This window comes from Nakamurella aerolata, assembly GCF_013002705.1.
Taxonomy (GTDB): domain Bacteria; phylum Actinomycetota; class Actinomycetes; order Mycobacteriales; family Nakamurellaceae; genus Nakamurella; species Nakamurella aerolata.
This window is the reverse complement of sequence record NZ_JABEND010000004.1, coordinates 1-230686: the sequence shown is the minus strand read 5'-3', so window position 1 is coordinate 230686 and position 230686 is coordinate 1. Positions and strand designations below refer to the sequence as shown.

Below are 230686 nucleotides of genomic sequence, written 5' to 3'. Positions count from 1 at the left end.
TGAAGGGAACGGCGTGCCGCAAGGCGGCCTGGGTGTTCTACAAGGCAGTCGCCTTGTCGCCACAGGCGCATCGAGCGTTCTTCGGGTGACGGTGGTCAGCCCACTCGCCAGAGCACCAGCACGAACAGCAGCCCGGCCAGGGCCAGCATGAAGGTGACGTCAAAAGCCTTGCTGCGCACCACCAACAACGCCGCCTTCTGGTCGGGCAGCACAAAGCGCAGCAGCGCCGCCCAGGCGGCGGCGACGCCGAGCAGCCCCGACCCGATCCGCCAGTGCGAGAGCGAGATGAAGACCAGTCCGACCGCAACGATGGCCAGCACCGACAGCATCGGGGTGGCCCTGCGCAGTTGCGAATCGGAGGTCATCTGAATGCTCACTCCGCGGTGATCCCGGCCCGCCGCTCGGCGGCGGCCACCACATTGCTGAGCAGCATCGCCCTGGTCATCGGCCCGGCGCCGCCGGGGTTGGGGGCGAAGTAGCCCGCAGCCTCGGCGACGTCCTTGGCGACGTCTCCGACGATGCGAGCCCGGCCGGACTTGGTGACCCCCGCGGTGCTGACCCCCACGTCCAGCACGGCAGCGCCGGGCTTGATCATGTCCTTGGTGATCAGACCAGGAGAACCGGCGGCGGCGACCACGATGTCGGCCCGCCGCACCTTGTCAGCCAGATCGCGAGTCCCGGTGTGGCACAACGTCACCGTGGCGTTCTCGCTACGCCGGGACAGCAGCAGGCCGAGCGGCCGTCCCACCGTGGTACCGCGGCCCACGATCACCGCATCGGCCCCGGCGATCGGCACGTCGTAGCGGCGGAGCAGTTCGATGACGCCGGCCGGGGTGCACGGCTCGGGAGCCGGCTCGCCAAGCACCAGCGCGCCGAGGTTGAACGGATGCAGACCGTCGACGTCTTTGGCCGGGTCAACCCTGGACAGGATGGCGAACTCGTCGAGCCCGGTGGGTTGCTGCACCAGGAAGGCGGTACAGGCCGGGTCGACGTTGAGATCGTCGACGACGGTCAGCACCTGGTCGAGGCTGCTGTCCGCCGGCAGCTCCCGCTCGATCGAGGTGATGCCGATCTCGGCGCAGTCGGCGTGCTTCAGCGCCACATAGACCCGGCTGCCCGGGTCGTCGCCGACCAGCACGGTGCCGAGGCCGGGCACCACACCCCGCTCCCGCAGCCGCGCCACCCGCTGTGCGAGCTCCGCCTTCACGGTCGCGAGGGTGGCCTTGCCGTCCAGGATGGTCGCCGTCATGCCACCGATTGTTTCACCCGGGCGCCCGGTGGCCGGACCACCCGGGCGCGGCCCCGGTGCGCCGCGGCGCCGGCGGGATCAGCCGGCGTTCACCTGGTCCCGCCAGGCCAGCAGCGAGCGCACCTTGGCCAGCCCCTCCGGCCAGGCCCCGTCGTTGGCCTCGATGCCGGTGGTGAGCAGCCGCACCCCGACGTCGTACAGCTGCTGGGCGTTGCTGCTGAAGTCGTCGGCCTGCTCCGGTTGCCGCCCAGGGGTGAAGGCCACACCGGCGGACAGCTCGATCTCGTCGGGATTTCGGCCCACCTGCTCGCACCATTGCCGCAGCACGCCGTGCTTGCGAGTGATCACCTCGGGATCGCCGAAACTGTGCCAGATGTCCGCGTACTGGGCGACGATGCGCAGCGTCTTCTTCTCACCGCCGCCGCCGATCAGCACCGGGATCTTCCTGGTGGGCGGCGGATTCAGCTGCTCCCAACGGTTCTCGATGATGGGCAGGTCGCGGGCCAGCGCATCGAGCCGACCGCCGGCGGTACCGAAGTCGTAACCGTAAGCGTCGTAGTCCTTTTCGAACCAGCCGGAACCGATACCGAAGATCAGCCGGCCATCCGAGATGTGGTCGACGGTGCGGGCCATGTCGGCCAACAGATTAGGGTTGCGGTAGCTGTTGCAGGTGACCAGCGCGCCGAGTTCGGCCCGCGAGGTGGATTCGGCCCAGGCGGCCAGCATGGTCCAGCACTCGAAATGCTGCCCGTCCGGGTCGCCCGAGAGCGGATAGAAGTGGTCCCAGTTGAACAGCACATCGACGCCGAGCTGGTCCAATTCGCCCGCGGCGCGGCGAATCTGGTCGTAGCTGGCGTGTTGTGGCTGAATCTGCACACCGACCCGGGCCGGGCGCTGTGCCGGCGGTGCGGCGCTGTCTGCTGACGGGTTCTCTGTCACGCTGGCGATCTTGCCACCGATGCCCGGCGGGCTCTACCGCTATCGCCGAAAGTTGCGCTCGGACGGGCCGGCCGGAACGGGCAACCCGGCGATCGCGCACACTTCGGTCAGCGACCGCTTCCACACCTCGTCCACGGACCGCAGCGCACGCGAGCGCCACAGCGCCGGGACCCACCAGAGTGCTTGCACCGCAGCAACAGTCAGACACGCCAGCAGATAGCCGCGGTCGCCGGGATGCAGCACAAGGAACGGGACGGTGACGGCCAGCAGCGCGGCGAGGCCCCAGCAGAGCTTGTAGCCGAACTGACCGGATCGCACTCCGGTGACGGCGGCGCCACCGCCGCCCCCTCCGCCACCGGGAGCGAACAGCGACAGCAGTTCAAGCAACCCGCCGAACACCGCACCGACCTTCCGCAGCACGTGCCGCCGCCGGTCCTGTCGGTACACCTCCGCATCGCTGGTCACCATGGCAGCGACGGCCGGGCGCAGCGCCGGATCGCGCAGCAGATCGGGGCGGGCCAGCAGCTGCTGGTAATGCTGCCGCAGCCGGCGTCGCAGCCGCCCGAACCGCCATGCGTTGATCGCCGCGGCCACCGCCAGGTACACCGCCGGCGCGCCGGCCAGCAGGACGATGCCGGAGAGCGTGTCGGCCTCGTCGGTCGTCAGCTCGGGGCCGGGTGGGTCACCCGCAGCGTTGAACAGCTTCGCCAGCAACGGAATCGCCACCGCGTTCAGCATGGTCAGCAGCGGCAGCGCGACGGCGAACATGGTGCCGGCGCACCACGGGCTCATCCGGTAGGGGTGCACCAGCCGATCGGCTAGCGCTGTCCGGGCCAGCGGCGGCACCGGCAGCGGGGACGCTCCGGGGTTGGGCCCGGCCGGAGTCGGCGCCATCTGCATGGTTCAGCAAAGTAACACCGGAGACGTCAGGCGGTGGCGGGTTCGGCGAGCTGCAGACCGTGGGCGGCGGCGAACAGCAGCGCCTGGTCGACGTCGATGCGGGCGCCTTCCAGCCGGGCGCCGACCCACAGCGAGGCGTCGCAGCGGGCGCCGCGCAGATCGGCCCCGCGCAGATCGGTGCCGCCGGTCCTGGCTCCGGACAGGTCGGCGCCGGCCAGGTTGCAGCCGGCCAGGTTGGCGCCGGTGAGGTTGGCCTCCTGCAGCCGGATCCCCGCCAGGTCAGTGTCTTTCAGCGTCGCGCCGCCAAGGCTCACCAGCGACAGGTCGGTGTCGGTGATGGTCAGCGGGATCAGCGGGCAGTCGGTGAAGGTGCTTCCGGTCAGCCGGCAATCGGTGAGCGTGCTGCCCCGCCACGAGCTCCGGTCGAAGGTGCATCCGACGAAACTGCTGCCGGTATGCCGGCAGTCGTACAGCTCGGCCGAGACGAACGTGCACTCGGTGAACGATGCCCTGCGGGTGAGGGCACCGGCCAGCGTGGCACCGGAGAAGTCGCAGCGGACGAAGGTGACGCCGTCGATGCTGGCGTCTCGCAGGTCGACCTCGACGAAATCTTCGTCGGTGTAGGAACTTTCGGTGAGCCGCATCTACCGCACCTGGCCCGACATGTTGGGCTTCGACATGTTGCGCCTGGACATGCTCGGCCTCGACATGCTGGTCATCGTCTCGGTGGAACTCAGTGGAAGAAGTGCCTGGTGGAGGTGAAGTACATGCTGACCCCGGCCGCCTGCGCGGCTTCCACCGTCAGGTTGTCGCGCACCGATCCGCCGGGTTGCACCACCGCGCGCACCCCGGCGTCGAACAGCACCTGGGGCCCGTCGGCGAACGGGAAGTAGGCGTCCGACGCCGCCACACTGCCCGCTGCCCGGTCGCCGGCCCGCTCCACCGCGAGCCGGCAGGAGTCGACCCGATTCACCTGTCCCATACCGATTCCGACGCTGCCGGCGTCCTTGGCGAGCAGGATCGCGTTGGACTTCACGCTGCGGCAGGCCCGCCAGGCGAAGGCCAGATCGTCCAGGGTGGCGGCGTCCACCGGTTCGCCGCTGACCAGGCTCCAACCGGCCGGGTCGTCGCCGGGGGCGTCGACGTTGTCCCTGGTCTGCGCGAGGATGCCGCCGGAGATCGCCCGGAACTCCCACGGATCGGGTGTGGCGTCCGCCGGCATCCGCAGCAGTCGCAGGTTCTGCCGCCAGCCCTTGGCGGCGCCGGTCAGCACGGCCAGTGCATCCTCGTCGAAATCGGGGGCGGCCAGCACCTCGGTGAACACATCGGCGATCTGCTCGGCCAGCGCGCCGGTCACCGTGCGGTTCACGGCGATCACGCCGCCGAACGCCGAAACCGGGTCGGAGGCAAGGGCTTTGTGGTGGGCCTCGACGATGCTGGCCGGATCTCCACCCGGGACGATAGCGATGCCGCACGGGTTGGCATGCTTCATGATCGCGACGGCCGGGTCGTCGAAGTCGGTCGCCAACCGCCAGGCGGCATCGATGTCGACGTAGTTGTTGTAGCTCATCTCTTTGCCGTGCAACAGCTCGGCGGTGGCCAGCCCTGGGCGCCAATGCCGGTACAGCGCAGCCTGTTGGTGCGGATTCTCGCCGTACCGCAACGACTGCGCCCGCTCCCAGGTGGCCCCGGTCCACCGGGGGAAGGTGAAGGCGGGGCGCTGCCGGCCGGCATCGTCCGGCGTGTCACTTTCGGCGCTGTCGGCCGCCGCCTGCGTCGCCGACGCCGCCGCCGGTTCGGGCGCCAGCACCGTGTTCATCCATGAGGCGACCGCGACGTCGTAGCTGGCGGTGTGCGAGAAGGCCTTGGCGGCAAGGGTTTTGCGCTCGTCCAGGGTGAAGCCGCCAGCCTCCAGCGTCGCGATCAATTGCGGATAATCCGCTGGGGAGGTCACCACCGCGACGGTCGGGTGGTTCTTGGCCGCCGCCCGCACCATCGCCGGTCCGCCGATGTCGATCTGTTCGACCACCTCGTCAGGGCCGGCGCCGGAGGCTACCGTCTCCCGGAACGGGTAGAGGTTGGAGACCAGCAGGTCGAAGCCTGCGATGCCGGCGGCGTCCAGCGCCGCGGCATGCTCGGGCAGCCGCAGGTCGGCCAGCAATCCGGCATGCACCTTGGGGTGCAACGTTTTCACCCTGCCGTCCAGCATCTCCGGGAATCCGGTGACCTGCCCGACGGGCGTCACCGGAGCGCCGGTGTCGGCGATCTGCTGCGCGGTGGAGCCGGTGGAAACTATCTCGACACCGGCAGCCTGCAGGGCCGCCGCCAGTTCGGCCAGGCCGGTCTTGTCGTACACCGACACCAGCGCGCGGCGGATCGGCCGGCGGCCGTCGGGCTGACGGTCACGCTCGGAGCTCACGGAAGTCGATGTCGTCACGGGACGATTACCTTTCTGCCAGTGATGGTCCAGCCGCCGCGGGCCATCCGGCCCACGTACTCCACCAGTTGCGCGCGTTCGGCCACTTTGATGCGTTCGGTGAGGGTGTCGACGTCGTCATCGTCGTGCACGTCCACCCCGACCTGCGCGATGATCGGGCCGGAGTCGACGCCGCTGTCAACGAAGAACAGCGTCGCCCCAGCCACTTTGACGCCGTAAGCCAGCGCATCCGCCGGCCCGTGAATGCCGGGGAACGCCGGCAGCAACGAGTTGTGCGTGTTCAGGTAGCGATCACCGAACTGGTGCAGAAACCGCTCCCCCACCAACTTGAGGAAACCCGCGGACACCACCAGATCCGGCCGGTACCCGGCGATGGTGTCGGTAAGCGCAGCGTCCCAGTCGGTGCGCTCGGGATAGTCGCGAACCCGGTGCACAAAGGTCGGGATGCCGGCGTCGGCTGCCAGCCGCAGGCCGCCGGCCGACGGCCGATCGGCACCGACCGCCACCACGGCGGCCCCATAATCCGGATCGGCGCAAGCCTGCAGCAGCGCAGCAAGATTGGACCCGCCACCGGAGATCAACACCACCAGGCGTTTGCGCCCTGCGCCGCCGCCGAGGGGTTCACCACCGGCCGCTGCGGCGCTGTCGCTGACGGGCACGGTGGGTTGACCTTCTCCTGTGTCGGGCGAACCATCTCGGCTGAGCGCCGGCGCCGGCGGGCAGCCGGGGCGGGGCGGGTTCAGCCTAGTGAGCGGGGTGCCGGCCGCCGTCGGTCGGGTCCGGTGTGCGTCGCTCGTCGAGTTGATCGGCGCTGTCGGGGCCGACCGTGACGTCGTCGCTGGCGGGCTCTTCGGCGTCTTCGGCGTCTTCGGCGTCTTCGGCGTCTTCAGCGTCTTCGGCGTCTTCGGCGTCTTCAGCGTCTTCAGCGTCTTCAGCGTCTTCAGCGGTTGCGGCGTCCTCGGAGGCTTCAGTGTCTTCAGCGGTTGCGGCGTCTCCCCCGTCTGTGGCGTCCCCCCCCGCCTGCGGCGTCCCCATCTTCGGCGACAGCGGGGTCTCCCCCGTCTTTCGCGTCTGCACCGGCGACGGTGTCGTCCGGGACGCCCGGACCTTCGGCGCCCTCAGCGAATTCAGCGGGCTCAGGGCGCTCGGCGGCTGCTGCGGACTCGACGTCCGCGGGCTCGATGTCAGCAGCGAGCTCAGCGGGCTCGTCCGCATCAACCCGCTCTGCGGATTCAGCGGATTCAGCGGGCTCAACGGATTCAGCGGGCTCGGCGGCTGGCGCGTCGCCGCCCCCAGCGGGTTCGTCCGCCACCACGGCGATCGGCTCGGTCAGATGGCTTGCCGCTGCCGAGCTGCCGGAACCGCCGGCCGCACCGACCCGGCCGGTGAGCACCCCAACGCCGCCGACGGCGGCAGCGAGCACCCCGACCACGCCGCCGAGCAGCAGGCCGCTCCACCACGGCACGGTGAGCCGCGCCCACGAGCTACCTTCGATGCCGCCGCCGGCGACCCCGGCCAGCAGCGCGCACACGGCGGCGACCACCACCGCCGCCACCGCGGCACCGAGCAGCCGACCGGTCATCGATCGCGTCGTCCTGGTCAGCAGCCAGCCGGCCAACAACCCGGCGGCCAACGGGAACAACGTCGACAACAACCCCAGCCATGACACGCCGGCATTGGTCGGCACCGCAGCCAGCAGCGGCAGCCCCGGCAACTCGGCGCCCGCGCTGCCGAGCGGCGAATAGCTGCCGCCGCCCACCAGGAAGCCGACCCCTGAGCTGTACCCGATGCCGGCCACCAGCGCGTTGGGCAGGTAGGCGAGGCCAAGCAGCAGCATGCCGACACCGTCGCCGAATCCAGGGGCGGTGCTGGCCAGATCTGTTGCGGTGCCGAAGGATCGCACCAAACCCGCCGTCAACGTGATGGCCCCGCCAGCGGCGATCAAGGCGCTGGCGGCCGCGCCGGCCCGCAACCCCCCACGCAGCCACGGCGGCGCCCACGACCGGAACGCGCGGGGGAACTCCTTGCCGCGCAACGTCAAACCCGCGACCGCTGCGACCACGCCGAAAGCGATGGGACGCTCCACCCGCTCCGCCGCCGCTCCCGGCGGGGCCAGCGCCGCCACCGCCGCCGACGTGAACGCCCCATAGGCCACGCCGGTGAGCACCGCCACCAGCAGCTGGGCCGGCATTCCCGGCAGCGGCGCGCGCCGCCCGAACCGCAGGTTCCCGGCGGACGCCACCGCACCGAAGCAGACCGCCGACAGCAACAGCGGCGTCGCGGTGACCCGGATCCCATCGATGGACGGCGGCAAGAAGTTGGCGGCCCCGAACGCCGCAATGGCCCCGCGCACCAACGCACCGGCGTCCGGACTGCCCGGCGTCACCGCCCAGATCAGCACCCCGACGCCGCAGGCCAGGATCAACCCGGCTGCGGTCGCTGCCAGCGCCCTGAGCAGCCCGAACCCGATCGCCAACGGCAAGGTGGTGGCTGCCGGTTGATCACCGACGGTGAGTGCGATCGCCGGCGAACGGTCGCGCCCGGTACCGCGGAGCTGACGGCTGGTGATCGACACCCGCCTAGCTCACACGAGCGGCGCCGCACCGTGACGGTGACGCGCCGCACCGAGCCCAGTCCATATCGCCTGCACATGTTCCCACACGGACCTGCCACACCGGTCAACGCATGGCCCTGATGCCAACGGGCGGTGCGCCGCCGCTGCGACGCACCGCCCGATGGCCGTGCTCAGGAAGATGCTCGGGAGGAACTGCTCAGCTCAGAACCGCACCTGCTGGGTGACGTCCGGGTTGTCGTCCGGGTCGTCGTCGGGCTTGTGCCCCGACGAGTCATGGCCGGAACCGGTGCTGCCCGACTCCGACTCGCTCGGCGGTGCGTAGGGCGAGCTCTGGTACTGACCTGGACCACCGGACACCACGTCCTGCTGCGAGACGATGGTGGTGTCTTCGTCGACGCTGGACGCACTCGGCGTTGAGCCGTACTCGGAGCCCGAGCCGCTGTGCGAGCCGTAACCGGCGTAGTCCTGGCTGCCCTGGGACTGGCCGCCCTGGCTGCCGTAACCGGACCCGCTGCCCTGGCCGGACTCGCCGCCGTACGACGAGCCGCCCTGGGACGAGCTGCCCTGGCTACCGTAACCGGACCCGCTGCCCTGGCCGGACTCGCCGCCGTACGGCGAACCGCCCTGGGACGAACCGTAAGACTGGCTGCTGCCCGAAGCGTCGTAGCCGCCGCCGTAGCTGCCGCTGGACTGGCCGGCGTCTGCGCCGTCCGACTTGGACAGGTCCGTCCCGGTCGAAGACTGGGCCGACCCTGCCGACTGGGCCGACGGGGCCGACGGGGACGAGTGCGAGCCGTAGCCGGCACCAGTGGCGGCGCCGGCACCGGCCGCACCGCCGAATCCGCCGCTGGACGGGGACGAACCGCCGACCTGGCCAGGTCCCTGCTGACTTTGCGGACCGTAGCCACCCTGGCCCATCTGCGCCGAGAACGCCTGGGTGCTCACCTGCACCCCGCCGTCGGAGTCGGTCTTCACCACTCCGGCGTCGAACAGCCACAGCCCGATCGCCGCGACGGCCTGCAGCAGCGCGAACACCAGCAGCAGGATCAACCCGACGCCCTTGTCGCCGAACAAGCCGCTACCTGTCACCAATGCCAGGAAGGCACCGAGCAGGCCGACGACGCTGAGCACGGCAACCGCGTAAGGGGCCTTGATCCCGTTCGGCGCCAGCGGCCCGAGAGCGAGCAGACCGGCGGTGAGCAGCAGCAGCGGCAACCAGCCGCTGAAGGCGCCGTAGGCCGACACCGACTCGCCGGCCAACCGGTTGCCGCTGAAGTACGGCAGAAAGCCGAGGATGAAATTGACCACGCCGAGACCGGCCACCACCTGGGGCAGCACCTGGCCGAGGTTCATCGGCTTGCGCGGCGCCCGCTGCTGTTGCTGCTGGCCGCCGAACTGGCCCGCGCCCTGCGGGCCGCCGTACTGGCCGGAACCCTGTGGACCGCCGAACTGACCGGGCCCCTGCGGACCCGGGCCGTGCTGACCCGACTGCGGGCCGCCCTGGGGACCTGGCCCGCCTGGACCGAACTGCGGTCCGGGCTGGCCGTATGGGCCGGACGGTCCCTGCGGACCACCCGAACCAGAACCGTACGGAGCACTCATGGGGCTACCTACCTTTGCGCTGTCATCAGGCCCTGCATGCTGTCGGCATCGCGGGCGCTTTTCACTGCTGCTCGGTGCTGCTGATGGGCCACGCCGGCCGGCTGCTGGACCGCGTCACCGCCCAGTGTCACGGCCGTGACGGGCCGAGTTCTCGGACATGGTGTGCCGCCAGTAACTTACCGCGTCGGGTGTGCCGACGTGGGAAGTCGCCGCGGCGCGGTCGGACCGAAAACGAGCGAAGACGAACGAACCGGCCCCGCCACGGCAAGTGGCTGGGCCGGTTCGGACGGACGGTGGCAGCTCAGCTGGGCAGTACCGCGCGGAGCAGCTGCGCGGTCTCCGACGGGGTCTTGCCGACCTTGACGCCGGCCGCTTCGAGGGCTTCCTTCTTGGCCTGCGCGGTGCCGGCGCTGCCGGACACGATGGCGCCGGCGTGGCCCATGGTCTTGCCCTCCGGCGCGGTGAAACCGGCGACGTAACCGACAACCGGCTTGGTCACGTTCTCGGAGATGAACGCGGCGGCACGCTCTTCGGCGTCGCCACCGATCTCGCCGATCATCACGATCGCCTTGGTCTCCGGGTCGTCCTGGAAGGCCTTGAGCGCGTCGATGTGGGTGGTGCCGATCACCGGGTCACCGCCGATGCCGATGGCCGTGGAGAACCCGAGATCCCGCAGCTCGTACATCATCTGGTAGGTCAGGGTGCCGGACTTGGAGACCAGCCCGACCGGGCCCTTGCCGGTGATGGTGTGCGGGGTGATCCCGGCCAGCGACTCGCCGGGGGTGATGATGCCGGGGCAGTTCGGGCCGATGATTCTGGTCTTGCTGCCCTTGTCCTGACAGTACTGCCAGAACCACGCGGAGTCCTGCACCGGGATGCCCTCGGTGATCACCACCAGCAGCTCGATGCCGGCATCGATGGCCTCGACCACCGCGTCCTTGGCGAAGGCCGGCGGCACGAACACCACCGAGGTGTCTGCGCCGGTCTTCTCGATCGCCTCGGCGACGGTGCCGAACACCGGCAGCTCGACGTCCTGCCCTTCGGCGTTCTTGTGGGTGACGGTGGTGCCGGCCTTGCGGGCGTTGACCCCGCCGACAATGTTGGAGCCCGATTCCATCATCAGTGCGGTGTGCTTGGCGCCCATGCCGCCGGTGATGCCCTGGACGATGATCTTGGAGTCTTTGTTCAGATAGATCGACATTGGTTCAGATCCTCACTTGCTCGGCTGCGCCGAGGCGTTCTGCGCCGCCGCCGCGGCCATGTCGGCGCCGGCGTCCATGGTTTCGGCCTGGGTGACGAGCGGGTGGTTGCGGTCGTTGAGGATCTTGCGGCCCTCCTCCACCCGGTTGCCGTCGAGCCGGACGACGAGCGGCTTGGTGGCGGCGTCGCCGAGCAGATCGAGCGCACCGACAATGCCGTTGGCGACCTCGTCGCAGGCGGTGATGCCGCCGAACACGTTGACGAACACCGACTTCACCTGCTCGTCGCCGAGGATGATGTCGAGCCCGTTGGCCATCACCTTGGCGTTGGCGCCGCCGCCGATGTCGAGGAAGTTCGCGGGTTTGACGTCGCCGTGCTTCGCACCGGCGTAGGCCACAACGTCGAGGGTGCTCATCACCAGACCGGCGCCGTTGCCGATGATGCCGACCTCGCCGTCCAGCTTGACGTAGTTGAGGTCGAGCTCCTTGGCCCTGGCCTCCAGCGGGTCGCCCGCGGTGTCGTCGGCCAGCGCCTCGTGGTCGGGATGACGGAACTCGGCGTTGTCGTCAAGGCTGACTTTCCCGTCCAGCGCAACGACTTTGCCGTCGCCGTCCTTGACCAGCGGGTTGACCTCGACGAGGGTGGCGTCCTCTTCGGTGAACACCTTCCACAGGCCCTGCAGTACCTCGATCACCTGGTCGCGGACCTCGGCGGGGAACTTGCCGGCGTCGGCGATCTCGGCGGCCTTGTCGGCGTCGACGCCCTTGATGGCGTCGATCTGGATCTTGGCCAGCGCGTCGGGGCGCTCCTCGGCCAGCTGCTCGATCTCCATGCCACCCTCATGGGTGGCCATCGCCAGATAGGTGCGGTTGGACCGATCGAGCAGGAACGAAACGTAGTACTCCTCGGCGATCTCGCTCGCCGGGGTGATCAGGATTTGCCGGGTCACATGGCCCTTGATGTCAAGGCCGAGGATGTTGCCGGCGTGGGTGCGGACGTCGTCGGCGGTGGCGGCGAACTTCACGCCACCGGCCTTCCCACGGCCGCCGATCTTGACTTGCGACTTGACCATGACAGGCAGGCCGAGTTCTTCGGCTGCGGCCACGGCGTCGTCCACCGAGGTGACGACCTTGCCGGCCGGAGCGGGCACACCGTGCTTGGTGAACAGCTCCTTGGCCTGGTACTCGTACAGATCCACGTGATCTCCCAGGGGTATGCGGTTAGGCAGCCAACGCGGTCGTGGCCACCGGCGTCTGCACCTGGGTCTTCACCCTGGAATCGGATCGCGGCTCTCGTACTCGCCGAGTACTCCACGGCCCTGCGATGGACCGTCATTCACCCTAACGAGAGCGCACCTGGCAGGGCCAATCCAGCGCTGGTGAGGTTGCCCACCCGGGCCGCCCCGGACCCGGCGCCGGTACCCCCGACCGCGCGTCCTGGCACTGGTTCAGGACGCTGGTTTAACGGAGCTGGTTCGGGGAGCTACTTCGGGACGACCTTCGCGACGGCGGTGCGCATCTCGACCACCGCGTTCTTGCTCGCGTTGATGGCCTGGTAGCAACCGTCGAGCAGCTTCAGCACCTGATCTGCGCTGGTGCTCCAGTTCTTGTAGATGGCCTGGTAGATGTCGTACTCACCTTCCCAGCTGGCGCCCAGCGACTGCACGAAACCGTCAAGGTCCTTGATCAGCCCGGCCAGCGCACTCTTCTGCCCCCCAAGGCTGCCGTGCACGGTGTCGGCCGTGCCGTTGTGGAACGCCAGGCAGCCGGCGGCCGATCCGCCCCCGCCGCCCCCACCACTTGCCGCTGCCTGCATTTCGGCGTCACCTCACTCGCTAAGCCAACCCGTTGCTGGTCGGTCCGTACTTGTTGTACTGGTTGTTGCGCCACCGGTACCGGTCTCCCGGCTTTCTCGGTACGGCACCGACGCTAGCCGTTCTGCCGCTGCCGCAGGCGGTTTCGGGATGGATAGGACTCCCCACGCCCGGCCACCACCAGCAGTACGGCACCGGCCAGCAGCACACCGGCAAGCAGCCAACCGCACCAGCTGCCGGCACCGGCCACCGCGTCCGGAACCGTGGCGGGAACCAGCTGACGCACCGCGGTGGCCGCCGCGGCGCCCAACAGGCTGCCGGCGGCGAGCATCCGGCGCCCGGGCGGCGCCTCGGCGCGGAGCGCGCCCGCCGTCACCGCGATGGCAACGCAGCAGGCCGCGGCCAGCAGCCACTGCGCCCAGACCGCGCCGTCACCGGTGTCGAACAGGCCACCCTGGCTGTTGCCGACCGAGCCGGCCGGCCCGTCGATCCGGTACAGCGGCGGTGCCAGCAACGCCAGCGTCGCGATCACTCCGACGGCGACCAGCGCGGGCAGCTGCCAGGCCGGCCCGGCCTTGGAGAGGTCAGTGAGCTCGGCGCCGTCGGACCGGTCGGTCGCGGCGCCGCTCGACTCGCCCTCGGGTGCCGATTGTTCCGACGCCGACTGTTCCGACGCCGACTGTTCCGACGCCGATTGTTCCGACGCCGACTGGGCCAGCAACGCCAGCAGCGCCGCGACCACCGCGAACAGCGCGGCCAGACCGAGCAGGTAGAGGCCGGGCCCGGCCGTCCACCGCACCACACCGCCGAGCTCGGGCGCCAGGTCAGGACTGCCGGCGATGGCCCGGTCGGCCTCTGCCGTCGCCGTCTGCAACGAGCTCAGCACGGTCAGCGGTGCGGCCACCGCCAGCGCCGGCACCGCCCACAGCACCAGCAGCGCGCCGCGACCGCACCGTCCCGGTGCTGCGGCCGCCGGCAGCAGACCGGACAACGTGGCGACGGCGGCAAGCAGCAGCACCGCACCCGCCGCGGCGCTGACGCCGCCGAACACGTCACCGACGCCGGAGGCATCGGCGGCCGCGGCCGCCGGCCGAGCGCCGTCGGCCAACAGCCGCGGCACAGCGGCGCCCACCAGCGCGGCGACTCCCGCAACGGCGGCTGCGGCGGCAGCGGCCAGCAGCGGCCAACGCGTGGCGTCAGGGGTCGGCGCCAGGTAATCGCTGGACGGCCCGCCGGCGTCACCGGCCGCATCGTCGGCACCGGCGGCACCGGCAGCGCGATGGCCGGCGGCGTCCGGGCCGGTGGCGTCAACGGGTCGCCGCCAGCGGGTGGCTGAGGTCAGGCCGGTGAGGGTCAAGGCGATGCCGCCGATCAACAGCACCACCGGACCAGACGTCAGCTCCACCGGGGCACCGGACGCCGCCACCCACAGCGCCACCACGGCCGGAACCACCGCCGTCGCAGCCATTCCGCCGAGCAGCGACACCGCCAACGCGCGCGGCAACGTGCCGGACAGGATCACCGCGGCCAGCGCGATGAGCACCACGACGAACGGCAGCGCCAGCGACCCGATGTCGGTGCCGGGCAACGAGTTTCGCGCAACGATGTACCCGCCGGCGTACGGATTCTGCGCGGCCCCGACGCCCAGCAACGCCAGCGCGAGGAAACCGGCGCCGAGCAGGGCGCCGTTGCTGGGACGTTCCGGCTGGTCGAGGTCGTCGGCCCGGTCGGCAAGCCAGCGGGTCAACGCCCGCGCCGCCAGCACCCCGCCGAGCACCATCAGCAGATCGGCGACCGGCAGCAGGGCCGCAATACCGTTGACGCGCAACGGAAATGCCCGCCCGGACAGCGGATAGAACAGCTCGGGGCGGGCCACCGACGCCGGCTGCCAGAGCACCGCGAGATCGGCGCAGAGCCGCCCAAGGCTGATGATGCCGGCACCGGCGGTGACGGCGGCGCCCCACTGCGGGCGCGACAGCGTCAGTGCCACCGCTATCAGCGCCGGCAGCAACCCGGCAAGGGCCGCGGCGGCGGCGGCGGCCACCGAGTCGGGCACGTCGCCGGACACCACGCCCAGCGCTGCGGTGATCGCGGCCAGCACCGCACCGGCGGCCAGCAGCCCGGTCCCGGCCATGGCCAGCCGGCCGGGTCGCTGGTTGCCGCTGGTGGCTGGTGCTGCAAACGGCTCGGTCGGCAGCTGTTCGGGGGAAGGCCGGGACACACCGCGACGGTAGCAACGCCGCGGAGCCGAGCCGCTCAGTCGGCGGGGTCGACCAGCGCCAACAACTCGTCGAGAAAATCGGTCGCCTCCGCGGCGGCGCGGTCGGGGTCGGCGTCGGCGATCGCGTCGACCAGGCGGCGATGCCGCACCTGCTCGGCCTGCCGGCGTGGCAGGGTGCCGTCAGCCGGCGCCGCGAGGCCGGGGAGCTCGCTGGTGGTGGCCACGCTGGCGGTGATCGCTTCCAGCAGACCCCGATGCATCTGGAACAACAGGTCGTTGTGACCGCTGCGCACCACCGCGGAGTGGAACGCGGTGTCGGCGCGCGCGAACTCGTCGCCGCTGTCGCGGGCGTTGCCGCCGGAGCGGCCCGGCTTGCCGGCATCCCGCGCGGCGTCCTGCGCGGCGTCCTGAGAAAGCTTGTCCCAGGCGGAGTCTCGGCGCTTCAGCAGCCGGCGCAGCTCGACCAGATCGGCGTCGGTGCGCGCGGTGCCGGCCAACCTGGCACCGTCCACCTCGAGGGCGCGGCGCACCTGCAGCACCTCTCGCAGCTCCGGTGCGCACAGCCGGCGGATGGCCCCGGCCATCTCACTGGTCGCCCGGACGTAGGTGCCGTCGCCCTGCCTCACCTCGAGCAGCCCGACGTGCGCGAGCGCCCTGACCGCCTCCCTGACGGTGTTGCGGCCGACGCCGAGCTGGGCGACGAGGGCCGGTTCGGTGGGGATGCGCTCGCCCACCGGCCATTCGCCACCGGTGATCCCGGCGCGGAGCTGCTCGATCACCTGGTCGACCAGGCCGGCGCGCTGCGCGGTGGTCAATCCCACAACGGGCCCCAGCTCACGGCATTCATCCAATCATCCTATCTATGCCAGCATGGTTCGGTGACCACCACGCCCGCCCAGCCACCTGTCGACGCACGTTCGGACGCGTGTTTCGGCACGGAGTCCGGCGCGGAGCTGGAGCTCGACCCAAGCCTGGAGACGACCGTCACGGACCCACCGGTCGACACCGGCATGGCCGGCGCCCGCGTCGCCGGCGGCGCCCTGCTGGCCGCGGCAGTGGTGCTGGTCGCGGTGAACCTGCGACCAGCGATCACCAGCGTCGGGCCGCTGCTGGACGACATGCGCGGTGAGCTGAGCACGTCGGTGTTGTGGGCCAGCGTGCTCACCACGCTGCCCGGGTTGTGTTTCGCCGCGGCCGGTGGCGCGGCGCCGGCGCTGGCGCGGCGGATCGGCATCCGCGGCGCGATCGCCATGGCGTTGACCGTGCTGGCCGTCGGCCTGGTGGTCAGGGTGCTGGACGGGTCGTGGCTGGTGCTCGCCGGGACCCTGGTTGCGACGGGCGGCATCGCGCTGGCGAACGTGCTGCTGCCGGTGGTGGTGAAGAGCTCGTTCCCGGCCAGGATCGGGCTGATGACGGGCGTCTACACCGCAGCGCTGCAGTTCGGTGGCGCCGCCGGCTCGGCAGCCAGCCCGCCGCTGGAATCGGCACTGGGTGGCTGGCGGCAGGCGCTCGGCGCCTGGACGGTGCTGGCCGCCGTCGCGCTGGCGCTCTGGCTGGTGGCCGCCGGTCGTTCCGGCCCGCGGGTCGGCGTTGTCGGCCCGAAGGCGCACGGCAGCTCGATGCTGCGCCGCCGGCTGGCCTGGATCGTCACGCTGTTCTTCGGTCTCCAATCATTTATTGCCTATGTGGTGATGGGCTGGCTGCCCAAGGTGTTCATCGACGCGGGGGTGAGCAAGGGCAACGCCGGGTTGCTGCTCGGCCTGATCTCGCTGATCGCGGTGCCGATCAGCCTGGTGGTGCCGGCTGCCGCGGCGCGCCGCGGCAGCCAGAGCGGATGGATCGTCGGTCTCGGAGTGTCCGGCATCGCGGGCGTCATCGGGATGATCGTCGCGCCCGCCGCGGCGCCGCTGCTGTGGAGCGTGCTGATCGGCATCGGGATGAGCGTTTTCTCGTTGGCGCTCACCGTGATTGCGCTGCGCGCCCGCACCGGCAGCGAAACCGCGCAACTGTCCGGGATGGCACAAGGTTTCGGCTACCTGCTCGCCGCCGTCGGCCCGTTCGCGTTCGGCGTGCTGCACGACCTGACCTCCGGATGGACGGCGTCGCTGCTGATGCTGCTGGCGATCTGGCTGCTGCAGATGGTCTTCGGCGCGCTGGCCGGCCGACCGCGATACGTGTAGCAGCTCCGTCCTACCGCGGCTGCGACTGTGGCTGCGACTGCGACTGTGGCTCGTCGAGCTGGCCGGCGAACGCCCGCAACTCGGCAACGAGGTCGTCCGGAACCTCAAGGGCGGCAAAGTGTCCACCGCGCGGCATCGCCGTGTAACGCACCACGTTCACCAGCCGCTCGCACCACTCGCGGGGTGACGGCGCCTCCCTCGGGAAGATCGCCACGGCGGCGGGTGCGGCCGGTGCCGCCGGCGCCGGTTCGCCCCAACCCGGCCCGGAAACCGCTGCCTGGTAATACATGTCGGCTGCCGAACCGGCGGTGTTGCTGAACCAGTAGAGGCAGAAGTTGGTGATCAGCTCGTCCCGGCCACCGAAGGCACTCTCGACGTCGTGCTCGTCGGCGCCGGTGTCGATCAACCCGAGCTGGAAAGCCGCCAGCCCGGCCGGCGAGTCGGCAAGGGCCGGCCCGACGATCTGCGGCTTGGTCGACTGCACCAGCGCGTAGCCACCCTGGGTCATGAACCACTGCTGGATGAAGCCGGCGTACTGCTGCTCGGCCTCGCTGAGATCGGATTCCTGCCCGGTCGGGTACTCGACGTTGGTGAGGAACAAGCCGGTGACGGCGTCAGGGTGCTGCCTGGCGATGCGCGGGGCGATGTCGGCGCCCCAGTCGCCACCGCCGACCATGAACTGCTGATAGCCAAGCTCTCGCATCAGCTCGGCGAACAGGTCGGCCACCTGCTGCGGCGAGCGCGCCGGGCCGCCGGAGAGCGGGAAGCCGGGAATGGCGGGGGCGACAACATGGAATGCCGGGCTCTGCGGATCGTCCGGCTCGGCCAGCGCATCCAGCATCCGCCGGTAGCGGAACGGCGTGTCCGGCCAGCCGTGGATCAGCAGCAGCGGCCGGGCATCGGCGCGCGAGCTGACCCTGTGCAGAAAGTGCAGCCGCACCGTGCCGGACGTCCCACCGGTTGACGGTGCGGTGCCGGACTCGCTGCCGGGTGCCTCGGCCGGCTCTGGCAGCGGAAGCTCGGCGATGAACTGCGGAATCTCGTTGAGCCGCGCCTGCTCTCGGCGCCAGTCGTAGCTGCTGAGCCAGTAGCCCACCAGCTCACGCAGGTACTCCCCCGAGGTGCCCCGCGCGAAGTCGGGGTTCGGCGCTCCGTCCGGAAAGCGGGTGTCGGCCAGCCGCCGGCGCAGGTCGGCGAGTTGCTCGTCGGTGACGGTGAGCTGGTACGGGGTGATGCTCATCTGCTGCCTCGTTTCGATCGGTGCCTCGGCGGCGGGGTCGGCTTACCTCGACGACGCTATCGACCAAACTGGACAGCAAATGTCCACAATCGGAGCGAGAATGTGTTTCGTGGACAGATTGCCGGCGTTGCTGGATCTGCTGCGCGGCGTGCCCGGCGCCACCATCGCCGAACTGGCCGAACAACTGGGCGTCACCGAGCGGACGGTGCGCCGCGATCTGGACAGGGCACGGGAGGCCGGCGTCGAGCTGGCGGTGCGCCGGGGTCGCGGCGGCGGGGTGCGGTTGGTGCGTGACGCGAACCTGCTGGCGCTGCGCTTCACCGAGGACGAGGCCCTGGCGCTGGCGCTGGCTCTCGGTGCCGTCGGCGCCGACCCGGAGCTGGCCGCCGTCGCAACATCGGCCCGCCTGCGCCTCGCCAGGGTGTTGAGCGAACGCTTCGGCGAGCGCGTCGCGGCACTGGCCGAGGTGCCGCCCGAGGAGCCGGTGTCGTTGCTTGGTAGCGACCGGGTCCGCGCCGAGACCCTGCTGGAATTGTGCGTCGCGGTCGCGCGGCGACGCCGGGTGGAGCTGGCGTACCGGTCCGGTTCCGGCGCGGTGACCCGGCGCCCGGTCGATCCGTACCAGGTGCTGCGGATGGCTGGGCACTGGTATCTGGTCGGCTTCTGCCGGCTGCGGGGCGGGATGCGGGTGTTTCGCGTCGACCGGGTGAACACGGTGCGGCACACGGACATTGCCGTTGTGCTCCCCGAGGGGTTCACCGCGGCCACCGCGGCCGACCTGGTGGCGGCAGGGGTGCGCAGCTGGGCAGCGGACCCGCTGCGTTGCGAGTTCGTCCTCGGGCTGGAGCCGGACCAGGCCAGGGCGCTGGCGCCCGCGTACCGGCTGGAGCTGACCCCGCATCCCGACGGCGCCGCCGGGCTGATCCTCGCGCAGCCGGAGCATCTGCCGCAGATCGCACGCTGGCTGCTCGGCCTGGACGCCGCTGTTCGGGTGCTGGGCCCGGACGCGCTGCGGGACGAGCTGTCCCGACTCGCCGCCCGAGCAGCCACCCTGGCCGCCCGGCCCGCACCCCAGGCGTCCGGCCCGGCGGCGGACCCTACGTCTGGCGGTGCCGGGCAGCCGGCCGCGGCCGGAGCGGCGGGTCGATCCCGGTAGGTTGCAAGCACCGTGTTTGATCCCGTTCTTTTCACCCTGATGGCGGCCGGCCTGCTGCTGGCCGCCTGGTCCGGGTTGTGGGCATACCTGCGGCGGCCGGTCAACACCGTGCAGTGGTGGTGGGGCGCTGTCCTCACCGGTTTGCTGACCGTGCAGTCGGTGGTCGCCTGGGTGCGGCTGATCGGACCAGCATCGGTACCCGAGACGGTCACCTTCATCGCCTACTCCGCCGGTGTGTTGATCCCGCTGCCGGTCGGATTGTGGATGGCCAGGTTGGAGCGAACCCGTTGGGGCAGTGTGGCTCTGGCGTCCACCGCGGTGGTCGTCGCGGTGATGCTGCTGCGGCTGTGGCAGCTGTGGCGGGCCGGCAGTGCCTGAACCCGCCGAGCGGGAGCTGCCAGGATCCCGGCCAGCTTCGCGGACACCCGAGCCGCCGGCACCCGCCGCACCCGACGACACCGATCTGGAGAGCGGGCCGCGTCGGGCGTTGGCCACCCTTTACGGCATCTTCGCGCTGGCCGCGACCGCGCGCGCCGTCGTCCAACTCGCCACCCAGTTCGACCAGGCACCGCTGGCCTACTCGCTGTCGCTGCTGTCCGGGTTGGTGTATCTGGCCGCGACGGTCGGCCTTGCCACCCAGCGCCGCTGGTCGCGGCCGCTCACCCTGGTCGCGGTCTGCGTCGAACTCGTTGGGGTGCTTGGCATCGGCCTGTGGTCGCTGCTGGACCCTGCGCTGTTCCCGCACGACACGGTGTGGTCGAAGTTCGGCTACGGCTATGTCTTCATCCCGGTGGCGCTGCCCATCCTCGGCCTCACCTGGTGGTGGCGCACCCGCCCGGGAACCAGTGGCGACGGCGACTCCGCCCGCTAGCGGCGATCGCTCACCAGGCACTGCACTGCGCTTGCACTGGGCTTGCACTGCACAGCGCTTGCACTGCACAGCGCTTGCACCGCACAGCGCTTGCACCGCGCAGCGCCGCATTGCGTAGCGCTGCGTTGCCGCCTCGGGTCAGAGCTTGACCATCGGGACGCCGCCGATCAGCATCAACCGGACCGTGCCGGACGAGCCGAAATCGATGGTCGCGGTGGCCCGAACCCCCACTCCCTCAACGGATTTCACGGTGCCGAGGCCGTACTTGTCGTGCGAGACCTTGTCCCCGGCCGCCAGTTCGAGCGGCGGCTTGTTGCCGACGCCGGCCCCCCGCGCCGGGTGCCGCTGCCCGAACCGCGAGGCCGTCACCGGAGACGACCGCCCACCCGAGTCGTTGCCGCGGCCGGAGCCGAAGGCCCGTCCTGAGAAGAAGTCGTCGCGCTCGACGAACGGCCGGTGTTCCACCATCCGGCGCCAGTCGAGTACCTCATCGGGAACATCGTCCAAGAACCGGGAGGGCGGGTTGGAACCCGGCTGTCCCCAAGCGGATCGGCTGACCGCCCGGCTCAGATACAGCCGGTGCCGGGCCCTGGTGATGCCGACGTAGGCAAGGCGCCGCTCCTCGGCGAGTTCCTTGTCGTCGCCCAGCGCCCGCTGGTGCGGGAAGATGCCGTCTTCCATGCCGGTGAGGAACACCACGGGGAACTCGAGCCCCTTCGCCGTGTGCAGCGTCATCAGCGTCACCACACCGTCGTCGGAGTCCGGGACGGCGTCGGCATCGGCCACCAGCGACAGCTGCTCGAGCACCCCGGCGAGCATCCCTGGGCCGTCGAGCGGCCTGGCCAGCTCCTCACTTTCGGCGGCGGCGCCGCCGAGTTCCTCGTCCGTCGGGGCCACCGGGTTCGGCGGCGGTTCCACCTCGTCGGCGATCGAGCCGGCCGCCGCTGCGCCGTCGGTGCTGCCGGCTGCCGTACCGGTGGCGGTGGACTCCTCAGGGAGCGAACCGTCTTCGGCCAGGCCCTCGGCGGCGGCCTGGCGGGCGGCCAGCAGCAACTCGGTCTGCTCCCGCAACACGGTCACCAGCTGCTCGAGGTTCTCCAGCCGCGAACCGTCCTGCGGGTCGTCGCTGGCGGCCAGCTCGGCCCGGTAACCGCTCTGCTCCAGCACTTCGGTGGCAAGGTCCGCAGGGTCGCCGTCGACCGACTCCGGATGGTCGGGGTCACTGATCACCTTGGTGAGCGAGGCCATCAGCTCGTTGAAGCCGCTGATCGCCTTCACCGAACGCGTTGCCATGCCCGGGATCTCGTCGACCCGGCGCAACGCGTCGGCGAACGGGATGCGTTCCTGCTCGGCGAACAGCGCCACCTGCGCCTCGGCGCGATCGCCGATGCCGCGCTTCGGGGTGTTCAGCACCCGGCGCAGCGACACCTCGTCCGCCGGGTTCGCGACCGCCCGCAGATAGGCCAGCACGTCTTTCACTTCCTTGCGCTCGTAGAAGCGCACCCCGCCGACGATCCGGTACGGCATGCCGGTGCGGACGAAGATGTCTTCAATGGCGCGGGAGGCGGCGTTGGTGCGGTAGAAAACAGCGACGTCGGAGTAGCGGGCGGCGCCGTCGTCGACCAGCGCGTCGATCTCCCTTGCAACGAAACGGGCCTCGTCGTGTTCGGTGTCGGCGACGTAGCCGACGATCTTGACGCCGTCGCCCTCAGCCGTCCACAGGTTCTTGGCGCGGCGGTCGCGGTTCCGCGAGATCAGCGCGTTGGCCGCGGTCAGGATGTTCTGGGTGGAGCGATAGTTCTGCTCCAACAGGATGGTACGGGCGTCCGGATAGTCCCGCTCGAACTCGGTGATGTTGCGGATGGTGGCGCCGCGGAAGGCATAGATCGACTGGTCGGCGTCGCCCACCACCACCAACTCGGCCGGCGGTACCGCGGGGGCCGGTGCGTCCGTGCCGTCGTCGACCTCCGGTGCCGTTCCGCCCACCAACTCGCGGACCAGCATGTACTGGGCGTGGTTGGTGTCTTGGTATTCGTCGACCAGCACGTGCCGGAACCGGCGGCGGTAGTGCTCGGCCACCGCCGGATAGGTCTGCAGCAGCGCGACGGTCTCCATGATGAGATCGTCGAAGTCGAAGGCGTTGGCCTGCCGCAGCCTGGCCTGGTAGCCGGCGTACACCTCGGCGGTGATCTTCTCGAAGTCGTTCTCGGCGCGCTCGGCAGCGGTGGCCGGGTCGATCAGCTCGTTCTTCAGATTCGAGATGGCCGCCGCCAGCGTGCGGGCGGTGGTGCGCTTGGTGTCGAGCTCCATGTCGCCGGCGACCATGGCGACCAGCCGCTGGGTGTCGGCGGCGTCGTAAATGGTGAACGAGCTCTTCATGTCGAGGTGGGCGGCCTCGGCGCGCAGGATGCGCACACACATGGAGTGGAAGGTCGACACCCACATCGCCCTGGCCCGGCCACCCACCAGGTCGGCCACCCGCTCCTTCATCTCGGCGGCGGCCTTGTTGGTGAAGGTGATCGCCAGGATCTCCCCCGGGTGCGCCCCGCCGGCGGCCAGCAAATAGGCCACCCGCCTGGTGAGCACTCTGGTCTTGCCCGAACCGGCACCGGCCACCACCAGCAGCGGCGAGCCGCGGTGGGTGACCGCGGCGCGTTGCTGCGGATTGAGTCCGGCCAGCAGCGCCTCGCCCTCTGACGTGCGGTCGCCGACGCGACCCGGCCCGGCGGTGCGGGCGGGCTTGCGGCCGACGGGCGCCCCCGAAGCCGAGGATCCCGAGCGTTCAGAGGATTCGGGGGATTCAGAGGATCCCGGGGATTCCGGGGATTCGGGGGAAAGATCGAACAGAGAACTCATGACCGCCCCACGCTAGCGCGCCGCACCGACCCCGCCGATCCAGGCGATGGCGCCAAACGACCGAAAATGGCTTCTCGTTGCCGATGGCACGCGGCGCAACGCTGCCGTTCCCGCGACGAGAAGCCAAAAATGACCATTAAAGGACCGTCACTGCAGGATCAGCATGCCGACGAAGAACGCGCCGTACAGCGCCACACCGATCAGCATGGTGCCGGCGGTCAGCTTGCGGAGGCGACCGAGCAGCAGCATCAGCGCGATCGACACCAACGTCATCACACCCGCCAGCGTCACGGTCGGGGTGAAATGCCATGGGGTGAAGGCGATACCGATCGCCGACGGCACGGTGGCCTGGATCATCATCGAGCCGGCGACGTTGGCCAGGGCGAGTTCCGACTTACCTCTGCGGACCCAGATGACGGCGTTGAGCACCTCCGGCAGCTCCGTCGCGATCGGCGACAGCAACAGCGCCGTCACCGCCGGGGCCAGGCCCAGCTGCGGCCCGATGCTCTCGATCTGGATCACGAACAGCTGGCTCGCGGCGAAGATCACCGCAAGCGTGCCGACGGTCTGCACGGCGATCGCCCAGGTGGCCGGCCTGCCCCGTTTCGGTTGCAGCCGCAGCGGTTCCAGATCCTCGTCGGAATGCGCGCCGTCGACCTTCGCCGAGCGCAGCTCACGATGTACGTAGAGGGCATAGGCGAGCAGGAAGGCGATGGCCAGCCAGGGTTTCCAGCTGAACACCACGATGCCGAGCACCAGCTTCGCGATGAAGATGACGAAGAACCAGCCCTGGTCTTCCAGCAGCTCGTCGGAGCCGGCCGGCCGGACCTTCGCCGACCGGTGCACCAGCATCAGCACCGCGCCGATCACCGCATAGGCGATGGTGGACAACACCAAAGGTCCGCCCATCGCCGCGCCGATGCCGATCTCATCGCGGGCCTCGGGATCGCTGCCCGGCAGCAGCACGGCGACCAGTGTGACCACCGACTCCGGCAGCGCCGTGCCCACCGCCGCCAGCACCGAGCCGACCGCGACGGTGCCGACCTGCATCCGCGCGCCGAGCCACTCGACCGCGTTGATGAACCATTCACACGCGAGATAGATGAGCGCCGCGCTGAGCAGCAGCAGAAAGACCGCGAGCAACATCCGTGCCGTCCTCCGGCACCGGGTGAAATCCTTGCCGCACCTGAAATTTCGAGCGGATGACTTCGACCCCGGCGCTCCGCCGGCCGCTGCCGACGGGTCGTCGTTGGTCGAAGGTCTCGCTCAGCCCGGCGGTACCGGGCCCTCCGCGCCGGAGGCCTGTCCGAGGCCTCAGTATGTCGACGGCGGTGTCCGCCCGGATGTGGACCGGGCGGCGAACTACTCCCCTTCGTTTTGTGGACTCCGTCCACAAAACGAACGGGGCCCACCCTTCGTGCTCGATCTCCGCTCGCACACTCGCGTTGATCAAGCCGGCGAACTCCGTTCGCCTTCGAACGGGGCCCACCCTTCTGTTGTGGACTCCCGCTCATCAACGAACGGGGCCCACCCTTCGTGCTCGATCTCCGCTCGCACGCTCGCGCTGATCAAGCGGGGCAACTTTACCCCGACAGCGGCGGTGCTGATGCGTTCGGCGGCGGGGCGACAACAGGTGTCCACAGGTCGATTCCACATCGCGGGAGGGGCTTCCCACGTTCTGCGGGCGTGTGGTCTACTTGAGGCGTGTCCCGCCTCGTGCAGCGATTTTTCTATGGGTACCGGATCCCGGTGCCTGACGTTCGCGTGTCCTGACACACCACCCGTCACGAGCCCCGAGATCCTCAGCGATCCGGGGCTCTTGTCTTGCCTGGCTCGCCGCGGATCTCGGCCCACCACCGAAGTTTCCGTCACGAACCAGGAGAACAGCCATGAGAACGAGGACGCTGATGGACGCCGAACCAGCACCGCTGCCGCAGATCGAGGTTCCGTCCGATCAGGCCGGGATCGACGAGCTGCGGGTGGAGATCGACGCCATCGACAGCGAACTGGTCCGGCTGATCCAGCGCCGCACCGCCATCTCGCACGCGATCGGCGCGGCCCGCAAAGCCATGGGCGGCCCGCGGGTGGTCTACTCCCGCGAGATGGCGGTGCTCGACAAGTTCCGCGACCTCGGCCCGGCCGGCACCGACCTCGGCATGATGCTGCTGTCGATGGGCCGCGGCCAGCTCGGCCGTCCGCGCGGCTGACCGGCCGACGGCGCCGGCCGGGCCAGGCTAGACCAGGCGGCGGTCGGTGGCCCAGCGGGAGAGCTCGTAGCGGTTGGACATCTGCGTCTTGCGCAGCACCGAAGACACATGCGTCTCAACGGTTTTGATCGAGATGAACAACTGCGAGGCGATCTCTTTGTAGGCATAGCCGCGGGCCAGCAGCTTGAGCACCTCACGCTCGCGGGGCGAGAGCAGATCCAGCTCGGGATCCCGGACCTCGGTGCCCGGCCGCTGGGCGAAGGCGTCAAGCACAAACCCGGCCAGCCGCGGCGAGAACACCGCGTCGCCGGCGGCCACTCGCACCACCGCGTCGGCCAGTTCCCGTCCTGAGATGGTCTTGGTGACGTAACCGCGGGCGCCGCCGCGGATCACGTTGATCACGTCCTCCGCCGCGTCCGACACCGACAGCGCCAGGAACACCACGTCGGGGTGCGTCCCGTGCACCTGGTCGAGGACGGCCCGGCCGCCACCGTCTGGCATGTGCACGTCCAGCAGCACCACGTCCGGCGGTTCCGCGGTGATCCGCACCACCGCCTCGCCGACACTGCCGGCCTCACCGACGATGTCGAGCCGGTCGTCGTGCAGACCGGCCAGTTCGGCCTTCACACCGGTGCGGAACATCGCGTGGTCGTCAACCAGAAACACCCGCACCGGCCCCCGCGCGGCCGCGCCGGCACCGTCCGCGGCCTCGGGCACCGCGCCGGCCCCGGCACCGGCAGCGTTGTCGGTGGGTTGATCGTTGCCAGCGAAAGTCATCAGCTCTCCTTCTTGCGCAGGTCGACCTTGTCGGCGCCGGCGTCGAGCGGCATCGACAGCTCCACCTCGGTGCCCTGGCCCGGCGCGGAACGGATGGTGGCCGTACCACCGTGCCGATCCATCCTCCCCCTGATCGATTCGGTGACGCCACGCCGGTCCGGGTCGATTCCGTCCTGCTCGAAGCCCTTACCGCGGTCGCGCACGAACACCTGGGCGGTGCCGTCCTCCACCTCGGCGTACACGCTGATCTCGGCCTCGCCCGAATGCTTGGCCGCGTTCACCATCGCCTCCCGCGCCGCTGCCACCAACGCCCCGAGGCCGGGGTTCATCTCGGCGTCGCCGACCACCACCGGCGCCACCTTCACCGCGTAGGTGTCCTCCACCTCCCCGGCCGCGGTGGCCAGCGCCGAGGCCAGCTGAGTATCCACCTGCGGTGCGGTGCTGCCCGTCGCGCCGGTGCTGAAGGTGGCACCGGTGGCGTAGCCGGCCGGGCCGTACAGCCAGGTGCGCAACTCCCGTTCCTGGCCGCGGGCCAGCCGCAACACCTCCCGAGAGTTCTCCGACTGCCGCTGGATCAGCGCCAGCGTCTGCAGCACGGAATCGTGCAGGTGGGCGGCGATCTCGGCGCGCTCGCGTTCGGCGATGCGCTCCTGACGCTCGGTGCCGAGCGCCCTGACCAGCCGCAGCCACCACGGGATGGTGATCAGCGCGACGCCGACCAGCGTCAGGATCACCGCGACCAGCACCGAGCGCAGGGCCGCGAAGTCGAACTGGCTTAGCGCGAACACCACCAGTCCGCCGACCACCAGCGCCACCCCGGCGCCGAGCCGCCACCAGGCGCTGGCCCCCGGCGTGACGAACCCGGCGGCGGACCGACGCCAGCGCGCCCTGCGGGTGTCGTCCGCCTCCCGCCAGATGAACACGGCGCCGACCGCCGCAACACCGAGCGGCCCGAGAATCCAGCCCAGCGAGCCGGTCAGCCCGAGCACGCTGGCGATCAGCAACAGCGCCAGCCCGAGTGCACCGAGCCCGACCGCCTGGCGTCGTTCCCGCGAGCTGGGCGGACGCACCGACCCATCGGCGGTGCCGGCGGCCGCTTGCGGGACGAACACCCACAGCAGCGCGTACGCCACCACGCCGGCGCCGCTGGCGATGGCGAGCACCGCGAAGGCCACCCGGATCCACAGCACCGGCAGCCGCAGATGCCCCGCCAGCCCGCTGGCGACGCCACCGAGCACCGCCCCGGAACGGGACCGCTGCAGCCGCGGCAGCCCGTCCGGGGTCAGCTTCTGCACACTCACCCCTCCACCCTCACATGCGCCGGGGCGCGCGGGATCGGGGTGCACCCTGGTTATCGGAACCAGGGTGATCCCGGATAGTGCCGCGACCGCCGCCTGGGCAGGCTGGGTCCATGAGCAGCGACGGGCAGTTCCCCACCGGCTGGGGCGACACCGCACCAGAACGGCGCCGGTTCCGCCGCTCGGCCCGCGACCGCAAGCTGGCCGGCGTCGCCGGCGGCATCGGCCGGGGGCTGGGCATCGATCCGATCCTGATCCGCGTCGCGTTCGTGGTGCTCACCATCTTCGGCGGCACCGGTCTCGCGCTGTACGCCGCCGGTTGGTTGCTGCTGCCCGACGACCAGGACGAGGTGTCACCCGCCGAGGCCATGCTGGGGCGGGGTCACTCGTCGATGTCCGGACCGTTGACGCTGGTGCTGGCCGCTTTTGTCCTGGTGTCTGCGGCCTCCGCGGTGACCCTGGGGTTCAAGCTGCTGCCGGCCGCCGCGGTCGCTGTCGTCATCTTTGTGGTGCTTGGCCGCAAACACTCCTGCCATCAACGCAGGTCGAGCCGGCCGCGAGAAACCGTAGGCGGCGCCGGGCACCGACTCGCCGACAGCACAGCCGAGTGGAGCGAGAAGGCAAGTGCCTGGGGTGACGATGTCAGCCGCCGCGCCGAGCAGTGGGGCAAGCACCTCGGCCGCCGCGCCGAACGGTGGGGCCAACGGGTCGGCCGCCGCGCCGAAGAGTTCAGCCGCCGGCTCGGCGACAAGGTCGGCGGGCATCCGCAGCGGCCCGGCTCGGAACCCGTCCGCCTGGGCAACGCCGACGACGCGTTGGTGCGGCACGAGTATCTCCACAACCCCGACCGCACCGGCGGCCGCTCGCCCTTCCCGCAGCCGGCGTTCTGGGACAGGTCCGACTCCGATCGGGTCGACCTGCACAAGCGCACCACTGCCGAGCGTCCCGCCGGCGCCGACCCGGCGACGGCCGCGGCGGCACGTCCCGAGGGCGGCTCAGCACCCGAGGGCGGCTCCGCACCGGAGCCCGAGCCCGGCACCGCACCCGAGTCCGGCACGGCGGCGTCGTCCGGCCTCGAAACGCACCGGCCGCCGCAGTGGGATCCGTTGGGGGCAGCGCCCTTTGCCTGGGATCTGCCGGAGCCGCCACCACCGCCGCCGTCGGCGCAGCAACTGGCGCGGCAGCGGCGCGGCACCGCCATCACCAGGGTGACGCTGGGCGCCGCGCTGCTCACCGGGGCGCTGCTGGTCGGCGGCATGTTCGCCGGGCTCTGGCCGGGGCTGCACTGGTCGGCGATCAGCGGCGCGGTGCTGGCGGTGCTGGCCATCGGCATCCTGCTGGCGGCGCTCACCGGGCATCGCCCGAAGCTGATCGGGCTGGGCGTTCCGGTCGCCGTGATCACCGTGCTGCTGTCGATGGCCGGTATCGGCGGGGTCGGCAACGTCGGACGCACCGCGTGGACGCCGACGACGGCGGAGCAGGCGGCCGGTGAGTTCCACCTGCAGGCCGGCGACGCGGTGCTGGACCTGCGGCAGGCCAACCTGGCCGGCGGCGCGGTGATCAACACCAGCGCCGAGGTGAACACCGGCCAGCTGACCGTGATCGTCCCGGCCGGCGCTACGGTCAACGCAATATGTTCGGTCAACATGGGCTCGGTGAAGTGCCTTGGCCAGACGGCCGATGGTTTCGCCGACGAGCGCACCGCGCAGCAGATCGGCCGCGGCACGGGCAACCGGCCGGTACCGGTGATCAACCTGAAAACCCATGTGGGACTTGGCCAACTGGAGGTGCGCCGTGGCTGATCAGCAACCCGCTCAGCGACCGACCTCGGAACCTACCCAGCCGGGCCCGAGCATCGCCGGACTGGTGTGGGGCTTGATCTTTCTGGCCGTCGCGGTGGTCGGCCTCAGCGGCTCGGTCGGTTGGCTGACCTCCGGAGTGCTGCGCTGGCTGGTCGCCGGCGGGGTCGCCGCCGTCGGGCTGATCCTGCTGCTGACCGCGCTCCCCCGGCGGCCAGGCGCGGACGCCTGATCGCCGGCCCAGTGTGGGCGAGCGTTGGCTGAGTTGTTGAGAACCGACCGACACTCCGCCCGCTGACCCCTCCGACCGACGTTGACACCGGCCCGGTCAGGTCTGGGGCGTCGGCTCGCGGCTGACGTCGTTCGGCGGTGCGCTTCGCCGGGCCATCGCGAGCGCCACGCCGGCCACCGCGACGCAGCCCACCGCAACCACACCGAGTGCGAGGCCCCGGCCGCGGTCGCCGAAACCGACCAGCTGGCTGGTGAGCCCGGCCGTCCCGAACTGCAGCAGCCCGATGACGGCGGAGGCCGCGCCGGCGACCGGCCGGTGCCGGTCCATCGCCAGCGCGGACGCGTTCGGCAGCGTGAGACCGACCGCGGACACCAGCACCCACAGCCCGATCAGCACCGGTCCCAGCGGCCACCGCAACCACACCGCCAGCATCAGCAGCAGCGCCCCGGCCGCGGCCTGGACGACGCCGAACGTCAGCAGCACCAGCGGCCGGGCACCACGGCGCAGGGCCACCGCAGAGGTCTGCCCGGCCACAACGATGCCGACCGCGTTCGCCGCGAAACACAGCGAGAACTGTTGCGGCGTCAGGCTGAAGCCGTCCTGCAACAAGAACGGTGACGCCGAGATGTAGCCGAACATCGCGGCGGCGACCGCGGTGCCGGCCAGCACGTACCCCATCGTCACCCGATCACCGAGCACCGTCCCGACCGCGCGGGCCAAAGCACCGAAACCGCCGGTGGCCCGGCGCCGGGGCGGCAGCGTCTCGTCGATCACCAGCGCGGTCGCCACCAGCAGGGCAACTCCGATACCGGCCAGCACCCAGAACACCAGCCGCCAATCGCCCCACCGCAGAATCTGACCGCCGATCAACGGCGCCAGAATCGGTGCGAGACCGTTGATCACCGTCATGGTGGAGAAGAAGCCGGCGGCCCTGCGACCGGCAAACAGATCGGCCACCACCGCGCGCCCGACCACGATCCCGGACGCTCCCGCCACCCCCTGCAGCAGCCGCAGCCCGATCAGCACCGGCATGGAGGTGGCCACCGCGCAACCGATGCTGGTCGCGGTGAACACCGCAACGCCGACCAGCAGCGGCCAGCGCCGGCCCAGCCGGTCGGACAGCGGCCCGACCACCAGTTGCCCGACGCCCAGCCCGACGATGCACGCGGTCAGCGACAGCTGCGCCATCGCCTCGGTGGAACGCAGCGCCGCCGGCAACTGCGGCAGCGCCGGCAGGTACATGTCCAGACACAGCGGCCCGAACGCCGACAGCGCGCCGAGTGTGATCACCAGTGCCGCAAGGCTTTTGCGCTGCCCCGGTGCGCGGTCCGACGCCCGGCCCCGGCCCGATACCCGCTTCCGGTCCGGCGCCGGCTCCTGGCCCGGCTCCGGGTCGGGTTCCGGTGCGCTCACTCCCATTCGATGGTGCCCGGCGGTTTGCTGGTGATGTCCAGCACCACCCGGTTCACCTCGTCCACCTCACCGGTGATCCGGTGCGAGATCCGGGCGAGCAGCTCGTCGGGCAGCCGGGTCCAGTCGGCCGTCATCGCGTCCTCACTCGACACCGGCCGTAACACGATCGGGTGCCCGTAGCTGCGGCCGTCGCCTTGCACCCCAACGCTTCTCACGTCCGCCAGCAGCACAACAGGGCACTGCCAGATCATTCCGTCGACGCCGGCGGCCGTCATCTCCTCGCGGACGATGGCGTCCGCCGCCCGCAGCGTCTCCAGCCGTTCGGCCGTCACATCGCCGATGATCCTGATCCCGAGTCCCGGCCCGGGGAACGGGTGCCGCGCCACCATCGCCTCCGGCAGGCCGAGGGTGCGGCCGAGCGCGCGCACCTCGTCCTTGAAGAGCGTGCGCAGCGGTTCGACCAACTCGAAGGTCATGTCTTCGGGGAGCCCACCGACGTTGTGATGCGACTTGATGGTGGCGGTGCCGCTGCCGCCGCCGGATTCGACCACGTCGGGATACAGCGTGCCCTGCACCAGGTATCGGATGCCGCCCTCGGCCTCGGAGATGTCGGCGGCGGCTTGCTCGAACACCCTGATGAACTCCCGGCCGATGATCTTGCGCTTGGTCTCAGGATCGCTCACCCCGGCCAGCGCTCCGAGGAACCGCTCGGAGGCGTCGACGGTGACCAGCTTGATGCCGGTCGCCGCAACATAGTCCCGCTCCACCTGTTCCCGCTCGCCCTGGCGCAGCAGCCCGTGGTCGACGAACACGCAGGTGAGCTGGTCGCCGACGGCCCGGTGCACCAGCGCGGCCGCCACCGCCGAGTCGACCCCGCCGGACAACCCGCACAGCACCTTGGCGTCGCCGATCTGGGCGCGGATGGCGGCCACCTGCTCGGCCAGAATCTCACCAGGAGTCCAGTCCGGCTGCAGGCCGGCAATGTCGAACAGGAAGCGCCGCAACACATCCTGGCCGTGCTGGCTGTGGATCACCTCGGGGTGGTACTGCACCCCGGCGAGCCGCCTTTGCAGATTCTCGTAGGCGGCGATCGGGGTGTCGGCGGTCGCTGCGGTGACGGTGAACCCGTCCGGGGCCTGGGCGACCGAGTCGCCGTGGCTCATCCAGACCTGCGCCGTCGGCGGAACGTCTTGCAGCAGCACGCTTTCCGCGCCGGCGTCGCCGGACGTTCTGGTGAGCGTGGTCGAGCCGTACTCCCGGCGACCGGTGCGGTCCACCCGGCCACCCAGCGCCGTCGTCATCGCCTGGAAGCCGTAGCAGATGCCGAACACCGGTGGCCCGGCGTCGAACAGCCGCTGGTCGATCTGCGGGGCGCCGTCGGCGTACACGCTGGACGGCCCACCGGACAGGATGATGGCTGCCGGGTCGCGGGCCAGCAGCTGCGGCAGCGGCGTGCCGGACGGCACGATCTCGGAGTAGACGCCGGCTTCCCTCACCCGCCGGGCGATGAGCTGCGCGTATTGGGCGCCGAAGTCGACCACCAGCACCGGCCGGTGCGAGGGTGCCGGCGGCTGGCTGTTCACTGACTCTGTTTGCTGCTGGGGCTGACCCATCGACGGCTCCTTCTGCGCTGGATACCGTGCGCCTCGGCCGCCGGCCCCGGACGAATCACCATCCGTTCGGCACCGGGCAACCGTCGACGCGACGGCACTCTCGGCGCCGACCGGTCCCTCCCCGGGCTTTTGTCCCTGAGGTGTTCGCGGCTCGCGGGTGCGAGCACGCGGTTGTGGCGCTCGGACCTGCCCGGCTGCCGCCCGCTTGTCGACCAGACCGTCATCGAGACTGTCAACAAAGGGGCGCGCGCAGCCGGCGGAACCCTAGCCACCGTCGTCGGTCAGCGTGCTCAGTCTAACCAGGCAGGCCGGCGCGACGCTGCGAGGAGGTCAGCACCGTCACCGCCAGCGCCAGCAGCACCGGCAACGTCAGGATCGCGGCCATCGCGTTCAGCCCGCCGAAGCCCCAGAGTGCCTGCGCCGGACCGGATCCGGCCGCGGCGACGGCGGCCGCGATGTTCATCGCCATGTCGGAGGCGCCCTGCACGGCGGTGCGGTGCTCCACCGGTACCGACGCGGTCAGCAGCGTGGAGCCGCCGACCAGGCTGCACGACCAGCCGAGCCCGAGCAGCCCGAGCCCTATCGTCACCCACGTCATCGACGTCTGGCCCAGCCCGGCGGCCAGCGCCGACCCGAGAAACAGCAGCTGCCCGACCACGATCACGGCAGTCGATCCGAAGCGGTCACAGGCCATGCCGACCAACGGCGAAAAGGCGTACATGCCAAGCACATGCACGCTGATGGTGAGCCCGACCACCTGCAGCGAGGCGCCATGGTGATTCATGTGCACCGGCGTCATGGTCATCACCGCAGCCATCGCGCAGTGCCCGAGCACCACCGCCAGCAGCGCCCACCGGGCCGTCGGCAGTTTCGCCACCACCCGCAGCGCTGCCCGGACGCCACCCGCCCCGCCGGTGGGCGCGGCCGGGTCGACGGGGGTATGCGCCCGTACCAGCGTCAGCGGGTCGGGGCGCAGCAGCACCCACATGAACACCGCGCCGGCCCCGAGCACCACCGCGGAGATGACGAAGGCCCCACCCAGCACCGGCAACCCGAGCCGATCGGCCACCCACTCGCCGGGGCCGCCCAGGTTGGGGCCGAGGACGGCACCGATGGTGGTCGACCACACCACCAGCGAGAGCGTCCGTGCGCGCTTGTCCGGCGGCGCCAGATCGGTTGCGGCATAACGGGATTGCAGGTTGGTGGCGGTGCCGGAGCCGAACATCAGCATGCCGAGCACCAGCACCGCGGTGGAGTGGGTGGCCGCCGCCACCACCAGCAGCACCCCGCCGACGGCGGCGGTGGCCCAGCCGAAGCCGAGCGCCGGCCCCCTGCCCTTGCGGGTGGCCAGCAGCGCCAGCGGAACGGCGGCCAGCGCCGCGCCGAGGGTGCTGGCGGTGCGGGCCAGCCCCGCCCAGGTCTCCGAGTTGGTGACGTCCTCGGCGAGCAGGGCGCCGAGTGAGGCACCGGCGCCGATCCCGATGCCGCCGACGATCTGCGCGGCCACCAACAACCGGACGGTGCGGCGCTGCACCGCGGCAACGGCGGGTAGCGATTGCCAGCTGTTGCTCACGCGGTGCGCGGCAGGTCGTCGAGGGCGGTGGCCAGCCGGTCGGCCAGCTCGGCCAGCAGCGGCCGCGGCATGGCGAAGTTCAACCGCAGGAATCCGGGTGCGCCGCAATCGGTTCCGTCCACCGCCACGATGCCGGCGCGTTCCCGCAGGTACGCACCGATCGGTGTGCCCCGCACCGTCCCGTCCGGTGCCGAGAACGCCCGCAGATCGAGCCAGGCCAGGTACGTGGCGTCCGGCCGGCGAAAGCCGACGCCGGCGAGTCCGGCCAGCCGCTGCGCGAGCAGGTTCCGGTTGCCGTCCAGATAGCGCAGGGTGTGCCGCAGCCACGGTCCGCCCTGGTTGAACGCTGCGGTGTTCGCGACCAGCCCTGGCAGCGCGGCGCCGTGGGCGGCGAAGTCGCCGAGTTCACCAACGGCGGCGCGGCCGGCAGTGCCGGTGACGATGGCGGCTGCGGTCTTGAGTCCAGGCAGGTTCCATGCCTTGGACGCCGACACCGCGGTGATGGTGTGCTCGGCCGCGGCGGCCGAGGTGCTGGCGTACGGGACGTGGCTGTTGCCGGGATAAACCAGCGGCGCCCAGATCTCGTCGGCGAACACCTGGCCACCATGCCGATCGACCACCTCGGTGAGCGCCGCCAACTCGCCCCGCCCGAACACCTTGCCGACCGGGTTGTAGGGGTTGCACAACACCAGCAGCGCGCCGCCGGCGGCGAACGCCGCGTCGATCCCGTCGAGATCGAGTCGATAGCCGCCGGATGCTTCCGGATCGGGAAGCAAACCGACGGTGAGCACCTCGATGCCCCACAACGGCGGCAGCGACAGGAACGGCATGTAGGCCGGGGTCGGCAGAATCAGCTTGCCGCCGGGCGGAAGCAGCCGGCGGACCGCGAGCTCCAGGGCAGCGAGCACGTCCGCTTGCGGCACCACGGCGTCCGGATCGACGTTCCAGCCGAACTTTTCCGCCTCGAACCTGGCCACCGCGCCGGCGAACGCCTCCGCCGCCGCCGGCGGCAAGTAGCCCACCGCTCCGTCGTCGATCGATCGATGCAACGCCGCGCTGATTGGTGGCGCCATCGGCACATCCATCTCGGCGATCCAGGCGGCGAGCTCGCCGGGTTGGGTGATCGCCCACTTTAGGCCGCCGCGGCCACGCAGGGTCTCGGCCGACAGTGCGTCCAGCTGCTCGTCGAAATCCTCCGCTGCGGTCGGCGCGGCGTCGGCGGTCGCGGCGTCGGCGGTCGGTGCGTCGGCGGCGGGAAGGTCTCCTTGTGCGTTGGCGGCCGAGTGCATGGATTCACACTCTCATGACGGCCCACCACCTCATGCGGGGTGGCGGCGTGATAGGCACAAGCGGTGCAGCAGCAGCCCCCGCACCCCGGCGATCCCGATGCCGCGCCGATCGGCGGCCGGGTGGTGATACGGCACCGCATCCCTGGCGGGCAGACCGATGCGCTCGGTCAGCTGGTGGGCGCCGATCGGGAGACGCTCACCGTGCGCACCCGCCGCGGCGATGTGCGGGTACCGCGCGGCAACGTGACGGCAGCCAAGCCGGTGCCGCCGGCAGCGTTCCGGCGGCGCCCCGTCGACGAGCTGCTGGGGACGAGTCCTGACGCGCTGCAGACGCTGATGACGTCCGGCCTGCCGCCGCTACAGGTGCAGCGGCTCGGCGAGTGGACGCTGCGGGCCGGCGCGGGCTTCACCATGCGGGCGAACTCGGCGCTGCCGATCGGCGATCCGGGACTGCCGATTCCCGCGGCGCTCGACCAGGTGGAGAAGTTTTACGCGGCAAGGGATCTGCCGGCGCGGGTGCAGGTGGCCGACGGGCCGGTGGCCGAGCATGCCCGGCAGCGGGGCTGGGAACCGTCCGCGCCGACCTGGGTAATGACGGCCGATCCCGCGGCGGCGGTGGCCACGCTGAGCACCCCACCCGACGGCGTCACTGTCGCCATGGCGCCGGCAACTGACGTCCACTGGTGGAACGGGGCAACCGACCGGGAACGACTGCACCGCAAGGTGTTTGCCGCCATGCTGGCTCTGGCGGCGGCGCCCGAGTACTTCACCCTGAGCAGAGACGGCCAGGTGCTGGGGGTGGCACGCACCGCCACCGACGCCGGCTGGACGGGTTTGTTCTCGGTGCACGTCGACCCGGCCGCCCGTCGGCAGCGGGTCGCCGCAACGCTGTTGCAGGAGGCGGCACGGCACGCGGCCGAGCAGCGGACGGCACTGTACTTGCAAGTGCGCGGCGACAACGCGCCGGCGATCGCCCTCTACCGCAAGGCCGGCATGACGCTGCATCACCAGTACCGGTACTGGACGGCTCCCGATCCGGCGCACGCCAGGCGGACCCGATGACGGTGCTGATCGACCCGCCGCGCTGGCCGGCGCACGGGCGGCTGTGGTCACATCTGGTGAGCGACACCAGCCTGGACGAGTTGCACGCCTTCGCCAGGGCGGCCGGCCTTCCCGAGCGCGGCTTCGACGCCGACCATTACGACGTCCCCGCCGACCGGCACGACGCCCTGGTGAAAGCCGGTGCGGTGGCCGTGGAATCCCGCGAGCTGCTGGCCAGGCTGAAAGCCGCCGGATTACGCGTCTACCGCCACCGCTGACAGTGCCGCCCTGCCGCACCATCGACGTCCACATGCGGCCGCGCGCCCGGTCCGAGCCGCAACTTTCAGCACCACCGACAGAACCGACACCCCGGCCGTCCGATCCGCCACAAAAACGACCGGTTCTGCGGCTGGAGCTGAAAACCGGCAGCACCCACACCTCGCCGATTCATCAAACGCTGCACCAGCGGCCGATCTCCGACCGAACCCGCCGAAAAACGAACACTGCTGCAACAGATGATGAACAGGGCGCATCGACGCCGCCTGGCCACCCGACTCTGAGCCGCGACTTTCAGCACCACCAGCAGAACCGACACCCCGGCCGGCCGATCCACCACGAAAACGCCCAGTTCTGCGGCTGGAGCTGAAAACCCGGCAGCACCCACACCGCGCCGATTCATCAAACGCTGCACCAGCGGCCGATCTCCCACCGAACCCGCCGGAAAACGAGCACTGCTGCAGCAGGTGATGAACCGGGGCGCATTGGCGCCGCCTGGCCGCGCAGGTCTGAGCCGCAACTTTCAGCACCACCAGCAGAACCGACACCCCGGCGAGCCGATCCGTCACGAAACCGACTGGTTCTGCGGCTGGAGCTGAAACCCGGGATGCTCCAGCCAGGCGGCGCCAGCCACGCGGCGCCAGCCGGTCGGTCGGCCGGCCGGTCGGCCGGCCGGTCGGCCGGTCGGCCGGGACAGCGCTATCCAGCGGTCCGCTGGAAGTGCTCGGCGATGTCGTCGCTGGTGGTGATCCAGATGTCTGGCTGCGCGACCAGGTATTCCAGCGCCAGGTCCAGGTACTTGGCGCGGAACGGCTGCCCGATCACAAAGGGGTGCAGCGCCAACGCCATCACCCGGCCGCCGTTCGCGGCGTCGTCGCGCAGTACCTGGTACTGGTCTTGCACCATCTGCAGAAAATCCGGTCCGGTCAGCCCGCGCTGGAACAGGATCAGGTCGTTCAGCTCGACGGAGTACGGAACGCTCAGCATGCCAGGCACCGTCAGCCGGTAGGGCTGGTCGTCGTTGGTCCAATCCAGCAGGTAGCTCAGCCCGAGCTCGGCGAGCAACCGCGGGGTGTTGGCGGTCTCGGTGAGTCCGGGGCCCATCCAGCCGCGGGGCCGGGTGCCGGTGGCGGACTCGATGGTGTCGACAATCTCGGTCAACCGCGTGCGCTCGGCTTCCAGCTCCAGCCCGGTGTGCAGCGTCGAGTTCGTCGCGCCGTGGGCCAGCCACGCCCAGTTCCGCTCAACCCCGGCGGCGACGATCTGCGGATTGGCATCGGTCACCATCGAGTTCAGCAGCGCGCTGGCCCTGACGCCGTGGCGGTCGAGGATGTCGATGGTGCGCCAGATGCCCACTCTGGCGCCGTAGTCGCGCCACCCGTAGTTGAGGGCATCCGGTACCAGTTGGCTCGGCCAGATGCTGGTGGACGGCCGGTCATCGAGAAAGTGCTCGATGTTGAGACCGACATAGAAGGCAACGCGTTTGCCTTCCGGCCAGTGCAGGGCGGGGCGGTCGCTGATCGGGTGGTAAGCGAAGAGTTCCGTTGTCATGGCTCGACGGTAAAATGTGACATCCATGTAAGGTTCAAGCCTGGATCCACCAGTGCGAGTCCACCACTGCTCGGGGCCCGGAGGTCACCATGCGCATCGGAGAGTTGGCGCATCGCACTGCAGTCAGCGAGCGGTCGTTGCGGTACTACGAACAGCAGGGGCTGCTGGTGTCCGAGCGCACCCCTGGTGGGCACCGGGAGTTCCACGAGCGGGCGGTGGACCGGGTGATCCTGCTGCAGCAGTTGTTCGCGGCCGGGCTGCACAGCAAGAAGATCGCCGCACTGCTGCCGTGCATGCGCGATGCCGACGGCGGGCCGAACGAGTTGGCCACCCAGCAGTTGCTCGACGATCTGCGCTCCGAGCGCCGGCGCATCGACCGGACCATCAGGGACCTGCGCACCTCGCGCGCGGTCCTCGACGACGTGATCGCCACCGCGGAACACGAGCTCCCACCCGCCGGCGCCGCTGCTTCCTGACGGTAACCATCTTCCTGACGGCAACCGCTTCCCCTGACGCTCACCGCTTCCTGACGGTAGCCGCCGGCGCAGGTTTCACGCGGACGAGTGATGCCCCAGCACTCGCCACCCCCGGCGGATGGACATAGGCTCGCGATGTAGGAAAGCTACCCGTACGGCAGTGCCGCCGTAACAAATGTGCGCGGCGGGTTCTGTCGATCACCGAGAGGCAGGTCGCCACCGATGACCGCACCCAATCGCCGCAGGTTCTTCACCGTCGCGGGAGCTGTTGCCGCATCGGGAGCCGTCACCTTGGCCGGCTCCCGCTCGGCGCAGGCCCAGGCGCCGGCCCAGGCTCCGGCTCCCACCGCGGGCGCCCTCACAACAGCTGAGCCACAACGTATTCCAGCAACCGCGTTGCGGCGCAACACACCTGAGCTGGCACGGCAGGTCCGGCAGCAGCTGGACGCCGCGTCCACCCAGGCGAATGTGGTGCTGAACATCGACTTCCAGTACCAGGAGACCGGTTACTGGTGCGGCCCGGCTGCCACCAGGATCGCGCTGTCGGCGCGGGGTGTCTACCGCACCCAGCAGCAGCTGGCGAACGAACTGCCGACCACCACCAACGGCACCGACTGGATCGGGCAGGTCACCAGGGTGCTGTCCGGCTACGTCGGCTGGTACGAGACCAAGGAGCTGCCCAACGATCCGCCCACCCAGGCGCAGCGGGATCTGCTGTGGCGGGACGTCACCCTCGACATCAACTCCGGGTACGCGATCGTGGCAAACATCGTGGCACCGGCCAACAATCACCCGCCGGGCTACCCGAACTACACGATCTGGCACTACTTCACCGCCATCGGGTACAACCCCGACACCCGCGACGTGTTGATCGCCGACTCGGCAGGATTCGCCCCGACGGCGACCTATTGGCTCTCGTTCAACCAGTTCGCCACCCTGATCCCGCCGAAGGGTTACAGCGCCTGATCCAGCGGCAATCACGAGCTTGCGGACGAGTTCGGGCGGCCGATCAGGTGAGGGTGATGTCCGCCTGGTCATGACGGATGCCGCGAGCCGCCGCGGCTGCATGGGTCGGCGATCCGAGGGCCGCGAGTTCTTCGCGGATCAGCCCCGCAAGGCCAGGGCTGGCGGCAACGGCCGGGTCGGCGGTGCGCCGCAGCAACCGCTGCTGCAGCGCGCCGGCCTCGTCGGTGCGGCCCAACTCCCGCAGCGCCCGGCCGACCGCCCATTCCGCTTCGGCGGTGCGATCCCGGCCGCCGGCATCGCGATCGGCCGCGCGCACCGCCACCGCCTCGGTGAACACCTCGAGCGACTCGTCCAGCCTGCCGGTGTCGAACAGGGTCCAGCCCAGGTTGTTCAGCAGCGATCCGGCCCAGGCCCTGGCGGCCGGGTCGGCGCTGTTGCGGGCCGCCGCGAGGGCTCGTCGGTTCAGCCGCTCGGCACGTTGGTGATCGCCCAGCGCCCCGGCCACGATCGCCTGCATGTGCACGGCGTCCAGCGCCGGCCCCGGCACCCCGGCCGCGGACCCCTGCTGTTCGGCCTGCTCGAACAGTGGCGCCGCGGCGGCGGGTTCGCCGGTCGAGTTGCGCAGCCGCCCCCGCTCGATCAACACCCGTGCCCTGGCATGACGACGGTTGGCACCCTCAGCTTCCGCTGTGCCGATGTGGCTCTCGCACTCGTCCAGCAGCGCGTCGGCCTCGGCGACGCGGCCGGCCAGCCCGAGCGCCCTGGCCTGCTGGGAGCGCAGCACAACGGCGGCACAGCTACCGGCGTCGGCCCGATCGGCCAGCAGCGCGAACTGCGCCGCGGAGTCCTCAGGGGCGTCGAACCGCCAGGTTCGGGCGATCAGGCCCTCGACCTCGTCGGAGCTCATCCGGCCCCACCGCCGGACCGCGACGTGGCGCGTTGGGCAGGGGCCGGGCCGGACCCGATCCGGCGCTCGTCCGCCCACCGGCCGGCGGCCAGTACCGCGCAGACGGTGAAGTCGGCGTCGGCGATCACCAGGTCGGCGACCCTGCCGGTCGCCACGCTGCCGTAGTCGTCCGTCACCCCGAGCAGCCGGGCCGGCACCAGCGAGGCGGCGTTCACCGCGTCCAGCACCGGCATGCCAACCCGTTGCACCGCAAGGGCAACGGCGCGGTCCATGGTCAGCGTCGAACCGGCGATGGAACCAACGGTTCCGACCGGGGCATCCGGCGGCGGCACCAATCTGGCCGTGCCGTCCACCACCCGAACCGGCAACCCGGCCAGCCGGTACTCACCGTCGCTGGCGCCGGCAGCGCCCATCGCGTCGGTGATCAGCGCCAGCCGATCCGGCGCGATCGAGCGCAGCAGTCGCACGGTCGCCGGGTGCAGGTGCACGCCGTCGTTGATCGCCTCGATCACCACGTCGGTCGGCGAATCCATCGCCGCAGCAACGATTCCGGGGTCGCGGTGATGCAGCGGTCGCATGCCGTTGAAGGCATGCGTCACCAGATCGGCGCCGGCGGCGAACGCCGCGGCCGCGACGTCGTACCCGGCATCGGAATGCCCGACGGCGGCATGCACTCCGGCGTCGACCAGTTGCCGCACCGCGTCCAGCCCGCCGGGGCGTTCCGGCGCCAGCGTCAGCACCCTGACCTGCCCGGCGCCGGCGTCCAGCAACTGTTGCAGCGCAGCGGGTTCCGGGTCCAGCAACAGCTCGGCAGGATGCACCCCGCGGCGCAGTTCGGAAAGGAAAGGACCCTCGAGGTGCAGGCCGAGCGCGTGCGGATCGCCGGCCACGTACTCGGCTGCCGCCGCCGTGGTGCGGGTCAGCGACGGCAGCGGCGCCGTCACCAGCGACACCAGCGAGCGGGTGGTGCCGTGCCGGCGGTGCAGCGCCAGACCGCGCTCGATGGCGGTCGGGTCGTCGGCGATGGAGTCGAAAGCGGCGCCACCGCCGCCGTGCACGTGCAGATCGATGAAGCCGGGCAGCAGCCAGCGCCCGGCCAGCGGCACCTGCTCGGCGTCGGCCGGGATGCGCGGGTCGGCAGGCACCAGACCGCCGGGCGGCAGGGTGCCGAGCGCGGCAATCCGGCCGCCGGAGACCAGCAGCCAACCGTCCGGGATCACCGCCGTCGGGGTCACGATGTTGCCGCCGGTGAACAGCATCGCGCGCTCAGGACGAGCCGGGTGCTCCGGACCTGCCGGCTGCTCAGGACCTGCCGGGTGCTCCGGACGTTCAGTGCGCTCAGGACGCGCTTGATTCTCAGTCATCGGCCGTGCCCCCCTCACCCGCCGCTACCGCCGACATGCTCTCGCCCAGGGTGGACGGCTGATGCCGCAGGTGATCCCAGGCCAGGATGGCGGCGCCGGCCAGACCGGCGCGGTCGCCGAGCTGGGTCACCGCGATCGGCGGTGGGCTGCGGAACGTCATCCTGCTGGCCAACGCCTCGGCCAGTGGGTCGGTGAGCAGCTCGCCGGCCAGCGAAAGCCCACCGCCGAGCACGATGCGGCCGGGGTCGGTGAGCACGGTGACGGCGGCCAGCGCGTCGGCCAGCGCGGCGATGGCGTCGTCCCAGACCTGGATGGCGATCGGGTCGCCGGCCTGCATCAGCTCGGCGACTTCGCGGGCGGAGGTGCTGGAGGCGTCGGTGCCGCGCAGCAGCGAGTAGCTCTGGCCGATCCGGCTGGCCGACGACACCGTCTCAAGGCAGCCGTGGTTGCCGCAGTTGCACAGTCGCCCGCCGGGCCGCACCACCAGATGCCCAACCTCGCCGGCCTGCCCGGTGGCGCCGTTGTCGACGGCTCCCCCGGTCACCTGCCCGCCGGCGATACCGGTACCGATAGCGATGAAATACATCGAGGCGGCGCCGACGCCGGCGCCGACCCTGGCCTCGGCGAGTGCGCCGAGCCGGACGTCGTGGCCGAGCACCACCGGCAGCCCGACCCGCTCGGTCAGCAGCTGGACGATCGGCACGTCCCGCCAGCCGAGGTTGGCCGCGTACCTGGCGATGCCCGCGGCGGAATCGACAATGCCGGGAACCCCGATGCCGATCGCCTTGACCTGTTCTCCGGCAACAAGATCGGCGGCGAAGCCGAGGATCCGGTCGATCACCGCAGGCACTCCGCCCTCGGCCCCGGTCGGGCGCCTTGCCTCCCGCACCACGGTGCCGTCGGCGGCTACCAGACCGGCCTTGATCGACGTTCCGCCGACGTCCATGGCAGCTACCAGGTCGCTGCGAACTCGTTGCCCGCCAGGAGCAATCGGCAGCGGCGAGCCGCCGGGATCGGATACTGGAAACGGTGCGGCGATCATCAGCTGATGGCCAGTCCGACTTTCTGGAACTCCTTGAGGTCGGAGTAGCCGGCCTTGGCCATCGACCGGCGCAGCGCGCCGAACAGGTTCGAACGGCCGGAGGCGTCCACCGCTGGGCCCTGCAACAGCTGCTCCAGCGGGGTGTCCGCGGCGCCGATCAGCCCGGCGACACCACGCGGCAGCCGCGGGTGCGATGCGGAAGCCGGCCAGTACCAACCCTTTCCGGGCGCGGTATCGGATTCGGCGAGCAGATCCGCAAGCATCACCGCATCGGCGCCGCAGGCGATGGCCTTGGCAATGTCGCCGCTGGAATACAGATCGCCGGCCGCGATCACATGCACGTACCGCCCGCCGGTCTCGTCCAGGTAGCTGCGGCGGGCTGCGGCGGCGTCGGCGATCGCGGTGGCCATCGGCACCTCGATGCCGAGCACCTCGCTGGTGCTGGTGGTGAGCCCGGCGCCGGTGCCGACGATCACCCCGGCGGCGCCGGTCCGCATCAGGTGGGTGGCGGTCTGATAGTTGGTGCAGCCGCCGACGATCACCGGGACGTCGAGGTCGGCGATGAAGCTCTTCAGGTTCAGCGGTTCCCCGCCGCCGCCCTGGACATGCTCGGCCGACACGATGGTGCCCTGGATGATCAGCAGCTCAACGCCGGCCGAAATCACTTGCTGGGCAAGGGTTCCGGCGTTCTGCGGCGACAGCCGGACGGCGACGGTACCGCCGCCGTCCTTGACGGTGCCGATGGCCTCGGTGAGCAGATCGAGCTGCACCTCGGGCTGGTAGGCCTGCTGCACGGCGGCCACCACCTCGGCCTCGTCGGCCTCGCCGGAGTTCAACAGCCGCAACAGCTTCTCCAGCTCCCGCTCCGGTTGCGCGTGCCGCGCCCACAGCCCCTCCCCGTCGATCACGCCGAGGCCGCCGAGGGCGTTGACCGCAACGGCGCCGGCCGGGTCGACCAGCGCATCGGACGGTTGCGTGATGAAGGGGATCTCGAACCGGTAGGCGTCGATCTGCCAGCTGGTCGACACCTCGGACGACGAGCGGGTGCGCCGGGACGGCACCACCGACACCTCGTCCAGGCGATAGCCGCGACGGGCGGTGCGGCCCATGCCGATCTCAACGGTCTCGTTCATGACTCCGGATCGTCCTCGCAGTGGTCAACGCCGAGCAGCCTCGGCGCTGGTGGGTGGCGGCCGCCGACGCCCGTCAAGGACGGCAGCGGGAAACGGCGACTCAGCGGTCGAAGTAGTTCGGCGCCTCGGCGGTGATGGTGATGTCGTGCGGATGCGATTCCCGCAGCCCGGCACCGGTGATCTTGATCAGTTTCGCCTGCTGCAGCTCGGCAATGGTACGTGACCCGGTGTAGCCCATCGCGGCCTGCAAGCCGCCGATCAGCTGGTGGGCGACGCCGGCCAGCCGGCCGCGATAGGCCACCCGTCCCTCGATGCCCTGCGGCACCAGCTTGTCGTCGGAGAGCACGTCGTCCTGCCCGTACCGGCCGCGGGAGTAGCCGCCGCCGGTCTGACTGCCGGGCTGGCGGGCGGCCATCGCACCGAGCGATCCCATGCCGCGGTAGGTCTTGTACTGCTTACCGGCGACGAACACCGTCTCGCCGGGAGACTCCTCGACACCGGCGAGCAGCGAACCGAGCATCACCGTGCTGGCACCGACCGCGATGGCCTTGGCGATGTCGCCGGAGTACTGCAGACCACCGTCGCCGATCACCGGAACTCCCGCCGGCGCACAGGCTTTCACCGCCTCGTGGATGGCGGTGACCTGCGGAACGCCGATGCCGGCGACCACCCTGGTGGTACAGATCGACCCGGGCCCGACACCGACCTTGACCGCGTCGGCGCCGGCGTCGATCAGCGCCTGCGCGCCGGCCCGTGTCGCCACGTTGCCGCCGACGATGTCCACCTTCGATCCCACCTCGCGTTGCAGCCGCGCCACCATGTCGGCGACAGCGCTGGAGTGCCCGTGGGCGGTGTCGACCACCAACACGTCCACCCCGGCGTCGGCAAGGCCCATGGCTCGCTGGAACGCAGCCTCGTTGACGCTGACCGCGGCGGCCACCAGCAGCCGGCCGTCAGAGTCCTTGGTGGCCAACGGATATTGCTCGGTCTTGACGAAATCCTTGACGGTGATCAGCCCGCGGAGCTTGCCGTCGGCGTCGACCAGCGGCAGCTTCTCCACCTTGTGTTTGCGCAGCAGACCGAGCGCCGCGTCGCCGGACACCCCCACCGGGGCTGTCACCAGCGGCATCGGGGTCATCACCTCGCGGACCGGCCGGCTGAAGTCGGTCTCGAAGCGCATGTCGCGGTTGGTGATGATGCCGAGCAACCGGCCGCCAGGGCCGTCGGTGACCGGGACTCCGGAGATCCGGAACCGCGCGCACAGCTCGTCGGCCTCGGCCAGGGTGGCGTCCGGCCGGCAGGTGACGGGGTTGGTGACCATGCCGGCCTCCGACCGCTTGACGATCTCGACCTGGGCGGCCTGCGCGTCCGGCTCCATGTTGTAGTGCAGCACCCCGATGCCGCCCTGGCGTGCCATCGCGATGGCCATCCGCGACTCGGTCACGGTGTCCATCGCGCTGGACACCAGCGGAATGTTCAGTGTGACGTTGCGGGTGAGCCTGGTCCGGGTGACCGCGTCGCTGGGGATGATGTCCGACGCGTTCGGTAGCAGCAGAACATCGTCGTAGGTGAGGCCGGTTTCGGCGAACTTGGCATCGTCGCCCGGCGCGATCCCGGCGCGGGCGGTGTCCGGCTCGGCCGGGGGCAGGCCGGCCGGATCAGCCGGCAGCGGCGCCGACTGACTGCTGGTGGTTGACGAGTCCGACGGGCCGGTGGTGACGGCGCCCTGCAGGGTCGATGTCATCACCTCATCCTAGGACGCGACGGTGAACGCCCCCGCCCGGAAGGGCGCTCAGCGAGGCTGCGGTGCTGTGCTCCTGGCCACGGGCGGCGTCGCGCTGCTTCCGTCGCGACCGGTGGTGGGCCGGTCGGTACTCGGCTGGTCCGCGGTGAGTGGGTGGACGGTCGGCTGGTCCGGGGCCAGTGAGTGGACGGCCGGCTGGTCGGCGGTCGCGTCTGCCGGTGCGCCGGGCGCCGGGCCGCCGGTGGCCGAGCTGGTCGGCACCTCGGGCAGCGGCGGCGGCCCGGCAGGTTGCGCCGCAGCGGACTCCGGCGCGTTGTCGCTGTGCGGCTGCGGCAGCGTGACGGGCGGCCCGACGTCAGCGGATCCGGCATCGGTGGATCCGCTTCCGGTGGCGCCGGGTTCGGTCGACATCTGCTCGCTCAGCGCTGCCGATTCAGCGCCCGACGTGCCCGCCTCGGGCAGCGCAGTCTCTGACGTGCTCGACGGCAGGCTCGACGACGAGGCTGCTACGTCGCGGCTGGGCACCGGTTGCCATCCGGTGCCGGGCTTCCACGGCTGGTTGCCGCCCTTGATCGGGTTCGGCTGCTGGCCGTGGCCGGACGCCGACCCCGGACGACCGTGACCGCCGGAACCCTTGGAACCGCCGGAACCCTTGTGACCGCCGGAACCCTTGGAACCGCCGGAACCATCGCGCCCTGGCGCGGTACTGGTCCCGCTGGCGTTGCTGCTCGCGGAGGTAGTACCGGCCACCGACGAGCCGCCCGGCTGTGCGGGGCGCGGCGGGCGCGGCTTGCCCGGCTGCGAGGTGCCCGGTTGCGAGGTGCCCGGTCGTGACGTGCCCGGTTGCGACGACGCAGTGGTGGGTGGCGCGACCGTGCCGGCCGCGTTCGGGGACGACGGCACGCTGACGATCGGCCGTGGCGCCGGCCCGCCCGGAGCCGGTACCAGCGGTCGCACCGGTGGCAGCCCCGCGGACGGCTTGGTGGCCGCCGGCGCCGTCGTGTGCGCAGCCGCGGTGGTGGGTGCGGGCGCGGTGCTGCCCGGCCGACCGGCGCTGGTGTTGTTCTGTCCCCCGTTGTTGTTCCGTCCGTTGGTGTTCTGCCGGTTGGTGTCCTGCTGGTTGCTGTTCCGGCGGTTGGCGCTCTGCCGTCCGGGAGCCGGCTGATGCGGGACGGCTGCGGGTGGGTTGTCCGCCCTGCGGGCCGGCGCTCCGACAGATCGACCGGCGGGTTGCCCGGCGCCCACGCCGGCGGGACCGGACGCGCTGTCCGGTGAACCGGCGACCGACACTCCCGGCCCGGCCGGCTGCACCGGAAGGTCCGTCATGCCGGAGGTACCTGACCCGAACGCACCACCGCCAGGGCCCACCGGCAGGTTGCTACCGAGCGGCAGCTGCGGTGCGCCGCCGTTCAACTCGCCGGTCTCCGCCGAACGCACCTGGGCCCTGCGGATGACCGGATGGCTGCCGTCGGCGCCGGCGCCGGCCGCGTTCTGGGTGGGACCGACCGGCTCGTCCGGGCCGTCGCTCTTGGGCGGCTCGCCGACGGAACCGGCCAACCTGTCCAGCTCGGACTGCACCTCGCGGCGGCGGTTCTGCTCCCGGATCTGCGGCAGGGCACGCCGCGCGGAGGACAGCGCCTGCCTGGCACCGGAAAGGTCGTTGTCGTTCAGCGCGGCCCGCGCGGCCGACAACGCCTGCTGGGCCTCGACGGCAGCCGACACCGACGCCGCATAGTCGGCGTACAGCCATTCCGCCACCGGCCACAGCACATCGCCGGGCTCTGCGCTGCGCGCGCCGACCGCGGTGGTGGTACCCACCAGCAGCGTCAGCGACGCGGCGATGCTGGCCACCGCGCGCCACGAGGTACGGATCGCCTTGGAGGCGGCGCCGCTGCGCAGGGCGCGGGTGAGCACCCCGCGGCGCGGCGCTGCCGGAACGGGTGCGGCCAGGCACTCGGCGCGCCACTGGGCGAGCAACTCGGCGGCGGGATCGTCGAAGTCCCGCGCTGTGAGACCGGCGGCACCGGCGGCATCACCGGCGTCGCGGGCGATCCGGTCGAGCAAGGCGTCGTCCAGCACCACCGCATGCACGTCGGTGGCCGGCAGGTGCCCGCCGCGGCGCGCGCTCATCCCGTCACCTCTCGCCAGCCGCCGACGTCGACCGGTTGTTCGCCGGCGCCGGTGAGCAGCGCCCGCAACCGGTTGAGCGCGCGGTGCTGTGCCACTCGCACCGCACCGGCGGACATCGACAGGGTGTCGGCGGTCTGTTCGGCCGACATGCCGACCACCACTCGCAGCCGCAGCACCTCCTGTTGGGCCCGCGGCAGGGTGCGCATCAGGGCCTCGATCCGCTTAGCGGTTTCGGTGCGCATCACCAGATCTTCCGGGCCCTGGTCGTCGCCAGGGGCGTCGGGGACCTCTGGCACCGGAACGCTCGGCAGCCGGCTGGACTTGCGGTGCACGTCGGCGATCTTGTGACTGGCGATGCCGTGCACAAACGCCATGAACGGCGCTCGGCCCGGCTGGTAGCCGGGTAGCGCGGAAACCACTGCGAGACATACCTCTTGGGCAATGTCGTCGGCGCCGACCGGCGCCCGCTGCCCCGGTGCCACCCTGGTGCGGCAGTACCGCACGATCTGCGGATGGATGAGTTCGATCAGACGCTCAAGCGCCGGACCGCCCTGGCGGGCGCGTTCGACAAGGTCGTCCGGCACGGTCACGGGTGCGGCAGCGACCGCGGAATGCGTTGCTGACGGCGCTGTCCCGGCCACGGCTCGCGCCACCGGCGTCACTCCCCACAGTTCGGACCGACCTGCCAACGGATCTGCGAGGCCACGCCCTGCGGCAGCTGCGGCGACCTCGTACCGGGGCCGGACGGGAGTCAGGCGACCAACCCGCGACGGAACCCCACCGCGACCGCTTGGGCGCGGTCACGGGCTCCGAGCTTACGGAACAAACGGCGCGCGTGCGTCTTCACGGTGTCTTCGGAAAGGAAAAGTTCTTTGCCGATCTCGGCGTTCGACTGGCCCTGGCTCATGCCACGCAGCACCTGCAGTTCCCGCTCGGTGAGCGGCGACTCGGCCTCGATGGCTTCACCACGCTGCGCCGAGAAACGCGCGTCGGACAGCGCATCCGACATGGCGGCGAGGATTTCCGGCCGGCTGGCGTCCCAGCGCAGAAAGCCCCTGGCGCCGCAGGCGATGGCGGCCGCAATGGAGGCGGTGTCGTCCGGCGAGCCGAAGACGATGACCACCGCGTTCGGGTGCAGGGCCAGCAGCCTGCGGGTGGCTTCGATGCCACTGGTCAGGGCCCGCTGGGTACCGATCAGCACCAGGTCGGCCGGCTCCCGCCCGAAGCGGCCGAGCAGCTCGTCGCCGGACGACACGCAATCGACCTCGTCGACGGTGCTGACGGCCGACATCACCTTGGTCAGCCCGTCGCGGGCAGTCCGGCGTTCGTCGCAAATCAGCACACTCGTCATTTGATGAAGCCCCATTTCATCCCACCGGGCGACAGAAACTCCCGTAACGCCCATCGCGCCACGCCCAACAGGATGAAGTACACCACATTTGGCGGTAGGCGGCTACCCCCAACGAGGCAGTACGGCGTCGTTTTGTCCCCGAACGGGGTACTGCGACAACAGAGCGCACACGCTGCACGACTGTGCGGGAAAACAAGATCAGCTGCCGTCGCCCCCTGTTCACCTCAGGGGTGTTGTCGTGCGGCGCCAAGCGGCTTAAGTTCCAAGATCGACAAGCAAGCACCGCACCTGGTTGGTCGGGTCAGGTTTCGGCGCCACGTCCACGACATCGGCGTCGAGCTACCGCGGCAGTCACGCGCCCGACCAAGCAGTTCGGTCAACGCATCCGGACGAGAGGCGTTCCGATGGCAGACATGCGCAGGCTCCCTGGCCCGAGTGCTGACCTGTGGGATTGGCAGCTGCACGGCTCGTGCCGGGGGATGGCAAGCTCGTTCTTCTTCCACCCCGAGGGCGAGCGCGGGCCGGCCCGCGCGAAACGTGAGGCCAAGGCGAAGGCGATCTGCCTCGACTGCCCGGTGCTGTCGCAGTGCCGCGCCCACGCCCTTGCCGTCCAGGAGCCCTACGGCATCTGGGGCGGCATGTCCGAGGGCGAGCGTGCCGCGATCATCAACCGCACGCACCACTCGTCCTGAGCCGCCCGGTCCGCCCGCCGGCGGCAGCCGAGCGCGGGTGACCGATGCCTTCTTGATGCACTTTTATGCATTCCTGATGAACACGTGAGGCCCCCTCGAGCCGAACCAGCGTGACTCGGCGGCAAATCCAAGACCCGGTGACGCGGCCGCACTCGGATTGCCGAACCACCCCGGTACCGGCCGATACGGCAAACTGCCTGCAGCTAAAGGACATTCAGCCGATGGGCACCGCAGCTGCTCCCCACTGCCCCGGACCCGCACCACCCGGCACACCACTGTCCCCGCGCAACACTGCGGCCCCGTCGACCGTAAGGTCGGCGGGGCCGCAGTGGACCAGCTATGACGTTGGCGAGCCCAGCGGTCAGTGGTGGTGCCCACCGGCCGCGGCCGGCTCCGGCTCCTCGGGGATGTCGGTGACGGTGGTCTCGGTGGTGAGCACCATCGCGGCGATCGACGCCGCGTTGGACACCGCTGATCTGGTCACCTTGACCGGGTCGATGACACCGGCAGCGAGCAGGTCGCCGAACTCACCGGTGGCCGCGTTGTAGCCCTGCCCGGACGGCAGGTCGGCGATCCGGCTGACCACAACACCGCCCTCGGCCCCGGCGTTCGCGGCGATCCAGAACGAGGGCGCCGACAATGCCTTCTGCACAAGGGTGACACCCAGCGCGGCGTCGTGCCCCTGCTCGCCGGACACCTTCTCGGCCAGCTTGGTCAGCTCAGCAGCGGTGTGGATGAGCGCGGACCCGCCACCGGCGACGATGCCCTCGGCAACCGCGGCCTTGGTCGCGGCGACGGCGTCCTCGACGCGGTGCTTGCGCTCCTTGACCTCGGTCTCGGTGGCCGCGCCGACCTTGATGACGGCGATGCCGCCGCCCAGCTTGGCCAGCCGTTCCTGCAGCTTCTCGCGGTCCCAGTCGGAGTCGGTGCTCTCGATCTCCGCCTTGATCTGGTCGGCCCGCTCGGTGACGGCCTTCTGGTCTCCGCCGCCGTCGACAATGGTGGTGGTGTCTTTGGTTGACACCACCCGGCGGGCGCTGCCCAGCACCTCGGTGCCGACCTCGGACAGTTTGAGGCCGACCTCTGGCGACACCACTTCCGCGCCGGTGACGATGGCAAGGTCCTGCATGAAGGCCTTCCGACGGTCGCCGAAGTACGGCGACTTGACCGCATCCACCTTGATGGTCTTGCGGATGGCGTTCACCGCGAGGGTGGAAAGTGCTTCGCCGTCAACGTCTTCGGCGATGATCAGCAGCGGCGAGCCGTCTTCCAGCACCTTCTCCAGGATCGGCAGAAGGTCGGCGAGCGCCGAGATCTTGCCGCTCACCAGCAGCACCTTGGCGTTCTCCAGCACCGCCTCGCCGGCCTCGGGGTCGGTGATGAAGTGCGGCGAGATGAAGCCCTTGTCGAACTGCATGCCATCGGTGAACTCCAGCTCGATGTTGGTGCCGCTGGACTCCTCGACGGTGACGACACCGTCGCCGCCGACGTGCTCGATGGCCTGGCTGAGCAGCTCACCGATGTGCTCGTCGCGGGACGAGATGGTGGCGATCTGGGCGATCCGGGAGTGGTCGCCGGCCACCGGAGTGGCCTTGGCCGCGAGCAGCTCGCCGACCTTGTCGGCGGCGGCCAGAATCCCGGCGCGCATGGCCATCGGGTCGGCGCCGGCCGCGACGTTGCGCAGGCCCTGCGAGATCATCGCCTGGGCCAGCACGGTGGCCGTGGTGGTGCCGTCGCCGGCAACATCGTTGGTCTTGGTGGCGGCGGTCTTCACCAGCTGCGCGCCGAGGTTCTCCTGCGGGTCCTCAAGGTCGACGTCGCGGGCGATGGTGACGCCGTCATTGGTGACGGTCGGTCCGCCAAACTTCTTGTCCAGCACCACATTGCGGCCACGCGGGCCGAGGGTGACCTTGACGGCGTCGGTGAGCTTGTCGACGCCGGCCAGCAGCGCGCCGCGGGCGGCGGCGTCGAAGCTGATCTGCTTCGCCATAAGGGAAGTCCTTTCACTGAAGATTCGCTGACGGTTCGGTTCGCTGATGGTTCGGTTGCTGATGATTCAGAACAGGCAGGCAGGTTGCGACCAGCCAGCGCGAGCGGGTAACGGACAGCAGGCAACGAACACGCGCCCCGCTGCACCGCCGGGTGGCGGGCCGCGGGGCGCGCATCGGGCTCACCTCGGCGCCGCGGCCGCCGACGGTCAGGTCAGCGCCGCGGGCCGAGTGCGGCTCACTTGGTGATCTTGGCCAGCACGTCGCGTGCCGACAGGATCAGATACTCCTCGCCGTTGTAGCGCACCTCGGTGCCGCCGTACTTGGAGTAGATGACGACGTCGCCCTCGGCGACATCGAGCGGCACGCGGTTACCGCTGTCGTCGACCCGGCCGGGGCCGACCGACAGCACGGTGCCCTCCTGGGGCTTTTCCTTGGCCGTATCGGGGATCACCAGACCGGATGCGGTGGTGGTCTCGGCCTCGTTGGCCTGAACGAGGATCTTGTCCTCGAGCGGCTGGATGTTCACCTTCGCCACTGTGCTTGACCTGTTCTCTCGTGCGGGAAACTGCTGAAAGAAGCTGACACCACGGAGCATCAGCCGAGCCGAGGGGATCAGCAACCGACCGTCGTCGCGGGTGCCGGCCGGCCGTCATCGCCCCGTCGATTGGCACTCTACCCAGGAGAGTGCCAGCGTTCAACAGCGGGCCCGCAGGTCTCGCGTCGGCAACAACCAGATCAGTCGGCGGCGACTAACCCGGCCAGCGCGTCGACCGCGGCCAGGGCCGCTTGGCGCTGCTCGTCGGCCAGCCCGTCCAGCCACTCGTTGCCCTGCGGCAGCGAGACCCGGGCCAGCACCGCCTGCCCCGCCACCCGGCGCGCCGGGGTCAGCTCGGTGTCCATGTCCTGCAGCTTGGCGCGCAGCTGGTCGGTGTCGGGTGCGCCGTCGAGCACCTGCGGGTAGACGTCGGCGGCGATCACCGCGACCGCGCCGATCCCGTTGCCGGCCTCGCCGGCGTCGACGGTGTCGCCGGGTTCGGTGGCGCCGCGCAGCCCCGAGTTGATCAGCTCGGCCGCCTGGCTGCGGTCCGCGGCCAGCAGCCGCCGGGCGAAGGCCCCGACCGCGTCGATGTCCCAGACGCTGTTCTGTTGCTCCATCAGCTCTCCTCGACTCAACTTCGACCCCGACTCAGCTTCAATCCGACTCAGGTTCACCTCAAACGTGCACCGTCGCCACCGGCAGCCCGGGGTTGCCGGTCAGCGCCGGATCGGCGGGCTGGGCGCCGGCCGCGATCGCCAACGCCCCGATGGCGGCAATCATCGCACCGTTGTCGGTGCACAGCCCTGGTCGGGGCACGCGGAGGGTGATACCCGCGTCACCGCAACGGATCTCGGCCAGCTCGCGCAACCGCCCGTTGGCGGCGACACCACCGGCGATCACCACCGTGTCGGCCCCGATGTCGCGGGCGGCGCGAACGGTCTTCGCCGTCAGCACGTCGGCCACCGCCTCCTGGAACGAAGCACAGACGTCGGCCACCGGAACCGGCTCGCCGGCCCGGCGCTTGCCCTCGACGTACCGGGCGACAGCGGTTTTGAGCCCGGAGAAGGAGAAGTCGTACGGGTTGTCGCGCGGGCCGGTGAGCCCCCGCGGGAAGGCGATGGCGGCAGGGTCTCCGGCGGCAGCCTGCTGGTCGATCACCGGACCGCCCGGGTAGCCGAGGCCGAGCAGCCGCGCCACCTTGTCGTACGCCTCCCCGGCCGCGTCATCGACGGTACTGCCGAGCTGCTCGAGGTTGGTGCCGAGATCACCGGCCCGCAGCAGCTGGGTGTGACCACCGGACACCAGCAGTGCCAAGGTGTTTGCCGGCAGCGGCCCGTGCTCAAGGGTGTCAGCGGCGATGTGCCCGGCGAGGTGGTTCACCCCGTAGAGCGGCAGGTCCCAGCCGGCGGCGTAGGCCTTGGCGGCGGCCACCCCGACCAGCAGCGCGCCGGCCAGGCCGGGGCCGCAGGTGACGGCAACCGCGTCCACCTGATCGCGATCGATGCCGGCCTTGGCGAACGCCGCAGCCATCGTCGGTTGCATAGCTTCCAGATGCGCCCTGGAGGCGATCTCCGGCACGACGCCGCCGTAGCGGGCATGCTGATCCGACGACGACGCCAACTGGTGCCCGAGCAGTTCCAGCCGCGGCTGGCCGGTGGCCGGGTCCCGCTCCCCCATCCGCACCAGGCCGACACCGGTTTCGTCACACGACGATTCGATGCCGAGCACAACAGCACCAGGCCGCAGCGGCTCCGGTTGCCGGCGGCGGGTTGTTGGGATTGCTGCCGCTGTCATCGTGCAGATTCCTTGCTGTACTTGGTTTCTCGATGCTTGGTTTCTCGATGCTTGGTTTCCTGGTGCTTGGTTTCCGGGTGCTTGGTTTCCGGGTGCTTGGTTTCCGCTTGAGATGACGGTGCGTCCGGGGTTCCGGGACCACCAGCAGAACCACCAGCTGGCCGGAGCATGGTGTAGGCGTCGGCACCCGACGGTTGGTAGTAGCGGCGCCGGCGGTGCAGCAACTCGAATCCCTCCGAGCGGTACAGCGAGATGGCGGCATCGTTGTCGGTGCGGACCTCGAGCAGCACCGCGCGCGACCCGGCTGCGGCGAGCAGGTTCCGCAGCAGCCGACGACCCAGCCCGCGCCCGCGCAACGCGTCGGCAACGCCGATGGTGCGGACCTCGGCGCTATCGTCGTGTGGCGCGCTGCCGAGCACGGCAAGGCCGGCGTAACCGACAACGGTGCGGTGATCCGCACTGCCGTGATCTGCACTGCCGCCACCTGCACCACGATGGCCGGCACTGCTGGCCGGGTTGGTGCTGGCGGGGGTGCCGGTTCCGGCGGCGGTTCCGGCGTGGGTGGACGCGGCAACGGTCGCCACCACGTAGTGGTGCTCAGCTGCCAATTCCGACCAGAACATCTCGGCGCTCCATGGCGAGTCGGTGGCGAACAGCTCCGCCTCCATCGCCACCACCTGCTCAAGGTGCCACCAGCGCATCGGTTCGACGGTGATCACACCGGTGCCCGTCGCACTGGCGCCCGTTGCACCGGCGTCCGTCACGCCAGCGCCCGTCACGCCGGCATTCGTCGCGCCGGCGTTCGTCATGCCAGCACCGACTTGCTGGCGCTGGGTTCGGTGACGTCCGGGCGCCGCAGGTACAGCGGCACCGGCGGTGCCGGGACCGCGCCGGTGAGCAGGTCGCGGGCGGCCGCGCGGACCAGCCCGAGACCGGCGGACCCGGCCGGCAGCTCGGGCAGGTCGAGCCCGGCCAGCACCGCCCCGGCCCCGGCGACGGCCGTCGGCTGCTGCGGCAGGGTGGCGCAGAACGCGGCCAGATCGGCGGGACGCAGCACCTCCGGCCCGGCCTGCGTCCGCAAGGCCCCGCAGGAGCCGGGCGCGAACGCCGACACGTACACCTCGCGGCGCCTGGCGTCGGTGACGACAAGAAAAGGTTCGGCCACCTCGGCGCCGAGGGCGGTGCCGAGGTGGCTGGGCACCGGGTACACGGAGATGCCGAGCGCATCGCCGAGCGCCGCGGCGGTGGCGATTCCCACCCGCAGACCGGTGAACGGCCCGGGGCCCACCCCGACCACGATGGCGTCCAGCTGCCCCAGCTCGACACCCGCCTGCGCCAGCGCCGATTCCGCCAGCGGCAACAGCCGTTCGGCGTGCGCGAACGCGTCATCGACGTTGGCTTCGGCGAGCACGCTGATCGGCGCTGTCGGTCGCGGCGCTGTCGGTTGCGGCGCTGAGGTCGCGGCGGTGCCTGCCGGGTCGATCAGCTCGTGGGGGCGGAGCAGCCGCACCACCGCCGCGGTGACGACGGGAGTTGCGGTGTCCAGCGCGAGTACCAGCATGATCGGTCAAGTCTAGGGAAATCGCGGGGCGGTCAGCGTCCACCCGGTTGTGCCGAGCGGCACGGCGGTCCGGCCGGCAAGCCGGCGCGACCGACCGGCACAGCACGCGCCCGTTGATCGCCTACGGTTGAGCTGCCCGTGGCCAGCGAGGAGGTGTGCGGTGACCGGACCGAGCGCCCGCCCACCGTTCGGTGGCGGACCGACCCTCGCCGATGTGGCCAGGGCGGCCGGGGTGTCGCCGGCGACGGCATCGCGGGCTCTGCACGGCGCGCCGGGACGCACGGTGCGGGCCGAGTTGGCGGCGCGGGTGCTCGAGGCAGCGCGGGCGCTGCACTACGTCCCCAATTCCGCGGCCCAGGCGATGTCGCGCGGACGGTCAAGCACGGTCGGGCTGCTGGTCCCTGACATCGCCGATCCGTTCGCCGCGGCGGTCGCCGCCGGCGTGATGGCCCGCAGCGCCGCCGCCGACCTGATCGTCAGCGTTGCGGCCACCGGCGGCGATCCGGCCATGGAAATCCGGCACCTGAACCAGCTGCGGCACCAGCGGGCCAGCGTTGCGGTGCTCGCCGGGTCGCGGTTCACCGATCTCGAGGCCGAGCGGGCGCTGGCCGCAGAGGTGGACGAGTTCATCGCCGGCGGTGGCCGCGTCGCCGCTGTCGGCCGGGCCATGCCGGGCGTGCACTCGGTGGTGATCGACAACATCGACGGTGCCGCCCGGATGGCAGGACTGTTGGTATCACTGGGATATCGGCGCTTCGCGGTGCTGGCCGGGCCGGAAAACCTGGCAACGAGCGAAGACCGGTTGACCGGATTCCGGCGCGGCCTGGCGGCAGCCGGGGTGCCGCTGCCGGACGAGCATGTGCTGAGCGCGCCGTACTCGCGCGACGGCGGTTATGTCGGCATGGCCGAACTGCTCGACCAGGGCCTCGATCCCGACGTGCTCGACGCGGTGTTCGCGGTGAACGACGTGATGGCGATCGGCGCCATGGCGGCGCTCGCCGAGCGCGGCTACCGGGTCCCGGACGACGTTGCGGTGGCCGGTTTCGAGGACGTGCCGATGCTCCGCGACATTCGGCCGGCGCTGACAACGGTGAGCCTGCCGCTGGACGAGATCGGTGTGCTGGCCATGGATCTCGCGTTGGAGACCGGGCACGACTCCAGCGACGCCACCCCCCGGCATGTTCCGGTGCGCTGCGAGGTCACCGTGCGCGATTCCACCCCGGCTCGTTGAGCGGCCGGTGCCCCCGCCGGACGACCCTCACGATTCGCACGCGGTGTCGCCGGGCAGCAGCACGGTGACGCCGATCTCGGCCGGGTCGCTCCAGCCCTGCACACCGATCCGGAAGGACGACGGGTACCCGTTGTCGCTCAGCTGCTCCTGCGGCACCGCGGTCAGCACCGCCGCGGCGTCCGGCCCGGCGACCGCCGCACAGCGCAGGTCGCCGATGCGACCCGTCCAGGCCGGCGGTTCGGCCAGCGGCCACCGCAACCGGGTGCCCGATTCGGAGGTGGCGGAGCTGCCGCCCGGCCCGTTCGGGTCGGCAACCACCCGCAGCAGCAACGGTGGCGCCTGCTGGTCGGCAGCCCGCTCCAGCTGCGCGATGAAGCCGACCAGCCGCTCCCGATTCTGCAGCTGGACCGCCGTCAGACCTGCGTCCGGGCCGCTGTCCGGCGCCAGCGCATACACATTCAGCGACAACGTCGGCCAGCCGACCGCACCGGTCGAGCTGACGGTGGTACCGGCGGCGTCCATGATGTCCCTGCGCACACCGAAGTCCAAGCCGCGCAAGGCATTCGCCTGCTGTTGCAGCTGTTCGGTCTGGCAGGCATCGAGCTGGCCCACCCACTGCTGTGGGTCAGCACGCTCGGCATTCCACCGGGCGATCGAGTTGTCGTCGTAGACGATCAGCGAGTCCGCCCGCTGCCACGTGGTGGTCCAGGGTGAGGCGAGGGCAATGCGGAGCACGGGCTTCCGAGCTCTGGGCGCTGGGCCTTGCGGCGACGCCGTGCCCTGCCGCGACGCGGTGTCCTGCTGCAACGCCGTGTCCTGCTGCAACGCTGTGCCCTGCGGCGACGCTGTGCCCTGCGGCGACGTTGCGTCTTGCGGCGACGTTGCGTCTTGCGGCGACGTTGCGTCTTGCGGCGATGCTGTGGGCGCAGCGCAGTCGTCCCGCTCCGAGCCACCGGGTTGACCACTACCGACCTGGGCGCTGCTGATCGCCGAGACACTGCCGCTGTCCACGGCTTGCTGGCAGCCGGCGAGCAGCATCGCGAACGTCACCACCCCGGCTACCAGCGTTGAGCGTCGCCGCCCGCTGCGAGCCGCGGAGGGTTGGCCAGGGCGCATTGTTGCTGTCATGACGCTACGACGGATACCAGCGGCATTCCGGTTGCATGCGAGTCGTCAACTGCCGCAAGGGGATTCGCCCGGCAACACCGGCACCACGAAGACCTGCTGCGGGCTGCCCCAGCGACGCACTCGCACCCCGCCCGTCAAACCAGCGTCCGCTCGATCACAACCGTTCCAGGACCGCACAACCGTTCCAGCCTGCTGCAGCGGTTGTGACGTACTGAAACGGCTGTGATCAACGGCGAGCGCCGCGAGATGATTGATCCGCGGCCGGGTCACCGTAGGGGCGACGGATCAGCTGGACGGCTGGGTGGCCAGCACCGCCCACCGGGGGTCGGTCCAGCGAATCTCGACCCGGCGGGAGTTCTCGTCGGCGTCGTCGCGAAACAGCTTGAGGTGCAACGGGTCTGTGGCAAGGTCGGCGGCGATGTCCTCGCCCCACTCGACCACGACGGCGGCTCTGGCCAGGTCGGTGTCGAGGTCGAGGTCGTCCAGTTCCATCGCACCGGAGAGCCGGTAGGCATCGACGTGCACCAGCGGCAGCCGCGGGCCGTTGTGCACTCGCGCCAGCACGAACGTCGGTGAGGTGATGGTGTCGGTGATGCCCATGCCATCGGCGATGCCTTTGGTGATGGTGGTTTTCCCGGCGCCGAGCTCTCCGGAGAGCAGAACAACGTCGCCGGCGCGCAGCAGCGCGCCGATCTCGCGTCCCAGCCGCAGCGTCTGCTCCGGCGACGCCACCCGCACGGTGACGGTGCGCTCGAGGCCGTCGAGGTGTTCGCTCACCGGCCGGCCCGCTTGTTGACCGATCGCTTCCGGGTCGATTTTCCGGCGGGATTCTTGGCCGGCTCCGGTGCGCGCGCCACCCGTCGGATCAGCTCGCGCAGCGCGTCGGTGGTGACATCGGGGCTTTCCAGCATCACGTTGTGCCCGGCGTCGGGTACCACCACCAGATCGGTGTGCGGCAGGGCGTCGACCAGCGCCTGGGACTGGGTCAGCGGGATCATCCTGTCGTCCTGGCCGACTATCACCACGCCGGGCAGCGGAGCGAGCACCGGAAGTCCTTCGCGCACATCATGTCCCAGCACCGCCGGCAGAAAGTCCGCGATCACGTCCACCGGCACCGACGAGATCATCTGATCGACGTAGTCGACCACTGCGGCCGGCACATTGGGGTCGGCGAAGCCGAACGATCTGGTCAGCAGCCAGACCGCGTCCCTGGTCAGCGGCCGGCCGCGCTCGAACAGCCGCGGGTACCTTCCCGCGGTTGCAGTGACCGCTCGTACCAACGGATTTCCGCCGAGCAGCGCCGGTCGTGACGACGTCGAGGCGAACTGCGCCGAGCTGTCGACCAGGGCGAATCCGGCCACCGGCGACCCGAAGAGCTCGGGCCGGTCGGCGGCCAGCTGCAGGATCGCCATGCCACCCATGGAGTGCCCGACCAGCACCACCCGCCCGGTCGGCGCGGCGGTGGCCAGCACCGCGTCGAGATCTTCGGCCAGCGCGGCGATGGTCGAGCGACCCGACCCGGCCCGGCCCGACTTGCCGTGGGAGCGCTGGTCGAAGAACACCAGCCGCAGCGTCGGCAGCTCCCGATCGGGCAGCTCGCCGTGTTGCGAGTCCGGTAATCCCGGCAGCTCCTCCGGGTCTGCCCCGGCGGCGGCGCCGGCGCCGGCTGGTTCGGCGGTGGTCGCTGCCACCCGCCGGGCGGCGTACTCGGCGGCAGAACGGTTGCCGGACAAGGCGATCCGCTGGAAGTGCCAGGCCCCCAGCCGCAACGTCCAGCCGTGGGCGAACACCACCGTCAGCGGGGCGTCCACCGGCCCGACCTCTTCCACGTGCAGTGCGACGCCGTCCGGCGCGGCCACCGTGTAGCTGCGGTCGGCGTCCAGCGAGTCGAAGCCGGTGTCCTGGTCGCCGGCCAACTGCCGGTACCTCCGCACCGCCCGCCGCTGTGCCGTCACGCCGCCCAGCGCAACGGCGCCGACGGCCCCGGTCAGCACCGACGCGGTACCGATGATCTTGCCGAGGGTGCTCACCGCGACGTCACCGCTTCCGCGCCGCCGTCGCCCGGATACCGGCGCGGCACCCGCGGGCCGATTCTGGTGACGATCTCGTAGTCGATGGTCTCGCAGTGCTTGGCCCATTCGCCGGCGGTGGGCTCGCCGTTGTCACCTGGTCCGAAGACCGTCACCGGGTCGCCGGCCGCCACCTCGGTGTCCCCACAGTCGATCACGAACTGATCCATCGCGACGCGTCCGGCGATCCGGAACCGCTTGTCCCGCAACAACACCTGCGCGCGACTGGAAGCAATGCGCGGAATCCCGTCGGCGTATCCCAGTGGCACCAGCGCCAGTGTCGACGGGCCGTCGGTGCGGTAGGTGAGGCCGTAACTGACGCCGTGGCCGCCCGGCACCCGCTTGGTCAGCGCCACCGCGGCCCGCAACGTCATCGCCGGCCGCAGCCGCAGCTCGGTGCCGACGGGGTTCAGTCCGTACAGGCCGATACCGAGCCGGACGGTGGTGAACTGCAGATCCGGGTGGTCGATGGCCGCGGCCGTGTTGGCCAGGTGCACGTGCGCCGGTCGCAGGCCGGCCAGATGCGCCGCCTGTCTGATATCGATGAACGCCTTCGCCTGCTCGGCCACCGACGGATCACCGGGAATGTCGGCGCTGGCCAGGTGACTCATCAGGCCTTCGACGCGGAGCCGGCCGGCGCGCTCGGCCGCCGCGGCTGCCTGCAACAGCGCGTCGATGTCTGCCGGGCCGGCGCCGCCCCGCCCCAGCCCGGTGTCCACCTTGAGGTGTACCCGGGGCGCGCCGTCAGGTCCGGCGCCAGTGCCGGTGCCGGTGTCGGCTGCCAGCACCGCGTTCAGCTGCGCCAGCGAGCTGACGGCCAGGTCGACGCCGGCGCGTAGTGCCGGTCCGGGATCTTCGGTCGGCGGCCAAAGCCAGGCCAGTACCGGCTGGCGGATGCCGGCCGCGCGTAACGCGATCCCCTCGTCCAGGGTCGCCACTCCGAACAGGTCGGCCCCGGCGGCGGCCAGGGTGCGCGCCACCGGCACCATGCCGTGCCCGTAGGCATCGGCCTTGACCACGGCGAGGGTGTTGGTGCTGGGGTGCAGCCGGGCCGCCAGCTCGCGGAAGTTGTCGGCGATTGCGCCGAGGTCGATGTCCGCGACGCAACGCGCGAACGAGACCGAATCCGGTCGGGGAGCAGCCACGCCCCTACTGTGACACGGGAATGATCTTTGACCGGTCACCCCTCCCCCGCGAGCACGAACCAATTCGCACAGCACACACCGTCCAGCACCCTGAAACGGTTGTGGCGTACCGGAACCGTTGTGCTCGCTCGTGCGGGTCGGCTGCCGGCCTCACCCGGCGGCGGAAAGGTACTCCCACAACGCCGGTGCGCCCACCTTGCCGGCCGCGGCGGCGCGCTGCCCCGCCCTGCCGTGAATATGGGCGCCGACGACGGCCGCGGTGAACGCGTCGAGGGTGCCGCCCGGGGTGTTGCCGGCAGCGAGCAGCGACCCGATGACGCCGGCCAGCACGTCACCGGTACCGGCGCTGGCCAGCCACGGCGTGCCGGTGAGGTTGACGGCGGCGCGCCCGTCGGGGGCGGCGATCACGGTGCGGTCGCCCTTGAGCAGCACCACCGCGTCGGACTGCCGGGCCGCGGCCCGGCACGCGGTCAGCCGGTCGCCGAGGTCGAGCTCCGGCCAGAGCCGGGCGAACTCGCCGGCGTGCGGGGTGAGCACCACCGGCGCGTGTGAGCGCCGCTCCCGGCGCACCAGCAGCGCGGGGTTGTGCGCCAGCATGGTCAGCCCGTCGGCGTCGATCAGCACCGGCACGTCAGCACCCAACACCACGTTGAGCCGGCGGAGTGCGGGGCCGTCGGTGCCCATGCCGGGCCCGGCGACCCAGGCTTGCACCCGGCCGGCGTCCACCGGGTCGTCGCTGGCGACGACCTCGGGCCAGCGTTGCACCACCGCGGCCGCCTGCGGACCGGCGTAGCGGACCAGCCCCGGCCGCAGCGAAACCGCGGCGCCGACGCACAGCAGCGCGGCACCCGGGTACTTGGCCGAGCCGGCGACGATGCCCACAACGCCGCTGGAGTATTTGTCGCTGTCGCGACCGAGGCGGGGCCGGTGGAACGCGACGTCGATGTCGTCGAGCGCGATCGCGTCGGGCAGCACCCGCTGGTCGGGCGCCAGGCCGAGGTCGGCGATCTCCAACCGGCCGGTCTGCGGCGCCAGCAGCAGCCCCGTGCTCGGCGCGCCGAAGGTGATGGTGCTGGCCGCGTCGACGGCAACCGGTTCGGATTCTGGTCCGGATTGTGGTTCGGCGCCGGGGGTGGCCCCGTTGCCCTCGGATGCCGGTTCGGCGGCCCGATGCCCGTCCGGGTCGATGCCGCTGGGCAGGTCGATGGCCAGCACCGGCGCCGGGGCGGCGTTGGCGGCCAGCACCAGCCGCGCCATCGTCGGCCGCAGTGGCGGCCGGGCGCCAAGACCCAGCAGCCCGTCGATGATCAGATCGGCACGGGTCAATGCGCTCACCGCGGCCGTCATCGCATCGGTGGCGTCGATCAGCTTGCCGCCGCGCCGTTGGAACGCCGCGAGACCACCGGCATGTGCCCGCTCGGGATCGGCCAGCACGGCCAGCACATCGGCTCCGCGGCGACGCAGCACAGCACCGGCGTAAAGCGCATCCCCACCGTTGTTTCCGGGCCCGACGAGCAACACCACCCGGCGGCCCGGCACCGGGCGGGGCAGCATCCGCAGCGCCACCGCCGCCACTGCATAGGCGGCTCGCCGCATCACAGCGTCATCCCGGTCGTCCACCAGCGCCGCACGTTCGGCTGACCGGAGTTGGTCGACGGTATAGGCGCTGATCACCGAATCAGCTTAGGGCCAGCACCACAGCGGCAGCGATACCCGCGTCGTGCGACAGCGACAGCCGCCACTGCCGGATGCCTTGCGCCGCAGCGGCTTGCGCGACGCTGTCGACCATCTCCAGATAGGGTCGGCCAGATCCCTCGGCCCGGACGATGCAGTGGTGCCAGTCCATTCCGGGAGGGACACCGAGAGCTTTGGCCACGGCCTCTTTGGCGGCAAACCTGGCGGCAAGGGAGCTGTGCCCGCGCCGGTTGCCGCTCGGGGTGCGCAACTCGTCGTCGACGAACAAGCGGTTCAGCAACCCTGTGGTGCGCGACATGGCGGCGGCCAACCGGGCGACTGCAACCACGTCGATGCCAACCCCGAGCACCACAGAGCCGTCGGAACCAGCGGGCACCTCGGGAAACTGCATGCCGCCATGGTGTCAGGCCGGATCCGGCCCTGGGCAGCGGGCGGATCAGTCGATCGGCAGCAGCTTCGGCGCGGCGAGCCCGAACTCGACAAGCACCGCCGCGGAGAAGGCGTCGGGATCTGCGGCACCGCTGCCCATCCTGGTGATCTCCAGCCCGGACGACTCGGCCAGTTCGATCAGCCGCGCCGCCTCGCCGGACGGCAGGCAGCACAGCGCGCGGCTACGCATGGACGCGGCGGCCGCCACCGCGGCGAACAGTCGGCACAGCCGGGTGCGGTCAATGTCTTCGACGCCGTCCGGCAGCAGGTAGTAGTCGGCCGCGGCGGGAAGGTCGTGGAACGATCCGCCGGCCTGCACCCGTACCTGGCTGCCGTGGTGCGCCAACCGCAGCCGCGCGTGCGCATCGGTGCCGGCGACGTCGATGACGGTGGCGCGCAGCGCGCGGTTGTCGTCGAGGACGTCGTCGATGAGCTCACCGGCGTCGTCGGTGATGTCGACGACGGACGAGATGCGGTGCCAGGGAACGTGGGTGTCGAACCACTCCCGCCGCAGATCGGTGATGGTGGCGACGAGAGCGCTTGGCGCCAGCTCGGTCATAACCATGTCGGAGAACCTCCGGTGCGATGTGCGGACCTGTGGTGAACGTCTGGTGGTGAACTCGGTGCGTCGGGATACCGGCGGACGCAAGACCCGCATCGATACCTCGCGGCGATGCCTTCGGTCGATGCCAGTACTTCGGCTGGCAATCGATTACCAATAGCCAGCGCGGTACTGCTTCGGTACTGCGGAAAGCGGCCACAGTGTGTTGCGGTACGTCCGCGCTGAGGTACTTCCGGGCTGTGGTGCTTCAAAGATGGCGGCCCCGACCCCGCACCGACGGGCGGGTAGCCCTCGCCTTGTTGAGCCGGGGCCGCATCTTCGAGTCTTCGATTCCCCCAGCCGGCGCAAGCCAAGCGCGACCAGGGGCTTCGACTCTTCGCCGAGACCCGTTCAATCCCACCCGACGAGGGATTGCCGGGGCTGCGGCGTAGAGGGGACCATGGATCTCCCACCACGACAGTGACGCACCGTCCGTCGATTTGCATCGCGGTGGCAACTTCCTGCCAGATCCGGGATTCATCAAGGAGCGATGGGACACAGTTGACAAAGGGTTCATCCGGGGGAGGTTCTTCCCGGCCCGGACCCGTCCAGCCCTCTCACCCCCTCGCCCCAGGAGTCACATCATGCGCAAGCTCTTCGCCGCGCTCACCGGAACTGCCCTCGCCGCCGCTCTGATCGTTGCGCCGGCCACCTCGGCCAACGCCGCACCCCCGGCCAAGGCCGCCTGCTTCGCCTGCACCGTCGGGTTCTGAGATTTCGGAGGGGCCGGGTCGATGTCTCCGGCTCTTCATTTCGCTTCCAGTTGAATGCTGATGTGGCCCACTCTGCGGAGGGAGGTGGACCGTGACCGCGCTCCACTCTGCCTCGCGCTGGGTGTCCCAGTTGAACTGGGCACCCGATCTCGCCACCTACGACGCGCTGGCCGAGCAGCCTGACGACCTGTTGGTCGCCAGGGCGGCCAGCGGCTACCTCGAGTACGAAGTGTTGCTGCGGCCCAGTTGGGTCGATGCCAATCGCCGGTTCCGGTGGATGTTCGCGCCCGGCTCGGAGCGGACGTCGCCACTCAACACGGTGCCGGCCGCACTCGCCCCGTTGCTGACCGATCAGCGCCGGCTCAGCGACGCGCGCTGGTCGTTGGCCGCCGGGAACCCGGCGGCACCGTGGCAGCTGCACTTCGCGCCCGGCCGGGCCACCGTCGAGATGCACATCCGGCGGTTGCACCACACCAACCCGGGCGAATCGGCCGCGGTGTTCGGCGCCGCCGCCGCGCTCGGGCAGGCATTGCGCAGCCTCGGCGCGATCACCGCCGAGGCGCCGGAGGCCGCCGCCCAGCTCGATGCGCCCCGGCCCCTACGCCGGTTGGACCATTGGCTGCGCACCGGCGACGGACCGTGGGGCGCCACCATGCTGCACGACCGCATGGTGCAGGTGCTGGGACCGGCTCGGCTGCGCGAGGTCGGCGAGTGGATCAACGACGTCCCGGCCGAGCGAATCGTGCACGGCCGGGCCGGCCTGCACACGGTGGTGGTGCCGGAGACAACCGCGCGTCCCGCCGTTCTGCTCGGCGACGAGATCGCCTACGGCCCCAAGGCTTACGACCTCGGCTGGGTGCTCGGTCAGATCCTCGTCCAACAACTGTTGCTGAGCAGCGAACCGGCCACCGCCACCGGAGAACAACAGAACGAGCTGTACGTCCGCGCGCGCGACCATTTCCTCACCGCTTACGGCGCCAGCGAGAACCCCGAGTTGGCCGGGCGCTGGACCATCGCCCGCATCTTGCTGGAGATTCACGACGCAGCCGCGTTCCGCGACGAGCAACTGCACCAGCTGCTCGACGTGGTCGCCGAGCTGTACGACGTCGCCCGTTGACACTGCCCGTCGATGTTGCTCGTTGGCACCGCCCGTCGAGGTTGCCCGGTTGCCGCGGCGGCGCCGGCTCGTCCCGGTCACCGGCATCGGCAGCGGGGCGCCAAATCGGCGAGCGCGTCAGATCCAGCCCTGCTCGCGGGCCGCGACGCCGGCCTCGAACCGGGTGGAGACGCCGAGCAGATCCAGTACGGCCGCGATACGGCGTCGGTAGGTACGCACCGACCAGCCGTACTTCCGCGCAACTGCCTCGTCGGTAGATCCTTCGGCGAGTGCTGCAACGGTATTCTTGATCATCTCGACATCAAGCCCGCCGGCCGAGAAACCCACCGGCATCGATGAGCGCCAGAGCTCGTTGAACTCTGCATGCAACGCCCGAACGAGCACAGGTCCCTTCACCAGCAGCACTGTGCGCCCGTCGGTCGCTGTGGAGTCAGGGATCACTGCCTGACGTCGATCAGAAATGAGCATCCGGTTAGCTACCGAACTCCGTACCCTCACCCGGACTCCGCGCGCCGACAATTGGCCCAAGTACTCCATGATGTCGGGACGCCGAGCACAGGTGGCCGGAAAGATTGCCCGCACGTCCAACCCGCGATTGAGCATCTCCATGTCGGCGTCCCAGCTGGACCGAAGCATCTTCGCTGAATAGTCGCCGTCCGGCATGGCATTCAACATCTCGAACCGGGTCTGGGCGACGAGGGTCTCAACCGTGCGAGCAAGTTCCGCATGGCTCAGCAAAGGGCGCACTGATGGCGCTGCGAGCATGGGAGCTGACACGGGAAACCTTTCGCGGGGACGTGCGTTGATGGTACCGAGTGCACACAAAAGGCTGAACCCCTGCGACACATTCGGATGAGAGTTGGCTCAGCGCCGATGCCTCGATTACCGAAAGTGAGAATCGGTCAGATCAACTCGGTCACTCCACGGCACCGCTACTCCACCGCATCCCTACTCCACGGCACCGCTACTCCACGGCACTGCTACTCCACGGCACTGCTACTCCACCGTGACGGACTTGGCGAGGTTCCGCGGCTTGTCAATATCGTAGCCACGACTCCGGGCGATCTCGGCCGCCAAGATCTGCAGCGGCACGGTGGTGATCAGCGGCTGCAGCAGCGCGGGCACCACCGGCAGCTCGATCAGCGTGTCGGCGAACGGCGCCACCGCGTCGTCGCCGGCTTCAGCGATGACGATGGTGCGGGCGCCGCGGGCCTGAATCTCACGGATGTTGGACAGCAGCTTGGAATGCAGCAGCGGCTGCGCGCGCGGCGACGGCATCACCACCACCACCGGCAGCCCGTCCTCGATCAGCGCGATCGGACCGTGCTTGAGCTCGCCGGCGGCAAAACCCTCCGCGTGCATGTACGCCAGCTCTTTCAGCTTCAGCGCGCCCTCGAGCGCCACCGGAAAACCGACGTGCCTGCCGAGGAACAACACCGCGCGGGCATCGGCCAGCTCGCGGCCGAGTTGCCGCACCGGCTCCATCAACGCCAGCGTGTCGGCCACCGCCTGTGGCATCTTCTCCAGCTCGGCGAACTCCCGGCCGATCTCGTCCGGGTACTTGGTGCCGAGCGCACCGGCCAGCGAGAGCCCGACCATCAGGTTCGCGGCAATCTGCGCAAGGAACGCCTTGGTGGAGGCCACCCCGATCTCCGGGCCGGCGTGGGTGTACAGCACCGCATCGGATTCTCGCGGGATCTGGGAGCCGTTGGTGTTGCAGACGGCCAGCACTCGTGCGCGCTGCCGCCGGGCGTGCCGCACCGCCTCGAGGGTGTCGGCGGTCTCGCCGGACTGGCTGATCGCCACCACCAGGGTGTCGCGGTCGAGGACCGGGTCGCGGTACCGGAACTCGCTGGCCAGCTCCATCTCCACCGGCAGCCTGGTCCAGTGCTCGATGGCGTACTTGGCGACCAGCCCGGAATGGAACGCCGACCCGCAGGCCACCACGAACACCTTGTCGACGGTGCGCAGGTCGTCCTCGCCGAGGCGCTGCTCGTCCAGCACGATCCGGGTGCCGTCGAAGTGCCCGCGCAGCGTGTCGGCGAGCGCCTGCGGCTGCTCGGCGATCTCCTTGTCCATAAAGGTCGGGTGGCCGCCCTTCTCCGCCGCGGCCAGATCCCAGGTCACCGTGAACGGCCGGAAGTCCGGCTCTCCTGACGTGAAACTCCTGACGTCGTAAGCGTTTTCGGTGATCACCACCAGCTGGTCCTGGCCCAGCTCCACCGCGTCCTTGGTGAACTCGATGAACGCGGCGACGTCGCTGGCGACGAACATCTCGCCGTCGCCGACGCCAACCACCAGCGGCGAGTTGCGGCGCGCGGCCACCAGCATGCCCGGCTCGTCGGCGTGCCCGGCGACCAAGGTGAACGCGCCCTCCAACCGGCGGCACACCGCTGCCATCGAGGCCGCGAGGTCACCGGCGGTCTCGCCGGCGGCAAACGCCCGGCCGAGCAGGTGCGCGACCACCTCGGTGTCGGTCTCGCTGACCAGTTCGATGCCCTCGGCCTCCAACTCGGCGCGCAGCGGCGCGAAGTTCTCGATGATGCCGTTGTGGATCACCGCGACCCGGCCGGAGGCATCAAGGTGCGGATGCGCGTTGCGGTCGGTGGGTCCGCCGTGGGTGGCCCAGCGAGTGTGGCCGATGCCCACCCGGCCGCTGAGCTGGACGCCGGAGTCACCGATCTCCTTCTCCAGGTTGCCGAGCACGCCGGCCTTCTTGGCGACGCTCACCCCGCCCTGCCCGTCGAAGACGGCGATACCGGCGGAGTCGTAGCCGCGGTACTCCATTCGCCGGAGCCCGTCGACCAGCAGCGGGGCAGCGTCCCGGGGCCCTACGTACCCAATGATTCCGCACATGACATCCGAGGGTAGGGCACCGCATTCGCGCTGCCCGACAACCGAGAAACCCCAGTTCGGGGCGCTGCGCAGAGTTGGCGGAAGGCGCCGTCGGCAGCACATGCGCGTGCAGCTCTGCGGCGTCTGCGCGCACGAACGCGCACCACGGTGCCGCAGCGCCTCAGCACCGTGACGCGATCGACAACCGCGCTGGTGACGACGCCACGGCCGCGCCGGGTGCGTCGATCAGCGCGGCGCCAGCGCGGCCAGCGCCTTCACCATGTCGTCGGCGTCCTTCTTGGTGACGCCGGCGTTGGGGATCAACTCGGTCTCCAGCCAGCCGGAGCCGTCGGCGATGAGGCAGCCGTGGGCAAGGCCGGCAGCGGTGACCTGGCAGCTGACCTTGCCCTGGGTGCTCGTCCGGCCACCGTCCTTCTTGGCCTCGTTCGCGAAGTCCTGCTTCTTGATCTCGAGCACCTTGGCCTTGTCGGCGCCGCCGACCTTCACCGAGGTGACCATCATGAGCTGGGTGACCGACCCGTCGCGGTAGCCGGCCGGATCCTCCACCGCCAAACCGCGCTCGATGGAGAGGTCAACGTTGGTCGACGAGAGCGCTGCCTTTTGCGTCTTCACGAACCAGTCGCCCAGTTGCTTGGCGATCGGGGTCTTGCTGCTGAACGACGCACCGATCTGGGTGAGCACCTGGTCCATGCCGTTGCCGGCCTCTTGCCCGGCCCGGTAATCCTGTTCACTGAGCAGCTGCCAGCGGCCCACCGCTTCCGGCAGCTTGCCCGCAGTGAACGGTTTCGGCTTCGCGGTCGGCTTGGCGCCGGCCTTGGCGCCGCCGGCCGTTGAGTTGGCGGGCTTGGAACTGGCGGGCTTGGAGTTGGCGGGCTTGGACGATGTGGCGGCCGGTGCGGTCGACTCCTGGGCCGCCGCACTGCTGGCGGTGCCGGCCGGGCTGTCCGACGCCGCTGCGGATGCCTGCGACGGTTCCGCGCCGGGGGTGGCGTCGGCGGCGCTCGATTCCGCCGCGGCGCCGGGCATCGACTCCGCGGCGTCGGACGCCGTTGCACCCGCTGCTTGCGTTGACTGCTCCGGTGACGATTCCATCGAAGGCGATGGCATCGAAGGAGACGGCATCGTGCTCGATGTGGTGGGCGTGCCGGTGGTGGCGTCGGCAGACGACGTCGCACCGCCCGAGGTGTCGCTGCTGCAGGCCGCGGTGAGCAGGCCGATGGCACCGAGCACGGCGACGGACGTCTTCCGCAGGGACTTCCGGTTGGACTTCCGGGGGGCCGGGGTAGGTCGGGTCATGCGGCCACCGTAGGCAATCGACCGGTCCGATGTGCAATTTCGGCGCATCCGCCCGCAGCTGCAATCCAGGTATCCGTCTTGGGTGACGGCCTCGGTGCTGCCGCTGCCGGAGGTACTACCACTGCCCGCCGGTGCTCGGCGGTGGACGCCCGGGTCAGCGGACGGCTCCGGCCGGCGGACACGGCTGCGGTCAGCGGTTGCGGCGGTCAGGCCTGCACCGGCCGCCCGCCGCGCTGGTGCGCCTGCGGATCGTCCGGCGCGGGCGCCCCCTCAGGGGCGGGCAGCGTGTAGCCCTCGCGATCCTGCGCACCGGACGCCGCGACGGCCCGCACATCGGCCCAATCCCGCAGTGCCGCAATGGATTCCGCCTGCGTCACCGACAGCGGAACGGTGTTGTCGATCTCCCGCAGCAGATCGTCCGGCTGCAACGTGCGCCGTTCGTTGAACGCGTCGAAGCAGGCCGAGATCACCGCTTGCTCGATCTCGGCGCCGGAGAATCCTTCGGTGGCCGCGGCGAGCGAGGCGAGCAGCTCGTCGGACAGTTCCAGGTCACCCAGCGCCGGGCCGGCCTTCAGCCGCGCCGCAAGGTGCACCCGGAAGATGTCGATGCGCTCGGACGCGGTGGGCAGGTCGATGAAGAAGATCTCGTCGAACCGGCCCTTGCGCAGAAACTCGGGCGGCAACAGCTCGATGGAGTTGGCGGTCGCCATCACGAACACCGGAGCGGTCTTTTCCTGCAGCCACGACAGGAAGGTGCCGAACACCCGCGCCGAGGTGCCGGAGTCGCCGGAACCGGAAGCGCCGGAGGCGAAGCCCTTCTCGATCTCGTCGATCCACAGCACGCACGGCGCGATCGCCTCGGCCGTGCGGATGGCGGTGCGCATGTTCTGCTCGCTGGCGCCGACCAGGCCGCCGAAGACCCGCCCGATGTCCAGGCGCACCAGCGGCAGGTTCCAGGCCGACGACATCGCCTTGGCGGTCAACGACTTTCCGCAGCCGGGGACGCCCGTCATCAGCACCCCCTTCGGTGCCGGCAGACCGTAGGCGCGGGCCTCGTCCAGCCAGGAGCCGTTGCGCTTGGTCAGCCAGGTCTTGAGGTTGGCAAGACCGCCGATGTCGTCCAGCTTGACGCCGGAGTTCACCATCTCGAGAACGCCGGACTTGCGGATGATCTGGGCTTTCTCGTCCGAGACCACCTTGACGTCGTCGGTGGTCAACTTGCCGTCGTCGACCATGGCCCTGGCGAAGGCATTCTCGGCCTCGAACGCGGTCAGCCCGAGGGCGGCCTTGGCGAGCACCTCAACCGCATCGTCGGAAAGGTCGGCGTCGAGGGCGCCGCTGGAGGTGTTCTTGGAAACCATGCGGCGCAACATCTCTCGCAGGTACTGCTCGTCCGGCAACGGGTAGTCGACCACCGTCAGCAGCGACTCGAGATCGGCCGGCAGCGCCGCCACCGGCGACACCAGAATCAGCGTGCGCGGCACCGCACCGTCGGCGAAGAACCGCACGGTGTCCTTCAGCGCCCTGATCAGTTGGGTATCGGGCGGCACGTTCGCCGAGCCGAGCCACGGGTGCAGATCGAACATCACCACAACGCTCGGCATGGTGAGACCGGCCGCCGCGGTGAGCGCGGCGTGCGGGGTGCGGGTGTCCGGATTGCCGGGCTGGCCGAGCTTGCCGAACCCGCTGGAAGTGGTCCAGACCCACACCTGACGCGGCGGGCTGACCTGACGCGGATCGCCGACCACCTCGGCGATGTCGGCCAGCACCCTGGTCTCTTCCGCCGTAGTGATGCCCAGCAGCGGGAATCTGGCGCGGATCAGCCGGCGCAACTCCGCGGCAAAAACCGGATCGTCGCCCGTCTTTGCCGCCCCGGCCTTAGCCGCGCCGGTGTTGGCTGCGCCGGCCTTGGCTGCGGCTGTCTTCGTTTCTTCTGCGTTGGAAGGGTCGGCCTTGGCTGCGTCAGTCTTGGCTGCGCCAGTCTTGGCTGCAGCGCGCGAGTCAGGGGCGGCCGCGTTCGAGCCGGGGCTGGCAGGTGTGCGATCGGCCGGCGAATCCGTCATGGGCGATACTCTAGGCAGCCCGATGCCGCCCGGCCGGAGCTACCGCTCCCCCGGCCGCGGCCGCGCTCGCTAAGGAGGATCATGGCCGCCGCTCCGACCACTCCGTCGGCGTTGCACCACCCGACGTTCGAGTACGTCTCGCACCGCGGACCGCACCGGATCGCCTCGGGCGTCCTCGACCCAGCGGGGGTGCCCGGCCAGGTGTACGCGCCGGTGTCGGGCCGCGACCTGCCCGTCATCGGCTTCGCGCATGGCTGGCTGCAACCGATCCGCCGCTACACCGAGACCATGCGGTACCTGGCGTCATGGGGGTTCGTGGTGGTGGCGCCGGCCACCGAACGCGGCCCGATCCCGTCGGCCGCCGGGCTGGGTGCCGACCTGTCCCGATCGCTGCGCGCGGTGGCGAACAGCTCACTCGCCGGTGGCGTGCTCACCGTCAGTGACAAGAAGTTCGGGGTGCTCGGGCACTCGGTCGGCGGCGGCGCCGCGGTGTTAGCGGCGGCCAACGACGCCGGTATCAAGGCCGTCGTCGCGGTGACCCCGTCGGCGTCGAAGGTGGCGCTGCGCGCGGCCGGCAACGTGCTCGCGCCCGGCCTGATTCTGGTCGGCAAGTACGACGCCATGAGCGACCAGGCCGGCGAGCGCCTCGCCCGCTCGTGGGCCGGCCCGGTACAACTCCGAGAAGTCAAGGGCGCCAAGCACTTCGGCCTGTCAGAAGGGTCGCACTGGACCACCGCCCTGGTCGGCGACGGCAAGGACAAACGACTGCAGACCGCCACCCGCACGCTGGCCACCGCCTTCCTGCTGCGGTACGTCGCCGGGCATGATCAGCTCGCCGACGAGCTGGAGTCCAAGGTGCCGGGCACCAGCATCGTCGACCTCTCCGAAGCCGACAAGGCCGCCAAAGCCGCGGACGACGCTGAAGCCGCTGCAGACCGAGCTGTTGAAGACGGCGCTGCCGAACCGGCCGACGCGTCCGCCCCCTGAGTCCGGCCCGAGTCCGGCTGAGACCGGGCCCGCGGTACGCCGCGGAGCCGAGACTGCGCCGGCGTGGGCCGGCGCGAGCCGAGCGTCCCATCCTGGCGAGTTCCGCCTCACTCGGGTTGCCGCGTCACCCGGACGACGGGTAGCGCGCTGACTGATCTTGCGCAAAGATGTTCTGCAACGTGCACATCGGCGCAAGGAGGCGTCGGTGCCGTTGCCCGGCCCGTCGGTGGTCGAGCTCCGGTAGTGCACGCGAGGTCCGAGGAGATCGCTCGATGCGCAGCTACCCGTCCCGAGATCTTGCCCACCGCGTCGACGCGGGTGTGGTTCGACCGTCGATCCGCACCAGGCGCCGGCGTCCCGCGACACTGCTGACAGCGTGGCTCGCCGCCCTGCTGGCAGCGGCGTTGATCCCCGCCCTGTTCGTTCCGCTGCGCACTGCCGCAGCCCCCACCGAGAGTCCGATGACTTCCGCAACCAACGCCACCGGCGCACTCGCTCCCCTCGACCCGACCGCAGCGGTGATCCCGAAACCCTTGCAGCTGAACAGCAATGCCGGCGCGGCACCGTTCGCGGTGACGCCCCGCACCTGGGTGATCGCCAGCGGTGACGCGCTGCCGGCCGCGACCTACCTCGCCGGGCTGCTGCGGCCGTCCACCGGGTTCGCGGTGCCGGTCAAGCGTTCCGGCCCGGAGTCCGGGGCCATCAAGGTCAGCGTCGATCCCACCGCCGACTACCCGACCAACGGACAGGGTGGCGACGCCGAGGCCTACCGGCTGGCCGTGAGCAGCACCGGTGTGCAGATCACCGCCAAGACCGCCAAGGGCGCCTTCTACGGCGTGCAGACGCTGCGGCAGCTGATGCCGGCCTGGGTGGAGTCGAGCACCCCGGTGTCCGCTCCGCTGCAGGTCGCCGCCGTCGAGATCGCCGATGCCCCACGGTTTGCCTACCGCGGGGTGATGCTGGACGTGGCCCGCTCGTTCCAGACCGTCAGCGAGGTCAAGCAGTACATCGACGGGCTGGTACTGCTGAAGATGAACACCCTGCACATGCACCTGGCCGACGACCAGGGCTGGCGCATCCAGATCACCAACGAGGGTAAGGAAGCCGGCGACCCGATCGACTACTCGCTGCTCACCTCGACGTCCGGCAAGACCGCGATGTCCACGCAGGAGTATCGCGGCGTGATCGGCCGCACCGGCTACTACACCCAGGACGAGTACCGCGACATCGTCGCCTACGCCGCCTCCCGCTATGTGCAGGTGGTGCCTGAGGTCGACGTGCCCAGCCACACCAACGCCGCGCTGCACGCCATCAGGGAGCTGAACACCGACCGCTCGCTGCCGGCGCGGGATCCCGAGACCGGCGTGGTGCCATGGAACGGCAGCGGCACCGTCGGGTACTCGGCGCTGGACGAGCAGCTGCCGCTCACCTACACCTTCATCAAACACGTGTTCTCGCAGCTGGCCGAGATGTCGAACAGCCCGTACGTGCACATCGGTGGCGACGAGTCGCACGATATGGGGCGTACCAGGTATGTCGACTTCATCCGGCAGGTGGTGCCCGCCGTGCAGCAGGCCACCGGCAAGGGCACCATGGGCTGGAGCGAGTACGCCGACGCCGGCACCGGCAAGCCCGACAACTATTGGGACGGCTCGGTTCTGCAGTACTGGGTGGGCGAGGGCGATCTGGTGCGCGACTTCGTCGCCAAGGGCGGCAAAGTGGTGGTCTCCAACGCCAAGGGCTCGTACCTCGACATGAAGTACAACCCGCAGACCCCGATCGGCCTCACCTGGGCGTGCTCTGGCGACTGCGACGTGAACACCTATTACAACTGGGACCCCACCACAACGGTGCAGGGCGGCCTTGACGAATCCGGCATGCTCGGGGTTGAGGGCGCACTGTGGTCGGAGACCGTGCGGGGTATGGACCAGGCTGAGTTCCTGACGCTGCCAAGGGCTGCCGCCGTGCTGGAAACCGGTTGGACCGCAAAGGATGCCAAGGACGCCGCCGACTTCCGCAAGCGGCTGGCCAACCTTGGCGCGCACTGGACGGTGGCCGGGCACAACATGTTCGACACCCCGCTGGTGAAGTGGCAGGCCACCGCGACGGGGGCGGTGGCCGCGGTGAAGACCGGCGCCAAAGCCGGCTGGCCGGTCGGCTATCTGGCCGCCCCCGGCACCGAGCTTTCCGCCGACGGCAGCACCGTCACGCCGGCCGCAGGTTCTTCCAGCTCGCTGACCGGGCCGGTGACGGGAACGCTGCGCTGCGGCCGCAGCAGCTACCCGGTGCGCTTCACCACCGCGGTGCCGCGCGACCCTGTACACGCCTCGGGGCTGTACACCGCCGTGGTGGACGTGGCGTTCACCGGGACAAAGGAGTGCACGCTGCAGTTGACCGGGCTCGCGGCGGGCGCCGCCGAGCTCGCCGTCCCGGTGCGGGCCGATGCGGCAAACCCGTTGCCGCCCGCGCCTTTCACCCCGACCGGCCCAGCAACGGCGGCCCTCGGTGCTGGCGGCCCGGTGCCGGCCGGCGAATGGACCAAGCTGGAGCTGTCCGGCTTCAACGCGAACGCCTACCTGCGGCTGAGCATGAACGGCGCCGAGTTGTACAGCGTGCGCTCGGACCCGAAGGGCACCTTCTCCGGTTACGTTCCGCTGCCAAAGGCAGCCCAGAACGGTGCCGCCACCTTCTCGGCGACCGACGGTGAGCACACCGCCAGCACCGAGGTGACCGTCACCGGCGGGGTGGATCCGCTGCCGAACCAGATCGATCAGCGCACCCTCGCGGTGGCCGATGTGGACAGCCAGGAGACCGCCGCCGAAGACGGCGCCGCCGGCAACGCCATTGACGGCAACCCGAACACCCTGTGGCACACCAAGTATCAGAACGGCACCGACCAGTATCCGCACCACATCACGCTGGATCTCGGCAAGCAGTACACCGTGACGGGGTTGAGCTACCTACGCCGGCAGATCGGAAGCAACAACGGGGTGTTCCGCGACTACCAGGTGTTCGTCAGCGCCGACGGCCAGAACTGGGGCGACCCGGTGGCGTCCGGCAGTTTCACCGCTGACTTCGCGCCGCAGCAGGTGCTCTTCGACGGCAAACCCGGGCGCTACGTCAAGCTGGTGGGATTGAACGCGTTGGCCGGCAACGCGTTCGGCGGCGCCGCCGAGATCAACGTCGCAGGTACGGCGCGGTAGTCACGATCAGCTGTTGACCGCGCCGATACCGCCGACCACGGCGGCGACCCGGTCGGCGATGCCCTGCGCGGCATCGAGGGTCGGTGCCTCCACCATCACCCTGATCATCGGCTCGGTGCCGGAGGGGCGCAGCAGCACCCGGCCCTGGTCGCCGAGTTCGGCGGTGGCCTGCTCGACGGCGGCCAGCACCTCAGGCGCGTCGGCTGCCTGTTGTTTGTCGGCGACCCGGACGTTGATCAGCACCTGCGGGAACTTGGTGACGATCCGCGCCAGGTTGCCCAACGGCAGGCCGGTGGAGGCCACCCGCGCCATCAGGTGCAGCGCGGTGAGCAGGCCGTCACCGGTGGTGGCGAAGTCGGCCATCACGATATGGCCGGACTGCTCACCGCCGAGCGAGAACCCGCGAGAATTCATGGCGGCCAACACATACCGGTCGCCGACGGCGGTGGTGACCACGTCGATACCGGCCTTGCGCATGGCCTGGTGAAAGCCGAGGTTCGCCATCACGGTGGTGACGACGGTGCCGAAGTTCAGCTCACCGCGCTCGTGCAGCGACATGGCAAGCAGCGCCAGGATCACGTCACCGTCGATCACAGTGCCGTCCGCCGCAACGGCGAGGCAGCGGTCGGCGTCGCCGTCGTGGGCAATGCCAAGATCGGCGCCGGTGTCCACCACGGCCTGCTGCAGACCCTCGAGATGGGTGGAGCCGACGCCGGCATTGATGTTGAGCCCGTTGGGTTCTCCGGCGATCACCACCACATCGGCACCGGCCCTGCGGTACACCTCGGGGGCCACCGTCGACGAAGCCCCATGGGCGCAGTCGACCACGATCTTCAGGCCGCTCAACCCGTTCGGGGTGGAGACCAACAGGTGGTCGGAGTACCGCCGCACCGCGTCGGACTCGGTGAAGATCCGGCCGACACCCTCACCGGTCGGCAACGGTTCGGTGGACTGCATCCCGGCCTGGATGGCGTCCTCCACCTCGTCGGACAGCTTGCGGCCGCCGGCGCCGAAAATCTTGATCCCGTTGTCTGGCATGGCATTGTGCGATGCCGAGATCACCACGCCGAGGTCGGCGCGCATGTCGTTGGTGAGGAAGGCGACCGCCGGGGTGGGCAGCACACCGAGCAGTGCCACGTCGACGCCGGCCGATGCCAGCCCGGCGGCAACCGCGGCCTCCAGCATTTCGCCGGACGCGCGTGGGTCGCGGCCGATCACCGCAAGCGGGCGGGTCCGGGCCGGGGCGCCTGAGCTGGTGCTCGGGCCGGCACCGGCGGCGGCCCCGCCGGTGGTTTCGGCGCCGGAAGACACCGCGGCCGCCCTGCCGTTCTCGCCGGGGTGGGCGAGAACGCGGGCGGCCGAGGTAGCCAACTGCAATGCGAGCGCTGGGGTGAGGTCGGCGTTGGCCAGACCACGCACCCCATCGGTCCCGAAGAGCCGGGCCATCTGGTTCTGCGGCGCTCTCGCGATTAGCGCTTGGAGTACTGCGGAGCCTTGCGGGCCTTCTTCAGGCCGTACTTCTTGCGTTCCTTGACGCGGGGGTCGCGGGACAGGAAGCCGGCCTTCTTCAGCGGCGGGCGGTCGGCGGCATCGATGTCGATCAGCGCCCTGGCGATGCCGAGGCGCAGCGCACCGGCCTGGCCGGTGACGCCACCGCCGGTGAGGGTGGCGAAGACGTCGTAGGTCTCTTCCTTCTCCAGGGTGACCAGCGGCTCCTTGATCAGCTGCTGATGCACCTTGTTCGGGAAGTAGGAGTCGAGGGTGCGGCCGTTCAGGGTGAAATTGCCAGATCCGGGCACCAGACGCACCCGGACGACGGCCTCCTTGCGGCGGCCGACGGTCTGCACCGGGCGATCGCCGATGGCGCCGGCAACCGCGCTCGGGATGATGGACGGCGCCTCGTCGGCCCCGTCGACGGCCACCTCGACCACGACGCCCTCGGCCGCCTCTTCTTCGCGGGCCGAAGCGTCAGCCTCGGCGTCGATAACGGCGGCCTGCTCGTCGGCCTCGACCGAGGGGGCCTCGGTGATCTCGTGCGGCGTCTCGCTCACGGTGACTTCTGCCTCGCTGGTGGTGGGGGTCTCAGGGGAGTTCGGGGTGCTCACTGGGCAACCTGGGTGATCTCGAACGGCTGCGGCTTCTGGGCGCTGTGCGGGTGCTCGGCACCGGCGTACACCTTCAGCTTGCGGGCCATCTGCCGGCCGAGGGAGTTGTGCGGCAGCATCCCGACGATGGCCTTCTCCACCAGCTTCTCCGGCTTGGTGTCGAGCAGCTGGCCGACGGTCTGCGCGCGCAGGCCGCCCGGGTAACCGGAGTGCCGGTACAGCACCTTGCCGTCGCGCTTGTTGCCGGAGATGGCGACCTTGTCGGCATTGACGATCACCACGAAGTCGCCGGTGTCGACGTGCGGTGCGTAGATCGCCTTGTGCTTGCCACGCAGCAGCTGGGCGGCCTGGCTGGCCAGCCGGCCAAGAACGACGTCGGTGGCGTCGATCACATGCCAGGCGCGGGTGACGTCGCCGGGTTTGGGGCTGTACGTGCGCACGGGGTCTGCCTTCTTCGTTACGGGGCCGTGCCAAGGCACGGTGCTCTGCGGTCTATCAGTACGGTGCGGTCTATCGGTGGCTGGAAGCCGGGCCGGATCCGTGCGTGGGCACCGGCACTGCCGGTGCGGCGTTCACGAAGCGACCCATGGGTCGGCACGCCGAAGCCCCCCGGCTGGCGCACGAGGATCAACGATACCGTTCCGGGCCTGCGCGGGTCAAAATGGCCGGTCGCCGCCATGTGAGAATCGCGCACATGACTTGCTGCGCCGCGCCCAGACGGGTCCAGCGCTGGCGGCTCGCGCTCGCCGGCATGACGCTGGCCACGCTCGCCGGCTGCGCCTCGACCGTCGCCGGAACCGCGGTACCCGGCGCACCCGGGATCGACGTCACCGCCTACCCCACCACGGATTATCCCACCGAAGACCGAGGCGAGACCGGCGGCGGGAACTCGGGCAAGGACTACTCGACCGGTTCCGAGCCGACCGGCACCGGCAGCACCGACAGCACCGACAGCACCGGTGCCAGCTTCCCGCCGGTCGACCCGTCGTCGCCCGGTATCGCACCGCCGCCGTTGTCGGACGCCGAATCCGCCCCCTCGCCCACCGCCGGGACGCCGTCGGCGGCGGAGACGTCATCGACCCGAACAAGCTCGGCGCAGGGCGCGGCCACCCATCGCGGGAAGGCCACCGTGAGCAACGGGACCATCTCGATCGCCGTTGGCAAGCCGGATCGGCGCATCACGATCTATCAAGAACCGATGTGCCCGCCCTGCGGCGAGTTCCAGCAGCGTTGGGGCGCCGACATCGACGCGGCGATCGATGCCGGCACGTTGCGGGTCGACCTGGTGACGATGACGTTTCTCGACTCCCAGTCGTCCAGCGGCGACTACTCGACCAGAGCAGCCACCGCGCTACTTGCGGTCGCCACCGCGGCGGGCGACAGACCCGGCGTCGTGCAGAACTTCGAGGCTGCACTGTTCAGCCCTGACGTGATGCCGAGCGAGGGTGGCGGCACCGACCTCAGCAGCGACGAGCTGGCCGCCCTCGCCGTCGAAGCCGGACTGCCGGCCTCCGACGCGAAGGCGGTGGCGAAGCCGTCCGCGAAGCTGACCGCCGCGGCGACGGCGGCCGCCGGCAAGGCAACCGAGCGCGCCACCGGCACTCCGACGGTGTTGGACGCCACCGGCACCAAGCTGAACATCGACGACGATGAGTGGCTCGCCAGCGTCCTGAAGTAGCGCGCCCGACGTAGCGCGCCCGACGTGGCGGCCCGACATAGGCGTCCGCGGGTAACAGCGCTACCCGATCTGGGCTGCCGCCTTGGCATTGAGGTAGCGCTGCTCGACAACGCTGCGGGTGGCCGCGGCCGCCGCCAGGAAAGCCTTCTTGGCCTCGACCGGCCGTCCGGCGCGTTCGAGCAGATGCCCGCGGACGGCGGCTATCCGGTGCGAATGTCGCAGTGCCCCATCGGATTCCAGCGCATCGACCAATCGCAGCGCCGGCTCTGGACCCGACGTCATGGCCACCGCGACTGCGAGGTTCAGCGCGACGACGCCGTGCGGCGCCAGCCGGTACAGCATGCGGTACAGCGTGAGGATCTGCGCCCAGTCGGTGGCGTCAGCGGTCGGCGCTTGGTCGTGGCAGGCGGCGATCGCCGCCTGCAGCTGGAACCGGCCGACCGGGCCGCTGCGCAGACCGGCCTGCAGCAGCCGGTTTCCCTCGGTGATCTGTTCGGTGTTCCAGCGGCTGCGGTCTTGGTGCTCAAGATCGATCAGGTCGCCACCGGGGTCGAGGCGGGCCGCACGCCGCGCCTCGGTCAGCAGTAACAGGGCAAGCAGTCCGGCGGATTCTGCGGCTTCGGTCGGCATCCGCCTGGTGAGCAGGTGCAGTTGCCGAGCCAAATCGATGGCCTGGCCGGCCAGGTCGACGTGCTGGGCCTGCGGCGGCTGCCGATGCCGGGCACCGTCGGTCAGATAGCCGGCCTGGTAGATCACGTGCAGCACGTCGCGGACGGAGTCCAGCCGCCCGGCCAGCTGGGTCGGCTCCGGCAGCGCGAACGGCGCCGCCCCGTCCCGGGTGTGGCGCAGCTGCGTCTTCGCGCGGCTGATCCGTTGCGCCATAGTGGATTCCGGCACCGCGAACGCCGCCGCGATCTGCTCAGTGGACAGCCCGGCCACCACCCGCAGGGTCAGGGCCACCTGCGAGGTGCGGGACAGCTCGTCCGCGCAGCAGCGCAGCAGCAACTCGAGGGTGTCGTCGGTGTCGGCCGAGAGCCCGGCGAGACCGTGCCGCTGGTCTGCCGGGCCGGCAGCGCCCGGCTCGGCGTTCGGTGTTCCCGCCGCCACCCCAGCGGCGGCGGCATGCGTCGCCTGCCGCCGATCGCGGGCCCGCTCACTGCGCAGCAGATCGATCATCCGGCGCTCCGCCACCCGGATCAGCCAGGCCCGCGGATCGTCCGGGTGTCCCCCGGACGGCCACTGCGCCGACGCTGCCGCGAACGCCTCCGACACCGCGTCCTCGCAACTCGGCGAGTAACCGAACCGGCGGATCAACGCGCCGACGACGGTGCCGGCATGCTCTCGCCAGGCCTGCGCCACCGCGCGCTGATCCGCCGACATCCGCGCTGGGCGTTCAGGATTCGCCACCGGGCCACATGGCCGGGCGCAACTCGATGGTCTCGCCGGGGCCGGCAAAGCCGCGAACGATGTCGCCGGCACGTTCCGGTGACTCGACATCGATCAGGAAGAAGCCGGCAAGATGCTCGCGGGTTTCGGCGTAGGGACCCTCGGTGGCGAGCACCTCACCGTCCTTCCACCGCACAACGGTCGCGGAGGCGGGGTCACCCAGCGCCTCACCGCCGACCAGCTCACCGTTGGCCTGCAGCTCGCCGAGCAGCTTGTCGAACGCTGCGTTCATGCTGGCGCGCTGCTCTTGCGGCAGCGCCTGGTTCTCGGCGACGAAGTCGCCGGTCGGGTGTCCCCATGGCTGCGGGTTCGAGTGGATCAGGATGACGTACTTCATGGCGACTCCTTCGGTGGTGGCGCCGTGGCGTTGGGCCGGTGGCGCCTCATTGTGGGCCATTCGTGCTGACGAAACAGACGTCGGAGCGGCCGTCACCGATTTCGACACTGTCCGGCAAAGTCGTTTTCCACATCGACCGGCTAAGTCGTTTTCGACACCCACCGGCACTGGCGGCCGGCGGGACTCAACCCGGTGCACCGCGAGGTGGGGGCGACCGGGAGCCGGCCTCAGCCCACGTGATCGACCGGCCGGTCGGCCGGTGCGCTCCCCCAGCCGGTGTTGGGTGTCGGGCCGAGGGTGAGGCTGACGGTGCCGCCCCGCTGCACCATCGACTCATCCAGCCACGACCTTGTGGTGCCGGCGCCGTTCACGGTGGCGGACTGGATGTACTGGTTGTCCGCCGAGGTGTTCGGCGCGTCGATCTGGATGCGCTGCCCTGACGGCCGCGCGATCACGGCTTTCGGGAACAGCGGCGCTGCCAGCAACAGGTCGGCCCTTGCCGGGTTCTGCGGGTAGATGCCGAGGGCCGCGAAGACATACCAGGCGGACATGGTGCCGAGGTCGTCGTTGCCGGGCAGGCCGCCGGTGCCGGGGCCGTAGACCCCGCTGGCATAGGCGCGCACCGTCTGCTGGGTCTTCCACGGCATACCGATGGCGTTGTACATCCACGGGGTATGGATTCCCGGCTCGTTGGTGGGGTCGTACCTGGTGCCGCCGCGGGTGGCCCAGCTGCCGTCCGGGTTGCGGAAGAAATCGTCGAGGCGGGCGGCAGTGGCGGCGTCACCGCCGAGCAGCGTGGACAGCCCTGAGACGTCCTGCGGCACCATCAGGGTGTAGGTGGCGGCGCTGCCCTGGGCGAAGCCGGTCTGGGTGTTCGGATCGAACGGTGCCACCCAGCTGCCGTCGGCATTGCGGGCCTGCTGGTAGCCGGCGGCTGGAGTGGCTTTCGGGTTGAAGGTGTTCTTCCACCAGCTGGCCCGCGGCAGCAGGCGCGCGGCAACGTCGTTGCGGCCCAAGCGTTGTGCCCAGTCGGCGAGGGCATAGTCGGCGACCGAGTTCTCCAGCGTCTCGGCGGCGCCGCCCCAGCAGGCGCAGGCGTCGTTGGGGGCGTACAGCAGCCGCAGGTAGTCCTCCAGCGCGCCGCGCTGGGCGACGCACTGCCCCGGGCAGCCCGCGGTGTCGCGGTTCTGCGCGTTGGGCACCGTCGCCTGCCGTACCAGCGAGTCGAAGGCAGCTGTGACGTCGAACCCGCGCGCGCCGAAGGCGTACATGCCGGCAAGGGTCGGCGCGGACGGATCGCCGGTCATCACATGGGTGGCCGCGTTGGCCAGCACCCAGCGGTCCCAGATTCCGCCGGACTGGGCGGCGAGATTGCTCAGCGATTGGGCGAAATCGCTTGCCACCGAAGGATTCAGCAGCGCCAGCAGCTGCGTCTGCGCCCGGTACTGGTCCCACCCGGAGAAGTTAGAGTACTGCTCGCGCTGATACCTGCCGACCTGATGCACCTTCTTGTCGGCGCCGAGGTAGCTGCCGCTGGCGTCACTCATCAGGTTCGGTTGCTGGAACACGTGGTACAGCGCGGTGTAGAAGGTGGTCCGTTGCGCCTGGCTGCCGCCGCTGATCCGCACCGTCGACAACTGCCGCCGCCAGCTCGTGGCGGCGGTGGCGGCCACCGATGCCAGCGACCGCGACCGGGGAATCTCGGCGGTGAGGTTCTGCTCGGCGGCCGCCGCCGAGGTGTACGACAGCCCGATCCGCATGGTGACGGTGCGGTCGGCGGCCGCGGCCGAACCGGTGTCGAACCCGACCCAGCCGCCGGACCCGCGACCGGCCCGGTCGGCGCCGGTGGCGTAACCCTCGCCTCCGCTGGCCCTTGTTCCGCCGGGAGTCAGCGTGCCGTCCTTCCAGGTCCCGGTTTCGGTGATCGGCTTGTCCAGCCTTGCGGTGAAGTACAACCGGTAGTAGCTGACCCGGTTGTTGGTGCCGCCGTTGGCCCGGCGCCCGCAGAACGCACCGGTGAGCACCGACCCGCTGACGGTGCCGGTGGCCGCGTCGATGCTGATGTCGGCGTCTTCGCTGCCGTTGAACGAGTTCGACGTCCGGAACAGCAGGTTGGCCGGTTTGCCTTGCGGGAACTGGAAAGTCACCACCGCCGACCGCCGGGCCGCGGCCGCGTCGGTGCGCACTCCGTTGTCCAGGTCGACGCGGTACCGACCTGGCGTCGCGCTCTCGTCGGCATGGTCGAAGCCGGCGGCGTAGACCGCGTCCTTGACGTCCGCCGACGGCGAGCTGGTGACGTCCCTGCTGATCGGCATGATCGGCAGATCACCCTGCGCACCGACCGAGCAGCCGGCGCCGTTGACGTGGGTGAGCGAGAAGCCGCGCAGCCGGGGAGTGTTGTAGTCGTACCCGTTGGCGGCCGGGGTCGACGTCTGATCGCCGTTGCTGCCGGTGGGGCTCCACGAGATCATGCCGAACGGCGTGGTCGCACCCGGATAGGTGTTGCCGAGGTTGGTGGTCCCGATCATCGGATCGACGTAGGGCAGCGGATCCGCCACCGGGCGCGCCACCGCGGCGGCCTGCGCCGGCACCGGCAGCATCGGCGCCAGCAGCGCGACCGCGGCGAGCACAGCGACGCGACGCGCCGGACGAGACCTGGTGTGGGACTTGGCAGTCCGTGACGCAGACAGCACGTTAAGGGCTCCTTGCTGGTATCCGCTGGGGGCGGTGCGGGTGAGCGTGCCTGACAACGTTGGCACGGTGAGTGTGGGCGCTACCCGCCGGTACCGCAACGCCCGGCCCCAACTGTTCGGCCCGCGGTCAGCCTGCGTTCTTGTGACTCACCGGCCAACGGGCCGGCTGCAGAGCCGCCGCCGTCCACGCCGCATCTGCGAAACCCCCTGCGCGCCGGGTTATTTCGGGCATTTGGGATGAGTGACGCTGGGCGGCACCGCGGTTCGTGAAGTGTCATCGATGCTCTAATCTCTGCGCTCATGACGGCCCTGGTTTACCTGCTGATCGGCGTCGCGCTGCTGGCGGCGGTGGTGCTTCCGCAGGCGATTGCCCGGCTGCCGCTGTCGACGCCGATGGTGTTGCTGGGGCTGGGCGTCGGCATCGGCCTCGTGACGCCGGACCAGCTGCAGTGGATCGACCCGCGCACCGAAACCGCACTGATCGAGCACGTCGCCGAGGTCACGGTGTTGGTGTCGCTGATGGGGGTGGGCCTGGCCCTGGATCGCCCATTTTCCTGGCGGGATCGCGGCAGCTGGCGGCGCTGGACGGCGACCTGGAAGCTGCTGCTGATCGCCATGCCGCTGTGCATCGCGGCGGTGTTCGGGCTCGGGTGGGGTCTGCTCGGGCTGACACCGGCGGCCGCGCTGCTGCTGGGCGCCGCGTTGTCGCCCACCGACCCGGTGCTGGCCTCCGACGTGCAGGTGGAGGGACCGAGCACCACCGGCGACGGTACCGAAACGCCCACCGCACAGGGTGATCCGGCCGGCCAGGACGACGGCGACGATATCGACGAGAAGGACGAGGTGCGCTTCGCCCTCACCTCAGAGGCCGGGTTGAACGACAGCCTGGCCTTCCCGTTCGTGCATGCCGCGGTGATGCTCGCGGTGGCGGGCTCGGCCGGCGGGTGGATCTTCCGCTGGCTGGGCTGGGAGCTGATCGGCAAGGTCGCGCTCGGTCTGCTGGTGGGCGTCGCGGTCGGAGCGTTGCTCGGCCGGGTGGCCTTCCGGGCCAGACCGCGCCCGCTGCGGGTGGCCGAGTACGGCGATCCGCTGCTGGCCATCGCCGCGCTGGCGCTGAGCTACGGTGCGGCCGAGATCATCGGCGGCTACGGCTTTCTCGCCGTGTTCTGCGCTGCGGTCACCATGCGCTCGCTGGAGCGCGGCGACCAGTACCAGGCCCAGATGCACGGCGTCATCGAGCGGCTGGAGCGTTTGCTGACGCTGGCCATGCTGCTGATCATCGGGTTCGCGACCGCGCGTGGGCTGTTGGCGGCACTGGACTGGCGGGGCGTTGTGGTGGCGCTCGCCTTGGTGCTGGTGATCCGGCCGGCGGCCGGCCTGCTGGCACTTGCCGTCGGTCGGCCACCCAGGGCGGACCGGGACCGACTACCGGATCAGTTGCGCCGCAAGGTGATCCGGCAGGAGCGGGCCGCCGTCGCGTTTTTCGGGGTGCGCGGGATCGGCTCCATCTTCTACCTGGCCTGGGCCCTGGAGGAACACGAGTTCACCGACCCGAACTGGCTCTGGTCGACGGTCACCTTCACCATCATCGTGTCGGTGGTGCTGCACGGGGTGTTGGCGACGCCGGTGATGGACCGGTTGGAGCGGCTGCGCGACCGCGGCGGCCACGCCTGCCGGGGCGGTCGGCTGGCCTGACGCCTCGCCGCCCGGCGCCGAACCGGCCGGGCGCAACCGCACCCGCGCGTCAGGCGGTGGCCCGCAGCTTGGGCAGCACCGCGGCCCCGTAGAGCTCGATGGCGCGTTGTTGATCGGTGCCGGGAAAATGGAACACCAGGTGGTTGAAGCCGAGATCGCGATAGGTCTGGATCCGGCGGACGTGCTCGTCCGGGTCGGCGGAAACGATCCAGCGGGACGCGGTGCGTTCGGCCGGTAGCGCGTCAGCCAGCCGCTGCATCTCGATCGGATCGTCGACGTGGGTCTTCTCGTCGGGCGACAGCGCCAGCGCCGCCCAATGTTTGGTGTCCTGCAACGCCTTTTCCGGGTCGTGGTCGAAGGAAACCTTCATCTCGATCATCAGGTCGAGGTCGCTGAGCGATCGGCCGGCCTTCTCCGCACCCTCGGCGAGCGCCGGGATCAGCGTGTCCGCATACAGTTCCGGCGCCTTGCCCGAGGTGGTGATGAACCCGTCGGCGACCCGACCCGCCAGCCGGGTCGCCGCCGGACCGGACGCGCCGACGTACAGCGGCACAGGCTGCTCGGGCTTGTCGTAGATGGTCGCCTTGTCGGTGGAGTAGTAGGTGCCTTCGTAGCTGACCCGGTCTTCGCTCCACAGCTTTCGGATGACGGTGATGGCCTCCTTCAGCCGGGCGAATCGCTCCTTGCCGTCCGGCCAGTGCAACCCGAGCGGCACCTCGTTCATCGATTCGCCGGAGCCGACGCCAAGAATCATGCGGCCGGGATACATCACCCCGAGGGTGGCGAAGGCCTGGGCCACCACCGCGGGCTGGTACCGGAAGGTCGGCGTCAGCACACTGGTGCCGAGCAGCACCTTGCTGGTGCGTGCGCCGACCGCGCCGAGCCACGGCAGTGCCGACGGGGCGTGCCCGCCGTCGTGCCGCCAGGGCTGGAAGTGATCGCTGACGAACACCGAGTCGAAGCCGTTGCCCTCGGCAGCGATGGCAAAGTCCGTCAGCTCGTTGGGGCCGAACTGTTCGGCGGATGCCTTGTATCCCAGCCGGAGTGGATGCCTGCGGTTTTGCTCGGGCACGGTCGCCTCATTTCTCGCGGTTCATCGTCGCGGTACTGCCTACCGCAGTAGCGACGCGTTCGCCGTCAACCGTATTCCCTGCCGGCCGCGACCCGGCGCAGCGGATCAGGGCCGCTGCCGCGCACCCGTGGTACCTGCCACGCATGACGCCTGCAGGTCGCTCCGCGAGTCACACCTCGTCGAGCCGCCACTGGGTGCTGGTCCCGGACAGCTGCTCCTGGGTCACCGGCGAGCCGTCCGCGGTACCGAGGGCGGCGACGTACAGTCCGCTCTCCCTGTTCCGGATGGTGTAGGTGAAGTCGCCGCCGCGGGTGAGCTCCCATTGTTGGTTGGCGCCACCGGTGTCGTCCCACTGCCCGAGGCGATTGCCCGGCTGCATCGAGTGGTTGAAGTTGTCGAGGGCCAGCCCGGAATGCCGATTGATCAACGAGACGTAGCCGGTGCCGTTGGGGACGGCGTCCCACTGTTGAGCGGCTGCCCCGGATTCAGTCGCCAGTTCCGCGTAGGCCCCGGCGGTGGCGCTGTCACCGGCGATACCCAGCACCTTCCCGCTGGCCACGTGCTTGACGGCGTAGGTGGTGCCGCCCTGACTCGGGGGCTGCACGTCGCCCAAGGCCGCGACGAACCCGATGGCGGCGGCCTCCGTCTGGTGCAGGTCGACCACGTCGATCACGTTGCGGCCCTTGACCAAGAAGCCAACGGGGCAGAACAACGCCAGCTGCGGGCCGATCTTCCAGTACCGACCGAGGTTGTGGCCATTGACGAACACCAAACCCTTTGTCCAACCGGACATGTCAAGGTAGGTGTCGCCCAGCTCGTCCAGCGTCAGCTCGGCCCGGAACACCTGCCCAGGACGCGCGGCGTCACTCACCTTGGGCTGCAGGGCTTTCCACCAGCGTTCGTCCAGTGGCAGCGGATAGGTGCTCCACTCGGAGAGTTCGGCGGCCGCCTCCCCGTCGGGAGCGAACCGCACCGACGAGGTGATGCCCTTGCGGTCGATGGCGTGCCCGTAGTTGACCCGGCCCATGCCTTCAACCAGCACGTCGAGCCGAGCACCGGCCGCGTGCGTCGTCAACGGCAGCGGCCCGTTGCCGTTGACCAGCCGCAGCGGCTGCGCGACGGCGGCTCCGAGCGGGACCCGGGTGTAACCGCCCTGGTAGCTGGCGTCGACAAAGACGGTGGCGTAATCGTGCACCGCGTCGACGGTCAGCTCCCCCGCCGCTGAACCGGGCAGCGTGCTGCGGTACAGCACCAGACCGAAGTCCTGGCCGTGCATCTCCATCGGCTGCGGCCGGGCCGCGCCGGTGCGCACCGGTCGCGGCAGGTTGTCCCACAGTGACGCGTACCTGTTGGGGGTCACGGGCTCCGGGGTGATCACCGGCGGGGCGGCCGGCACGGCCGGCAGCGTGGTGCCCAGCGCTGACGCGATGATCTGGCGGTACGTCGGATAGAGCTCGGTGGCAACACCCTGCTCGCTGACCGGCGATCCGTAGTCGTAGCTGGTGATGTCCGGCTGATAGCCGGATCCGTCGTTGGCGGCGTTGGCGCCGGACCAGTAGCCGAAGCTGGTGCCGCCGTGGAACATGTAGAGGTTGAACGACAGACCCCGCGCCATCAGTCCGGTGAGCTGGCTGGTGACCGTGCCCGAGGCGAAAGTGCGGTGGCCCCAATGGGTCAGCCAGCCGGAGTACAGCTCGCCCGACATGGCGGGCACGTCCGGGAACTGGCGGCGGCAGTTCGCGATGGTGTTGGCGTCCCCGCCGGACAGCGCGATCGCCCCGCCCGGAATGTTGGTGCGGTTGGCCTGCAGCTGACCAAGTCCGTCTTCGGTGTAGAACGGGACGTTGATGCCGTTGCCGGCCCATACCCGCTGAATCTCCTGCAGATAGCGCTGATCCCCGGCGAACGAGCCGTACTCGTTCTCCACCTGGCACATCAGGATCGGGCCGCCGTTGGTGATCAACAGCGGTCGCACCTGCTCGGCCAGCGCGGTGGCGTAGCGCCGGAATGCCGTCATGTGACGCGGGTACTCGGCGGTGCGCACCCTGATCTTGGCGTTCACGTCAGCCAGCACCCGCGCCGGGATGCCGCCGAGGTCCCACTCGGCGCAGACATAGGGACCGGGGCGCAGCAGCACCCACATGCCCTCGTCCTGGGCGATCCTGATGAACTCCGCGATGTTGCGGCGTTCGGTGCTGAAGTCGAACGTGCCGGGCGCTACCTCGTGGTAGTTCCAGAAGTCGTACAGCCCGATGGTGTTCAGCCCCAGCGCCTTCGCCATCTGGATACGGTGCCGCCAGTGCTCCACCGGGACGCGAGCGGAGTGGATCTCGCCGCTGCGAATCTGGAACGGTTTGCCGTCCAACAGGAAGGCACTGCCGTCCGCGGCGAACCCGAAGGTGTGTGTCGCGCCGGCCGCAAGGGCCGGCGCGCCGACCGCGGTGTTCAGGGCGAGCGCGGCCGCCGGGCTGAGCGTTGCGACCTTCAGAAAACTGCGGCGATCCATCTGGCACACCCACTCTCTGCGCCGACCTCGTCGTCGGCGCCTGCGAACAACGTCGATACCCACTCGATGCGCCCAGTTGATGATCCCGGCCGGTGCAGTTGGTCGTTCCGGTGCGGCCGGTGGTCATGGTGCTGGGTCAGTGCATGCAACCACTACTGCGCAATCCTGCGCGCATCCACACATGTTCGCGCAGCATGCCGCAGCGGTCAACCGGTTCCGTTCCACCACTCCGGGGTCAACCCCGCTCGGCCGCGCGCCGCAGCACGTCGAGCTGCCGGTCCCAGCCACGGACCTTGGCGTCCAGCCAGGCCGCTGCATCCCGGACCGGTCCGGGGTTGACGTGATAGCGCACCTGTCGACCGTCTCGTTCGGTCCGCAGCACCCCGGCCTGCTCCAGCAACGTCAAGTGTTTGCTGATCCCCTGCCTGGTGAGGCGCATGCTGGCGGCGAGTTCGGTTGCGGTGGCGGGATTCTCGGCGAGCTGGTCGACGATGGCGCGCCGATTGGCGTCGGCAAGACAGCCGAACACCGCCCCCGGCTGCGCTGCGCCGCTCACCGGGTCGGGGCCGCTTCCAGGTGACGCCGCGCCGCGGAGAGCTCTTCGTCCCAGCCCTTCTCGTTGGCCCGGTAGTCACTGCGCACCCGGTCGCTCGCCGGCGCCGCGGCCCAACCGCTTTCGACCACCCGGACGGTGACTTCCCCGTCGGCACCGTCGCTGGACATGAAGAACTCCACCAGGGTCTGCGCGGGCGGATCGGATTCGTCCTGGGCGCCGTCGGGTCCGGAGATCCACCGATAGCTCACATATTCGTTCTCGCGGCGGTCGACCTGTTCGATGCGGAAGGTTCCGTACTCAGTGTCGGTGACGCTGGCGACCCCGCGCTCGACGACGATCTGGTGGTCGCGAATGGCGCCATCGTTGATCCACCAGCCGGGCCGGATCAACAATGCCCACACCCGTTCCGCCGGTGCAGCAATGCTGATCGACCGTTCGATGCTGTCCGGCAGCGAATGCTGTGCCGATGCGGGTCCGCCGGTGACCCCGGCAGGTCCCGCACTTCCTGCGCTTCCCGCACTCCCGGCACTGTCGGTGCTCCCCGCACTGTCGGGGCTTCCGGTGCTGTCAGTAGCCATGCTGGTGTCCTTCCGTGACCCACTCGAATGGTGCGCAACCGATTGGTTGCGTCATGGACGGTAACCTGCCGCGCGGCTCAACGCAACCTTTTGGTTGTGCCTACGGGTCAGTTGCCCAAAATCTGCCGAGCGAGCCGGTCCCCTAGCAGTGGGCCCATCGTCAGGCCGGCTGCCCCGAAACCGGTGCAGACAAACACGTTCGGTGGCAGTCCCGGCAGGCTGCCGAGCACCGGAAGGTCGGTGGTGGGGAGCGGCCGGAGGCCGACCCGAATCTCGCCGACGGTCGCCTCGGCCAGCCCCGGCGCGACGGCGATGGCCTTGTCCAGGACCGACCGGATACCGCCCGCGGTGATCCTGGCGTCAAGGCCCGTCCCGCTCTCACGGGTGGCGCCGACGGCGACCCTGCCGTGGTCGAAGGCCACCAGATAGTGATCGCCCGGCGGCACAACGCTCGGCCAGCCGCTGGTGTCGGCGTCGACGTGCACATGCACAATCTGGCCGCGCTGCGGCTGCACCGGCACCGATACCTGTTGCCGGGCAAGCAGTTGCGGGGTCCAGGCTCCGGCCGCGACGACAACGGCATCCGCCGGCAGCACGTGCTGGTCGACGCTCACCTGGGCACCGTCGAGCTCGCCCCGCCCGGTGACCACCGACCCGCCGAGTTGGCGGACCGCGGCGAGCAGGGCGTCCCTGAGCAGCCGCCCGTCGACGCGCGCCCCACCCGAGATCCAGACGGCAGCCAACCCATCGGCCAGTGGCGGGAAATGCTGCCTGGCCTCGGCCGGAGTCAGCATCCGCAGCTGCCCGGCGACGACGGAACCGGCCGATCGGCGCGCGACCCGCTCGGCAACAGCCGCCAACACCTCGGCGTCGGCATCGACGATCAGCGAACCGTTGCGGCGGTAGCCGATGTCGCCGGCACCGAGTCCGGTAAGTCTGGACAGTAGTTCCGGGTAGAACTCGGCGCCCTCGGCGTACCAGCGGGCGAACTCGCCTTCCCGTTCTGTGCTCCACGGCTGCACGATGCCGGCGCCGGCCGCGGTGGCCTGGCCTGGCAGCCCGGCGTCGACAACGGTGACCATCGCCCCGCGCCGGATCAGGCCGAAAGCCGTTGCGGCACCGGCAATACCGCCGCCGAGCACGACGATGCGCGGCTCAGTCGGCACGACGTGCCACCCCGGCCACCTGCGCTGGCACATCCGCCGACCGGATCGAGGTGACGATGCGCTCCACGTGCCCGCGTGGATCGCCGACGTTGTCGATCAGCAGTCGCGGCCCGGTGATCCGCTCCCAGCGCCGCTCGCTGACCACCAGCGGCGGTGCCGGCATCAGCGCCCACCTGGCCGGAGCGCGCCGGTGATCCGGTCGATGCGGCGGCGCCGATCGGCCCGGGCGGCCAGCGCGGCATCCATGTCGACCGGCTCGAATCGGGTGACGGTTCCCGGTGCGCTGCGGGCCAGCAGGTCCATGTCGGCACTGATCACGGTGGCCACCATGGCATATCCGCCCCCGGAGACGGCATCACGGTGCAACACAATGGGTTCGGTGCCGCCGGGAATCTGGATGGAGCCGACCGCGTAGCCGGCGTCAACGATGTTGGAGGGATCCGATCCCGCGCCGAACGGTTGCTCCCGCGGCTCCCATTCCACCCCTGGACCGCTGTACCGCAGACCGGTGCGATCGGCGACCGGGGTCAGCGTCCACTCCGATTCCAACAGCCGGCGCTTGCCCTCGGCCGTCAATCGATGGTCGTACAGGCCGACTACCACTCGCAGCGTCACCGGGCCCCCGAATCCGGGCCGATCGGCCGGGTCGACGCCGGCGCCGGCCGGCGGGACCGGCTCGGGGCTGTTGCCGACGGCAAGGACGTCGCCGCGTTCCAACCGGCGCCCCAGGTGGCCGCCGAGGCTGCCCAGCGCATAGGTCGACCGACTGCCGAGCACCACCGGCACGTCGATGCCGCCGGCCACCGCAAGGTAGTAGCGCACACCGCCTTTCGCCGCGCCGAAGGTGAGCTCGTCGCCGGCGGCGACGTCGATCGCTGTCCACGTGGGCAGCTCACCGCCCGGCCCGCGGATGGTGGTGGGGGCTCCGGCGACAGCGATCCGCGTCGGTTCGGTGAACCGCACCTTGGGCCCGGTGAGGGTGCACTCCAGGACGGCGGCGTCACTGTCGTTGCCCACCAAAGCGTTTGCCAGTTCCGCCGACTCGGCATCCATCGCCCCGCTGGTCGGGATGCCCAAGTGGTAGTAGCCCGGCCGGCCCCGGTCCTGCACCGTTGTTGCCGCCCCCGGCCGCACAATCTCAAGCGCCATCGAGCAGCTCCCTCAACTCGGCGTTGTAGCCCACCGGATCGGCCAGCGCCCTGCTCAGATCCAACGAGACCGCCCGCTGCCGGTACCGGTAGCTGCCGTCGGCCACCTCGGCCTGAATCCGCTGGTACTCATCAGTGTCCACCGGACGGAACCGCACCAGGTCGCCGGGCCGGAACAGGACCATGCCGTCGGCGAAGTCTGCGAGCCGTTGCTCAGGGTCGTAGATCGGGGCCGCGGCGATGCCGAACATCTGGTAGCCGCCGGCGCCACGCACCGAGTAGATGCACGCGAAACACCCGCCGTGGCCGACGGTCAGCGCCGGGGTGTCGGTGCGCGGGCTCAGGTACTTGGGCACCTCCAGCTGGTGCTGCTGGTCGGTGAGCTGGAACATGAACGGCAGTCCCGCGACAAAACCGACCATCGACACCAACCAGGCCGATCCGTGGTGCCGCTCGATGAAGGCTGCCTTGTCCGGCAGGTTGTTGACGGCTGCTGCGTAGTCGAGATCGGTGCCCTCCGGCGCCTGATGGTTGGCGCGAAAGCGCCCGGCCACTTCCGCGGTGATCGGATCGTCGTAGGCGACCGGCACCTCGATGATCCTCGTCTGCAGCGGCTCGTCGCCGGCGCCCTTCACCGATTCCTCCACCTGCTGGACGCGGTCGGTAAGTGCTTGCGGAGCAATCACATCGGGATCGAACCGCAGCAGCAGGGAGGCGTTGGCGGGGCAAATGTCGGTGATGCCGTCCGGCCGGTCGGCCTGCAGTGCTCGCGCCATCGACATCACCCTGACGTTGGCCGCCAGGCTCATCGCCTCCGCCACCTCGACGAGGAGGAACTCGTCGCCGCCGAAGCTGTACCTGGCGGACTCCGGCAGCGGGGGTACCGCTGTTGTCGTCATGATGTGCCTTCCTCCGGCCCCAGCACCGCCGGCCCCGGCACCGCCGATTCGCTGTCCATCACCGCCCGCACCGCCTCGGCCACCGGTACCGCGTTCGGGCCGTCGGAGTGCACGCACACGCTGCTGAACTGCACCTCGATCGAAGAGCCGTCGGCGGCATCGATCCGGCCGGTCCGAAGGGCCTGCCGCACCCGCTCTGCTGCCGCAGCCGGGTCGACCGGGTGAGCCTTGCGCTCGATGATCAGCGAGCCGTCCGCCCGGTAGTTCAGATCGACGTACAGCTCCCCGACAAACGGCACATCCGCTGCGGCACAGACGGTTTCGTGCGCGGTGCCGACCATCCCGTAGAACGGAACACCGTACCGGCCGGCGACCCGAGCGGCGGCCAGCATCAGCTCGGGGTCACGGGCGAGCATGCCGTACAGCGATCCGTGCGGTTTGAGGTGATTGAGCCGAACACCGTGGGCGGTAAGAAATCCGACAAGCGCACCCACCTGATAGGTGAGCAGTTGGTCCACTTCGTCCTTGGTCAGTTTCAGCTCTCTGCGCCCGAAACCCGCCAGGTCGGGCAGCCCGGGGTGGGCGCCGATCCTGACGCCGTGCTCGGCCGCGGCGGCCACGGTCTCGGCCATCACCGCAGGGTCGCCGGCATGAAAACCGCAGGCGACGTTGGCAACATCAACCAACTCGAGCAGGGCGGCATCGTTGCCGAACCGATGCAGACCAACGCCCTCACCAAGATCCGAGTTGATGGTGATGCCCTGGTCGCGTGCCGCCGCCATGGGCGCACCCTACCGGCCATTGACGCAACGCGGCAGCGCTGCTAATACTTAACCTCGTGGTTAAGCAACGAGACCGGGCCAGGTTGGACGCGGTGGCCAGCGCCGTCGCGTCCGCGCCGCGCCGCGATCTGTTGGACGCCTTGGCGTCGGGGCCACGCAGCATGTCGGACCTGGCCGAGCAGTTCGGCATGACGCTGCCGGCGCTGGACAAGCACGTCCGGGTGCTGAGCAACGCCGGATTGCTGCGCAAGAGCAAGACCGGGCGGGTCACCAGGCTGGAATTGGTGCCCGGCAGCTTGCAGCCGCTGAGCGACTGGGCGATGACCAACCGGCTGTTCTGGAGCAATCACCTCGATCGACTGGCCGGGCTGTTCGAGCCGGCCGCCACACCCTCTGAACCAGAACCCGAACCAGAACCGGAACCCGAACCCGAACCCGAGAACCCCGAGGAGAACCGATGAGCACCATCACCATCAGCCGCACCGTAGCTGCCCCACCCGAGCAGGTCTTCGATGCCTGGGTGCAACCGCAGCAGCTGGCTCGGTGGTGGTGGCCGCAGTGGCCGGACACCAGCTACCAACTCGACGTCACGGTCGGCGGCAACTACCGCATTCACAACGCCGCCAACGGGATCGGCGTTTTCGGCGAGTTCACCGTTGTCGATCGCCCCAACACCCTTGCGATGACGTGGATCTGGGCCGACGAGGAGCCACCGCGCAACGCTGCCGGCGAGAACGTCGTCGACGAGGTGACCGTCACCTTCACACCGGTCAGCGCCGGCACCGAGGTCACCGTTCGGCACACCTCGACCGAACACATCGCCGGCGGCGGCGCCGAGCAGGGCTGGAACGACGTGCTGGACCGGCTGCCGGCCTGGTTCGCCGGGCGCGGCTGACCGCAACCGCCCCCCGGCGCGGGACCGGGCGCGGGACACGTTGCGGTACCCAAGGTTCGGTGCGTCGCCGACGGCGCGGCCGGGGCATGTTCCAAGATCATCAGGGTGAGCGATGCGCAGGGTGGAATTGCCGGGAACGGGCCGCGGCGGGCGGTCGGACCGATCGGAGACCCGACCACGGCGGGCTGGTGGGACCGGTTGTGGGGGCCGTTCTGGGTGCTGCCGTCGCTGATCTGCGCCGGCGCGTTCGGACTGGCACTGCTGCTGCCGCTGGTCGACCGCAGCTGGCTGGGTGATGCCGATGTGTTGTTCAGCGGCAACGCCGAGTCGGCGCGGAGCCTGCTGGGAACCATTGCCACCGCGATGATCTCGGTGACCGGCCTGGTCTTCTCCATCACCATGGTGGTGATCCAGTTGGCCAGCAGCCAGTTCACCCCGCGACTGCTCGGCAGCTTCCTTGGCAACCGCATCGTGCAGGTCACGCTCGGCGTCTTCACCTCGTCGTTCGTCTTTGCGCTGGTGGTGATGCGCGAGGTGCGCGCCGGTGAGGACCCGTTCGTGCCGCAGCTGTCGGTCACCATGGCTTTCGTGCTGGTGATCGCCAGCGTCGCCATGTTCTTCGCGTTCATCCACCACATCACGCGGGCGATCCAGGTTGATCACGCCATCGACGCCATCGAGGCGAGCACCGCGTCGGAACTCCAACGCGGCTGGGACGACGCCGACCGGGCGCGGCCGCCGATCGACTGGGACCGGCCGGACAGCCCCGGTGAAAAGGTCACCATCGACGATCAGCACGGTGTGGTGCAGCGCATCGGATATCGACAACTGATCGACGCCGCCGAACGCGGCCGGGCCGTTGTCGAGCTCACCGTGCGTCCCGGCGAGGTGCACCACCGAGGGAACCCGGTCGCCGTGCTGCACCGCGCCGGGCGGGCCCCGGCGGGCAGCGCCGACGCCGATCAAGGAGCCGACGACCTCGCCGCCGCGGTGCGAGCGGCCATCGGCCTCGGCCAAACACGTTCGATACCACAGGATCCGGCGTTCGGCGTGCGGCAGCTGGTCGACATCGCCGACCGGGCGCTCTCGCCCGGCATCAACGATCCGACCACAGCGGTGCAGGTACTGGACGAGCTGAACCGGCTGCTGCGGATCTCCGCGGGCCGCCCCGATCCGTCCCGCTACCTGTTGGACGGTGCCGGCACGGTTCGGGTGGTCGACGATCCGGTGACCTTCGCCGAGCTGCTCGATCTCGCGCTGGACGAGATTGCTCACTACGGGGCGGACAGCGTGCAGATCCCCCCGCGGATCGACGCACTGCTGGCCGACCTCGACACCGTGGCAACGCCGGAGCAGCGCACCGTGGTGAGCGCCAAACGCGCTCAGCTCACGGCCAGTAGCTGACCCCGGCTGCCGCCGGTCAGGAGCGTTTCGGCGGCAGTGCCGTGACGACGGCCAGCGACCGATCGAGCCAGTCACTCAGGTTCTGCGCGCCGGCCTTGTCGTCGGACAGCTGGTCGACCGACACTTCGAGCCACCCACGCATCTCCCGGCTGCCCATGATCGCCGGCTCGGCGCCGCGGCCGAGCAGTTCCTCGCGCTCGTCGGGGGCGGCCCGCACCAGCATTCCGCCGCGTCCGAGTGCCACCGTCATGTGGCCGCGCACCATGAACGCCAACCCGCCGAACATCCGCTTGGTGTCGAAGGTTTCGCCGCGCTGCGCCAGTTGCTGGCGCACTCGCTCGGCCAGGTCCTCGTCGTAGGCCATGGAAACCCCCGTTTGCCGGTGGAGAGCTAGCTGGGTTGGTGGCGCATCGCGTGCCGCATGTCGTTGTTGAGCTGCGAGATCACGTCGAGCGGGATCTCCTTGGGGCAGGCGCCGGCGCACTCACCGATGTTGGTGCAGCCGCCGAAGCCCTCGTGGTCGTGCTGGTTGACCATCTTGACCACCCGGGACGCGCGTTCCGGCTGGCCCTGCGGCAGTTCGCCGAGGTGGGTCACCTTTGCGGCCATGAACAGCATGCCGGAGGCGTTTGGGCAGGCGGCAACGCAGGCGCCGCAGCCGATGCAGGTGGCGGCGTCGAAAGCCCTGTCCGCGTTGGGTTTCGGCACCGGCACCGAGTGCGCTTCCGGCGCCGCGCCGGTGTTGACGGTGATGTAGCCGCCGGCCTGGATGATGCGGTCGAACGCGCTCCGGTCCACCACCAGGTCTTTGAGCACCGGGAAAGCGTTGGCCCGCCAGGGTTCGATGACGATGGTGTCGCCGTCGGTGAACGAGCGCATGTGCAGCTGGCAGGTGGTGGTGACCTCGGGTCCGTGTGCCTGACCGGAGATCATCATCCCGCAGGCACCGCAGATGCCCTCGCGACAATCGGAGTCGAAGGCGACCGGGTCCTCGCCGCGGGCGATCAGGCCCTCGTTGAGCACGTCCAGCATCTCCAGGAACGACATGTCACCGGTGATGTCGTCGACCTGGTACATGGCGAACGATCCCTTGGTCTCGGCCGAGGGCTGCCGCCAGATCTTCAGGCTGAATCTCACTTGTAACTCCGTTGCTTGAGCTGAATGTTGTGGTAGTCCAGGTCTTCCTTGTGCAGGATCGGCGGTTCGTTGACGCCACCGCCCCACTGCCACGCGGCGACGTACAGGAACTGGTCGTCGTGCCGCAGCGCCTCACCCTCAGGGGTCTGCGACTCGGCACGGAAGTGCCCACCGCACGACTCCCGCCGGTGCAGCGCGTCGATGCACATCAACTCACCGAGCTCGAGGAAGTCGGCGACCCGGCCGGCCTTCTCCAGCGACTGGTTCAGTTCGTCGTTCTCGCCGAGCACCCGCACATTGCGCCAGAACTCGTCGCGCAGCGACCTAATCAACGAAATCGCCTTGGTCAGGCCCTCTTCGGTGCGTTCCATGCCGCAGTACTCCCACATGATGTGGCCGAGCTCGCGGTGGAAGGAGTCGACGCTGCGGTCGCCGTTGATGCTCAGCAGCTTCTCGATCCGGGCCCGCACCGCCTCGGCGGCCTCGGCCACCTCCGGGCGATCGGCGACGTCCTCGAACGGGCCGCTGGTGAGGTAGTTGCGAATGGTGTTGGGCAGCACGAAGTATCCGTCGGACAGCCCCTGCATCAGCGCCGAGGCACCGAGGCGGTTCGCGCCGTGGTCGGAGAAGTTGGCCTCGCCGATCACGTACATGCCAGGGATGGTGGACTGCAGGTCGTAATCGACCCAGAGGCCGCCCATGGTGTAGTGCACCGCAGGGTAGATCCGCATCGGAACCTGATACGGATCTTCGCCGGTGATCCGGGCGTACATGTCGAAGAGGTTGCCGTACTTGGCCTTCACCGCGTCAAGGCCGAGCCGGGCGATGGCGTCGGAGAAGTCGAGGTAGACACCGCGGCGGAAGTCGCCGACCTTCGGGCCGACGCCGCGGCCCTCGTCGCACATGTTCTTGGCCTGCCGGGACGCGATGTCGCGCGGCACCAGGTTGCCGAACGCCGGGTAGATCCGCTCGAGGTAGTAGTCGCGGTCGGCCTCGGGGATGTCCCGCGGATCTTTCTCCACGTCCTCGCGGCGCTTGGGCACCCAGATGCGGCCGTCGTTGCGCAGCGACTCGCTCATCAGGGTCAGCTTGGACTGGTGCTCGCCCGACACCGGGATGCAGGTGGGGTGGATCTGGGTGTAGCAGGGGTTGGCGAAGTAGGCGCCCTTGCGGTACGCCCGCCAGGAGGCGGTGACGTTGCAGCCCATGGCGTTGGTGGACAGGAAGAACACGTTGCCGTAGCCGCCGGAGGCCAGCACTACCGCGTCGGCAAGGTGGGTCTCGATCTCGCCGGTCACCATGTCGCGGGCGATGATGCCGCGAGCCTTGCCGTCCACCACGATCAGTTCAAGCATCTCGTGCCGGGTGAAAGTTTCCACCGTGCCGGCGGCGACCTGCCGCTCCAGTGCCTGGTAGGCGCCGATCAGCAGCTGCTGCCCGGTCTGCCCGCGGGCGTAGAAGGTTCGGGAGACCTGCACCCCACCGAACGATCGGTTGTCGAGCAGGCCGCCGTAGTCGCGGGCGAACGGAACACCTTGTGCCACACACTGATCGATGATGTTCGCGCTGACCTCGGCCAACCGGTACACGTTGCTCTCGCGGCTGCGGTAGTCGCCGCCCTTGACGGTGTCGTAGAACAGCCGGTAGACCGAGTCGCCGTCCTCTTTGTAGTTCTTGGCAGCGTTGATGCCGCCCTGCGCGGCGATCGAGTGGGCGCGGCGTGGAGAGTCCTGGTAGCAGAACGACTTCACCTGGTAGCCGGCCTCGCCAAGGGTGGCACCGGCGGACGCACCGGCCAGGCCGGTGCCGACGATGATCACCTTCAGTTTGCGGCGGTTGGCCGGGTTGACCAGGTCGGATTCGAACTGGGCGCGGTCCCACGCGGTGGCGATCGGGTCGCCGGGATAGGCGGTGTCGGCGATCGGTTCGCCCACCCGGTACAGCCCGTCGACAAGGCCGTCGGGGCCGGGTCGGTGCACCGGCGGACCGTCAGGACCGAAAGCGGCGTCGGCGGCCGGGGTGGCCGAGGCCGTCGCGGCACCGTCCTGCGCGCGCCCCGGTTCGGCAGCTGGTTGCTGGGGAGTGTCCGACATGTGCTGGTCCTGCCTGTTCGGTCGTGGTGCGACTCTGGTGGTGCGGGGCGGCGGATCACATCGCTTGCCGCTTGGTCGGTGTGCTGTTGTCTGTAGTTGTCTGCGTTGTCTGCGTTCTGGGGCTTGTTCTGTGGCTTGTTTGGCTGGCGCCGGTTAGTTGAGGACGCCGATCAAGATGAAGAACGGCGGCAGCACGAAGCCGAGCGGAATGATCACGGCGATGGCGATGGCAATCGCGTTGACGATCCGGGCGGACAGCACCGACGACGTCCAGCCGAGGGTCTGGCAGGCGCTCCAGATGCCGTGCCGCAGGTGCATGGCCAGCGCGAACAGCGCGACAACGTAGATCAAGAACACCCACCACACGCTGAACCCGTTGACCAGCCGCAGATATGGGCTGTCGCTGTCGCCGCCGGGGGTGACGGTGCGGGTGGTGAACTGCAGGATGTGCCAGATCACGAACACCAGCAGCGCGACCCCGCCCCAGCGCATCCACTTCGACGAGAACGTCGCCTTGGTCGCCTTCTTGACGGCGTACTTGGTGCTGCGCGCGCTGTCGGCCCGGCTCCACAGCTTGAACGCCGCGTAGACGTGCCCGACCAGGCTGAGCACCAGCACCAGCCGGACCACCCAGAGCAGTCCCGAGTACGGCAGCATCGGCTGGCCGAAGGTGCGCAGGTGGTGCGCGTAGGTGTCGAAGGTCTGCTGACCGCCGAACGCCATCAGGTTGCCGTACATGTGCAGCGCCACGTAGCCGACGAAGATGGCGCCGGTGACGGCCATCAGCAGCTTCAGCGCGATGGTGGTGTAGCGGCCTCGCGGCGGGCGCGACGGACCATGAGAACGGATGCTTGCCTGGGCGCGGGCGGGCCGAGCCGACGCGGCAGTCCGCGTCGCCGACGACGCTACGGCCGTCGACTTCGACGGCCCAGCCGAGGCCCCAGAAGATGGTGTAGCCACGCTTAGCACCGTAACCCCGCAGGCCGCCCCGCACGAACTAAGGCTTGCCTATGTCGCAGGGCACGACCTGGGCAGATGCCGCGGTGAGGTAATGATCGTCACGCGTGGGCGAACGACCAGCGGCGTAGGCGAGGGAAGCGGTGTCGGTGCCCGGCGGTATACCGGTACCAGAGACCGTAGGTAGAAGGGTATAAAGAATGGTGTAACGGAGGGTATCAGGAGGGCACCGTCGGCGCATCGCGTCCCAGAGCTGCGCAGAACGTCGAGGAGGAACTGCTGTGGGGATGAACATCAAGAACGAGCGGGTTCATGCGCTCGCCAGGCGGGCTGCCGAGGTCACCGGGCAGAGCCAGACCTCGGCCATCGAACAGGCGCTGGTGCTGTTGCTGCGCGAGCACGACGCCGACCCGGTGACGGTGGACCGCGACCGGCGGCTACGGCGGCTCGTCGACATCGGCAGCGAGCTCCGCGACAGCAGCACCGACCCAGGGGCCGGCTCCGGACCGCGGCGGGTCGAAGACCTCTACGACGAACGCACCGGACTTCCCCGGTGATCGTCGACTCGTCTGCCGTGATGGCGGTACTCCACAGCGAGCCAGGGTCTGCTGGTGTCGCGGAGCGGTTGGTGGACAACGCGTGTCGAATGTCGGTGGCCAATTGGCTGGAGGCCAGCATCGTGGTCGACCATCGCTCGGCTCGGCATCAGCGGGCGTTCGCCGAGCTGCTCGATGTGGCCAAGGTGGAGGTGGTGCCGGTGACGGCTGAGCACGCGGCTGTGGCCCGGCAGGCATATCGGAGGTACGGCAGGGGTTCAGGGTCTGCTGCTCGGCTCAACTTCGGCGATTGCTTCGCCTACGCCCTGGCGATCACCAGCGGCGAGCCGTTGCTCTTTGTGGGAGACGACTTCTCCCACACCGACGTCGATCGTCCCGTCTGAGCGGTACCAGCGGCGCGGCGGTTCAGCCGTCCAGCGCCGTCCTGATCAGCGCGCCGACCTGATCGGTCTCCAACAGGAAACCGTCGTGGCCGTAGTCGGACTCGATGATGGCCAGCGGCGCCGCGGTCGGGGCCGTCGCCAGCAGCTCGCCCTGCCAGAGGGGAAACAGCCGGTCGGAATCGACGGAGGCGACGGTCAGCGGTGCGGTGATCCGGTCCAGTGCCGCCGGGACACCGCCGCGTCCGCGCCCGATGTCGTGCAGGTTCATCGATTCGGTGAGCACCAGGTACGAGTTGGGATCGAAACGCCGGCCCAGCTTGGCGCCGTGGTGGTCGAGGTAGCTCTGTACCGCGAACCGGCCGCCGTCGGCGACCTGCTCCCCCAGCTGTTCGTCACGCCCGAATCTGATGTTGAACTCGGCGGCGCTGCGGTAGGTGGCGTGCGCGATCTGCCGTGCGATCGCCATCCCGACCAGCGGGGGGCCGTCCTTGCGGTGGTAGTAGTCGCCGCCGTGAAAGTTCGGGTCGAGTCTGATCGCGGCGGTTTGCGGTGTGGCCCAGGCGATCTGATCCCCGGAGAACATCGCGCAGGTGGCCAGCGCGACCACATGCCGCACCCGGTCGGAGTGCATCACCCCCCACTCCAGCGCGCGCATGCCGCCCATCGAGCCGCCGATCACCGCCGCCACCGACCGCACCCCGAGCACGTCGAGCAGGGCGGCCTCGGCCCGCACCTGATCGCGCGGGGTGAGCCGGGGAAACCTTGAGCCCCAGGGTTTTCCGTCCGGCGCGGCACTGGACGGCCCGGTGCTGCCCCGGCAGCCGCCCAGCACGTTGGCCGCCACCACGAAGTGCCGCCGCGGGTCCAGCGGCGCGTCCGGGCCGATCAGGCCCTGCCACCAGCCGGCGGTGGGTTGGCCGGGACCGGCAGGGCCGACCACATGCGCATCGCCGGTGAGAGCGTGCAGCACCAGCACGGCATTGTCCGCACGCTCGTTGAGTTCTCCCCAGGTCTGGTAGGCCATCGTGACGGACGGCAGCTGCGCGCCGAACTCGGTGGTCAGCGCACCGATCTCGGCGTATTGGCGACCGGTCGGAGCAGCAACGCTCCGGCCGGCCGCCGGTGGGTAGGACGGGTGCGCTGCCTGCACGGTGGGTGCAGAGGTCGCAGAACCGTTGCCGGACAACAACTCAGCCGGCCGAGGCGGCCGGGGTGGACTCGGCGGTGGTGGACCCGGCGGTGGTGGCCTCGGCCGCGTTCTTGGCCCCGGCGTCGGCGCCGTCGGCGGCCTTGGCCGCGATGAAGCCCTGCTCCAGATCGGCCAGGATGTCGTCGATGTGCTCGATCCCGACGCTCAACCGCACCAACCCCGGCGTGACGCCGGTACTGGCCTGCTCGGATTCGGTGAGCTGCGAGTGGGTGGTGGACGCCGGGTGGATGGCCAGCGACCGAACGTCGCCGATGTTGGCGACCAGCGAGTGCAGCTGCAGCGAATCGACGAACCGGCGACCGGCCTCGGCGCCGCCGGCCACCTCGAACGCCAGCACCGCACCGGGTCCGCGGGGCGCGTACTTCTGCGCCAGCGCGTGCCACGGGCTGTCGGGCAGCCCGGCGTACCGCACGCTCAACACGTCCTCACGGTTGTCGAGCCACTCGGCGACCTGCTTGGCGTTGTCGACGTGCCGCTCGATGCGCAGCGACAACGTCTCGAGGCCCTGGGCGATGAGGAAGGCGTTGAACGGCGAGATGGCCGGGCCGAGATCGCGCAGCAGTTGCACCCTGGCCTTGAGGATGTAGGCGAGGTTCGCGCCGAGCGGCGATCCGACGCCGAGATCCTTGGCGTAGGTGAGGCCGTGGTAGCTGGGGTCGGGCTGGTTGTAGTTGGGGAACTTCTCCGGATCGGCGGCGAAGTCGAAGCTGCCGCCGTCGACGATCACCCCGCCGATGGCGGTGCCGTGGCCGCCGAGGTACTTGGTCGCGGAGTGCACGACGATGTCGGCGCCATGTTCCAGCGGGCGGATCAGGTAGGGCGTTGCGATGGTGTTGTCGACCACCAGCGGTACCCCGGCCTCGTGGGCGATGGAAGCGACCGTCTCGATGTCGAGGATGTCCTGCTTGGGGTTGGCGATGGTCTCGGCGAAGAACGCCTTGGTGTTCGGTTTGATCGCCGCCCGCCATGACTCAGGGTCGTCCGGGTTCTCCACGAAGTCGACGGTGACGCCGAGCTTCGGGAAGGTGTAGTGGAACAGGTTGTAGGTGCCGCCGTACAGGCTGGGTGAGGCAACGATGTGGTCGCCGGCCTCGGCAATGTTGAGCAGCGCCAAGGTTTCCGCGCTCTGGCCGGACGCCACCAGCAGCGCTCCGACGCCGCCCTCGAGATCGGCGATGCGGTTCTCCACCACCTCGGTGGTGGGATTGTTCAGCCGGGTGTAGATCGGCCCGAACTCGGCCAGCCCGAAGCGGTTGGCCGCCTGCTCGGTGTTCTCGAACACGAACGAGGTGGTCTGGTAGATCGGCAGCGCTCTGGCTCCGGTGGCGGAGTCGGGGGTTTGGCCGGCGTGGATCTGACGGGTCTCGAACGACCAACTCATGTTGCGTGACACTCCTTGTGCGGCACCGGATCCGGCCCGGCGCAGATAGACGGCGGGGTCGGGTCGCACAAGGTTCGGCTGAGATGCCGCGAAGGGTGCTCGGCTACCAGCCGGGACCGTTGGGACCCGCGCTTGTCGGCGTCGGTTGACGTCGACCAGGTCGCTCACCCGGGGCACCCCACCGCGGTTGGAGGGTTGCCGTCCAGCAAGCCGGGGCTATGCGCTGGAACTCATGACCTACCACCGACTATAACGACCGGCGGCCGAATTGACCACAAGGGCGTCGGCGTGAGACACCTCGCACCGCGCCGGGGCGGGCGCTGGGTCACACCGGGGCGCGCCGTGATGCGCCGGACGGACACAGCCTTTACAGCGCCGGGGCGGGCTCAGCCGCCGAGCGCCGCTAGCAACCCCTTGATCCGCTCGGCCGACTCCGCCGGATCGCCCTTGGTCAGCGCGGATCCGATACCGACGGCGGCGGCCCCGGCAGCGATCCACTCCGGCGCGTTCTCCGGGGTCACTCCCCCGGTCGGCACGATCGGCAGCTGGGGCAGCGCGGCCCGCACGTCGGAGATCCACTTGGGCGCGAAGCTGGACGCCGGGAACAGCTTGACCGCGTCGGCACCGGCCTCCAGCGCGGTGAGCATTTCGGTGGGGCTGCCGGTGCCGATCACCGTCGGCACGCCGTAGCGGCGGGCGGTTGCGATGGTGTCGGCGGACAGCGTCGGCGACACCAGGTAGCTGGCGCCGGCCCGGATCGCTGCCACCGCCGAGGCGCCGTCGAGCACGGTGCCGGCGCCGATCACCGCGTCGGGAAACTGCCGGCGAGCCTTGCTGATCGCCTCCAGCGCACCGGGATTGGTGAGCGCGACCTCCACCGACCGCAGCCCGGCCTGCACCAGGGTGGTGGTTGCGGCCAGCGCGCTGTCGGCGTCCGGCGTCCGGACGATGCCGATCACTCGCTGCGCCATCGCCCCGGCCATGACTTCCCAGCTGTACATGCTGTGCTCGATTCCTTCGCTCGGTTCCGTCGGTCGGTCGTCGGTGAGGTAGTCGGTTGGGTATTGGATGGGTTCCGGTCGCGGTGGCCTACCGGGAGACCTGCTCGCCGCCGTCGGCGGCCAGCAGACCGGTCAATTCCCTTGCGTCGGGCAGGTTCTCGGTGTCCGACCAGCCTTCGACGGCGAACGCGGCAGCGCCGACGCCGCGACGCAGACAGTCTGCCGGAGGCTGGTTCTCGAGCAGGCCGGACAGGTATCCGGCCACCAGGGCGTCGCCGGCGCCGACCGGGTCGACCACCTGCCGGGCCAGTGGCTGCTCGGTGTGTGCGGCGTCGCGGGTGTAGACGGTGGCGGTGTGGTCGGCGTTCTTGCACACCACCGCGGTGGCCCCGCCGGCGATGAGGGTGTGAGCCAGCTGCTCGGGATTCACCGGGCGCCCGGCGTCGTCCACCCCGCCGGGCAGCAGCGGAAGTTCGTCGGTGCCGGCGAAGATCACCTGAGCGCGCGGCGCCACGTCGGCCAGGGCGGTGCGCCACTGCTCGGGCGCGGCCAGCCGCAGCCGCAGGTTGACGTCGAAGCTCACCGAAACCCCGGCCGCGGCGGCCAACTCGATGAGCTCTCTGGTGGCCGCCGCTGACTGCTCGCTGAGCATCAGGCTGATCCCGGTGACGTGCACCAACCGCGGTCCGCAGGCGGCCCGGGCGGCCTCCCATGCGGCCCGCACCTGCGCGGCATCGACGCCGGCGGCCGCCGAGCCGGCGCGGTGGTAGGCCACCGAGATCGCGCCGTGCGCCGACGAGTTGCGCAGCAACAGCCCGGTGAAGCCCGGCACCTGCCGCACCGCGGAGACGTCGACGTCCTCGGCCCGCATCCGGCGCAGCAGATAGCTGCCGGCGTCGTCGTCGCCGACCCGGCCGATCCATCCGGCACGGTGACCCAGCCGCGAAACCCCAACGGCCACATTGCCTTCCGCCCCACCGATGGTGGACCGGAAGCGCTCGGCGCGAGCCAGCGCCTCTCCCGGTTCGGCGACCAGCACCCGCATCACCTCGCCGAGCACCAGCAGATCCAGCGGCGCGGAGCCTGCTGCGTTCGACACAGGATTGGCGGTCGGGTCTGGCACACCGTCGAGACTAGTCACCCGCCGCGGCGACCGGCCCCCCACCGCCCGGTGCCGGGCCGCTACGCTTGCCGACACTCAACCCCTAGTAGAACGGCGTTTCATGATCTCCGGCGATCGCCCACGGTTCGACCCGTCCAGCATCAGGTTCGGTGGGGACTACAACCCCGAACACTGGCCGCCGGGCAAGGTGGCCGAAGACGTCGAGCTGATGCAGCGGGCCGGGGTGAACCTGGTGTCGCTGGGGATCTTCGGGTGGGCGGTGGCCGAGCCCACCCCGGGCGGCTACGACTTCGGCTACTACCGCGGCATCATGGATCAGCTGCACGCCGGCGGGATCGGTGTCAGCCTCGCCACCATGACGGCCTCGCCGCCGCCGTGGCTGGCCCGCCGATTCCCCGATTCGCTGCCGGAGCTGGCCGACGGCACCCGCTGGTGGCCGGGAGCGCGGCAGGCGTACTGCCCGTCCAACACCGACTTTCGCGACGCGGTGCGCAGCTTCGTCGGCAAACTCGCCGAGGCGCTGGGCGAGCATCCCGCGCTGCAACTGTGGCACGTCAACAACGAGTACGGCTGCCACCTGCGGGCCTGCTACTGCGATCGCTGCGCCGCGGAGTTCCGGACCTGGCTGCAGGACCGGTACGGCGACATCGGCGGGCTGAACGAAGCCTGGACCACCACCTTCTGGTCGCAGCGCTACTCCGAGTTCGCCGAAGTGTTGCCGCCGCGCTCGGCGCCGACGTTCGCCAACCCGGCCCAGCAGTTGGACTTTCAGCGGTTCAGCTCGGACAACCTGCTGCGACTGCTCGAGCTGGAGATCGGCGAGCTGCGGGCCGCCACCCCGCAGCTGCCGCTGACCACCAACTTCGTCGCCGTCAACCAGGCCCTTGACCTGTGGAAGTGGACCGAGCGCCTCGATGTGGTCTCCTTCGACTCCTACTCCGACCCGGCCGACCCTGACTCGTTCGTCAGCGCGGCTTTCGACTACGACGTGGTGCGCAGCCTGCACGCCGGCCGACCGTGGCTGCTGATGGAGCAGGCGCCCAGCGCGGTGAACTGGCGTCAGCGCAACGCCCCGAAACCGGCCGGGAAGATGCGGGCCGGCAGTTGGCAGGCGGTGGCGCGCGGCGCCGACGCGGTGATGTTCTTCCAGTGGCGGGCATCGCCGGGCGGTGCGGAGAAGTTCCACTCGGGAATGGTCGGACACAGCGGCCCCGGCGGGCGGGTGTTCGGCGAGGTCAGTGCCCTCGGCAACGAACTGGCCGCCCACCCGGAGCCGACCGGGCTGGCCAGCCGTGCCGACACCGCGCTGCTGTTGGACTGGGACTCGTGGTGGGCGCTCGAGCTGGACTCGCATCCGAGCGCTGACCTGCGGCTGCGGCTGCTGATGACCGATTGGTACGCCGCGCTGTTGCGCGCCGGGGTGGCGGTGGACGCTGCGCGCCCCGGCGGTCCGCACGCCGATCGCCGGCTGCTGCTCGCACCCAACCTCTACCTGCTCAGGGACGACGACGCCGCCGAGCTGGCCCGCTGGGTCGGCAACGGTGGGGTGCTGGTGGTCGGCTGCTTCTCCGGGGTGGTCGACGGCAACGACCGCATCCATCCCGGTGGTGCTCCCGGCCCGCTGCGGGAACTGGTCGGGGCGACCGTCGACGAGTGGTGGCCGCTGCAGCCGGGCGAGACGGTGCCGGTCACCTTCACCGACGCCGCTGCGAGCACTCCGGGCACTGCGGGCACAGTGGGCGCTGCGGACAGCGGCGAGGCGGGTGGTGAAACATCCAGTACGGCAAGTACTTTCACCGAGTCGCTGGTGCTCACCGAGCAGCCCGGCAGCGGCGGCACAACCACGCAGGTGCTGGCCAGGTTCGGCGCCGGCGAACTCGACGGACAGCCCGCGGTGGTGCGGCGCCAGGTCGGCAAGGGCTGGGCCTACTACGTGGCGGCGCGGCTGGACGCGGCCGGGGTGGACGCGGTGCTGGCGCACGCCAGGGCGGCCGCCGGCGTCGACGGATTGCTGCCGACGTCCGCGCTGCCCGCAGGGGTCGAGGTGGTTCAGCGCGGCGAGGGCGACCGAGCACTGTTGTTCGCCGTCAACCACACCGCCGAGCCGGTTGACCTGCCGCTCCCGCAGCCGGCGACCGATCTGTTGACGGGCCGGTCGCACGCCGCCATCGTTTCTCTGGGACGCTACGGGGTAGCCATGCTCCGCCGGGCATAGCCACCGAACGCCGTCGCCGGCCTGGGAGAAACGGGCCTGCAAAGGAGTCCAGATGAGCCAGCCGCCGACTCCGAAACCAGCACCGCCGGCTCCGCCGCGGCTGCCGCAGCCGCGCACCCCCGACCCGACGGAGGCCCCACCGCTGGGCTGGGGCATCCTCGGCACCGGCGGCATCGCCGGGTCGATGGCGCGCGCGCTGCGCGCCCACACCAGGCAGCGGTTGGTGGCGGTGGCCTCGCGAAGCGCGAAGCGGGGCAACGCTTTCGCGGCCGAGCACGACATCCCGACCGCACACGTCGGCACCGAACAGTTGCTGGCCGACGACGAGGTCGACGTGGTGTACATCGCCTCGCCGCACTCCGAGCACTATCGACAGGCCATGGATGCCATCGCGGCGGGTAAGCATCTGCTGGTGGAGAAGGCGTTCACCCAGACCGCCGAGCAGGCAGTGGAGATCGCGCAGTTCGCCGCCGCGTCTGACGTCACCGTGCTGGAGGCGATGTGGCCGCGCTTCCTGCCGCGCTTCGACGTGCTGCGCCAGCTGCTGGAGACCGGCGCGCTCGGCGAGCTGCAGGTGGTGATCGCCGACCACGGCCAGTACTTCGACCCGGATCCGGCACACCGGCTGTTCGCGCCGGAGCTGGCCGGCGGAGCACTGCTGGATCTCGGGGTGTACCCGGTGTCGTTGGCGTCGATGGTGCTCGGCACGCCCGCCGCGGTGCACGCGTTCGGCAGCAGGGCGTTCACCGGGGTGGACGGGCAGGTATCGCTGGTGCTCGACGCCGGCGCCCAGCATCCCGGCGCGCAGGCCGTGCTGAACACCACGCTGCTGGCGAAAACGCCTACCACCGCATCGATCTCCGGCACCGTGGCCAGGGTGGAACTGCCGGGGCCGTTCTACGCGCCCGGCGTGCTGACCTACATCCACAGGGACGGCACCACGCTGCAGACCGACCCACCCACCATCACCGACGGCGGCCTGGCCTACGAGGCCGCGCACCTGGCCCAACTGGTCGCCGACGGTGTCCGGCAGTCGCCACTGCTGCCGCTGCAGGAAACGGTCGCGATCATGCGAACGCTCGATACCGCCGCCGCTCAACTGGGCTGAGGCCGCACCGAGCTCGCGGCGGAAAGGACACACCATGGGCGCCGATGCCGAGCTCGTCATCGAGATGCGTGACGTGGACAAGAGTTTCGGCTCGGTGCACGCACTGAACAAGCTGAACCTGCAGGTCCGGCGCGGCGAGGTGCATGGCTTTCTCGGCCCGAACGGCGCCGGCAAGTCGACGGCGATCCGGGTGCTGCTCGGGCTGTTGCATGCCGATGCCGGCCGCAGCCGGCTGCTCGGCGGCGATCCGTGGACGGACGCGGTGTCCCTGCACCGCAGGTTGGCCTACGTTCCCGGCGATGTGACGCTGTGGCCGAGCCTGACCGGCGGCGAGGTGATCGATCTGCTCACCTCGTTGCGCAGCGGCCGCGGCGCTCCCACCAACGCCGGCCGGCGCGACGAGCTGATCGAACGCTTCCAGCTCGACCCGAAACGCAAGTGCCGCACCTATTCCAAGGGCAACAGGCAGAAGGTGGCCATCATCGCCGCGCTGGCCTCCGAGGTGGAGCTGCTGGTGCTGGACGAGCCGACGTCGGGATTGGATCCCTTGATGGAAGCGGTGTTCCAGCAATGCATTCGGCAGGCGGTGGGCTCGGGCAGCACGGTGCTGCTGTCCAGCCACATCCTCTCCGAGGTGGAGTCGCTGGGCGATCGGGTGTCGATCATTGCCGGTGGCACCGTGGTGGAATCGGGCACGCTGGCGCAGCTGCGGCACCTCACCCGGACCAGCGTGCAGGCGCAGCTCGACCGGGTGCCGGCCGGCCTGTCCGAGCTGCCCGGCGTGCACGACCTACGGGTGGAGCACACCAGGGTGAGCCTGTCGGTGGACAGCAATGAGCTGGGAAAAGTGTTGGCGGCGTTGACGTCTGCCGGGGTGCAGACCCTCACCAGCCGGCCGCCGACACTGGAGGAGCTGTTCCTGCGGCACTACGACCAGCCCGGCGACCCGGCGCCGTCGCCCTCGGCCGACCAGCAATGAGTACCGCCGCCGCGCCGAGCAGCGACGTCGATCGGAGCAGCGCCGGGCTGGGGATTCTGCCGCTCGCCGGGTTCGCCGCGCTGTACCGGTTCGGGCTGCGCAGGGAGCGGCTGCCACTGCTGGCCTGGACGTACGGCATTGTCGCCTCGGTGGCCGCCACTGTTGTCGCGTTCCGCAACCTCTATCCGAACCCAGCCGAGCGTGCGCAGTTCGCCGAGAGTCTGCGCGGCAACCCGGTTTTCACGGTGATCACCGGCCCGATCTGGTCGTCGAGCATCGGCGGCTTGACGGCCTGGCGGATGGGCCTGCTCGGCAGCGCGCTCGCCGCCCTCGCCGGCATCTTCACCGTGGTGCGGCGGACCCGCAGCGAGGAGGAGTCGGGGCGGGCCGAGCTGCTGGCCAGCACCCCGATCGGCCGGGGCGCCGCGCTCGCCGCGGCGCTGGCGTGCGCCGGAACGGCGCTGGTCGGCATCGGCGTTCTGGTCGCCGTGGTCTGCGTAGTCGGTGGCGAGCCGCTCGGCGGCTCGGCGCTGCTGGGCGCGGTGATCGCCGCTTCGGGCTTGGTGTTTGCCGGCCTCGCAGCGGTGACGGCGCAGGTGTTCGACTCGGCCAGGTCGGCGATGGGAGCCGCCGGGGCGCTGCTCGGGCTCAGCTTCGCCATTCGCGGGGTGGCCGACTCCGGAAGCTCCGGCCCGCAGTGGTTGCGCTGGCTGAGCCCACTGGGCTGGGCCGAAGAGGTCAGAGCCTTCGCCGACAACCGGGTGTGGGTGGTCGCGCTCACCGTGGCATTGGCGGTGGCGCTGGTGGCCGTTGCGGTCGCGTTGTTGGCGCACCGAGACGTCGGGTTGTCGCTGCTGCCGGCCCGGCCGGGGCCGGCCACCGGCCGGCTGCGTTCGGTGCCTGGCCTGGTGGTGCGATCGCTGCGCGGCACCGCCATCGCCTGGTGCCTTGCGTTGCTGGCGTACGGCGCGGTGAACGGCGCCATTGTGGACAGCGCCGACGGTCTGCTGTCCGGCAGCGCCGGCATGCGGGAGGCGTTGACGCAGCTGGGCGGTGCCGACGTGCTCACCCAGGCGGTGCTGTCGGCGGTCGGCACCGTCACCGGGTTGCTGGCGGCCATCGCCGCGATCAGCGTTGTCGGCCGGCTCGCCGCCGAGGAGAGCAATGGGCGCGCGGAGTTGCTGCTCTCGACAGCGGTGACCCGGTTCCGGCTGCAGAGCGGCTATCTGGTGCCGATGCTGCTGATTCCCGCGGCGGCGCTGACGCTGTCCGGGCTGGCCTGCGGGTTGGTGCACGGCATCCGCACCGACGGTGCCTTCGGTCCTGCGTTCCGCGCCGGGCTGCAGGCCATGATGGTGCAGATCCCGGTGACTTGGACGTTCGGCGCGCTGGCGGCGCTGGTGCACGCGCTGCGGCCGAGCTGGTGGCCGGCGATCTGGGCGGTGTTCGCCGGCTGCGTGCTGCTGACGATGATCGGGCCGTCGTTGCAGCTGCCGCAGTGGCTGCTCGACGTATCTCCGCTGACGCACGTCACCGGGCCGGCCGTCACGCAGATCCCGTGGACGGCCGTCGGGGTGCTGCTGGTGATGACGGCGGCGCTGCTGGCCGTCGCGGTGGTGGGGTTTCGCCGACGGGACGTGCTCAGTCGCTGACGCCGGTCGACCCTTGCCGCTGGCCCGCCGGCGGGACGTCGATGGTGCCCGCGCGCATGCGTTCCGCGTGTTCCCTTGCCACCTGGCGCAGCGCGGTCTCCGGGTCGATGCCGACGGCACCGGCCGCGTAGGCGATCCGGAATATCTGCTCGGCCGCGCTGTCGCCGTCGGGCAGCGGGGTGTGATCGTCGAACTTGGCGGCGCGGGAGCCGAGCTTGCCGGCGAGCGCCACCGCCGGCTGGGCCAGCGCCACCCCGTCGAGCACGTGCGCCTTACCGTTCTTGCTGGTGCGCTCGGCCTTTTTCAGCTCGTCCCAACGGGTTTGCTGGTCCTGCGCGGTGCTCGGCCCGGCATCCGGCGCCGAGTCGGCGGGTTGCCCAGCGGCGGCTGCCGCACCGGCGGCTCCCGCACCGGCGGCGAAGACGTGCGGATGCCGGCGCACCAGTTTGTCCACCAGGTCACCGGCAACGTCGTCGATGGTGAAACCGCCTGCGGCTGCGGGCGTTTCGGCGGCGATCCGTGCGTGGAAGAGCACCTGCAGCAGCACATCGCCGAGTTCTTCGCGCATCGCGGCCTGATCGTCGTCCTCGATGGCCTGCACCAGCTCGTAGCACTCCTCGAGAAGATAACGCAGCAGCGAGCGGTGGGTCTGTTCGGCATCCCACGGGCAACCGCCTGGGCTGCGCAGGGTGTCCATCACCGCGACCGCGTCCAGCAACTTGCCGCCGGTCGGACCGCTCGGACCGGTGGGTGCCGGCGGCGTCCCGGGTCGGTCCGTCACGACAGCGGAACCACTTGCATCACAACGGGATCCCAGCGCCCGAAGCGCGGGTTGACGGTCACCGTCTGGCCGCGGACGTCCTTTGATGCCGCCAGCCAGGCGAGGTCGAACAGCGACGCCTGGCCCTGCTGCGAGTTCGCCGCGGTGCCGAGCGCGGAGCCGAGCTGGCCCGGCGTCTCGGAGCGGTGGTTGATCCGTACCAAGGTCCACCGCTCACCGGAGGGCACCACCACGATGCTGCCTGCCGGCTCGCTGAACACGCCGAACTGGGCCAGCGCCGGTTGCTGCAGCAGGGTCAGCTGTTGGCCAGTGGCCGCCGACTGCGCACCGCCGGAGCCCTGAGCGGCCTCGGCGATGGCGGCATCAAGTGCCGCCGGGTCGTCCAGAAAACGCACCCGCGCCGCGGCCGCGGCCGAACGAGAATCGAAGGTGCTGAGAATGTCCATGCTCACCCGCACGTCGGTGACCGGTTGCTCGGCGTTCTGCTGCGCGAGGGTGAGCACCCGCAACGCGTCTGAGATGCCCTGGTCCACCCGATCAGGGGCGACCCCGAGTTGGCCGGCAAGCTGCGCCGGATCGACCTGCGCGGCGCGGGCGTTCACCTCGGACTTGGGCGGGGCCGGGAGCCGGCTGAACGCCGGGCTCTGCAGCAGCTGGTGCCGGATGCTGGCGGTCAACACCTTGCGGTTGAGCGCTTCCCGCTGCACGTCGGCGGCCTGCCAGTCGACGGTCGCCGCGGTGCCGGACGGATCGGCCGGCTCCGCAGGGGTCCGGTCGGCAGCGAGCTGATCGACCGTCTGCAGGGTGGAGCTGTCGCTGATGCTGGTGCCGTCAACCACAGCGGCGCTGCCGGGGTGATCGGTGCACGCGGTCAGCGTGCCGGCCAGTACCGCAGCCAACGCGAACGGGGTGAGCCGGCGCCGTAGCTGCCGGCCGCGCCGCCGCCCCGGGCCCGCCGACTCGACGGATCCAGCAGGCTGTGCCGATCCAGCAGGCGGTGCCGGCGCCGCCGAAGCGCGGCGGGAGCGGGTATTGGGGAGAGCGACGGTGCGATCCACGGCTCCAGCTTCTCACGGCGCGCTCGGGCAGCGCGGGCCAGCCTGCCGTCCCGGCACCGGGATTTCCGCCGGCGCCTCAGCTCATCGGCCCGTCCGGCGCGGCCGCGGCAACCGGTGCCCGGCGAGATCGAAGGCGAGCCGCTCATAGCCGTCGGCGACGTCGTCCCAGTTGTAGTCGGTGGCCCGCCGGGACGACAGTGTCGCCCTGGCCGCGGTGCCGGCCTCGTCCTGATCGGCCTGTTCGACCGCGGCGGCAACACCCGCCGGGTCGGCGAAGAACCGGCCGGCGGCGCCGAGCACCTCCCTGTTGAAGTTCACGTCCCAGGCGCTGACCGCGGCGCCGGCGCCCATCGCGCGCAGCAGCGACGGGTTGGTGCCGCCGACCGAGTGACCGTGCAGGTAGCTGCGGGCCCCGACATACAGCTGATCCAACAGTTCCTGGTCCCACACCCCGCCCAGAAAGCGCACCCGATGGTCGGCGGCGGCGTGCACCGCCGCGGTGTACTCGTCCGAGTACGGGGCCGAACCGACCACCACCAGCGGGCGGGCGGCCGCCGATGCCCGGTAGCCCTCGACGATCTCGCGGACGTGGTTCTCCGGTTCGAACCGCGCCACCACCAGGTGATAACCGCCGGGCGCCAGGTCGAGTTCGGCGAGCCGGTCGGTGTCCGGTGGTACCACAGGGGCGCCGTAGCTGAGCTGCACCGTTCCGGCGTTGTGGGTCTCGGCGTAGTAGTCGGCGATTCCGGCGGCGTCGGCGATCAGCGCGTCCGAACCCCGCACGGCAAGCTTCTCGGCGAGTTGGTAGTACCGGCGTCCGGTGCTGCCCCACTTCCCGCGCTGCCACTCGAGGCCGTCGACGTGCGTCGCCACCGGAATGCGCCGCAGCCGCAGCAGCGGCAGCCACGGCGCGTTGGCGCAGTTGAACAGGAAGGCGACATCGGTGCGGTGCCGCAGCAGGTGCCCGGCGGACAACCCGGTGTGCAGCAACGTTTCCAGCGAGCGTTTGCGCACCACCGGCAACTCCACCCGCTGCATTCCCAGGTAGCTGCTGCCGGCGCTCGCCTCCGGCTCGGTCGGGCGGCTGTACACCACCACGCGATGCCCGCGGTCGGCGAGCCGGCGCCCGACCTCCTCCACCGCCGTCTCGAATCCGCCGTACCGCGCCGGTACTCCCCTTGTCCCCAGCATCGCGATGCTCAGCGGCCACGGCGCCGCGCTGCCGCTCACCGGGGCGCCCTGGTGAGCCCGGTGAGTTCTTTCCACCAGCGCGCCATGGCACCGCTGAGCACCAGCGTGTGCGCGGCGAACAGGGCCGTGTACAGCACCAGGAACAGCGTCGGCCACCCGAACGCGAAGAAGATCAGACACAGCACCCCGTAGTCGGTGGGCAGCGCGACGACGGTCTGGAGCAGGCCACGGCCGGACGAGCGGCGCTCGCTACCCGTCGCTGCTTCCAGCCGGAGCTTGCCGATCAACAGGAACGACACGAAGAACACCACCGAGACCAGCAGGTAGCCCAGCGGCACCAGCAGCCACGGCCGGTCTGCGGAGCCGAAGCGGTACAGCGAGATCAGCACCGCCGAGTGCAGCAGGCAGACCTTCACGGTGTCGACCATGTGGTCGAGCCACTCGCCGGCCAGGCTGCCGCCGCCGGTCAGCCTGGCGAGCTGTCCGTCGGCGGAGTCGAGCGCATAGCCGAGCACCAGCAGCGCGCCGACGACGAGCCCGAGCCACGCCTGCGGCCGGACCAGCGCGATGCCGAGGATGGCCGCCAGCGAGCAGCCGCCGGACAGCAGCGTCACCTGGTTCGGCGACAGCCCCACCCGGTAAGCGAGCGCGGCCAGCCGGCGACCCAGCGGGCGGTTGATCCACCGCGAGTACGGCGGCGCGCCGCTCCCTGACTTCTGCGCGGCGGCCAGCGAGCGCACCGCGTCGGTGTAACTCAGCCGCGTCGGTTCGACGCGCCCTTGTGCTGTGTGCATGGTGATGATTGTTGCCCCTACCGACCCGCTCCGAATGCCGCCACAACGGCGGGCAGCCGGACGCCGACTCTTTGGTACCCGCCCTGGTCCGTCTCAGTACGCGCCGTCGCGGCCGACGACGGCCCTTGCGGTCTTCCACAGGATCTGCAGATCGCCTGTCATCGACCAGTTCTCGACGTAGTACGAGTCGAGCCGCACGGTCTCTTCCCAGCTCAGCCTCGACCGCCCCGACACCTGCCACAGGCCCGTCATGCCCGGCTTGACCAGCAGCCTCCGGTGCACGTGGTTCTCGTACTTGGCTACCTCCTCGGGCAGCGGCGGCCGCGGACCGACCAGGCTCATGCTGCCGCCGAGAACGTTGAGCAGCTGCGGCAGCTCGTCCAGCGAGAACCGGCGCAGCCACTTGCCGGCCTTGGTGATCCGCGGGTCGTCGACCAGCTTGAACATCACCGAGTTGCCGGCGGCCGCTGCGGCCTCGTCCCGGCGGCGTTGCAGCTCGGGCAGCAACTCCTCGGCGTTGGTCACCATCGATCGGAATTTGATCATTCCGAAGGTGCCGCCATTGAGCCCGACCCTCGGCTGCCGGAAGAACACCGGACCGCGGCTGGTCAGCTTCACCACGGCCGCGATCACCAGCAGTGGCGGCGACAGCAGCACCAGCAACACCGACGCACCGACCACGTCAAAGGTCTTCTTGAGCAACCGATTCGCCCCACGGTAGGTGGGCCGGTCGACGTGGATCAGCGGCAGCCCGTTCACCGGTTGGGTGTGCACCCGCGGGCCGGCAATGTCGGTCAGTGCCGGGGCCAGCACCAGCGAGCAGTCGACGTCGTCGATGTCTTCCAACTGCCAGGAAAGGTTGCGCACCGCCGCCGGACCGACCTCGTCGGTGGCGGTGACAGCAACGGTGTCGGCGCCGCAGCTGCGCACCGCGGCGGCAACATCGCCGACGCCACCCATGATCGGCAGACCGGCCAGCGCCAGGTTGTCAGCGCCCCGCTCCGGATCGGTGAGGCAGACGGCGACCACCCGGAAGCCGGCCCGCGGCGACCGCTGCAGATCGTGCACCAGGTCGGCGACGGTCGCGGTGCTGCCGACGGCAACCACCCGCGACTGGTAGTGCCCGAAGTCGCGGCGCTTGTGCAGCCACCGGCGCCACAGGTAGCGCGACGCCAGCACTGCCAGCAGCCCGATCGGCAGCATCAGCACCAGATAGCTGCGCGGCAGCCGCAGGCCGAGCAGGTACGACAGGATCGCCAGCCCGCCGAACACCGCAAGGGTGGCCCGCGCCACCCGCTTGTACTCGGTGGCTCCGAAGCCGACCACCGGCGGGCGGCGGGTGCCAGCGGCGGCGAGCGCGGTCAGCCAGGCCGCGACGATCAGCAGCGTCAGACCCAGCACCGGCCAGACCCCGGCCTGGCCACTCAGCCTGACCGCCGCATCGACGTCGCCCCAGCGCACCAGGTGCACAGCCAGCCCTGACATCAGCAGCACCAGCGTGTCGGTGATCATCAGTCGACGCGCGTAGCTGCGGGCCCAGCCTGCGCTGCTCTGCGCTGCGCTGACGTTGGGGGCCGGTGGACGCTCGACTGCCGCACCGCCGATTCCCGCCAACCGCTTGCGGGCGGCGGCGCGCTGGACGACGGGACGCCCGATCTCCGGGGCCGTCATGAGATGGCCTTCTCGGCGTCGAAGCCGTGGTCGTCAGGGCGGCCGGTGTCCAGCTTGGTGAGCACCCGGCGCAGCAAGGTGCTCGACGTGTGTGCGGTGTAGGGGAAGTAGACGACCTCGACGCCGACCGCGGCGAAGTCGCGCTCGAGCTGGCGGCCCTTCTCGGTGCCGCGCCAGTCGTCGCCCTTGAAGATGACGTCGAACTGCAGCTCGCGCCAGGTGTCCAGCTTGCTGGGGACCGTCTCGGCGTGCACCTGGTCGATGTAACGGATGGAGCTCAGAATCTCCAGGCGCTCGGCCAGCGGCACCACCGGTGCGCGACCCTTGGCCAGCAGCGCCATTTCGTCGGAGACCGCACCCGCGATCAGGTGATCGCACAATGACTTTGCGTGACGAACGATGTTCAGATGACCCACGTGGAACATGTCGTAGACACCCGGTGCGTAGCCGATCCTCATGTGACGCTGATCCTCCCGAGCTGACTTAAGCGAACACGTTGAGGTCCGACCGAGTGACAACCACCCGACTTCACATAACACCCAGTAATTGCGTTGGGGACGTGGCAACCCTAACGCACGTATGGAGCATCGCAAGGCTCTTTGTCGTTACTCTGTGCAGTCATCCACCGTTGCGGCGACAGAGCGACCACATCGTTTCGCCATTCGGAACGGCTTGTCACTTTCGGGTGACATTTGCTCACTGTTCGTATCCGCAGGCTTCGATACGTTGCCTATTCACCAGGGCAGGTCGCGGGTCACCCGGCAGAGCGAATCTGAACGCCGGCCGAACGGAAGCTGAACGGGCCGTCATCCGGCGCCGTTACAGCGACCGATTCGTCATAGCGACAACATGTGTTGTCGCCTGGAAGGCTGCGCGTGACCCTCGGGGCACGGAACGGGGTGCGAACAACAAGGGCGGGCGCGGGAACAATGAGCTGCACCACAGTGGCCCGAGCTAGGAGACCGCATGCCACCCAACGACTCCGGGCAACCGCCCGCCGGGTTCTCCGTCCTCTATATCTGCCATGCCAACCGCTGCCGGTCGGCCGCGGCGGAGTTGCTGCTGATCGATGCGCTGCGGCGCACGCCCGCGCCGATCGGGTGGACAGTGCGATCGGCCGGAGTGGGGGCGATCGACGGCCAACCGGTGGTCGCGGAGCTCGGCGAGCTGCTGAGTGAGCGCGGTATCGACGCCGGTGCGTTCCGGTCGGAGCCGCTGGACGCCGAGATGGTGGCCGAGGCAGACCTGATCCTGACCGCCGAGCGCGGGCAACGCGCCGCGGTGCTGGCGCTGGACCCGTCGGCCCACGCCAAGACCTTCACCATGGTGCAGTTCGAGCGGCTGACCGCAGGACAGGCCGGCCCACGCGAGGCCGGATCGCAACCGCCGGACGGCAGCGAGCTGATCACTGCCGCGCTGTCGCAGCGCGGCCTGAACGAACCGCTCGACCCCGCCGACGACGACATTGCTGATCCGGTCGGGCACGGGCGCAGGGCGATCGCGCGGGCAGTCAACCGGATCGACCGGACGGTGGCGGCGCTGGTCGGCCGACCCGCGCCCGAAGCCGCTACCGAACCCGCTGCCGAGCGCCGTCGGCCGAGCCTGTGGAACCGGTTGCGGCGCAACCGAACCGACTGAGCAGCGGCGCTGCGGCCCAGGGTCAGGACCGACCGACCGGACTCACCGGCGGAGTGGGCGGCTCGTACCCGATCGGTTCGTGTTCGCCGGCCGGTCGATCGGAGGCCCCGGCGGCGTCGGCCCCGGGCTCCGCGCCGTTGATCGGTTCTCGACCGTTCGGTTCACTGTTGGTCGGTGCGCTGCTGACGTCTGGTCCGGCTGGCTCGAGATCGTGCTCGAGATCGTGCGGAGCACCTGGCTCGACGCCGGCGCCGACACCGGAGTGCGGCACACGGGCGTTGCCGGGCGCAGCGAACTCGGCGGCATCGGCGTGGCTGGCGGTGTCGGGCCGCGGCACCAGCGAGAAGCCAGCCGATCCGGAGGCCGGCGGCGCCGGCGCTGATGCGGTGTCGGCTGGAGCAACGGGGGCGGCCGGTGCTGCTGATTGGGTTGCCTCGGGTTCGGCGCTGGGCCGAGTTGACTCGGGCTCGACGCGCGCCTGGTTCGCGTCGGACTCGATGCGGGCCCGAGTCGCCCCGGGCTCGACCCGCGCCCGGGTCGCAGCGACCGGTTGCGTCGTCCCGGCGGCAGCGGATGGATCCGTCGTCCCGGCATCCGTAGCCCGATCGGTCGCCGCGGCAGTGGCCAGATCGGTCGTTCCGGCAGTGGCCCGATCAGCCGTTACGGCCTCCATCGAGTCGGGCGTCACCGGGTCGGGCTTGGCCGGGTCGGGCTTGGGCTGGTCGGCCTTGGCAGGTTCGGACTTCAGCGCCTTCGACGGGCGCGGCTTGCTGTGCTTGCCGGTCGGCGGGTAGTGCGAGACGTCCGAGTCGTACTGCGCGTACCGCCGGCTCTCCCTGGTGACCGGCGCGAAGTTCAGCACGAAGCCGAGCAACCGCGCGTCCACCGCGCGCAGCGATTCCACGGTCGAGTCGACCTGCGGATGAGTGGTCCGCCCACTGCGGACCACCACGAGCGCACCGTCGGCCACCGCGGCCATCTCGGCCGCGTCCGTCACCGGCAGCAGCGGCGGGCTGTCGATGATCACCATGTCGAACTCGGACCGCAGGTTCTGCATCAGCTCGGCCATCGCGTGGCTACCGACCAGTTCGGAGGGATTCGGCGGCAACGGACCGCTCGCCAGCACCCTCAGCTCGGACGGCCCCCAGGCCTGCGTCACCTCGTCGAGACCGGCGTTACCGGTCAGCACGTCGGTCAGACCCACCGAGCGGTCGAGTCCGAGGTACTCGGCCACCCGCGGTCGCCGCAGATCGGCCTCGATCAGCAGGGTGGACCGGCCGGCCTCGGCGAACATCGCGGCCAGGTTGGCGGCCGTCACCGACTTGCCTTCCCCCGGCAGCGACGAGGTCACCACCAGCACCTGGACCGGCTCGTCGATCCGCACGAATCTCAGGTTGGTGCGGAGCTGGCGGAATGCCTCGCCGCGCTCGGAATGCGCGGCCTCGCCGACCAGCATCGCCTGCTTGCGCGCCGCCTTGTCGAATCTGATGGTGCCGAGGGCGCTTCCGGAGGGCAGATCGTCCGCGGTACGCACGCGATTGTCCAGCCGCTCCCTGGCGAAGGCGAGCAACAGGCCGATGAACAGGCCGCCCACCCCGCCGGCGACCAGATTGATCTTGGTGCGGGGTGTGCTCGGTGCCGTCGGCGGCACGGCGGGGGTGACGGTCTGCACCTCGATCTGCGGCCGACCCTGCTCGCTCTTGGGCGAGAGGCCGCGCACCACGACGCCGAGCTGGTCGGCTACTGCGTTGGCCACGTCGGCCGCGGTGGTGGGTGAGGTGTTGCTTGCCTGGATCTGCACGATCACCGTGTCGCTGGAGGAGATGGCGCTGACCGAGCCGGCCAAGGCACCTGGCGTTGTCTCAAGGTGCAGCTTGTCGATCACCGGACCGAGCACCACCGGAGTGGTGGCCAGGCCGGCGAAGGAAGCGAGTTGCTTCTGCGTGTAGTTGCTGCCCTGGAACAGATCGTTCGCCGACGTCGCCGAGGGCAGCGAGAAGTAGACGCTCGCCTTGGCGTTGTACGTCGGCGTCGCCGTATAAGAAAGGCCGACCGCCACCGCTAGCCCGACGATCACCGGGACGACGACGTACAGCCATCGCTTCCGCAGAATCGCCAGATACTCCAGACCACGCATCGACCCGGGAGCTCCTCTTCGGTTAGTTGATCTGGACGCCGAGAGTAGTCCATTCGGACCAGCAGCCTATCGGAGTCATTGCTGTCAGTAATGTCAAGCTGGTGCGGTTTGGTGTTGTCCGGACATTTCGACACCCGATCGGGGACGACGCAGGCGTCGACTGCTCGTCGCAGCGACAGACTCGCGCCGCGACGCGGCGTTGTCGGTCCGCTCGGGTTGTCCGCGCTCGGCGATCTGGCTGTACACGGCAAGACCGACGAAAAGCCACAGCACCGAGGCGTACTGAGTGATCAGCGCAACCGTCGCCAGCGCCGGGATCTGCGCGACCAGCGCGATGGTCGGCGCCGTCGCCACCCTGCACAGCATCGCGGCAACGGCGATCAGCAACCCGAGCAGGGCGAAAATGAGCGGCAGCCAGCCGTAGGTAAGGCCGGTGAGGATCAGCTGGCTGTCGATGGACTGGAACTGGCCGAAATACAGCTCGCCGCCGGCACTGCGTGATGCCAGCGGGCTGTAACCGATGGTCGCCATGTGCGGCACCAGCCCGAGCAGGCTGCCGCGATAGTCAGCACTGTTGGTGGCCTCCGAACCGGCCGCGCTGAACACGCTGCTGATGAACGGCATCACCGCAAGAGTGAGCAGACCGACCACCGGAAACACTCCGGCGCGGAAAGCCAGCGGAAGGCGTCCTCGACCGAACAGCGCCGAGAACAGCAGACCGAGCACGGCACAGAGCATCGCGACCCGGGAGAAGGTGACGATGGTGCTGGCGATGATGACGCCGGTCAGCAGCATCCGGGTGCGCAGTCGCCACGGAACCGCACGCAGCACAACGGGTACCGCAAGGGCCATCGATGCGCCGAAGGCGATGGAGTGGCCGAACGCGCCCTCAACCCTGACCAGGCCACCGCGCAGCTGCAGCGGCGACCACACCTGGTAAAGGCCGTTGCCGGACGACCATTGCACGAAGGGATTCCAGCCGAGGAAGAACTCGGCGAGTCCGAGCGCGGCGGCAGCGCTGAACACGATCGCGACGGCCCGATACATCCAGTCAAGGCCAACCCTGCTCGGCAGCGAGCGTCCGAGCAGATACATCAGAATCCACTGCAACAGCATGGTGAGCACCGCGGAGAACGAGCTCTGCCCGCCGAGGAACTTGGCGGCGACACACAGCCCCACCATGAACGCGACCAGCAGATCACCGATGCCGAACAGGCTGATCCAACGCGGCGCCAGTGCGATCAGCAGCAGGATGCCGGTGCAGCTCGCCGGATACAGGTACACCCCGACGGTCGGGCCCAGCCAGACCGGCACGAACACCAGCACCGCCAGCCAGACCACCGTCGCCGGTCGCGGCGCCCGCCGGATCAGCACGGCCAGTCCGATGACGACGGCGAGCCCGACGCAGGCCAGGAACAGGCCGAGCGGGGTGCTGAGCAGCGTCTTCATGGGTTTCAGCCGATCGGTGCGAGCGGGACGGGCGGGCGGGAACGACAGGGAACAGAGGGCGGCGCCGGGGGTTCACCCGGTCGTTGCCGCGGGTTCCCCCTCGGCAGGTGTTGCTAGTTTGCACCGCAGCCGCCGTGCGGGCAGCGGTTCCGCACACGCGATGGGGACTTCCGGCCCCCGGGTGCGGCAACCGAACGGCCGGCCCCGACACGGTGCTGTCGTGACACGGTGCTGTTGCGACACGGTGCTGTTGCGACACGGTGCTGTTGCGACACGGTGCTGTTCCGACACGATGCGGCCCGACACGGTGCGTAGTCAGGACCAGGCCGAGACCGGCACAGCGACGGCCACCATGGTCCCAACGGAGCAGAGCGGACCTTACGCTATGAACAATGTCCGGGATCGGCCTTGTCCAGGTCTATACGCAGGTGCGCAGCGCGCACCTCGAGCGCATCAACGAACACCCGGACGCCCACCTGCTCTACTCGTACCGGAGCTACGACTTCGACGGCGCCCTGGCCGATCCGACCAGGGTCCGCAAGGTCACCGGGCCCCGGTTGATCGGCGAGATCGTCCGGCTGCGGCCGCGCGTCATCGAGGTCACCGAGCCGCTGGCGCTCGGCGGCCTGAGCAGAGCCGCGGCGGCGACGGTCGCCGCCGGGCTGCTGCGGCTGAGCGGGCGATCGGATCCACGGGTGGTCAGCTACGCCATCGAGAACCTCGATCCGTTCCGCACCCCCAGATACCCCGGTATCGGCGGACTGGCGCGCCGAGTGCAACACCGGTTGTTGAACCGCTGGGTCAGCCGGCGGGTGACTCGGGTGGCGTTCGGCACCGCGGCCGCGGCTGAGCTCTATCAGCAGCGGCGTCCCCGGCTGGCGCGCGCCGCCACCGTGACGATTCCGGCGCTGCCCGCTGTGTGTGACTGCCTCGGCACGCACGTACCGGCTGGGAGGAAAGTGCGGGGGCGGGCGATGTTCGTCGGCTCGTTCAGCGAGCGAAAAGGCTTGCCGCAGTTGGCATCTGCCTGGCCCGCCGCCGCACCATCGGGCGCAACGCTCGAGTTGATCGGCTCGGGCCCGCTGCTGGAGTCGGCTCGCCGCCTTGCCACCCGCGCCGACGTCAGCCTCACCGTCGACCCACCGCGGGGAGAGGTCCATCGGGCGCTGCGCGAAGCCACCGTCGTCGTGCTGTTGTCGCAACCTCGGCTGCGCTGGCGCGAGCAGGTGGGGCTGCCCATCGTCGAGGCGCTCGCGCACGGCTGCACCGTGCTGACGACCGACCAGACCGGGCTGGCCGGTTGGCTGGCCGGCAACGGTCATCGGGTGCTTCCGTCAGCGCCCGTTTCCGGCGGGTCAGCCGGTACGGCGGCCGGGGTCGCCGACCCGGCGGCAACCGCAGCCGCACTGCGGTCGGCGCTGGCCGACCCGCTCCCGCCCGCCGAGGTGGTGGCTTCGCTGCCCGCCGTGGACGGCCGCGCGGCTGCCGCCGAGTGGATGTGGACGGCTCCATGACGTTGCCGCCACCGGGATCGCCGTCATCACCGGCCGACCCGGCAGTACCTGCCGACCCGGCAGCAGTTCCTGAGCCGGCGCCGCTCACCGCACCGGCAGCAGCGACCGCACCCGCAGCACCAGCAGCCAACAGACCGAAGGGGCCGATCTGGCGGCTCATCGGCGCCAACATGCTCTCCAAAGTGCTGGTGATGGCGATCTCCGGCGCCTTCGGCTTCTTCACCACCAGGCTGATCATCGGGCACTTCGGGGTGGCCGACTATGCGCAGTACGCGCTGCTGACCTCACTGACGGCATTGATTCCGTTCGCCGACCTCGGCATGTCGGCGGTGGTCATCAACTCGATCGCCGAGTCACCCGACCCGCGCACCGATCAACAGGTCAGGCGGACGCTGACCAGTGCGCTGCGGGTGTTGATCACATCGGCGACGGTGCTGATCGTCATCGGCGTGGTGATCACCCTGGCCGGCTGGTGGCCCGCCATCGCCGGTGACGGGTTGCTCCCCGGCGCGTCGATCGTGGTGCTCGGATGCGTGGTGATCTATGCGTTCAACCTGCCCGCCGGCATCGGCCAGCGGGTACTCACCGGACTGGCAAAGAACCACCTGCAGATACTGACAGGGGCGGTGGTGGCACCGCTGATCTTCGTCGGGGTCTTCGCGCTGGTCGCCACCGATGCCCCTGCGGGGAACCAACTTTCGCTGGTGTCGTACGCCGCCGGCGCCGTTGCCGGCATGTTGTCGTTGGCGTTGGCGGCTCGGCTCATCCGGCCGCAACTGGGGCGGGCGCTGCGCGATGTGCCGCGGCTCAAGTCCGCCCCGGGCACCCGCACCATGCATGTGGCATGGCCGATGCTGGTGCAGTTGATCGCGCTGCCGATCGCCATGCAGACCGATCGGCTGCTGTTGTCCCATCTCGGCACCAGGAGCGAGCTGGCCGAGTACAGCCTCGGCGCGCAGCTCTTCGGTCTGGTGATCCAGGCATTCACCGCTGCGGGCTTCGCGCTGTGGCCGATCTTCGCCAAGGCCCGCGCCGGTGGGGAACTCAGGCCACCGTTCAAGCTCGCCGTCGGCTTCGGCGTGGCCAGCGCCGCCGTCGCGCTGGTGATGGTGCTGTTTCTGCCGTGGCTGACCGAACTGATCGCGGACGGAAAGGTGACGCTCAGCTCGCCGCTGGTGATCGGTTACGTCTGCTTCGTGGTGGTGCAGGCCGTGAAGTACCCCCTCGGCATGTACATGACCGACGCCCGCGGACTCAGGTTCCAGGTGCTGCCGACCATCGCGATGGTTCCGCTGAACCTCGGCCTGTCGTGGCTGCTCATCGCACCGCTAGGGGCGGCGGGGCCGATCATCGGGTCAGCGGTCTCGGTGGCGCTGTGCCAGCTGGTTCCGAACTGGTGGTACGTCCGCAGGGACCTGGCCCGGCGCCGAGCGGCGAGCCGGGGCTGAGTCCCGCACGCACGAACGAACGCTGCCCAGCAGCACCACTACGCCGACGGGGTGCCGGAGTGTCGGCTTGTTGACCGCACCATCGGCGGGCAGTCACGGTGCACCTCCATTCGTCCGGATTACGACGACACCGATGCCGGATTGACCTCGCCGCACATCCTCAACCACCATTGATCCGGTTCTTTGTGGGCGTTCGCGCTGTCGCCGTCGGTGACATCCATTGCCGCGCAGCGGTCGCCGCCCACCACGTGTGTTGTTGTTCGCGTCGGGGATTCGCCAGGAGACAGCCTTGCCCACAGCCGCGCCCCGTCATGCCCGTTCGACCCCACGCCTGCGCAGGACCCTCACTGTGCTGCTCGGTCTGGCACTCGCGGCCACGGTGCCGGTGACGACGGCCGTCGCCCCACCGGCTGCCGCGGAGTCCGGGTGCAGTGGACTCACTGCGCCGATCCGCCAGGTGGTGAACCCGTCCACCTCGGCGTCACTGCTGACCCGCTGGCAGAACGAAGCGGACAGCGCGGCGCGGCAGTTCGGCTTCACCCAGTCGCTGGGCGTCGCCTTCCTGGCCGGCGCGGCACCAGCGTCGGGGCTGACGGCGGTGCGCCGGCTGTACAAGGCCGGCGCCAACGACTTCGTCTGGTCCGCCGACCCCGCCGAGATCTCCGGATTCCAGTCAAGGGGTTACGTCGCCGGCGGTACCGAGTTCTACGCCCCGCGAAGCAGGACCGCCGCCTGCCAGGTTCCGGTGCACCGCTACCAGCTCGGCAGCAAGCACCGATCGGCCGTTGCCGGCAGCGCCGCGGCCGGCCAGTTGCTCGCGGCGGGTTGGCGGGACGCCGGTACCACCTGGTTCGGCGCGCCGGCCGGTGCCGCCGAACCACCGACAGGCACCGGTGGCGCCGGCGCTCTGCCGTCCGGCCCGGTGGGGCTCGACGATTCAGGAAAAACCATTCCCGGCAACAACTATCCGGTTCCCGCAGGCGCGATCATCATGTCCCCCAACGGGAACGACAGCAACAGCGGGTCGGCATCGGCACCGGTGCGCACTCTCAACCGAGCGGTCCGGTTGGCCAGCTCGGGCGGAACCGTCGTGCTGCGCGGCGGCACCTACCGTGACCAATACACCAACGACGGTGGCATCACCAACAAAAGCCTTACCCTGCAGGCATATCCGGGCGAGTCGCCCTGGTTCGACGGATCAGATCCGGCGCCGGCCACGAAGTGGACGGCCAGCGGCTCCGGTCGGTGGACCATGCCGTGGTCGACACCTGGATTCTGTGAGGGTGCCTACTACTCGGCGGCGCCGACCGGCCAGCGCGCCGACAACAGCGGACCCTGCAGCCATGTCGACAACGCCGTTGGCGACCGGAGTAATCCGCTACCGGCCGACCCGCAACAGGTGTGGGCCGGCGGTAGCGCGCTGCGCCAGGTCGGGTCGGCGGGCGATGTCGCCACCGGCACCTTCTTCTACGACTGGGCGGCCCGCCGCCTGCACATCGGCGTGAACCCAGGGTCAACCACCGTCGAGGTGGCGGCCCGGCCGCGGGCACTCATCGTGTCGCGGGCGACGTTCACCATCAAGGGCATCGGCTTCCGCCGGTACGCCAGCAACGAGTACTCCAACCTGACCGGTGCGGCCGTCTACCTCAGCAACACCAAGGCCACCCTGCAGAACAACGCGTTCACCGAGAACAGTGCAGCCGCGGTCGCAGTGAACAACCCGGTGGCCGGAACCGTGCTGTCCCGCAACGTCTTTGCCTACAACGGCCACACTCCACTCGGCGCCAACGGCAACCCGTCGGTGCGGACCGACTTCCGGGTGCTCGGCAACGTCTTCAACCGCAACGACCAAGCGTTGATGGGTCAGCACTGCCGGCAGTCGTGCAATAACGCGATCGGCTTCAAGTTCAGCGGTCTGAACGGCTTCAGCGCGATCGGCAACCGGGTCGAGAACTCGCTCGGGCTGGCCAACGGGCTGTGGTGCGACCCGAACTGCTCGAACGGGATCTACACGTACAACGTGGTGAAGAACCTGAGCAACGCCGGCATCATGCACGAGGTGTCGAACTCGGCGATCGTGGCCAGCAACCTGATCGTCGACACCAAGTTCGGCGTCAACCTCTCGGCAGCCAACAGCAAGATCTACCACAACACCATCGTCTCGCCGAAGGAACAGGGCCTGCGGATCTACGACGACTCCAGGTCGAACGCCGTTGGTGACTACGTCGGCCCCAACACCACCAACGTCGCGGTGTCGGGCAACGTGGTCGTCACCACCGAACCGCAGGCCGCCGCGCTCGCGGTGTTTCCCGGTCTGCCGCCGAACAACAAGCCCAATTCGGCTCCGTCGCAATACTTCTCGCGGCTGGACGGCAACCTGCTCGCCGGGCCCGGGACGGGCGCGACGCTGGTGTCCTGGCGGCCCACCGTCACCGTGGTGCCGGTGATCTACCGCAGCGCCGACCGCGCGGCCTTCACCGCGGCGCGGGGCGGTATGGCGGCCGCCGACATCTGGGCCGACACCAGCGTGACGCAGGTCTTGCAGGACATCGCCAACGGCCGGTATCAGCTGGCGCAGAACGCAGCTGGAGGGGGCCGGGCGCAACCGCTGCCGGCGGACGTGGCAGCCGCGCTGGGTGTTGCCACCACCCTGCCGAAGGATCTTGGCGCCTTCGCCCCGCCGCCGAACTGAGCCGGGGCCCGGCAGCCGGTCAGCTGCGGCCGCGGCCGGCGCGGGCGAGCGCGTCAAGGTAGGCCAGCCGGTGTTGCCCGCCGCCAACGACCCAGTCGCGTTGGTCCAGGTTCGGCGGCGCCGTTGGCGGGTCGCTGCGCAGCTCGGCCAGCGCAGCAGTCAGCGCCGCGCCGGTCAGTGCACCCTGGTAGCGGTGCACCCAACCGGGCCCGACCTCGTCCGCCAGCCGCCGGTTGACCAGGTTGTCAGGCACCAGCACCGGGCGGTCAAGGGACAGCGCGGTGAGCACCCCTGCGGAGTTGTGCATCTCCCGGTACGGCAACACCACCAGCTCGGCTGCGGTCACCGCGGCGACCAGGTCGGCATCGGTGACGAAGTCGAAATCGAGCTGGATGCGCCGGTCACCGCCGGCGGCGGCGCGGATGCTGTCAGCCAGTTCGGCGGTCGACGGGTTCCCGACCACCTGCAGGCTCAGCTGCTCCGCGCCGATCCCGGCCGCCATGCCGGCCGGCGTGGCCCCGGTGGCCGCTGAATCGGCAGGGCCTGCGGTCTGCCGGAAGGCCCGCACCAGCGCTTCGACACCTTTGTAGCGGCGGACCAGGCCGAAGAAGACGAGCCGGCCGGGAATCGCCGGCCGCTGCGGATGGTCGGCGAACCAGTCGCGGTAGTGCCCGTGCAGCACGGTGTGTACCGGTGTGTCGCCGGCAACGTCGGTGCTGGAGTTCAGCCGCACCCGGACCGTCTCGGCGCGCTGCGCCAGCCGCAGCAGCAGCGCTTCGCGTCGTGAGATCCCTTGTGGCAGTTCGAGATTGTGCACCGTCCGCACCACGGGGATCCTGGCGAGTCGCAGCCGCAGCAACAGCAGCGCGAACTGCAGCTGCCGCACCAGCTTGCGTACCGGGGTGCGGGCACCGAGCAGCGTTTCCGGCCAGTGCACATGGAATACGTCGTAACGGCCGAGCAGCGCGGTCCGCCAGTCGAAATGCACCACCGTGACGCCGCCGGCACCCGTCAAACCCTCCACCAGCAGCACCCGGTACGGATTGCCCACCGGCGCGCGCCCGGGGAACGACTGCAGCACCACCACCTGATCGCTCGCGGACCGCGATGCGCGCCGCCGGAATCGGCCGGCAGCCGACCTGGTGTACTCGTGGAACTGCGCGCCGGCGGCCCCGGCGATGATGCCCGCCCCGCGGTAGCCGGCGCGCATGCCTCTGGCTCTGTGCACCATGGATCGCGTCAGCATCCCGAATGCGGCCCTTGCCACTCCGCCTGCGGCCCTTGACATCCCGAGCGCGGCCAGCTCGATCCTGGTGCGCAGCCCAGGGTTCAGCCGCAGCTCCACCCTGGCGTGCGCATTGCCGTGGCTGAACGCCCTGGTCAACACCCAGCGCCGGGACATCCGTTGCGCAGGAACCAGATCGGCCGCCTTGGCCTCTTCGCACCACACCAGCGCGAGACCGGACCTGGTCATCATGCGGGTGAACAGGGTGTCTTCTCCCCCGGCCAGCCCGAACGACTCGTCGAAGCGCAGTCCCGCCGCTCGCACCTGGTTCAGGTCGAGCAGCAGGTTGCCGGCGCCGGCTGCCGGCACCGGAGTGCCGGTCGCCCTGGTGGCCCTGACGAAGAATCGCCCTGCGGTGATCCAATCCGGCGGCGGCGCCGCGTAGTCGGGCACCACCTTCCCGGCCACACCGGCGGCCGCGGTCCGCCGCCAGGTGGAGATCAACGCCGCCAACCAGCCGGGCTGTGGAGTCTCGTCGTCGTCGATGAAAACCAGCAGGTCTGCGTCGGATGCGGCATCCAAGGCCCGGTTCCGCGCGGCCGCGATACCGGGCCGCACCTCGTGCTGGTAGCGCACCGCCTGATGCCGGGCGACCTCGGCCCTGGCGCTGCCGTCCGGGTCATTGTCGACCACCAGAATGCTTGCGGCGCAATCGGAGTCGAGCTCGGCGAGCTGCTCGGCCAGCCGGAGCAGCAGGCCGCGGAGCAGCTGGGGGCGGCGGTAGGTCAACACTGCCACCACAACGGTGGTGGCGCCGGCCGCGTTCATCGGGGTGTCCCCGTAGTGCGCGGCCGCGAGAGCAGCGCCCGCAACAGCTGCCAGCTCCCGGCGGCGGTGCCCCGCACCGTCGCCCAGACCAGCACCGGTGTCACCAACGGGCGTCGGCCGCCGCGCCGCAGCACCGCAAAGCTCTCCACCGGAGTACGCAGCAACCAACCCGCAGCCTGCCTGCGCGGCAGGTTCCTGGCGGCGAACAGCAAACGGTTGCGACAGTTGTAGTAGTAGTACTGCGGGCTGTGGCCCTTGCGAGCCGGGGCGTCGTCCTGCTCCTGGGTACCGCCCTCGTCGTGAAGCGCCTCGACGTCCGGCGTGATCATCAGCTCTCCGGCCGCGCGGGCGACGCGAAGGCTGAAGTCCACGTCCTCCCAGTAGAGGAAGTACCCGGAAGGGAATCCGCCGGTCGCCTGATGCAGCTGGCGACTGTAGGCCATGCAGGCGCCGGTGATCCACGGGATCCGGGTGTCGTCGGCCGGGACGATCCCTGCCGTCGAGCGCACTCTGCCGGTCTTGCGGTCGATCACCGCGCCGGTGAAGTACGGACGGCCGGACGGCCGGACGATGCGCGGCGCCACCAGCGTCATCGGCTCGTGCCGCACGACGTCCGCCAGCCGGGCAGCGGCCGCGGGCGCCAGCACCGCATCGGGGTTCAGCAGGACGACGCTGTCGGCGCCCGCCGCCAGGGCGTGCTCGACGCCGGTGTTGATGGCCTCACCGAAGCCGGGGTTGTCGTCCTGCAGCAGGGCCGTCCAGCCGTTCCGGTCGGCCAGCCGCGACACGGCTGCGCGCTCGGCTGCGGTCGAGAAGTTGTCAACCACCACAACGCTCAGGCCGTGCTGGCACCACGGCCGGTCGGCCATGTTGTGCTCGAGCAGCCGGTGCGAACCGTAGTTGACGACAACGATCGCCGCGCCATTTCCGTTGCCCTGCAACGACTCCTGAGTTGATTCCTGCGCTGCTTCCTGGGGGGAACTCACGGTGCCGGGGCACCCGCCAGCAGCTTCGAGTACGACACCGCGACCGGGGCGTTGGTGGTGTTCGACGACAGGTAAGCCAGCAGCGAGATGCCGCCGGGCGCCTGGGTGGCGGCGGTGGAGTCGGTGACCGGCGCCAGGGTCCAGGTGCTTGGTTCGGCCTTGGCGGCGTCCCACACCCGGCCGGCAACGGTTGCCGGCGTGCCGGACACGGTGAACCGCACCCCCAGCGTCATCCCCGGGGCGTAGGTCAGGTTCGGCACGTTGAGCGCGCACAGGGTGGTCTCGGCGCCTGCCGACGAGACGATCAGGTAGCCGGCGACCTGTCCGGTCGGCTTCACGATCAGCCGCAGCATGTAGTACGAGTTGCCGGACTTGCGCACCTGGCTGGCCACGTAAACGCCTGACCCTGTCGGCATCTTGTCCAGCGTCACCTGGAAGGTCTCGTCGATGTCCTTGGCGGACACCGAGTTCAGCGTCGCCGCCACGGTGGATCCCGCGGCCGGCGGCTTCAGCACACCGCGGTTGCCCGAGACGGAAGCGTTCGGGGCACCGCCGGAGATGGTCCAGGCACCCCCGGTGTCGGCATTGCCCCAACCGCTGGCCGAGGTTCGTCCGAAGTTGTCGGCGGCGATCGGGCCGGCGGCCGCGGCAACGGTGACAGCGTGCGTCACCGAGGCGGTGGCACCGCTGTTGTCGGTCACCGTCAGCTTCACCTGGTAAGTGCCGGCTGCCGCATAGCTGTGCGAAACAGTAGCGCCACTGCCGGCCGCCGATTGGTCACCGAAATCCCAGGCGTAGCTGGCGATGCTGCCGTCGGGATCGGCCGATGCCGACCCGTCGAATGTCGCCGTCAAGCCGTCGGCGGACGAGCTGAACGCCGCCGTCGGGGCCTTGTTGCCGGCGGTGACGGCGACCGCCTTGGTGATCGAATTCTTGGCGCCGAGGCTGTCGGTGACGGTGAGCTTGACCTGGTACGTGCCCCCGGTGGCGTAGGTGTGGCTGGGGGTGGCGCCGGTGCCGGCCGCCGAACCGTCGCCGAAGTCCCAGGCGTAACCGGTGATCTTCGCCCCGTCGGTGGCCGTTGACGCCGACCCGTCGAAGGAGATCTTCAGATCGGCGGCGGTGGCGGTGAACTTGGCTGTCGGGTCGGCGTGGCTGACGGTGACCGGGTGAGTCACCGAGTTGCTGGCGCCCTTGTCGTCGGTCACGGTGAGCTTCACCTGATAGGTGCCGGCGGCCGCATAGCTGTGTGACGGCTTTGCCTCGGTGCTGCCGGCCGTCCCGTCACCGAAATCCCATTGGTAGCCGGTGATCTGGCCGTCGGCGTCACTCGAGGTGGAGCCGTCGAAGGTCGCGGTGAGCCCGCTGGCGTTGCTGGTGAACGCGGCAGCGGGCGGCTGGTTGGGCGCCGGACCCGTTGTGCCGATGGTGTAGTGGTTGGCGACCTGGGCATCGGTGAGCACCGAAGGGTAGACCTCGAACTCGTCGATGGCGCCGGCAAAGTAGCTGCTGCGCGGCGCATTCGGCCACGCGCCGACCTTGTCGCCGCCCACTCGCCAGTATCCGGTGTACTGCTGCCCTGCGATGGTGTCCGACCTGGTGGCCTGTTTGGTGCCGTCGACCCAGAGCGTCATGCCGGCCGGGCCAAGGCTGGCGACCACCTGGTGCCACCGGCCGTCGTTGTAGGCGGCTGTGGTGTTCACCGTCTTCACCGAGTTCGGGTACACCCCGAACCACAGCCGGCCACTGTTGTCCATGTAGACCTGGCGGTCGTAGCTGCCGGACAGCCCGGTTTTCGCGTTGCCGAAGCCGATGATCTTGCCGCCGGACCCTGTGGTCGTCTTGAACCATGCGCTCACGGTGAAGGTGTCGGGAGCTTGCGTCGCCGTCGAACTCCCGATGGTCGAACTCGACCCGTTGAAGCTGGTGGCGGTGTCAGGATCCTGCGCGAGAGCGCCGGGGGTGCCCCTGGTCAGCGCGGTCCCGACGCCGTTGTTGGAACCCGTTCTGTCGGCAGCGGTTTGGCCGGAAGTCTCGCCGAGGCGCCAGTACAGCTGGGCGCCGTCGGCGATGACCTGCTTGCTGTAGGCACTGGGGGCGGGATCGTTCGGCGCGACGATGGACGCCGGGTCGCCGGTGACGGTGTTGCCGTCCGGGTCGGTGGCGCTGACCTGGTAGCTGTAGGTCTGGCCGGGAGTCAGCCCTGAGTCGATGAAGCTGAGCGTCGGCAGATTCCAGAACTGCGAGTCGGCGGTGAGCGTCTTCACCGCTGTCCCGTTCCTGGTCACCGTGTATTTCAGGGTCATGTCGTCGCGGTCCCAGTTGGCCGGCCAACTGACCCTGATCGATCCGGCGCCGGCCGGCACCATGGCGGGGGTGAAGTTCGCGCCGGTCACCCGTGGGCCTTGCTTGCCGGGGGCGGGCGGTTTGGTGGCGAAGCGCACCAGGCCCTGCTGGCCGACGTTGTTCACCGTCGGGAACTCGCCGGCCATCACCACGTACTCGCCGTTTCCGGTGACGTCCCAGGCCGCCTGCGCCGAGGTGGTGTACTTGCCGAAGTCCATGTCGGGGAACCAGTTGTACATCGCCGGCGCGGGGTTGCCCGCCCAGTTGGTGTATGCGCTGTAGATGTTGTTTCCGAGGGTGCCCTTGGCCTCGGCGGTGAAGGCAATGGCGTGCCGCTGGTTGATGTTCCAGTTGCTGTCGGTCTGTGGGAAGCCACCAACGGTTGAGCAGTAGTGCGCGTGGCTCACCGTGTAGACGGTGGTCCTGTCGGAGTAGGAGTCGTAGCTGTCGCCGTGGCAGTCCTCGATCCAGTTGATCGCTCCGGTGGCCGGATCCGCCGAGAACGCGCCTTCCAGATTGCCGCCGGCGCCGTACACGTAACCGGTCCCGTACACCGCATTTCCGTCGGTGCTCAGCGACCAGATACCGGCATTCTGGCCGGCGTTCTGCACCTTCTGGTTCGCGGCCCACGGCAACAGCGCACCGCTGCTGGCGTCGATCGCGGCCAGCCCGTACGCCGGCGCACCGTTGACATTCTGGAAGCTGCCGCCGGCGATGATCTTGGTGCCGTTGTCCACCAACACCAGCGCGTTCACCGTGAAATCCGCCGATGGCGCCCACCCGGTGAGCGATCCGTCCGCGGCGTTGAAGGCGGCGAGATTGTTGCGGGTCTGGCCGTTCGCCGTCGCGAAGGTGCCGCCGACGTACACCGTGGTGTTGGTCGCGACGATCGACCGCACCATGTATCCGAGGATGGGCTTGAAGTTCGAGACGAGCTGACCGGTGGCGGTGTTGTAGGCGGCCAGCCGGTACCGGTTCTGGCCGTCGGCACTGGTGAAGGTGCCGCCGACGTACAGCCGGCTGCCGTCCGGCGACAGCGCCACCGCGAGCACCTGGTCGTTGGTGGACGGGGCCCATGCAGTGTTCAGCTGACCGGTGGTCAGGTTGTAGGACAACAGGTTTGCCCGTGGCGTGAGGTTGGTGCCAGGGGCCGCGCCGGCCGGGCGGGCGTTGGCGAACTTGCCGCCGACGTACACGGTGTTGCCCAGGATCGCCTGCGACCAGGCCACCCCGTCGATCTGCACCGTCGGCAGCGCATCGGCCGTCGGCATGGTGGCGGCGCGCTGCTCCACCGGGGCCGGTCCGGTTGCGGTGTCCGCCGCCTGCGGCGTCGCGCTCGGGCGGGCCGGCGCCTCGGCCCTGACGCCGGCCGGAGCGGCGGCGACCGCGGCGGACGCTGGCGCGCCCGTCACAACGGTGCCGGCCACAGCGACGACGACAGCCGCGACAACGGCACTGCCTCGACGGAAGTTCAGCATGACGTTGATCTCCTGCGTTCTCCTGCGAAGAGGATCGGGTAGGCCGGCGTGGCTGCTGCGACGACGGGTAGCTCAGGTACGGACATCAAGGCGGACAACGGTTCCGGTGCCGTATCCCACTGCGATCTGCAACGGCGCCCGGAAGGCCGTAGGCAACTGGAACACCAGCACGCCGGTGGCGGACGCGCCGGGGGCGAGCTGGCCGATGAAGGGTTCGGCCGGCTCGCCGGTGAGCCCGGGCGCCGGCGCACCGGCCGCATCCTGCGCGGTGATCTGCAGGTGGCTCAACTCCAGCGGCGCCGGCCCGCTGTTGCGCAGCACCACCGTCGCCTGCAGCGCCGGACCGCCGACCTCGCCTGGGCCTTTGCCCTTGCCGTCGATGCGCTTGGCGTCGGTCAGCTGCGCCGACAGGTCGGACCCGAGCGACACCTGACGGGTGGGGTCGGGCGCGGCGCTGGTGGCGATGGTGCCGGCGGCAACGGTCTGGTCGATGTTGCCGCCACCCGGGGCCGGGACCGGCGTGCGGGGCACCGCCCGCGGCGTGTACTGCGCTGTTGCTGTTGCTGTTGCTGTGCCGGCTCCTCCGTTGCCGCCGGTGCTGCCGGAAGCCGTGGCGCGTGCGGAACTGGTTGTGCTGCCGACACTGTCGGTTTCGCTCGGCCGCGATGTGCCTCGTCCGGCCGCCGCGGTACCGGTATTGGTGGCAGCAGCGGTGTTGGTAGGAGCGGTGGTGGCGGCTCTGGTGTTGCTGGCACTAGTGGAGTTGCGGCGGGCAGCGGCGGGTGCTGTGGCCGGTGCGCTGGACGTGGACGCCGGGCTCGAGCCGGTCACAGCGGATGAGGTCGCGGCGGCGCTGGTGCCGGCCGGAGCTGCGCTGCCGGACCCAGCGGGAACCGTCACGGTGACAGAGCCAGGGGCGCCGGCAGCCCCCACGGCGCCGCCGCTGGAGGCCACGGCAGGGCCGCTCGCCGACTGCCGATCGGAATTGTCCGAGGTGCACGCCGAGGCCAGCACCGCGACAGCGAGCCCAAGGCCGACGCCGAGTTGCCTCGTCCGCCGCCCGACGATCCTGTTCGGTGCCGGAGCACCCGTCACCACCACGCGCGCCATCCTCGTCCCCGGTAGTCCCCATTCACCCGAGCTCAGGTTCCGCTCACCGCCGCCAGCCGAACTCCGTCCGAAGCCTGCGAGACAAACACGCCGAGCGTGCCGGGTCAAGGGTAAAATCTAACACTCGGTAGTGCGTTCCGACAACCTGACGGCTCACATCAGCTCCGACCACCCGTATGGCGTATCCGAATCATGACCAGAGCGTCACCATGAGCCGAATCCGGTCGGCGAATGGTCATTCCGCTCGCACGCTCCGAGGGGCGTCAACGGTCTGGCGGACGAGAGCCGTCCAACACCGAGCAGCCGCACAGCAGCCGCGGCCCGGCTAACCCGGTGCCGGATCAGACACGGCCAGGGCGCGACCAGGCACGGCCGTCCTGATCCGGCTGCACCTGGCGCGACCAAGACGCGCGTCCGGTGGGACCAGCTAGCTCTGCGTCGGCTGTCGGCGCAGGTCGGTGAGCACACCGGCGCAGTAGTCGAGCAGCGCTGTTCCGCGCAGCGTCGCCGCGCCGATGCGGTTGCCGTCGCCCTCGGTGGGCGGCCGCAGGGTCAGCGCCTTGGTCGCGGCCTTGTACTTGGAGCCCGGGTACAGCCGGGCCATCCGCAGCTGGGCCGACTCCGGCAGCTCCACCCCGCCGAAGCGCAGCCCCTGCGGCCCCAACACCACCTCGGCGACGCCGGCCGCCCTGGCCTGTTCGCGGAACCTGGCCACCGCGAACAGGTTCTCCACCTCCGGTCGCAGCGGGCCGTACCGGTCGGTGAGTTCGGCCCTGATGGCCTGCAGATCGTCCTCGCCGACCGCCTGCGCGATCTTGCGGTAGGCGTCCAGCCGGAGCCGTTCGGTCGGCACGTAGTCGTGCGGGATGCTGGCGTCGATCGGCAGTTCGATGCGGACCTCGGCTGGCTCGGCGTCCTCCCCGGCTGCGCCGTCGGTACCCGGCACGCCCGACTTCGCCGCCGACCGCTTGAACGCGGTCACCGCCTCGCCGACCAGCCGCATGTACAGGTCGAAGCCGACGCCGGCGATGTGGCCGGACTGTTCGGCGCCGAGAATCGAGCCGGCGCCGCGGATTTCCAGATCTCGCATGGCGACGGCCATGCCGGCGCCGAGGTCGGAGTTCTGGGCGATGGTGGCGAGCCGATCGTGCGCGGTCTCAGTGAGCGCCTTGTCCGGTGGATAGAGGAAGTAGGCATAGCCACGCTCGCGGCCGCGGCCGACCCGCCCGCGCAGCTGGTGCATCTGGGAAAGGCCGAGGATCTCCGCGTGGTCGACGATCAGCGTGTTGGCGTTGGAGATGTCCAGCCCGGTCTCGACGATGGTGGTGCAGACCAGCACGTCGAAGTCGCGCTGCCAGAAGCCGTTGATCACCTGTTCAAGGGTGTGCTCGTTCATCTGCCCGTGCGCCACCGCGATCCGCGCCTCGGGGACGGCCTCGCGCAGCCGCTTGGCGACCGCCTCGATGTCGGAGACCCGATTGTGCACGAAGAACACCTGGCCGTCCCTGAGCAACTCACGTCGCACCGAGGCCGCCACCAGCTGATCGTCGTAGGCGCCGACGTAGGTGAGGATCGGGTGCCGCTCCTCCGGAGGGGTGGCGATGGTGGACATCTCCCTGATGCCGGCGAGGCTCATCTCCAGGGTGCGCGGAATCGGGGTGGCGCTCATGGTGAGCATGTCGACGTGGGCGCGCAGCGCGGTGATGTGCTCCTTGTGCTCGACGCCGAAGCGCTGCTCCTCGTCCACCACCACCAGCCCGAGATCGTGATAGCGGACGGTGGGCTGCAGCAGCCGGTGGGTACCGATGACGATGTCGACGCTGCCGTCGGCGAGCCCGGCGATGGTGGCCTTCGCCTCCTCGTCAGAGGTGAAGCGGGACAACCCTTTTACCGTCACCGGGAAGGCTTCCATGCGCTCGGAGAACGTCGCAAGGTGCTGCTGGGCGAGCAGGGTGGTCGGTACCAGCACCGCCACCTGCTTGCCGTCCTGCACCGCCTTGAACGCCGCGCGCACCGCGATCTCGGTCTTGCCGTAGCCGACGTCGCCGGAGATCACCCGGTCCATCGGGACGGGCTTTTCCATGTCGGTCTTGACCTCGTCGATGGCGGCCAGCTGATCGGGAGTCTCGGTGAACGGGAACGCGTCCTCCAGCTCCCGCTGCCACGGCGAGTCCTGGGCGAACGCATGCCCGGGCGACGACGCCCGTGCCGCATACAGCTGCACCAGCTTGCCGGCGATCTCGCGGACCGCCTTGCGGGCCCTGCCCTTGGTCTTGGCCCAGTCCGACCCGCCCATCTTGTTGAGCGCCGGCGCTTCCCCGCCGACGTACTTCGACAGCTGATCGAGCGCATCGGTCGGCACGAACAGGCGGTCACCGGGATGGCCGCGCTTGCTCGGCGCGTACTCGACGACGAGGTATTCGCGTTGCGCCCCACCGGATTGCCGGGACACCAGCTGCACGAACCTGCCGATGCCGTGCTGCGCGTGCACCACGAAGTCGCCGGGTTGCAGGGCCAGCGGGTCGACGGCGTTGCGACGGCGGGCCGGCATCTTGCGTTGTTCAGGGGCGGCGCCGCGATTGCCGGTGAGGTCGGCCTCGGTGAGGATCGCCAGGCCGCTGAACGTTCCGGTGTCGGAGTCCTCGCCGAGCACGAACCCGTCGTCGAGGCAGCCGACGGCAATGGTTGCCACGTCAGACCTGGGTGGGCTGGTCATCGGCTCGGCCGCCAGCGTCACCCCGACGTCGGCATCGGTGAGCCGCTCACCTGCCCTGGCGGCGGTGCCGGCGGCGGGCAGCACCAGCACGGTGCGGCCACCGTCGTCGATGCGGTGTTTGACGTCGTCCACCAGCGCGGCGACGTCGCCACGATAGGCGGGTGCGGCGTGCACCCTGGCACCCGGATCGTCCGCCGCCGCACCGGGTTCGGGAGTGTCGACACCGAACGGGGCCAGTTGCCACAGCGACAGGTCGGCGTCCCGGATGGCGTCGAACACCTCGTCCAGATCACGGTAGGCGGACTCGCCAAGATCGATCGGCGCCTTGCCGCCGGTGGCGGCGGCCATCCAGGACGCGGCCAGGAACTCCTGACCGGTGCGCACCAGATCGGCTGCGCGGGAACGGATTCGTTCGGGGTCGGCCAGCAGCACGTGCGTCCCGGCCGGCATCAGTTCGCTGAGCATGGTCAACCGGCCGGGCAGCAGAGCGGGCAGCAGCGACTCCATGCCCTCCACCCCGACCCCGCCGGCGATCTTGCCGAGCATCTCGGCCAGCGTCGGGTCGCCGGTGGCGTCGGTCGACAGCCGCTGCGCGTGCTCGCGCACCTCGTCGGTCAGCAGGATCTCCCGGCAGGCGGCGGCAACCACCTCGTCCACCTGCTCGAGCGAGCGCTGGTCGGTGACGGCGAAGCTGCGCAGATCGGTGACCTCGTCACCCCAGAACTCGATCCGCACCGGGTGGTCGGCGGTGGGCGGGAATACGTCGACAATGCCGCCACGGACGGCCATTTCGCCGCGCCTTGCCACCATGTCGACCCTGGTGTAGGCCAGGTCGACCAGCCGCGCCACCAGAGCTTCGAAAGCCACCTCGTCGCCGACCCGCAGCCGGACCGGGACGATCTCGCCGAGGTCGGGCGCCATCGGCTGGATCAACGACCTGACCGTGGAAACGATCACCCGCAGCGGCCGCTCGCCCGCCTTGTCCTCCTCGGGATGCGCCAGTCGGCGCAGCACCGCGAGCCGGCGCCCGACGGTGTCGGCGGACGGCGAAAGACGCTCGTGCGGAAGGGTTTCCCAGCTCGGGAAGATCATCGCGGCGCCGGCACCGAGCAGGTCGGTCAGCGACCGGGTCGCGGTTTCGGCCTCGCGCCCGGTGGCCGTCACCAGCAACACCGGCTGGTCGGCGCGGGCCAGCGCCGCCGCGACGAACGGCCTGACCCCGGCAGGGCCGACCAGCCGCCGGGCTGGCGCCCCCGCCGACTCGGCCACCTCGGTGAAGTACGGCTCGGCCAGCACGGCGTCGGTCAGCGCGGCCAGCGGCGCCGGCGGTGCCTGATCGGGTGCCGGCGCTCCGCCCCGGGCGGCATCGACCGCTGGACTGGTGCTGGTGCTCATTGCTTCTCCTGGCTGCCGGTCGATCCACCACACGCGAACAACCCCCACTTCGCCGGAAGCGGGGGTACCCACCCGAGACTACGCCCGGCCGGAGCGGAGTTGGGGGCGGTGGCCCGACCGGGCAGAATGCGCTGACATGAAGCGCTACCTCGTCGCCTACAACCCCGCAGCGGCCGGCCTCGGCAACCGGATGCGGGTGGTGCTGGGCGCCAAGGTGCTGGCCGAGCACGAGGATCGCCGGCTGCTGTACGTGTGGCCGACCGGGCCGAAGTTCGGGCCGAAACTCACCGAGCTATGGGATTTCACCGGTGGGCGCCGGCTGTCGAAGTACCTCTCGCGTGCCCTCGCGCCGTTGGTGCCCTACGGCGACCGCGACGTCCGGAACAGCGCCGGCCCCGACGCCGGCCCGCGGATTCGGCAGATCATGACGGGCGGCGAGCTGCAGCTGCCACCGGGCCTGCGGTCGTGGCGGGACGAGTTCCGCTCGCTTCGCCCTGCGCCACCGATCGCCGAGCGGGTGAACGCCTTTCACGCCGATCAGCTCGGGTCGGAACCCTATGTCGGAGTGCAGATCAGGGCGCACGCCGTCTCGCACGAGAAGACCAAGGCGATGTCGCCGACGTCGTGGTTCGTTGACCGGATGCACCAGATCGAGGACGCCGATCCCGGCGTGCGCTTCTTCGTCTCGTGCGACGTTCCCGAGGTGTTCGAGCAGATCACCGCGGAGTTCCCCACCGCCGTCGGGATCAAGGACAAGGGCGCCTACAACAGCACAGAGGGCGTCACCGGCGGGGTCGCCGACCTTTACCTGTTGGCCGGCTCCGGGTATCTGCTCGGCCCGTACTGGTCAAGTTTCATCGAGCTGGCGCAGCACCTGGCCGGCGATCGGATCACGGTGGAAACCGCCAACGAAACCGCAACCGGCGGCGTCGATTTCACCTCACTGGGCGTCGTCGCCGACCCGTTGCGTCCGGCCGACCGCGGCGGCAGCACCGCCGATCGGCCCGACGCAGGAGCCTGACCGCGCCACACCCGGCGGCTGCTACCGGAGCGCGGCTGCGGTCAGTGCCCCATCTCGTGTTCGGTGGCCTGAATGCGAGCCAACCGCTGGGCACTGGGCCAGCGCACGTTGCTGGCCCACTTGAACTTCTCGAAGATCCAGATGGCCCTGGCCGACAGGTCGAGCTGACCACGCAGCACGCCGTGCCGGGCGCAGGTCGGGTCGGCATGGTGCAGGTTGTGCCAGGACTCGCCGAAGCTCAAGATGGCCAGCGGCCAGAAGTTGGCGGACTTGTCGCGCGCCGCGAACGGCCGCTCGCCGATCATGTGACAGATCGAGTTCACCGACCAGGTGACGTGGTGCAACAGCGCGATGCGCACCAGGCCGGCCCAGAACAAGGCGGTGAGCGCCCCGGCCCAGCTCCAGGTGACCAGGCCACCGATGACGCCAGGGGCAAACACCGACACCAGCGTCCAGGCCCAGAAGTACCTGTCGATCCGGACGATGTCCTTGTCCGCCAACAGATCTGGGGCGAATCGCTTCTGGTTGGTCATGTCCCGGTGGAACAGCCAACCCATGTGCGCATGCCAGAAACCCTTGGCCAGGCTGGCCACCGACGTGCCGAACAGCCACGGCGAATGCGGGTCGCCCTCGCGGTCGGAGAAGGCGTGGTGCCTGCGGTGGTCGGCCACCCAGATGATGACGGGCCCCTGCACCGCCATCTGCCCGACGACGGCCAGCGCGTTGCGCAACCCGCGGTTGGCCTTGAACGAACCGTGGGTGAAGTAGCGGTGGAAGCCGACCGTCACGCCCATGCCGGTGAAGAAGTAGAAGAAGGCGCCGATCAGCAGATCGGACCAGCCGAGCCCCCAGCCCCAGGCGAAGGGCACCGCGGCGATCACCGCGAGCAGCGGCACGAAAGCGAAGCCGTACACCGCGATCTGCGCGGGAATCCCGCGTCGTCCGTCGGTGATCGGCTTCCGGCCCTTGGCCGCGCTGGCCTGCGGCGCGGCCGGCTCGGCTTTGGCCGCCGGAGCGGCAGTGGCGGTGCTGGATTCGGCTCGTGTCATCGACAATCCTCGAACTTGCCCGCCTGTTGCACGGCAGGATTGAGCAGAACTGTACCGGGGCGCGACGCCCCGCAGAGCGCCTGGAGCGATGCCCAAGTTAGGTTCACCTAACTCCTCGTATCGTACGGCACCTGCTGGCGCAGCGACATGGCGGGTCGCCCGGGCGGCGGCGGATTCGTCCATCGCGCCGACAACGCGCGCAGCGCTGCTGGTCACCGGCGCGCCGCTGCGGCCGGCTTCGGAGCTCGCGCTCGCGGCTGACGGCTCGCGGCTCGGACCTCGCGCTCGCGGCTGACGGCTCGCGGCTCGGAGCTCGCGCTCGCGGCAAACAGCTTGGGCCAGCCATGGAATGATGGGGTGACGAGCGCACCACCGCGCTCGGCGTTCCGCCGTGGTGTAACGGCAGCACCTTGGATTTTGGTTCCAATGGTCCAGGTTCGAATCCTGGCGGCGGAGCACTCTCCTCTGTCCCCCCGAAGACGGCCCGGCCGTCCCCCGACGGCCGGGGCCGGGGACACCCCCTCGACACGTGAGAAGAGCGCTGCCGGCGCTCGATCCGGCCGACTCCCTCGGACCGATCATTACTTTCAGTGATCTCAGGGTGACCATTCTCGCCGTTCGTCGCGCGGAGCGAGCTCGCCCTGCCGTGATCGCACATTTCGTCACCGTACGTAGCTGGCTACCTGCGGATTCCACGCTCCGACACCAAGCGAACGGCGGACTGCAATTTCGCCGATCGGCACCGATAATTCAGCCTACTGACGCCGTGGGTGGCCTTCTGATGGGCGCGAATATCACCCTCAGTACATGGTCGGTCGCAGCCGGGCGGTCCAGATCCAGGGCAGCCATTCTCCATCCGCTGTGGTGCATCCGAGGGGCCATCCGAACGGTCCGTTTCGAGGCCTCACCGCGGCAGTTGCACCCCCGACCTGGCACCGCAGGTGCCGAAGCAGCTAGCTGGTGAATCCTCATGTTGTCCGCACTTTCCGCTTTGTTCGTTCCTGCCGCTCACTCCGGCTTGCCCTCCGCCGGAGCCGATACCCACCGCGCCTCCCGGCGCGGTCGCGGGCCCTCGACCGCACCGCGCCGCGCCGGCACCGTGCGCGCTGCCTGCGCCGCGGTGGTCGCGGCCATGGTGAGCCCGCTGAACCCCACCGCGTCCGCCACCCCCGCGTCCGCCACCCCGGCGTCCGCAACCCCGGCGCCCCCGGCACGGGAAGCCGTCACGGCGGCGAGTGTCTGCCCCGCGATGGCCACCCCGGTGATCCAGACGGCCGGGTCGGCCACCCAGGGCCAACGGCTCGCCACCAACCTGGCCGCGGTGTCGGCCTCCGTCGCCGCCGGCTACCGCTCCGGCGTCAAGCCCGTCTTCCAGGCGGCCACCACGCCGAGCAGCGTCCTGGTCGCCGTCTACCACCTGCAGAACACCGCCCGCGCCGACGACATGTTCGTCGCCAAGGGGGCCCAGTTCGACGCGGCCATCAACGGCCAGTACCGCAACCTCGGTGTTGCCTTCTATGCCTCGCCCACCCCGCTCGCGGGGTGCAGCAAACAGGCTGTGCTGTACCGCCATCCAGCGGTCAACCTGCATCGCATCGCCGTCGAGGCGGCCGACGCCAACCCGCTGCTCAACGCGGGCTGGGTGCGGGAAGCAACCGCGTACTACGTCGCCGGTGCGACGGCCGTCCAGCAGCCGGGAAGCCGTGCCCTGCCCACCGGACCCACCGGGCTGACCGCCGGCCCCACCGCAATTCCCGATACCGCCTACCCGGTACCGGCCGGGGCGGTGTTCGTCAGTCCCAGCGGCAACGACGCCGCCGCAGGCACCAAGACCGCGCCGCTGCGCACCCTGGCCAAGGCGGTCAGCAAGGCACCGGCAGGGGGCACCGTTGTGCTGCGCAAGGGCGTCTACCGCGAGTCGGTGACGTTCGGCAAGGCACTCACCATCCAGCCCTACCCGCACGAGCAGGCGTGGCTCGACGGTTCGGTGCCACTGCCCCGATCCGGCTGGAACAAGACGACGAACGGCTACTGGATGAGCTGGTCGACGCCGTCGTTCTGCATGAACGGCTACTACAGCAAGCCGCTCACCGCCCAGGGCACGCAAGGACCGCGTGCCTATGGCGACGCCGCGGCGGGCGCGTCGGCCGACCGTCCCATTCCGCAAGACCCGCAACAGGTGTGGATCAACGGGGTGCCGCAGCGCCAGCTCGCCTTCGGCAGCAAACTCACCGCTGGAACCTTCGCCTACGACTGGGCGAACCGGCGGCTGTACCTGCCGACGGTGCCGACCACGGGCAACCTCGAGGCTGCTGCCAAACCGAACGCCATGATCATCGGCAAGACCAGAGCGACCGTGCGGGGGCTCGGCATCCGCCGGTACGCCACCAGCCAGAGCCCCAACACCAGCCACGGTGCGCTCTACCTCGGGGCATCGGTGGTGGTGCTGGAGCGCAACCTGTTCACCGACATGTCCGCCGGCGCGGTCTCCTACTCCAACCCGCAGCCCGGCTCGCGGGTGGAGTCGAATGTGTTCTACCGCAACGGTTATACCGGCATCCAGGGCAACGGCTCGTCCGCCACCGGAGCCAGGAACGACCTGGTGATCCGCGGCAACCTGCTGGTGAACCAGAACGACCAGAAGTTCGGCAACAAGTGCACCTACGCCTGCGGACCGGCCGCGATCAAGATCGGGCATATGGTCGGTTTCGTCATCAGCGGCAACAAGGTGACGGACACCACGGGCAGCGGGCTGTGGTGCGACCTGGACTGCAGCGACGGCTCGTACCAGTCGAACGTGATCGAGCGCGTCACCAAACACGGAATCTTCGACGAGGTGTCGAACAAGTCGGTGGTCGCCAACAACGTGGTGCGCAACGCCGAAGGGTGCATCACGGTGGCATCGGCCAACGTCACCGTCGCGCACAACACGGTCAGCGACTGCAACTTCGGAATCCGCGTCTACGACGATTCCCGCGCGGACGGCTACGGCGGCTGGGCGATCGGCCCGAACACCACCAACGTCGCGGTGCTCAACAACGTCATCAGCACAACTCGCTTGGCCCTTGACACCTACCCGGGGCTGCCGAAGCTGTCCGCCCCGACCGCCTACCCGGCCAGTTACGCCTCACGGGTCGCCGGGAACGTGATCACCGCGAGCTCGTCGACCGCTCCGGTGGCGCGGTGGAAGGCCAACTACACCGCTAATTCCCGGACGTTCACCATGGCGGAGCTGGCCGCGTACACCGGCGCAACCGGTTGGGAGAAGGGCAGCTATTGGCGATTGGCCGGCAGCGGCATTCCGCTCGGTCCGGTCGCTGTTCCCGCCCAGGCCGCCGCCGCGGCCAAGGCCAGCACCGGCGGCTCCATCCCGGTGGTGGGTGCGGTCGCCGGCAGCTGAGTTCACCGCGGCACGGCGCCCGGCGTCCGGCGGGCGTGGCAGCGGCGCCGTGCTGGCTACCATGTCGGGGTGCCAGCGCCAGCGTCCGCAAGCCCTGCTCCCCCGGAGAACCCGGTGCCGCCCAGCCAGGCGAAACCACCGGGTCTGAGCCAGCCGACGGCCGCCGCGTCGCCCGTCGTCTCCGCGGTGATCGTGCTGGCCGCCGGGGCCGGCACCCGGATGCGGTCGGCGCTGCCGAAGGTGCTGCACCCGATCGCCGGCCGGCCGCTGGTGTGGCATGCGCTGCGCGCCGCCGCCGGGCTGTCCCCCGAGCGGCTGGTGGCTGTGCTGGGCAACGGGCGCGAGCAGGTTGCCGAGTTCTTGCGCGGCGCCGCCGACCTGCCGCCGGTGATCGAGGCCGTGCAAGACCAGCAGCTCGGCACCGGCCACGCCGTCGCCTGCGCACTGGACGCCTTGCGCGGCAACGGTTTCGAACCTGCCGGCACCGTCATCGTGAGCTACGGCGACGTGCCGCTGCTGACCACAGACACGCTGGCCGCGTTGGCCGCGGACCACGCGGCCGCCGGGAACGCCGTCACCGTGCTCACCGCGACGGTCGGCGACCCCACCGGCTACGGCCGCATCACCCGGGACGCCGACGGCGGCCTGGCCGGCATCGTCGAGCACAAGGACGCCACCGACGCGCAGCGCGGCATCACCGAGATCAACTCGGGGGTCTACGCCTTCGACGGTGCCGTGCTGGCCGAGCTGCTCCCCCGGATCGGAAGCGCCAACGCCCAGGGCGAGGTGTACCTGACCGACGCGGTGGCGTTGGCCAAGGCCGACGGCCGCAACGTCGGCACCAGCCATGCCGACGACCCGATCGAGACCGAGGGCGTCAACGACAGGGTGCAACTGGCCCAGCTTTCCGCAGTGCTTCGCGATCGCATTGTGCAGCAGCACCAGCGCGCCGGGGTCACCTTCCTCGACCCGGCCAGCGCCTGGGTGCACACCGACGTGCAGATCGGCCAGGACACCAGCATCGGCCCAGGGGTGCAGCTGGAGGCCGGCAGCCAGATCGGCAGCGGGGTACGGATCGGGCCGGACGTGACGCTGTCGAACTGCCGGGTCGGCGACGGCGCGCAGGTGGTCAGGGCGCACTGTCTGGACTCCGACATCGGCGCCGGCGCCACCGTCGGGCCGTACAGCTACCTGCGGCAGCGCGCGGTGCTCGCCGCCGGCAGCAAGGTCGGCACCTTTGTCGAGCTGAAGAAGACTCAGGTCGGTGCCGGCGCCAAGGTGCCGCACCAGACTTACCTTGGCGACGCGACCGTCGGCGCCGGCAGCAATGTCGGCGCCGGGGTGATCACCGCCAACTACGACGGCACCAGCAAGTTCGAAACCCACATCGGCGCAGCCAGTTTCGTCGGTTCCAACGTGACACTGGTGGCGCCCGTGACCCTCGCCGACGGCAGCTACGTCGCCACCGGATCCACCGTCACCGACGATGTGCCGCCCGGTGCGCTGGCGGTCGCGAGGGGCCGGCAGTACAACTCCGACGGGTGGGTGCTGCGCAAACATCCCGGCACCGCGATGGACCGGGCCGCCCGGTCGGCGGGTGCCGTCGACCGCGACCGCACTGACCCCGGTACCGGCTCCGGTCTTGGGGGCGCCGGCGCCGGCGCAGGGCCGGATGCCACCACCGACGCCATCACCGACGCCACGGGCCGGGAGGACAACCGCGGATGAACGCCATCTCGATGACGAACAGCAAATCACTGATGCTGTTCTCCGGGCGCGCCTACCCGGAGCTGGCCGAGGCCGTCGGCGAGTACCTGGACGTCACCGTCACCCCGCAGCAGGCCTACGAGTTCGCCAACGGCGAGATCTTCGTCCGCTTCGAGGAGAGCGTGCGCGGCAGCGACGCCTTCCTGATCCAGTCGTGCACCAGCCCGATCAACACCTGGCTGATGGAGACGCTGATCATGATCGACGCCCTGAAGCGGGCGTCGGCCAAGCGGATCACCGTGGTACTGCCGTTCTATCCGTATGCCAGGCAGGACAAGAAACACCGTGGCCGGGAACCGATCTCGGCCCGGCTGGTCGCCGACCTGCTGCAGACCGCGGGTGCGCACCGGCTGATGACGGTGGATCTGCACACCGATCAGATCCAGGGCTTCTTCGACGGCCCGGTCGACCACCTGTGGGCACAGCCACTGCTCACCAACTACATTGCCGACAAATACTCCCAGGACGACCTGACCGTCGTCTCCCCCGACTCCGGACGGGTGCGCACCGCGGAACGCTGGGCCGACCGGCTGGGCGGCGCGCCGATCGCCTTCATCCACAAGACCCGCGACCCGGACAAGCCCAACGAGGTGGTGGCGAACCGGGTGGTCGGCGAGGTCGCCGGCCGCACCTGCATCGTGGTGGACGACATGATCGACACCGGCGGCACCATCGCCTCTGCGGTCCGGCAGGTGTTGGCGGCCGGCGCCAAGAAGGCCGTCGTCGCGGCCACCCATCCGGTGCTCAGTGATCCTGCCGCACAACGACTGTCGGAATGCGGCGCCGTCGAGGTGGTGCTCACCAACACCTTGCCGATCCCGCCGGAACACCGCTTCGGTCAGCTCACCGAGTTGTCGGTGGCGCCGCTGATCGGTCAGGCCATCCGCGAGGTCTTCGCCGATGGATCGGTGACCAGCCTGTTCGATGCCTGATTCCGATGCCTGATTCCGATGCCTGATTCTGATGGCTGAGCGGACGCGCGGTGCCGGCAGCGCGGGACGGCCGCCGTCGGTACTGATCGCCAACCCATCGGCCGACGTCTACGGCGCCGATCTGCAGCTGCTGGAAAGCATCACCGGCCTGGTCGATGCCGGCGCGACGGTGCGGGTCTGCGTGCCGTCGGACGGCCCGCTGGTACCGATGCTGCGCGCACGGGGGGCTGCCGTGCAGTTCGTCGCCAGCCCGGTGGTGCGGCGATCGGCGTTGTCATCCAAGGGTTTGGCCGCGCTGGTCGGCGGCAATCTGACCGGGGTGGCTCGGTTGGTGCGGCTGTTGCGCCGGCTTCGCCCCGACGTGGTGCTGGTCAACACCGTGACCATCCCGGCCTGGATCGCCGCCGCCCGGATCGCCCGGGTACCGGTGCTGGTGCACGTACACGAGGCCGAGGACTCCGACAACCGTTGGGTGCTAAAGGGTCTGCTCGCGCCGCTGCTGGGCGCCTCCGGGCTGATCGTCAACAGCAAAGCGGCCGCCGCCGCGCTCACCTCGGTGTACCCGCGACTGCACCGGCGGATCTCGTTGATCTACAACGGCATCCCCGACGTGCCGCCGGCGCCGGCCCCGCCGACCCCGGACCCTGAGACGTTCCGGCTGGCCGCGGTGTGCCGGCTGTCCCCACGCAAGGCACCCGACGTCGCGATCGAGGCGGTGGCACTGCTGCGCACGGCCGGGGTGCCGGCCGTACTGACCATCTACGGCACCCCGTTCGCCGGTTACGAGTGGTACCAGCAGCAGCTCAAGGAGCGGGCGGCGCAGCCGGACCTGGCCGGCGCTGTCACGCTGGCCGGTTACGTCAGCCCGATCTGGGAGGCATTGGCCGCCGCCGATGCGGTATTGGCGCCGTCGCTGCGCGAGCCGTTCGGCAACGCCGTCGTCGAGGCCCAGTTCGCCCGCCGCCCGGTGGTTGCCGCGGCCGCGATGGGGCACCTGGAAACCGTCAACGACGGCGAGACCGGCTTGCTGGTCGAGCCCGGCGATGCGGCAGCCATGGCCGCCGCGGTCCAGCGGCTGATCGACGACCCCGCGCTGGCCGCCCGGCTCGCCGAACGGGGTAGGCAGTGGGCCGTCGAGCGGTTCTCGGTGCACCGCTACCGGCGGGACATCGCTGGAATCGTGCTCAAGTCGCATTGAAAGCACGTTTCGCAATTTCATGTGCGGCATACATCGCGTCAGTCGACAACTGGCGTCCGGACATCGCAATTCTGTTGAGAGTTCATGAGTTCCGCGTCCATCCAACGCGACCGCCATCGACGCCACGAGCCGTCCCATCACCGCACAGGGACATTCAAGCGTTGCCAACAGCCACGGGGGGGGTGTAACATCAGTGAGCTACCTCACTCCGGGGGAAGTTACCTGATTCAAAGGAGAATCATGATGTCGGGGAAGAAGATCATTACATCTATCATTGCCGGACTAAGTGTGCTCGGACTCGGTTTGGTCGTGAATCCGCCCGCCGCCTCCGCAGGAAAGCCGGACTGCAACGGACGGCTGTGTGCATACGGCGAAATCAACTGGGTCGGTCTACTTTCCCCCGCTAGTGCCACGCGTGGTGTGATATTCAACTTCTCGGGTTTGGCCAACGACAAAACGTCGTCATGGTCGAACGAGACTGCAGTGGACGGCGAGTACTATTCAGGTGCAAACCGTGGCGGCAGTCGCTTTTGCGCCAACTACCGGACAGCCAACGGCTGGGTTGGCAGCGGGGCGAATGACATCTTCTCTTCATTTTATCTGTTCAGCAACACGACGACCTGTTCGTGACGAGCGTTGAACCGCTCGCCGTTGAGCATGCGCCGATCATCGCGCTGTCGGGGGTAGCAAAGAAGTATCTGACCCCCTTCGGTGAGGTGATCGCTGCCTCCGACGTCTCCCTGACGGTGCGGCCGGGCGAGATGCTGGTGCTAGTTGGTGCCAGTGGAAGCGGTAAGACCACGCTTCTGAACCTGATGGCTGGCCTGGTTTCTCCGGACGAAGGGGATATCACGGTTGCCGGAGTTGATGTTGCCAACGCGTCTGTTGACCGGCTGATTTCTTTGCGACGGAATCATGTGAGTGTGATCTTCCAGGAATACAACCTGGTCGCGTTACTGACTGCCGCCGAGAACATCTCGTTGCCGTTGACCGTCCGCGGGGTCTCCAAAGCGGAAGCTGCGGCTGCCGCCGACCAGGCGCTGGCGGCCGTCGGGTTGCCGCAGTTGGGCGACCGGTTCCCGGCGGAGCTGTCCGGCGGGCAACGGCAGCGGGTCGCCATTGCGAGGGCGCTGGCCCTGCCCGGCGAGGTGGTATTGGCCGACGAACCAACAGGGTCGGTGGATACCAGCACCGCACGAGGCGTGATGTCGGCGCTCCACGACCTACGCACTGCCGGCCGCGCCGTGGTGGTGGCCACGCACGATCCGGCGTTCCGAGAGGTCGCCGACCGGGTACTGACCGTTCGCGACGGCGAGGTCGGCGCAATGGAAGGTGTCGCTTGAGCGGCCTCGGCCTGCTGGTGCGCCGCATCGCACTGGCCGGCGGGTGGCGGTCAGTGCTCACCATTGCGCAAGTCCTGGTGATCGCAGCCCTCACAGTCACCGGCGCCGTCCTGCTCGCCGCCCTCAACGACACTCAGGACCGACTGATCGCGGTGGTGAACAACGGGGCTAACGCGTCGTTGGCCATTGAGCCAACGCCCGCAAGCCTGACCAGCACACTGTCGCGGCTACCTGCGGGGCTCGATCCGCAGCCCAAGGTCATCGACACTCTCATGCCGGTCCAGGCCAACGGAATGGTCGGCACCGAATATTTCATGCAGCGAAATTTCAGCGGTCCTGCCGGCGGCAATTATCGAGTCGACAGCGGACGGTTACCTACCGCCCCCTCGGAGGTGGCGATTTCTCCGTCGGCAGCCCGGCAGTATCGGTTGGCCGTCGGCGGGACGATCGCGCTGGAGCTCGACCACGACCGTCCGGCGCGCGTGGTAGGAATCGCCCGGCAGCGCGATGATTTCCGCCAATCATTCGTGATCGCCGCCCCGGGCACCTGGGAGGCGTTGCGCCCTTCGGCCGCAGTGGCCGCAGCGCTGGCCCCTTCCGTTGATATCGCCGTAAATCTGAACACCGCCGACGGCACGACAGTTGCTGCGATATCCCAGCTTGGCAACCTCACCTTCTCCAGCGACATTCCCTCACGCAAGCCCATCTACCTGCGGCTGATCGCCGTCATCGGGTTCCCGATGCTGGCATTGGCCGGCGCAGCAGTTGGCGCCGTTCTGGTCGTGCGACTGCGGTGGCAGGTAGACGAATTCACCTTGCTCGCCGCTGTCGGCGTTCCTCAGCGAACCGTGCGCGCGGCCGTCCTCATCAGCTCGGCGGCGCTGATTACCGGCGGCGTTCTCGGTGGCCTGGGACTGGCCCTGGTGGCGGCGCCGTTACTGGCGGGACCGGCTGAGCAGATCGCCCAGCGGCAGTTGGATCTCTCCTTCCCTCCGGCTGAAGTGCTGATAGGGGTTGCCGCTGTGATCGTGGCCGCCGGATTGGCAGTCGTCATTGGATACGGGCGCGTGCAAACTGCGGTACTGCGTTCGGGTGGTGGTGGCCGTGCCGCCGGCGAGGGAACCATCAATCGGCAAGAGGGTTCGACCCGACGAATCGTCCAGTTCTGCGGCGTCGTTCTGCTCGCTTCTCTACTGGTCACCGGCCCCAGTAGCGAGGCAGCCATGGGACTGGTGGTTGTCGGCTGTCTCGTCACATTGAGCGCAACTGCTCCAGATCTGCTGCGGATGGCGCATGCCACCCTTGGCCGCACCGCGTCGCCGGTGGGAATGGCCAGCCGGTGGGCCAGCAGAGAGCGGTGGCGGGCCGGCGCCATCGCGACCGTGGTGATGGCGAGCCTGGTGCTCCCTGCGGCGCTGCTGGTCCGCTCCACCTCTTACGCGCAGACCAATGCCGACCGGGCGAGCACCAACGTTCTGCCCGGGCAGCTCGAGATTCTGAGCCCCACGCCGCTGCCCGCGGCGCAACTTGAGCGCCTGAGCACGATCGCAGGCGCCGCCCCTGTGGTCGCAAGAACGGCGGTGGGCAGAAACGGAGTTCCAGCGGGTCTGCGTGACTTCACCAGCAACGGGACCGTCGGCGCCATCGACGACCCTGCGGCAACCGAAGAGCTTTGGGGGTTCGCTCTCGCTCCGCAGTCCATCGCCGATCTCCGGGCCGGGAAGCTCGTCGTGTTCGACCCAGCCGGCCCTCGGGCTGTCACGGCCGTCCTCGACTGGAGCGAATCACCCGGCACAGCAGGGTCAAACCAGGCCACCGTGCCTTCGGCACCAGCACACCTAGCCAGCCCTGCCACCGCAAGGGTGAGCATCCCCGGGGCGTTGATCCTGTCCACGCAGCTACCCGCCGGACTCACCACGGACAGTTCGACGGAGTATCGGTTCGCCGATGCGGCGTCCCAGCTCGCTCAGATGCAAAACGCTGCGGCCGACATGGAGATACCGCCGTCCGCCGTCCGCGCCTACCGAGCCATCTCCTCAGAACCACCGGGGCCCGAAGTGGAGATGTCCGCACTGGTGGCCGCGATCGCCTGCGTGTTGCTGTCGCTATTACTCACCGCCCAGGCCATGCGTGAATGGCGCCGCGAGCTGTTTCAATTGGCCGACCTCGGGTACTCCAGGGGCGGCATCGCCCGGATCGCTGTGTGGGCTGCGTTGATCGCCGGGACAGTTGGGGCCCTACTCGGCGTGATCGGCGGGGCCGTCATCAGCGTCGCGAACGTGCGAACCGAAGGTGCCGGAACGGACATCCCGTGGTTGGGGCTGCTGACCCTCGCGGCCGGGGCGGTGGCTGTTCAAGCAGCGGCGGGCGTCGCTGCGGGAGCGAGCGCACGCCGCGCCTACTCACGCCATCCGCTCGCCCCCCGAAGCAGGTGACGCGCACCGGCGGGAACAAACTCCCGGGCACATCCGAACCACCCGCCGCCAACAGCGACGGCCTCCCGGGTTCGGCATCAAGTGCCACCACGACCACGAGCCCAGCACTGCGGCTGAGCACCGGACGCATGCCGCCTCCTTCGGTCCCTTCGATGGACACCCCCGAGCTGCGTGACCGGATAATTTTCGGCTGATATGCTCGGTGACAAGAAAATCTCTTGCCTGGAGGTGCACAGTGACCGGATCTGTTCTCGACCCGGCGATTGCTGCCGATGCCGGCTCGGAGACCGCCGACGGCTTTCCGGCGGCGGCCGACCCGGCCGTCGCCGAGCAACTGCTGAGCAGCCCCGCCTGGGCGAGCGTGAAGGCCGGCGTCACCGAGCTGCGTGAGCTGCAGCAGGCCGACGGCGCGCTCGCCGACGGCGCCGACACCGAGCTGGCTCGCGGTCTGGTCGACCGCATCGCCGCTGCGCTCGGCCAGCTCACCGAGCTGCTGCCGCACGATGCCCGCTACCTGGCCGCCGCCCAGCGCGATCTGCGCCGCTGGGCAGACAAAGGCTTCGGCGTTCCCGACTTTCTCGACTCGCTGGTGGCCTTCCAGCCGGCAGCAGACCGCCGCGACAACCTGGTGCATGCGGTGGTATTCCCCATGTACACCCAGAACGGTAACCCCGACCACAACCTGGAAGCCGTTGCGCTGCAAGTGCTCTGGCCGGAGTTCATCGCCGAGCTGGAGGCCGGCGACTACTCCAACAAACTGTTCCTGCCGATCCGCTTCCTGGATTTCACCGCAGGTTACGACACCAACTCGGCGGTGCTGTTCCCGGAAACCATTGCCATGCGCGAGCTTCCGAAGTTCACCTGGGGCGGCATCTTCGCCGACCGCGAGGCCGCTCGGTTCCGCCGGGTGGTGTCCGAAGCCGCCGAGGTCACAGGGCTGAACATGCCGGAGCGGGCCAAGCAGCTGGTGGCAGACCAGCAGTTGGCCGAGCAAACCTTCGTGATGTGGGACCTGATCCACGACCGCACCCACATGCACGGCGACCTGCCGTTCGATCCGTTCATGATCAAGCAGCGGATGCCGTACTTCCTGTACTCCCTCGAAGAGCTGCGCTGCGACCTGACGGCGTTCCGGGAGTCGGTCGCGCTGGCCAAGCAGGGCCACAGCCACGCCGACCTGGTGCAGTACGCGGTGATCTTCGACCGCATCTTCCGCTTCCCGATCACCGGCAACCGCACCCGCAACTACGACGGCCTCGGCGGCCAGCTGCTGTTCGCCTGGTTGCACCAGGCAAACGTGTTGCACTGGACCGACAATCGCCTGTCGATCGACTGGGACCGGGTCACCGAACCGGTGCTCGAACTGGGCCGGCGCATCGAAGACCTGTACTGGCGCTCCATCGACCGTCCGAAGATGGCGCACTGGATCGCCGCCTACGACCTGATCGCCGGAACCCTCACCCCGCACCCGCTTTCGGCCTGGAACCGGCACCGCGCCGGCGACCTTTCCGCGCTGCCGCTGGACGGATTGCCCAAGGGACTGACCGACGCGGTGCTCCCCGACGAGTTCCCGCTGTCGATGTTCTACGAAGCGTTGAAGAAGAAGATGAAGGGCGTCGTCGAATCGACGTCAGGCATCACCGCCGCCAGCGCGCGCTGAGCGGCACCACCACAGATCAACGGCCGGGGGCCGCCGCGGGCGGCGGGGTGTCGCGGCGTCCCGGCCGTGCTCTCTTGTGCCGGTACAGCCGGCTGTCCGCCGCATGCAGCAGCTTCAACGCGTCGATGCCGGCCTCGCTCCGATTCCAACCCACCGACCACGACACCCGCACCGCCTGCTGACCCACCCAGATCGGTTGCGCCAGCACGGTTGTCAGCTCCGCCGCGGCGGCAGCCACCTGCTCGTCCGTGCTCTCCTCGGCCAGCAGGACAACGAACTCGTCGCCGCCGATCCTGGCGGCAACGCTGTCGCTGCGCGGGCTCAGGTGGCGGTTGGACTTGACCCAGCCGGCGATCCGCCGGCCGACCTCGGCCAGCACGGCGTCACCGCCGGTGTGGCCGAAACTGTCGTTGATCGTCTTGAAGTCGTCAAGGTCGGCGAACAGCAACACCGCCCCGCGCCGCGACAGCAACGCATCCAAATCTTCAAAGAGCCCAAACCTGTTGGCCAGCCCGGTAAGTGCGTCCGTTCTGGCCTGCTCGGTGCGCCGGCCGATCACCACAAGGGTCTGCCAGATGGCCGCCATCAAGATCCCGGCAAGCACCATCAGCCACGGTGCGACCACCAGAATCAGCACGAACAACGGTGTCGCGGCATAACTGACCCACCAGCGCCCGTCGTGCCGAGCGATGATCACTGCACCGGCGCGGAAGCTCCGCCCCCGCACCGCCCGGTCCACCGTCGTCCACAGCACCAGGTTGGGGACCACGAACACCGGAACCGCCACCAGCGATCGGGAGATGATCTGCCACTCGTCCGGGGTCAACACCGGCTCCGGCCCGAACACCAGATGAACGGCCAGCGCCACCGAGAAGGTCTGCACGGCGGTGAAGCTGACGCTCAATAGCAGCCGCCATAGCCGGATCCGGCCGTACATCAACACACACAGGCCGCCCACCACCACCAGCGGCGGTACCGCCGCGAACCCCTACGCCACCACGATCGCCACCTGCAGCGCCGCCGACCGAGAGATCGGGCGACGCAGGGTCCGCACATCAGAGGCCCACGGCAGCAGCAGGTACAGGTCCATCATCAGCACGCTGGCCAGTCCAAGCCAGATGCCGGGACCGTCGAGCACCCACGCCGGGCCGGTCGCATCCAGAGCGCCGCTGCCGAGAAGGGAGGCGGTCGCGGCGGCGTAGATCAGACCCGCGGTGAGTCGCACCCGGCCGGGTACCCGACGCCAGGGTCGGTCCACCACCCGGGGCGAATCGCCCGACGTCGTTGGCGTCTGTCCCGACCTCACCGGCACATGGTAGGAGGTATCCGGCACACCGCTACCGCCGTTGTTCGTGTTGTTGGTCTCTCCCCGCGGGCCGGACGCCGGTCAGGAGGCAGCAGCCGACCGGGCAGCACCAGGGTCGTCACCGCCGCGGCGCAGGTGCTTGCGCCGGTAGAGCTCCCGATCGGCGGCACGCAGCACATCAAGCGGCTGCTCCGTCCGGCGGCTGCGGTGCCACCCGTAGGAGCACTCCACGGTCACCACCAGATCGCCCAGCTTGATCGGACAAGCAACCTGTGCGCTCAGCTCGGTGGCGAAATCGTTCACCTGCCGATCGGTGCAGCGTTCGGCCAACAGCACGACGAACTCGTCACCGCCGATGCGTGCCGCGAAGGTGTCGGTGGGGGCCCGCAGCTCGCGGTGCTCGGCGGCGCAGCGGCGGATGCGGCGACCCAGTTCAGCCAGCACCCGATCGCCGGTCGGGTGGCCGTGGGTGTCGTTCACCTGCTTGAACAGGTCGATGTCGGCGAACAGCAGCACCACACCGTTGGCGGGGAGCAGCTCGTCGAGATCGTCCAGCAGGGCGCTCCGGTTGGCCAGCCCGGTCAGCGCGTCGGTGCGGGCCTGCCGGTTGAGCCGCCCGGCCACCACCAACGCCTGCCACATCACCGCGATCAACAAGCCGACAAGCGGCAGCAGCAGCGGTGCCGTCAGCATCAGCCACGCCAACACCGGCGTCAGCGCAAAGCCGACCAGCCAGAACCGGGTGTCGCGGTAGACCACCAGCGCCGCCCCCAGCAGGCCGCGGCGGCTGCTGACGCCGATGATCCATCCACTGACGATGGTGTTGATCAGCACCCACACCAGCGAACCCAGCACCGACGCCACCAGCACCACCAGCGGCGTCGGCCCTGGCTGCGAGCCGTGGGCTGGGTCGGAGCCGACGACCCAGCCGAGCACGCCGGCCACCCCACCGGCCTGCAGCACCGCGAACGCCACGTTGACCCCGACCCGCCAGGCCCGCCGCTGTTCGATGACGAGCAGGTAACTGGCTCCCAGCAACGGCATCAGCAGCACCGCCGGCCACCCAAAAACGTAGACAACCGCCACCAACAGCGGGGCTGCCCTGGAGATGGGGCGACGCAGGCTCGGCACGTCGGCAGCCCAGGGCGCGAGCGGATAGAGGTCCATCAGCACCACGAGCAACACGCTGATCCAGAGTCCGGGACTGGTCAGCATGTCCGCCGCCGCGTGCGGAGTGCTGCGCCATGCCGCCACCACCAACACCGCGATCGCGCCGAGGATCAGCGTCGCCGCCACCGACTTCACCAGCGGTGGGACGTCGCTCCACGGGCGCTCCGGCATCGGTTCGGTGGCTGCCGCCGAACCTGACGCCCCTGTCGCCCGCGCGCGCATGACGCGATGGTAGGCCGGTGCCGACCCAGCGGCACTCAGCTGTGCGAAAGCTGTGACCGGGCCGTGCCCATCGGTGCGACAGCGCGACGGCCGGGCCCTACCCTGATCCGCGTGACCCAGCCCAACCAACAGCCGAGCCAGCAGTCAAGTCAGCAGTCGAGTCAACAACCGTCGAGCCGACAACAGCCAGGCGGGCAGCAGACTGACAGTGCATCCAGTGCATCCAGCGCAACCAACACCGCCGCCGACGCACCGGTGGTGGTGGTGACCGGAGCTACCGGGCCGGCCGGCATCGAGACCTCCCGGCGGTTGGCCGCGGCCGGCCGGCGCGTGGTGGCCGTCGGGCGCAACGCCGACGCGCTGACCGCACTCGCCGCCGGGGTGCCCGGTCTGGCCGCGACGGAACAGGTCGACCTCACCGACCAGGCCGCCGCCGAGGCGCTGGCCCAGCGCCTGGCTGACAAGTTCGGCAGGGTTGACGCGCTGGTGCATCTGATCGGCGGCTGGCGCGGCGGCAAGGGCTTCACCGCTAACTCCGAGGACGACTGGAAGTTCTTGTCCGGCAACCTGATCGACACCCTGCGCCACACCACGCTGGCGCTGCACGATCAGCTGCTGGCGGCGCCGGCCGGCCGCGCGATCATCGTCAGCGCCAAGGCCGCCGGCCGGCCGACAGCCGGCGGCGCCAACTACGCCACCGCCAAAGCCGCCGCAGAGGCCTGGCAGCGCGCGCTGGCAGACTCGTTCCGGCGCAAGCAATCCGGTCGCAAGACCGACCCGGTGCCGCAGACCGCCGCCGCGGTGATCGGCGTCATCACCGCGATCGGCGACAAGCCCGGGTTCACCACGGCAGCGGCCCTCGCCGACTGGGTCCTCGACACTCTCGATGAGCCGGACGCAGACCGGATCAACGGTGAACGGCTGCCGCTGCCGGCGAATCCCCCCGCTGGTCCCCCGGCTGACGCGCCCCCGATTGCACCCGCTGCCGGTTCCCCCGCTGCACCCGCTGACGCGTCCCCCGCTGACGCCCCCGGTCCAGCGGCGGGCGGCGGGCCGGCCTGATGCCCGTCCCGGAGTTCGTCACCGCGCTGCGCAGCAAGATCGGGACCGATCCGCTGTGGTTGATCGGCTGCACCGCCGTGGTGACCCGCGGCGATGCCGCCGCCCCGCAGTTGCTGCTGGTGCGGCGCGCCGACAACGGGGCGTGGACCCCGGTCACCGGAATCGTCGACCCCGGCGAGCATCCGTCCGTCGCCGCCGTCCGCGAGGTGCTCGAGGAGACGGCGGTAACAGCGAAGGTGGTGCGACTGGCGCAGGTCGGGGTCACCCGGCAGGTCCGCTATCCCAACGGCGACCAGACTCAATACCTCGATCTGACCTACCGGCTCCGCTACCGCACCGGCCGGCCGCGCCCCGCCGACGACGAAAACACCGACGCGCGTTGGGTTCCGGTGGCCGAGCTCGGTGCTGCCGGCAATCGTTGGGGGCTCTCGGCAGCGATGCAGGCAAGGGTGAGCGCGGCGCTGGCGGACGAGGCCGCCCCCCGCCAGGTGCTGCTGGAGGGCTGACCGCCAGACTGGAGGGCATGCCCGCCCCCTCCAGCTCCGCTCCCGATGTCGCGGCCGCGTCTTCCCAGCCGCAGTCCCCTCGGCCGCAGTCCCCTCAGCCGCAGCCGCTGCACGACCCGGCCGCCCGCGCGTTCGCCTCGGACAACTACGCCGGCGTGCACCCTGAGGTGATGGCGGCGTTGGCCGCCGCCAACGGCGGGCACCAGATCTCCTACGGCGAGGACGTGTACACCGAGCATCTGCAACAGGTGCTCGCCGAGCACTTCGGTGCCGGCACCGTCGGATTCCCGGTGTTCAACGGGACCGGGGCGAATGTGCTGAGCCTGCAAGCACTGTCACCCCGCTGGGGTGCGGTGGTGTGTGCGGAGACCGCGCACATCCACACCGACGAGAACGGCGCGCCGGAACGCGTCGGCGGGTTGAAGCTGCTGACCGTTCCGACGCCGGACGGCAAGCTCACCCCCGAGCTGATCGACCGGCAGGCCTGGGGTTTCGGCGACGAGCACCGGGCGCAGCCGCTGGTGGTGTCGATCACCCAGACCACCGAACTCGGCACCTGTTACCAGCCGGAGGAGATCGCCGCCATCGCCGACCATGCGCACCGGCTCGGCATGAAGGTGCACCTGGACGGATCGCGGCTGGCCAATGCGGCCGCCACCCTTGACCGACCGCTGCGCGACATCACCACCGACGCGGGCGTCGACGTGATCAGCTTGGGGGGCACCAAGAATGGCGCGCTCGGTGTGGAGGCGGTGGTGCTGCTCGCCGACACCGACGGGCGTCGCCGCGCCGGCGCCGACGCCGCGGACGCGCTGCGCTACCTGCGCAAGCAGGACATGCAGTTGAACTCGAAAATGCGCTTCGCCTCGGCGCAGCTGATCGCCCTGTTGGAGGGCGATCTGTACCTGCGCTCGGCGCGGCACGCGAACGCGATGGCGCAGCGGCTGGCCGCCGGGGCCAAGGCCATCGACGGGGTGCGGATCACCCAGCCGGTGCAGGCCAACGGTGTGTTCGCGGTGCTCGACAAGGCCGCCGCCGAGCGTTTGCGTGCCGATTTCCGGTTCTACGACTGGAATCCCGCCACCGGCGAGGTGCGTTGGATGTGCTCGTGGGACACCACCGAGGCCGATGTCGACGCTTTTCTCGACGCGCTGCGCCGGGCCGTCGCGGCCGGTTGATCTGGCCGGCCGGCCGCTCCGGTCGGCGCCATGGCCGGCGCCTGACCCGGCCGCGCAGCACCGGCAGCGCCGGCCCACCTACGCTGGTGCGGTGCGCTCACTTGGACCTGCCGACGTCGCCGCAGCGGCGGACCGGATCAGCACCTGGGTGACGCCTACCCCGCTGCAACGCAGCGCCCGGCTCTCCGAACTCACCGGCGCCACCGTGCTGCTTAAACGTGAAGACCTGCAACCGGTTCGCTCGTACAAGCTGCGCGGCGCCGTCAACCTGATCGCCGGCCTGGACGAGGCGGCCCGCCGGCGTGGCGTGGTGTGCGCCAGCGCCGGCAACCACGCCCAGGGAGTGGCGCTGGCCTGCGCCGAGCTGCAGGTGCCCGCCACCATCTTTCTGCCGAGCACGACGCCGCGGCAGAAACGCGACAGGGTCGCCGATCTCGGCGGCAAGCAGGTGACGATCGTCGTCGGCGGGGAAACTTACGACGACGCCGCGGCCGCCGCCCTTGACCTCGCCACCGACACCGGCGCGGTGATGGTGCCGGCGTTCGACGACCAGCGGATCGTCGCGGGGCAGGGCACGGTGGCCCGAGAGATCGTCGAGCAACTGGGCAGGCTGCCCGATCTGCTGCTGGTGCCGGTCGGTGGCGGCGGACTGCTGGCCGGCTGCGTGGCCGCCATCGGTGGCAGCGACGCCGACGACCGGCTGGTCGGTCTCGAACCGGCCGGCGCCGCCAGCATGACGGCGGCGCTGCGGCACGGTGCACCGGTGCGGCTGGACAAGATCGACTCGTTCGCCGACGGCACCGCGGTGCGCAGGGTCGGTGAGGTGACGTTCCCGATCGTGCGGGACAGCGGTTGCCGGGTGTCGACCGTCGCCGAAGGCGCGATCTGCGTCGAGATGCTGGCGCTCTATCAGACCGAGGGCATCATCGCCGAGCCGTCGGGGGCCATGGCGTCCGCGGCGTTGAGCGACCCCGACCAGTTGGCGCAGTTGCCGATCCGGCAGGGACAGACCGTGGTGGCCGTGGTGTCCGGCGGTAACAACGACGTCAGCCGCTACGGCGAGGTGGTGGAGCGGGCGCTGATCCACGAGGGCCGCAAACACTCTTTCCTCGTCGAGTTCCCGCAGGAACCGGGCGCGCTGCGGCGCTTCCTCGACGACGTGCTCGGCCCGGACGACGACATCGCCCTGTTCGAGTACGTCAAGCGCAACAACCGCGAGTTCGGCCCGGCATTGGTCGGGCTGGAGCTGGGCAGTCGTGACGATCTGGAACCGCTGCTGCGCCGGATGGCTGCGTCGCCGATCACCGTGCAGCCGGTGCCGCCGGACAGCCCGCTGTTCGGGCTGTTTCTCTCGTAGCCGTCTCGCGGTTCGCTACCGGCTCTGTCCCCGTTCGCTTCCAGCCGGCGGTTGCCTGCGTTGCCTGCGTTACCTGCGTTGTCTGGTTGTCTGGGGCCCGCGCTTTTACACTGCCCCCATGCCGTCGCCGACCGGATCGTTGCCCGTGCTGTCACCGATCGACCAACGTGTGCTCGGCAGCCTGCTGGAGAAGCAGGTCACCGTGCCGGCGTCATATCCGTTGTCGCTCAACGCATTACGTACCGCCTGCAACCAGACCTCGAGCCGAGAACCGGTCACCGGCTATGCCGAGGCCGAGCTGGTGGACGCGCTGAAAGACCTCAAGGGCCGCGAGTTGGTCCGCACGGTGTGGACCGGGCAGGGTTCCAGGGTGATCCGCTATCACCAGCGGCTGGAGGAGCAGCTCGGGTTGGAGCCCGCCGAACGCGCGCTGATCACCGTGCTGCTGTTGCGCGGCGCGCAGACTGCAGCCGAATTGCGCACCCGCACCGAGCGGCTGCATCCGTTCGCCGACAAGCAGGCGGTGGAGACTGCGTTGGCCGCGCTTGCCGATGCCGAGCAGCCGCTGGTACGCCGGCTGCCGCCACAACGGGGCCACCACCGAGAGCTGCGCTGGATCCATCTGCTCGGCCCGGTACCAGGGGCCGACGGCTCAGCCGATCCTGACGCCGGGGCCGATGCTGCCGGCGCGGCCGACACCGAACTCGCGGTGACCCCGGAAGATCGGGACGCCGCGGTGCTCGCCGGGTACAACGCGGTCGCCGACGCCTATGCCGACACGTTCGCAGATGAGCTGTCCGGCAAGGACTTCGACCGCTGGCTGCTCACCAGGGTGGCCACCGCGGCCGGCGCCGACCCGGTCGCCGACGTCGGCACCGGGCCCGGCCAGGTCGCCGCCTGGCTGGCGGAGGCCGGCGCCGACGTCACCGGCTTCGACCTCTCGCCGGAGATGATTGCTGTTGCCCGGCAACGCTTTCCGGCGGCAAGGTTCGAGGTTGGCGACCTCACCAGGTTGCTGCGCCCGGCCACCGCGTCCGGTTGGGGCGCCATCACCGCCTGGTACGCGCTTGTCCACCTGGCCGGCAGCGAGCTGCCCGGCGCGATTGGTGCGCTGCGCCGGGTGCTGCGGCCCGGCGGGACGCTGGCCGTCGCGGTGCACGTCGGCGGCACGGTGGTGCACCGCGAGGAGTTTCTCGGCCGGCCGGTCGACCTCGACGTCGTCATGCACCAGCAAACCGCTGTGCTGGCGGCGTTTGCCGACGCCGGCCTCGAGCAGTTGGAGTGGTACCGGCGCGGCCCGCTCCCGGCGGAACGGAGCAGCGGGGTGGACACCGAGCGGCTGTACGTCCTCGGCCGGGCGCCGAGCTGAGCCCTGGCGCCGAGCTGAGCCCTGGCGCCGAGTTGAACCCGGCGACCGAGTTGAGCCCGGCCGAGCGTTGAGCCGGCGGCGGGCGGCCCGCGCCAACGCCCGGCGCTACGGATCTGCCCAGCGCTACGGATGAGCACAGCGCGACGGATTTGAAAGCCCCACCCCACGTCACGTAACCTCGTGGGGTTGCCTCGGCGAGGGCCGGTGCGCGGACGGGGAGCTTCCCGCCTCACGCAGCGAGCCGTGATCGACGCGGTGGGATGCACCCACGCTCGCGTCGCCACGCCCCCGCCGAGCCCCCACCGCAAGCCGAACACCAGCTCTGTACCGCCCCTGATTCAGCGCGCCGGCATTTGCCCGCGCCGCTGCCTCGCCCGGCGGGACGAGAACTCGCAAGAAGGAGCCACCGTGGCTGACACCACCCGCCTCTCCGCCGAACCGCGCACCGAGTTCGGCAAGGGCTTTGCCCGCCGGGCCCGCAAGGCCGGCAAGATCCCCGCCGTGCTGTACGGCCACGGCACCGACCCGCAGCACCTGTCACTGCCGGCCAAGGAGTTCGCCCGCGCCATGAAGGGCGGCGCCAACACCATTCTCACCCTCGACCTGGCCGGCGGCGAAGAGCTCGCCCTGCCGAAGTCCGTGGTGATCCACCCGGTGCGCGACTACGTCGAGCACGTGGATCTGCTGATCGTCAAGCGCGGCGAGAAGGTCACCGTCGAGGTGCCGATCCAGGTCAAGGGCGAGGCCGCCGCCGGCACCGTCACGCTGAACGAACTGTCGACGCTCACCGTCGAGGTCGAGGCGCTGCACATCCCCGATCACTTCGTGCTGGACATCGAGGAGGCCGAGGCCGGCACCCAGTTCCTTGCCGGTCAGATCGGCATCCCGTCCAACGTCGAGCTGATCACCGATCCCGAGGCTCTGGTGCTCGCGGTGCAGCACGCACCGACCGCCGAAGAGCTTGAGGCCGAAGACGCCGAGGCGGCCGAAGAGCTGGGCATCGAGCAGGACGCCCCCGAGGACGAGTCCGCCGAAGGCGAACGTGCGGGCGACGCCGAGGGTGGCTCCGACTCCGAGGAGTCCGGCTCCGAGAGCTGACCCGACCGATCTCGTCGCGGCGTATAGCTGCGCCGCGACGAACTGGCTGTGCCGCAGGCGCCGCCGGTGGCCACCCTCGTAGTGGCCGCCGGCGGCGCTTTTGTGTGCTGCGCCCGGTACTGCGTCCGCCGGTGCCGCGCCCGCCGGTGCCGCGTCCGCCGGTGTTGCGTCCGCCCGGATCACCCGTGCCGCTCGGCGGCCGCGGCGCCCCGCGATACCGTGACGGGCGTGACAGCTCCGCCAGCCGAACCCGTCCTCGTCGTCGGACTGGGCAACCCAGGGCCCGGCTACGCCGGCAACCGGCACAACGTCGGGGCCATGGTGGCCGACGAGCTGGCCGCCAGGCTGGGCGGGCGGTTCAAGACGCACAAGGCCGGCGCCGACGTGGTCGAGGGGCGGCTCGGTGGGCGCCGGGTGATCGTCGCCAAACCCCGCAGCTACATGAATGTCTCGGGCGCCCCGGTCAACACCTTGGCACGGTTCTACAAGATCTCGCCTGAGCAGGTGATCGTGCTGCACGACGAACTCGACCTGCCACCCGGCACCATCAGGGTCAAGCAGGGCGGCGGCGAGGGCGGCCACAACGGCCTGCGCAGCATCTCAAATGCGCTGGGCAGCAAGAACTATCTACGGGTGCGCTTCGGTATCGGCCGCCCGCCCGGTCGGCAAGACCCTGCCGACTTCGTGTTGCGAGACTTCTCCGCGGCCGAGCGCAAGGAATTGCCGATCGACATCGCCGATGCCGCCGACGCTGCCGAGCTGCTGATCAACCAGGGGCTGCTCGCCACCCAGAACCAGCTGCACTGAAGCCGTCCGGCGGCATTTGACCTTCGTCACCGAGCAGGTCTCACCGCCCGGCCCAGGGAGTAGCATCCGCGTGTCCGGATCGGGGAACATAGCGGGAGAACATAGATGACAAAGCTGTCGGATGGCACGGGACGCGAACCTAGCTCAGGGCCGGTGGATCCGCTGGAAGGCACCTCGCTGGCCAAACGGATCCGCATGGTGGTCGCGGCATCGTCCGGCAATTTGGTGGAGTGGTTCGACTACTACATCTACGCGGCGTTCTCGTCGTACTTCGCCAGCCAGTTCTTTCCCAAAGGCAACCAGACCAGCCAGTTCCTCGACAGCGCAGCGGTTTTCCTCGTCGGCTTCTTGGCACGGCCAGTGGGCGGGTACGTGTTCGGCCGGCTGGCCGACCGGATGGGCCGCAAGCGCGCCATGGTGATCTCGGTGAGCCTTGCCTGTCTCGGTTCGCTGATCTTCGCCTGCCTGCCCTCGTACGGCCATGGCAGCTACTCGGTGGGCGGCCTTGCGCCGGTGCTGATGATGCTGACCCGGCTGTTGCAGGGTTTCGCCGTCGGCGGCGAGTACGGTACCGCTGCCACCTATATGACGGAGATCGCGCCGCGGGAGCGCCGCGGGCTGTTCTCCTCGTTCCAATACGTGACGCTGATCGGCGGGCAGCTGTTGGCCAGCCTGGTCGCCACCATCCTGCAGCTGTTCCTGTCGGAGCAGCAGCTCACCGACTGGGGTTGGCGCATCCCGTTCCTGATCGGCGCCATGGCCGCCGTCGTCTCCTTCTTCCTGCGCCGCGGGCTGGCCGAGACCACCACCAAGGCGGACCGCTCGCAGGCGGTGTCCGGCACCTTCCGCGGCGTGCTGGCCTACCCGCGCTCGTTCTGGGTGGTGCTCGGGCTGACCTGCGCCGGCTCGCTGATCTTCTACGCATTCACCACCTATTCGAAGACGTACATGATCAACACCACCGGCATCAGCAAGCAGTCGGCGACCACCGTCACCACCATCTGCCTCGCCATCTTCATGTGCATACAGCCGCTGTTCGGCATGCTCAGCGACCGCATCGGACGGCGCACCTCGCTGATGGCGTTCTACCTGCTGATGGCCATCGTCACCATCCCGGCCTACGAGCTGATGAAGAACACCCGCAGCATCTTCGGGCTGATCTGCATTCTCACCGTGGTGTTCTGCGTGATGAGCCTGTACACATCGGTGGCCGGGGTGGCCAAGGCCGAGATGTTCCCGCCGGCGGTGCGGGCCATGGGCGTCGGCTTCACCTACGCCATCGGCAACTCACTGTTCGGCGGGTCCGCCGAATATGTGGCGCTGTGGTTCAAAAAGATCGGCCACCAGGGCCTTTTCGGTTGGTACGTGGTAGTTCTCAGCGTCGTCGGCCTGGTCGCCGCGTATTACATGTGGGACAACCGCAAGCGCAACTACCTCGACCATCACCACGACGACGTCCGCGAGCTGATCGGGTCGGGCCGCCGCCGCTGATCACCGCTGGTCGCCGGCCAGCAACCCGGCGGCGGCTGCCCGCTGGATCTTGCCTGACGGGGTCTTCGGCAGCGACCCGACCGGCGACACCTTGACCACCGCGGGCCGAACGCCCAGCTCGGTGGTGACGGCGGAGCGGATGCCGTCGGCGATGCGGTCGGCCTCGCCCGACTCGTCGTGCTGACGCGACTCCGCCAGCACCGCAAACGATTCCCGGCCGTGCGGGGTGCGCCACTTGACGGCCGCGGCGTTCCCGGCGCGCACCCCCGGTACCTGCTCGGCCAACCGCTCGATGTCGGTCGGGTAGATGTTCCGCCCGCCCATGATGATGACGTCCTTGACCCGTCCGCACACCACCACAACGCGGTCGTCAGGCGTCTCGGCAGCATCGGTTGTCGCGGCAGCATCGGTTGCCGCGGCAGCATCGGTTGCCACGGCAGGATCGGCGATCAGGTAGCCGAGATCGCCGGTGGCGAGCCAGCCGTCGGCGTCGAGGGTGGGCACCGGGCCGTCAACGGTGAGGTAGCCGGCGGTGACGCTGGCGCCCCGGATCTGCAGCTCGCCGACCTGCCGGTCACCCAGCACCTCGCCGTCCGGACCAACCGCCCGCACCTGCATTCCGGGCAGCGGCGGCCCCAGCGTCGGAAACTGGCGCACGCCAACGGCATCAACGCCAGCACCGCCGGCGCCGCGCTGTCCGGCGTGCGGCTCCGCAGTCGGATCAGGATCTGCCGTCGGGTCAGGCTCTGCCGCCTGTGCCGCAGTCGGTGCCGTAGCCGCACCGGTTCCGGGTGCTGCGACCGGTTCCGGCACCGGCACCGCCAGTCTGCGGTTCTCCAGCGCATCCGCATCGATGGTGTCGATTCGCAACGGCGTGCCCCAGGGGTGGAACGACACCCCGAGCACGGCCTCGGCCATGCCGTAGGCAGGCACCATGGCCGTTGCCGGCAGTCCGAACGGAGCGTCCGCCGCCAGGAACGCCCGGCACGCCGCGACGTCGATCGGCTCGGCGCCGTTCAGCGCGAACCGCAGCGTGCTGAGGTCGAGCGGCGGCCCCTCACCGCCGGCCCTCCGCAACGCACGGGCCGTCACGGCGTAGGCGAAATTCGGTGCGGCCGTGCAGGTTCCGCCGTGCTCGGAGATCAATCGCAGCCACAGCAACGGATCTCGCAAGAACTCCGAAGGGGTCACCACCACCAGGTTGATCGACAGACACATCGGCAGGGTAAGAAAACCCACCATCCCCAAGTCGTGGAACAGCGGTAGCCAACTGACCATGGTGTCGGTGGCCGGATCCAATCCCGCCGCCTGCCGCATCGCGGTGATGTTCGCCCACAGGTTGCCGTGGGTGATCCGCACCGCCTTCGGCGCGGCCGTCGAGCCTGACGTCAACTGCAGCAGGGCAAGCGCGTCCTCGCCGACCTCGGCGTCGGCCGGCACCGGCGACGACGCCGGCGGGCCCTCCTTCGGGTCCGACCCGGTTGCTTCGGCCGTCAATTCGTTCAGCTTCAGCACCTGGACGCCGGCGTCCCGCAGCAGCGCCGCGGCGGCGCTGAACGGGCCGGTGTCGAACGGCGCACCGAGCACCACCCAGCGCGCCCCGATCACCCTGAGGGCGCCGGCGGTGTGCTCGGCGAACCAGGCCAGGTCGGTGCGCGCGGTGGGTTGATGCAGCATGGTCACCGAGGCGCCCCGCCGCCAGATCGCTTGTGCCAGCGGCGCTATGTCGGCCGGGCGGCCGGCCAGCACCGCCACCGCGTCGCCGCTGCGCACCCCGGCGCCATCCAGCGCCGCGCTGAGCCGGTCGGCCTCGGCGCGCACCTGCGCCCAGCTGTGCCGGCGAGTGTCCCCGCCACCGGAACCGCCGTCGGGAACCGTTGTCACCATCCCGCGCTCGTCCGCAGCGGCGGTCGCCAACGCTTCCAAGAAGGCACTCATGGCCGAAACCATACAAATCCGCGATCGGCGCCGGCTCGCGCCGCTCTTGGCGACCGGTTGTTCTGCGCTTACAGTTCGTTATTTGTCCGGGTTACCAGCCGGTATCCGGCCTGCGAGGAAGGTGCGCCGATGTCGTCCACTGTCGATCGCCAGGCGAAGGGCGAACCGCCGGAGGGTCGTAACGACCTGCGGTTCAGTCCCTGGAACCTGCTGCTGCTGGTGCCGCCGCTGATGCTGGTCACCGCTTGGTACAACAAGCGCACCCCCGAGCTGTTCGGGCTGCCGTTCTTCTATTGGTTCCAGTTCGTATGGGTCTTCATCGGGGTGGCATGCGTCGCCGTCGTGTACGTGATGACCAGACACGTCGGCACCACCCCCGATCAGCCGCGGCTGCACGAGCCGGTGGATCCGACCGACCCGCTGGCCGGCGCCGACGCTGACAACAGCAGGGAGCTCGGCCGATGACCTCACGCAACTGGGTGGAGCTCATCGTCTTCACCGTGCTGTTTGTCGGCGTCGCCTGGATGGGGTTCTGGGCGGCGAAGTGGAAAGCCGGCCAGACTATGGACCACCTGGACGAGTGGGGGCTCGGCGGCCGCAAGTTCGGTGGCTGGATCACCTGGTTCCTGGTGGGCGGAGACCTGTACACCGCCTATACGTTCGTCGCGGTGCCCGCCCTGGTGTTCGGTGCCGGCGCGATGGGCTTCTACGCCCTGCCCTACACCGTTGTGCTGTACCCGATCATCTTCTTGCCGGTGGTGCGGCTGTGGTCGGTGTCGCGCACCCACGGTTACGTGACGCCGGCCGACTTCGTCCGCGGGCGCTACGGCAACCGCACGCTGGCGCTGATGGTTGCCGTCACCGGGATTGTGGCGACCATGCCGTACATCGCGCTGCAGCTGGTCGGTATCGAGGCGGTGCTGCGCACCATGGGTATCAACGGCAGCGGCCTGATCGGGCACCTGCCGTTGTTCGTGGCGTTCCTGGTGCTCGCGCTGTACACCTTCCGCTCCGGCCTGCGGGCGCCGGCGCTGATCGCCTTCGTCAAGGACATCCTGATCTACATCGTGATTCTGGTTGCGGTTTTCTACCTGCCGGCCAAACTCGGTGGCTGGGGCGCCATCTTCGACGCCGCCGAGCAGAAGATGAGCACCATCAATCCCGCCACCGGGGCACCCAGCGGCAACGTGATCCTCACCCACAACAACCAGCTGCAGTACGCGACGCTGGCGCTCGGTTCGGCCCTTGCGCTGTTCCTGTACCCGCACTCGGCCACTGGCGCGCTGGCGGCCAAGAACCGGAACACCCTCAAGCGCAACATGATCGCGCTGCCGGCTTATTCTTTCCTGCTTGGTCTGCTGGCGCTGCTCGGCTACGTCGCCATCGCGGCCGGCAGCAAGCCGGTGAACAACCAGGCCACCGGAAAACCGGATACCAACACCATCATCCCGGTCCTGTTCGACGGCCAGTTCCCGAGCTGGTTCGCCGGGGTGGCCTTCGCCGCCATCGGTATCGGGGCGCTGGTACCGGCGGCCATCATGTCCATCGCCGCGGCCAACACCTGGACCAGGAACATCTACAAGGAGTACATCAACCCGAAGGCCGACGCGAAAGCCGAGGCCAGGCAGGCGAAATGGGCATCGCTGATCGTCAAATTCGGTGCGGTGGCTTTCATCCTGTTCATCAACCCGCAGTTCTCCATCGACCTGCAACTGATCGGCGGGGTGATCATCCTGCAGACGCTGCCTGCGGTCGCCATCGCGCTGTACACCCGTTGGCTGCACAGTTGGGCGCTGGCGGCCGGCTGGGTGATCGGGATGATCTGGGCGGTCGCCACCCTTTACTCGATTCCGGGAGCGCCCGGCACCGGCAAGCTGCACTTCGGCGGCTCGGCCATCACCTTCGGCAAGATCTCGTTCTTCGGCTGGCATCCGTTCTCCGGCGCCTTGCAGGTGTGGGTGGGGCTGGTGGCGCTGGTGCTGAACCTTCTGGTCGCGGTGATCGTCACGGTGGTGCTGCGGGCGCTGAAGGTGCCGGAGGGGCCGGACGCCACCAGGGGTCGCGACTACCACGCCGACGACGGCGACTCGCACGTCCGTGCGGTGGCCGCGGAGCATTAACTCGGGGTTCCGCGCCGGGCGCGGGGACGTAGGTCCTGGCCGGTGCCGGGCCGGTACGGCAGGATGGGTGAATGGCGTACAGCGTGGTACGGGACTTCGTCGTCGACGAAAAGGACATGCGCCTGCATTCCAGCGGGATCGGCAGGCCGCTATTGCTGCTGCACGAACTGGCCGGTTCGGCCAGGTCGTTCACGGTGCTGGTGCCGCTGCTGGTGGCCGGCGGGCGGGAGGCGGTGGCGCTCGATCTGCCGGGGCACGGCCATTCCGAGGGCGTGCCGGGATCCGACCTGCACGGCGCCGCCTGGGCGGTGGCCGGCGCGCTGGACGAGGTGTGCGACGACCCGGTGGACGTGGTCGGCATCGATTTCGGTGGCTACCTGGCGCTGACCGTCGCCGCCCAGTTCCCGACCAGGATCCGCCGGTTGGTGGTGGTCGAACCGCAGGCGCCGCCGCAGGCCGGCCACGCCTCCGCCGGCATCGTCCCGGCCAAGCAACGCGCGCGTGGCGCGCTCAACGTGCTGATGTCCGGCCGCGGGGCGCTGCAACGCATGCACTCCACCGTCGGCCAGCTGCGCGCCGCCGACCCGCACTGGTGGAACGGTCTGGCCGCCATCCAGGCGCCGACCCTGGTGGTGGACGGCGGCGGTGGCCGCTCCGGCAACGGCGTCGACCTCGATGCGCTGGCCGACCGGATCAACGACTCCAAGCGCCTCTCGGTCGGCACCTCGCACCGGCCCTGGGTGACGGACGCCGGGCAGCTGGCCGACGCGGTGCTGGAGTTCGTGGCCTGACGGCGCGGCTTGCTGGTTCAGCCCTCGAGCCGTTCGGCCACCTCGAGCCACTCGGTCTCGGCGGCGTCCAGGTCAGCAGTCAGCGCGGTGAGTGCGGCATCAAGCTCCGCCGCCCTGACGTAGTCGTCGCCGACATCGGCGAGTTCGCCGGTGAGGTTGGACTGCTTGCGCCGCAACGATTCCAGTTGTTTGTCCAGCCGCTGCAGCTGCTTGCGCAGATCCCGCGCGGTGCCCTGGTCGATGCCGGGTTGCCCGGCCTCCGGGCCGGTGACGGTGGTGGCCGGCTGCTGCGCCGCAGCCGGCTTGCCGCGCCCGGCGTCGCCGCTCTGGTCGGCCCGTTCGCGGCGGCGCAGGTACTCGTCGATGCCGCCGGGCAGGTGAGTGATCCGGCCGTCGCCGAGCAGCGCGTACACGTCGTCGGTGACCCGTTCGATCAGGTACCTGTCGTGCGAGACCACGATCAGCGTGCCCGGCCACGAGTCGAGCAGATCCTCCAACGCGGTGAGGGTGTCGGTGTCGAGGTCGTTGGTCGGTTCGTCCAGCAGCAGCACGTTCGGGCTTGCCATCAGCACCCGCATCAGCTGCAGCCGGCGTCGCTGCCCGCCGGACAGATCCGCCACCGGCATCCACTGCCGGTTCGCCGGGAAGCCGAACTCCTCCGCCAGCTGCCCGGCGGAGAGCTCGCGGCCGGCCAGCGTCAGCCGGCCACCCACCTCGGTCACGGCCTCCAGCACCCGCAGCTCCGGGTTCAGCTCGGCGGCGTCCTGCGACAGATAGCCGAGCTCGACGGTGGCGCCGCGGCGGATCCGGCCGCCGGTGAGCAGGCTGGTGCCGCGCGGATCGTCGGCCAGCAGCCGCAGCAGGGTCGACTTACCCGAGCCGTTCACCCCGACGATGCCGATCCGGTCGCCGGGTCCGACCCGCCAGGTGACGTCGGACAGCAGCTGCCGGCCGGCGCCGTTACCGCCGCCGGCGGGCGCGGGTAACCGGACCGAGACGTCTTCAAGATCGAGCACGTCCTTACCCAGCCGGCGGCCGGCAAAGCTGTGCAGTGCCACGGTGTCTCGCGGCGCCGGCACGTCGGAGATCAGCGCTTCCGCCGCCTCCACCCGGTACCTGGGCTTCGAGGTGCGGGCCGGTGCCCCACGGCGCAGCCAGGCCAGCTCCTTGCGGGCCAGATTGCGCTGCCGTTCCTGCGCAGCCCGGTCCAGCCGTAGCCGCTCGGCCCTGGCGAACACCCAGTCCGAATAGCCGCCGTCGCGGATCTCCACCCGGCCGTCCACCACTTCCCAGGTGGTGCCGGCGACGGCGTCCAGGAACCAGCGATCGTGGGTCACCATCACCAGCGCGCCCCGACCGGATGCCTGCCGCCGCAACAGGTATGCCGCCAGCCAACTGACACCTTCCACATCAATGTGGTTGGTCGGCTCGTCGAGGATCAGTAGGTCGGCGTCGGTCACCAGCGCGGCGGCCAGCGCCACCCTGCGCTGCTCACCGCCGGACAATGACGCCAGCGGAGTGTCCAGCCCGATGCCGCGCAGGCCCAGCCCCGCCAGCACCTCACGGACGGCGCTGTCGCCGGCCCACGCGTGTTCGGCCTGATCGGCAAATGCCTGCAGCGCAACGTCTCTGACGGTCGCATCGGGCGAGAGCTGGGTCTGCTGAGTGACGGCGGCGATGCTCACCCCTCCGGCCACCGACACCCGCCCCGAGTCCGGGGTCAGCTGCCCAGCCAGCAGCGCCAGCAGGGTGGATTTGCCGGCACCGTTCAGGCCGAGCACCCCGATCCTGTCGCCGGCCTGCACCCCGAGCGAGACGCCGGAAAGCACCTGCGTGATCCCCAGGGTGATGCTGGCGATCTCCAGGTTGACCAGATTGCGGCCCGCCATCACACCACCCGCGCGCCCGGTACCGGCCCGGACGCGGTACGTACCGTCCGGCAAGTCCCGCTGCCGGCCATCTCGCCGGCCACCTGCTGGGCATGGTCGGCATCCGAGCACAGCAGCGCGACCGTAGGGCCGGAACCCGAGACGATCGCCGCCAGCGCACCGGATTCGGTTCCGGCCCTGAGGGTGCGGCGCAGCGCAGGGTCGAGCGAGACCGCGGCGGGCTGCAGGTCGTTGTGCAGCGCGGCGGCGACCTCGGACACCTCGCCGGAGCGCAACGCGGCGATCACGTCCTCCACCGCGCCTGACCCGAATCCCGTCGCATCCGCGTCCCCCGGATCGCCGGCGGGTTCCGGATCGGCCGCGGGTTCAGGGCCGCTCACCGGCGCGGGGTCGGTCGCGGACTCGGGGGCGAACGCGCCTGGCCGCGGCAGATCCGTTGCCGCATCAGCGGTTTCATCGACCCCGGCGGCGGCATCCGACCCGCCGGTAGCCGTCCCGTCGATGGCCGACCCGCCGGTAGCCGTCCCGGACGGTTCGCGGTCAGGGCTGGTGCGGTGCGCCAGCCGCAGCCGATCCAGCTCGGCGAACACCTCGGGAGTGGAGAGCCCGTCACCGGACAGCGCCAGCACCCAGTGCAGCGTCATCCTGGTCAGCACCGGCGACAACAACTCCCCCCGCCCGGTGCCGACCGCGGTGCCGCCGTGCAGCGCAAAGGCCACGTCGGACCCGACACCGGCGGCCACCTCGGCCAGCTCGTCGCGCGACAACTCCGCTCCCCACAACGCATTGCAGCCCACCAGCGCCGCAGCGGCGTCGGCGCTGCCGCCGGCCATCCCGCCGGCCAGCGGGATGGCTTTGATGATGTCGATCTGCACCGGTTCGGTGGCCATCGGCAAGCCCGACTCGCGCAGCCACTGCTGCAGGCTGCGGCCCGCGACCCCGGCCAGGTTCTTCATCCCCCGCGGTACGCCGAGCATCGGCCTGCCGGTGCCGAGCGCGGTAACGCTGACGCCCCAACGGTTTGCCCGGCGCAGCACCAGCTCGTCGTACAGGTCGACGGCGTGAAAGACGGTGCGCAACTCGTGATAGCCGTCCGGCCGCTGGTCGCCCACCGACAGCGCAAGGTTGATCTTGGCCGGGACCCGCACCCGGATCCGGTCGAGCGTTGTCGGCGGCTCACCGAAGCCGAACCCGCTGAGCGTCATTGGTCCGCCCGCCCGTTCGTAGCCTCGGCCCGGCGCGCCGCGTCGGCGATCGCGACAAACCCGGCAACGTCGAGAACCTCGCCCCTGGCACCGGGGTCGACCCCGGCGGTCCGCAACAGCTGCTCGGCGGCGGTCGCGGAGCCGGCCCAGCCCGCCAACGCCGACCGTAACGTCTTGCGCCGCTGGGCGAATGCCGCGTCGACGACGGCGAACACCTCGGCGGCCGGGGGCTGGTCCGCCCCGGCGAAGGCGTCGGTGTGATCCAGCCCGACCAGCGCGGAATCGACACCGGGCACCGGCCAGAACACCGATCTGGCAATGGATCCGGCCCTGCGAGTCGGCCCGTACCAGGCCGCCTTGACGCTCGGCGCGCCGTAGGTCTTGCTACCGGGCGGCGCGGCCAGCCGGTCGGCCACCTCGGCCTGCACCATCACCAGCACCCGCCGCAGCGACGGCAGGGTGGCCAGCAGGTGCAGCAGCACCGGCACCGCAACGTTGTACGGCAGGTTGGCGACCAGCGCGGTGGGCGGATCGTCCGGCCCGGGGAGGTCGGCGGCGGTCAGCCGCAACGCGTCAGCGGGGATCACCGAAAGCCCCGTGCTGAAGCCGTGCTCGGCGGCCGTCCTCGGCAGCAGCTCGGCCAGCCGCGGATCGATCTCCACCGCGGTCACCCGCTTGCCCGCGGCCAGCAGGCCGAGGGTGAGCGAGCCCAGCCCAGGCCCCACCTCGAGCACGTGGGAGTGCCCATCAAGGGCGGCGGTCTGCACAATGCGGCGCACCGTGTTGCCGTCGATGACGAAGTTCTGCCCGAGCGTCTTGGTCGGGCGCAGACCAAGTTCGGCAACCAGCCGACGGATCTCGGCGGCCCCAAGCAGCGTCGGCTGCGCGCTCACCGGTTCCATCGCCACCAGCCTAGGCAGCGCGGGCGCCGCAACGCCAATGCCGGCCTGGCGCCCGGCGTCGTTCGGGTGCCAGATGACGTTCGGGTGCCCGATGTCGTTCGGGTGCCCGGTGACGTTCGGGTGCTCAGTGTCGGCCAGGGAGCGGGCCGGTGTACTTGTCGAAGCCCCAGCCAAGGATCCGGGCGCACGCCCACGGCGCCAGCCCCTGCTGGGCGTACAGCCGCTCGGCCACAATGATCTGCTGATTCTTGGTGGCCCGGTTGGCCGACGGTGCGAACTCGCCGCCGCCGAACGCCAGCCAGGTCGAGGTGAGGAATTGCAGCCCACCCTTGGCCCCGGCCATGCCGTAGCCGAGATCCCAGCGACCGGACGATTCGCACATCGCCATCTTGTCCCAGGGCACGCTCCACGACACCGGATCGCCGGTCTCCTTGGCGCCGACAATCCTTTTCGGCGCCACCGGCGCCGCGGTGACCTTGTCGGCGATCACCTTCTTGCTGGTCTTGTCGTTGACCGTGGTGAGGCGGGTGACGATGGTGCGGGTGCCGGCCTTGCCCTTGACGTTCTTGGTCAGGCCCTTGCCAAGGTTCTTGTCGACAACAACGGTCGCCTTCGGCGCCGGGACCGGCCGGGTGCTGGTCTGCTCCGTCACCGATGTTCTGGTGACGACGATGCGTTGGCCCTCGCTCAGCGGGGTGTCGGCGCTCGGCGTCACCGTGTCGCGATCTCCGAGCTGAATGCCTTGCGCCGCAAGGAGTTCACCGACGGTACCGGCGACGGTGCGCACCGCCACCGGGCGCTCGGCGCCGTCGATCACCTTCGCCGAGTGCAGCTGCTGGGCGGTCAGGCTGACCCCCTTGGTACCGACCAGCCGGGCCGCCGGGTCGCGGGAGAACTGGTAGCCGGCCGGGTCGATGCCGAGCTGACGCACCGCGTCGGCGACGGTGTCGGCCTTGCTCCAGACCTGCCGGTGCTCGCCGTTCACGGTGACGCTGACCAGCCGGGCCCGTTCGATGGTGATCGTGGTGCCGGGCGCCACCGGGGCGGACAGCGCGGGGCTCACGGTGTCGTGGGTGCCGACGACGACGCCGGCGTGCGCCAGCACGTCACCCACCGAATCCAGGGTGGTGGTCACCGGCTGGCGGGCACCGTCGATGGTGACGGTCAGCTCTTTGCTGCCGGCACCGAAGGTGGGCCCGCCGACGCCGACCAGCAAGGTGGTGGCGGCAGCGGCGACGAACGCCGGCCGCTTCCACCCGAGCCGCCGGGTCGGGACCGGTTGATCGGCCGGGGTGCGGCGTTCGCCCGCCGGGGTGGGGATCGCTCGCCCGGCGCCGATGGTGGCCAGCGCGGCGGCGGCTTCGGGTCGTCCGACACCGACACCGGCACCGTCGCCGGCGTCCGGCCCCGCGCCGGTGTCGCCGTCACCGGGGACAACCGGCACCGCGACCGGACCTGGCGCTGAGCGCTTCGGCGCCCGCTCGGGTCGGGGCGGTGGCACCGTCCAGCTGCCACGGGCGGCGATCCGCAGCGCCAACTCGTCGGCCGCGGTGACGTGCGGCGGCGGCTCGCCGGCCGCCGGACGCGGGAGCGTGGCGAGGCGATCGGCCGCGTGAGCGACAGGGTCAGCCGCGACCGGGTGCCCAGCGGCGTCGTGGGCGCCCTGCCGGGGACGGGGCAGTACCCAGCCGGAGTCGGCCGGCGCTGCTGTCAGTGCTGTTGCTGTGGCTGCTGGTGTTGCTGTGGCTGCTGGTGCGGCTGTCACCGAAGCTGCTACCGAGATTGCCGATGCGGTGTCCGCTGGTTCGTCCCGGCGGGGACCCGGCAAGGTGCGCGTCACCGATGGGTGCGGAAGGCCGGCGAGATCTTCGGGCAGGATCCACCCACCCGGCAGCACACAGTTCGTCACACAGTTCCCTGGTGGCAGGGCGCCGGGTCAGCAAGCAAACGGCAAGTCACAGCGGACTCGCGGCCGACCACACACAGGCGCGATGCCCGGGCAGGGGAAGACGTACCCCCTTGCAGGAGCGCCCGACGGCGCGACAGCCCGGACTTCCCCATCCCGGCGGTATCACGGCAGGGTAACGGGACGGCAACGCTCCGGGCAACTCGGGCAACGATTGCCGCGCGGACGACGACGAATGTGCAGCTCAGAGCCGGTAGACGCGACGTGCGTTGGCTGCGAGCAGCCGGCAGGTGTCGGCCAGTTCTTCGCTGCTGGCCGGTCGGGGCTCGCCGGCCGTGCCGGTCGCGCCCGACGCTCTGAGGTCGGCGATGGCCCTGACGGTGTAGGGCAGCGCGGTCGGCTCGTTGACGGTGCCGCGGTGCGGGTGCGGGGTGAGGAACGGGGCGTCGGTCTCGGCCAGCAGCAGCTCGTCCGGCACCACGGTGACGGCGCGCCGCAGTTCCGGGGCGTTGCGAAAGCTGACCGGGCCGGCGAACGAGAGGTACCAGCCCTGCTCGGTGCAGCGGCGGGCGAACGCCTCGTCGCCGGAGAAGCAGTGGAAGATCACCTGCTCCGGCGCGCCCTCGGCGGCCAGCACGTCGAGCACCTGGGCGTGCGCGTCACGGTCGTGGATCATCAACGGCTTGCCGACGTCCTTGGCCAGCTGAATGTGCCAGGCGAACGCCTCGGCCTGCACCGCAGGGTCGGCGCCGACGCCTCTGCTTGGCCAGTAGTGGTCGAGCCCGGTCTCCCCCACCGCCACCACCTGCGGCAGTGCCGCCAGCTCGGCGAGCTCGGTCCTGGCGGCGTCGTCGAGCGCGTCGCTGCGGGTCGGGTGCAGCGCCACCGCGGCGGCCAGGGTGGCGTGCCGCCCGGCTGCCTGCGCGGCCCAGCGAGCCGAGGCCAGGTCGTCCGCGACGGTCACCACCGCTTCGACACCGACGTCGGCGGCCCGCCGCAGCGCCGCGGCGATCTGCTCGTCGGTGTCGGCTCCGGTGGCATCCAGATGGGTGTGGGCGTCGATCACGGGCGCCGGCAACGGTTCCGGCGCCGGCACCCGCGGTTTGCCGGTCAACGACGACGGGAGCGGCACCGTTCAGCCCGTCTTGGCCGCTGACGTGTCCGGCGCTGGCACTGTCTCGGCCGTTGTCTCGGACCGTGCCGTCCCGGATGCGGCCTCCGGTGCTGACGCGTCGGCGTGCTGGATCGGTGCCCAGCTCGGGCCGGTCTCGGCCAGCTCCGGCGGCAGCTTGGCGAACAGCGGGGACGGCTTGCCAAGCGGTGCGCCGACCGGGATCTCGTGACGCTGCCAACGGGCGCGTTCGCCGCGGTAGTCGCCGGCGAGCACCGGGTAGTCGGTGACGGCGGGGACGCCGACCCCTTCAACGTCGTCGTTGAAGTCGGTGACGGTGCGGACCTCCGGCTGGGCCGCCCACACTCCGCCGCGATCGCTTGCGCCCCACAGCATCTGGTCGATCTGTTGGCTGCTGTGCGGCAGGAACGGGGTGAGCAGCGCCTTGGCGTCGTCCACCACCTGCAACGAGGTGTGCAGCACGGTGCCGAGTCGCTCGGCGGCGGCCGGGTCGTCGGTCTGTTTGGCGAGCTTCCACGGCTCGGAGTCGGAGATGTACTTGTTCGCCGCCGACACCACCCGCATGGCTTCGGTGGCAGCCTGCCGGAACCGGCTGCGCTGCAACAGTTCTCCCACGGTGGCGAAGGCCGCCTGCGAGGTGGCGAGCAGCGCCGCGTCCGGCTCGGTACGAGTCCCCGGCGTGGGGATGGCGCCGAAGTTCTTGTGCGCCATCGAGATCGAGCGATTGACCAGATTTCCCCACTCGTTGGCCAGCTCCGAGTTGGTACGGCGGGTGAACTCGTCCCAGGTGAAGTCGGTGTCCTGGGTCTCCGGCCCGGCGACGGAGACGAAGTAGCGCAACGTGTCCGGTCCGAACTCGCGCAGAAAATCGCCGACGTAGATCACCGTGCCGCGGCTGGTGGAGAACTTGGAGCCGCTCATGGTGAGGAACTCGCTGGAGACCACCTCGGTGGGCCGTTGCAGCGCCCCGTACTCGCCGGGGCTGCCGCCCTTGTCGCCGTTGCCGTTGTACGCCAACAGTTCCGCCGGCCAGATCTGCGAATGGAAGGTGATGTTGTCCTTCCCCATGAAGTAGCGGTGCTGTGCCTCGGGGTTGGCCCACCAGTGGTGGTAGGCATCGGCGTCGCCGGTTCCGTCGGGGCCGCCGTACCGACGCGCCCATTCGATGGATGCGGACAGGTAGCCGATCACCGCGTCGAACCAGACGTAGAGCTTCTTGTCGCCGCGCTCGCGCCAGCCGTCCAGCGGCACCGGGATGCCCCAGTCGATGTCGCGGGTCATGGCCCGCGGTTTCAAATCGTCCAGCAGGTTGAGCGAGAACTTCAACACGTTGGGACGCCAGTCTTTTCGACTGCGCAGCCACTGTCCGAGGGCGGTGGCGAGTGCTGGTAGGTCCAGCATGAACTGCTCGGAGTCGACGAATTTCGGCGTCTCGCCGTTGATCCGGCTGCGCGGGTTGATCAGGTCGATCGGGTCCAGCTGGTTGCCGCAGTTGTCGCACTGGTCGCCGCGGGCACCGTCGTACCCGCAGATCGGGCAGGTGCCCTCGATGTACCGGTCCGGCAGGGTGCGGCCGGTGGACGGGCTGATCGCGCTCTGCGAGGTCTTGGTGAAGAAGTAGCCGTTGCGGTGCACCGCCCGGAACATCTCTTGGGTGACGGCGTAGTGGTTGCGCGTCTCGGTGCGGGTGAACAGGTCGTAGCTGATGCCCAGCCCGGCCAGGTCGTCGACGATCACCTTGTTGTAGCGGTCGGCCAGCGTCCGCGGCGAGACGCCCTCGTTCTCGGCCTGCACCAGGATCGGGGTGCCGTGTTCGTCGGTCCCGGAGACCATCAGCACGTCGTTGCCGGCCATCCGCTGGTAGCGCGAGTAGATGTCGGCGGGGATGCCGAACCCGGATACATGGCCGATGTGCCTCGGGCCGTTGGCATAGGGCCAGGCCACCGCGGTGAGGACGGGAGTGCTCATACCGTCAAGGCTAGTAGCCGGCGGCAACCGGCTTGCCCGCCCGCCGGACTGCTAGCGGCGGTGCGGGTCGGGCGTCAGCTCTTGTCGGGAATCCCGGCGGCCTTGTCCAGTTCTTGCAGCAGCTGGTGGGCGGCGAGTTCGATCGCCTTGTGCCGCCACTCGGCTGCCCGGTACACGCAGGCGATCAGGCCGCTGCGGTGCACCCGCCGAAAGTCGCCGTAGACAAACGCATATCTGGCCTTGGTTTCGTCGTTCGCGCCATCGGTCAGGCCGAGATGCCAGGCCGCGTACTGCTCCCAGCTGTGGTCTTCCAGGTAGGCGTTCTGCGCCTCGGCGTCCGGTTGCACCTCGCCCCACTCGGAATCCAGCACGTACTCGCGGCCGTCGATCAACTGTCGGCACTGCTCGACCGCGGCCTCGTTGAGTTGATAGTGAGCCATCACCGAATTCAAGCACCGTTGGGTGCCGACCGCCGGATCACGCTGATGTCGGAATCGCCGCTGGCCGACCGCTGGGCGGGGGGCGCTCGTTGTGCCGAAACCTTGTGCCGCAAGATCGTCCCGCCCGTCCCACGAGCCGCGGCTCGTCCCGCAAGGCGCGGCTCGTCCCGCAAGGCGCGGCCCGTCCCGCAAGGCGCGGCCCGTCGCCCAGCGGCGGCCCGGCGGCCCGTCATAGGGTCGAGCGGTACCCGACAACGGCGCGCGCCGAGCGACCGCGCCACCGAAGGAGATCGGCATGCCTGGTGAGCTCCCCGAGATCAACCGCTCCACCTCCGACCAACCCGCCACCGCAGCGGCCGCCCGCACCCACGCCGGGCTCAGCCGGCGACATCTGTTCGCGGGAGCCGGCGCGATCGGGGCCGGCGCCGCGCTGCTGAACTCGCCGCCGGTCGGCGCCACCACCCGCCCGGCAGTGGCCGCCGCTGCCGCCGGCACCGACCCGGTGTCGTTGCTGCGCACCATGATCGGCTTCGACACGCAGAACTTCGGGCAGGGCGGCAAGACCCGCCCGCACGCGGAATGGCTGCAGTCGGTGTGGCAGGCGGCGGGCGTCAGCGCCGAGATCATCCCGACCCCGCAACCGGACAACGTGCACCTGATCGCCCGGATCAAGGGCACAACCGCAGCGCCGCCGCTGCTGTTGCTCGGACACTCGGACGTGGTGCCGGTGGAGACCGAGAACTGGTCACAGGACCCGTTCGCCGGCACCGTGGTGAACGGCGAGATCTACGGCCGCGGCGCGCTCGACATGAAAGGCACCAACGCCGCGTCCATCGCCGCCCTGCTCAAGCATCTGGGCGAGGGCGCGAAGTTCGAACGCGACATCATTGTGCTGACCGACTGCGACGAGGAGGCCGGCCAGTACGGCTCCGGCTGGCTGGCCGAGCAGCACTGGGACAAGCTCGACGCCGGGATGGTGCTGACCGAGGGCGGTTGGCTGCTGGCCCAGCGCGACGGCCGCACGCCGATGCTGATCACCGTCACCTGCCAGGACAAGGTCTACTTCAACGTTGATCTGGTGGCCCGCGGTACCGCCACCCACTCGTCCAAGCCGATGCCGGACGCCGCCATCGCCGCGGTGAGCCGGGCGGTCGCCGCGTTGGACGGTTTCGCCGGGCCGGTCCGGTTGACCGACCTGACCAGGGAGTACTTCGGCAACCTTGCCGCGGCCACCCACGACCGCGCCTTCGCCGCCCAACTCCGCAAGCTGTTGGACGCCAAGTCGGACCCGCAGCGGGAGAAGGCGGCGTTGGCCGTGGTGAATCGCTCCGACTACCCGTACCTGCATTCGGCGTTGCTGCGCACCACTTTTGCGTTGGTGATCTCCGAGGCCGGGTACAAAGAGAACGTGATTCCGTCGTCGGCGACGATTCGGCTGAATTGCCGTGGGGTGCCCGGCGGGCAGAAGCCGCGCGAGTTCCTGGCGGCGCTGCGGCAGCGGCTGGCCCGCACCGGAGTCGAGGTGAAGCTGGATCTGTACGGCACGGATTCCGAGGCCGCCATGCTCGACCAGCTGGACAAGACCTGGGCCCGGCCCGCGGCTTCGCTGGACACCCCGCTGTACGAGGCGATCGAGCAGGCGGCGGGCGAGGCCTACAAGGGCGCGGTGTTCTCTCCAGCCCTGTTCGAGGCCGGCACCAGCCTTGGGCCGTGGCGCGAGAAGAACATTCCCGGCTACGGCGTCTACCCGTACGTGATCACCAACGACCAGCTGATCGCCATGCACGGCAACGACGAACGCATCTTCACCGCAGCGCTGGAGAAGGGCACCGACTTCATGTACCGGGTGTTCGACCGATTCCGGGCATGACGGCGGCGGAGCAGCCGGGCCGGCCGGTGCTGATCACCGGCGGCGCCGGCGGTATCGGGTCGGTGACGGCCGCGCGGTTCGCGGCCGCCGGCGACCGGGTGGTGGTTGCCGACCGGGACGGCGACGCGGCGCGGCGGGTGGCCGCCGGCATGGACGGCGCCATCTGGGTGGAACTCGACGTCACCGATGAGGCGTCGATAGCCGCTGCGCTGCAACAGGTTCGCGGTGAGCTTGGCGCCGTCCGGGTGCTGGTGAACAACGCGGCGGTGGCCACCGACACCCCGTTCGAGCAGCTCAGCCGCGCGGCTTGGCAGGCCGACATCGAGGTCAGCCTGACCGGCGCGTTTCTGATGTGCCGAGCCGTGTTGGGTGACCTCGGCGACGGCGGCGCCATTGTCAACGTGGCATCGGTGAACGGCGTCGGCTACTACGGCAACGAGGCGTACAGCGCGGCGAAGGCCGGCCTGATCAGCCTGACCAAATCACTGGCCGTTCGCTACGGCGCCGACGGAATCCGTTGCAACGCAGTGCTTCCCGGCACCATCCGCACTCCGATCTGGGACCGGCGGCTGGCCGCGGACCCGCAGGTGATGGACAACCTGACCCGTTGGTATCCGCTGGGCCGAGTCGGTACCCCGGACGACGTGGCGGCCGCTGTGGCGTTTCTGGCCTCTCCCGACGCCGGCTGGATCACCGGGGCCGCACTGCCGGTGGACGGCGGGTTGTTGGCCGGGAACGGCCCGATGACGGACGACATCGTCGGCGCCCGCGAATAGCCGGCCAGCAGTGGCGCTCGCCACAGCCGGCCGGCACGCTTGACGTGGGCGTTGAAATCGGATTCCATATCGAGCGTCCTGCACCTTCGTCCAGCCATTGGAGCTGACTCGCGGCATGAAGATCATGACGATCTACGCCCACCCCGCCGACACCATCACCAACTGCGGAGGCACGCTCGCCCGGCATGCCGACGCCGGCGACGAGATCGTCGCGGTGATCCTCACCCACGGCGGCCGCATTCATCCGAACAAGTACGCCGAGGAACTCCGCAAGGAGAACCCCGACGCCGCGATCGCCGCCGCCGGCATCGAAGAGATCGCCGAGAACAAGCGCGAGGAACTGCGCCGTGCCGCCGAGATCATTGGCATCGACACCGTTGTCACCCTCGATCACGACGACGTGATGGTGACCGTGCAGCCCGAGATGGTCGAGCAGGTGGCGCGCCTGGTGGCCGAGCACACCCCGGACGTGGTGATCTGCGACTACCCGCACAACACCGCGGTGCTGTCCGCCTCGCACACCCTGGCCACCATGACGGCCATCGCCGCCATCGAGCGGGCCGGCATGTACCTGAAGAACGTCGACGACCAGGCCGAGGTCGACGTGCAGCAGATCTTCCTCGGCGGTTACCCGAGCTTCGCCAACGACGCCCTCTCCACCTACGGCCAGCGCAACGACCTTTACGTCGACATCACCCCGGTGGTCGGCCGCAAGATCGCCGCCATGGACTGCTTCGAAAGTCAGGGCTACGCAGGACTTTTCGCCCGCAAGCTGATCGAGTCCAACAACGGCGAGTTCGGCAGGGCCGCCGGCGTCAACTTCGCCGAGGCGTTCGTCCGCTACCGCCCCGAGACCCACGAGCTGCTTCCCCTCGTGCCCCGCGGCCGAGAAGATGTGCTGACCCGCCACGTGGCCTACTCCCAGATCAACGTCCGCGACCAGTTCCCCCTGCCGTAGCCGTTGTTGGCGTAGCGGCCGTGCGGTTCTGCTGGCGGCGCTGCGCGGCCAGGGAGTTCGCCTACGAACCGCCTCACCGCCGAGACAGGTGCCGGGCAACGCCGGTCTGTTCTACCTGAGCTGCCTCCAGAGGCCGAAAACCCTGAATATCGGCCGGTTTTGCCACACTGGCGGCAGCTCAGGTACAAAACCGGCGCACCAGCCCGGCGGGGTCCGCCGGTGCGGAGCGGCATAGGGGTGGCGGGTGGTGAGCACTCTGCAGCGCCCGCTGGTTCGGCGAGCCCGCGAGCCGGGGCAGCAAGCGAAGCCAGTGAACACCGGGCACCCCGAAGCCGCGCAACGCGGCCACGAACCGCTCGGCACCGGACCGGGTTCACGACGAGCCGAAGCCCGCAGCGCCGCGAACGCCCAGGTGCCCACGCCGGCTACGGAGCCGGGGCGTAAATGCCGAGCTCGTAGATCGAGTAGCCCCACTTGCTCTTGCGCTCGACACCCTGCATCCGGACGTAGTTGACCGGCTCGGCGCTGTCCAGGTTGATCACGTCGAAGGCGCAGCTGGAGTCGTTCACCGTCGCCGCGTCGGTCCAGGTGCTGCCGTCCACCGATGTCTGGATCTTGTAGGCGTTGGCGCAGGCCGCTTCCCAGCTGACGGTGACGGCTCTGACGTCGGCGGGCCTCGCCAGTTTGACCTGCACCCAGGAAGCGTCGTCGTAGCCGGAAGCCCAACGGGTGGACGGGTTGCCGTCGTTCACGTTGCGGGCCGGGAAGCTGGGGGTCTCGGTGCTCGACGCGGTGGCGGTGCCGCCCAGTGCCACGTTGGTGACGTTGCCGGCTTCCCACAGCTGCAGGGTCAGCGACAGCCGTGCCAGGTAGCTGTCGAGCACGCCGTCCGCAATCCGCACCGGAGCGTTGCCCCAGGTGTTGCGCGACGGCTCCACCCGCACGGCTGAGGCCTGCCGCTGCGACTCCGCCGACGCTGCGGCCAGCTTCTCCGAGTCTGCCTGGTCACCGTCCAACCGGGCCTGCGCGGCGTCCAGCAGCTGCAGCAGGCTCTTGCCCCACAGCGCGGTCGCGTCGAGCCACGGTTTGGCCTCGGCGACGAAGCGCGGATCGACCGCTCCGGCCCTGATAGTGCTTGGCGCGTCGGCGATCTGCTGGGCGTAGGGCCGCAGCGCGGCGATGGCGCCGGCTCGGTCGCCCGAGTCCCAGGTTTTCCAGAAGGCGTCGATGCGGGCGGCCAACTCCGGCGATTGGGCTTGCCACGGCTGGGCTTCGAAGGTCGGTGCCATGTGGTTCAGGTCGGCGAAGACCCGCAGTGCCGCAGTGGCTTTGGCGTCGCCGTCGGACAGATAGCGCATCGACTGGGTCCAGCTGCGGTCGACGGCGTAGGCGGTGTCGTTCCAGGTGAAGTCGGCGAACCCGAAGACGGCGATCTTGCTGGCGGCCGCCTGGTTCATCGGGTTGGACACGATGCCGGCCAGGTATTCGGACAGGCCGGCCTCGCGCTTGGCGTAGGGCGCCAGCAGCAACCGTCCCGCGGTGTTGCCGAAGTCGTTCACCGGGTAGTTGTCCCACAGGAACGGCTTGCGGCCGAAGGCTTTTGCGGCGGCTTGGGCCTGCTCGACGGTCACCGACTTGGGCACGACACCCTCCCCGGTCCACATCACCACAACGGCCGGATCCAGCGCGCGCAGCGACTGCTTGTACGGGGTGTCCGTGGTGTTGTAGTACTCGGTCGGCACCATCTGCAGCGGCCGGGCACCCTCGTGGGTGGCGATGAACTCGCGCTGCACCTTGTTCAAGAAGTCGGCCTGGGCCTTGCCGGCATTGCCGGCGTTCGGCGCACCGTAGGCCTGCTGATCCTGGGTGCAGTGCCAGCTGCTGAGGTTGATGTCGTCCAGCGGAATGCTGAACGCCCGCACGCCGATCGAGTACATCTGCTCGAACTTCGCCGTCACGGCGGCCAGATCGTCCGGGCTGCTGTAGCAGACGGTGTTGCCCGGCGAGAGCGCAAAGGTGAAGGCCACCTTGTTCTTCGTCGCGGCGCCGACCAGATCGGTGAGCTCGGCCAGCTTGTCCGCGGGATACGGCTCCCGCCATTTCTCCCGGTGGTACGGATCGTCCTTGGGCGCGTAGATGTAGGTGTTGGCCTTGATGTCGCCGTAGAAGTCCATCTGGTCCAGCCGGTCCTGCTGGGTCCACGGCTCGCCGTAGAAGCCCTCGATGACGCCGCGCAGCGGCATCGCCGGGTAGTCGCTGACGCTGGCCGCTGCCAGCCGGGAGCGTCCGGGCGAGCCCGCGGTGAACAGTTGCCGAAGCGTCTGCACGGCGTAGAACTGGCCGGAGGCGTCCACCCCGCCCAGCGCGACCGTCGCCAGTGGCCCGCTGCGACCGGTCACCCGCAGGGCGTAGCCCTCGGCGTGCTCCGGCACGTTCGTCCCGGCCAGCGCCGCGGCGATGTCCGGCCGGTCGGCCGCTCCCAACAGGATGTTCAGCGGTGCGTTCCCGCGGGTGCTGCTCACGTCGATCCGCGCGACGCCCCGCGCCGTCAGCTCTTTGCGCAGCGCGGCGAGCGCGTCGGCGTCGGTCTCCGGTCCGGTGACGATCCCGACCCGGCCGGGGACGACGACGTCGCCACCGGTGCGCTGAATCTGTTGCGGGGTAGGCGATACCACAGGCAACGGCTGGTCGGACGGTGCCGCTGCCCGTTGGCCGGGCGCGGCGGCCTGGCTCGATCCGGCCGCGGCGGGGAGCGCCAGCAGTACGGACGCGGCCAGACAGACGGCGGTGGTGGTTGCGGTGGCGATGCGACGCACGTTTCCTCGATTCTTCGGCGGTGGAGAATCCGGGCCCGGCTCGCCGGTGCCCCGTCGGCGCCGCTGGCAGCGGCGGGGTGCACGGGTGGCCGTGGCAGCAGCCTAGCCGCTCGAACTTGATCCAGAAAGCACCGTTTCGTGCGCAATCAATCATCGCCGTCGTCGCAGAGGGTGACCGAGCGCGTCCACCGAACCCGGAACGGAGCGGGTCGGCCGCCGCGGGTCAGCGCTGGACGCCGTACCGCATGCCGTCGAACAGCAGGTTCACCGCGCGTTCGCTGCGGTCTTCGGCGGCGGCGCGATTGGCGGCGCATATCCCGTGAATGTTGGTGGTGACGTCGGCCGGCTCGATGTCGGACCGCACCACGCCGGCCGCGGCGGCCGCGTCCAGCAGCATCTTGGCGGCGCCGGCCAGCTGCTGGCGGTTGGCGGCGAACTGGTCGACCTGCTCGGGGGTGTTGCGCACCCTGTCGAGCACATCGATCAGCCCGCGCTTGGTGCGTCCGTGCCGCGCGAAACGAATCATCCACTGCCGCAACGCTTCTCCTGGCGGAAGCGTGTCGGCCAGTAGCTGCGCCTGGGTGCACAGATCGTCGAAGTCCTGCTGGTACACCGCCAGCCCGAGCTCGTCACGGTTGCCGAAGTGGCGGTACAGGGTGCCGATGCCAACACCGGCCTCGCGGGCGATCGCCTCCAGCGAGGCCTCGGAGCCGTCGCGGGCGAACGCATCGGCCGCCACCTTCAGGATGGCGTCCCGGTTACGACGTGCGTCGGCGCGCATCGCAGCCTCCCTCTCCCACTCAAGCCTTCTCCCGCTCAAAACTGTTACTGCTCAAAACTGTTACCGCTCAAAGCTGTTACCGCTCAAACCCACGACCGCTCAAACCCACGACCGCTCAAAACTGCTACCGCCCAAGCCGTTTCGCGCTCGGGCGCTGGGCCGCGCGGACTCCACCATACGACCGGCACCCCGAGCAGTGACCGCGATCACAGCGGAAACCCCGCGAATCGCCGTTGCTTATCCGGAGGCAGCCTCCGTATAGTTACCGGAGGGCCCTTCCGTTTACAGCGTACTCGAGCCTTGAAGGAGCACACCCGGTGTCCGTACGCAGCTCAGCTTCTCTTCGCGCGGCAGCACAGCCGCGCACCCCGCGGCTGCCAGCCGGCCGCGGGCTGGTGCTGGCGATCGTCCTGATCAGCCAGCTGATGGTGGTGCTGGATGCCACCATCGTGAACATCGCACTGCCCGACATCCAGAGCGCGCTGGGGTTCTCCCCCACCGGCCTGACCTGGGTGGTCACCGCCTACACACTCACCTTCGGCGGCCTGCTGCTGCTGGGCGCGCGAGCGGGCGACATTCTCGGCCGCAAAAGGGTTTTCGTCATCGGCGTTGCGATCTTCACCATCGCCTCACTGGTCGGCGGGATGGCCAACTCGGCCGGGCTCCTGCTCGCCGCCCGCGCCGTGCAGGGACTGGGCGGCGCGCTGGCGGCTCCGTCAGCACTGTCGACGCTGATGACGCTGTATCCCGAGGCCGGCGAACGCACCAAGGCTCTCGGCTGGTACGCGGCGGTGTCGGTGGGCGGCTCGGCGATCGGGTTGATCGCCGGCGGTCTGCTCACCCAGCTGGCGTCCTGGCGCTGGGTGCTGTTCGTCAACGTCCCCATCGGCCTGCTGCTGGTCGCGGCGGCGCTGCGCGCCATGCCGGAGTCGGAGCGCCACCGCGGACACTTCGACCTGCCCGGCGCGGTCACCTCGACCCTGGGCATGACGTCGCTGGTCTACGGCCTGGTGCGCGCCGCCGACAGCGGCTGGGGCGACGCGCTCACCCTGCTGGCGCTCGGCGCCGCGGTGGTCCTGCTCGCCGGGTTCATCGTGATCGAACGCCGTGCCGAGGCTCCGGTGGTGCCGCTCGGGCTGTTCGCCGACCGCAACCGCGCCAGCTCGCTGCTCGGCCGGCTGCTGCTGGTGGCCGGCATACTGGGCATGTTCTTCTTCCTCACCCAGTTCCTGCAGGACATCTGGGGCTACTCGCCCACCGCCACCGGGGTGGCCTTCCTGCCGCTGACCGTGATGCTCTTCGTGATGTCACAACTGTCCGCCAGGGTCGTCACCCGGCGGCTGGGAGCCCCCACCACGGTGCTGATCGGGCTCACCTTCTCGGCGGTGGCGCTGTTCTTGCTGTCCCGCATCACCCCGGACAGCGGCTACCTGTCGGTGCTGGTGCCGCTGGTGATGTTCGGTTCCGGCAACGGATTGGCCTTCGTGCCGCTCACCTCGCTAGCCCTCGACGGGGCGCCGCAACACCAGGCCGGCGCCGCGTCCGGGCTGGTGAACGCCTTCCATCAGGTGGGCGGGGCGTTGGGGCTTGCGGTGCTGGCGACGGTGTTCACGCACGCCGCAGGACCCGCCGTCGGCGGCGCCGGCCCGGCGGCGGACGCCGCGTTCGTCACTGGCGTTCAGCACGCGTTCGTCTGGGCATCGGGGTTCTTGGTCGCGACGGTGCTGTTGCTGGCCATCGTGGCGCGCCGCCCGGCTTCCGAGCCGGCCGCGGGTTCCGCCGGGCGCGACAAGACCGTCCGCGCCGGCAACAGCAAGCGCCACAACGAATCCCGCGACGACGCTGACGCCGAGCTGGCGCTGGCGGAGGCCGCCGAGGCGGGCTGAGGTCGGCCGGCAGCCGGCTCCGGACCTGCGAAACGAGCCCGCGGGGCGGGCTCGTTTCGCGCACCGGCACCATCGCTACCGGCGACGGCTCAGGTCTGCACCTCGGATCCGTCGCCGGACCACAAGGTGTGGAACGAGGCGTCGGGGTCGGCGTCGGTGCGGTGATAGGTGTGCGCGCCGAAGTAGTCGCGCTGGGCCTGGATCAGCGCGGCCGGCAGCCGTGGCGAGCGCAGCGCGTCGTAGTAGGCCAGCGCGGCCGCGAAGCCAGGCACCGGAATACCGGCAAAGACCGCCTGCGCCACCGCGAATCGCCACGACTCCTGGGCCTTGCCCAGCGCCTCGGTGAAATACGGCAGCAACAGCAACGACTTCGGCACCTCGCCGGTCGCGTCGGCCTGCTGATAGGCGTCGGCCAGCCGGCCGAGGAAGGCGGCCCTGATGATGCAGCCGCCCCGCCAGATCCGCGCCACCGACGCCAGATCGATGTCCCAGCCGTACTTCTCGGCCCCGGCGGCGATCAGCTCCCAACCCTGCGCGTAGGCGACGATCTTCGCCGCGTACAGCGCCTGCTTGATGTCGGCGACGAAATCGTCGACGTCGGAGACGTCGATCTTGCCGTCCGGCCCGGGCAGCTCGGCGGCGGCGTCCCGCAGCTCCCGCTGGGCCGACAGCCCGCGGGCGAACACCGCTTCGGCGATACCGGAGGCGGGCACCGCAAGGTCGAGCGCATTCTGCACCGTCCACGTTCCCGTGCCCTTCATCCCGGCAGCGTCGACGATCATGTCGACCAGCGCTTTGCCAGTCTTGGGGTCCTTGTGCGCCAACACCTTTGCGGTGATCTCGATCAGGAACGAGTCGAGGTCTCCGGTGTTCCACTCGCGGAAGATCTCGGCGATCCGGTCGGTGGACAGCCCGAGGCCACGTCGCATCAGGTCGTAGGCCTCGCCGATCAACTGCATGTCGGCGTACTCGATGCCGTTGTGCACCATCTTGACGAAGTGCCCGGCACCATCAGTGCCGATGTGGGTGCTGCACGCCTCACCGTCTGGGTCGCCCTCGGGGACCTTGGCGGAGATCTTCGCCAAGATCGGCCCGAGCGTCGCGTACGACTCGTCGGAGCCGCCCGGCATGATCGACGGCCCGTTCAGCGCGCCCTCCTCGCCGCCGGAGATGCCGGTGCCGACAAAGTGGATGCCCCTGTCCCGCAGTGCTTTTTCCCGGCGGATGGTGTCGGTGAACAAGGCGTTGCCGCCGTCCACAAGGATGTCGCCCTCGTCCAGCAGCGGCGTCACCTCGTCGATCACCGCATCGGTCGGTTCGCCGGCCTTGACCATGATGATCACGGTGCGCGGCTTCTTCAGCGAGGCGACGAAATCTGCCGTGCTCTCCGAAGGCACGAAGGTGCCTTCGTCGCCGTGCTCGGAGATCAGCTGCTTGGTCTTGGCGTCGGTGCGGTTGTGCACCGCCGTGACGTAGCCGTTGCGGGCCAGGTTCCGCGCCAGGTTCGCGCCCATCACCGCCAGCCCGGTGACGCCGATGTCGGCCTGCGCCGCGCCGGGTGCCCCGGCTCCGTCGCCGGCCGCCTCGCTCGTGGTGCCGGTTGTCTGGTCCGCCATCTCAAAACCTCTCTCTGGCCTCGTTGTCGGCTCGTGGTGCCGCGTTTCCCCGCGGCTCTTTCGCGAGATTGTCACCAACAGTTAGTGTCACCCGCAGCTTTGCTGCGCCGTCACCCGCCTCCGGTCCCGCCGGGGCGCGTCTCGGCGTGCTGCCCGTCGCTCACACCGCAGGAGTTCCGCGATGACGTCATCCTCGCCAGCGTCCACCCGGCCGGAGAAGGTCCGCAAAGACCGCACCCACTACCTGTACCTGTTCGTCATCGCCGCGGTGGTGCTCGGCGTTGCCGTCGGCCTGATCTGGCCGGAGTTCGGCGTCTCGATCAAATGGCTGGGCACCGCGTTCGTCAACCTCATCAAGATGATGATCTCTCCGGTCATCTTCTGCACGCTGGTGCTCGGCATCGGCTCGGTGCGGCAGGCCGCCAGCGTCGGCAGGGTCGGCGGCTTGACCCTCGGGTACTTCCTCATCATGTCGACGGTGGCGCTGATCATCGGGTTGATCGTCGGCAACATCATCCAGCCCGGCGACAGCCTCAACCTCACCGACGAGATCGCCCAGGCCGGGCAGAAGCAAGTGGATGCCGAGGCGGACAACTCGCTGTCCGGCTTCATCATGAGCATCATCCCGACAACGCTGCTCAGTTCGCTGACCAGCGGACAGGTGCTGCAGACCCTGCTGGTGGCCTTGCTGGTCGGCTTCGCGCTGCAGGCCATGGGCGACAAGGGCAAGCCGGTGCTGCGCGGCATCAAGCACGTCGAGCGGCTGGTCTTCAAGGTGATGGCGATGATCATGTGGCTGGCACCGATCGGCGCATTCGGCGCGATGGCCGCGGTGGTCGGCGCGAAGGGGCTCTCGGCGTTGTGGAGCCTGATGCTGCTGATGATCGCCTTCTACGTCACCTGTCTGGTCTTCGTCTTCGTGATTCTCGGGTTGCTGCTCAAGACCGTCACCGGGATCAACATCTTCCGATTGCTGGCCTACATGGGCCGCGAGTTCCTGCTGATCCTGTCGACCTCGTCGTCGGAGTCGGCGCTGCCGCGGTCGATCGCCAAGCTGGAACACATGGGGGTGCGCCGGGAGACCGTGGGCCTCACCATCCCGGTCGGTTACTCGTTCAACCTGGACGGCACCGCGATCTACCTGACCATGGCGTCGCTGTTCATCGCCGAGGCCATGCACGCGCCGTTCTCGATCGGCCAGCAAGTCGGGCTGCTGCTGTTCATGATCATCGCGTCGAAGGGCGCCGCCGGTGTCACCGGAGCCGGGCTGGCGACGCTGGCCGGCGGTCTGCAGGCACACCGCGCCGACCTGGTGCCCGGCGTCGGTTTCATCGTCGGTATCGACCGGTTCATGTCGGAAGCGCGGGCGCTCACCAACTTTGCCGGCAACTGCGTCGGCACCACGCTGATCGCGCACTGGACCCACACCATGGACCGGGCCCAGGTGGATCGGGTGCTGGCCGGTCAGGATCCATTCGACGAGCGCATGCTGGACCGCGACGACGGCGACGACGGCGGCACCTTCGGCACCGACGAGGTGTCGGACGAGGGCCGGTTGGAGCGCCGGGACGACGGTGCCGACCTGCGCAAGGGTCGCTGAGCCTGGCCCGGCGACGAGTGATTCCGGTCAGCGGCCGGGGCGCTCGGCCAGCACCTTTCCGGTGGACCGTTCGATGCGGAACTCTCGACCCGTCGACCCGCTGCTCGCACCCGCGCTGAGAGAAACGTCGAGCACCGCGGTGCCGCCGGCACTGGCGGTATAGACCGACAGCCGTTCCAGCCGGGCATCGAGGACGGCGGCCGCGACCAGCCGGTCCCAGGCGTCGGCCGGCCGGTGCTCGCCGGAGAGCCCGGTGATCTGGTTGGGGTGGTAGCCGGCACCGTACGGGTCGACGGCGGGTGGCTGTTTGGTGCGGCCGCTGCAGATCAGGTCGAGCCGGCCCCAGTTCAGCTCGACGAACGGCATCGCCGGGTCCGATGTCGGCACCACCGTGCTGACGTCTTCCCTGCTGCGGACCAGCTTGGCAAGGGCTGCGATGTCGGCGCCGGTCAGCTTCGCGCAGGAGCGCTCGGCAAAGAGTTTCTGCGGTGCCGTCGGCAGCGGCCACGCCGCAGCGGCGGAACGCGGCCTGCTGGTGGTGGCGCTCGCCTGCACCATCAGGCTGTCCGGGTAGCTGATCTGCGCGGCCTTGCTGGGTTTCCACCCGGCCACCGCCCGCTCGATGGCGACGACGGCACCCGACACCGGGTCGCTGTCGGTCAGAGCGGCGGCGCCGGTGCCGTCGACGGTCACCTCGGCGTCCCGGCCGCCGACGGACAACCGCAGCGTGGTGGACCCGACGTCGCTGATCCGGATGGTGGGCTCCGGGCTGTCGAACAGGCCGCCGCGGTAGGCCAGGTCGACGAGCTGCTGCACCTGGCCGACGGGCACCGAGAACTTCTCCATGCCGATGCCGTCGGCGGTGGGACGCTGCACCTGACCGTCGGCGAACACGGTGATGGTGTAGCCACGCTGCTTGCCGCCGACGGTGGCCGGGTTGGCGTCGATCACGACGGCCGGTCCGCCGCCGGTCAGCTGCGGAGCGCCGCCGACACCGGCCGGTGCGGACGGCGGCGGGACGTCAACCGAGCTCACCGCTGCGGGTGCCCCGACTGGTTGCGCGACGCCGGTGACGCCACCGCAGCCGCTCACCAACACGACTGCTGTCGCTGCGGCGAGCACGGCCGGCCACACCGGCGCCCGCAGCGGGCCGCTGGCGCGCGCTGAGCTGGTGCCGGTTCTCATGCCGGTCTGACGTGCCGGGCGGTCGATGGGTTGCACGTGCACGAACGCGGAAGATCGTGCCCCATAGTCGGTGCACGATCTTCCGCGACGATGCATTCGGTGGCCGGTCCTCCGGCGAGAAGCGGTTGCCCGTGTTCGGCGAGCAGGCGGCACTCTCAGCCGGACAGCCGCTGCTTCACCGCGTCGGCGATGCGCTTGCCGTCGGCCCGACCGGCGGCCTTGTCATTGGCGGCCTTGATCACCTGGCCCATCTGCTTCATCCCCGGCTGCTCACCGCCGCCGGCAACCTCGGCGACGGCCCCGTCCACCAGGTCGGTGAGCTCGGCGTCGGTGAGCTGCTGCGGCAGGTAGCGCTCCAGGATCGCCGCCTCGGCCCGCTCGTTGTCGGCCAGCTCGGAGCGGCCGGCACCGGCGTACACCTCGGCAGACTCGTTGCGCTTCTTCACTTCTCGGGTCAACACCCGCACCACGTCGGGGTCGGTGAGCTCCTTGGCGCTGGTACCTGCGACCTCTTCGTTGGTGATCGCGGCCAGCGCCATCCGCAGCGTGCCGGTGACCAGCTGGTCACGCGACTTCATCGCCGCGGTGAGGTCGGTGCGGATCCGCTGCTTGAGCTCGGCGGGTTCAGCCATGACGCCAACCCTAGTGCCGGCGTCCAGCCGCGCCGCCCGGTCAGATCCCGCTGACCCGCGCCGCCGGCCCGCGCCGGGTCGGCTCAGCGGGCGGTGGCGGCGGCGTACACCGCACGCCGGGCCAGGCCGTGCCTTGCGGCGACGGCGTCGACGGCATCGCGGCGGGACGAACCCGCGTCCACCAGCTCGGCAACCGCCGCCGCCAGCTCGTCCGCGGCCGGCACCCGCACCTGACCGCTGGCGCCGGCCACCACCAGCGTCACCTCGCCCTTGACGTCGCCCGCCCCGGCAGCGATCTCACCGAGGGTGCCGCGGCGAACCTCTTCATAGGTCTTGGTGAGCTCACGGCACAGCGCGGCCGGCCGGTCGGCGTCTAAGGCCTGCACCATCGCATCAAGGCTGGCCTGCAGCCTGTGCACCGATTCGAAGAACACCATGGTGCGGCGTTCGCCGGCCAGCTCGGCCAGAAACCGTTGCCGCTCACCGGTTTTCCGCGGTGGGAAGCCCTCGAAGGTGAATCGGTCGCTCGGCAGTCCTGACAGTGCCAGCGCGGTCAGCACCGCGGACGGCCCCGGCACCGACGTCACCAGCAGCCCGGCGTCGGCGGCGGCGGCGACCAGCCGGTAGCCCGGATCGGACACCGATGGCATGCCGGCGTCCGTCACCAACAGCACGGTGTCGCCGGCGGCGATCCGTTCCAGCAGGCCGGGGATGCGCGACTGCTCCACCGACTCGTAGTACGAGACCAGGTGCGCGGTGATCGGGACGCCGAGGTCGCCGGCCAGCCGGCGCAGCCGCCTGGTGTCTTCGGCGGCGATGACGTCCGCCGTCCGCAGCGCCTCGACCAACGCGGGCGAGGCGTCGGCCGGGCGGCCCAGCGGCGTCCCGCCCAGCACCAACCGCCCACCACCGGCAGCTCCCCCGGCACGCGCAGTGCCACCAGAGTGATCAGCGCCAGCGGCGTCGTCAGCACCGTCAGCACCCTGGGCACCCAGCGGCGGCTCCGTTCTCATCTGGCTCACCCTACGATTGCTAGTCATGCGCCCCCACCGGCCCGACGAGCCGACCGCCGCGGACCTGGGCGAGCGCACCCCCGGCACGGTCGCCGTGCTGGATCCGAACGAGCACGCCGATACCAAGACCGGGCCGAGCGCGCCGACGGCGCTGACCGAACCGGCAGGGCCCGACGATCTCACGTTGCGCGGACCGAGCGCCGGCGCCACCGAACCGGCGGACGAGCGGGCCGACGACGCCGACGTGGTGCCGATCGGCGCGGTGCCCCCGGCCCGCAAGCCCAGGCCCCCGCGGCGCCGGCTGCTGCCGGCCGAGCCGCCGGCCGACCGGCTGCGCGGCTGGCTGGTCACCCTGGTGCTGGCTGCCATCGGCGGCGTCATCCGGTTCTGGGACATCGGCATGGCCACCGACCGCGGCACGCCGATCTTCGACGAGAAGTACTACGCCATCAACGCCGCCGAGATGGTGCGGCTGGGCGGCATCGAGGAGAACTACGGCTACGGGCTGGTGGTGCACCCGCCGCTGGGCAAGCAGCTGATCGCGCTCAGCGAGTGGATGTTCGGCTACAACCCGTTCGGCTGGCGGTTCGCCTCGGCGATCGCCGGGATCATCTGCATCATCCTGATTATCAGGGTGGCCCGCCGGCTGACCGGCTCGACGCTGCTCGGCGGGATCGCCGGGGTGCTGCTGATCTGTGACGGGGTCAGCCATGTGATGGCGCGGACCGCGCTGCTGGACGTGTTCCAGGAGATGTTCGTCCTCGGCGCGTTCGCCACCCTGCTCTGCGACCGCGCTCAGGTGCGCAAACGGCTGGCCGCCGCGGCGGCTGGCCTTGGCGGCGCGCCGGGCGCCGACACCCCGTGGGGGATCAAGCTCGGGTTCCGCTGGTGGCGGTTCGCCACCGGGGTGCTGCTGGGCTGCGCGACCGCGGTGAAGTGGTCGGGCATCTATTGGATCGCGTTCTTCGGGGTGCTCTCGGTGATCTGGGACATCCTGGCGCGCAGGGAATTCGGGGTACGACGCCCGCTGCTGGGCATGCTGCGCCGGGACGCGTTGCCGTCGTTGTGGTCGTACGTGGTGATCGGCCTGGGCACCTACGTGGCGAGCTGGTGGGCCTGGTTCGCCAGCGAATCGGCCTGGGCCAGGCACGTCTACGCCGCCGACTCGCTGGACTGGCACGGCCAGAACGGGCTGAAAGCGATCGGCGGGCTGTTCCACAACTCGTTCTGGCAGTGGACGTGGAACATGCTCAGCTTCCACTCGACGCTGCTCACCCCTGGCGCCCCTGGGGCCGGCAACTCCGATCCCGGCGCCCGGCATCCGTGGGAATCCAAACCCTGGGTGTGGCCGATGAGCCTGCGCCCGGTGCTGTACTACGTGCAGGACAACGGAAGTCAGTGCCAGGGCGACTGCCAGGCCAGGATCTTCCTGGCCGGCACCCCGGCGATGTGGTTCATCGCGCTGCCCATTCTCGGCTGGGCACTGTGGAAGATGATCGGCCGGCTGGACTGGCGCTACGCGGCCGTGGTGGTGGCCTACGCCGCCGGGTACGTGCCGTGGTTCACCAACCTCGACCGGCAGATGTACTTCTTCTACGCCACCGCGCTGGCGCCGTTCCTGATCCTCGGCATCGTGCTGGTGCTCGGCGACATCCTCGGATCGCGCCGATTAGGCACCGAGCGAAGATTGCTGGCCTATGGGATTGTTGCGGCGTACGTCGGGATCGTGGTGGCGAACTTCATCTGGATGTATCCAATTCTCAACGGTTACCTGATCACCAACGCCCGGCTCACCGCGGAGATCATCATCCCTTCGTGGGGCTGATGACGCGGAACGGTTAGCACCTCAACCGCGCTTGAAGTCAAGGACGGCTCGGGTGGGATTCCTCGCGCTGCCGGGCAGGTGGGCGCCGAGTAGGGTCGAACGTGGCAGGACGGACGGGCCTGAGCCCGACCGCCAACTGACCCTGCGAGATCACTGGGTTCGCAGGGTGAACCGTCAACTCAAGGAGGCCTTTGACGTGGCTGTGTACAACCTTCCGGATCTGCCGTACGACTACGGCGCCCTGGAGCCACACATCTCCGGCACCATCATGCAGCTGCATCACGACAAGCACCACGCCACCTACGTGGCCGGCGCCAACTCCACCCTCGAGAAGATGGAGGAGGCCCGCGAGAAGGAATCGTTCGACACCCTCGCCGGGCTGGAGAAGTCGCTGGCGTTCAACCTCGGTGGGCACGTCAACCACTCGATCTTCTGGCCGAACATGTCGCCGGACGGCGGCGACAAGCCGGACGGCGAACTGGCGGCCGCCATCGACGAGTACTTCGGCTCGTTCGACGGCTTCCGCAACCAGTTTACCGCCAACGCCACCTCGATCATGGGGTCCGGCTGGTCCATCCTGGCCTGGGACACCCTTGGCCAGCGGCTGAACCTGTACCAGCTGTACGACCAGCAGGGCAACCTGCCGGCCGCCCAGATCCCGATCGTGCTGCTGGACATGTGGGAGCACGCGTTCTACCTGGACTACAAGAACGTCAAGCCCGACTACGTGAAGGCCTGGTGGAACGTGGTCAACTGGGCGGACGCGCAGAAGCGCCTCGACGAGGCCCGCACCAAGACCCCCGGCCTGGTGATCCCGAACTGAGCTGACGCCCTCGCGTCCGGCCCCGAGGGGCACCCGAACGCAGCGCAACACGAGCGCAGTTCAAGCGCCGGGAACTGGGAAGCGCAGGGAGAGGGCGCAGCCGCTGAGATCTCAGCGGCTGCGCCCTTTTCGCGTTCTTCACCAGCGCTGCCCGCCCGCGCCGCGGCGCGGAGGACAGCGGCAAACTGCACAGGGCCGGCCCGGTAGCAAGCAGCCGGTCAGCTGTCGGCGAGGCGCTCCTCCACCCTGCGCACCTTGCCGTCGAGCTCGCCGGTGTGGCCGGGCCGGATGTCGGCCTTGAGCACCAGCGACACCCGCCCTGCACCCGCACCTGCCGCCTCGCAGGCACGCTTCACCACGTCCATGCACTCGTCCCAGTCACCTTCGATGGTGGTGAACATCGCGTCGGTGCGGTTGGGCAGACCGGACTCCCGGACCACCCGCACCGCCTTCGCGACGGCGTCGGACACCGAGTCGCCGGTTCCGGAGGGCGCAACAGAGAAGGCAATCAACATGCTTCGACGGTAGGCGATCCGCTCGCTCGGCACAGCTGCGGATCGGCTCGACCGCGGCCGAGCCCGGCACTACCGTGCGTCACCACCACCCCGGTCATTCACAGAAAAATCGACCCGATCGTTTTCTTGACTCGTACCAGAGAAGCTGTGATGCTCGATGGTGATGAGCCTGATGCCTCCCGCCCCCTCCGTCGATCTCGACGCCGCCGGGTTGCTGCGCGGCGTCGGCCTGCGGGTGACGGCCCCCCGGCTGGCGGTGCTCGCCGCCGTCGCGGACCATCCGCACGCCGGCGTCGACACGCTGGCCGCCGCGGTCCGAGCGCGGATCGGCTCGGTCTCCACCCAAGCGGTGTACGACGTGGCAAGGGTGCTCACCGAAACCGGCCTGCTGCGCCGCATCGAACCGGCCGGCTCCCCCGCCCTTTTCGAGCTGGGCACCGACGACAACCACCACCACGTGGTGTGCCGAGAGTGCGGCAGCATCAACGACGTCGCTTGCCTGCACGGCTCCGCCTCGTGCCTGACGCCGGCCACCGACAACGGCTACCTGATCGACGAGGCCGAGGTGACGTTCTGGGGAGTCTGCCCGCAGTGCCGATCCGCCCGTCAGGATGCGTGAGAGCCAGCCGCCGAAACCGTTGCGCCCCAAGACCAACGAGCACCCACCACGCAACCCGCGCCAACTCCGGCCCAGTACCGACCGCACCCACCTCGACTGACCAGCTACCAGCACCACCCGCGGCACAGCACGACCAACACCGAACACCAAGGAGGAGCAGTGTCCGAGTCCGCCCAGTTCCCGAAAGATCAAGCCCCCACCGACCTTCCGGCCGGTGCCGACGCTTCCGGGTCACAGACCACGACCGGCGCGCCGGCGCAGTCCGACCGCAACTCGCTGACCGTCGGGTCGAACGGCCCGATTCTGTTGCACGACGTGCACTTCCTCGAGCAGATGGCGCACTTCAACCGGGAGCGGGTGCCGGAGCGCAACGTGCACGCCAAGGGCGGCGGCGCCTTCGGCGAGTTCGAGACCACCGAAGACGTCAGCGCCTACACCAAGGCGGCGCTGTTCCAGCCCGGCGCGAAATCCGAGATGCTGGCGCGTTTCTCGACGGTGGCCGGCGAGCAGGGCAGCCCGGACACCTGGCGTGACCCGCGCGGCTTTGCGTTGAAGTTCTACACCTCGGAAGGCAACTATGACCTGGTCGGTAACAACACCCCGATCTTCTTCATCCGGGACACCATGAAGTTCCCGCACTTCATCCGCAGCCAGAAGCGTCGCGGCGGAAACGGCCTGCGGGACAACAACATGCAGTGGGACTTCTGGAGCCTGAACCCGGAGTCGGCGCACCAGGTCACCTACCTGATGGGCGATCGCGGCATCCCCGCCAGCTGGCGCGAGATGAACGGCTACGGCAGCCACACCTACATGTGGATCAACGCGGCCGGCGAAAAGTTCTGGGTGAAGTACCACTTCCACTCGGACCAGGGCGTGCGCGGGCTGACCGGCGAGCAGGCCGAGAAGATCGCCGGCGAGGACGCCGACTTCCACCGCCGCGACCTGTACGAGGCGATCGCCCGCGGCGATTTCCCGAGCTGGACGCTGTCGGTGCAGGTGATGCCGTACGACGACGCCAAGACCTACCGGATCAACCCGTTCGACCTGACAAAGATCTGGCCGCACAAGGACTATCCGCTGATCAAGGTCGGCACCATGACGCTGAACCGGAACGTCGAGAACTTCTTCGCCGAGATCGAGCAGGCCGCGTTCGAGCCGAGCGCCATTGTTCCCGGCATCGGGTTCTCCCCCGACAAGATGTTGCTGGGCCGGACCTTTGCCTACGCCGACACCCACAGGTACCGGATCGGCCCGAACTACCACCAGCTCCCGGTGAACCGGACCAAAGGCATGACGGAGAAGGTGAACACCTACACCTTCGACGGGCCGATGGCCTTCGAGCACTCCGGCGACGCCCCGGTCTACGCACCGAACTCGTTCGGCCGCCCGTACTCCGACTTCACCGGCCCGGCCGAGGACGGCTGGGACACCGACGGTGAGATGGTCCGCACCGCCTACGAGCTGCGTCCGGACGACGACGACTTCTCGCAGGCCGGCACCCTGGTGCGCGAGGTGTGGAACGACGAGCAGCGCGCCGCCTTCGTGGAAACCGTTGCGGGGCACCTGCTCGGTGGCGTGCACGGGGACGTGCTGGAGCGGGCCTTCGGCTACTGGAAGAGCGTCGACCCGGACACCGGCGCGCAGATCGAGGCCAAGGTCCGCGCCGGCCAGGGCGCGGACAACCCCGGCGGCGATGCCAAGCAGGCCGTCGCCGAGGCCAACAACGGCGCCGCCATCAAGGAGCCGGCGACCAACGCTGCCAAGTAACCAACGCTGCCAAGTAACCAACGCTGCCAAGTAACCAACGCTGCCAAGTAACCAAAGCGCAGAGCACATGATTCGGCCGGAGTCCGCTGGCGGGCTCCGGCCGAATCGTGTGCTGCCCAACGACTTCGGGCCCCGGAATGCCCGGCGCCGGCTACCAGCTCATGCCGTTGGCGGCGGCGGTGGCGAACGCCTGGTCCGGCGTCATCTTCTGCAGCACCTTGAGCACCCATGCGGCGCCCAGCAGTTGTCCGCCCTTGGGCACGGTGTGCCCGACCGGCTCGGACAGCTGGTGGAAGGCGTACTCGCGTGGCACCCCCGCGTTGCGGGAGGCGTCAGACAGGGACTGGCTCCAGGCGTAGGCGGCGCGGTTGGAGACCACGCCGTCGCGGTCACCGATGACGATGAACACCGGGATACCGAGGATGTCGGCGATCCGGTCGGGGTTGGTCACGTTCAGCTGCTGCACCAGCGGGTTGTCGGCGATCGGCGCAAACCATTGGGTGGCAACCAGATCGGTGATCGGGCTGTAGCCGGAGACACAGACCACCCTGTCGTCGTACATGGCGTAGTGGAAGGCAAGGAAGCCGCCGCGGGAGGTGCCCTGAACGACCATCATTCCCGCTCTGGTGCGGCCGGTGCCGATCAGCGTGTTCACCACGTCGTGCATGCGCTTGTTGTGTTCGTCGACGAAGTTCATCCCGTTCCGCAGTCGCCAGGCCCAGCCGTCAAGGCCGAGGTCGTTGACCGGGTCGATGATCTGCGACGCGTGCGATGGCATGTCGATCGACACCACCATGTAGCCGAGCTTGCGCAGGTAGATCGCGGCCTGGGTGTAGTAGGGCGTCTTCAGGTCGACGATGTTGCCGACCGAGAGGATCACCCTGGTGGGCTGGTCCGGCCACAGCCCGAGCACGCCGTACTCGGTGCCCTTACGGGTGCGGTACCGGCGTACTTCACTGTCGATCGGGGCGGCTGCCGCAGCTTCGGCGGGTGCGGCGGCGGCTGGCGGAGCGCCGAGCAGGCCGGCGGCCGGGGCGGCCAGCGCCGCGGCGCCGAGCGCTGTGCCGCGCAGCAGCGCCCGCCGGTTCGGCGGGGTTTCGGATGGTTGCAGCGGAGAACGGGAGGGTAGCTGAGAGCTCACGCGGGGGCCTTTCGACGGGGTGTGACGTCTTTGTGACACACCGTTTCAATTCTTGGCTATCTGACACCTCGCCCGTCCCTTGGTCAAGCCTTGGGCGTGGATCGCGGCGCACCCCGGCGGCCCCCGCCGTCCGGCGGGACCGCGCATGTTTCCGCGCCACCAGCAGCTCGTCCCGGCCAGCGGAACCTACCCCGGCGGTGCCGGAGCGGTCGCCAGTAGAGTCGTCTATAGAACACAGTGACCGGCAGGAGGCCACCGATGTCCGCTTCGCCAGCCGCACCGAACCGCGCTGCGACCCCGGCACCAGCGTCGGTGACCGATCGCCCGCCGTCGTACGCGCGGATGTTCGACGATCGCGTGAAGGCGACCCCGGACCGCACCGCGTTCCAGTACCCGGACGGCAAGGGCAGCTGGTCGTCGCTGACCTGGAAGCAGACCGCCGACCGGGTGTACCAGCTTGCGGCCGGGCTGATCTCGCTCGGCGTGCAGCCGCAGGACCGAGTCGCGATCGCGGCGTCCACCCGAATCGAGTGGATCCTCGCCGACCAGGCGGTGATGTCCGCCGCGGCGGCCACCACCACCGTGTACCCCAACACCCACGCCGAGGACGTCGACTACATCTTGTCCGACTCGGAGTCGGTGCTGCTGTTCGCCGAGAACGCCGAGCAACTCGACAAGCTCCGCGGCGCCGCGCTACCGGCGTTGCGCACCGTTGTGTTGTTCGACGACGACCGCTCCGCGTCCGCTCCCGGCGCCGAGGGCGGTACCGGAACCGGCAACAGGGCCGCCGAGCTGCCGCCGGTTCAGGTCCTCACCCTTGACGAGCTGGCTGAACGCGGCGCCGCGCTGCTGGCCGAACAACCCGACGCGGTCGCCGAGCGCATCGACGCCGCCGCGCCGGAAGATCTGGCGACGCTGATCTACACCTCGGGCACCACCGGCCGGCCCAAGGGGGTGCGGCTGGTCAACGACAACTGGACCTACGAAGGCGTCGCCATCGACGCGCTGGACATCCTCACCCCTGACGACGTCCAGTACCTGTGGCTGCCGCTGTCGCACGTGCTCGGCAAGGTGCTGCTGGTGGCGCAGATCCGGATCGGTTTCGTCACCGCCGTCGACGGCAACCTCGACAAGATCGTGGAGAACCTGGCAGCGATCCGTCCCACCTGGATGGGCGGCGCCCCGCGCATCTTCGAGAAGGTGCGCAACCGTGCCACCCTGACGGCCACCTCCGGCGGCGGCCTCAAGGCCAAGATCTTCTCGTGGGCGTTCGGTGTCGGCACCCGGATGTCGCGGGCTCACCAGGCCAAGCAGCGCCCCAGCCGGATGCTGGCCGCGCAGTACGCGCTGGCCGACAAGCTGGTGTTCGGCAAGATCCGCAAGCTGCTCGGCGGCAACATCAGGTTCTTCGTCTCGGGGTCGGCGCCGTTGCTGCGCGAGGTCGCCGAATGGTTCGACGCCGCCGGCATGAAGATCCTCGAGGGCTACGGGCTCACCGAGTCAAGTGCCTTCAGCTTCGTCAACCTGCCGGAGGACACCAGGATCGGCACCGTCGGGCCGCCGGCGCCCGGCACCGAGGTGATCATCGCCTCCGACGGCGAGATCAAGATGCGCGGCCCCGGCGTGATGCGCGGCTACCACAACAACCCGGAAGCCACCGACGAGGTGCTCTCCGCGGACGGCTGGCTCGCCACCGGCGACATCGGCGAACTCGCCGGCGGTTACCTGAAGGTCACCGACCGCAAGAAGGATCTGATCAAGACCTCGGGTGGCAAATACGTTGCGCCGCAAAAGGTTGAGGGCATCTTCAAGGCGCTCTGCCCGTACGCCAGCGAGATCGTGGTGCACGGTGAGCACCGCAAGTTCATCTCAGCGCTCATCACCATCGACACCGACGCCGTCCGCGCCTGGGCAGACAAGAACGGCATGGCCGACGTCCCCACCGAAGAGCTGGCCAGCACCAAGCAGGTGCACGACCTGATCGCCGGCTACATCGACCAGCTCAACGAGAAACTCGAGCGCTGGGAGACCATCAAGAAGTTCGCCGTGCTTCCCCACGAGCTGAGCGTCGACTCCGGTGAGCTGACCCCTTCGATGAAGGTGCGGCGGCGCGCCGTCGAGAAGCAGTACGCGTCGATCCTCGATTCCTTCTACACCGACTGAACCGCCCGGGCGTGGATGCACCACTGCCCCGGCCGGAGGTGGCCGGGGCAGTGGGGGCAGGTGGCTGCTCAGTGGTGGCAGCGGGGGCGACTCGGTCGTCGACCGGACAGCAGTCTCAGTACTTGTCCCACGGGATGGTCCAGTCGGACAGGCCGTCGCCCCAGTCGAGCGTTCCGCCCTTGGAGTTGATGACCTTCACCGGGTCACCGGCGATCGAGACGTCCTGGAACCACTTGGCGTTCGCGTCGGTCATGTTGATGCAGCCGTGCGAGACGTTCTGCTTGCCCTGGGCGAACTCCGACCATGGCGCACCGTGCACGAACTCGCCCGAGTAGGAGATGCGGGTCGCCCACTTCACGTCGGTGATGTACGCGCCGGCACCGGTCAGGCCCCAGGTGGACGAGTCCATCCGGTACTGGTCGTAGAACTCGGAGACCACGTGGACGCCGTTGGCCGTCGGGTACTTGTCGTTGCCGAGCGAGACCGGGATGTCCTTCTGCAGCTTGCCGTCCTTGTAGACCTTGAAGCGGAACGACTTGGCGTCGACAACGGTCTGCATGTCGCGGCCGATGTCGAACGAGGTGGTCATGTCCCGGTCGCCGTAGGTGCCGGGGATCACCCGCTTGCCGTAGATGTTGACGCCGACGTTCACCTTGGTGCCCGGCTTCCAGTAGTCCTTCGGCCGCCAGTGCAGCTCGGTCTGCGAGAACCAACGGAAGGCGCCTGGCTGGCTCGGGCTGGACTTGACCGTGATCATCTTCTCCAGCGCGCGCCGGTCGGAGTCGGGCACCGGCTTGCTGAACTTCATCACCACCGGCATCGCAATGCCGTAGGTACGGCCGGCGCTCGGGTAGATGCTCACCCCGATGGTGCCCGGCTTGATGGTGGTGAACGAGCTCTGGGTGGTCTTCTCGACGCCGGTGGTGCTGCGGCTGGTCACCTTGACGACGTACTTGCGGCCGTAGCCCAGCTCCGGCTCCACCGACCAGCTGGCCTTGTTGACCTTGCCGCCGTAGACGACCTTGCCCTCGGGGTTGAGCACCTCGACGTTCTTGATGGTGCCGCCCTTGGCGGAGACGCTGATCTTGTCGAGCGGCTTGATGTTGACCGCGTTGTTCTTGGGGGTGACGGTCAGTTCGGTCGGCAGCTTCGGCGGCTCGGTCGGCTTGGTGCTGCTCGGCGCCACGGATGAACTGGCGCTGCCGGCCGGCTGGCTGGCCGGCGGTTGGCTGGGCTGGGGGGCGCCCGATGCCGGGGCGCCGCTACTGGCGGCCGGGTCGGCGGCGTCGCCACCGGGCGCGACGACGACCGGTCCACCGGTGGTGGCCGCAGCGTCGTCGACCGGCTCGTTCCCGCCGGGTTGTGCGGTGCCATCGCCCGTGCCGGCACCGGCGGCGCCGCCGCCGTCGGCGGTGGGCGGAATCGTCACCCGCTCCGTCACCACCGCAGCGTTGTCGGTGCCGGACGTCGAGCACGCCGAGAGCACCAACCCAGCGGCCACCGCGGCAGCGGCGGCCGCGAGCAACCGCCGCGGGCGGCGGCGTCCGGAGGCACGAAAAGGTGGACTGTCGGAACGGTGCGGGGCAGTCATTCCTCCAGTGTGCCGAACGCCTGCGACTGATACCGGTGATTGACCGCCTGCGTGGTGGCGATTGTCACGCCATTGTGACCTTGACCTGCGGCGATGCTGACAACCGTTGTTGTTATCGGTCCCGGGTAGCGCCTTCGCTCCGTTGCTGCGCCGCCTTCACGCCGCTGGTTGCCGACCTTGGCCGGCAGCTGCCGGGCGCGCCGACGCGCCGGCGCCGGCGCCGCGGCGCCGGTCGTCGCGGCCGTGGATGCCTCGCAAACGACCGGCGCCGTCTACGCCGCCTGCACCGTCAGTGCCGTCAGTTCGGCAGCAGCGCCCCCAACTGGTCGTCCCCGCCGATGGGTGAGGCGCCGATGGTGAGGGTGCCGAGCGAGTAGCTGCCCGGCGCCCATGCGCGCCCGCCCGGCTGCCACAGCGGCTGCCACACCACCGCCCCGGTGCCCGCGTAGTAACGGTTGTCCTGGCTGAACGCACTGCCTTGGGTGTACCTGGCCGCGACGCTCGAGTTCGCGCCGGTCGACTGGGTCCAGTCCGGGAAGCCCTTGACGTCGCCCACCGGGCGGTCGGGATCGGCGTTGTCGCCGATCCTGCTGCCGGCACCGTCGACCGTGGTGGACACCTCCCAGGCCGGCGCGCTCAACGCTCCGGTCACCTTCGCGGTGATGGACGAGGTGAACGACGCCCGCGCGAAGTCGAGCTTCCAGTCGGCGGTGACCGGCTCGTTGCCCAACGGGATGCCCTTCAGGGTCAGGCTGTTCGCCGTCGCGGACACCGACCCGGCGGCTCCCGCGGTGTCGGTGTTACCGAAGTTGCCGACGCCGAGGTACGGCCCGGTGCCCCGGTAATCGTTGTTCAGGGCCGGACGCCAGCCGCCGGACCCGTCGGCCACCTGCATGTCGGTGACCGACGACTGCGGCGCGGTCTGCACCGTCACCCGGTAGTTGCTGGTCTCGACGTTCTTGCCCTTGGTGGTGAGCATCGCGTTCCAGTCCAGCGGCGCAAGGTAGAGCCCACCCTGACCCCAGCCGGCACCGGAGATGTACCAGCGCCCGTCGGTGTCCTGCACCACCTCGGCGGCGTGCGCGTCGATCCGGCCGGCCAACTGGTCGACGTTGAACGAGAACGGATCCTTGGACTTGTACACCCTGGTATCGGTGTAGCCGGACTCGCAGCAGACGAACAGGTAGTACCAGCCGTCCTTGGCCACCACGAACGGCGACTCGGTCGGCCCGCCGAAGGTGCCGGTGACCGGATGGTTGAACGCCACCTGCTTGGGCCCCCAGTTCACCAGGTCGGTGCTGGTGCGGTAGGCGACCTGGTGGTTGCCGCCTTCCGGCGTCGAGTTCGCTGTGTAGTACATGACCCATTGGTTTCCAATGCGCATCACCATCGGGTCACGGGCGTCGAAGCCGTCGACGAACAGCGGTTCTTTGCGCTTGGTCCAGGTTTTCAGGTCTTTGGAGGTGGCCAGCCGCAGCTGGTGGGTGGAGTGATTGTCGTCCAGCCCGGCGGCGTAGAACATGTAGTAGGTGTCGCCGTCCTTGAGCACATACGGCGCCCAGACGTGCTTTTCGCCCAGCGCCGGGTCGGCCTGGATCACCGGAGCCTGCTTGCTGTACTGCTTCTGCGTCAGCGTGTCGGCCGTCGCATGGGCGAAGAAGCTCTCGTTCAGCGGGTCGGCGGGTTCGGCGTGCGTGATGCCGAACATGTTCCACTTGCCGTCCGGGCCCTGCACAAAGGTGTGATCGTTGATGTACCAGGGCTCGTTCTCACCCACCGAAGGGTCGTAGATGCGTTGCCGGGCACCGGCTTGCACCACTTCTTCGGTCTTGGACCAATCTGTCACTTTCACTCCTGATGCGGTGGTGGCCAACGAAAGGTAATCGAGGCCGACGAAATAGCCGGTGGCGGCGGCGTTCTTGCCGGTGACGGTGAGGGTGAGGGTGTGCCGCCCGGCCGTCAGTGCCAGCGTGCCAAGGTCGTGCTGGGCGGTGCCGACGCCGGTGGCCTGGTAGCCGTCGAAACCGCTGCCGACGTTCTTGCCGTCAACGGCCAGCTGGACGATGCCGTAGTCGACCGCCTTGGACAGCACCGCGGTCGCGGTGTAGTCGCCGCTCACCGGGACGGTGAACGCGACGGTCGCGGTGTCACCGGACTTCTGGCCACGCAACCACAGTTGCGCCCCGCCGGACCACGACACCCCACAGCAGTTGCCCTGGGACACGGTTTCGGCGGTACTGCTGACCGCGGGAAGCAGCCGCTCCCCCTCGATCCGCAGCTGATTACCGCTGGTCGCCGACACCACCGCGCTCGGCCGCCCGACATTGCCGGACGCGTCCACCGCCCGCACCCGGTAGTACCAGGTCTCGTTCAGGCCGAGGCCCTCATGGGTGAACGAGGCATTGTGGCTGGTACCAACCAGGTTTGCCTCGGTGGTGGGCACCGCCCGGCTGCGGGAGGCGTAGATCTGGTAGTGGTCGACGCCGACGTTGTCGGCGATGGAACCGGTGGAGTCGTTCCAGCGCAACCGGTTCGCGTTCGAGTCGGTACCGATGGCGACCAAGCCGGTGACGCCCGTCGGGAGCTGCCGGTCCTGCGCCAGCGCACCGACCGACAGCACCTCGTAGCTGGCGGCACTCCACGGCGCCGAGCCGGCGGTCGGGGTGAGGGTCACCTTCAGCTCCGACTTGCCGGCGGTCAGCGCCGGGTCCAGCTGGTAGGTGTCCTGCAGCCAGCGGTGGGTGGTGTTGGCCAGTGGCTGCAGCCAGGTGCCGGCGGGGGCGCCGTCCACCGTGACGGCGGCGGACTGATAACCCTTGGCCTGATCGGACAGTCGGCGCAGGGTGACACCGACGTTGCGGGGGTCGACCGAGACGGTGAAGCTGACCGCAGCGGTGGACGCGGTCACCTGCTGCGTCACCGGTTCGGTGTCGAAGTCGCCCTCGTAGGTGTAACTGACGGTCTTGGCCGTCACACCGCCCGTGGCATCGGTGTACGTGTGCGCCTTTTCGCTGGCGGCGACGCCGACGTCGATGGCGTCGGTCACCCTGGCTGACGGGGTGTCGTCGAATCCGTACCAGTACGCGGTGGACGAGTACTCGGCCGGCTCGTTGGCGGTCGGGCCGTGTTCGATACCGAAGTTGATGCTGGAATCGAACGGCACCGCATCGCCGATCATCAAGCGGTAGGGCGCGTCGCACTGGTACTGGCAGCCGTACATCTTGGTGAGCATGGCGGGCGCACCCTGCATCGGGTTCGAGAACTCGCCCCTGTTGAAGTACCAGCCGGACTCGTAGAAGTCTTCGGTGCCGGTGCCGTACATGGCCGGGCTGCGGGTGCCGTTGGTGTACACCCGCTCGTCGCCCTCGAGGTAGTTGCGGATGTTCCCCGAGGTGATGGCGCCGCGCATGGTCTGGCTGACGCCGACAAACTTGCCGGTGCCTGCGGTGGTGAGCAGCGAGGCGTCCTTGCCGAACTCGGTCTGCTCCCGCTGGTGGGTGGCGTTGAAATAGCCGAGGCTCGGCCGCTGGTTCGGCGTCGACCGAAGCTGCCCGGCCACCGCGGCATCGGCGCGGTCGGTGATGCCCGCCCGCAGCCCGCGCAGTGGCTGCTCGGACGAGTTCACCAGGCTGACCGTGACGTTCTTGGCGTGCGGCATCGGCCACCAGCTGGTGAGAGTGGCACCACCGCCCGCGTCCGGGACCACGGAGAAGTACAGCGCGGCAACCGGATTGGCTACCAGCCCGTCACCGAAGAACTCACCGAGCGGGGAATTGACGGTCTGCTTGCCGTCGAAGCTGACCCGCAGATACACGTTGCGCAGCAACTCGTTGGACGCCAGCACCTTCGGGTCTTCCGGGTTCTCCGGCTTGTCGGACTGACGCGGCGCACCCGACCAGGTCTGGCCGGTGATCTGGTAGTCGTGGGCCTGCTCGCTGGCCAGCGCGGCAGCGCTGGTGCCGACGTCGAGCTCGTCGGTCTGCTTCGGACCACCCGCTGAGGCCGGCAGCAGCGAGGTGACCCAGTACCGGAACTCGTTGTAGTCGATGGACGCCGACACGAACTCGTTCTTGACGGTGATCTTCGACTTCCCGGCGGTGGCGCTGGCCGGCAGGGTGACGGTCTGGTACGCCCAGTAGCCGGGGATGTCGTCGGTGGGTGCCCACTCGCCGACCTTCACGCCGTCGACGTAGATGGTGGCGCGCTGGCGGTTGGAGGCGGCGTCGAAGCGCCGCTTCAGGGTGACGCCGGTGTTGTTCGGGTCGATGGAGACGGTGAACTGGCTGCTGCCGGTGAAGGCCCGGCCGTCGTCGCCGATCAACGGAAGCGGTTGCGGCGCAGTCAGTTGCGGGCCGGCGAGCTTGATCTGCGAGAGCGCACCGGACCCGGTGAAGCTGGCCAGTTGGGCCTGTGCCCCCGGTGCGAGGTCGACGGTCTTGGTGGCGGTGCTGGGGGTTCCGGTGGAGTGCTTGGGATCGGTCTTGCCCCAGTTCTTCGCGGCGGCGATGACGTCGGCCGGGTAGGCCTTCGGGTCAAAGGTGCTGACGCCCTTGGCATCGGCGAAGGTGCGGTATCCGACGTGGTAGAAGAGCGGGTTGTTGTCGGTGGTCACCTTCATGCTCTTGGTGAAGGTCATCGGCACCTTGATGTACACCCCGCCGGAACTCTGGTCGGCGTTGGCGACAAACGGGTAGACGAACGGCGCACCCTGCTTGCCGTCAACCAGATCCTGAATCTTGGCGTTGACCACCTCCTTGCCGTCAAGGGTGATGTGGATGTTTCCGGTCTTGGTGATGTCGCCCTCGTCGCGGGTGAACCAGATCGACGAGATCTCGCCTGCGCCTTGGCGTTCGGCCAGCACGCACTGCTGGCCGGCGGCCGGCTTGTTCAGGCAGCTGTAGCTGCCGACGAACCCGTCGTCGTTGCCGCCGACGCGGTCGAAACTGGAGAACTGTTTGGTCTCGACACCGGTGCTCAACTCACCGATGCGCTCGGGGTTGCGGTAGATGTCCCAGCCGACAGGCCCCTTCCCGGCTGTCGAGTCAGCGGCTGCGGTCTTGGGCCCGGCGGGATTGGCGGCCGGCGCCGACGCTGCGGCGGTGGGCGGTGCCGCCGCCGGGGCGGTGGGGAGAGTGGCGCCCGCCGGGGTGGCGACGACGAGCGCCGCGGCGGCGGCGAGCGTCACCCCCGTGGTGGCCGGGCCGGTGCGGCGTAGTTGTGAAGACATGTCGGATCCGTCCTTGCTGTCGGGTAACGGGACGCGACCTGGCGTCCCGGCCGCGCGTCGCATGTCGGGGCGAGCGAAGCCGTTGCTGGACAAAGCATGTGCTGGATCGAGCGTGTTCAGTTGTGTCGAGCGGGCGGCGGCATTCGGGTGGAGCTCGCCACGGCCGGGACGGAGTCGGGGTGGCCGGCCCGGCCGCGGCGAGCAGTCTGGTTACTTGTTGGAGAAGTCGTACTCGGCGTACACCTTGGCGGCGTTGTCCTTGGTGACGGCGGTGGTCGGCAGCACCTGCTTGCTCGAGAACTCCTTGCCGTCCACCATGTTCATCACCGTGTCCACCGCCTCCTTGGCACCGGTCGGGTAGACGAAGGTGCCGGCGAGCTGACCGTTCTCCACGGCGCGGATACCGCCGTCCGGAATGGCAAGGCCGTCAATGCCGATGAACTTGATGTCGTTCTGCTTGTTCGCACCGGAAGCGGCCAGGTAAGCGCCCAGCGCCATCGGATCGTTGTGCGCGTAGACCAGGTCGATCTTGGTGCCGGACTGCAGCCACTGCTGCATCACCTTAGTGGCATCTTCCTTGAGCCACTTGGCATCCTGGTCCTTGACGATCTTGATGTTCGGGTTGGCGGCGATGGCGTCGCGGAAGCCCTTGTCCCTGTCGATCTGCGGCTGGTTCGACATGATGCCCCGCAGCTCGACGACGTTGCCGCCCTGCGGCAGCAGCTTCACCGCCAGGTCGCCGGCGGCCTTGCCGATGGCGACGTTGTCCCCACCGATGAAGGCGCTGATGCAGTCGGTGTTCACGCTGCGGTCCAAGACGATCACCGGGATCTTGGCGGCGCACGCCTGCTCCACCGGAGGGGTGAGCGGATCGGACTCGTTGGGCGAGACGATCAGCACGTCAACCTTCTGCTGGATGAACTGCTGCACCTGGCTGACCTGCCTGGCGGAATCCTGTGCGGCGTCGGCGATCGGCAGCAACTGCAGGTTCGGGTGCTGCTTCACGTAGTACTCCAGCTGGGTGTTCAGCTGCGCGCGGTACGGCTCGGCATTGTTCGACTGCGAGTAGCCGATCACGTACTTGTCCTTCTTCGGCAGCTGCACCGACGTCATCGGCCCGGAACCGGCCCCTGCGCTGGTATCGGCACCGCCGCTGGAGCCCGCACCGGCACTGGAACCGGCGTCCCCACTGCCGGCTGCGTCGCTGGACGCCCCGTCGCCGGAACCGGCGCCCGCACTGGTATCTCCTCCCCCGGCGCTGGCACTGCCCGCGGTGTCGCCGGTCTGGGTGGTGGTGCCGGCCTGCGGCGTGGTGCCGGCCGATCCGCTGTCACTGTTGGAGGCGCAGCCGGCGAGGGCGAGCACCGTCGCGATGCCGGCCGCGGCGACCATGGTGAGTTTCTTGGTGCGCATCTACTACTCCTTTGTGGTGGATGGCTGAGTTGGTGACGACTGCGTGGGTGATGACTGTGGTGTTGACGGCTGGGTGGTTGACGACTGTGGTGGTGAGGAGTGGGTGCCGGGCGATGCGGGCGGCGCGGCCGGCGGCGCAGCTTGGCTGCCGCGGGATCCGCGGAGTCGAGCGGCCAGGTCGGAGAACAGTTCGGGACGCTGGATCACCACCGCGACCACCACGATCACGCCCTTGATGATCAGCTGCCAGTTGGCGCTGAAGTTGTTGAGCCCCAACACGTTGTCCAGCAGGGTGAGGATCAGCGCGCCGATAAAGGTGCCGATCACGTTGCCGCGGCCGCCGGCCAGGCTGGCACCGCCGATCACCACGGCGGCGATCGCATCCAGCTCGTAGCTGATACCGGCCTCGGGGAACGCGGACGCGTTGTAGGCAGCGTTGATCGGGCCGGCCAGCCCGGCCAGCATCCCGGAGAGGGTGAACACCGCGATCGTCACGCCGGTGACGTTGACGCCGGAGAGCCGGGCGGCGGTGGGATTGCCGCCGACCGCGTAGATGTGCCTGCCGAACTTGGTTTTCGACAGGATCAACTGGAAGACGATCACCACCACCAGCAACGCCAGCACCGGGAAGTAGCCGATGATCGGCACGTCGAAGAGCTGGGTGCCGGGAGTGCCGAGCTTGCTGAACTGCACCGACCCGGGCGCCATCCCGTTCGGCCCGTACACCTGGGTGCTGATCGACCGGTTGTCGGAGAACTCCCTGACGATGCCGCGGGCTATCGTCATCATCGCCAACGTCATCACGAACGACTGGATCTTGAGTAACGCAGTACCAGCCCCGTTGATGAACCCGAACACCGCGCAAATCAGCATGGTGGCAGGAACAATCGCGATGGTCGGCCAGTTCGCGGTGGTGAGCAGCCAGGCCGCTGCGGTACCGCCGATGGCCATCAACGACCCGACCGACAGGTCGATACCCGCGGCGATGATCACCAGCGTCATGCCGACGGCGAGGATGCCGCGCGGCGCGAAGTAGCCGATGGCGTTGGTGATGTTGGTGGTGTTGGCGAAATCGCCGCCCTTGGTGATGATCCCGGCAAGAATGACCAGCGCCAGACCGATGTAGCCCTGCAGCGACCCGAGCGCAGGTACCCGGCGCTTGGCCGGCCCGATGGTGGGGTCGGCCAACTGGGTCGGCGGGGTGCTCATCGGCCGCTCCCCCCGGCGTCGACCAGGCTGCGCCGAGCCATCGCGGCGTCGAGAAGCTGTTCCTGGGTAGCGGTATCGGCGTCGAACTCAGCTGTCATGCGCCCCTCACACAAGACCAGGATGCGGTCGCACATCCGCAACAGTTCCGGCAACTCCGACGAGGCGACCAGTACCCCCGCCCCGGAATCGGCGAGCGAGCCGACCAGTTCGTAGATCTCGCTCTTGGCTCCGATGTCGATACCTCTGGTGGGCTCGTCGAGCAGGATCACCCCCGGATCGGTGAGCAAACACTTGGCCAGCACCACCTTTTGCTGATTTCCACCCGAGAGGGTGCCGATCACCGTGTTGATGCTGCGGGCCTTCACCCCGAGGGTCTTGACCTCGGCGCTGACCGCGTCACGCTCGGCCCTGCCGCGGATCCAGCCGCCGCGGACGAACCGCGACAGGCTCGCCAGGCTGGCGTTGAACTTGACGCTGCCGCCCAGAACCAGGCTCTGCAGTTTGCGGTCTTCCGCCACCAGAACGATGCCGCGGTCGATGGCCCGGCGCGAGGTGCTGGGCCGGTACGGCTGCCCGTCAACGGTGAATTCCCCGTCCACCACCCTGGCCGGATAGGCACCGAAGATCGACTCGAGCGTCTCGGTGCGGCCGGCGCCCATCAGCCCGGCGAGGCCGACGATCTCGCCGGGGTGGACGTCAAGATCGATGCCGTGCAACGACACTCGCCCGGATTTGGGGTCGGGCTGGACTCGGAGTCCGCGCACGCTCAGCCGCGGCTGCCGGTCGCTGGCCGGCCGCTGAATCTGCTGCGCCAGTGCTGGTTCAGCCACACCGGACTCCGCGGCCTTGCTGCGGCGCGGCAGGTCTGCGGCGCTCCCCGCGAGGTTGGGTTCCGCGGCTTTGCTGCGGCGGGGCAGGTCAGCAACGTCTCTACCCACCATCATCCGGACCAATTCTTCGCGGCTGGTGCCGGCCATCGGCTTGGCGCCGATCCAGCGCCCGTCGCGCAACACGTTGACGGAGTCGGCGATCTCCTCCAGCTCCTCCAACCGGTGCGAGATGTACACGATGGCAACGTCTTCGGCGGTGAGTCGGCGGATCACCTGGAACAGCCGCTGCACCTCGGCGTCGGCGAGGGCCGAGGTCGGCTCGTCCATGATCAGCAGCCGACTGTCGAGGCTGAGCGCCTTGGCCACCTCGATCAGCTGCTGCTCGGCCACCCGGCATTGCCGCACCAGCCGGCGCGGCGGCAGGGTGAGACCGACGCGTTCCAACAGCGCGCGGGCGCTGGCCTCGGTGCTGCCCCGATCCACCACGCCCGCCGAACCGCGCTCGCGACCCAGCCAAATGTTGTCGGCAATCGTCATGTCCTGCACCAGGTTCAACTCCTGGTGGATGGTGCCGATCCCGAGTCGCTGAGCGGCGACCGGACTGTGCAGCTGCACCGGCTTGCCGTCGATCTCGATGCTGCCGTCGTAGTGCGGGAAAACGCCGGACAGCACATTGATCAGCGTCGACTTGCCCGCGCCGTTCTCGCCGAGCAGCGCAACCACTTCACCCGGGTGCACCGTCAGCGAAACCCCTTGCAGCGCTTGCACCCCGGGAAACGACTTGCCGATCTCGCGCATGCGCAGCAGCGGCGGCCGGCCCGCAGTGGGGCCGGTCGGCTGGTCGTGCGGCCTCGCTGCCGTCATGAACTCTCCCTGTCCCGGCGCCCCCTCGGTCCGCCGAAACCATCAGCCCCGAAGGTGCGCGGGCAGCCGTGGAAATCGATTTCTGACTGGCGTCAGAGGTTATGGCCGCCGTCGCGGGCTGTCAAGAGCGTTGCGCGCCGTCCGCGCCGTCGCGCCGGACATGCTCTAACAATCGTTAGATTCTCGGGCGGGCGCCGGTGACGCCGGCGAGCGACGACCGCGAGAGGCTGGGGCGGCAGCGGGACACATCGGCTGGGTGCGCGGCGATTTCGACCACCTGACTTGAACGCCGGGCCGACGTCGAATTGGGCTTCAAAGGCCCGATGTCAGATCGGGCTGTGGAGCGTGGCCCTCGCACATCAGCGGCGCCTAGGCGGGCATTTTCCTCCGATGTTTACCGTTGACGGCGGCCCGCGCCGCTGGGCATACTCACCTCGTCGCGCCGCCGTCCCGACCGCCCATCGCCGTAGCACCGAACGGAAGGTCGATCGATGAAGAGACCGCCAGTGTCGTTTGCTCTTACCCTTGGACTGGTGCTCGCCATGCTGGGCGCCGTCCCCGCCGCAGCCGAACCGTCCGGCACCGGGTCCGCCACCGCCTCGGCGGCACCGGCGGCGAGCGCGGCCGACTCGCTGCGGATGTGGTACACGAAACCCGTCGCCAATTGGGAGAACGACGCCCTGGTGCAGGGCAACGGCAGCACCGGGCTGATGGCCTATGGCGCGCCGAGCCGAGAACGCTTGCACGTCAACGAGAAAACGCTGTGGCGCGGCGGACCGGCCGCCGGTCGCGACTACATCGGCGGGAACCGCAGCAGCGCGGTGACGCCGGAGCAGTTGGAGAACTACCGCAAGGCGCTGGATGACAAGTCGCGGTACGTCTTCGGGCTGCCGGCGACCGGCCCGGGCGGCGCCAACGAGCAGCTCACCAGCCTGATGTTCGGCAACACCGGCGGCATGGGCCAGTACCAGGATTTCGGCGACGTCTACCTGGATCTCGGGGCGACCGGAGTCACCGACGCCGGCGTGAAGAACTACGTCCGCGATCTCGACCTGAACACCGCGATCTCCACCGTGAGCTACCAGGCCGACGGGGTGCGCTACCAACGCGAGTACCTGGTGAGCTATCCCGACCAGGTCGCGGTGGTCAAGCTGTCGGCGTCCGAGCCGGGCAAGCTGTCGTTCACCGCGTCCACGGCGGCCGCCGCCGGGCTCACCACCACGGCCACCGCCGATGCCGCTGCCAAGCGGATCACCTTGGCCGGCACCGTGAACGACAACCAGATGCGCACCGAGCTGCAGCTCAAATTGGTGAACTCCGGCGGCAGCGTGTCCAGCACCGACGGCAAAACACTGTCCGTCGCCGGCGCCGACGAGGTGACCCTGGTCTACTCGACCGGCACCGACTACCGCAACGCCTACCCCGCCTACCGCGGCGAGAACCCACACGCCGCCATCACCCAGCGGGTCGACGCCGCCGCCGCGCGCAGCTACTCCGAACTGCGGCAGCGGCACCTGGCCGACTACCAGAACCTGTTCTCCCGCGTGCGTTTCGACGTCGGCGGCCAGACCCCAGACATCCCGACCGACCAGCTGATGCGCAACTACCGCGCCGGTCAGTACGACCTTGCCGTCGACGAGCTGGCCTACCAGTTCGGGCGATATCTGAGCATTGCCGGATCGCGCGCCGGAAACCTGCCCACCAACCTCAACGGGCTATGGATGGTGGGTGACGCCGGGAAGTACTGGGGCGCCGACTACCACTTCAACGTCAACGTCCAGATGAACTATTGGCCGGCGCTGACCACCAACCTCGCCGAGACCCAGGTGCCGTTCAACTCGTACGTGCAGTCGCTGGTGGTGCCCGGCCGGTTGACGGCCGATCGGTCCGCGGCGGTCGCCACGCCGGACTTCGCCGGCACGCCGATCGGCAGCGGCAACGGGTTCCTGATCAACACCCAGGTCAACCCGTTCGGGCACACCGCACCGATCGGCTCCCAGGAGTACGGCTGGAACATCGGTGGGTCGTCGTGGGCGCTGCAGAACGTTTACGACTACTACCTTTTCACCGGCGACAAGGAGTTCCTGCGCAGCACCGCATACCCGATGCTGAAGGAGATGGCCACCTTCTGGAACACCTACCTGTGGTGGAGCGACTACCAGCAGCGCCTCACTGTCGCACCTGGGGTGTCGGCGGAGCAGGGCCCGACCGCGGTCGGCACCACCTACGACCAGTCGCTGGTCTGGGAGCTGTACCGGATGGCCATCGACGCGTCGAAAACCCTTGGGATGGACGCGGATCAACGCGCCGTATGGGAGAGCAAGCAGAACCAGCTGAAGCCGATCATGATCGGTGTGCAAGGCTAGGTGAAGGAATGGTACGAAGAGACCACCCTCGGCAAGGCACAGGCCGGGAACCTGCCGGAGGAGAACATCTGGAACTTCGGTGCGGGTGGCAGCGCCAATCAGGGCGCCGTACACCGGCACACCTCGCAGCTGGTCGGGTTGTTCCCAGGGACGCTGATCAACAAGGACACCCCGGAGTGGATGGACGCCGCCATCGTCTCGCTGCAGCAGCGCAGCCTGAACGGCACCGGCTGGGCAAAAGCCATGAAGATCAACATGTATGCCCGTACCGGCCTTGCCGACGACACGTATTACATGGTGCGGGCCATGCTCGCCGGAAACACCAACGGTTTGCTGGACAACCTGCTCGATTCCCACCCGCCGTTCCAGATCGATGGCAACTTCGGCCTCACCGCTGGCATGACGGAGATGCTGCTGCAGAGCCAGGCCGGCTACACCCAGTTCTTGCCGGCGCTGCCCAGCGCGTGGAACACCGGCTCGGCAGACGGGCTGGTGGCCAGAGGCAACTTTGTTGTCGACATGGACTGGAAAGCCGGCGCTGCCAACAACTTCGCCGTCACCCCACGGGCCGGTGGCACCTTCACCGGCGAGTACCGGGGCCTAGCCGACGCGACCGTCCGGGACGGCCAGGGTCGCATCGTCGCGGTGACGACGGACGGGAACGACCGGATCTCCTTCCCCACCACCAAGGGTGAGCGGTACTCGATCTCCTGGACCGACCCGGGAGTCGACCTGGCGGTGACGGCCAGCAGCCGTTGCGTCGGGAAGAACGTCCAGCTCACCCTCGCCGCCGTCAACAACGAGAACACGCCGGTCGAGCTGGTCATCACCGGCCCCTCGCGATCGAAGTCGTTCGCCAATGTCCGTGCCGGCAAACGCGTTTCGCATCCGTTCACCGTCCGCGGCGACCTACCGTCCGGCACGGCGACGGTCACCGTCACCGCCACCCGGGACGGCACCAAGGTCACCGAGACGTACGTCGTGGCCCACCCGGCACACGCCTGCGGCTGACCGGCGCCGCGCTGACTGTCCGGCGCCGCACTCGCTACGCCGGATCGTCCGCCTCCGCTCGCTGTCGCGTCACGGATGAGCAGGTTCGGCCAGAGCGTCGCCGGCTTCTGCGACGCTCTGGCCGAATGGTGTGGCCGGCCGAATGGTGTCGCCGCGGCCGAATGATGTTGCCACCCAACGACTGTGCTGCCCGCCGGCAGCCGGCTCAGCAACCGGCGGGTCGCCGGCTCAGCCGGCGGACTGCGGGATCATCCCGTTCGGGTTGATGACGAATTTCTTGGCCGCACCCTTGTCGAACTCGGAATAACCCTCCGGCGCCTCGTCGAGCGTGATGGTGACCGCGTTGACGGCCTTGGCGATGTCCGCCTTGTCGGCCAGGATCATGTTCATCAGCTGCCGGTTGTACCGCTTCACCGGGCACTGGCCGGTGAAGAACGAGTGCGACTTCGCCCAGCCGAGCCCGAGCCGCATGCCGATCTGGCCGACCTTGGCGTTCTCGTCGATCCCGCCGGGGTCGCCGGTCACGTACAGCCCCGGAACGCCGACGCCGGCGCCGGCCCGCGCGATGGTCATGGCGTCGTTCAGCACCGTGGCCGGTGCCTCGGCGGCTCCTTCCCCGTGCCCGCGGGCCTCGAACCCGACGGCGTCGATGGCGGCGTCCACCTCGGGCTCGCCGACGATCTGCTCGATCTGATCGGCGAGCGAAGCGTCCTGCGAGAGATCGACGGTCTCTGCGCCGAAACTGCGGGCCTGTTGCAGTCGCTCCGGGTTCATGTCGCCGACGATCACCACAGACGCGCCGAGCAGCTGCGCCGCGTAGGCCGCCGCGAGCCCGACCGGCCCGGCACCGGCAACGTAGACCGTCGAACCCGTTGTGACGCCAGCGGTATACGCACCGTGATAACCCGTCGGGAAGATGTCCGACAGCATGGTGAGGTCGAGAATCTTCTCGAGGGCCTGATCGCGATCAGGGAACTTGAGCAGGTTGAAGTCGGCGTACGGGATCATCACGTACTCGGCCTGGCCACCGATCCAGCCGCCCATGTCGACGTAGCCGTAAGCGGCGCCGGCCCGGGCCGGGTTGACGTTGAGGCAAATGCCGGTCTTGCCCTCGTTGCACATCCGGCAGCGGCCGCACGCGATGTTGAACGGCGTCGAGACGATGTCGCCCTTTTTCACGAACAACACATCGTCGCCGACGTCGACCACCTCGCCGGTGATCTCGTGGCCGAGCGTCTGGCCGACCGGTGCGGTGGTGCGGCCGCGCACCATGTGCTGGTCTGAGCCACAGATGTTGGTGGCCACCAGCTTCAGGATGGCGGCGTGCGGAGCCGCCTTCGAGATGCCGAAGTGATCGGCAACCTCTTGCGGTATCTCCAGTTTCGGATAGTCGATGGACTCGACGGCGACTTCGCCCGGTCCCTTGTACACGACGACGCGGTTGCCTGGCATGGACGATCTCCTTTGATCGTGCCGGGCGCTTTTCTCCTGGACGCCCGGGAGTCCGCTCAGGCTATCCCCGCTCGATGAGATCCGCCTGTGAGCCTGCCGGCGCACTCCGCCGCCGTGGTCGATGGTGTTGCGCGACAAGCATTTTCCGGCGTGTCCGGCACTTCTCAGCGCATTCCGGCGTCTTTCGGCGTCTTTCGGATGCTTGACGCCGGCGGGCGGGTTACCCGGCCGACACCGCATCCGTCAGCAGCCGCCCCAGCCCGGCCTCGTCCCGCTCGCCGTGGTCCTGCCGCAGGTACAAGTGCAGGTCGGCGACCCTGCGGGCGTGCCGCTCGTCGGTCGCCAATGGCCCGGGCCCGGTCTCCCGTGACGTTCGCTCGAGCACCTCGTCGGCGGCCCTGCGCACCAGGGTGCGCACCCGGCGCGCCTGCATCTCACCGCCGCGGGCGGAATCGCGCGGACCGCCATCGGTGCCCGCTGTGGGGTCGTTGGCTGCGGCCAGCCGGTCGTTGTCGGCGGCCAGCCGGTCGAGGTCTGTCGCCTGCTGACCGGTGCCGGACGCCTGTTGGTCGATCTCGGACGCCGCCCGTTGCAGCGCGGTGCGTGCCGCGAAGAGCGCGACATCAACCGCACCGATCTGCAGCTGACGGAGCTGGTCGGGTTCCCGGCCGGGCCGGGGCGCCAGCCGCTGCGCGACCCCCACCGCTCCCCCGTACCAGCAGGCGGCCACCCCGACGCCACCCCACCAGAACCCCGGACGCCGCAGGTACCAACCGGGCCCGCCGATCGGCACCGCGGGGACGCCGTCGAGTTCCACTCCGACCGACGGCAGATCGGCCATGCCGCGGGCGACCCAGTTGTCCGCCGCCTCGACCCGCACGCCGGCATGCCGCAGCGGCACCGCGAACAGCCCGCGGGTGGTGTCGTCCGTCCAGGCGGTGACCAGCGCATGCGAGAGCCGGCCGGCCAGCGAACACCAGGGTTTGCTGCCGTCCAGCAGCACCGTCCCGTCATGGTCGCGGGCGGTGACCCGCTGACCAGGTCCTTCCGCGGCGTAGACGCCCCAGGTGGTGTCGGTACCGACACCGATCGGGTCGAGCTGGGCCGGCTCGGGCAGCTGGCCGAGGATGGCCACTGCGTCCAGGTGGGGCTCCACGGTGCGGGCAACGACCAGGTCGACGGACGCCAATCGCGCCAACACGTCCCACAGCTGCAGCGTCCGGCCGGACCCGGGAGTTGCGGCGCGGCGCCCGAGCTCGGGCAACCAGCAGAGCGTGGCGCCGACCCTGTCGTCCGAGCTGACCGCGGCCTCCGCGCGCTCGACCGCCTCGGCAGCCAGTTCACTCGCCGGATCCTGCAATCCCGCGGGGAAGAGCGCCGACCCGGCCGGTGCGGAAGGCGTCGGTGCGGTCGCAGGTTCAGAGGTCGCGGGTGCAGAAGTCGCGGGAGCGGAAGGCGTCGGTGCATTCGCTGGTCCAGAGGTCGAGGTCATGTCTCCACCGATAGCACGGGCACCGGCCGGAGCGCAGGCCGACCCGCATCGATCCGGTCGGCACCTCACAGCCGACATTGCGCGTCACCACCGGATTCGTTGACGAACTGGGCTGTGACGTGCGAACTCGGCTGTGACGTGCGGCAGGCAGCGGCCTACGTTCGCCGCAATGCTGCGTCGATCCCCTCGTCGTCGATGCTGTCCACCATGGCCAGATAGGCGTCGATGAAGGCCGGTTGCTCCCAGAGCCGCAGCGCCGCAAAGGGTGTTGCCTTCAGCGCGTCGAGCGGATCGGTGCCGCCCAGCAGATCTCGGTCGGCGGCGTTGAGCGCCGGCTCGGTGACGTCGAACCGCTGCCCGTGTTCGTCCACACCACGCAACGAGCGGCGATAGGCGGCCAGCAGGAACGCCTCGCGAATCGGGTCAGCTCCGTTGTGCAGCAACAGTTCTGTGGTGCGGGCGTGGAATGTCGGGATCTTCGACGCGCCGTCGGCGGCGATCCGCAGCAGCTGGTCGCCGACGGCCGGGTTCCCGAAGCGTTCCAGCGTGTTCTCGATGTACGTTCCCAGCGCGAGCCCGGCCGGCCCCTGCACGAACGGCAACACGTCCAACTGCAGGAACCGTCGCAACAGCAACGGGAATCGCGGGTCGGCCATGGCGTCGTGCACCAGTCGGTGGCCAGCCAGAATCGCCGGGTAGGCCAGCAGCATGTGGCTGGCGTTGAGGATGCGACCCTTCACCGCTTCGAACAGCGCGACGTCATCGCGGAGTTCGACGCCGACCTCGTCGAGCCGGGGACGGCCGGCCGAAAACCTGTCCTGCACAACCCATTGGCTGAAGGTTTCGGCGATGGCCGGCAGCGCGTCGGGCAGGCCGGTGGCCGCGTTCACCCGGTCTCGGATGGCCGGGGTGACGCTCGGTGCGATGCGGTCGACCATGCTGTTGGGAAAGGACAACTCGGCGTCGATCCAGCGGGCCAGCTCCGGGTCGATCTGCGCGGCATAGCCGACCACCGCTTGGCGTGCGGTGTCGCCGTTGCCACGCAGGTTGTCGCAGGACAGCACGGTGAAGGGCGCGACGCCGCCCGCTCGGCGGCGGCGCAGCGCTGCGACGATCATCCCGAAAGCCGTTCGTGGAGCGGTGCTTTGCACGTCCGCTCGGATATCGGGATGCGCAGCATCGAAGGTGCCGGTCGTCTGGTCCTGGAAGTAGCCGCCCTCGGTGAGGGTGAGTGAGACGATTCTGATGTTCGGGCCGGCCAGGGTGTCGACGACGGCGGCAGGGTCGTCGGGCGCGTACAGGTAGTCGATCATCGCGCCGATGACGCGCGCCGTTGCGGCGCCGTCCGGGGCGTACTCGGTGACGGTGTAGAGGCCGTCCTGATCGGCGTAGGCCGCGGCCTTCGCGCGGGACTGCGGCGAGTCGAGAACGCCGATACCGATGATGCCCCAGTCGGTTTGACCGGGCACGTGCAGGCAGTCGTCCAGGTACCTGGCGGCGTGCACCCGGAAGAAGTTGCCGACCCCGAAGTGCGCGATCTTCGGCGTCACCGCGCCGCGCTCGTACCCTGGCAGCCGGACATGCGGCGCGGCTCGCTCCCGCCATTCGGCCAGCTTCTCGGCGGTGGTCGGGTCAGGCACGTTTGCGTCCTTTGCTGCTGCGTTGCTGGCTGGTGCTTTGCTGGCTGGTGTTGTGCTTGGTGGTTTGGTTGCTGCTGCGCTGGTGGTTGCTGCGCCCGGTGGTGGAGGCTCGCTCGGTGCTGCGCGGCCGGTGGGCCAGCACCGGGGCCGGCCGGCTGGATTGTCGCTCGATGATCGACAGCTCGAACAGGATGTTCCTGCGCAGCCGGGACCCGGGTTTGTCCAGCCGGTGGAAGATGCGTTCGGCGGCGGCCTGCCCGAGTTCGATGGGTCGTTGATCGATCGCGGTGATCGACGGCCGCAACGCGGCGGCCATGTCGAAATCACCGAAGCTGACGATCGCCAGATCGGTGCGGTCGAGCTCGTGGGTCACGGCGACCACGTCAACGGCAACCCGGCTGCTGGCCGCGAACAACGCAGTGGGCGGCGGTGTCTGGGCCAGCAGATCGGTGACGGCGGTGCGGGTCGCCTCCAGGTCGGGTCCGATGGCCAGCTGCAGGCTCGGTTCCATGGAAAGCCCGGCGGCCGACAGCGCGGCCCGATAGCCCCGCAGCCGGCGCTGCACCGTGACCACGTCGAGATCGGGTCGGGCAACAGCGATCCGGCGATGGCCGGCGTTCAGCAGCCGCTGCACGGCAGCCGCCGCGGCGGTCTCGTCGTCGGAGATCACGCCGTCCGCCTTGACGGTGTCGGCGGGCCGGTCAACGAAGACCAGTGGGAGCTGCCGCGCCCACGGGCGGAGATAGCTCTGATCGCCACCGGTCGGCGCGACGATCAGCCCGGCGACGCGGCGGCCGAGCAAGGCCTGCACGGCGGCCCGCTCGCGCTCTGCGGTATCGCCGAGGCTGCTGACCAGGACGGCCGTATCGTGTTGCCGGGCCGCCGATTCGATGCCGCGGACGACTCCGGCGAAGAAGGGATCGGCGAGGTCGGGCACGGCCACCCCGATGGCCTTGTCCCGTCCCGAGCGCAGGGTTCGGGCCGCGGTGTCCATCACATAGCCGAGCTCGGCGATGGCGGCTTCCACCCGGCCGCGCACGTCGTCGGAGATGTAGCGGTCGTTGTTGAACACCCGGGAGACCGTCTTGGCGGAGACGCCGGCCAGCTCGGCGACGTCTTTCATCGTCGGCATTGGACGAGACCCTTTGCGCTGGTGCACATGTGGTGATGCTCAGGCAGTCGGCGCGGCGGCGGAATCGGCGCGCACCAGCACCTTGACCTGCTGCCCGCTGGAGGCGTCGGCGAAGGCCTCTGCCGCTCGGGCCAGCGGGTACTGGGCGGTGATGAAGTCTTCAGCGCGAACCGTGCCGGCCTGCAGCATCGCGATGGATTCGAGGTAGTCCTGCCGGGTGTAGGTGGCGCTGCCCTGGATGCGGATCTGCAGGTCCTGGATCTCCGGCAACGGAATCGTGACCGGTGCAGCCGGAACCCCTACCACCACAAAGGTTCCGCCTTTGGTGGCCATCGCGATCGCCTGGTCGACGGTGGGCTGGATGGCGACGCAGTCGAAGACCACGTCGGCGCTGGTGCCGAGGTCGGCACGCACGGCGTCAACCACGTCGTCGGCGGTGGCGTCGAACACGGCGTCCGCGCCCAGCCGCAGCGCCAATTCTCGTTTGGGCGCAAGGGCATCGGTCATCACGATGCGAGCGGCGCCGCGGCGGCGGGCGGCGGCCAGGGTGAGCAGTCCGATGGTCCCTGACCCGAGAATGGCCACCGTCTTTCCGGACAGATCGGGACCGGCCAGCGCGGTCGCGTGCACCGGAGTGGACAGCGGCTCGATCAGCGCGGCCTGTTCGTCCGTCAGGTCGTCAGGGACGGGTACGAGCCGGTCGATCGGGACGGTGAACTCGTCCGCCATTCCGCCGTCAGGGGCGGTGCAGCCGAAGAAGATCATGGTGGCGCACAGGTTGTACCGGCCGTCCTGGCAGTACTTGCACGTGCCGCAGGCCAGGATCGGCTCGATGACGACGCGCTGCCCGACCGTCACCGCGTCGCTGGTTCCATTGAGTTCGGTGACCACCCCGACGATCTCGTGCCCAGGGTGGTACGGCAGCGGCACGAACGGATGCCGCCGTGCGAAGCATGCACGTCGGATCCGCAGATGCCGACAGCGCTCATCCGCACCACGGCTTCGCCGCTACCGGCGGCCGCGTCCTGAGCGTCCACCAGCTCCACCTCGCCTGGGCTGGTCACGACTACCTGTCGGTTGGCCATCGATCGTCCTTTCTCCGAAATCTGTTGCGCAACAACCTGATTGTGCTCGGGTCAGCGTGCGGCCCGCTGGGCGTGCACCAGGCGCTCGAAGCGGTCGAAGCGCTCTTTCACCTGCGCCGCGACCGTTGCGTCCGGGGTGACAGCAGGCGTGCTCGGTGGGAGGCTGACTAGCGAAACTGCCTGCGCTGCCGTGAGAATGCCGGCCGCCTGGCCGCCCAACAGGGCCGCTCCACGGGCCGAGGCACCAGCCACCTCCACCGGTTCCAAGGTCATCTGCAGGGTGTCGGCCAGCCGCTGCCGCCAGCCGGCCGCGACGGTGCCGCCGCCGGCCAACCGCAGCGTCGCCGCGTCCGATCCGGTGTCGCGCAAGGCCATCCACGCCGCCCGGGTCGCGAACGCCACCCCTTCCAGAGCGGAGCGCAGCATGGTTGCCCTGTCGTGGCGTGGGTCGAGGTAGGCCCAGCCACCGCGCAGGTTAGGGTCGAGGTAGGGCGTGCGCTCCCCCACCAGGTGCGGCGTGAAGATCGGGTCGTCCGGGCGGGTCGGTTCGGCGGCGGTCGCGTACAGCTCGTCCCATGTCGCCCCGAACAGCTCGCGCACCCAGGCCAGGGTTGCGCCTGCGTTGAGCGCGGCCGCCATGCGGTACCAACCGTGATCCGTTGCGGCGCGGTAGATGTGGGTGACCGGTTCGTCGTGCGGCGCACCCACGCTGTCGACCGGCGCCACGATCTGAATACCGGTGCCGATGGTGAGCTGCGCCTGACCTTGTTGGACGACGCCGGCCCCCAACGCGGCGACGGCCGTGTCGCCGCCACCGGCGGCGACGGTGATACCCGGCAGCAACCCGAGTGCGGCGGCCGCCTGCTGGGTGAGTGCTCCGGCAGCGGTGGACGCCGCTGCGGTGATCGGCGGAAGCAGCCGCACCGGAACACCGACAGCGCCGGCGATCTCGGGGTCCCAGCCGTCGCCGGGCAGGTCGTACAGCAGCGTTGCTGAGGCATCGCTGGGGTCGCCGGCGGCAGCGCCGGTGAGCCGCAACCGAATCCAGTCTTTGGGCGACAGCGCCCACCTGGCCGCCGCAACGGCAGCGGGTTCGTGGCGGTGCAACCAGCCCACGATGGGCCCGAACATGCCGGGCGACAACGGGTTCGCCAGCCGGCGCCGCTGTGGCGCCGGCAGCGCTCGGTAGGTTTCCACCTGCTCGACGGCACGCGCGTCGGACCACAGCACCGCGGGGCGCACCGGGTTACCGGCAGCATCGGCAAGGACGACGCCGTGCATCTGCCCGGACAACCCGATCGCCGCGATGTCGCGGCCGGCCTTGGCCACCGCCTCCCGGACCGCTGCGGTAACGGCTCGCCACCAATCGTTCGGAGCGGATTCCGACCAGCCCTGGTGCGGGTGTGCCACCGGGTACGGGCGGGCAGCCTCGGCCAGCACGGTTGCCTGGCTGTCGGTGACGGCGGCCTTCACCGAGCTGGTACCCAGGTCGATGCCAAGCAGGCCGGGACGGCGAGACTCGTTGCCGGACAATGACATGGCGGGTCGCGCTCTCCTCCCCGGTTCGGCCGCGCGGGTGTGCTGACGACGGGTTGCCCAGCCAGCCTGCCCGAGTTCTGTCATCGATGTCAACGACTCTTGCCGGCGTTCTGTCATCGATGACCTACTCGGCCGGCACGCCCCTGCTTCAGTTCCCTACTGCGAGGAAGACCGACTGATGGACGAATTCCAGGGCCGCACCATTCTGGTGACCGGCGCGGCCGGTGGCATCGGCGGGGCGACCGTCCGCCAGTTGGCGGCGCGCGGCGCCGACGTCATCGCCGCGGGACGCACCCTCGACTCGCTCGGCCCGATCACCGAAGAGACCGGCGCCCGGCCGCTCGCCTTCGATCTCACCTCGGAAGACGCCATCCGCGAGGCGATCGACGGCGTCGACCTGTGGGGCGTGGTGAACTGCGCCGGCGACGGCGGCGAGATCGCCACCCCGCAGGAGACCGACATCGCGGTGTTTCACAAGGTGATGGCGATCAAACGCGCGCGGCGCGCTGCTAGTCACCAAGTACGCGGCGCGCAGCCTCATCCGGCTCGGCCAGGGCGGCTCCATCGTCAACGTCTCCAGCCAGGCCGGCCTGGTCGCGCTCAACGGCCACGTCTCCTACGGCTCGTCGAAGGCCGCGCTCGACAACATCACCAGGGTGTCGGCGCTGGAACTCGGTCAGTACGGCATTCGCGTCAACAGCGTCAACCCGACCGTGGTGATGACGCCGATGTCGGCCTGGTACTGGGGCCGCCCCGAGATCGAAGGCCCGTTCCTTGAGGCCATGCCGCTGGGCCGCTGGGCCACCGAGGACGACATCGCCGGCCCCATCGTGTTCCTGCTCTCCGACGCCGCCGCAATGATCAGCGGCGTCTCGCTCCCGATCGACGGTGGTTACACCAGCCGCTAGCGGCGATGCGGCCTGCGGGGCCAACGATCTCGCGCCGCCCGGTGACCGCGCCAGTACACCGGCGGCTGCGTGAGCGTCGCGTGGCCATGCGGACCCCGAATGGTGTAACCCGATGAGCGGCGAGAAGCGACTCTGCCGCCATGACGACCACCGGGGCTCAGCCTTGAGCCTCTGGAACCTGGTCGGCGCGCCCGAAGAGCTGGACGGCGACGACCCGGCGATCACCGAGCAGCTGTGGAGCTACCTCGCGCACGAGATCGCCAAGGGGTCCGAGTACCCCAAGAACTCCCCAGACCTGCAGTCACCGCTCGGGCGGTGGATGGCGAGGGGACGACCTGGACGCCTGTCGGACTCAGCCTTTGGCGAACACCGCCGTGATCCGACTCGGGTCGCAGTGCCTCTTGACGTCCGTCTTAGCCTCGCGCTTTCATGGTGAGTGATTGGCGGAGCGTGTTGTTCATGAGGAAAGGTGCTCTGACCTGCGAAGATTGGTCTTGTCGAAGGATCATCTACGCGTGAATCAGGAGCACCTTTCT

The 230686-nt window shown here is 69.7% G+C and carries 186 protein-coding genes, 1 tRNA gene, 2 pseudogenes and 1 riboswitch (1 of these 190 cut by a window edge); of the genes and pseudogenes, 71 read left to right on the top strand and 118 right to left on the bottom strand.

Annotated features, from left to right (window positions below; all coding sequences use genetic code 11):
- Positions 1-89: the 3' portion of a phospholipase A2 gene (locus tag HKD39_RS09515; RefSeq protein ID WP_171199625.1), read on the top strand. The gene continues 490 nt to the left of window position 1, outside the view; 89 of the gene's 579 nt are visible here — the last part of the coding sequence; its start codon lies beyond the left edge, outside the window; it ends in the stop codon at positions 87-89.
- Positions 90-95: 6 nt separating this feature from the next.
- Here HKD39_RS09515 and HKD39_RS09510 read toward each other — a convergent pair whose 3' ends face one another.
- From HKD39_RS09510 to HKD39_RS09490, 5 genes are all read right to left on the bottom strand, one after another.
- Complete coding sequence (locus HKD39_RS09510; protein WP_171199624.1) at positions 96-365, bottom strand: DUF3017 domain-containing protein; 270 nt, start codon at positions 363-365, stop codon at positions 96-98.
- Between the two features lie 8 nt (positions 366-373).
- A complete protein-coding gene (locus tag HKD39_RS09505) occupies positions 374-1249 on the bottom strand; it encodes a bifunctional methylenetetrahydrofolate dehydrogenase/methenyltetrahydrofolate cyclohydrolase (protein WP_171199623.1) in 876 nt (291 codons plus the stop codon).
- A 78-nt stretch (positions 1250-1327) separates the two neighbouring features.
- Complete coding sequence (locus HKD39_RS09500) at positions 1328-2188, bottom strand: LLM class F420-dependent oxidoreductase (RefSeq protein WP_171199622.1); 861 nt, start codon at positions 2186-2188, stop codon at positions 1328-1330.
- A 39-nt stretch (positions 2189-2227) separates the two neighbouring features.
- Positions 2228-3082, bottom strand: a complete 855-nt coding sequence (locus tag HKD39_RS09495; RefSeq protein WP_171199621.1) for a hypothetical protein — start codon at positions 3080-3082, stop codon at positions 2228-2230.
- A gap of 32 nt (positions 3083-3114) precedes the next feature.
- Complete coding sequence (locus HKD39_RS09490; RefSeq protein ID WP_171199620.1) at positions 3115-3732, bottom strand: pentapeptide repeat-containing protein; 618 nt, start codon at positions 3730-3732, stop codon at positions 3115-3117.
- Here HKD39_RS09490 and HKD39_RS20055 point away from each other — a divergent pair.
- Positions 3722-3850 carry a hypothetical protein gene (locus HKD39_RS20055; RefSeq protein ID WP_281361860.1) on the top strand — a complete coding sequence of 43 codons (129 nt, stop codon included), beginning with the start codon at positions 3722-3724 and terminating at the stop codon, positions 3848-3850. The genes HKD39_RS09490 and HKD39_RS20055 overlap by 11 nt on opposite strands.
- Here the strand turns inward: HKD39_RS20055 and purH are convergent.
- The 10 genes from purH to HKD39_RS09440 all read right to left on the bottom strand — a co-directional run bounded on the left by purH (position 3822) and on the right by HKD39_RS09440 (position 15751).
- Positions 3822-5525: a bifunctional phosphoribosylaminoimidazolecarboxamide formyltransferase/IMP cyclohydrolase gene (purH, locus tag HKD39_RS09485; RefSeq protein ID WP_343074660.1), complete on the bottom strand. Its 1704-nt coding sequence runs from the start codon at positions 5523-5525 to the stop codon at positions 3822-3824. The two genes, HKD39_RS20055 and purH, sit on opposite strands and share 29 nt — an antisense overlap.
- A complete protein-coding gene (purN, locus tag HKD39_RS09480; protein WP_171199726.1) occupies positions 5522-6109 on the bottom strand; it encodes a phosphoribosylglycinamide formyltransferase in 588 nt (195 codons plus the stop codon). The genes purH and purN overlap by 4 nt, the downstream gene beginning before the upstream one ends.
- 160 nt (positions 6110-6269) lie before the next feature.
- Positions 6270-6560 carry a hypothetical protein gene (locus HKD39_RS09475; protein ID WP_171199619.1) on the bottom strand — a complete coding sequence of 97 codons (291 nt, stop codon included), beginning with the start codon at positions 6558-6560 and terminating at the stop codon, positions 6270-6272.
- On the bottom strand, positions 6502-8100 hold the full coding sequence (locus HKD39_RS09470) for a cell division protein PerM (protein WP_171199618.1): 1599 nt from the start codon (positions 8098-8100) through the stop codon (positions 6502-6504). Before HKD39_RS09470 ends, HKD39_RS09475 begins: the two co-directional genes overlap by 59 nt.
- A 201-nt stretch (positions 8101-8301) precedes the next feature.
- Positions 8302-9702: a DUF5336 domain-containing protein gene (locus HKD39_RS09465; protein ID WP_171199617.1), complete on the bottom strand. Its 1401-nt coding sequence runs from the start codon at positions 9700-9702 to the stop codon at positions 8302-8304.
- A gap of 301 nt (positions 9703-10003) precedes the next feature.
- Positions 10004-10903, bottom strand: coding sequence for a succinate--CoA ligase subunit alpha (sucD, locus tag HKD39_RS09460; protein WP_171199616.1), 900 nt, complete (start codon positions 10901-10903; stop codon positions 10004-10006).
- Positions 10904-10915: 12 nt separating this feature from the next.
- Entirely contained in the window at positions 10916-12100 is a 1185-nt protein-coding gene (sucC, locus tag HKD39_RS09455; protein WP_171199615.1) for an ADP-forming succinate--CoA ligase subunit beta, read from the bottom strand.
- A gap of 284 nt (positions 12101-12384) precedes the next feature.
- Complete coding sequence (locus HKD39_RS09450; RefSeq protein WP_171199614.1) at positions 12385-12717, bottom strand: WXG100 family type VII secretion target; 333 nt, start codon at positions 12715-12717, stop codon at positions 12385-12387.
- Between the two features lie 113 nt (positions 12718-12830).
- The gene (locus HKD39_RS09445) at positions 12831-14936 is read right to left on the bottom strand and encodes a hypothetical protein (RefSeq protein ID WP_171199613.1); all 2106 of its coding nucleotides are present in this window, start codon (positions 14934-14936) and stop codon (positions 12831-12833) included.
- Positions 14937-14971: 35 nt separating this feature from the next.
- A complete protein-coding gene (locus HKD39_RS09440; protein WP_212754394.1) occupies positions 14972-15751 on the bottom strand; it encodes a FadR/GntR family transcriptional regulator in 780 nt (259 codons plus the stop codon).
- A 195-nt stretch (positions 15752-15946) separates the two neighbouring features.
- Here HKD39_RS09440 and HKD39_RS09435 point away from each other — a divergent pair, with 195 nt between their 5' ends.
- A complete protein-coding gene (locus tag HKD39_RS09435) occupies positions 15947-17116 on the top strand; it encodes a CynX/NimT family MFS transporter (RefSeq protein WP_171199724.1) in 1170 nt (389 codons plus the stop codon).
- 10 nt (positions 17117-17126) lie between these two features.
- Here the strand turns inward: HKD39_RS09435 and HKD39_RS09430 are convergent, their stop codons facing one another.
- Positions 17127-18356 carry an epoxide hydrolase family protein gene (locus HKD39_RS09430; protein ID WP_171199611.1) on the bottom strand — a complete coding sequence of 410 codons (1230 nt, stop codon included), beginning with the start codon at positions 18354-18356 and terminating at the stop codon, positions 17127-17129.
- Positions 18357-18465: 109 nt separating this feature from the next.
- On the opposite strand from HKD39_RS09430, the gene HKD39_RS09425 reads away from it, so the two are divergent.
- Genes HKD39_RS09425 through HKD39_RS09415 form a run of 3 tightly spaced genes read left to right on the top strand, consistent with a single transcriptional unit; the run spans position 18466 to position 20383 of the window.
- The gene (locus HKD39_RS09425) at positions 18466-19512 is read left to right on the top strand and encodes a WYL domain-containing protein (protein ID WP_171199610.1); all 1047 of its coding nucleotides are present in this window, start codon (positions 18466-18468) and stop codon (positions 19510-19512) included.
- Between the two features lie 12 nt (positions 19513-19524).
- Entirely contained in the window at positions 19525-19890 is a 366-nt protein-coding gene (locus HKD39_RS09420) for a hypothetical protein (RefSeq protein ID WP_171199609.1), read from the top strand.
- Complete coding sequence (locus tag HKD39_RS09415) at positions 19883-20383, top strand: hypothetical protein (protein ID WP_212754341.1); 501 nt, start codon at positions 19883-19885, stop codon at positions 20381-20383. Before HKD39_RS09420 ends, HKD39_RS09415 begins: the two co-directional genes overlap by 8 nt.
- A 138-nt stretch (positions 20384-20521) precedes the next feature.
- On the opposite strand, the gene HKD39_RS09410 is transcribed toward HKD39_RS09415, so the two are convergent.
- Positions 20522-23239 (bottom strand): UvrD-helicase domain-containing protein, encoded by a 2718-nt coding sequence (locus HKD39_RS09410; RefSeq protein ID WP_171199608.1) that lies wholly within the window; start codon positions 23237-23239, stop codon positions 20522-20524.
- 147 nt (positions 23240-23386) lie between these two features.
- The gene (locus HKD39_RS09405; protein WP_212754339.1) at positions 23387-24385 is read right to left on the bottom strand and encodes a sodium:calcium antiporter; all 999 of its coding nucleotides are present in this window, start codon (positions 24383-24385) and stop codon (positions 23387-23389) included.
- Between the two features lie 743 nt (positions 24386-25128).
- Here HKD39_RS09405 and HKD39_RS09400 point away from each other — a divergent pair.
- Positions 25129-25446 carry a chorismate mutase gene (locus tag HKD39_RS09400; protein ID WP_171199607.1) on the top strand — a complete coding sequence of 106 codons (318 nt, stop codon included), beginning with the start codon at positions 25129-25131 and terminating at the stop codon, positions 25444-25446.
- Between the two features lie 27 nt (positions 25447-25473).
- On the opposite strand, the gene HKD39_RS09395 is transcribed toward HKD39_RS09400, so the two are convergent.
- Both HKD39_RS09395 and HKD39_RS09390 read right to left on the bottom strand, forming a co-directional pair.
- Positions 25474-26223 (bottom strand): response regulator, encoded by a 750-nt coding sequence (locus HKD39_RS09395; protein ID WP_171199606.1) that lies wholly within the window; start codon positions 26221-26223, stop codon positions 25474-25476.
- Positions 26223-27524, bottom strand: coding sequence for a PspC domain-containing protein (locus HKD39_RS09390; RefSeq protein WP_171199605.1), 1302 nt, complete (start codon positions 27522-27524; stop codon positions 26223-26225). Before HKD39_RS09390 ends, HKD39_RS09395 begins: the two co-directional genes overlap by 1 nt.
- Before the next feature lie 110 nt (positions 27525-27634).
- Here HKD39_RS09390 and HKD39_RS09385 point away from each other — a divergent pair, with 110 nt between their 5' ends.
- Positions 27635-29323, top strand: coding sequence for a PspC domain-containing protein (locus HKD39_RS09385; RefSeq protein WP_171199604.1), 1689 nt, complete (start codon positions 27635-27637; stop codon positions 29321-29323).
- Complete coding sequence (locus tag HKD39_RS09380) at positions 29316-29552, top strand: hypothetical protein (protein ID WP_171199603.1); 237 nt, start codon at positions 29316-29318, stop codon at positions 29550-29552. The genes HKD39_RS09385 and HKD39_RS09380 overlap by 8 nt, the downstream gene beginning before the upstream one ends.
- A gap of 96 nt (positions 29553-29648) precedes the next feature.
- Here the strand turns inward: HKD39_RS09380 and HKD39_RS09375 are convergent, their stop codons facing one another.
- The 4 genes from HKD39_RS09375 to HKD39_RS09360 all read right to left on the bottom strand — a co-directional run bounded on the left by HKD39_RS09375 (position 29649) and on the right by HKD39_RS09360 (position 35440).
- Positions 29649-30965 (bottom strand): multidrug effflux MFS transporter, encoded by a 1317-nt coding sequence (locus tag HKD39_RS09375; RefSeq protein WP_343074659.1) that lies wholly within the window; start codon positions 30963-30965, stop codon positions 29649-29651.
- Positions 30962-32578 carry a glutamine-hydrolyzing GMP synthase gene (gene guaA, locus HKD39_RS09370; RefSeq protein ID WP_171199602.1) on the bottom strand — a complete coding sequence of 539 codons (1617 nt, stop codon included), beginning with the start codon at positions 32576-32578 and terminating at the stop codon, positions 30962-30964. The genes HKD39_RS09375 and guaA overlap by 4 nt, the downstream gene beginning before the upstream one ends.
- Before the next feature lie 295 nt (positions 32579-32873).
- Entirely contained in the window at positions 32874-34151 is a 1278-nt protein-coding gene (locus HKD39_RS09365; RefSeq protein WP_171199601.1) for an MFS transporter, read from the bottom strand.
- Entirely contained in the window at positions 34148-35440 is a 1293-nt protein-coding gene (locus tag HKD39_RS09360; protein ID WP_171199600.1) for a MalY/PatB family protein, read from the bottom strand. Before HKD39_RS09360 ends, HKD39_RS09365 begins: the two co-directional genes overlap by 4 nt.
- Positions 35441-35503: 63 nt before the next feature.
- On the opposite strand from HKD39_RS09360, the gene HKD39_RS20440 reads away from it, so the two are divergent.
- From HKD39_RS20440 to HKD39_RS18780, 3 genes are read left to right on the top strand one after another with little or no spacing between them, the layout of a single operon-like run.
- A complete protein-coding gene (locus tag HKD39_RS20440) occupies positions 35504-36502 on the top strand; it encodes a GNAT family N-acetyltransferase (protein WP_171199599.1) in 999 nt (332 codons plus the stop codon).
- Positions 36499-36759 (top strand): DUF4031 domain-containing protein, encoded by a 261-nt coding sequence (locus HKD39_RS09350; protein WP_171199598.1) that lies wholly within the window; start codon positions 36499-36501, stop codon positions 36757-36759. The genes HKD39_RS20440 and HKD39_RS09350 overlap by 4 nt, the downstream gene beginning before the upstream one ends.
- A gap of 32 nt (positions 36760-36791) precedes the next feature.
- Complete coding sequence (locus HKD39_RS18780; protein WP_212754336.1) at positions 36792-37127, top strand: hypothetical protein; 336 nt, start codon at positions 36792-36794, stop codon at positions 37125-37127.
- A 329-nt stretch (positions 37128-37456) separates the two neighbouring features.
- Here the strand turns inward: HKD39_RS18780 and HKD39_RS09345 are convergent, their stop codons facing one another.
- On the bottom strand, positions 37457-38308 hold the full coding sequence (locus HKD39_RS09345; protein ID WP_171199597.1) for a polysaccharide deacetylase family protein: 852 nt from the start codon (positions 38306-38308) through the stop codon (positions 37457-37459).
- Between the two features lie 89 nt (positions 38309-38397).
- Between HKD39_RS09345 and HKD39_RS09340 the strand changes: the two genes are divergently transcribed.
- Both HKD39_RS09340 and HKD39_RS09335 read left to right on the top strand, forming a co-directional pair.
- A complete protein-coding gene (locus HKD39_RS09340) occupies positions 38398-38784 on the top strand; it encodes a MerR family transcriptional regulator (protein ID WP_171199596.1) in 387 nt (128 codons plus the stop codon).
- Between the two features lie 222 nt (positions 38785-39006).
- Positions 39007-39750, top strand: coding sequence for a C39 family peptidase (locus HKD39_RS09335; protein ID WP_171199595.1), 744 nt, complete (start codon positions 39007-39009; stop codon positions 39748-39750).
- A gap of 43 nt (positions 39751-39793) precedes the next feature.
- Here the strand turns inward: HKD39_RS09335 and HKD39_RS09330 are convergent, their stop codons facing one another.
- The 8 genes from HKD39_RS09330 to HKD39_RS09295 form a co-directional block, all read right to left on the bottom strand.
- A complete protein-coding gene (locus HKD39_RS09330) occupies positions 39794-40657 on the bottom strand; it encodes a tetratricopeptide repeat protein (RefSeq protein ID WP_171199594.1) in 864 nt (287 codons plus the stop codon).
- Positions 40654-42021, bottom strand: coding sequence for an N-acetylglucosamine-6-phosphate deacetylase (gene nagA / locus HKD39_RS09325; RefSeq protein WP_246232321.1), 1368 nt, complete (start codon positions 42019-42021; stop codon positions 40654-40656). Before nagA ends, HKD39_RS09330 begins: the two co-directional genes overlap by 4 nt.
- Positions 42014-43063: an ROK family protein gene (locus HKD39_RS09320; RefSeq protein ID WP_171199593.1), complete on the bottom strand. Its 1050-nt coding sequence runs from the start codon at positions 43061-43063 to the stop codon at positions 42014-42016. The genes nagA and HKD39_RS09320 overlap by 8 nt, the downstream gene beginning before the upstream one ends.
- On the bottom strand, positions 43063-44196 hold the full coding sequence (locus HKD39_RS09315; protein WP_171199592.1) for a GuaB3 family IMP dehydrogenase-related protein: 1134 nt from the start codon (positions 44194-44196) through the stop codon (positions 43063-43065). The genes HKD39_RS09320 and HKD39_RS09315 overlap by 1 nt, the downstream gene beginning before the upstream one ends.
- 100 nt (positions 44197-44296) lie before the next feature.
- On the bottom strand, positions 44297-45940 hold the full coding sequence (gene guaB, locus HKD39_RS09310) for an IMP dehydrogenase (protein ID WP_171199591.1): 1644 nt from the start codon (positions 45938-45940) through the stop codon (positions 44297-44299).
- A gap of 48 nt (positions 45941-45988) precedes the next feature.
- A complete protein-coding gene (locus tag HKD39_RS09305; protein WP_171199590.1) occupies positions 45989-48070 on the bottom strand; it encodes a hypothetical protein in 2082 nt (693 codons plus the stop codon).
- Complete coding sequence (gene shbA / locus HKD39_RS09300) at positions 48067-48660, bottom strand: RNA polymerase sigma factor ShbA (RefSeq protein WP_425488438.1); 594 nt, start codon at positions 48658-48660, stop codon at positions 48067-48069. Before shbA ends, HKD39_RS09305 begins: the two co-directional genes overlap by 4 nt.
- Before the next feature lie 161 nt (positions 48661-48821).
- Entirely contained in the window at positions 48822-49421 is a 600-nt protein-coding gene (locus HKD39_RS09295; RefSeq protein WP_171199589.1) for a response regulator transcription factor, read from the bottom strand.
- Between the two features lie 404 nt (positions 49422-49825).
- On the opposite strand from HKD39_RS09295, the gene HKD39_RS09290 reads away from it, so the two are divergent.
- The gene (locus HKD39_RS09290) at positions 49826-50113 is read left to right on the top strand and encodes a WhiB family transcriptional regulator (RefSeq protein WP_171199588.1); all 288 of its coding nucleotides are present in this window, start codon (positions 49826-49828) and stop codon (positions 50111-50113) included.
- Positions 50114-50474: 361 nt separating this feature from the next.
- On the opposite strand, the gene groL is transcribed toward HKD39_RS09290, so the two are convergent.
- The 6 genes from groL to tsaB form a co-directional block, all read right to left on the bottom strand.
- Positions 50475-52103: a chaperonin GroEL gene (gene groL / locus HKD39_RS09285; RefSeq protein WP_171199587.1), complete on the bottom strand. Its 1629-nt coding sequence runs from the start codon at positions 52101-52103 to the stop codon at positions 50475-50477.
- Positions 52104-52339: 236 nt separating this feature from the next.
- Complete coding sequence (gene groES, locus HKD39_RS09280; protein ID WP_171199586.1) at positions 52340-52639, bottom strand: co-chaperone GroES; 300 nt, start codon at positions 52637-52639, stop codon at positions 52340-52342.
- A 200-nt stretch (positions 52640-52839) separates the two neighbouring features.
- A complete protein-coding gene (locus HKD39_RS09275; protein ID WP_171199585.1) occupies positions 52840-53259 on the bottom strand; it encodes a hypothetical protein in 420 nt (139 codons plus the stop codon).
- A gap of 58 nt (positions 53260-53317) precedes the next feature.
- Positions 53318-54436 (bottom strand): tRNA (adenosine(37)-N6)-threonylcarbamoyltransferase complex transferase subunit TsaD, encoded by a 1119-nt coding sequence (tsaD, locus tag HKD39_RS09270; RefSeq protein ID WP_171199584.1) that lies wholly within the window; start codon positions 54434-54436, stop codon positions 53318-53320.
- On the bottom strand, positions 54433-55245 hold the full coding sequence (locus HKD39_RS09265; RefSeq protein WP_246232319.1) for a GNAT family N-acetyltransferase: 813 nt from the start codon (positions 55243-55245) through the stop codon (positions 54433-54435). Before HKD39_RS09265 ends, tsaD begins: the two co-directional genes overlap by 4 nt.
- A complete protein-coding gene (gene tsaB, locus HKD39_RS09260) occupies positions 55242-55997 on the bottom strand; it encodes a tRNA (adenosine(37)-N6)-threonylcarbamoyltransferase complex dimerization subunit type 1 TsaB (protein ID WP_171199583.1) in 756 nt (251 codons plus the stop codon). The genes HKD39_RS09265 and tsaB overlap by 4 nt, the downstream gene beginning before the upstream one ends.
- A 160-nt stretch (positions 55998-56157) precedes the next feature.
- On the opposite strand from tsaB, the gene HKD39_RS09255 reads away from it, so the two are divergent.
- A complete protein-coding gene (locus HKD39_RS09255; RefSeq protein ID WP_171199582.1) occupies positions 56158-57228 on the top strand; it encodes a substrate-binding domain-containing protein in 1071 nt (356 codons plus the stop codon).
- A 27-nt stretch (positions 57229-57255) separates the two neighbouring features.
- On the opposite strand, the gene HKD39_RS09250 is transcribed toward HKD39_RS09255, so the two are convergent.
- The 7 genes from HKD39_RS09250 to HKD39_RS09220 form a co-directional block, all read right to left on the bottom strand.
- Positions 57256-58356, bottom strand: a complete 1101-nt coding sequence (locus tag HKD39_RS09250) for a hypothetical protein (RefSeq protein ID WP_171199581.1) — start codon at positions 58354-58356, stop codon at positions 57256-57258.
- A 285-nt stretch (positions 58357-58641) separates the two neighbouring features.
- The gene (gene tsaE / locus HKD39_RS09245) at positions 58642-59133 is read right to left on the bottom strand and encodes a tRNA (adenosine(37)-N6)-threonylcarbamoyltransferase complex ATPase subunit type 1 TsaE (protein ID WP_343074657.1); all 492 of its coding nucleotides are present in this window, start codon (positions 59131-59133) and stop codon (positions 58642-58644) included.
- Entirely contained in the window at positions 59130-60386 is a 1257-nt protein-coding gene (locus HKD39_RS09240; RefSeq protein WP_212754330.1) for an alpha/beta fold hydrolase, read from the bottom strand. The genes tsaE and HKD39_RS09240 overlap by 4 nt, the downstream gene beginning before the upstream one ends.
- On the bottom strand, positions 60383-61570 hold the full coding sequence (gene alr / locus HKD39_RS09235) for an alanine racemase (RefSeq protein WP_343074656.1): 1188 nt from the start codon (positions 61568-61570) through the stop codon (positions 60383-60385). The genes HKD39_RS09240 and alr overlap by 4 nt, the downstream gene beginning before the upstream one ends.
- A gap of 150 nt (positions 61571-61720) precedes the next feature.
- On the bottom strand, positions 61721-63244 hold the full coding sequence (locus HKD39_RS09230) for an NAD(P)H-hydrate dehydratase (protein WP_171199578.1): 1524 nt from the start codon (positions 63242-63244) through the stop codon (positions 61721-61723).
- A 4-nt stretch (positions 63245-63248) separates the two neighbouring features.
- Positions 63249-63617 carry a holo-ACP synthase gene (locus tag HKD39_RS09225; protein WP_171199716.1) on the bottom strand — a complete coding sequence of 123 codons (369 nt, stop codon included), beginning with the start codon at positions 63615-63617 and terminating at the stop codon, positions 63249-63251.
- Between the two features lie 84 nt (positions 63618-63701).
- Positions 63702-64259 (bottom strand): hypothetical protein, encoded by a 558-nt coding sequence (locus tag HKD39_RS09220; RefSeq protein ID WP_171199577.1) that lies wholly within the window; start codon positions 64257-64259, stop codon positions 63702-63704.
- Positions 64260-64879: 620 nt separating this feature from the next.
- Here HKD39_RS09220 and HKD39_RS20050 point away from each other — a divergent pair.
- Both HKD39_RS20050 and HKD39_RS09215 read left to right on the top strand, forming a co-directional pair.
- The gene (locus tag HKD39_RS20050; protein WP_281361859.1) at positions 64880-65008 is read left to right on the top strand and encodes a hypothetical protein; all 129 of its coding nucleotides are present in this window, start codon (positions 64880-64882) and stop codon (positions 65006-65008) included.
- Positions 65009-65099: 91 nt separating this feature from the next.
- A complete protein-coding gene (locus HKD39_RS09215; protein WP_171199576.1) occupies positions 65100-66125 on the top strand; it encodes a hypothetical protein in 1026 nt (341 codons plus the stop codon).
- 117 nt (positions 66126-66242) lie between these two features.
- On the opposite strand, the gene HKD39_RS09210 is transcribed toward HKD39_RS09215, so the two are convergent.
- The 3 genes from HKD39_RS09210 to HKD39_RS09200 form a co-directional block, all read right to left on the bottom strand.
- Positions 66243-66902, bottom strand: coding sequence for a hypothetical protein (locus HKD39_RS09210; protein WP_171199575.1), 660 nt, complete (start codon positions 66900-66902; stop codon positions 66243-66245).
- Between the two features lie 219 nt (positions 66903-67121).
- A complete protein-coding gene (gene glmS, locus HKD39_RS09205; RefSeq protein WP_171199574.1) occupies positions 67122-68981 on the bottom strand; it encodes a glutamine--fructose-6-phosphate transaminase (isomerizing) in 1860 nt (619 codons plus the stop codon).
- A gap of 225 nt (positions 68982-69206) precedes the next feature.
- The gene (locus tag HKD39_RS09200) at positions 69207-69734 is read right to left on the bottom strand and encodes a hypothetical protein (protein ID WP_171199573.1); all 528 of its coding nucleotides are present in this window, start codon (positions 69732-69734) and stop codon (positions 69207-69209) included.
- A 22-nt stretch (positions 69735-69756) separates the two neighbouring features.
- On the opposite strand from HKD39_RS09200, the gene HKD39_RS09195 reads away from it, so the two are divergent.
- A complete protein-coding gene (locus HKD39_RS09195) occupies positions 69757-70290 on the top strand; it encodes a hypothetical protein (RefSeq protein ID WP_171199572.1) in 534 nt (177 codons plus the stop codon).
- A gap of 193 nt (positions 70291-70483) precedes the next feature.
- On the opposite strand, the gene HKD39_RS09190 is transcribed toward HKD39_RS09195, so the two are convergent.
- Complete coding sequence (locus HKD39_RS09190) at positions 70484-72340, bottom strand: AAA family ATPase (protein WP_171199571.1); 1857 nt, start codon at positions 72338-72340, stop codon at positions 70484-70486.
- A gap of 81 nt (positions 72341-72421) precedes the next feature.
- Between HKD39_RS09190 and HKD39_RS09185 the strand changes: the two genes are divergently transcribed.
- Together HKD39_RS09185 and HKD39_RS09180 are read left to right on the top strand one after the other, a co-directional pair.
- Positions 72422-73327, top strand: coding sequence for a poly(ethylene terephthalate) hydrolase family protein (locus tag HKD39_RS09185; RefSeq protein WP_171199570.1), 906 nt, complete (start codon positions 72422-72424; stop codon positions 73325-73327).
- 461 nt (positions 73328-73788) lie between these two features.
- Positions 73789-76530, top strand: a complete 2742-nt coding sequence (locus tag HKD39_RS09180) for a family 20 glycosylhydrolase (protein WP_171199569.1) — start codon at positions 73789-73791, stop codon at positions 76528-76530.
- Positions 76531-76536: 6 nt separating this feature from the next.
- Here HKD39_RS09180 and glmM read toward each other — a convergent pair whose 3' ends face one another.
- Genes glmM through rplM form a run of 3 tightly spaced genes read right to left on the bottom strand, consistent with a single transcriptional unit; the run spans position 76537 to position 79075 of the window.
- Positions 76537-77976 carry a phosphoglucosamine mutase gene (gene glmM / locus HKD39_RS09175; protein ID WP_171199568.1) on the bottom strand — a complete coding sequence of 480 codons (1440 nt, stop codon included), beginning with the start codon at positions 77974-77976 and terminating at the stop codon, positions 76537-76539.
- 23 nt (positions 77977-77999) lie between these two features.
- Positions 78000-78581, bottom strand: a complete 582-nt coding sequence (gene rpsI, locus HKD39_RS18775) for a 30S ribosomal protein S9 (RefSeq protein WP_425488437.1) — start codon at positions 78579-78581, stop codon at positions 78000-78002.
- A 50-nt stretch (positions 78582-78631) separates the two neighbouring features.
- Complete coding sequence (gene rplM / locus HKD39_RS09165; RefSeq protein WP_171199567.1) at positions 78632-79075, bottom strand: 50S ribosomal protein L13; 444 nt, start codon at positions 79073-79075, stop codon at positions 78632-78634.
- A gap of 311 nt (positions 79076-79386) precedes the next feature.
- Between rplM and HKD39_RS09160 the strand changes: the two genes are divergently transcribed.
- Positions 79387-80313 (top strand): DsbA family protein, encoded by a 927-nt coding sequence (locus tag HKD39_RS09160; protein WP_171199566.1) that lies wholly within the window; start codon positions 79387-79389, stop codon positions 80311-80313.
- A gap of 60 nt (positions 80314-80373) precedes the next feature.
- On the opposite strand, the gene HKD39_RS09155 is transcribed toward HKD39_RS09160, so the two are convergent.
- From HKD39_RS09155 to HKD39_RS09145, 3 genes are all read right to left on the bottom strand, one after another.
- On the bottom strand, positions 80374-81720 hold the full coding sequence (locus HKD39_RS09155) for an RNA polymerase sigma factor (RefSeq protein WP_212754326.1): 1347 nt from the start codon (positions 81718-81720) through the stop codon (positions 80374-80376).
- Positions 81707-82096 (bottom strand): YciI family protein, encoded by a 390-nt coding sequence (locus HKD39_RS09150; protein WP_171199565.1) that lies wholly within the window; start codon positions 82094-82096, stop codon positions 81707-81709. The genes HKD39_RS09155 and HKD39_RS09150 overlap by 14 nt, the downstream gene beginning before the upstream one ends.
- Before the next feature lie 227 nt (positions 82097-82323).
- Positions 82324-84696: a GH92 family glycosyl hydrolase gene (locus tag HKD39_RS09145; RefSeq protein ID WP_171199713.1), complete on the bottom strand. Its 2373-nt coding sequence runs from the start codon at positions 84694-84696 to the stop codon at positions 82324-82326.
- Between the two features lie 393 nt (positions 84697-85089).
- On the opposite strand from HKD39_RS09145, the gene HKD39_RS09140 reads away from it, so the two are divergent.
- Complete coding sequence (locus HKD39_RS09140; RefSeq protein WP_171199564.1) at positions 85090-86484, top strand: cation:proton antiporter domain-containing protein; 1395 nt, start codon at positions 85090-85092, stop codon at positions 86482-86484.
- 49 nt (positions 86485-86533) lie between these two features.
- Here the strand turns inward: HKD39_RS09140 and fgd are convergent, their stop codons facing one another.
- From fgd to pxpA, 9 genes are all read right to left on the bottom strand, one after another.
- Positions 86534-87556: a glucose-6-phosphate dehydrogenase (coenzyme-F420) gene (gene fgd / locus HKD39_RS09135; RefSeq protein ID WP_171199563.1), complete on the bottom strand. Its 1023-nt coding sequence runs from the start codon at positions 87554-87556 to the stop codon at positions 86534-86536.
- A gap of 169 nt (positions 87557-87725) precedes the next feature.
- A complete protein-coding gene (locus HKD39_RS09130; RefSeq protein WP_171199562.1) occupies positions 87726-90062 on the bottom strand; it encodes a beta-galactosidase in 2337 nt (778 codons plus the stop codon).
- Positions 90063-90297: 235 nt separating this feature from the next.
- A complete protein-coding gene (locus HKD39_RS09125; RefSeq protein ID WP_171199561.1) occupies positions 90298-90618 on the bottom strand; it encodes a metalloregulator ArsR/SmtB family transcription factor in 321 nt (106 codons plus the stop codon).
- Positions 90615-91196 (bottom strand): SRPBCC family protein, encoded by a 582-nt coding sequence (locus HKD39_RS09120; protein WP_171199471.1) that lies wholly within the window; start codon positions 91194-91196, stop codon positions 90615-90617. Before HKD39_RS09120 ends, HKD39_RS09125 begins: the two co-directional genes overlap by 4 nt.
- Positions 91197-91303: 107 nt before the next feature.
- The gene (locus HKD39_RS09115) at positions 91304-92362 is read right to left on the bottom strand and encodes an NAD(P)/FAD-dependent oxidoreductase (RefSeq protein ID WP_212754322.1); all 1059 of its coding nucleotides are present in this window, start codon (positions 92360-92362) and stop codon (positions 91304-91306) included.
- Positions 92352-92525, bottom strand: coding sequence for a hypothetical protein (locus HKD39_RS09110; RefSeq protein ID WP_171199559.1), 174 nt, complete (start codon positions 92523-92525; stop codon positions 92352-92354). Before HKD39_RS09110 ends, HKD39_RS09115 begins: the two co-directional genes overlap by 11 nt.
- Positions 92525-93511 (bottom strand): 5-oxoprolinase subunit C family protein, encoded by a 987-nt coding sequence (locus tag HKD39_RS09105; protein WP_171199558.1) that lies wholly within the window; start codon positions 93509-93511, stop codon positions 92525-92527. Before HKD39_RS09105 ends, HKD39_RS09110 begins: the two co-directional genes overlap by 1 nt.
- The gene (locus HKD39_RS09100) at positions 93501-94409 is read right to left on the bottom strand and encodes a 5-oxoprolinase subunit B family protein (RefSeq protein WP_171199557.1); all 909 of its coding nucleotides are present in this window, start codon (positions 94407-94409) and stop codon (positions 93501-93503) included. The genes HKD39_RS09105 and HKD39_RS09100 overlap by 11 nt, the downstream gene beginning before the upstream one ends.
- Positions 94406-95191 carry a 5-oxoprolinase subunit PxpA gene (gene pxpA, locus HKD39_RS09095; RefSeq protein WP_171199556.1) on the bottom strand — a complete coding sequence of 262 codons (786 nt, stop codon included), beginning with the start codon at positions 95189-95191 and terminating at the stop codon, positions 94406-94408. The genes HKD39_RS09100 and pxpA overlap by 4 nt, the downstream gene beginning before the upstream one ends.
- A gap of 56 nt (positions 95192-95247) precedes the next feature.
- Here pxpA and HKD39_RS09090 point away from each other — a divergent pair, with 56 nt between their 5' ends.
- The 3 genes from HKD39_RS09090 (at position 95248) to HKD39_RS09080 (ending at position 97490) form a co-directional block, all read left to right on the top strand.
- A complete protein-coding gene (locus HKD39_RS09090) occupies positions 95248-95652 on the top strand; it encodes an ArsR family transcriptional regulator (RefSeq protein WP_171199555.1) in 405 nt (134 codons plus the stop codon).
- Positions 95649-96086, top strand: a complete 438-nt coding sequence (locus tag HKD39_RS09085) for an SRPBCC family protein (RefSeq protein ID WP_171199554.1) — start codon at positions 95649-95651, stop codon at positions 96084-96086. Before HKD39_RS09090 ends, HKD39_RS09085 begins: the two co-directional genes overlap by 4 nt.
- Before the next feature lie 105 nt (positions 96087-96191).
- The gene (locus HKD39_RS09080; protein WP_171199553.1) at positions 96192-97490 is read left to right on the top strand and encodes a DUF2254 family protein; all 1299 of its coding nucleotides are present in this window, start codon (positions 96192-96194) and stop codon (positions 97488-97490) included.
- A gap of 16 nt (positions 97491-97506) precedes the next feature.
- Here HKD39_RS09080 and HKD39_RS09075 read toward each other — a convergent pair whose 3' ends face one another.
- From HKD39_RS09075 to HKD39_RS09060, 4 genes are all read right to left on the bottom strand, one after another.
- Positions 97507-97854, bottom strand: a complete 348-nt coding sequence (locus HKD39_RS09075; protein ID WP_171199552.1) for a TfoX/Sxy family protein — start codon at positions 97852-97854, stop codon at positions 97507-97509.
- 26 nt (positions 97855-97880) lie between these two features.
- A complete protein-coding gene (locus HKD39_RS09070; protein WP_171199551.1) occupies positions 97881-98627 on the bottom strand; it encodes a succinate dehydrogenase/fumarate reductase iron-sulfur subunit in 747 nt (248 codons plus the stop codon).
- On the bottom strand, positions 98624-100720 hold the full coding sequence (locus HKD39_RS09065) for a fumarate reductase/succinate dehydrogenase flavoprotein subunit (RefSeq protein WP_171199550.1): 2097 nt from the start codon (positions 100718-100720) through the stop codon (positions 98624-98626). Before HKD39_RS09065 ends, HKD39_RS09070 begins: the two co-directional genes overlap by 4 nt.
- A 153-nt stretch (positions 100721-100873) precedes the next feature.
- Positions 100874-101515, bottom strand: a complete 642-nt coding sequence (locus tag HKD39_RS09060) for a succinate dehydrogenase cytochrome b subunit (RefSeq protein ID WP_281361870.1) — start codon at positions 101513-101515, stop codon at positions 100874-100876.
- A 449-nt stretch (positions 101516-101964) separates the two neighbouring features.
- Here HKD39_RS09060 and HKD39_RS09055 point away from each other — a divergent pair, with 449 nt between their 5' ends.
- Positions 101965-102234 (top strand): type II toxin-antitoxin system VapB family antitoxin, encoded by a 270-nt coding sequence (locus HKD39_RS09055; RefSeq protein ID WP_171199548.1) that lies wholly within the window; start codon positions 101965-101967, stop codon positions 102232-102234.
- Positions 102231-102617: a PIN domain-containing protein gene (locus tag HKD39_RS09050; RefSeq protein WP_171199547.1), complete on the top strand. Its 387-nt coding sequence runs from the start codon at positions 102231-102233 to the stop codon at positions 102615-102617. The genes HKD39_RS09055 and HKD39_RS09050 overlap by 4 nt, the downstream gene beginning before the upstream one ends.
- A gap of 22 nt (positions 102618-102639) precedes the next feature.
- Here the strand turns inward: HKD39_RS09050 and metX are convergent, their stop codons facing one another.
- The 4 genes from metX to HKD39_RS09030 form a co-directional block, all read right to left on the bottom strand.
- Positions 102640-103767 (bottom strand): homoserine O-acetyltransferase MetX, encoded by a 1128-nt coding sequence (gene metX / locus HKD39_RS09045; protein WP_343074655.1) that lies wholly within the window; start codon positions 103765-103767, stop codon positions 102640-102642.
- 40 nt (positions 103768-103807) lie between these two features.
- Positions 103808-105208: a bifunctional o-acetylhomoserine/o-acetylserine sulfhydrylase gene (locus HKD39_RS09040; protein ID WP_171199545.1), complete on the bottom strand. Its 1401-nt coding sequence runs from the start codon at positions 105206-105208 to the stop codon at positions 103808-103810.
- A gap of 123 nt (positions 105209-105331) precedes the next feature.
- Positions 105332-105446, bottom strand: a riboswitch (SAM riboswitch).
- A gap of 148 nt (positions 105447-105594) precedes the next feature.
- Positions 105595-106209, bottom strand: coding sequence for a bifunctional 4-hydroxy-2-oxoglutarate aldolase/2-dehydro-3-deoxy-phosphogluconate aldolase (locus HKD39_RS09035; RefSeq protein ID WP_171199544.1), 615 nt, complete (start codon positions 106207-106209; stop codon positions 105595-105597).
- An 88-nt stretch (positions 106210-106297) separates the two neighbouring features.
- Complete coding sequence (locus HKD39_RS09030) at positions 106298-107332, bottom strand: PfkB family carbohydrate kinase (RefSeq protein ID WP_171199543.1); 1035 nt, start codon at positions 107330-107332, stop codon at positions 106298-106300.
- Positions 107333-107432: 100 nt separating this feature from the next.
- Here HKD39_RS09030 and HKD39_RS09025 point away from each other — a divergent pair, with 100 nt between their 5' ends.
- The 4 genes from HKD39_RS09025 to HKD39_RS09010 are packed head-to-tail and all read left to right on the top strand — an operon-like array spanning position 107433 to position 113286.
- Positions 107433-109547 carry a beta-galactosidase gene (locus tag HKD39_RS09025; protein WP_171199542.1) on the top strand — a complete coding sequence of 705 codons (2115 nt, stop codon included), beginning with the start codon at positions 107433-107435 and terminating at the stop codon, positions 109545-109547.
- A 52-nt stretch (positions 109548-109599) separates the two neighbouring features.
- Positions 109600-110655 carry a Gfo/Idh/MocA family protein gene (locus HKD39_RS09020; protein ID WP_171199541.1) on the top strand — a complete coding sequence of 352 codons (1056 nt, stop codon included), beginning with the start codon at positions 109600-109602 and terminating at the stop codon, positions 110653-110655.
- 34 nt (positions 110656-110689) lie between these two features.
- The gene (locus HKD39_RS09015; protein WP_171199540.1) at positions 110690-111634 is read left to right on the top strand and encodes an ABC transporter ATP-binding protein; all 945 of its coding nucleotides are present in this window, start codon (positions 110690-110692) and stop codon (positions 111632-111634) included.
- Entirely contained in the window at positions 111631-113286 is a 1656-nt protein-coding gene (locus tag HKD39_RS09010) for an ABC transporter permease (RefSeq protein ID WP_171199539.1), read from the top strand. Before HKD39_RS09015 ends, HKD39_RS09010 begins: the two co-directional genes overlap by 4 nt.
- Here the strand turns inward: HKD39_RS09010 and HKD39_RS09005 are convergent.
- The 6 genes from HKD39_RS09005 to HKD39_RS08980 all read right to left on the bottom strand — a co-directional run bounded on the left by HKD39_RS09005 (position 113276) and on the right by HKD39_RS08980 (position 119239).
- Complete coding sequence (locus HKD39_RS09005; protein ID WP_343074654.1) at positions 113276-114067, bottom strand: nucleoside triphosphate pyrophosphohydrolase; 792 nt, start codon at positions 114065-114067, stop codon at positions 113276-113278. The two genes, HKD39_RS09010 and HKD39_RS09005, sit on opposite strands and share 11 nt — an antisense overlap.
- Positions 114064-115125: a hypothetical protein gene (locus HKD39_RS09000; protein ID WP_171199538.1), complete on the bottom strand. Its 1062-nt coding sequence runs from the start codon at positions 115123-115125 to the stop codon at positions 114064-114066. Before HKD39_RS09000 ends, HKD39_RS09005 begins: the two co-directional genes overlap by 4 nt.
- Before the next feature lie 81 nt (positions 115126-115206).
- Positions 115207-116316: a DUF1972 domain-containing protein gene (locus HKD39_RS08995; RefSeq protein ID WP_171199711.1), complete on the bottom strand. Its 1110-nt coding sequence runs from the start codon at positions 116314-116316 to the stop codon at positions 115207-115209.
- 35 nt (positions 116317-116351) lie between these two features.
- Positions 116352-117110 (bottom strand): CDP-alcohol phosphatidyltransferase family protein, encoded by a 759-nt coding sequence (locus tag HKD39_RS08990; RefSeq protein ID WP_171199537.1) that lies wholly within the window; start codon positions 117108-117110, stop codon positions 116352-116354.
- Positions 117111-117203: 93 nt separating this feature from the next.
- A complete protein-coding gene (locus HKD39_RS08985; protein ID WP_171199536.1) occupies positions 117204-118781 on the bottom strand; it encodes a sugar transferase in 1578 nt (525 codons plus the stop codon).
- Complete coding sequence (locus tag HKD39_RS08980) at positions 118778-119239, bottom strand: FAD synthase family protein (RefSeq protein ID WP_171199535.1); 462 nt, start codon at positions 119237-119239, stop codon at positions 118778-118780. The genes HKD39_RS08985 and HKD39_RS08980 overlap by 4 nt, the downstream gene beginning before the upstream one ends.
- Before the next feature lie 508 nt (positions 119240-119747).
- Here HKD39_RS08980 and HKD39_RS08975 point away from each other — a divergent pair.
- Positions 119748-120419: an arsenate reductase/protein-tyrosine-phosphatase family protein gene (locus HKD39_RS08975; RefSeq protein WP_171199534.1), complete on the top strand. Its 672-nt coding sequence runs from the start codon at positions 119748-119750 to the stop codon at positions 120417-120419.
- 22 nt (positions 120420-120441) lie between these two features.
- On the opposite strand, the gene HKD39_RS08970 is transcribed toward HKD39_RS08975, so the two are convergent.
- Both HKD39_RS08970 and HKD39_RS08965 read right to left on the bottom strand, forming a co-directional pair.
- The gene (locus tag HKD39_RS08970) at positions 120442-122556 is read right to left on the bottom strand and encodes a polysaccharide biosynthesis tyrosine autokinase (RefSeq protein WP_171199533.1); all 2115 of its coding nucleotides are present in this window, start codon (positions 122554-122556) and stop codon (positions 120442-120444) included.
- Between the two features lie 93 nt (positions 122557-122649).
- Positions 122650-124005: a hypothetical protein gene (locus HKD39_RS08965; RefSeq protein ID WP_171199532.1), complete on the bottom strand. Its 1356-nt coding sequence runs from the start codon at positions 124003-124005 to the stop codon at positions 122650-122652.
- Positions 124006-124397: 392 nt separating this feature from the next.
- Between HKD39_RS08965 and HKD39_RS08960 the strand changes: the two genes are divergently transcribed.
- The 3 genes from HKD39_RS08960 to HKD39_RS08950 all read left to right on the top strand — a co-directional run bounded on the left by HKD39_RS08960 (position 124398) and on the right by HKD39_RS08950 (position 129659).
- The gene (locus HKD39_RS08960; protein ID WP_171199531.1) at positions 124398-125519 is read left to right on the top strand and encodes a glycosyltransferase; all 1122 of its coding nucleotides are present in this window, start codon (positions 124398-124400) and stop codon (positions 125517-125519) included.
- Positions 125516-126967, top strand: coding sequence for a lipopolysaccharide biosynthesis protein (locus HKD39_RS08955; RefSeq protein WP_212754320.1), 1452 nt, complete (start codon positions 125516-125518; stop codon positions 126965-126967). Before HKD39_RS08960 ends, HKD39_RS08955 begins: the two co-directional genes overlap by 4 nt.
- A 289-nt stretch (positions 126968-127256) precedes the next feature.
- Complete coding sequence (locus tag HKD39_RS08950; protein ID WP_171199530.1) at positions 127257-129659, top strand: right-handed parallel beta-helix repeat-containing protein; 2403 nt, start codon at positions 127257-127259, stop codon at positions 129657-129659.
- Between the two features lie 19 nt (positions 129660-129678).
- On the opposite strand, the gene HKD39_RS18770 is transcribed toward HKD39_RS08950, so the two are convergent.
- The 5 genes from HKD39_RS18770 to mfd all read right to left on the bottom strand — a co-directional run bounded on the left by HKD39_RS18770 (position 129679) and on the right by mfd (position 141743).
- Positions 129679-131712 (bottom strand): glycosyltransferase, encoded by a 2034-nt coding sequence (locus HKD39_RS18770; protein WP_212754318.1) that lies wholly within the window; start codon positions 131710-131712, stop codon positions 129679-129681.
- On the bottom strand, positions 131709-132698 hold the full coding sequence (locus HKD39_RS08935; RefSeq protein WP_171199529.1) for a glycosyltransferase: 990 nt from the start codon (positions 132696-132698) through the stop codon (positions 131709-131711). Before HKD39_RS08935 ends, HKD39_RS18770 begins: the two co-directional genes overlap by 4 nt.
- The gene (locus tag HKD39_RS08930; protein ID WP_171199528.1) at positions 132695-136522 is read right to left on the bottom strand and encodes a PKD domain-containing protein; all 3828 of its coding nucleotides are present in this window, start codon (positions 136520-136522) and stop codon (positions 132695-132697) included. Before HKD39_RS08930 ends, HKD39_RS08935 begins: the two co-directional genes overlap by 4 nt.
- A 72-nt stretch (positions 136523-136594) precedes the next feature.
- Positions 136595-137632, bottom strand: a complete 1038-nt coding sequence (locus HKD39_RS08925) for a hypothetical protein (RefSeq protein ID WP_171199527.1) — start codon at positions 137630-137632, stop codon at positions 136595-136597.
- 427 nt (positions 137633-138059) lie between these two features.
- The gene (gene mfd, locus HKD39_RS08920) at positions 138060-141743 is read right to left on the bottom strand and encodes a transcription-repair coupling factor (protein ID WP_171199526.1); all 3684 of its coding nucleotides are present in this window, start codon (positions 141741-141743) and stop codon (positions 138060-138062) included.
- A 136-nt stretch (positions 141744-141879) separates the two neighbouring features.
- Here mfd and HKD39_RS08915 point away from each other — a divergent pair, with 136 nt between their 5' ends.
- A complete protein-coding gene (locus tag HKD39_RS08915) occupies positions 141880-142764 on the top strand; it encodes an O-fucosyltransferase family protein (protein ID WP_171199525.1) in 885 nt (294 codons plus the stop codon).
- Positions 142765-142805: 41 nt separating this feature from the next.
- Here HKD39_RS08915 and HKD39_RS08910 read toward each other — a convergent pair whose 3' ends face one another.
- A complete protein-coding gene (locus tag HKD39_RS08910; RefSeq protein ID WP_171199524.1) occupies positions 142806-143813 on the bottom strand; it encodes an acyl-CoA desaturase in 1008 nt (335 codons plus the stop codon).
- Between the two features lie 385 nt (positions 143814-144198).
- On the opposite strand from HKD39_RS08910, the gene HKD39_RS08905 reads away from it, so the two are divergent.
- A tRNA-Gln gene (locus HKD39_RS08905) sits at positions 144199-144269 on the top strand.
- A 552-nt stretch (positions 144270-144821) separates the two neighbouring features.
- On the opposite strand, the gene HKD39_RS08900 is transcribed toward HKD39_RS08905, so the two are convergent.
- A complete protein-coding gene (locus tag HKD39_RS08900) occupies positions 144822-145040 on the bottom strand; it encodes a hypothetical protein (protein WP_171199523.1) in 219 nt (72 codons plus the stop codon).
- Positions 145041-145062: 22 nt separating this feature from the next.
- On the opposite strand from HKD39_RS08900, the gene HKD39_RS08895 reads away from it, so the two are divergent.
- The 8 genes from HKD39_RS08895 to HKD39_RS08860 all read left to right on the top strand — a co-directional run bounded on the left by HKD39_RS08895 (position 145063) and on the right by HKD39_RS08860 (position 156548).
- Complete coding sequence (locus HKD39_RS08895; protein WP_171199522.1) at positions 145063-147213, top strand: right-handed parallel beta-helix repeat-containing protein; 2151 nt, start codon at positions 145063-145065, stop codon at positions 147211-147213.
- A gap of 144 nt (positions 147214-147357) precedes the next feature.
- A complete protein-coding gene (gene glmU, locus HKD39_RS08890; protein WP_246232339.1) occupies positions 147358-148941 on the top strand; it encodes a bifunctional UDP-N-acetylglucosamine diphosphorylase/glucosamine-1-phosphate N-acetyltransferase GlmU in 1584 nt (527 codons plus the stop codon).
- On the top strand, positions 148938-149912 hold the full coding sequence (locus HKD39_RS08885; RefSeq protein WP_171199521.1) for a ribose-phosphate diphosphokinase: 975 nt from the start codon (positions 148938-148940) through the stop codon (positions 149910-149912). Before glmU ends, HKD39_RS08885 begins: the two co-directional genes overlap by 4 nt.
- A gap of 31 nt (positions 149913-149943) precedes the next feature.
- Positions 149944-151110 (top strand): glycosyltransferase family 4 protein, encoded by a 1167-nt coding sequence (locus tag HKD39_RS08880; protein WP_171199520.1) that lies wholly within the window; start codon positions 149944-149946, stop codon positions 151108-151110.
- 240 nt (positions 151111-151350) lie between these two features.
- Positions 151351-151740: a peptidase inhibitor family I36 protein gene (locus HKD39_RS08875; RefSeq protein ID WP_171199519.1), complete on the top strand. Its 390-nt coding sequence runs from the start codon at positions 151351-151353 to the stop codon at positions 151738-151740.
- On the top strand, positions 151737-152453 hold the full coding sequence (locus HKD39_RS08870) for an ATP-binding cassette domain-containing protein (protein WP_171199518.1): 717 nt from the start codon (positions 151737-151739) through the stop codon (positions 152451-152453). The genes HKD39_RS08875 and HKD39_RS08870 overlap by 4 nt, the downstream gene beginning before the upstream one ends.
- Complete coding sequence (locus HKD39_RS08865; protein ID WP_171199517.1) at positions 152450-154888, top strand: FtsX-like permease family protein; 2439 nt, start codon at positions 152450-152452, stop codon at positions 154886-154888. The genes HKD39_RS08870 and HKD39_RS08865 overlap by 4 nt, the downstream gene beginning before the upstream one ends.
- Before the next feature lie 235 nt (positions 154889-155123).
- On the top strand, positions 155124-156548 hold the full coding sequence (locus HKD39_RS08860) for a DUF6421 family protein (RefSeq protein WP_212754316.1): 1425 nt from the start codon (positions 155124-155126) through the stop codon (positions 156546-156548).
- A gap of 16 nt (positions 156549-156564) precedes the next feature.
- On the opposite strand, the gene HKD39_RS20435 is transcribed toward HKD39_RS08860, so the two are convergent.
- From HKD39_RS20435 to HKD39_RS08845, 3 genes are all read right to left on the bottom strand, one after another.
- Positions 156565-157509: a diguanylate cyclase domain-containing protein gene (locus tag HKD39_RS20435; RefSeq protein ID WP_171199516.1), complete on the bottom strand. Its 945-nt coding sequence runs from the start codon at positions 157507-157509 to the stop codon at positions 156565-156567.
- A gap of 27 nt (positions 157510-157536) precedes the next feature.
- A complete protein-coding gene (locus tag HKD39_RS08850) occupies positions 157537-157854 on the bottom strand; it encodes a hypothetical protein (RefSeq protein WP_171199515.1) in 318 nt (105 codons plus the stop codon).
- Between the two features lie 81 nt (positions 157855-157935).
- Complete coding sequence (locus tag HKD39_RS08845; protein ID WP_171199514.1) at positions 157936-159246, bottom strand: GGDEF domain-containing protein; 1311 nt, start codon at positions 159244-159246, stop codon at positions 157936-157938.
- Between the two features lie 111 nt (positions 159247-159357).
- On the opposite strand from HKD39_RS08845, the gene HKD39_RS08840 reads away from it, so the two are divergent.
- From HKD39_RS08840 to HKD39_RS08805, 8 genes are all read left to right on the top strand, one after another.
- Positions 159358-160308, top strand: coding sequence for an SDR family NAD(P)-dependent oxidoreductase (locus tag HKD39_RS08840; RefSeq protein WP_171199513.1), 951 nt, complete (start codon positions 159358-159360; stop codon positions 160306-160308).
- Positions 160308-160814 (top strand): NUDIX hydrolase, encoded by a 507-nt coding sequence (locus tag HKD39_RS08835; protein ID WP_171199512.1) that lies wholly within the window; start codon positions 160308-160310, stop codon positions 160812-160814. The genes HKD39_RS08840 and HKD39_RS08835 overlap by 1 nt, the downstream gene beginning before the upstream one ends.
- Positions 160815-160831: 17 nt before the next feature.
- Positions 160832-161992, top strand: a complete 1161-nt coding sequence (locus HKD39_RS08830) for a threonine aldolase family protein (RefSeq protein ID WP_171199511.1) — start codon at positions 160832-160834, stop codon at positions 161990-161992.
- Positions 161993-162083: 91 nt separating this feature from the next.
- Positions 162084-163349: a threonine ammonia-lyase IlvA gene (gene ilvA, locus HKD39_RS08825; RefSeq protein ID WP_343074652.1), complete on the top strand. Its 1266-nt coding sequence runs from the start codon at positions 162084-162086 to the stop codon at positions 163347-163349.
- Positions 163350-163467: 118 nt separating this feature from the next.
- The gene (locus HKD39_RS08820) at positions 163468-164718 is read left to right on the top strand and encodes a DUF480 domain-containing protein (RefSeq protein ID WP_171199509.1); all 1251 of its coding nucleotides are present in this window, start codon (positions 163468-163470) and stop codon (positions 164716-164718) included.
- A gap of 408 nt (positions 164719-165126) precedes the next feature.
- Positions 165127-165816 carry a 50S ribosomal protein L25/general stress protein Ctc gene (locus HKD39_RS08815; RefSeq protein ID WP_171199508.1) on the top strand — a complete coding sequence of 230 codons (690 nt, stop codon included), beginning with the start codon at positions 165127-165129 and terminating at the stop codon, positions 165814-165816.
- 219 nt (positions 165817-166035) lie between these two features.
- Positions 166036-166623 (top strand): aminoacyl-tRNA hydrolase, encoded by a 588-nt coding sequence (pth, locus tag HKD39_RS08810; RefSeq protein ID WP_171199507.1) that lies wholly within the window; start codon positions 166036-166038, stop codon positions 166621-166623.
- Positions 166624-166818: 195 nt separating this feature from the next.
- A complete protein-coding gene (locus tag HKD39_RS08805; RefSeq protein WP_343074667.1) occupies positions 166819-168114 on the top strand; it encodes an MFS transporter in 1296 nt (431 codons plus the stop codon).
- Here HKD39_RS08805 and HKD39_RS19510 read toward each other — a convergent pair whose 3' ends face one another.
- The gene (locus HKD39_RS19510) at positions 168115-170052 is read right to left on the bottom strand and encodes a fatty acyl-AMP ligase (RefSeq protein WP_171199505.1); all 1938 of its coding nucleotides are present in this window, start codon (positions 170050-170052) and stop codon (positions 168115-168117) included.
- 129 nt (positions 170053-170181) lie between these two features.
- On the opposite strand from HKD39_RS19510, the gene HKD39_RS08795 reads away from it, so the two are divergent.
- The 3 genes from HKD39_RS08795 to HKD39_RS08785 all read left to right on the top strand — a co-directional run bounded on the left by HKD39_RS08795 (position 170182) and on the right by HKD39_RS08785 (position 172963).
- On the top strand, positions 170182-170517 hold the full coding sequence (locus tag HKD39_RS08795) for a DUF3311 domain-containing protein (RefSeq protein ID WP_171199504.1): 336 nt from the start codon (positions 170182-170184) through the stop codon (positions 170515-170517).
- On the top strand, positions 170514-172172 hold the full coding sequence (gene mctP / locus HKD39_RS08790) for a monocarboxylate uptake permease MctP (RefSeq protein WP_171199503.1): 1659 nt from the start codon (positions 170514-170516) through the stop codon (positions 172170-172172). Before HKD39_RS08795 ends, mctP begins: the two co-directional genes overlap by 4 nt.
- Positions 172173-172243: 71 nt before the next feature.
- Positions 172244-172963, top strand: a complete 720-nt coding sequence (locus HKD39_RS08785) for an alpha/beta fold hydrolase (RefSeq protein WP_171199502.1) — start codon at positions 172244-172246, stop codon at positions 172961-172963.
- Between the two features lie 17 nt (positions 172964-172980).
- Here HKD39_RS08785 and HKD39_RS08780 read toward each other — a convergent pair whose 3' ends face one another.
- The 7 genes from HKD39_RS08780 to HKD39_RS08750 all read right to left on the bottom strand — a co-directional run bounded on the left by HKD39_RS08780 (position 172981) and on the right by HKD39_RS08750 (position 182405).
- Positions 172981-174852: an ABC-F family ATP-binding cassette domain-containing protein gene (locus HKD39_RS08780; protein WP_171199501.1), complete on the bottom strand. Its 1872-nt coding sequence runs from the start codon at positions 174850-174852 to the stop codon at positions 172981-172983.
- The gene (gene ispE / locus HKD39_RS18760; protein WP_212754314.1) at positions 174852-176057 is read right to left on the bottom strand and encodes a 4-(cytidine 5'-diphospho)-2-C-methyl-D-erythritol kinase; all 1206 of its coding nucleotides are present in this window, start codon (positions 176055-176057) and stop codon (positions 174852-174854) included. The genes HKD39_RS08780 and ispE overlap by 1 nt, the downstream gene beginning before the upstream one ends.
- A complete protein-coding gene (gene rsmA, locus HKD39_RS08770; protein ID WP_171199500.1) occupies positions 176054-176959 on the bottom strand; it encodes a 16S rRNA (adenine(1518)-N(6)/adenine(1519)-N(6))-dimethyltransferase RsmA in 906 nt (301 codons plus the stop codon). The genes ispE and rsmA overlap by 4 nt, the downstream gene beginning before the upstream one ends.
- Before the next feature lie 124 nt (positions 176960-177083).
- Positions 177084-178724, bottom strand: a complete 1641-nt coding sequence (locus HKD39_RS08765; RefSeq protein ID WP_171199499.1) for a ubiquitin-like domain-containing protein — start codon at positions 178722-178724, stop codon at positions 177084-177086.
- Between the two features lie 385 nt (positions 178725-179109).
- Positions 179110-179997 carry a YchF/TatD family DNA exonuclease gene (locus tag HKD39_RS08760; RefSeq protein ID WP_171199498.1) on the bottom strand — a complete coding sequence of 296 codons (888 nt, stop codon included), beginning with the start codon at positions 179995-179997 and terminating at the stop codon, positions 179110-179112.
- Between the two features lie 3 nt (positions 179998-180000).
- Positions 180001-181965, bottom strand: coding sequence for a methionine--tRNA ligase (metG, locus tag HKD39_RS08755; protein ID WP_171199497.1), 1965 nt, complete (start codon positions 181963-181965; stop codon positions 180001-180003).
- Between the two features lie 74 nt (positions 181966-182039).
- Positions 182040-182405, bottom strand: a complete 366-nt coding sequence (locus tag HKD39_RS08750) for a hypothetical protein (protein WP_171199496.1) — start codon at positions 182403-182405, stop codon at positions 182040-182042.
- A 295-nt stretch (positions 182406-182700) separates the two neighbouring features.
- Here HKD39_RS08750 and HKD39_RS08745 point away from each other — a divergent pair, with 295 nt between their 5' ends.
- From HKD39_RS08745 to HKD39_RS08735, 3 genes are all read left to right on the top strand, one after another.
- Complete coding sequence (locus HKD39_RS08745; RefSeq protein WP_171199495.1) at positions 182701-184275, top strand: M20/M25/M40 family metallo-hydrolase; 1575 nt, start codon at positions 182701-182703, stop codon at positions 184273-184275.
- Positions 184272-185051: an SDR family oxidoreductase gene (locus HKD39_RS08740; protein ID WP_171199494.1), complete on the top strand. Its 780-nt coding sequence runs from the start codon at positions 184272-184274 to the stop codon at positions 185049-185051. The genes HKD39_RS08745 and HKD39_RS08740 overlap by 4 nt, the downstream gene beginning before the upstream one ends.
- Before the next feature lie 115 nt (positions 185052-185166).
- Entirely contained in the window at positions 185167-186009 is an 843-nt protein-coding gene (locus HKD39_RS08735) for a PIG-L deacetylase family protein (RefSeq protein ID WP_171199493.1), read from the top strand.
- A 425-nt stretch (positions 186010-186434) separates the two neighbouring features.
- Here the strand turns inward: HKD39_RS08735 and HKD39_RS08730 are convergent, their stop codons facing one another.
- Together HKD39_RS08730 and HKD39_RS08725 are read right to left on the bottom strand one after the other, a co-directional pair.
- Positions 186435-188825: a glycoside hydrolase family 84 protein gene (locus tag HKD39_RS08730; protein ID WP_212754312.1), complete on the bottom strand. Its 2391-nt coding sequence runs from the start codon at positions 188823-188825 to the stop codon at positions 186435-186437.
- A 223-nt stretch (positions 188826-189048) separates the two neighbouring features.
- Positions 189049-189606, bottom strand: coding sequence for a TetR/AcrR family transcriptional regulator (locus HKD39_RS08725; protein ID WP_171199492.1), 558 nt, complete (start codon positions 189604-189606; stop codon positions 189049-189051).
- A gap of 317 nt (positions 189607-189923) precedes the next feature.
- Between HKD39_RS08725 and HKD39_RS08720 the strand changes: the two genes are divergently transcribed.
- Entirely contained in the window at positions 189924-191492 is a 1569-nt protein-coding gene (locus HKD39_RS08720; protein WP_212754310.1) for an MFS transporter, read from the top strand.
- A gap of 89 nt (positions 191493-191581) precedes the next feature.
- On the opposite strand, the gene gndA is transcribed toward HKD39_RS08720, so the two are convergent.
- Positions 191582-193108: an NADP-dependent phosphogluconate dehydrogenase gene (gene gndA, locus HKD39_RS08715; protein WP_171199491.1), complete on the bottom strand. Its 1527-nt coding sequence runs from the start codon at positions 193106-193108 to the stop codon at positions 191582-191584.
- A 181-nt stretch (positions 193109-193289) separates the two neighbouring features.
- On the opposite strand from gndA, the gene HKD39_RS08710 reads away from it, so the two are divergent.
- Complete coding sequence (locus tag HKD39_RS08710; RefSeq protein ID WP_171199490.1) at positions 193290-194708, top strand: cation:dicarboxylate symporter family transporter; 1419 nt, start codon at positions 193290-193292, stop codon at positions 194706-194708.
- A 27-nt stretch (positions 194709-194735) separates the two neighbouring features.
- Here the strand turns inward: HKD39_RS08710 and HKD39_RS08705 are convergent, their stop codons facing one another.
- From HKD39_RS08705 to rsmI, 3 genes are all read right to left on the bottom strand, one after another.
- The gene (locus HKD39_RS08705; RefSeq protein WP_171199489.1) at positions 194736-195893 is read right to left on the bottom strand and encodes a hypothetical protein; all 1158 of its coding nucleotides are present in this window, start codon (positions 195891-195893) and stop codon (positions 194736-194738) included.
- A 155-nt stretch (positions 195894-196048) separates the two neighbouring features.
- A complete protein-coding gene (locus HKD39_RS08700; RefSeq protein WP_171199488.1) occupies positions 196049-196525 on the bottom strand; it encodes a GatB/YqeY domain-containing protein in 477 nt (158 codons plus the stop codon).
- A gap of 83 nt (positions 196526-196608) precedes the next feature.
- Complete coding sequence (gene rsmI / locus HKD39_RS08695) at positions 196609-197538, bottom strand: 16S rRNA (cytidine(1402)-2'-O)-methyltransferase (protein WP_171199487.1); 930 nt, start codon at positions 197536-197538, stop codon at positions 196609-196611.
- A gap of 25 nt (positions 197539-197563) precedes the next feature.
- Between rsmI and HKD39_RS08690 the strand changes: the two genes are divergently transcribed.
- On the top strand, positions 197564-199363 hold the full coding sequence (locus tag HKD39_RS08690) for a dolichyl-phosphate-mannose--protein mannosyltransferase (RefSeq protein WP_171199486.1): 1800 nt from the start codon (positions 197564-197566) through the stop codon (positions 199361-199363).
- 196 nt (positions 199364-199559) lie between these two features.
- Positions 199560-200186: a Fe-Mn family superoxide dismutase gene (locus HKD39_RS08685; RefSeq protein ID WP_171199485.1), complete on the top strand. Its 627-nt coding sequence runs from the start codon at positions 199560-199562 to the stop codon at positions 200184-200186.
- A 218-nt stretch (positions 200187-200404) separates the two neighbouring features.
- On the opposite strand, the gene HKD39_RS08680 is transcribed toward HKD39_RS08685, so the two are convergent.
- The gene (locus HKD39_RS08680) at positions 200405-200701 is read right to left on the bottom strand and encodes an MTH1187 family thiamine-binding protein (protein WP_171199484.1); all 297 of its coding nucleotides are present in this window, start codon (positions 200699-200701) and stop codon (positions 200405-200407) included.
- 172 nt (positions 200702-200873) lie between these two features.
- Here HKD39_RS08680 and HKD39_RS08675 point away from each other — a divergent pair, with 172 nt between their 5' ends.
- Complete coding sequence (locus tag HKD39_RS08675) at positions 200874-201320, top strand: Fur family transcriptional regulator (protein WP_171199483.1); 447 nt, start codon at positions 200874-200876, stop codon at positions 201318-201320.
- Positions 201321-201479: 159 nt separating this feature from the next.
- Positions 201480-203087, top strand: a complete 1608-nt coding sequence (locus HKD39_RS08670; RefSeq protein ID WP_171199482.1) for a catalase — start codon at positions 201480-201482, stop codon at positions 203085-203087.
- 151 nt (positions 203088-203238) lie between these two features.
- Here HKD39_RS08670 and HKD39_RS20430 read toward each other — a convergent pair whose 3' ends face one another.
- On the bottom strand, positions 203239-204228 hold the full coding sequence (locus tag HKD39_RS20430; RefSeq protein ID WP_171199481.1) for an alpha/beta hydrolase-fold protein: 990 nt from the start codon (positions 204226-204228) through the stop codon (positions 203239-203241).
- Between the two features lie 258 nt (positions 204229-204486).
- Between HKD39_RS20430 and HKD39_RS08660 the strand changes: the two genes are divergently transcribed.
- Positions 204487-206391 (top strand): AMP-dependent synthetase/ligase, encoded by a 1905-nt coding sequence (locus tag HKD39_RS08660; RefSeq protein ID WP_171199480.1) that lies wholly within the window; start codon positions 204487-204489, stop codon positions 206389-206391.
- 115 nt (positions 206392-206506) lie between these two features.
- On the opposite strand, the gene HKD39_RS08655 is transcribed toward HKD39_RS08660, so the two are convergent.
- The 5 genes from HKD39_RS08655 to HKD39_RS08635 all read right to left on the bottom strand — a co-directional run bounded on the left by HKD39_RS08655 (position 206507) and on the right by HKD39_RS08635 (position 217525).
- Positions 206507-207982 (bottom strand): L,D-transpeptidase, encoded by a 1476-nt coding sequence (locus HKD39_RS08655; protein ID WP_171199479.1) that lies wholly within the window; start codon positions 207980-207982, stop codon positions 206507-206509.
- Between the two features lie 298 nt (positions 207983-208280).
- On the bottom strand, positions 208281-213209 hold the full coding sequence (locus HKD39_RS18755; protein ID WP_212754308.1) for a DUF2961 domain-containing protein: 4929 nt from the start codon (positions 213207-213209) through the stop codon (positions 208281-208283).
- 210 nt (positions 213210-213419) lie between these two features.
- Entirely contained in the window at positions 213420-214622 is a 1203-nt protein-coding gene (locus tag HKD39_RS08645) for a substrate-binding domain-containing protein (protein ID WP_212754306.1), read from the bottom strand.
- Between the two features lie 3 nt (positions 214623-214625).
- Complete coding sequence (locus tag HKD39_RS08640; protein ID WP_171199478.1) at positions 214626-215831, bottom strand: ABC transporter permease; 1206 nt, start codon at positions 215829-215831, stop codon at positions 214626-214628.
- On the bottom strand, positions 215828-217525 hold the full coding sequence (locus HKD39_RS08635; protein ID WP_171199477.1) for a sugar ABC transporter ATP-binding protein: 1698 nt from the start codon (positions 217523-217525) through the stop codon (positions 215828-215830). The genes HKD39_RS08640 and HKD39_RS08635 overlap by 4 nt, the downstream gene beginning before the upstream one ends.
- Positions 217526-218016: 491 nt before the next feature.
- On the opposite strand from HKD39_RS08635, the pseudogene HKD39_RS20045 reads away from it, so the two are divergent.
- Positions 218017-220293: pseudogene (locus HKD39_RS20045) on the top strand (glycoside hydrolase family 95 protein); the annotation flags it as partial.
- Positions 220291-220902 (top strand): glycoside hydrolase family 95-like protein, encoded by a 612-nt coding sequence (locus HKD39_RS20775; RefSeq protein ID WP_425488436.1) that lies wholly within the window; start codon positions 220291-220293, stop codon positions 220900-220902. The pseudogene HKD39_RS20045 and the gene HKD39_RS20775, both read left to right, overlap by 3 nt.
- Before the next feature lie 228 nt (positions 220903-221130).
- On the opposite strand, the gene fdhA is transcribed toward HKD39_RS20775, so the two are convergent.
- From fdhA to HKD39_RS08600, 6 genes are all read right to left on the bottom strand, one after another.
- Positions 221131-222354: a formaldehyde dehydrogenase, glutathione-independent gene (gene fdhA / locus HKD39_RS08625; RefSeq protein WP_171199476.1), complete on the bottom strand. Its 1224-nt coding sequence runs from the start codon at positions 222352-222354 to the stop codon at positions 221131-221133.
- Positions 222355-222574: 220 nt separating this feature from the next.
- A complete protein-coding gene (locus tag HKD39_RS08620) occupies positions 222575-223714 on the bottom strand; it encodes an acyl-CoA dehydrogenase family protein (RefSeq protein WP_171199475.1) in 1140 nt (379 codons plus the stop codon).
- Between the two features lie 287 nt (positions 223715-224001).
- Positions 224002-225486, bottom strand: coding sequence for a mannitol dehydrogenase family protein (locus HKD39_RS08615; protein WP_212754300.1), 1485 nt, complete (start codon positions 225484-225486; stop codon positions 224002-224004).
- Positions 225479-226609 carry a LacI family DNA-binding transcriptional regulator gene (locus HKD39_RS08610; RefSeq protein WP_171199474.1) on the bottom strand — a complete coding sequence of 377 codons (1131 nt, stop codon included), beginning with the start codon at positions 226607-226609 and terminating at the stop codon, positions 225479-225481. The genes HKD39_RS08615 and HKD39_RS08610 overlap by 8 nt, the downstream gene beginning before the upstream one ends.
- A gap of 48 nt (positions 226610-226657) precedes the next feature.
- The gene (locus HKD39_RS08605; RefSeq protein WP_212754298.1) at positions 226658-227548 is read right to left on the bottom strand and encodes a zinc-dependent alcohol dehydrogenase; all 891 of its coding nucleotides are present in this window, start codon (positions 227546-227548) and stop codon (positions 226658-226660) included.
- 206 nt (positions 227549-227754) lie between these two features.
- Complete coding sequence (locus tag HKD39_RS08600; RefSeq protein WP_171199473.1) at positions 227755-229242, bottom strand: xylulokinase; 1488 nt, start codon at positions 229240-229242, stop codon at positions 227755-227757.
- Positions 229243-229420: 178 nt separating this feature from the next.
- On the opposite strand from HKD39_RS08600, the pseudogene HKD39_RS20425 reads away from it, so the two are divergent.
- Together HKD39_RS20425 and HKD39_RS08590 are read left to right on the top strand one after the other, a co-directional pair.
- A pseudogene (locus tag HKD39_RS20425) lies at positions 229421-230150 on the top strand (SDR family oxidoreductase).
- Positions 230151-230262: 112 nt separating this feature from the next.
- Positions 230263-230586, top strand: coding sequence for a hypothetical protein (locus tag HKD39_RS08590; RefSeq protein ID WP_171199472.1), 324 nt, complete (start codon positions 230263-230265; stop codon positions 230584-230586).
- Positions 230587-230686 lie beyond the last annotated feature (100 nt).

Excerpts from the sequence above, each read along its gene's own strand:
- HKD39_RS08910 (WP_171199524.1), bottom strand. The coding sequence starts at position 143,813 with ATGACACGAGCCGAATCCAGCACCGCCACTGCCGCTCCGGCGGCCAAA.
- HKD39_RS08780 (WP_171199501.1), bottom strand. The coding sequence starts at position 174,852 with ATGGCGGGCCGCAATCTGGTCAACCTGGAGATCGCCAGCATCACCCTG.
- HKD39_RS08675 (WP_171199483.1), top strand. The coding sequence starts at position 200,874 with ATGCCTCCCGCCCCCTCCGTCGATCTCGACGCCGCCGGGTTGCTGCGC.
- HKD39_RS09120 (WP_171199471.1), bottom strand. The coding sequence starts at position 91,196 with ATGGCTACTGACAGCACCGGAAGCCCCGACAGTGCGGGGAGCACCGAC.
- HKD39_RS09435 (WP_171199724.1), top strand. The coding sequence starts at position 15,947 with ATGGCCGGCGCCCGCGTCGCCGGCGGCGCCCTGCTGGCCGCGGCAGTG.
- guaB (WP_171199591.1), bottom strand. The coding sequence starts at position 45,940 with ATGACATCGACCCTGCAGGGCGCCGTCACCACCGGCCCGTCGGACTCG.
- HKD39_RS09490 (WP_171199620.1), bottom strand. The coding sequence starts at position 3,732 with ATGCGGCTCACCGAAAGTTCCTACACCGACGAAGATTTCGTCGAGGTC.
- HKD39_RS08930 (WP_171199528.1), bottom strand. The coding sequence starts at position 136,522 with ATGCTGAACTTCCGTCGAGGCAGTGCCGTTGTCGCGGCTGTCGTCGTC.
- HKD39_RS09130 (WP_171199562.1), bottom strand. The coding sequence starts at position 90,062 with ATGGATCGCCGCAGTTTTCTGAAGGTCGCAACGCTCAGCCCGGCGGCC.
- HKD39_RS09180 (WP_171199569.1), top strand. The coding sequence starts at position 73,789 with ATGACTTCCGCAACCAACGCCACCGGCGCACTCGCTCCCCTCGACCCG.
- HKD39_RS09265 (WP_246232319.1), bottom strand. The coding sequence starts at position 55,245 with ATGACGAACGCCGGCGCGACGAATGCCGGCGTGACGGGCGCTGGCGTG.
- HKD39_RS09015 (WP_171199540.1), top strand. The coding sequence starts at position 110,690 with ATGGGCGCCGATGCCGAGCTCGTCATCGAGATGCGTGACGTGGACAAG.
- HKD39_RS08690 (WP_171199486.1), top strand. The coding sequence starts at position 197,564 with ATGCGCCCCCACCGGCCCGACGAGCCGACCGCCGCGGACCTGGGCGAG.
- HKD39_RS09160 (WP_171199566.1), top strand. The coding sequence starts at position 79,387 with ATGACGCTGGCCACGCTCGCCGGCTGCGCCTCGACCGTCGCCGGAACC.
- nagA (WP_246232321.1), bottom strand. The coding sequence starts at position 42,021 with ATGACTGAGAATCAAGCGCGTCCTGAGCGCACTGAACGTCCGGAGCAC.
- HKD39_RS18780 (WP_212754336.1), top strand. The coding sequence starts at position 36,792 with ATGCGGCCGCGCGCCCGGTCCGAGCCGCAACTTTCAGCACCACCGACA.
- HKD39_RS09340 (WP_171199596.1), top strand. The coding sequence starts at position 38,398 with ATGCGCATCGGAGAGTTGGCGCATCGCACTGCAGTCAGCGAGCGGTCG.
- glmS (WP_171199574.1), bottom strand. The coding sequence starts at position 68,981 with ATGTGCGGAATCATTGGGTACGTAGGGCCCCGGGACGCTGCCCCGCTG.
- HKD39_RS08795 (WP_171199504.1), top strand. The coding sequence starts at position 170,182 with ATGTCGTCCACTGTCGATCGCCAGGCGAAGGGCGAACCGCCGGAGGGT.
- HKD39_RS08835 (WP_171199512.1), top strand. The coding sequence starts at position 160,308 with ATGCCCGTCCCGGAGTTCGTCACCGCGCTGCGCAGCAAGATCGGGACC.
- HKD39_RS08970 (WP_171199533.1), bottom strand. The coding sequence starts at position 122,556 with ATGCGTGGTCTGGAGTATCTGGCGATTCTGCGGAAGCGATGGCTGTAC.
- metG (WP_171199497.1), bottom strand. The coding sequence starts at position 181,965 with ATGAGCACTCCCGTCCTCACCGCGGTGGCCTGGCCCTATGCCAACGGC.
- HKD39_RS09190 (WP_171199571.1), bottom strand. The coding sequence starts at position 72,340 with ATGACGGATTCGCCGGCCGATCGCACACCTGCCAGCCCCGGCTCGAAC.
- HKD39_RS08740 (WP_171199494.1), top strand. The coding sequence starts at position 184,272 with ATGACGGCGGCGGAGCAGCCGGGCCGGCCGGTGCTGATCACCGGCGGC.
- HKD39_RS08830 (WP_171199511.1), top strand. The coding sequence starts at position 160,832 with ATGCCCGCCCCCTCCAGCTCCGCTCCCGATGTCGCGGCCGCGTCTTCC.
- HKD39_RS08915 (WP_171199525.1), top strand. The coding sequence starts at position 141,880 with ATGAAGCGCTACCTCGTCGCCTACAACCCCGCAGCGGCCGGCCTCGGC.
- mctP (WP_171199503.1), top strand. The coding sequence starts at position 170,514 with ATGACCTCACGCAACTGGGTGGAGCTCATCGTCTTCACCGTGCTGTTT.
- HKD39_RS09100 (WP_171199557.1), bottom strand. The coding sequence starts at position 94,409 with ATGACGACAACAGCGGTACCCCCGCTGCCGGAGTCCGCCAGGTACAGC.
- HKD39_RS08925 (WP_171199527.1), bottom strand. The coding sequence starts at position 137,632 with ATGGCGCGCGTGGTGGTGACGGGTGCTCCGGCACCGAACAGGATCGTC.
- gndA (WP_171199491.1), bottom strand. The coding sequence starts at position 193,108 with ATGGCGGACCAGACAACCGGCACCACGAGCGAGGCGGCCGGCGACGGA.
- HKD39_RS09395 (WP_171199606.1), bottom strand. The coding sequence starts at position 26,223 with ATGACTTTCGCTGGCAACGATCAACCCACCGACAACGCTGCCGGTGCC.
- HKD39_RS18755 (WP_212754308.1), bottom strand. The coding sequence starts at position 213,209 with ATGTCTTCACAACTACGCCGCACCGGCCCGGCCACCACGGGGGTGACG.
- HKD39_RS09385 (WP_171199604.1), top strand. The coding sequence starts at position 27,635 with ATGAGCAGCGACGGGCAGTTCCCCACCGGCTGGGGCGACACCGCACCA.
- groL (WP_171199587.1), bottom strand. The coding sequence starts at position 52,103 with ATGGCGAAGCAGATCAGCTTCGACGCCGCCGCCCGCGGCGCGCTGCTG.
- HKD39_RS08640 (WP_171199478.1), bottom strand. The coding sequence starts at position 215,831 with ATGAGCACCCCGCCGACCCAGTTGGCCGACCCCACCATCGGGCCGGCC.
- HKD39_RS08655 (WP_171199479.1), bottom strand. The coding sequence starts at position 207,982 with ATGACTGCCCCGCACCGTTCCGACAGTCCACCTTTTCGTGCCTCCGGA.
- HKD39_RS20050 (WP_281361859.1), top strand. The coding sequence starts at position 64,880 with ATGCGCAAGCTCTTCGCCGCGCTCACCGGAACTGCCCTCGCCGCCGCT.
- glmM (WP_171199568.1), bottom strand. The coding sequence starts at position 77,976 with ATGGCCCGGCTCTTCGGGACCGATGGGGTGCGTGGTCTGGCCAACGCC.
- HKD39_RS09345 (WP_171199597.1), bottom strand. The coding sequence starts at position 38,308 with ATGACAACGGAACTCTTCGCTTACCACCCGATCAGCGACCGCCCCGCC.
- HKD39_RS08960 (WP_171199531.1), top strand. The coding sequence starts at position 124,398 with ATGTCCGGGATCGGCCTTGTCCAGGTCTATACGCAGGTGCGCAGCGCG.
- HKD39_RS09140 (WP_171199564.1), top strand. The coding sequence starts at position 85,090 with ATGACGGCCCTGGTTTACCTGCTGATCGGCGTCGCGCTGCTGGCGGCG.
- HKD39_RS09250 (WP_171199581.1), bottom strand. The coding sequence starts at position 58,356 with ATGACAGCAACAATGCGCCCTGGCCAACCCTCCGCGGCTCGCAGCGGG.
- HKD39_RS09040 (WP_171199545.1), bottom strand. The coding sequence starts at position 105,208 with ATGAGTTGGTCGTTCGAGACCCGTCAGATCCACGCCGGCCAAACCCCC.
- HKD39_RS08805 (WP_343074667.1), top strand. The coding sequence starts at position 166,819 with ATGGTGGTCGCGGCATCGTCCGGCAATTTGGTGGAGTGGTTCGACTAC.
- HKD39_RS08845 (WP_171199514.1), bottom strand. The coding sequence starts at position 159,246 with ATGCGCGCGCGGGCGACAGGGGCGTCAGGTTCGGCGGCAGCCACCGAA.
- HKD39_RS09110 (WP_171199559.1), bottom strand. The coding sequence starts at position 92,525 with ATGCCGGCACCGCCGCTGGTGGTCAGCGAGCGGCGCTGGGAGCGGATC.
- HKD39_RS08875 (WP_171199519.1), top strand. The coding sequence starts at position 151,351 with ATGATGTCGGGGAAGAAGATCATTACATCTATCATTGCCGGACTAAGT.
- HKD39_RS08700 (WP_171199488.1), bottom strand. The coding sequence starts at position 196,525 with ATGGCTGAACCCGCCGAGCTCAAGCAGCGGATCCGCACCGACCTCACC.
- HKD39_RS09105 (WP_171199558.1), bottom strand. The coding sequence starts at position 93,511 with ATGGCGCTTGAGATTGTGCGGCCGGGGGCGGCAACAACGGTGCAGGAC.
- HKD39_RS09055 (WP_171199548.1), top strand. The coding sequence starts at position 101,965 with ATGAACATCAAGAACGAGCGGGTTCATGCGCTCGCCAGGCGGGCTGCC.
- HKD39_RS09150 (WP_171199565.1), bottom strand. The coding sequence starts at position 82,096 with ATGAAGTACGTCATCCTGATCCACTCGAACCCGCAGCCATGGGGACAC.
- HKD39_RS08785 (WP_171199502.1), top strand. The coding sequence starts at position 172,244 with ATGGCGTACAGCGTGGTACGGGACTTCGTCGTCGACGAAAAGGACATG.
- HKD39_RS09465 (WP_171199617.1), bottom strand. The coding sequence starts at position 9,702 with ATGAGTGCTCCGTACGGTTCTGGTTCGGGTGGTCCGCAGGGACCGTCC.
- HKD39_RS08680 (WP_171199484.1), bottom strand. The coding sequence starts at position 200,701 with ATGTTGATTGCCTTCTCTGTTGCGCCCTCCGGAACCGGCGACTCGGTG.
- HKD39_RS08705 (WP_171199489.1), bottom strand. The coding sequence starts at position 195,893 with ATGAGAACCGGCACCAGCTCAGCGCGCGCCAGCGGCCCGCTGCGGGCG.
- HKD39_RS08980 (WP_171199535.1), bottom strand. The coding sequence starts at position 119,239 with ATGAGGATCGGCTACGCACCGGGTGTCTACGACATGTTCCACGTGGGT.
- HKD39_RS18770 (WP_212754318.1), bottom strand. The coding sequence starts at position 131,712 with ATGAACGCGGCCGGCGCCACCACCGTTGTGGTGGCAGTGTTGACCTAC.
- HKD39_RS09085 (WP_171199554.1), top strand. The coding sequence starts at position 95,649 with ATGAGCACCATCACCATCAGCCGCACCGTAGCTGCCCCACCCGAGCAG.
- HKD39_RS08995 (WP_171199711.1), bottom strand. The coding sequence starts at position 116,316 with ATGCTGGGGACAAGGGGAGTACCGGCGCGGTACGGCGGATTCGAGACG.
- mfd (WP_171199526.1), bottom strand. The coding sequence starts at position 141,743 with ATGAGCACCAGCACCAGTCCAGCGGTCGATGCCGCCCGGGGCGGAGCG.
- guaA (WP_171199602.1), bottom strand. The coding sequence starts at position 32,578 with ATGGGTCAGCCCCAGCAGCAAACAGAGTCAGTGAACAGCCAGCCGCCG.
- HKD39_RS09185 (WP_171199570.1), top strand. The coding sequence starts at position 72,422 with ATGGCCGCCGCTCCGACCACTCCGTCGGCGTTGCACCACCCGACGTTC.
- pxpA (WP_171199556.1), bottom strand. The coding sequence starts at position 95,191 with ATGGCGGCGGCACGCGACCAGGGCATCACCATCAACTCGGATCTTGGT.
- HKD39_RS08985 (WP_171199536.1), bottom strand. The coding sequence starts at position 118,781 with ATGACGGCCCCGGAGATCGGGCGTCCCGTCGTCCAGCGCGCCGCCGCC.
- HKD39_RS08660 (WP_171199480.1), top strand. The coding sequence starts at position 204,487 with ATGTCCGCTTCGCCAGCCGCACCGAACCGCGCTGCGACCCCGGCACCA.
- HKD39_RS09450 (WP_171199614.1), bottom strand. The coding sequence starts at position 12,717 with ATGCAGGCAGCGGCAAGTGGTGGGGGCGGCGGGGGCGGATCGGCCGCC.
- ispE (WP_212754314.1), bottom strand. The coding sequence starts at position 176,057 with ATGACGCTCAGCGGGTTCGGCTTCGGTGAGCCGCCGACAACGCTCGAC.
- HKD39_RS09145 (WP_171199713.1), bottom strand. The coding sequence starts at position 84,696 with ATGCTGCCGGTGCCGGCGCAGGCCGCCGCGGTGGCGCGCCCGGTGGCG.
- HKD39_RS08645 (WP_212754306.1), bottom strand. The coding sequence starts at position 214,622 with ATGCGCACCAAGAAACTCACCATGGTCGCCGCGGCCGGCATCGCGACG.
- HKD39_RS08710 (WP_171199490.1), top strand. The coding sequence starts at position 193,290 with ATGACGTCATCCTCGCCAGCGTCCACCCGGCCGGAGAAGGTCCGCAAA.
- HKD39_RS08610 (WP_171199474.1), bottom strand. The coding sequence starts at position 226,609 with ATGAAAGACGTCGCCGAGCTGGCCGGCGTCTCCGCCAAGACGGTCTCC.
- HKD39_RS09350 (WP_171199598.1), top strand. The coding sequence starts at position 36,499 with ATGACGGTGCTGATCGACCCGCCGCGCTGGCCGGCGCACGGGCGGCTG.
- HKD39_RS09075 (WP_171199552.1), bottom strand. The coding sequence starts at position 97,854 with ATGGCCTACGACGAGGACCTGGCCGAGCGAGTGCGCCAGCAACTGGCG.
- HKD39_RS09505 (WP_171199623.1), bottom strand. The coding sequence starts at position 1,249 with ATGACGGCGACCATCCTGGACGGCAAGGCCACCCTCGCGACCGTGAAG.
- HKD39_RS09275 (WP_171199585.1), bottom strand. The coding sequence starts at position 53,259 with ATGGAGCAACAGAACAGCGTCTGGGACATCGACGCGGTCGGGGCCTTC.
- HKD39_RS09330 (WP_171199594.1), bottom strand. The coding sequence starts at position 40,657 with ATGAGCTCCGACGAGGTCGAGGGCCTGATCGCCCGAACCTGGCGGTTC.
- fdhA (WP_171199476.1), bottom strand. The coding sequence starts at position 222,354 with ATGCCAGGCAACCGCGTCGTCGTGTACAAGGGACCGGGCGAAGTCGCC.
- HKD39_RS09405 (WP_212754339.1), bottom strand. The coding sequence starts at position 24,385 with ATGTTGCTCGCGGTCTTTCTGCTGCTGCTCAGCGCGGCGCTCATCTAT.
- HKD39_RS09025 (WP_171199542.1), top strand. The coding sequence starts at position 107,433 with ATGATCTCCGGCGATCGCCCACGGTTCGACCCGTCCAGCATCAGGTTC.
- HKD39_RS08880 (WP_171199520.1), top strand. The coding sequence starts at position 149,944 with ATGGCTGAGCGGACGCGCGGTGCCGGCAGCGCGGGACGGCCGCCGTCG.
- HKD39_RS08885 (WP_171199521.1), top strand. The coding sequence starts at position 148,938 with ATGAACGCCATCTCGATGACGAACAGCAAATCACTGATGCTGTTCTCC.
- HKD39_RS09410 (WP_171199608.1), bottom strand. The coding sequence starts at position 23,239 with ATGAGTTCTCTGTTCGATCTTTCCCCCGAATCCCCGGAATCCCCGGGA.
- HKD39_RS09020 (WP_171199541.1), top strand. The coding sequence starts at position 109,600 with ATGAGCCAGCCGCCGACTCCGAAACCAGCACCGCCGGCTCCGCCGCGG.
- HKD39_RS20775 (WP_425488436.1), top strand. The coding sequence starts at position 220,291 with ATGACGGAGATGCTGCTGCAGAGCCAGGCCGGCTACACCCAGTTCTTG.
- HKD39_RS08955 (WP_212754320.1), top strand. The coding sequence starts at position 125,516 with ATGACGTTGCCGCCACCGGGATCGCCGTCATCACCGGCCGACCCGGCA.
- HKD39_RS08725 (WP_171199492.1), bottom strand. The coding sequence starts at position 189,606 with ATGCGCGCCGACGCACGTCGTAACCGGGACGCCATCCTGAAGGTGGCG.
- HKD39_RS09475 (WP_171199619.1), bottom strand. The coding sequence starts at position 6,560 with ATGGGGACGCCGCAGGCGGGGGGGGACGCCACAGACGGGGGAGACGCC.
- HKD39_RS09320 (WP_171199593.1), bottom strand. The coding sequence starts at position 43,063 with ATGATCGCCGCACCGTTTCCAGTATCCGATCCCGGCGGCTCGCCGCTG.
- HKD39_RS09400 (WP_171199607.1), top strand. The coding sequence starts at position 25,129 with ATGAGAACGAGGACGCTGATGGACGCCGAACCAGCACCGCTGCCGCAG.
- sucD (WP_171199616.1), bottom strand. The coding sequence starts at position 10,903 with ATGTCGATCTATCTGAACAAAGACTCCAAGATCATCGTCCAGGGCATC.
- HKD39_RS09315 (WP_171199592.1), bottom strand. The coding sequence starts at position 44,196 with ATGAACGAGACCGTTGAGATCGGCATGGGCCGCACCGCCCGTCGCGGC.
- HKD39_RS08895 (WP_171199522.1), top strand. The coding sequence starts at position 145,063 with ATGGCCACCCCGGTGATCCAGACGGCCGGGTCGGCCACCCAGGGCCAA.
- HKD39_RS08600 (WP_171199473.1), bottom strand. The coding sequence starts at position 229,242 with ATGTCATTGTCCGGCAACGAGTCTCGCCGTCCCGGCCTGCTTGGCATC.
- HKD39_RS08990 (WP_171199537.1), bottom strand. The coding sequence starts at position 117,110 with ATGCACACAGCACAAGGGCGCGTCGAACCGACGCGGCTGAGTTACACC.
- HKD39_RS09290 (WP_171199588.1), top strand. The coding sequence starts at position 49,826 with ATGGCAGACATGCGCAGGCTCCCTGGCCCGAGTGCTGACCTGTGGGAT.
- HKD39_RS09495 (WP_171199621.1), bottom strand. The coding sequence starts at position 3,082 with ATGGCGCCGACTCCGGCCGGGCCCAACCCCGGAGCGTCCCCGCTGCCG.
- HKD39_RS09220 (WP_171199577.1), bottom strand. The coding sequence starts at position 64,259 with ATGGTTATGACCGAGCTGGCGCCAAGCGCTCTCGTCGCCACCATCACC.
- HKD39_RS09035 (WP_171199544.1), bottom strand. The coding sequence starts at position 106,209 with ATGTACAGCTGGGAAGTCATGGCCGGGGCGATGGCGCAGCGAGTGATC.
- tsaD (WP_171199584.1), bottom strand. The coding sequence starts at position 54,436 with ATGACAGCGGCAGCAATCCCAACAACCCGCCGCCGGCAACCGGAGCCG.
- HKD39_RS09065 (WP_171199550.1), bottom strand. The coding sequence starts at position 100,720 with ATGTCGGACACTCCCCAGCAACCAGCTGCCGAACCGGGGCGCGCGCAG.
- HKD39_RS08745 (WP_171199495.1), top strand. The coding sequence starts at position 182,701 with ATGCCTGGTGAGCTCCCCGAGATCAACCGCTCCACCTCCGACCAACCC.
- HKD39_RS08750 (WP_171199496.1), bottom strand. The coding sequence starts at position 182,405 with ATGGCTCACTATCAACTCAACGAGGCCGCGGTCGAGCAGTGCCGACAG.
- rsmA (WP_171199500.1), bottom strand. The coding sequence starts at position 176,959 with ATGGAACCGGTGAGCGCGCAGCCGACGCTGCTTGGGGCCGCCGAGATC.
- HKD39_RS08735 (WP_171199493.1), top strand. The coding sequence starts at position 185,167 with ATGAAGATCATGACGATCTACGCCCACCCCGCCGACACCATCACCAAC.
- HKD39_RS09295 (WP_171199589.1), bottom strand. The coding sequence starts at position 49,421 with ATGACGAGTGTGCTGATTTGCGACGAACGCCGGACTGCCCGCGACGGG.
- HKD39_RS09335 (WP_171199595.1), top strand. The coding sequence starts at position 39,007 with ATGACCGCACCCAATCGCCGCAGGTTCTTCACCGTCGCGGGAGCTGTT.
- tsaB (WP_171199583.1), bottom strand. The coding sequence starts at position 55,997 with ATGCTGGTACTCGCGCTGGACACCGCAACTCCCGTCGTCACCGCGGCG.
- HKD39_RS08590 (WP_171199472.1), top strand. The coding sequence starts at position 230,263 with ATGAGCGGCGAGAAGCGACTCTGCCGCCATGACGACCACCGGGGCTCA.
- HKD39_RS09360 (WP_171199600.1), bottom strand. The coding sequence starts at position 35,440 with ATGCACTCGGCCGCCAACGCACAAGGAGACCTTCCCGCCGCCGACGCA.
- HKD39_RS19510 (WP_171199505.1), bottom strand. The coding sequence starts at position 170,052 with ATGAGTGCCTTCTTGGAAGCGTTGGCGACCGCCGCTGCGGACGAGCGC.
- rsmI (WP_171199487.1), bottom strand. The coding sequence starts at position 197,538 with ATGAGAACGGAGCCGCCGCTGGGTGCCCAGGGTGCTGACGGTGCTGAC.
- HKD39_RS08965 (WP_171199532.1), bottom strand. The coding sequence starts at position 124,005 with ATGAAGACGCTGCTCAGCACCCCGCTCGGCCTGTTCCTGGCCTGCGTC.
- HKD39_RS08635 (WP_171199477.1), bottom strand. The coding sequence starts at position 217,525 with ATGACGGCAGCGAGGCCGCACGACCAGCCGACCGGCCCCACTGCGGGC.
- HKD39_RS08820 (WP_171199509.1), top strand. The coding sequence starts at position 163,468 with ATGCCGTCGCCGACCGGATCGTTGCCCGTGCTGTCACCGATCGACCAA.
- HKD39_RS09010 (WP_171199539.1), top strand. The coding sequence starts at position 111,631 with ATGAGTACCGCCGCCGCGCCGAGCAGCGACGTCGATCGGAGCAGCGCC.
- HKD39_RS09430 (WP_171199611.1), bottom strand. The coding sequence starts at position 18,356 with ATGAGCATCACCCCGTACCAGCTCACCGTCACCGACGAGCAACTCGCC.
- HKD39_RS09305 (WP_171199590.1), bottom strand. The coding sequence starts at position 48,070 with ATGAGCGCGCGCCGCGGCGGGCACCTGCCGGCCACCGACGTGCATGCG.
- HKD39_RS09510 (WP_171199624.1), bottom strand. The coding sequence starts at position 365 with ATGACCTCCGATTCGCAACTGCGCAGGGCCACCCCGATGCTGTCGGTG.
- HKD39_RS08975 (WP_171199534.1), top strand. The coding sequence starts at position 119,748 with ATGCCACCCAACGACTCCGGGCAACCGCCCGCCGGGTTCTCCGTCCTC.